The 230,686-nt window shown below is 58.9% G+C and carries 208 protein-coding genes, 1 tRNA gene and 1 pseudogene (2 of these 210 cut by a window edge); 100 read left to right on the top strand and 110 right to left on the bottom strand.

Annotation, left to right across the window (positions count from 1 at the left end):
- Positions 1–316: the start of a hypothetical protein gene (locus tag ACMXYJ_RS27415; protein WP_415757662.1), read on the bottom strand. 1,052 nt of this gene lie to the left of the window's left edge; 316 of the gene's 1,368 nt are visible here — the first part of the coding sequence; it begins with the start codon at positions 314–316; its stop codon lies off the left edge, out of view.
- 183 nt (positions 317–499) lie between these two features.
- On the opposite strand from ACMXYJ_RS27415, the gene ACMXYJ_RS27420 reads away from it, so the two are divergent.
- From ACMXYJ_RS27420 to ACMXYJ_RS27435, 4 genes are all read left to right on the top strand, one after another.
- A complete protein-coding gene (locus ACMXYJ_RS27420; RefSeq protein ID WP_415757663.1) occupies positions 500–1,501 on the top strand; it encodes an AAA family ATPase in 1,002 nt (333 codons plus the stop codon).
- The gene (locus ACMXYJ_RS27425) at positions 1,498–2,829 is read left to right on the top strand and encodes a DUF58 domain-containing protein (protein WP_415757664.1); all 1,332 of its coding nucleotides are present in this window, start codon (positions 1,498–1,500) and stop codon (positions 2,827–2,829) included. Before ACMXYJ_RS27420 ends, ACMXYJ_RS27425 begins: the two co-directional genes overlap by 4 nt.
- Before the next feature lie 155 nt (positions 2,830–2,984).
- Positions 2,985–3,233: a hypothetical protein gene (locus ACMXYJ_RS27430; RefSeq protein ID WP_046049686.1), complete on the top strand. Its 249-nt coding sequence runs from the start codon at positions 2,985–2,987 to the stop codon at positions 3,231–3,233.
- Between the two features lie 267 nt (positions 3,234–3,500).
- Positions 3,501–3,887: a DUF6124 family protein gene (locus tag ACMXYJ_RS27435; RefSeq protein WP_415757665.1), complete on the top strand. Its 387-nt coding sequence runs from the start codon at positions 3,501–3,503 to the stop codon at positions 3,885–3,887.
- Positions 3,888–4,041: 154 nt separating this feature from the next.
- Here the strand turns inward: ACMXYJ_RS27435 and ACMXYJ_RS27440 are convergent, their stop codons facing one another.
- The gene (locus tag ACMXYJ_RS27440; RefSeq protein ID WP_415757666.1) at positions 4,042–4,401 is read right to left on the bottom strand and encodes a PilZ domain-containing protein; all 360 of its coding nucleotides are present in this window, start codon (positions 4,399–4,401) and stop codon (positions 4,042–4,044) included.
- Positions 4,402–4,638: 237 nt separating this feature from the next.
- Positions 4,639–5,025 (bottom strand): tetratricopeptide repeat protein, encoded by a 387-nt coding sequence (locus tag ACMXYJ_RS27445; protein WP_415757667.1) that lies wholly within the window; start codon positions 5,023–5,025, stop codon positions 4,639–4,641.
- 157 nt (positions 5,026–5,182) lie between these two features.
- Here ACMXYJ_RS27445 and pyk point away from each other — a divergent pair, with 157 nt between their 5' ends.
- Positions 5,183–6,634 (top strand): pyruvate kinase, encoded by a 1,452-nt coding sequence (gene pyk, locus ACMXYJ_RS27450; protein WP_149628408.1) that lies wholly within the window; start codon positions 5,183–5,185, stop codon positions 6,632–6,634.
- A 192-nt stretch (positions 6,635–6,826) separates the two neighbouring features.
- Here pyk and ACMXYJ_RS27455 read toward each other — a convergent pair whose 3' ends face one another.
- From ACMXYJ_RS27455 to ACMXYJ_RS27465, 3 genes are read right to left on the bottom strand one after another with little or no spacing between them, the layout of a single operon-like run.
- The gene (locus tag ACMXYJ_RS27455; RefSeq protein ID WP_415757668.1) at positions 6,827–7,576 is read right to left on the bottom strand and encodes an enoyl-CoA hydratase-related protein; all 750 of its coding nucleotides are present in this window, start codon (positions 7,574–7,576) and stop codon (positions 6,827–6,829) included.
- Positions 7,577–7,604: 28 nt separating this feature from the next.
- Positions 7,605–8,540, bottom strand: coding sequence for an iron-sulfur-binding ferredoxin reductase (locus ACMXYJ_RS27460; protein WP_415757669.1), 936 nt, complete (start codon positions 8,538–8,540; stop codon positions 7,605–7,607).
- Complete coding sequence (locus ACMXYJ_RS27465) at positions 8,533–9,639, bottom strand: GGDEF domain-containing protein (protein WP_415757670.1); 1,107 nt, start codon at positions 9,637–9,639, stop codon at positions 8,533–8,535. Before ACMXYJ_RS27465 ends, ACMXYJ_RS27460 begins: the two co-directional genes overlap by 8 nt.
- 448 nt (positions 9,640–10,087) lie before the next feature.
- On the opposite strand from ACMXYJ_RS27465, the gene ACMXYJ_RS27470 reads away from it, so the two are divergent.
- The 5 genes from ACMXYJ_RS27470 (at position 10,088) to ACMXYJ_RS27490 (ending at position 17,600) form a co-directional block, all read left to right on the top strand.
- On the top strand, positions 10,088–11,611 hold the full coding sequence (locus ACMXYJ_RS27470; protein WP_008156025.1) for a fumarate hydratase: 1,524 nt from the start codon (positions 10,088–10,090) through the stop codon (positions 11,609–11,611).
- Between the two features lie 389 nt (positions 11,612–12,000).
- Complete coding sequence (locus ACMXYJ_RS27475; protein ID WP_415760814.1) at positions 12,001–13,767, top strand: sensor histidine kinase; 1,767 nt, start codon at positions 12,001–12,003, stop codon at positions 13,765–13,767.
- Complete coding sequence (locus ACMXYJ_RS27480) at positions 13,761–15,095, top strand: sigma-54-dependent transcriptional regulator (protein ID WP_415757671.1); 1,335 nt, start codon at positions 13,761–13,763, stop codon at positions 15,093–15,095. The genes ACMXYJ_RS27475 and ACMXYJ_RS27480 overlap by 7 nt, the downstream gene beginning before the upstream one ends.
- A 297-nt stretch (positions 15,096–15,392) precedes the next feature.
- Positions 15,393–16,712, top strand: coding sequence for an MFS transporter (locus ACMXYJ_RS27485; RefSeq protein ID WP_415757673.1), 1,320 nt, complete (start codon positions 15,393–15,395; stop codon positions 16,710–16,712).
- 258 nt (positions 16,713–16,970) lie between these two features.
- Complete coding sequence (locus ACMXYJ_RS27490; RefSeq protein WP_415757674.1) at positions 16,971–17,600, top strand: flavin reductase family protein; 630 nt, start codon at positions 16,971–16,973, stop codon at positions 17,598–17,600.
- On the opposite strand, the gene ACMXYJ_RS27495 is transcribed toward ACMXYJ_RS27490, so the two are convergent.
- Both ACMXYJ_RS27495 and ACMXYJ_RS27500 read right to left on the bottom strand, forming a co-directional pair.
- Entirely contained in the window at positions 17,601–17,831 is a 231-nt protein-coding gene (locus tag ACMXYJ_RS27495; RefSeq protein ID WP_008156042.1) for a hypothetical protein, read from the bottom strand.
- Positions 17,832–17,873: 42 nt separating this feature from the next.
- Positions 17,874–18,227, bottom strand: a complete 354-nt coding sequence (locus tag ACMXYJ_RS27500) for a putative quinol monooxygenase (protein WP_123368238.1) — start codon at positions 18,225–18,227, stop codon at positions 17,874–17,876.
- Between the two features lie 335 nt (positions 18,228–18,562).
- Here ACMXYJ_RS27500 and ACMXYJ_RS27505 point away from each other — a divergent pair, with 335 nt between their 5' ends.
- Positions 18,563–19,492, top strand: coding sequence for an AraC family transcriptional regulator (locus tag ACMXYJ_RS27505; protein WP_415757675.1), 930 nt, complete (start codon positions 18,563–18,565; stop codon positions 19,490–19,492).
- 114 nt (positions 19,493–19,606) lie between these two features.
- On the opposite strand, the gene ACMXYJ_RS27510 is transcribed toward ACMXYJ_RS27505, so the two are convergent.
- From ACMXYJ_RS27510 to ACMXYJ_RS27535, 6 genes are all read right to left on the bottom strand, one after another.
- Positions 19,607–20,662 (bottom strand): ABC transporter ATP-binding protein, encoded by a 1,056-nt coding sequence (locus ACMXYJ_RS27510; RefSeq protein WP_046049700.1) that lies wholly within the window; start codon positions 20,660–20,662, stop codon positions 19,607–19,609.
- A gap of 15 nt (positions 20,663–20,677) precedes the next feature.
- Positions 20,678–21,526, bottom strand: coding sequence for an ABC transporter permease (locus tag ACMXYJ_RS27515; protein ID WP_415757676.1), 849 nt, complete (start codon positions 21,524–21,526; stop codon positions 20,678–20,680).
- Entirely contained in the window at positions 21,523–22,431 is a 909-nt protein-coding gene (locus tag ACMXYJ_RS27520) for an ABC transporter permease (RefSeq protein ID WP_415757677.1), read from the bottom strand. Before ACMXYJ_RS27520 ends, ACMXYJ_RS27515 begins: the two co-directional genes overlap by 4 nt.
- A 195-nt stretch (positions 22,432–22,626) precedes the next feature.
- Positions 22,627–23,730, bottom strand: a complete 1,104-nt coding sequence (locus tag ACMXYJ_RS27525; RefSeq protein WP_415757678.1) for an ABC transporter substrate-binding protein — start codon at positions 23,728–23,730, stop codon at positions 22,627–22,629.
- A gap of 218 nt (positions 23,731–23,948) precedes the next feature.
- Entirely contained in the window at positions 23,949–25,397 is a 1,449-nt protein-coding gene (locus ACMXYJ_RS27530) for an aldehyde dehydrogenase family protein (RefSeq protein ID WP_415757679.1), read from the bottom strand.
- 8 nt (positions 25,398–25,405) lie between these two features.
- The gene (locus tag ACMXYJ_RS27535) at positions 25,406–27,043 is read right to left on the bottom strand and encodes a 5-guanidino-2-oxopentanoate decarboxylase (protein WP_415757680.1); all 1,638 of its coding nucleotides are present in this window, start codon (positions 27,041–27,043) and stop codon (positions 25,406–25,408) included.
- Positions 27,044–27,202: 159 nt separating this feature from the next.
- On the opposite strand from ACMXYJ_RS27535, the gene ACMXYJ_RS27540 reads away from it, so the two are divergent.
- On the top strand, positions 27,203–28,084 hold the full coding sequence (locus ACMXYJ_RS27540) for a LysR substrate-binding domain-containing protein (RefSeq protein WP_415757681.1): 882 nt from the start codon (positions 27,203–27,205) through the stop codon (positions 28,082–28,084).
- A 218-nt stretch (positions 28,085–28,302) separates the two neighbouring features.
- Here ACMXYJ_RS27540 and ACMXYJ_RS27545 read toward each other — a convergent pair whose 3' ends face one another.
- Both ACMXYJ_RS27545 and ACMXYJ_RS27550 read right to left on the bottom strand, forming a co-directional pair.
- Positions 28,303–28,917, bottom strand: a complete 615-nt coding sequence (locus ACMXYJ_RS27545; protein WP_415757682.1) for an NAD(P)-dependent oxidoreductase — start codon at positions 28,915–28,917, stop codon at positions 28,303–28,305.
- A gap of 50 nt (positions 28,918–28,967) precedes the next feature.
- On the bottom strand, positions 28,968–29,849 hold the full coding sequence (locus ACMXYJ_RS27550) for an MBL fold metallo-hydrolase (protein ID WP_415757683.1): 882 nt from the start codon (positions 29,847–29,849) through the stop codon (positions 28,968–28,970).
- Positions 29,850–29,963: 114 nt separating this feature from the next.
- Here ACMXYJ_RS27550 and ACMXYJ_RS27555 point away from each other — a divergent pair, with 114 nt between their 5' ends.
- On the top strand, positions 29,964–30,869 hold the full coding sequence (locus tag ACMXYJ_RS27555) for a LysR family transcriptional regulator (RefSeq protein WP_415757684.1): 906 nt from the start codon (positions 29,964–29,966) through the stop codon (positions 30,867–30,869).
- A 174-nt stretch (positions 30,870–31,043) separates the two neighbouring features.
- Positions 31,044–31,265, top strand: coding sequence for a hypothetical protein (locus ACMXYJ_RS27560; protein ID WP_415760839.1), 222 nt, complete (start codon positions 31,044–31,046; stop codon positions 31,263–31,265).
- Positions 31,266–31,274: 9 nt separating this feature from the next.
- Here the strand turns inward: ACMXYJ_RS27560 and ACMXYJ_RS27565 are convergent, their stop codons facing one another.
- Positions 31,275–32,171, bottom strand: coding sequence for a helix-turn-helix domain-containing protein (locus tag ACMXYJ_RS27565; protein WP_415757685.1), 897 nt, complete (start codon positions 32,169–32,171; stop codon positions 31,275–31,277).
- A 188-nt stretch (positions 32,172–32,359) separates the two neighbouring features.
- Between ACMXYJ_RS27565 and pobA the strand changes: the two genes are divergently transcribed.
- On the top strand, positions 32,360–33,544 hold the full coding sequence (pobA, locus tag ACMXYJ_RS27570; RefSeq protein WP_415760815.1) for a 4-hydroxybenzoate 3-monooxygenase: 1,185 nt from the start codon (positions 32,360–32,362) through the stop codon (positions 33,542–33,544).
- An 80-nt stretch (positions 33,545–33,624) separates the two neighbouring features.
- The gene (locus ACMXYJ_RS27575; RefSeq protein ID WP_415757686.1) at positions 33,625–35,142 is read left to right on the top strand and encodes an MDR family MFS transporter; all 1,518 of its coding nucleotides are present in this window, start codon (positions 33,625–33,627) and stop codon (positions 35,140–35,142) included.
- Between the two features lie 87 nt (positions 35,143–35,229).
- On the opposite strand, the gene ACMXYJ_RS27580 is transcribed toward ACMXYJ_RS27575, so the two are convergent.
- The 4 genes from ACMXYJ_RS27580 to ACMXYJ_RS27595 form a co-directional block, all read right to left on the bottom strand.
- Entirely contained in the window at positions 35,230–36,078 is an 849-nt protein-coding gene (locus ACMXYJ_RS27580) for a cache domain-containing protein (RefSeq protein WP_415757687.1), read from the bottom strand.
- A 123-nt stretch (positions 36,079–36,201) separates the two neighbouring features.
- Positions 36,202–37,074 carry an ATPase gene (locus ACMXYJ_RS27585; RefSeq protein ID WP_415757688.1) on the bottom strand — a complete coding sequence of 291 codons (873 nt, stop codon included), beginning with the start codon at positions 37,072–37,074 and terminating at the stop codon, positions 36,202–36,204.
- 118 nt (positions 37,075–37,192) lie between these two features.
- Positions 37,193–38,185, bottom strand: coding sequence for an NAD-dependent epimerase/dehydratase family protein (locus ACMXYJ_RS27590; protein ID WP_415757689.1), 993 nt, complete (start codon positions 38,183–38,185; stop codon positions 37,193–37,195).
- Between the two features lie 54 nt (positions 38,186–38,239).
- On the bottom strand, positions 38,240–39,133 hold the full coding sequence (locus ACMXYJ_RS27595) for a LysR family transcriptional regulator ArgP (RefSeq protein ID WP_008156078.1): 894 nt from the start codon (positions 39,131–39,133) through the stop codon (positions 38,240–38,242).
- A gap of 96 nt (positions 39,134–39,229) precedes the next feature.
- Between ACMXYJ_RS27595 and ACMXYJ_RS27600 the strand changes: the two genes are divergently transcribed.
- The 3 genes from ACMXYJ_RS27600 (at position 39,230) to ACMXYJ_RS27610 (ending at position 41,014) form a co-directional block, all read left to right on the top strand.
- The gene (locus ACMXYJ_RS27600; RefSeq protein WP_415757690.1) at positions 39,230–39,631 is read left to right on the top strand and encodes an ACT domain-containing protein; all 402 of its coding nucleotides are present in this window, start codon (positions 39,230–39,232) and stop codon (positions 39,629–39,631) included.
- Between the two features lie 7 nt (positions 39,632–39,638).
- A complete protein-coding gene (locus ACMXYJ_RS27605; RefSeq protein WP_283189012.1) occupies positions 39,639–40,241 on the top strand; it encodes a LysE/ArgO family amino acid transporter in 603 nt (200 codons plus the stop codon).
- Between the two features lie 176 nt (positions 40,242–40,417).
- Positions 40,418–41,014 (top strand): superoxide dismutase, encoded by a 597-nt coding sequence (locus tag ACMXYJ_RS27610; protein WP_046049719.1) that lies wholly within the window; start codon positions 40,418–40,420, stop codon positions 41,012–41,014.
- A 175-nt stretch (positions 41,015–41,189) separates the two neighbouring features.
- Here ACMXYJ_RS27610 and ACMXYJ_RS27615 read toward each other — a convergent pair whose 3' ends face one another.
- The gene (locus ACMXYJ_RS27615; protein WP_046049726.1) at positions 41,190–41,456 is read right to left on the bottom strand and encodes a DUF6124 family protein; all 267 of its coding nucleotides are present in this window, start codon (positions 41,454–41,456) and stop codon (positions 41,190–41,192) included.
- Between the two features lie 678 nt (positions 41,457–42,134).
- On the opposite strand from ACMXYJ_RS27615, the gene ACMXYJ_RS27620 reads away from it, so the two are divergent.
- From ACMXYJ_RS27620 to ACMXYJ_RS27650, 7 genes are all read left to right on the top strand, one after another.
- Positions 42,135–44,186: a putative bifunctional diguanylate cyclase/phosphodiesterase gene (locus ACMXYJ_RS27620; RefSeq protein WP_415757691.1), complete on the top strand. Its 2,052-nt coding sequence runs from the start codon at positions 42,135–42,137 to the stop codon at positions 44,184–44,186.
- A gap of 149 nt (positions 44,187–44,335) precedes the next feature.
- Positions 44,336–45,685 (top strand): imelysin family protein, encoded by a 1,350-nt coding sequence (locus ACMXYJ_RS27625; RefSeq protein ID WP_415757692.1) that lies wholly within the window; start codon positions 44,336–44,338, stop codon positions 45,683–45,685.
- 277 nt (positions 45,686–45,962) lie between these two features.
- Entirely contained in the window at positions 45,963–47,390 is a 1,428-nt protein-coding gene (locus ACMXYJ_RS27630; protein ID WP_415757693.1) for a di-heme oxidoredictase family protein, read from the top strand.
- Positions 47,391–47,416: 26 nt separating this feature from the next.
- Positions 47,417–48,481, top strand: coding sequence for an imelysin family protein (locus ACMXYJ_RS27635; protein ID WP_415757694.1), 1,065 nt, complete (start codon positions 47,417–47,419; stop codon positions 48,479–48,481).
- 14 nt (positions 48,482–48,495) lie between these two features.
- Complete coding sequence (locus ACMXYJ_RS27640; protein WP_415757695.1) at positions 48,496–49,593, top strand: DUF1513 domain-containing protein; 1,098 nt, start codon at positions 48,496–48,498, stop codon at positions 49,591–49,593.
- 203 nt (positions 49,594–49,796) lie between these two features.
- Positions 49,797–50,945: an efflux RND transporter periplasmic adaptor subunit gene (locus ACMXYJ_RS27645; RefSeq protein ID WP_415757696.1), complete on the top strand. Its 1,149-nt coding sequence runs from the start codon at positions 49,797–49,799 to the stop codon at positions 50,943–50,945.
- A gap of 13 nt (positions 50,946–50,958) precedes the next feature.
- Complete coding sequence (locus ACMXYJ_RS27650; RefSeq protein ID WP_415757697.1) at positions 50,959–53,985, top strand: multidrug efflux RND transporter permease subunit; 3,027 nt, start codon at positions 50,959–50,961, stop codon at positions 53,983–53,985.
- A 207-nt stretch (positions 53,986–54,192) separates the two neighbouring features.
- Here ACMXYJ_RS27650 and ltrA read toward each other — a convergent pair whose 3' ends face one another.
- The 6 genes from ltrA to colR form a co-directional block, all read right to left on the bottom strand.
- A complete protein-coding gene (gene ltrA / locus ACMXYJ_RS27655; RefSeq protein ID WP_415756498.1) occupies positions 54,193–55,614 on the bottom strand; it encodes a group II intron reverse transcriptase/maturase in 1,422 nt (473 codons plus the stop codon).
- A gap of 479 nt (positions 55,615–56,093) precedes the next feature.
- Positions 56,094–56,321: a hypothetical protein gene (locus tag ACMXYJ_RS27660; RefSeq protein ID WP_415757698.1), complete on the bottom strand. Its 228-nt coding sequence runs from the start codon at positions 56,319–56,321 to the stop codon at positions 56,094–56,096.
- Positions 56,322–56,323: 2 nt separating this feature from the next.
- A complete protein-coding gene (locus tag ACMXYJ_RS27665) occupies positions 56,324–57,037 on the bottom strand; it encodes a lipopolysaccharide kinase InaA family protein (RefSeq protein WP_415757699.1) in 714 nt (237 codons plus the stop codon).
- Positions 57,038–57,041: 4 nt separating this feature from the next.
- Positions 57,042–57,710, bottom strand: coding sequence for a class I SAM-dependent methyltransferase (locus tag ACMXYJ_RS27670; protein ID WP_415757700.1), 669 nt, complete (start codon positions 57,708–57,710; stop codon positions 57,042–57,044).
- Between the two features lie 153 nt (positions 57,711–57,863).
- Entirely contained in the window at positions 57,864–59,147 is a 1,284-nt protein-coding gene (locus ACMXYJ_RS27675) for a sensor histidine kinase (protein WP_415757701.1), read from the bottom strand.
- Positions 59,137–59,820, bottom strand: a complete 684-nt coding sequence (colR, locus tag ACMXYJ_RS27680) for a two-component system response regulator ColR (protein WP_095132512.1) — start codon at positions 59,818–59,820, stop codon at positions 59,137–59,139. The genes ACMXYJ_RS27675 and colR overlap by 11 nt, the downstream gene beginning before the upstream one ends.
- Before the next feature lie 218 nt (positions 59,821–60,038).
- On the opposite strand from colR, the gene ACMXYJ_RS27685 reads away from it, so the two are divergent.
- Positions 60,039–60,782, top strand: coding sequence for a phosphatase PAP2 family protein (locus tag ACMXYJ_RS27685; RefSeq protein ID WP_415757702.1), 744 nt, complete (start codon positions 60,039–60,041; stop codon positions 60,780–60,782).
- A 191-nt stretch (positions 60,783–60,973) separates the two neighbouring features.
- Here ACMXYJ_RS27685 and groL read toward each other — a convergent pair whose 3' ends face one another.
- From groL to ACMXYJ_RS27705, 4 genes are all read right to left on the bottom strand, one after another.
- Positions 60,974–62,617, bottom strand: coding sequence for a chaperonin GroEL (gene groL / locus ACMXYJ_RS27690; RefSeq protein ID WP_008155543.1), 1,644 nt, complete (start codon positions 62,615–62,617; stop codon positions 60,974–60,976).
- 49 nt (positions 62,618–62,666) lie between these two features.
- Positions 62,667–62,960 (bottom strand): co-chaperone GroES, encoded by a 294-nt coding sequence (locus tag ACMXYJ_RS27695; RefSeq protein ID WP_008155545.1) that lies wholly within the window; start codon positions 62,958–62,960, stop codon positions 62,667–62,669.
- Between the two features lie 248 nt (positions 62,961–63,208).
- Entirely contained in the window at positions 63,209–63,688 is a 480-nt protein-coding gene (locus ACMXYJ_RS27700; RefSeq protein WP_415757703.1) for an FxsA family protein, read from the bottom strand.
- Between the two features lie 66 nt (positions 63,689–63,754).
- A complete protein-coding gene (locus ACMXYJ_RS27705; protein ID WP_415757704.1) occupies positions 63,755–64,486 on the bottom strand; it encodes a HugZ family protein in 732 nt (243 codons plus the stop codon).
- 168 nt (positions 64,487–64,654) lie between these two features.
- Here ACMXYJ_RS27705 and ACMXYJ_RS27710 point away from each other — a divergent pair, with 168 nt between their 5' ends.
- A complete protein-coding gene (locus ACMXYJ_RS27710) occupies positions 64,655–65,413 on the top strand; it encodes an SDR family oxidoreductase (RefSeq protein WP_415757705.1) in 759 nt (252 codons plus the stop codon).
- A 110-nt stretch (positions 65,414–65,523) separates the two neighbouring features.
- On the opposite strand, the gene apbC is transcribed toward ACMXYJ_RS27710, so the two are convergent.
- Positions 65,524–66,618, bottom strand: a complete 1,095-nt coding sequence (gene apbC / locus ACMXYJ_RS27715; protein ID WP_046047101.1) for an iron-sulfur cluster carrier protein ApbC — start codon at positions 66,616–66,618, stop codon at positions 65,524–65,526.
- Positions 66,619–66,873: 255 nt separating this feature from the next.
- Here apbC and metG point away from each other — a divergent pair, with 255 nt between their 5' ends.
- The 8 genes from metG to ACMXYJ_RS27755 all read left to right on the top strand — a co-directional run bounded on the left by metG (position 66,874) and on the right by ACMXYJ_RS27755 (position 73,761).
- Positions 66,874–68,925 carry a methionine--tRNA ligase gene (metG, locus tag ACMXYJ_RS27720; protein WP_415757706.1) on the top strand — a complete coding sequence of 684 codons (2,052 nt, stop codon included), beginning with the start codon at positions 66,874–66,876 and terminating at the stop codon, positions 68,923–68,925.
- A 142-nt stretch (positions 68,926–69,067) separates the two neighbouring features.
- Complete coding sequence (locus tag ACMXYJ_RS27725; RefSeq protein WP_415757707.1) at positions 69,068–69,637, top strand: electron transport complex protein RnfA; 570 nt, start codon at positions 69,068–69,070, stop codon at positions 69,635–69,637.
- Positions 69,634–70,644, top strand: a complete 1,011-nt coding sequence (rsxB, locus tag ACMXYJ_RS27730) for an electron transport complex subunit RsxB (protein WP_415757708.1) — start codon at positions 69,634–69,636, stop codon at positions 70,642–70,644. The genes ACMXYJ_RS27725 and rsxB overlap by 4 nt, the downstream gene beginning before the upstream one ends.
- Positions 70,631–71,623, top strand: coding sequence for an RnfABCDGE type electron transport complex subunit D (locus tag ACMXYJ_RS27735; RefSeq protein WP_415757709.1), 993 nt, complete (start codon positions 70,631–70,633; stop codon positions 71,621–71,623). Before rsxB ends, ACMXYJ_RS27735 begins: the two co-directional genes overlap by 14 nt.
- Positions 71,620–72,231: an RnfABCDGE type electron transport complex subunit G gene (locus tag ACMXYJ_RS27740; RefSeq protein ID WP_415757710.1), complete on the top strand. Its 612-nt coding sequence runs from the start codon at positions 71,620–71,622 to the stop codon at positions 72,229–72,231. The genes ACMXYJ_RS27735 and ACMXYJ_RS27740 overlap by 4 nt, the downstream gene beginning before the upstream one ends.
- Positions 72,224–72,811 carry an Rnf-Nqr domain containing protein gene (locus ACMXYJ_RS27745; RefSeq protein ID WP_415757711.1) on the top strand — a complete coding sequence of 196 codons (588 nt, stop codon included), beginning with the start codon at positions 72,224–72,226 and terminating at the stop codon, positions 72,809–72,811. Before ACMXYJ_RS27740 ends, ACMXYJ_RS27745 begins: the two co-directional genes overlap by 8 nt.
- Before the next feature lie 25 nt (positions 72,812–72,836).
- Positions 72,837–73,475: an endonuclease III gene (nth, locus tag ACMXYJ_RS27750; RefSeq protein WP_008155568.1), complete on the top strand. Its 639-nt coding sequence runs from the start codon at positions 72,837–72,839 to the stop codon at positions 73,473–73,475.
- A gap of 106 nt (positions 73,476–73,581) precedes the next feature.
- A complete protein-coding gene (locus ACMXYJ_RS27755) occupies positions 73,582–73,761 on the top strand; it encodes a PA3496 family putative envelope integrity protein (RefSeq protein ID WP_007898493.1) in 180 nt (59 codons plus the stop codon).
- A gap of 90 nt (positions 73,762–73,851) precedes the next feature.
- Here ACMXYJ_RS27755 and ACMXYJ_RS27760 read toward each other — a convergent pair whose 3' ends face one another.
- Positions 73,852–74,478, bottom strand: coding sequence for a response regulator transcription factor (locus tag ACMXYJ_RS27760; protein WP_008155570.1), 627 nt, complete (start codon positions 74,476–74,478; stop codon positions 73,852–73,854).
- A gap of 577 nt (positions 74,479–75,055) precedes the next feature.
- Between ACMXYJ_RS27760 and ACMXYJ_RS27765 the strand changes: the two genes are divergently transcribed.
- On the top strand, positions 75,056–75,688 hold the full coding sequence (locus ACMXYJ_RS27765; RefSeq protein WP_415757712.1) for a hypothetical protein: 633 nt from the start codon (positions 75,056–75,058) through the stop codon (positions 75,686–75,688).
- Between the two features lie 186 nt (positions 75,689–75,874).
- Here the strand turns inward: ACMXYJ_RS27765 and ACMXYJ_RS27770 are convergent, their stop codons facing one another.
- Positions 75,875–77,092: an argininosuccinate synthase gene (locus ACMXYJ_RS27770; RefSeq protein ID WP_007898502.1), complete on the bottom strand. Its 1,218-nt coding sequence runs from the start codon at positions 77,090–77,092 to the stop codon at positions 75,875–75,877.
- Between the two features lie 129 nt (positions 77,093–77,221).
- Entirely contained in the window at positions 77,222–78,130 is a 909-nt protein-coding gene (locus ACMXYJ_RS27775) for a flagellar protein MotY (protein ID WP_415757713.1), read from the bottom strand.
- 159 nt (positions 78,131–78,289) lie between these two features.
- Here ACMXYJ_RS27775 and pyrC point away from each other — a divergent pair, with 159 nt between their 5' ends.
- Both pyrC and rnt read left to right on the top strand, forming a co-directional pair.
- The gene (pyrC, locus tag ACMXYJ_RS27780; RefSeq protein ID WP_111451989.1) at positions 78,290–79,336 is read left to right on the top strand and encodes a dihydroorotase; all 1,047 of its coding nucleotides are present in this window, start codon (positions 78,290–78,292) and stop codon (positions 79,334–79,336) included.
- A complete protein-coding gene (rnt, locus tag ACMXYJ_RS27785; protein WP_046047091.1) occupies positions 79,333–80,010 on the top strand; it encodes a ribonuclease T in 678 nt (225 codons plus the stop codon). The genes pyrC and rnt overlap by 4 nt, the downstream gene beginning before the upstream one ends.
- Before the next feature lie 73 nt (positions 80,011–80,083).
- Here the strand turns inward: rnt and ACMXYJ_RS27790 are convergent, their stop codons facing one another.
- Positions 80,084–80,686, bottom strand: a complete 603-nt coding sequence (locus ACMXYJ_RS27790; RefSeq protein WP_008155583.1) for a peroxiredoxin — start codon at positions 80,684–80,686, stop codon at positions 80,084–80,086.
- A 302-nt stretch (positions 80,687–80,988) separates the two neighbouring features.
- On the opposite strand from ACMXYJ_RS27790, the gene ACMXYJ_RS27795 reads away from it, so the two are divergent.
- Positions 80,989–81,207: a bacterioferritin-associated ferredoxin gene (locus ACMXYJ_RS27795; RefSeq protein ID WP_008155585.1), complete on the top strand. Its 219-nt coding sequence runs from the start codon at positions 80,989–80,991 to the stop codon at positions 81,205–81,207.
- A gap of 198 nt (positions 81,208–81,405) precedes the next feature.
- Positions 81,406–81,879: a bacterioferritin gene (gene bfr / locus ACMXYJ_RS27800; RefSeq protein WP_056742015.1), complete on the top strand. Its 474-nt coding sequence runs from the start codon at positions 81,406–81,408 to the stop codon at positions 81,877–81,879.
- Between the two features lie 176 nt (positions 81,880–82,055).
- Here the strand turns inward: bfr and grxD are convergent, their stop codons facing one another.
- The 3 genes from grxD to ACMXYJ_RS27815 all read right to left on the bottom strand — a co-directional run bounded on the left by grxD (position 82,056) and on the right by ACMXYJ_RS27815 (position 85,025).
- Entirely contained in the window at positions 82,056–82,397 is a 342-nt protein-coding gene (gene grxD / locus ACMXYJ_RS27805) for a Grx4 family monothiol glutaredoxin (protein WP_007943565.1), read from the bottom strand.
- Positions 82,398–82,494: 97 nt separating this feature from the next.
- Positions 82,495–84,600: a molybdopterin oxidoreductase family protein gene (locus tag ACMXYJ_RS27810; protein WP_415757715.1), complete on the bottom strand. Its 2,106-nt coding sequence runs from the start codon at positions 84,598–84,600 to the stop codon at positions 82,495–82,497.
- Positions 84,601–84,734: 134 nt separating this feature from the next.
- Positions 84,735–85,025, bottom strand: a complete 291-nt coding sequence (locus ACMXYJ_RS27815) for a hypothetical protein (RefSeq protein ID WP_415757716.1) — start codon at positions 85,023–85,025, stop codon at positions 84,735–84,737.
- A gap of 417 nt (positions 85,026–85,442) precedes the next feature.
- On the opposite strand from ACMXYJ_RS27815, the gene argF reads away from it, so the two are divergent.
- Both argF and ACMXYJ_RS27825 read left to right on the top strand, forming a co-directional pair.
- On the top strand, positions 85,443–86,363 hold the full coding sequence (gene argF, locus ACMXYJ_RS27820; RefSeq protein WP_415757717.1) for an ornithine carbamoyltransferase: 921 nt from the start codon (positions 85,443–85,445) through the stop codon (positions 86,361–86,363).
- A complete protein-coding gene (locus tag ACMXYJ_RS27825; RefSeq protein ID WP_415757718.1) occupies positions 86,360–87,469 on the top strand; it encodes an ABC transporter ATP-binding protein in 1,110 nt (369 codons plus the stop codon). The genes argF and ACMXYJ_RS27825 overlap by 4 nt, the downstream gene beginning before the upstream one ends.
- A gap of 117 nt (positions 87,470–87,586) precedes the next feature.
- Here ACMXYJ_RS27825 and ACMXYJ_RS27830 read toward each other — a convergent pair whose 3' ends face one another.
- Both ACMXYJ_RS27830 and ybaK read right to left on the bottom strand, forming a co-directional pair.
- Positions 87,587–88,369 (bottom strand): PhzF family phenazine biosynthesis protein, encoded by a 783-nt coding sequence (locus ACMXYJ_RS27830; protein WP_415757719.1) that lies wholly within the window; start codon positions 88,367–88,369, stop codon positions 87,587–87,589.
- Between the two features lie 106 nt (positions 88,370–88,475).
- Positions 88,476–88,946: a Cys-tRNA(Pro) deacylase gene (ybaK, locus tag ACMXYJ_RS27835; protein ID WP_111279779.1), complete on the bottom strand. Its 471-nt coding sequence runs from the start codon at positions 88,944–88,946 to the stop codon at positions 88,476–88,478.
- Positions 88,947–89,317: 371 nt separating this feature from the next.
- On the opposite strand from ybaK, the gene ACMXYJ_RS27840 reads away from it, so the two are divergent.
- The 4 genes from ACMXYJ_RS27840 to glpD all read left to right on the top strand — a co-directional run bounded on the left by ACMXYJ_RS27840 (position 89,318) and on the right by glpD (position 94,595).
- Positions 89,318–90,169, top strand: coding sequence for an MIP/aquaporin family protein (locus tag ACMXYJ_RS27840; RefSeq protein ID WP_129445064.1), 852 nt, complete (start codon positions 89,318–89,320; stop codon positions 90,167–90,169).
- Positions 90,170–90,244: 75 nt separating this feature from the next.
- Positions 90,245–91,750 (top strand): glycerol kinase GlpK, encoded by a 1,506-nt coding sequence (glpK, locus tag ACMXYJ_RS27845; protein ID WP_129438040.1) that lies wholly within the window; start codon positions 90,245–90,247, stop codon positions 91,748–91,750.
- 239 nt (positions 91,751–91,989) lie between these two features.
- On the top strand, positions 91,990–92,745 hold the full coding sequence (locus ACMXYJ_RS27850) for a DeoR/GlpR family transcriptional regulator (RefSeq protein WP_007916700.1): 756 nt from the start codon (positions 91,990–91,992) through the stop codon (positions 92,743–92,745).
- Between the two features lie 311 nt (positions 92,746–93,056).
- Entirely contained in the window at positions 93,057–94,595 is a 1,539-nt protein-coding gene (gene glpD, locus ACMXYJ_RS27855; protein WP_415757720.1) for a glycerol-3-phosphate dehydrogenase, read from the top strand.
- A gap of 62 nt (positions 94,596–94,657) precedes the next feature.
- Here the strand turns inward: glpD and ACMXYJ_RS27860 are convergent, their stop codons facing one another.
- The gene (locus tag ACMXYJ_RS27860) at positions 94,658–95,545 is read right to left on the bottom strand and encodes a LysR family transcriptional regulator (protein WP_415760816.1); all 888 of its coding nucleotides are present in this window, start codon (positions 95,543–95,545) and stop codon (positions 94,658–94,660) included.
- Positions 95,546–95,650: 105 nt separating this feature from the next.
- Between ACMXYJ_RS27860 and ACMXYJ_RS27865 the strand changes: the two genes are divergently transcribed.
- From ACMXYJ_RS27865 to ACMXYJ_RS27905, 9 genes are all read left to right on the top strand, one after another.
- Positions 95,651–97,018, top strand: a complete 1,368-nt coding sequence (locus tag ACMXYJ_RS27865) for an MFS transporter (RefSeq protein WP_415757721.1) — start codon at positions 95,651–95,653, stop codon at positions 97,016–97,018.
- The gene (locus ACMXYJ_RS27870; RefSeq protein WP_415757722.1) at positions 96,999–97,409 is read left to right on the top strand and encodes a DUF4440 domain-containing protein; all 411 of its coding nucleotides are present in this window, start codon (positions 96,999–97,001) and stop codon (positions 97,407–97,409) included. Before ACMXYJ_RS27865 ends, ACMXYJ_RS27870 begins: the two co-directional genes overlap by 20 nt.
- A gap of 321 nt (positions 97,410–97,730) precedes the next feature.
- Positions 97,731–98,645: a glutamate/aspartate ABC transporter substrate-binding protein gene (locus ACMXYJ_RS27875; RefSeq protein WP_415757723.1), complete on the top strand. Its 915-nt coding sequence runs from the start codon at positions 97,731–97,733 to the stop codon at positions 98,643–98,645.
- Positions 98,646–98,837: 192 nt separating this feature from the next.
- Entirely contained in the window at positions 98,838–99,584 is a 747-nt protein-coding gene (locus ACMXYJ_RS27880; protein WP_415757724.1) for an amino acid ABC transporter permease, read from the top strand.
- On the top strand, positions 99,584–100,255 hold the full coding sequence (locus ACMXYJ_RS27885; RefSeq protein WP_095132566.1) for an amino acid ABC transporter permease: 672 nt from the start codon (positions 99,584–99,586) through the stop codon (positions 100,253–100,255). The genes ACMXYJ_RS27880 and ACMXYJ_RS27885 overlap by 1 nt, the downstream gene beginning before the upstream one ends.
- Positions 100,252–100,986, top strand: a complete 735-nt coding sequence (locus tag ACMXYJ_RS27890) for an amino acid ABC transporter ATP-binding protein (protein WP_074874020.1) — start codon at positions 100,252–100,254, stop codon at positions 100,984–100,986. Before ACMXYJ_RS27885 ends, ACMXYJ_RS27890 begins: the two co-directional genes overlap by 4 nt.
- A gap of 169 nt (positions 100,987–101,155) precedes the next feature.
- Positions 101,156–103,057, top strand: coding sequence for a sensor histidine kinase (locus ACMXYJ_RS27895; protein WP_415757725.1), 1,902 nt, complete (start codon positions 101,156–101,158; stop codon positions 103,055–103,057).
- Between the two features lie 44 nt (positions 103,058–103,101).
- Complete coding sequence (locus ACMXYJ_RS27900) at positions 103,102–104,382, top strand: sigma-54-dependent transcriptional regulator (RefSeq protein ID WP_415760817.1); 1,281 nt, start codon at positions 103,102–103,104, stop codon at positions 104,380–104,382.
- 8 nt (positions 104,383–104,390) lie between these two features.
- Entirely contained in the window at positions 104,391–104,720 is a 330-nt protein-coding gene (locus tag ACMXYJ_RS27905) for a GlpM family protein (RefSeq protein ID WP_415760818.1), read from the top strand.
- A gap of 118 nt (positions 104,721–104,838) precedes the next feature.
- Here the strand turns inward: ACMXYJ_RS27905 and ACMXYJ_RS27910 are convergent, their stop codons facing one another.
- From ACMXYJ_RS27910 to metE, 3 genes are all read right to left on the bottom strand, one after another.
- A complete protein-coding gene (locus ACMXYJ_RS27910) occupies positions 104,839–105,504 on the bottom strand; it encodes a DsbA family oxidoreductase (RefSeq protein WP_415757726.1) in 666 nt (221 codons plus the stop codon).
- 186 nt (positions 105,505–105,690) lie between these two features.
- The gene (locus ACMXYJ_RS27915) at positions 105,691–106,725 is read right to left on the bottom strand and encodes an alpha/beta fold hydrolase (protein WP_415757727.1); all 1,035 of its coding nucleotides are present in this window, start codon (positions 106,723–106,725) and stop codon (positions 105,691–105,693) included.
- Between the two features lie 257 nt (positions 106,726–106,982).
- Positions 106,983–109,295: a 5-methyltetrahydropteroyltriglutamate--homocysteine S-methyltransferase gene (gene metE, locus ACMXYJ_RS27920; RefSeq protein ID WP_415757728.1), complete on the bottom strand. Its 2,313-nt coding sequence runs from the start codon at positions 109,293–109,295 to the stop codon at positions 106,983–106,985.
- Positions 109,296–109,403: 108 nt separating this feature from the next.
- Here metE and metR point away from each other — a divergent pair, with 108 nt between their 5' ends.
- Positions 109,404–110,321: a transcriptional regulator MetR gene (gene metR / locus ACMXYJ_RS27925; RefSeq protein ID WP_008155262.1), complete on the top strand. Its 918-nt coding sequence runs from the start codon at positions 109,404–109,406 to the stop codon at positions 110,319–110,321.
- 149 nt (positions 110,322–110,470) lie between these two features.
- Here the strand turns inward: metR and ACMXYJ_RS27930 are convergent, their stop codons facing one another.
- From ACMXYJ_RS27930 to ACMXYJ_RS27945, 4 genes are all read right to left on the bottom strand, one after another.
- Complete coding sequence (locus ACMXYJ_RS27930; RefSeq protein WP_415757729.1) at positions 110,471–110,968, bottom strand: GNAT family N-acetyltransferase; 498 nt, start codon at positions 110,966–110,968, stop codon at positions 110,471–110,473.
- Between the two features lie 2 nt (positions 110,969–110,970).
- Entirely contained in the window at positions 110,971–111,609 is a 639-nt protein-coding gene (locus tag ACMXYJ_RS27935; RefSeq protein ID WP_415757730.1) for a LysE family translocator, read from the bottom strand.
- 41 nt (positions 111,610–111,650) lie between these two features.
- Positions 111,651–112,082 carry an NUDIX hydrolase gene (locus ACMXYJ_RS27940; protein ID WP_415757731.1) on the bottom strand — a complete coding sequence of 144 codons (432 nt, stop codon included), beginning with the start codon at positions 112,080–112,082 and terminating at the stop codon, positions 111,651–111,653.
- A 234-nt stretch (positions 112,083–112,316) separates the two neighbouring features.
- On the bottom strand, positions 112,317–113,675 hold the full coding sequence (locus tag ACMXYJ_RS27945; RefSeq protein WP_415757732.1) for an HD domain-containing phosphohydrolase: 1,359 nt from the start codon (positions 113,673–113,675) through the stop codon (positions 112,317–112,319).
- Positions 113,676–113,934: 259 nt separating this feature from the next.
- On the opposite strand from ACMXYJ_RS27945, the gene ACMXYJ_RS27950 reads away from it, so the two are divergent.
- The 6 genes and pseudogenes from ACMXYJ_RS27950 (at position 113,935) to ACMXYJ_RS27975 (ending at position 122,342) form a co-directional block, all read left to right on the top strand.
- Complete coding sequence (locus ACMXYJ_RS27950) at positions 113,935–116,241, top strand: GGDEF/EAL domain-containing response regulator (RefSeq protein ID WP_415757733.1); 2,307 nt, start codon at positions 113,935–113,937, stop codon at positions 116,239–116,241.
- Positions 116,238–118,127, top strand: a complete 1,890-nt coding sequence (locus ACMXYJ_RS27955) for a putative bifunctional diguanylate cyclase/phosphodiesterase (RefSeq protein ID WP_415757734.1) — start codon at positions 116,238–116,240, stop codon at positions 118,125–118,127. Before ACMXYJ_RS27950 ends, ACMXYJ_RS27955 begins: the two co-directional genes overlap by 4 nt.
- A 44-nt stretch (positions 118,128–118,171) precedes the next feature.
- Positions 118,172–119,131, top strand: a complete 960-nt coding sequence (locus tag ACMXYJ_RS27960) for a cytochrome-c peroxidase (RefSeq protein WP_415757735.1) — start codon at positions 118,172–118,174, stop codon at positions 119,129–119,131.
- The gene (locus ACMXYJ_RS27965; RefSeq protein WP_415757736.1) at positions 119,128–120,939 is read left to right on the top strand and encodes a DAHL domain-containing protein; all 1,812 of its coding nucleotides are present in this window, start codon (positions 119,128–119,130) and stop codon (positions 120,937–120,939) included. Before ACMXYJ_RS27960 ends, ACMXYJ_RS27965 begins: the two co-directional genes overlap by 4 nt.
- Positions 120,940–121,529: 590 nt before the next feature.
- Positions 121,530–121,616: pseudogene (locus tag ACMXYJ_RS27970) on the top strand (hypothetical protein); the annotation flags it as partial.
- 408 nt (positions 121,617–122,024) lie between these two features.
- Positions 122,025–122,342: a sensor histidine kinase gene (locus ACMXYJ_RS27975; protein ID WP_415760819.1), complete on the top strand. Its 318-nt coding sequence runs from the start codon at positions 122,025–122,027 to the stop codon at positions 122,340–122,342.
- A gap of 125 nt (positions 122,343–122,467) precedes the next feature.
- Here the strand turns inward: ACMXYJ_RS27975 and ACMXYJ_RS27980 are convergent, their stop codons facing one another.
- Entirely contained in the window at positions 122,468–123,793 is a 1,326-nt protein-coding gene (locus ACMXYJ_RS27980; protein ID WP_415757737.1) for an APC family permease, read from the bottom strand.
- A 241-nt stretch (positions 123,794–124,034) separates the two neighbouring features.
- The gene (locus tag ACMXYJ_RS27985) at positions 124,035–124,856 is read right to left on the bottom strand and encodes a carbon-nitrogen hydrolase family protein (protein WP_415757738.1); all 822 of its coding nucleotides are present in this window, start codon (positions 124,854–124,856) and stop codon (positions 124,035–124,037) included.
- 127 nt (positions 124,857–124,983) lie between these two features.
- Between ACMXYJ_RS27985 and ACMXYJ_RS27990 the strand changes: the two genes are divergently transcribed.
- The 3 genes from ACMXYJ_RS27990 (at position 124,984) to ACMXYJ_RS28000 (ending at position 127,929) form a co-directional block, all read left to right on the top strand.
- Positions 124,984–125,784, top strand: coding sequence for a helix-turn-helix transcriptional regulator (locus ACMXYJ_RS27990; RefSeq protein ID WP_415757739.1), 801 nt, complete (start codon positions 124,984–124,986; stop codon positions 125,782–125,784).
- A gap of 183 nt (positions 125,785–125,967) precedes the next feature.
- A complete protein-coding gene (locus tag ACMXYJ_RS27995; protein ID WP_415757740.1) occupies positions 125,968–127,587 on the top strand; it encodes an FMN-binding glutamate synthase family protein in 1,620 nt (539 codons plus the stop codon).
- Positions 127,588–127,644: 57 nt separating this feature from the next.
- Positions 127,645–127,929 (top strand): putative quinol monooxygenase, encoded by a 285-nt coding sequence (locus tag ACMXYJ_RS28000; protein WP_415757741.1) that lies wholly within the window; start codon positions 127,645–127,647, stop codon positions 127,927–127,929.
- Positions 127,930–127,984: 55 nt separating this feature from the next.
- Here ACMXYJ_RS28000 and ACMXYJ_RS28005 read toward each other — a convergent pair whose 3' ends face one another.
- The 4 genes from ACMXYJ_RS28005 to ACMXYJ_RS28020 form a co-directional block, all read right to left on the bottom strand.
- Complete coding sequence (locus tag ACMXYJ_RS28005; protein WP_415757742.1) at positions 127,985–128,359, bottom strand: GtrA family protein; 375 nt, start codon at positions 128,357–128,359, stop codon at positions 127,985–127,987.
- A 125-nt stretch (positions 128,360–128,484) separates the two neighbouring features.
- Entirely contained in the window at positions 128,485–129,999 is a 1,515-nt protein-coding gene (locus tag ACMXYJ_RS28010; RefSeq protein ID WP_415757743.1) for a glucosyltransferase domain-containing protein, read from the bottom strand.
- Between the two features lies 1 nt (position 130,000).
- Positions 130,001–130,942, bottom strand: coding sequence for a glycosyltransferase family 2 protein (locus ACMXYJ_RS28015; RefSeq protein WP_415757744.1), 942 nt, complete (start codon positions 130,940–130,942; stop codon positions 130,001–130,003).
- A complete protein-coding gene (locus ACMXYJ_RS28020) occupies positions 130,939–131,313 on the bottom strand; it encodes a GtrA family protein (RefSeq protein WP_415757745.1) in 375 nt (124 codons plus the stop codon). The genes ACMXYJ_RS28015 and ACMXYJ_RS28020 overlap by 4 nt, the downstream gene beginning before the upstream one ends.
- A 240-nt stretch (positions 131,314–131,553) precedes the next feature.
- On the opposite strand from ACMXYJ_RS28020, the gene ACMXYJ_RS28025 reads away from it, so the two are divergent.
- The gene (locus ACMXYJ_RS28025) at positions 131,554–132,678 is read left to right on the top strand and encodes an OpgC family protein (protein WP_415757746.1); all 1,125 of its coding nucleotides are present in this window, start codon (positions 131,554–131,556) and stop codon (positions 132,676–132,678) included.
- Between the two features lie 54 nt (positions 132,679–132,732).
- On the opposite strand, the gene ACMXYJ_RS28030 is transcribed toward ACMXYJ_RS28025, so the two are convergent.
- Positions 132,733–134,151 (bottom strand): amino acid permease, encoded by a 1,419-nt coding sequence (locus tag ACMXYJ_RS28030; protein ID WP_415757747.1) that lies wholly within the window; start codon positions 134,149–134,151, stop codon positions 132,733–132,735.
- A gap of 671 nt (positions 134,152–134,822) precedes the next feature.
- Between ACMXYJ_RS28030 and ACMXYJ_RS28035 the strand changes: the two genes are divergently transcribed.
- Together ACMXYJ_RS28035 and ACMXYJ_RS28040 are read left to right on the top strand one after the other, a co-directional pair.
- Entirely contained in the window at positions 134,823–137,939 is a 3,117-nt protein-coding gene (locus ACMXYJ_RS28035) for a transglycosylase domain-containing protein (RefSeq protein WP_415757748.1), read from the top strand.
- A gap of 159 nt (positions 137,940–138,098) precedes the next feature.
- Complete coding sequence (locus ACMXYJ_RS28040; protein WP_415757749.1) at positions 138,099–142,754, top strand: NEL-type E3 ubiquitin ligase domain-containing protein; 4,656 nt, start codon at positions 138,099–138,101, stop codon at positions 142,752–142,754.
- A gap of 115 nt (positions 142,755–142,869) precedes the next feature.
- On the opposite strand, the gene ACMXYJ_RS28045 is transcribed toward ACMXYJ_RS28040, so the two are convergent.
- From ACMXYJ_RS28045 to ACMXYJ_RS28070, 6 genes are all read right to left on the bottom strand, one after another.
- Positions 142,870–144,126 carry a hypothetical protein gene (locus ACMXYJ_RS28045; RefSeq protein WP_415757750.1) on the bottom strand — a complete coding sequence of 419 codons (1,257 nt, stop codon included), beginning with the start codon at positions 144,124–144,126 and terminating at the stop codon, positions 142,870–142,872.
- Positions 144,127–144,171: 45 nt separating this feature from the next.
- On the bottom strand, positions 144,172–144,648 hold the full coding sequence (locus ACMXYJ_RS28050; protein ID WP_415757751.1) for a CS1 type fimbrial major subunit: 477 nt from the start codon (positions 144,646–144,648) through the stop codon (positions 144,172–144,174).
- A gap of 50 nt (positions 144,649–144,698) precedes the next feature.
- The gene (locus ACMXYJ_RS28055; RefSeq protein ID WP_415757752.1) at positions 144,699–145,943 is read right to left on the bottom strand and encodes a hypothetical protein; all 1,245 of its coding nucleotides are present in this window, start codon (positions 145,941–145,943) and stop codon (positions 144,699–144,701) included.
- Between the two features lie 35 nt (positions 145,944–145,978).
- Positions 145,979–146,719, bottom strand: coding sequence for a molecular chaperone (locus ACMXYJ_RS28060; protein ID WP_415757753.1), 741 nt, complete (start codon positions 146,717–146,719; stop codon positions 145,979–145,981).
- Positions 146,720–146,788: 69 nt separating this feature from the next.
- A complete protein-coding gene (locus tag ACMXYJ_RS28065) occupies positions 146,789–149,311 on the bottom strand; it encodes a CS1-pili formation C-terminal domain-containing protein (protein WP_415757754.1) in 2,523 nt (840 codons plus the stop codon).
- 107 nt (positions 149,312–149,418) lie between these two features.
- Positions 149,419–149,904, bottom strand: coding sequence for a CS1 type fimbrial major subunit (locus tag ACMXYJ_RS28070; RefSeq protein WP_415757755.1), 486 nt, complete (start codon positions 149,902–149,904; stop codon positions 149,419–149,421).
- A 496-nt stretch (positions 149,905–150,400) separates the two neighbouring features.
- Between ACMXYJ_RS28070 and ACMXYJ_RS28075 the strand changes: the two genes are divergently transcribed.
- Complete coding sequence (locus ACMXYJ_RS28075; protein ID WP_415757756.1) at positions 150,401–150,976, top strand: PadR family transcriptional regulator; 576 nt, start codon at positions 150,401–150,403, stop codon at positions 150,974–150,976.
- Positions 150,973–151,758, top strand: a complete 786-nt coding sequence (locus ACMXYJ_RS28080) for a siderophore-interacting protein (RefSeq protein ID WP_415757757.1) — start codon at positions 150,973–150,975, stop codon at positions 151,756–151,758. The genes ACMXYJ_RS28075 and ACMXYJ_RS28080 overlap by 4 nt, the downstream gene beginning before the upstream one ends.
- 63 nt (positions 151,759–151,821) lie before the next feature.
- Here ACMXYJ_RS28080 and ACMXYJ_RS28085 read toward each other — a convergent pair whose 3' ends face one another.
- Both ACMXYJ_RS28085 and ACMXYJ_RS28090 read right to left on the bottom strand, forming a co-directional pair.
- Entirely contained in the window at positions 151,822–152,466 is a 645-nt protein-coding gene (locus ACMXYJ_RS28085) for a Pr6Pr family membrane protein (RefSeq protein WP_415757758.1), read from the bottom strand.
- 2 nt (positions 152,467–152,468) lie between these two features.
- Positions 152,469–152,699: a VF530 family DNA-binding protein gene (locus ACMXYJ_RS28090; protein ID WP_131060937.1), complete on the bottom strand. Its 231-nt coding sequence runs from the start codon at positions 152,697–152,699 to the stop codon at positions 152,469–152,471.
- A gap of 283 nt (positions 152,700–152,982) precedes the next feature.
- Between ACMXYJ_RS28090 and ACMXYJ_RS28095 the strand changes: the two genes are divergently transcribed.
- The 10 genes from ACMXYJ_RS28095 (at position 152,983) to cmoB (ending at position 165,178) form a co-directional block, all read left to right on the top strand.
- Positions 152,983–154,365, top strand: coding sequence for a carbohydrate porin (locus tag ACMXYJ_RS28095; RefSeq protein ID WP_415757759.1), 1,383 nt, complete (start codon positions 152,983–152,985; stop codon positions 154,363–154,365).
- Positions 154,366–154,578: 213 nt separating this feature from the next.
- Positions 154,579–156,990, top strand: coding sequence for a glucose/quinate/shikimate family membrane-bound PQQ-dependent dehydrogenase (locus tag ACMXYJ_RS28100; protein WP_415757760.1), 2,412 nt, complete (start codon positions 154,579–154,581; stop codon positions 156,988–156,990).
- Positions 156,991–157,662: 672 nt separating this feature from the next.
- The gene (gene lon, locus ACMXYJ_RS28105; protein ID WP_415757761.1) at positions 157,663–160,080 is read left to right on the top strand and encodes an endopeptidase La; all 2,418 of its coding nucleotides are present in this window, start codon (positions 157,663–157,665) and stop codon (positions 160,078–160,080) included.
- A gap of 292 nt (positions 160,081–160,372) precedes the next feature.
- Positions 160,373–160,846, top strand: a complete 474-nt coding sequence (locus ACMXYJ_RS28110; RefSeq protein WP_415757762.1) for a hypothetical protein — start codon at positions 160,373–160,375, stop codon at positions 160,844–160,846.
- A 127-nt stretch (positions 160,847–160,973) separates the two neighbouring features.
- Positions 160,974–161,492: a hypothetical protein gene (locus ACMXYJ_RS28115; RefSeq protein ID WP_415757763.1), complete on the top strand. Its 519-nt coding sequence runs from the start codon at positions 160,974–160,976 to the stop codon at positions 161,490–161,492.
- Positions 161,493–161,625: 133 nt separating this feature from the next.
- Positions 161,626–162,018 carry a protease inhibitor I42 family protein gene (locus ACMXYJ_RS28120; protein ID WP_415757764.1) on the top strand — a complete coding sequence of 131 codons (393 nt, stop codon included), beginning with the start codon at positions 161,626–161,628 and terminating at the stop codon, positions 162,016–162,018.
- Positions 162,019–162,020: 2 nt separating this feature from the next.
- Positions 162,021–162,650, top strand: coding sequence for a lysoplasmalogenase (locus ACMXYJ_RS28125; RefSeq protein ID WP_415757765.1), 630 nt, complete (start codon positions 162,021–162,023; stop codon positions 162,648–162,650).
- A gap of 150 nt (positions 162,651–162,800) precedes the next feature.
- On the top strand, positions 162,801–163,286 hold the full coding sequence (locus ACMXYJ_RS28130) for a hypothetical protein (RefSeq protein WP_415757766.1): 486 nt from the start codon (positions 162,801–162,803) through the stop codon (positions 163,284–163,286).
- Positions 163,287–163,445: 159 nt separating this feature from the next.
- Entirely contained in the window at positions 163,446–164,225 is a 780-nt protein-coding gene (gene cmoA, locus ACMXYJ_RS28135; protein WP_415757767.1) for a carboxy-S-adenosyl-L-methionine synthase CmoA, read from the top strand.
- Entirely contained in the window at positions 164,222–165,178 is a 957-nt protein-coding gene (cmoB, locus tag ACMXYJ_RS28140) for a tRNA 5-methoxyuridine(34)/uridine 5-oxyacetic acid(34) synthase CmoB (RefSeq protein ID WP_046049261.1), read from the top strand. The genes cmoA and cmoB overlap by 4 nt, the downstream gene beginning before the upstream one ends.
- Before the next feature lie 148 nt (positions 165,179–165,326).
- Here cmoB and tadA read toward each other — a convergent pair whose 3' ends face one another.
- From tadA to treP, 7 genes are all read right to left on the bottom strand, one after another.
- Positions 165,327–165,824 carry a tRNA adenosine(34) deaminase TadA gene (gene tadA, locus ACMXYJ_RS28145; RefSeq protein ID WP_415757768.1) on the bottom strand — a complete coding sequence of 166 codons (498 nt, stop codon included), beginning with the start codon at positions 165,822–165,824 and terminating at the stop codon, positions 165,327–165,329.
- Complete coding sequence (locus tag ACMXYJ_RS28150; protein WP_415757769.1) at positions 165,824–167,200, bottom strand: multicopper oxidase family protein; 1,377 nt, start codon at positions 167,198–167,200, stop codon at positions 165,824–165,826. The genes tadA and ACMXYJ_RS28150 overlap by 1 nt, the downstream gene beginning before the upstream one ends.
- A 335-nt stretch (positions 167,201–167,535) precedes the next feature.
- Complete coding sequence (locus tag ACMXYJ_RS28155) at positions 167,536–167,835, bottom strand: PTS glucose transporter subunit IIB (protein WP_415757771.1); 300 nt, start codon at positions 167,833–167,835, stop codon at positions 167,536–167,538.
- Between the two features lie 2 nt (positions 167,836–167,837).
- Positions 167,838–170,366, bottom strand: a complete 2,529-nt coding sequence (ptsP, locus tag ACMXYJ_RS28160; RefSeq protein WP_415757772.1) for a phosphoenolpyruvate--protein phosphotransferase — start codon at positions 170,364–170,366, stop codon at positions 167,838–167,840.
- 62 nt (positions 170,367–170,428) lie between these two features.
- Positions 170,429–171,652, bottom strand: a complete 1,224-nt coding sequence (locus tag ACMXYJ_RS28165; RefSeq protein ID WP_415757773.1) for a maltoporin — start codon at positions 171,650–171,652, stop codon at positions 170,429–170,431.
- 105 nt (positions 171,653–171,757) lie between these two features.
- Entirely contained in the window at positions 171,758–173,404 is a 1,647-nt protein-coding gene (gene treC, locus ACMXYJ_RS28170) for an alpha,alpha-phosphotrehalase (protein WP_415757774.1), read from the bottom strand.
- 117 nt (positions 173,405–173,521) lie between these two features.
- Positions 173,522–174,964 carry a PTS system trehalose-specific EIIBC component gene (gene treP, locus ACMXYJ_RS28175; protein ID WP_415757776.1) on the bottom strand — a complete coding sequence of 481 codons (1,443 nt, stop codon included), beginning with the start codon at positions 174,962–174,964 and terminating at the stop codon, positions 173,522–173,524.
- Between the two features lie 237 nt (positions 174,965–175,201).
- On the opposite strand from treP, the gene treR reads away from it, so the two are divergent.
- Positions 175,202–175,906, top strand: coding sequence for a trehalose operon repressor (treR, locus tag ACMXYJ_RS28180; RefSeq protein WP_415757777.1), 705 nt, complete (start codon positions 175,202–175,204; stop codon positions 175,904–175,906).
- Between the two features lie 71 nt (positions 175,907–175,977).
- Here the strand turns inward: treR and guaA are convergent, their stop codons facing one another.
- From guaA to ACMXYJ_RS28200, 4 genes are all read right to left on the bottom strand, one after another.
- The gene (gene guaA / locus ACMXYJ_RS28185) at positions 175,978–177,555 is read right to left on the bottom strand and encodes a glutamine-hydrolyzing GMP synthase (RefSeq protein ID WP_415757778.1); all 1,578 of its coding nucleotides are present in this window, start codon (positions 177,553–177,555) and stop codon (positions 175,978–175,980) included.
- A 94-nt stretch (positions 177,556–177,649) separates the two neighbouring features.
- The gene (guaB, locus tag ACMXYJ_RS28190; protein ID WP_415757779.1) at positions 177,650–179,119 is read right to left on the bottom strand and encodes an IMP dehydrogenase; all 1,470 of its coding nucleotides are present in this window, start codon (positions 179,117–179,119) and stop codon (positions 177,650–177,652) included.
- Positions 179,120–179,236: 117 nt separating this feature from the next.
- Positions 179,237–179,785: a sugar ABC transporter ATPase gene (locus ACMXYJ_RS28195; protein WP_415757780.1), complete on the bottom strand. Its 549-nt coding sequence runs from the start codon at positions 179,783–179,785 to the stop codon at positions 179,237–179,239.
- Between the two features lie 135 nt (positions 179,786–179,920).
- Positions 179,921–180,688, bottom strand: a complete 768-nt coding sequence (locus ACMXYJ_RS28200) for a sulfite exporter TauE/SafE family protein (RefSeq protein ID WP_415757781.1) — start codon at positions 180,686–180,688, stop codon at positions 179,921–179,923.
- 100 nt (positions 180,689–180,788) lie between these two features.
- On the opposite strand from ACMXYJ_RS28200, the gene ACMXYJ_RS28205 reads away from it, so the two are divergent.
- From ACMXYJ_RS28205 to ACMXYJ_RS28215, 3 genes are all read left to right on the top strand, one after another.
- The gene (locus ACMXYJ_RS28205; protein ID WP_415757782.1) at positions 180,789–181,685 is read left to right on the top strand and encodes a LysR family transcriptional regulator; all 897 of its coding nucleotides are present in this window, start codon (positions 180,789–180,791) and stop codon (positions 181,683–181,685) included.
- A 137-nt stretch (positions 181,686–181,822) separates the two neighbouring features.
- Positions 181,823–183,202 (top strand): exodeoxyribonuclease VII large subunit, encoded by a 1,380-nt coding sequence (xseA, locus tag ACMXYJ_RS28210; protein ID WP_415760820.1) that lies wholly within the window; start codon positions 181,823–181,825, stop codon positions 183,200–183,202.
- 3 nt (positions 183,203–183,205) lie between these two features.
- Complete coding sequence (locus tag ACMXYJ_RS28215; protein ID WP_415757783.1) at positions 183,206–184,027, top strand: peptidoglycan DD-metalloendopeptidase family protein; 822 nt, start codon at positions 183,206–183,208, stop codon at positions 184,025–184,027.
- A 133-nt stretch (positions 184,028–184,160) separates the two neighbouring features.
- Here the strand turns inward: ACMXYJ_RS28215 and ACMXYJ_RS28220 are convergent, their stop codons facing one another.
- Positions 184,161–184,517 (bottom strand): hypothetical protein, encoded by a 357-nt coding sequence (locus ACMXYJ_RS28220; RefSeq protein WP_415757784.1) that lies wholly within the window; start codon positions 184,515–184,517, stop codon positions 184,161–184,163.
- 398 nt (positions 184,518–184,915) lie between these two features.
- Here ACMXYJ_RS28220 and leuA point away from each other — a divergent pair, with 398 nt between their 5' ends.
- Positions 184,916–186,595, top strand: coding sequence for a 2-isopropylmalate synthase (gene leuA, locus ACMXYJ_RS28225; RefSeq protein ID WP_415757785.1), 1,680 nt, complete (start codon positions 184,916–184,918; stop codon positions 186,593–186,595).
- Positions 186,596–186,798: 203 nt separating this feature from the next.
- On the opposite strand, the gene ACMXYJ_RS28230 is transcribed toward leuA, so the two are convergent.
- The 21 genes from ACMXYJ_RS28230 to trmJ form a co-directional block, all read right to left on the bottom strand.
- A complete protein-coding gene (locus ACMXYJ_RS28230; protein WP_415757786.1) occupies positions 186,799–187,590 on the bottom strand; it encodes an amidohydrolase in 792 nt (263 codons plus the stop codon).
- Positions 187,578–188,726: a pyridoxal phosphate-dependent aminotransferase gene (locus ACMXYJ_RS28235; protein WP_415757787.1), complete on the bottom strand. Its 1,149-nt coding sequence runs from the start codon at positions 188,724–188,726 to the stop codon at positions 187,578–187,580. The genes ACMXYJ_RS28230 and ACMXYJ_RS28235 overlap by 13 nt, the downstream gene beginning before the upstream one ends.
- A 291-nt stretch (positions 188,727–189,017) precedes the next feature.
- A complete protein-coding gene (der, locus tag ACMXYJ_RS28240) occupies positions 189,018–190,487 on the bottom strand; it encodes a ribosome biogenesis GTPase Der (RefSeq protein ID WP_046046039.1) in 1,470 nt (489 codons plus the stop codon).
- A gap of 138 nt (positions 190,488–190,625) precedes the next feature.
- Complete coding sequence (bamB, locus tag ACMXYJ_RS28245; RefSeq protein WP_415757788.1) at positions 190,626–191,777, bottom strand: outer membrane protein assembly factor BamB; 1,152 nt, start codon at positions 191,775–191,777, stop codon at positions 190,626–190,628.
- Entirely contained in the window at positions 191,770–192,411 is a 642-nt protein-coding gene (locus ACMXYJ_RS28250; RefSeq protein ID WP_415757789.1) for a tetratricopeptide repeat protein, read from the bottom strand. The genes bamB and ACMXYJ_RS28250 overlap by 8 nt, the downstream gene beginning before the upstream one ends.
- A gap of 40 nt (positions 192,412–192,451) precedes the next feature.
- A complete protein-coding gene (gene hisS, locus ACMXYJ_RS28255) occupies positions 192,452–193,741 on the bottom strand; it encodes a histidine--tRNA ligase (protein WP_415757790.1) in 1,290 nt (429 codons plus the stop codon).
- 24 nt (positions 193,742–193,765) lie between these two features.
- Positions 193,766–194,875, bottom strand: a complete 1,110-nt coding sequence (gene ispG, locus ACMXYJ_RS28260; protein ID WP_046046035.1) for a flavodoxin-dependent (E)-4-hydroxy-3-methylbut-2-enyl-diphosphate synthase — start codon at positions 194,873–194,875, stop codon at positions 193,766–193,768.
- Between the two features lie 3 nt (positions 194,876–194,878).
- Positions 194,879–195,907 carry a RodZ domain-containing protein gene (locus ACMXYJ_RS28265; protein WP_415757791.1) on the bottom strand — a complete coding sequence of 343 codons (1,029 nt, stop codon included), beginning with the start codon at positions 195,905–195,907 and terminating at the stop codon, positions 194,879–194,881.
- Complete coding sequence (gene pilW / locus ACMXYJ_RS28270) at positions 195,907–196,665, bottom strand: type IV pilus biogenesis/stability protein PilW (protein WP_415757792.1); 759 nt, start codon at positions 196,663–196,665, stop codon at positions 195,907–195,909. Before pilW ends, ACMXYJ_RS28265 begins: the two co-directional genes overlap by 1 nt.
- Positions 196,666–196,677: 12 nt before the next feature.
- Positions 196,678–197,826: a 23S rRNA (adenine(2503)-C(2))-methyltransferase RlmN gene (gene rlmN, locus ACMXYJ_RS28275; RefSeq protein WP_033061468.1), complete on the bottom strand. Its 1,149-nt coding sequence runs from the start codon at positions 197,824–197,826 to the stop codon at positions 196,678–196,680.
- A 28-nt stretch (positions 197,827–197,854) separates the two neighbouring features.
- Complete coding sequence (gene ndk / locus ACMXYJ_RS28280) at positions 197,855–198,280, bottom strand: nucleoside-diphosphate kinase (RefSeq protein WP_007916882.1); 426 nt, start codon at positions 198,278–198,280, stop codon at positions 197,855–197,857.
- A 92-nt stretch (positions 198,281–198,372) separates the two neighbouring features.
- Positions 198,373–198,573 (bottom strand): Fe-S cluster assembly protein IscX, encoded by a 201-nt coding sequence (gene iscX / locus ACMXYJ_RS28285; protein ID WP_008147746.1) that lies wholly within the window; start codon positions 198,571–198,573, stop codon positions 198,373–198,375.
- A 14-nt stretch (positions 198,574–198,587) separates the two neighbouring features.
- Positions 198,588–198,929 (bottom strand): ISC system 2Fe-2S type ferredoxin, encoded by a 342-nt coding sequence (gene fdx, locus ACMXYJ_RS28290; RefSeq protein WP_415757793.1) that lies wholly within the window; start codon positions 198,927–198,929, stop codon positions 198,588–198,590.
- Between the two features lie 2 nt (positions 198,930–198,931).
- On the bottom strand, positions 198,932–200,794 hold the full coding sequence (gene hscA / locus ACMXYJ_RS28295; RefSeq protein WP_415757794.1) for a Fe-S protein assembly chaperone HscA: 1,863 nt from the start codon (positions 200,792–200,794) through the stop codon (positions 198,932–198,934).
- A gap of 51 nt (positions 200,795–200,845) precedes the next feature.
- Positions 200,846–201,367, bottom strand: a complete 522-nt coding sequence (hscB, locus tag ACMXYJ_RS28300; protein WP_008070981.1) for a co-chaperone HscB — start codon at positions 201,365–201,367, stop codon at positions 200,846–200,848.
- Between the two features lie 8 nt (positions 201,368–201,375).
- Positions 201,376–201,699: an iron-sulfur cluster assembly protein IscA gene (gene iscA, locus ACMXYJ_RS28305; RefSeq protein ID WP_007903589.1), complete on the bottom strand. Its 324-nt coding sequence runs from the start codon at positions 201,697–201,699 to the stop codon at positions 201,376–201,378.
- Between the two features lie 34 nt (positions 201,700–201,733).
- On the bottom strand, positions 201,734–202,120 hold the full coding sequence (iscU, locus tag ACMXYJ_RS28310; RefSeq protein ID WP_003443374.1) for a Fe-S cluster assembly scaffold IscU: 387 nt from the start codon (positions 202,118–202,120) through the stop codon (positions 201,734–201,736).
- An 84-nt stretch (positions 202,121–202,204) separates the two neighbouring features.
- The gene (locus tag ACMXYJ_RS28315) at positions 202,205–203,419 is read right to left on the bottom strand and encodes an IscS subfamily cysteine desulfurase (RefSeq protein WP_415757795.1); all 1,215 of its coding nucleotides are present in this window, start codon (positions 203,417–203,419) and stop codon (positions 202,205–202,207) included.
- 50 nt (positions 203,420–203,469) lie between these two features.
- Entirely contained in the window at positions 203,470–203,961 is a 492-nt protein-coding gene (gene iscR, locus ACMXYJ_RS28320) for a Fe-S cluster assembly transcriptional regulator IscR (RefSeq protein ID WP_007903581.1), read from the bottom strand.
- Positions 203,962–204,130: 169 nt separating this feature from the next.
- On the bottom strand, positions 204,131–204,907 hold the full coding sequence (gene cysE, locus ACMXYJ_RS28325; protein WP_415757796.1) for a serine O-acetyltransferase: 777 nt from the start codon (positions 204,905–204,907) through the stop codon (positions 204,131–204,133).
- 2 nt (positions 204,908–204,909) lie between these two features.
- Entirely contained in the window at positions 204,910–205,680 is a 771-nt protein-coding gene (gene trmJ, locus ACMXYJ_RS28330) for a tRNA (cytosine(32)/uridine(32)-2'-O)-methyltransferase TrmJ (RefSeq protein WP_415757797.1), read from the bottom strand.
- 145 nt (positions 205,681–205,825) lie between these two features.
- Here trmJ and suhB point away from each other — a divergent pair, with 145 nt between their 5' ends.
- Positions 205,826–206,641, top strand: a complete 816-nt coding sequence (gene suhB, locus ACMXYJ_RS28335; protein ID WP_033061458.1) for a type III secretion system regulator SuhB — start codon at positions 205,826–205,828, stop codon at positions 206,639–206,641.
- A gap of 238 nt (positions 206,642–206,879) precedes the next feature.
- Here the strand turns inward: suhB and ACMXYJ_RS28340 are convergent, their stop codons facing one another.
- The 6 genes from ACMXYJ_RS28340 to queA form a co-directional block, all read right to left on the bottom strand.
- On the bottom strand, positions 206,880–207,428 hold the full coding sequence (locus ACMXYJ_RS28340) for a glycine zipper 2TM domain-containing protein (protein ID WP_415757798.1): 549 nt from the start codon (positions 207,426–207,428) through the stop codon (positions 206,880–206,882).
- 120 nt (positions 207,429–207,548) lie between these two features.
- Positions 207,549–208,463, bottom strand: coding sequence for a protein translocase subunit SecF (gene secF / locus ACMXYJ_RS28345; protein WP_415757799.1), 915 nt, complete (start codon positions 208,461–208,463; stop codon positions 207,549–207,551).
- A 9-nt stretch (positions 208,464–208,472) separates the two neighbouring features.
- Complete coding sequence (gene secD / locus ACMXYJ_RS28350) at positions 208,473–210,341, bottom strand: protein translocase subunit SecD (protein ID WP_415757800.1); 1,869 nt, start codon at positions 210,339–210,341, stop codon at positions 208,473–208,475.
- A 63-nt stretch (positions 210,342–210,404) separates the two neighbouring features.
- Positions 210,405–210,740: a preprotein translocase subunit YajC gene (yajC, locus tag ACMXYJ_RS28355; RefSeq protein ID WP_008147715.1), complete on the bottom strand. Its 336-nt coding sequence runs from the start codon at positions 210,738–210,740 to the stop codon at positions 210,405–210,407.
- Positions 210,741–210,783: 43 nt separating this feature from the next.
- Entirely contained in the window at positions 210,784–211,899 is a 1,116-nt protein-coding gene (gene tgt, locus ACMXYJ_RS28360; protein WP_161990833.1) for a tRNA guanosine(34) transglycosylase Tgt, read from the bottom strand.
- 14 nt (positions 211,900–211,913) lie between these two features.
- Complete coding sequence (gene queA / locus ACMXYJ_RS28365) at positions 211,914–212,963, bottom strand: tRNA preQ1(34) S-adenosylmethionine ribosyltransferase-isomerase QueA (protein ID WP_046046021.1); 1,050 nt, start codon at positions 212,961–212,963, stop codon at positions 211,914–211,916.
- Positions 212,964–213,070: 107 nt separating this feature from the next.
- Here queA and ACMXYJ_RS28370 point away from each other — a divergent pair.
- The 3 genes from ACMXYJ_RS28370 (at position 213,071) to ACMXYJ_RS28380 (ending at position 214,074) form a co-directional block, all read left to right on the top strand.
- A tRNA-Leu gene (locus ACMXYJ_RS28370) sits at positions 213,071–213,155 on the top strand.
- Positions 213,156–213,321: 166 nt separating this feature from the next.
- The gene (locus ACMXYJ_RS28375; protein WP_415757801.1) at positions 213,322–213,651 is read left to right on the top strand and encodes a hypothetical protein; all 330 of its coding nucleotides are present in this window, start codon (positions 213,322–213,324) and stop codon (positions 213,649–213,651) included.
- A gap of 57 nt (positions 213,652–213,708) precedes the next feature.
- The gene (locus ACMXYJ_RS28380) at positions 213,709–214,074 is read left to right on the top strand and encodes a hypothetical protein (RefSeq protein ID WP_415757802.1); all 366 of its coding nucleotides are present in this window, start codon (positions 213,709–213,711) and stop codon (positions 214,072–214,074) included.
- A gap of 126 nt (positions 214,075–214,200) precedes the next feature.
- Here ACMXYJ_RS28380 and ACMXYJ_RS28385 read toward each other — a convergent pair whose 3' ends face one another.
- Both ACMXYJ_RS28385 and ACMXYJ_RS28390 read right to left on the bottom strand, forming a co-directional pair.
- Positions 214,201–214,698: a DUF4411 family protein gene (locus ACMXYJ_RS28385; RefSeq protein WP_415757803.1), complete on the bottom strand. Its 498-nt coding sequence runs from the start codon at positions 214,696–214,698 to the stop codon at positions 214,201–214,203.
- A complete protein-coding gene (locus tag ACMXYJ_RS28390; protein WP_415757804.1) occupies positions 214,695–215,831 on the bottom strand; it encodes an ImmA/IrrE family metallo-endopeptidase in 1,137 nt (378 codons plus the stop codon). Before ACMXYJ_RS28390 ends, ACMXYJ_RS28385 begins: the two co-directional genes overlap by 4 nt.
- 721 nt (positions 215,832–216,552) lie before the next feature.
- On the opposite strand from ACMXYJ_RS28390, the gene ACMXYJ_RS28395 reads away from it, so the two are divergent.
- Positions 216,553–216,864, top strand: a complete 312-nt coding sequence (locus ACMXYJ_RS28395; protein WP_415757805.1) for a DUF3077 domain-containing protein — start codon at positions 216,553–216,555, stop codon at positions 216,862–216,864.
- Positions 216,865–217,279: 415 nt separating this feature from the next.
- On the opposite strand, the gene ACMXYJ_RS28400 is transcribed toward ACMXYJ_RS28395, so the two are convergent.
- Complete coding sequence (locus tag ACMXYJ_RS28400) at positions 217,280–217,639, bottom strand: potassium channel family protein (RefSeq protein WP_415757806.1); 360 nt, start codon at positions 217,637–217,639, stop codon at positions 217,280–217,282.
- Between the two features lie 457 nt (positions 217,640–218,096).
- Between ACMXYJ_RS28400 and ACMXYJ_RS28405 the strand changes: the two genes are divergently transcribed.
- Genes ACMXYJ_RS28405 through ACMXYJ_RS28420 form a run of 4 tightly spaced genes read left to right on the top strand, consistent with a single transcriptional unit; the run spans position 218,097 to position 223,229 of the window.
- A complete protein-coding gene (locus tag ACMXYJ_RS28405; protein WP_415757807.1) occupies positions 218,097–218,573 on the top strand; it encodes a formate dehydrogenase subunit gamma in 477 nt (158 codons plus the stop codon).
- Positions 218,570–220,132: a formate dehydrogenase beta subunit gene (locus ACMXYJ_RS28410; protein ID WP_415757808.1), complete on the top strand. Its 1,563-nt coding sequence runs from the start codon at positions 218,570–218,572 to the stop codon at positions 220,130–220,132. The genes ACMXYJ_RS28405 and ACMXYJ_RS28410 overlap by 4 nt, the downstream gene beginning before the upstream one ends.
- Complete coding sequence (gene fdhF, locus ACMXYJ_RS28415) at positions 220,129–223,011, top strand: formate dehydrogenase subunit alpha (protein ID WP_415757809.1); 2,883 nt, start codon at positions 220,129–220,131, stop codon at positions 223,009–223,011. The genes ACMXYJ_RS28410 and fdhF overlap by 4 nt, the downstream gene beginning before the upstream one ends.
- Positions 223,008–223,229, top strand: coding sequence for a formate dehydrogenase subunit delta (locus tag ACMXYJ_RS28420; protein ID WP_415757810.1), 222 nt, complete (start codon positions 223,008–223,010; stop codon positions 223,227–223,229). The genes fdhF and ACMXYJ_RS28420 overlap by 4 nt, the downstream gene beginning before the upstream one ends.
- A gap of 116 nt (positions 223,230–223,345) precedes the next feature.
- Here the strand turns inward: ACMXYJ_RS28420 and ACMXYJ_RS28425 are convergent, their stop codons facing one another.
- The gene (locus ACMXYJ_RS28425; protein WP_415757811.1) at positions 223,346–224,704 is read right to left on the bottom strand and encodes a sensor histidine kinase; all 1,359 of its coding nucleotides are present in this window, start codon (positions 224,702–224,704) and stop codon (positions 223,346–223,348) included.
- Positions 224,701–225,411: a response regulator gene (locus ACMXYJ_RS28430; RefSeq protein ID WP_415757812.1), complete on the bottom strand. Its 711-nt coding sequence runs from the start codon at positions 225,409–225,411 to the stop codon at positions 224,701–224,703. The genes ACMXYJ_RS28425 and ACMXYJ_RS28430 overlap by 4 nt, the downstream gene beginning before the upstream one ends.
- A 166-nt stretch (positions 225,412–225,577) precedes the next feature.
- Between ACMXYJ_RS28430 and ACMXYJ_RS28435 the strand changes: the two genes are divergently transcribed.
- The 4 genes from ACMXYJ_RS28435 to ACMXYJ_RS28450 all read left to right on the top strand — a co-directional run bounded on the left by ACMXYJ_RS28435 (position 225,578) and on the right by ACMXYJ_RS28450 (position 229,186).
- A complete protein-coding gene (locus ACMXYJ_RS28435) occupies positions 225,578–226,369 on the top strand; it encodes an MlaA family lipoprotein (protein ID WP_415757813.1) in 792 nt (263 codons plus the stop codon).
- Positions 226,359–226,622 (top strand): hypothetical protein, encoded by a 264-nt coding sequence (locus ACMXYJ_RS28440; RefSeq protein ID WP_415757814.1) that lies wholly within the window; start codon positions 226,359–226,361, stop codon positions 226,620–226,622. Before ACMXYJ_RS28435 ends, ACMXYJ_RS28440 begins: the two co-directional genes overlap by 11 nt.
- Before the next feature lie 78 nt (positions 226,623–226,700).
- Positions 226,701–228,623: an alkaline phosphatase D family protein gene (locus tag ACMXYJ_RS28445; RefSeq protein WP_415757815.1), complete on the top strand. Its 1,923-nt coding sequence runs from the start codon at positions 226,701–226,703 to the stop codon at positions 228,621–228,623.
- 59 nt (positions 228,624–228,682) lie between these two features.
- Positions 228,683–229,186, top strand: coding sequence for an adenylate kinase (locus ACMXYJ_RS28450; RefSeq protein ID WP_415757816.1), 504 nt, complete (start codon positions 228,683–228,685; stop codon positions 229,184–229,186).
- Between the two features lie 133 nt (positions 229,187–229,319).
- Here ACMXYJ_RS28450 and ACMXYJ_RS28455 read toward each other — a convergent pair whose 3' ends face one another.
- Positions 229,320–230,495 carry an aspartate aminotransferase family protein gene (locus ACMXYJ_RS28455; protein ID WP_415757817.1) on the bottom strand — a complete coding sequence of 392 codons (1,176 nt, stop codon included), beginning with the start codon at positions 230,493–230,495 and terminating at the stop codon, positions 229,320–229,322.
- A gap of 102 nt (positions 230,496–230,597) precedes the next feature.
- Between ACMXYJ_RS28455 and ACMXYJ_RS28460 the strand changes: the two genes are divergently transcribed.
- Positions 230,598–230,686: the start of a LysR family transcriptional regulator gene (locus tag ACMXYJ_RS28460; protein WP_415757818.1), read on the top strand. It continues 817 nt past the right edge of the window; the window shows 89 of its 906 coding nt (coding positions 1–89); its start codon is at positions 230,598–230,600; the stop codon falls past the right edge of the window.

Genomic DNA, 230,686 nt, shown 5'->3' on the forward strand with positions numbered 1-230,686 from the left:
TCTGGTTTACAACTTGGGTATTGCCCGTGGCGTGATCCAGAATCGTTCGTTCGAGCAGAAGCAGCTTACTAATGTCGCCGGAGTTGGTTGCGTTGTCCCAAGCCTGAAGGAACGTGGCTGCAGCGGTATCGCCCAAGGCGCTCAGCTCTCGATACTTGGCAATCAGGTCATACACCAACGCGACCCAAGCGGAGGTCAGTGCACCCCGCAATGCGCCAGCCTTGTAGGCCTTAACGGCGTCCAGAAAATATACCTTCGACTGGGGATGTCGAATGCGAGTGAGCAATATGTCGAGATCTACAAATCCTGCGTCCATAGCTTTTGACTTCAACGATTGAGGTAGGTCGAGACTACCATCTGCTATGTAAGCTCACACGCGCAGAACACCAGATTACGACCGAGCTCCTGACCGTCCAAAACCTCAAAAAGGTTAAATTAGGTAAGTGACTGATTTATGGAAGATAAATCTATTTTAACAGTTAATAAAGCTCCGGAACCAGTGAGTGAACAGATCGAGCCCGGCACGCTGAGCCACGCTGCGCAGCAACGCCAACGCGCCAGCCAACTGGCCCAAGCGGTACGGACCGAATTACAGAAAGCCGTGATCGGCCAGAACACCGTGATCGACGACGTCCTCACCGCGTTGATTGCCGGCGGCCACGTACTGCTCGAAGGCGTGCCGGGGCTGGGCAAGACACTGTTGGTGCGCGCCCTCGCCCGCTGCTTCGGCGGCGAGTTCGCACGTATCCAGTTCACCCCGGACCTGATGCCCAGCGATGTCACCGGGCACGCGGTGTACGACATGCAGACCGAGCAATTCAAACTGCGCAAAGGTCCGCTGTTCACCAACCTTTTGCTGGCCGACGAGATCAACCGCGCCCCGGCGAAAACCCAGGCCGCACTGCTCGAAGCCATGCAGGAAAGGCAAGTCACACTCGAAGGCCGCGCCCTGCCCATCGTGCAACCGTTCATGGTGCTCGCCACACAAAACCCCATCGAACAGGAAGGCACTTACCCGCTGCCTGAAGCCGAGCTTGATCGCTTCATGCTCAAGGTGCGCATGGACTACCCCGACGCCGATCAGGAGTTGAACATGGTCCGCCAGGTCAGTCGCTCGACCCGGGCCGACATGCTCGACGTGCAACCGCTGCGCACGGTGTTGCAAGCCAAGGACGTGCTGGCCTTGCAACGCATCGCCAGCGATTTGCCGCTGGACGATCAGGTGCTCGATTACGCCGTTCGACTTGCGCGCAGCACTCGGACATGGCCGGGGCTGACCCTCGGTGCCGGGCCGCGTGCGTCCATTGCACTGGTGCGTTGCGCCCGCGCCCGCGCCTTGCTGCGCGGTGGCGAATTCGTGATTCCGGACGACATCAAAGGCTGTGCGCTCGCCGTCCTGCGCCATCGCGTGAGGATCGCGCCGGAGCTGGACATCGAAAGCCTGCAAGTCGATCAGGTGCTTCAGCAATTGCTCGATCAAGTCCCGGCACCGCGCCTGTGAAACCTTCAAGACTGCTGCTGATCTGGCTCGCGATCCTGCTAGCCATCGGCATCGTGCTGGGCGCGTTGCGGGCAGTGGAATTCGCGGTTCCATCGAGCCTGTTGTCGATCAACTGGGGATTGCTGCTGGCACTGCTGGCCTTGGCGGTACTCGACGCAATCCGCCTCAAACGCCTGCCCTCGCCCCGCCTCCAGCGACAAATGCCCGGCAGCCTTGCACTCGGTCGATGGAGCGAAGTGCGATTGGCGATAGAGCATGACTTTGCCCAACCACTGACCGTACAGATTTTCGACCATGTACCGGAGGGCCTGAACTTCGAAAACCTGCCCCTGTCGGTCGACCTGCAACCCGGCCAGCACAGCCACATCGGTTATCGATTGCGCCCTCTCAAGCGCGGGCACTTCAGTTTCGAACTCTGCGAAATCAGCCTGCCGAGCCCATTGGGTTTATGGTCCGACAAACGCCTGCTCAACGTGGCCGACAACACCCGCGTCTACCCGGACTTCGCCCGTCTCTACGGCGGCCAACTGCTCGCGGTGGACAACTGGCTCAGCCGGCTCGGCGTCCGTCAGCGTCAACGTCGCGGCCAGGGTCTGGAGTTTCATCAACTGCGTGAATTCCGCGAAGGCGACAGCCTGCGGCAGATCGACTGGAAAGCCACCGCCCGCCAGCGCACTCCAATTGCGCGGGAGTATCAGGACGAGCGCGACCAGCAGATCATCTTCATGCTCGATTGCGGCCGGCGCATGCGCAGCCAGGACGGTGAACTCGCCCATTTCGATCACGCACTGAATGCCTGCCTGTTGCTCAGCTACATCGCCCTGCGCCAAGGCGATGCGGTGGGACTGACCACCTTCGCCAGCGACCGACCGCATTACCTCGCCCCGGTCAAAGGCACCGAGCAACTCAAGGTCCTGCTCAACAGCGTCTACGACCTCAACAACACCCAACGCCCCGCTGATTACCAAGCCGCCGCCAGCCAACTGCTGGCCCGCCAAAAACGCCGGGCGCTGGTGGTGCTGGTAACTAACTTGCGGGATGAAGACGATGAAGAACTGCTGACCGCGGTCAAGCGCCTGAGCAAACAGCATCGGGTGCTGGTGGCGAGTCTGCGCGAAGACTTGCTCGACACGCTGCGGCACACGCCGGTGCAAACCTTGCCGGAGGCGCTGGCCTATTGCGGGACGGTGGATTACTTGAATGAACGGGCGGAGCTTCATGAGCGGTTGAGTGCTCATGGGGTGCCGGTGCTGGATGCTCGGCCCTCAGAGTTGGGGGCCGAGCTGGTGACGCGATATCTGGGTTGGAAAAAAGCCGGAATGATGTAACGGTACCCAGCATAGAAAATAGCTGCTTCACGACCTCGACAGGAAGTGATAGTGGAACTACTTAAGGACGCGATGCAGCGGTCAACTCTTTCCCAAACAGTTTTGAGCATCGGTCATAACCAACAAACGTCTCGCTCTACACCGAGGAATAAATCATGGATGAGAAAAATCTATTCACTGCAGTGCTAACCCAGATCTCTCAGAACCAGCTGGCAATGGGGGCGGCAATAGAAGAACTAACCAATTGGGTGGAGAAGCAAGGGGCTACTGAAGTCGCAAGTAACATCCGAGGGGCGCTCCAAACGCTAGATCGAAACCAAAAATTTATCTCTCTGGCGCTTATCTCTGTGTCCACCGACTTTAAAGAAGTACAGCCCCCGAAAAAACCACATTCTGATGAGTGACAAAAACTTTCAACTTTTGCAAATATCGCCCGACAATTTCTCAAAATTGTCGGGCGCTCTGTGATGAAGGAATAGCTTGGTGGCATGACAAATGTTCATCGTTGGACGGCTCTTTTCCTACTCGAATATTCGAGCAAACGACATCGACTACAAAACCAAGCGCCTCTGCCTACAACTAGCAGCGGCCCTGGCTGACTATTGAAGATGGCCGTTCAACCTTAAGGTTCTCCTGTCTCTACCCATTAGCGATCCAAAGGAGTTAACCCGATGTTCAAACCTCCACCCGAGAAATTCGAATCCATCCCCCGTTCGCCCTACGCCACCCTCGACCCTAATAAGCTCCACGCCGCCGCCAAAAAGGCTCTGAAACACTACCTAAAACAAAACAACACCAAAAACCGCTTTACCGACGAACGCACTACCGAGGAACGAGCCATGAAGATGTTCACAGTTGTGTCCGATGCCAACCCCGAAGCCTTGACCATCGAGACCTACGAGACCTTTTCGACTGTCAGCATTCTGCTGCTGGACCTGGCCGAAAGCCTGGACGACAAGCCGCGACATCTGGCGATGGCGATTTATCAGTTGAGTGAGTTGGGGTTGTTGCTGGTGGAGCGCTCGCTGCAGAACGAGATGGCGATAAAAACGACGTAGCAATAGATATGTAGCAGCTGGCGCAGCCTGCGTTCGGCTGCGAAGCAGTCGTAAACCCGAGATGCGCGGTCTACCTGATTCACCGCGAGCTCTGATTTTACGGCTGCTACGCAGCCGAACGCAGGCTGCGCTAGCTGCTACAGGTTGCGGACTTTCAGGCAGAAGCAGGCAACGGCTGAAAACTGAAGTACTGCTTCAAGGCGCTGACCAATTGCCCATATTCCGGCGGTGCCCGTTGCAGGCTGAACCCGGCGTCATAGTGGTGAGGGGTCGTGTCTTCATGGCACCACAGGCAACACGCCTGAAGATCAATGACCTGCATGCAGCCATTGCTGGCGGGGATTTTCAGGCGCAAATCGAAATCGGCGCCGATCAACATCGGCAATTGACTGATCAGCATCAGCCCGTCTTCGGACACGTTGCCCAGAAAGCCGATGGGTTTGTCAGTGACGCTGTTGAACACTCTTAGAAAATACGGCAGTTGATGCCGCTCGATCCGGCGGTCAGTAAACATGCGCAAATGGCCCAGCAAGGCTCTTAAGCAGAGCCGCACTAATGCTTTGGAACGGGCCTGCTTCTATAGAGGCATAGGCGCGCTCTTCCCCGATCCCGGTGCGACAGTCCATAAAGCCGCTGCCGCTTACGCCTGCCGATCACAGGTGTTGCGTCGATTAGAGGCAAGACTCTAAACCGATCTATTCGACTATAGCTCACCACTGTCGGTGAGCCAGCCTTTGAACAACTACGACAATCAGAACTGCGTCGGGCGAACGACTGCAGCAGCACTGCGCAGCGGATAGTGGCCCAGCGACTGCAAGGTTTCCAGGCGGGCGCGGGCGCGGTAGGCGTATTCACTTTGCGGGTACGAGGCGATGATGAACTGGTAGGTTTGCGCCGCATCGACAAACAGTTTCTGCCGTTCCAGGCACAACCCGCGCATCATCGATGCTTCCGGCCACACGTAAGGCCGAGCTCGGCTGGCGCGTTCGACTTTGGACAGTTCGAGCATCACCTGCTCGCAATTGCCACGGTCATAGGCGCTGTAGGCGTTATTCAAATGATGGTTCATCGACCAACGGGTGCAGCCCGTGACGCTGAGGGCACTGATGGCAAGGGCGGCAATGAGCACGAATCGCATGGGGGTTCTCCTGTCTTGAGCTCTGTATCGACCCGTGGCGCGAAATCTTCAGGAATGTTCGTTTCAATAAACAAACGAATAAGTAGTGCATATGAACAATGACTACAACCGGAGAGCATAGTAGCCTCACTCAGCGCTTGAACTCAGGAGTCTATGCATGTCCGTCCGTCGCACCAAAATCGTCGCTACCCTTGGCCCGGCCAGTAACTCGCCGGAAGTTCTCGAACAGCTGATTCTGGCTGGCCTGGACGTCGCCCGCCTGAACTTCTCCCACGGCACCCCCGACGAGCACAAGGCTCGCGCGAAGCTGGTGCGTGACCTCGCTGCCAAGCACGGCCGCTTCGTCGCCCTGCTGGGTGACCTGCAAGGCCCGAAAATCCGTATCGCCAAATTCGCCAACAAGAAGATCGAGCTGAAGATCGGTGATCAATTCACCTTCTCCACAAGCCATCCTCTGACCGAAGGCACCCAGACCATCGTCGGCATCGACTACCCGGATCTGGTCAAGGACTGCGGCGTGGGCGACGAGCTGCTGCTCGACGACGGCCGCGTGGTCATGCGCGTTGATACCGCCAATGCCACCGAGCTGAATTGCACCGTGCTGATCGGCGGCCCGCTGTCCGACCATAAAGGCATCAACCGTCGCGGTGGCGGTCTGACCGCACCGGCCCTGACTGAAAAAGACAAGGCCGACATCAAGCTCGCTGCCGAAATGCAGGTCGACTACCTCGCGGTGTCCTTCCCGCGTGATGCCGCCGACATGGAATACGCCCGTCAACTGCGCGACGAAGCCGGCGGTACTGCCTGGCTGGTGGCGAAGATCGAACGCGCCGAGGCCGTGGCCGACGACGAAACCCTCGACGCGCTGATCAATGCATCCGACGCCGTCATGGTGGCGCGTGGTGACCTGGGTGTGGAAATCGGCGACGCCGAGCTGGTGGGCATTCAGAAGAAAATCATTCTGCACGCACGCCGCCACAACAAGGCGGTGATCGTGGCGACCCAGATGATGGAGTCGATGATCCAGAACCCGATGCCGACCCGCGCCGAAGTGTCCGACGTAGCCAACGCCGTGCTCGACTACACCGACGCCGTGATGCTCTCGGCTGAAAGTGCTGCCGGCCTGTACCCGCTGGAAGCGGTGCAAGCCATGGCGCGCATCTGCATCGGCGCTGAAAAGCACCCGACCAGCAAGACCTCCAGCCATCGCATCGGCAAGGTCTTCGAAAGCTGCGACCAGAGCATCGCTTTGGCAGCCATGTACACGGCCAACCACTTCCCGGGCGTGAAAGCGATCATTGCCCTGACCGAAAGTGGCTACACGCCGTTGATCATGTCGCGCATCCGCTCCTCGATTCCGATCTACGCGTTCTCCCCGCACCGCGAAACCCAGGCCCGCGCGGCCATGTTCCGTGGCGTCTACACCGTACCGTTCGACCCGGCATCGCTGCCGCCTGAGCAAGTCAGCCAGGCCGCGATCGACGAGTTGCTCAAGCGCGGTGTTGTGGAGAAAGGCGACTGGGTCATCCTGACCAAGGGCGACAGCTACCACACCATCGGCGGCACCAACGGGATGAAAATCCTGCACGTTGGCGACCCGATGGTCTGATTGACCGGTTGTTCGAAAAACAAAAGCCCCGCCATGTGAATGGCGGGGCTTTTTGGATTCTGGTCCAGCAGTTGTGTTGTTTGGGCTGCCGCCTTCGCGAGCAAGCCCGCTCCCACATTGGATCTGTGGCGTACACAACCCTCCTGTGGGAGCGGGCTTGCTCGCGAAGAGGCCGGCCCAGTCACCGAAGATTCAATGCCGTTTGATGAACCCGGTCAACGCCGCAATCGCTTCCGGCGAGCGCAGCCGTTGGGTGAACTGTGCGCTCTCTTCTTCTATTACCTTGCGCAGTTGTTCGCGGTCCGTAGCTTTCATCAATTGCTTGCTGATACGCACCGCTTCCGGTGGCAGCGACTCGAAACGCAACGCCATCTCCCGCGCCTTGGCCAGCGCCTCTTCGCCACTGCCCAAGGCTTCAGTCGCAATCCCCCACTGTGCGGCCTGCTCACCACTGAAACCTTCGCCCAGCAGCAACAATTCAGCGGCTTTGGCATGCCCGAGCAATCGCGGCAGAAGCAGGCTGGACCCAAATTCCGGACATAACCCGAGATTAACGAACGGCATACGAAGCCGTGCATCGCGGCTGACATACACCAGATCGCAATGCAGCAGCATCGTCGCGCCAATACCTACCGCAGCGCCGGCCACGGCGGCGATCACCGGTTTGCGGCATTCGAGCAGGGTGAGCATGAACTGAAACACCGGGCTGTCGAGGTTGGTCGGTGGTTGCTGGATGAAATCGGCGATGTCGTTGCCAGCGGTGAAGCACTCGGCGCTGCCAGTGATCAGCACGGCGTTGATTTCCGGGTCGGTATCGGCCAGTTTCAACGCTTCAGCCAAGTGGCTGTACATGGCGCGGGTCAGGGCGTTTTTCTTGTCGGGGCGGTTGAGGCGCAGGATCAGCAGGCCGCGCTCACGTTCAAATTGGATGGCATCGCTCATGGTCGGTCTCGCGTCTGAAAATCAGCGCTCAACCGCGGAGAACAAAGACGTCCGCCAGCAGTTGATTGCGCGGCAATCCCGCCAGATACAAGCGCCGGGCAAAGGCGTCGACGCTGTCAGGGGCCCCGCAGAGTAAGGCCAGGGTTTGCCGGGAGACAAGCCGCAGTTGCGCCAAAGCCGCGGGCAACTCGGCCGCCGTCCACAGCTCGATGCTCAGGTTCGGGCGGCTGGCTGCCATGGCTTGCAGGGGTTTGGCCAGGTAATGCGCCTCGGCATCATGGGCCAGATGAATGACGCGAATGGCACCTTGGTGATCCTGCCGCAGCGCTTCACGCAAGATGCCGAACAACGGCCCCAAACCCGTGCCGGCGGCCATCAGCCAAAGCGGTCGTGTGTTCCAGTCCGGGTCGTAATGCAAGGCCCCGCCGCGCAACTCGCCGAGGCGGATCGAATCGCCGATCTTCAACTGGCGGGCCGCGTCGCTGAATTCCCCCGGCTGGCGACAATCGAGATGGAACTCCAGAAAGCGATCCTCTTCCGGCAGGCTGGCGAGGGAATATGGCCGCGCCACGTTGCCCGCCCACAACACCAGATGCTGCCCGGCGCTGTAGCGCAAAGAGTTTTTAGGGGTCAGGCGCAAACGCAACACACTGGCGCTCAGCCAATCGACAGCCGCCACCTCGGCCGGGCGGCCATCCTGCTGAGGATCGAAGGTGTGCACCTGCAAGTCCTCGACCACCTGACACTGACACGCCAGGCGCCAGCCTTGCTGACGCTGGTCTGCGCTCAGGGCGTCGGGACGGCTGTCACTCGGCAGCCCTTGTACACATTGCACCAGACACGCATGGCAACTGCCGGCGCGACAGCTGTAAGGCACAGACACGCCGTTCTGATTCAACGCATCGAGCAGGTTGCTGCCCGCCGCCACCGACCAGTGGCGGTCGCCGACCCGTAACTCAGGCATCGACGTTCTCCCACGCAGCCGCGCAACGATTGCGGCCGTCACGCTTGGCGCGATAAAGCGCCTGATCGGCGCGCTGCAAGGCTTCATCGAGATCGTCGCCCAGTTCGAGCAACGTCATGCCCGCCGACAAGCTGAGATGGGCGACGTTAAGTCCGATCAGTTCTACATCGGTGAACGCAATGCGCAGCCGCTCGCAACAGGAGGTCAAGCGCTCGGCGTTGCAATCGGGCAACAGCACGACGAATTCTTCGCCACCGTAACGGGCCAGAACATCGCCATCACGCAAGCAGGCGGTGGCCACGGCGGCAAAGGCTTGCAGCACCTGATCACCGGCGGCATGGCCGTGCACGTCGTTGATCCGTTTGAAATGGTCGAGGTCGATCAGTGCCAGGCCATGCATGACACCGGCGTCCATGGCCTTCAGCTCACGGGAGGCCAGGCGCAGGAAATGCCGGCGATTAAACAGCCCGGTCAGTTCGTCGGTGGCCACCAGGTCTTCGAGCTGGCGCATCATCCCGCGCAGGGTGTCCTGATGCGCCTGCAAGGCGAAACGGCGCTGACGCATGCGTTGACGGGAGGCCTGGACGTGACGGGCATAAAGTTCCAGCCAGACCAACACAATGAGCAGCACGCACACCTGCAACGCGGCCAGTGCCGGGTCGGGTAACTGGAAGTGGTAGCCCTCCCACAGCGTGATCGCGCTGAAACTGACGAACACCAACAGCGCGCACCGCAAAAAGGCCAGGCGCGAAAGATGGAACAACCCGAACAGCAGAATCAGCACGTAGAACACCAGGAACGCGCCGCGTGCCTCGTCCAGATGGGCGATCAGCCAGGTTTGCCAACCCAGCCCCAGCAACACTTGCGCTTCGGTCAGGCTGGGGTCGGAAAAACGCAGGTTGCAGCCACTGTAAAACACCGCAAACAACGCGGCCTGACTGATGACCACCAGCGCACTGCCGATGGCCACGTTGGACAGGGATTCATCGTAATGACCGGTAAAAAACGCCAGCCACAACAGCAACAAAGCCAGGGCGTAAGTGCCGGCTGCGAGGGCAAAGCGTTTTAGCAACAAGCGCTGGATGGCGTTATGGGTCAATCGTTGACTCACCGTGCGAAGGGAGGCTGCTTGAGTGTCCTACTCTACAGACCGAATGCCACTTTAGTAGCGTGCCTGATAAATGACCATTCAATTTTAAGGGCGGAAAACTGGCGCCAGAGCGCTGACTGATTTCCATGGTAGGAGCTGTCGAGTGAAACGAGGCTGCGATCTTTTGACCTTAAAAAAAATCAAGATCAAAAGATCGCAGCCTCGTTTCACTCGACAGCTCCTACACAGGGATCGGGTCCACACGACCGACTTGCGTATGCGACCAACGATTGACTACCGGCGGGTGTGCCCGGAACCGAGGCGCGTTATACTGCCGCGCCTTTTTAGCGTCGCGCCAGCAGCCCCGGCGTGCCTTGAAAGGTGCTTGCAACCGACCGATGCACCCAAGCTGCAAGCACCTTATTGAATGTTCCCGTCTTTTAGAGGAGCGCGACTCATGACCGTGATCAAGCAAGACGACCTGATTCAGAGCGTTGCCGACGCCCTGCAGTTCATTTCCTATTACCACCCCGTTGACTTCATCCAGGCGATGCACGAAGCCTACCTGCGCGAAGAATCGCCAGCGGCCCGTGACTCCATGGCGCAAATCCTGATCAACTCGCGGATGTGCGCCACCGGCCACCGCCCGATTTGCCAGGACACCGGCATCGTTACCGTCTTCGTTCGCGTGGGCATGGACGTACGCTGGGATGGCGCCACCATGGGCCTGGACGACATGATCAACGAAGGCGTGCGCCGAGCTTACAACCTGCCGGAAAACGTCCTGCGTGCCTCGATCCTCGCCGACCCGGCGGGCGCTCGTAAAAACACCAAGGACAACACCCCGGCCGTTATTCACTACTCCATCGTTCCGGGTAACACCGTGGAAGTGGACGTGGCGGCCAAGGGCGGCGGTTCCGAGAACAAGTCGAAAATGGCCATGCTCAACCCGTCCGACTCGATCGTTGACTGGGTGCTGAAAACCGTTCCGGAAATGGGCGCCGGCTGGTGCCCACCGGGCATGCTCGGCATCGGCATCGGCGGCACCGCCGAGAAAGCTGCGGTCATGGCCAAGGAAGTGTTGATGGAATCCATCGACATCCACGAGCTGAAAAAGCGCGGCCCGTCCAACCGTATCGAAGAGATGCGTCTGGAGCTGTTCGAGAAGGTCAACCAACTGGGTATCGGCGCCCAGGGCCTCGGTGGCCTGACCACCGTGCTCGACGTGAAGATCATGGATTACCCGACCCACGCCGCTTCGTTGCCGGTGTGCATGATCCCGAACTGCGCCGCCACCCGTCACGCGCACTTCGTGCTCGACGGTTCCGGCCCGGCCTCGCTGGAAGCGCCACCGCTGGACGCCTACCCGGAAATCGTCTGGGAAGCCGGCCCGTCGGCTCGTCGCGTCAACCTCGACACCCTGACCCCGGAAGACGTGCAGAGCTGGAAGCCGGGCGAAACCGTCCTGCTCAACGGCAAAATGCTCACCGGTCGCGACGCCGCGCACAAGCGCATGGTCGAGATGCTGAACAAGGGTGAAACCCTGCCAGTGGACCTCAAAGGTCGCTTCATCTACTACGTTGGCCCGGTTGATCCGGTGCGCGAAGAAGTGGTTGGCCCTGCCGGCCCGACCACCGCGACGCGGATGGACAAGTTCACCCGTCAGATCCTCGAGCAAACCGGCCTGCTGGGCATGATCGGCAAATCCGAACGCGGCCCGACCGCGATCGAAGCGATCAAGGACCACAAAGCCGTTTACCTGATGGCAGTTGGCGGCGCGGCTTACCTGGTGGCACAAGCCATCAAGAAATCTCGCGTGGTGGCTTTCGCCGAACTGGGCATGGAAGCGATCTACGAGTTCGACGTCAAAGACATGCCTGTGACTGTTGCAGTAGACAGCAAAGGTGAGTCGGTACACATCACTGGTCCTGCCATCTGGCAGAAAAAGATCAGTGAAAGCCTGGCGGTGGAAGTGCAGTAAGCACGACCTTACGCAGCGAAAAACCGGCCTGTTGGCAACAACAGGCCGGTTTTTTTGTGCCTGACAAAAAGTAATCAAAAGTGCTCAAAGGCGTATTGATTTGTTCTAAGTAAATGTCATCGACCTGTCAGATCTGGCAGGTCACAGCAACAACCACTCCTGATAAGTTGAACGCACAGGTGCACTCTCTATCATGGCGATATGCGCCTCTACAGAGAGGCTGGCGCCACGGATAACAGGTTTCTGGAACGACAACGACGAAAAGCAGCTTAGACGCGCCACTCGTATCAACAATCGTCCAATCAAGGTGCGGTGGAGGGGCGGGCATCGGCAACAAGTCTGGACGGCATGCTATCGTGCGCGCCCGTATTCCCAGTGTTTTCTACAGCATGATTCCAATTGCTCGTGCCGTGCGTTTGTCGTTGTATACCCTGTTGATCATCGCCGGGGCGGTCCTTGCCGCCACCTTGGCCATACGTCATGCCGAACGTCAGGCTCTGGTCGAAGACGCCGCCCGCGCCAACCAGCAATTGGCTTTGTACGCCAACTCTTTGCACACCCTGATCGATCGCTACCGAGCCCTGCCCGCCGTGCTGGCGCTGGACCCGGAGTTACGTTCCGCGCTTAACGGACCGGTGACGCCCGAACAGCAGGACGCACTGAACCGCAAACTGGAAAAGATCAACGGCGCGGCGCAATCCTCGACCCTGGAACTGCTCGACCACACCGGCCTCGCCGTGGCCGCCAGCAATTGGCGTTTGCCCAGCAGTTACGTCGGCCACAATTATGGCTTTCGCCCCTACTTCAGCCAGACCCGCACTCAGGGCACCGGGCGCTTTTACGCGGTGGGTGTGACCAGCGGCATTCCCGGTTACTTCCTGTCCAGCGCGGTCACCGGTGACGACGGCCAGTTCCTCGGCGCGATGGTGGTGAAACTCGAATTCCCGGAACTGGAGCGCGAGTGGCGTCAGGGCAACGACACGCTGCTGGTCAGCGATGCACGCGGGATTATTTTCATCGCCAACCAGCCGGGCTGGCGCTATCGCCTGTTGAAACCGCTGAGTGACAGCGATCACGCCGAACTCAAGGCCACCCGCCAATACGACAAACAACCGCTGACACCGCTCGAGTATCAATCGGTGCGGCGCTTCGACGACAACAGTGACCTGACGCGGGTCGTGGGTCCTGACGGGACGGCGAATTACCTGTGGGAATCGCTGCCGCTGAGCACTGAAGGCTGGACGTTGCACCTGCTGCGCCGCCCGCAAGTCGCATTCGAAGACAGCCGCAACGCCGGGCTCGCCGCCGCCGGGTTGTGGCTGGCGGTGGTGTTTTTGTTGCTGTTCCTCAATCAGCGCTGGCGTTTGGCCAAGCTGCGCCAGCGCAGTCGCGAAGAGCTCGAACAACTGGTGGAAGAACGCACTCGCGACCTGCGCACCGCTCAGGACGGTCTGGTACAGTCGGCCAAACTCGCCGCGCTCGGCCAGATGTCTGCGGCGCTGGCCCATGAAATCAACCAGCCCCTGACCGCCCAGCGCATGCAGCTTGCTACTCTGAGGCTGCTGCTCGATCACGGTCGGGTCGATGACGCTTACAAGGCACTCAAACCGGTGGATGACATGCTGACGCGCATGGCCGCCCTCACCGGCCACCTGAAAACCTTCGCCCGCAAAAGCCCCAGCGGTTTACGCGAACGCCTGGATTTGGCGGCGGTGGTCGACCAATCGTTGCAGCTGCTCGACACAAGGTTGCGCGATGAACAGGTCAGCACGGTGCTGCACCTGACGCGTCCGGCGTGGGTGCGTGGCGATGCGATTCGTTTGGAACAGGTGCTGATCAATTTGCTGCGCAATGCCCTGGACGCCATGCAGGACAAACCCTGCAAACGCCTGGAAATCCGTCTCGAAGCCGACGAACAACTCTGGCGCCTGACCGTCACCGATAACGGTGGCGGCATTGCCGAAGAGCACTTGGCCAACGTGTTTGATCCGTTCTTCACCACTAAACCGGTGGGTGATGGCCTGGGTCTCGGGCTGGCCGTATCCTTTGCCATCGTTCACGAATCGGGCGGACGCCTGAGTGCCGACAATCATGCAAACGGCGCGGTGTTCACCGTGACCTTGCCCATCGACCTGGAGGCCCCTGGCTCATGCTGAATTCAGTGATGGTGGTCGACGACGAAAGCAGTATTCGCAGTGCCGTTGAACAATGGCTAAGCCTGTCCGGGTTCGAGGTGCAGCTGTTCAGCCGCGCCGATGAGTGCCTGGCGCAGTTGCCCAAGCATTTCCCCGGGGTGATCCTCAGCGACGTGCGCATGCCTGGCATGACCGGCCTGGAACTGCTGGCCGAAGTTCAGCGGCGCGACGCCGACTTGCCGGTGATTCTGCTGACCGGTCACGGCGATGTGCCGATGGCGGTCGAAGCGATGCGCGATGGCGCCTACGACTTCCTTGAAAAACCCTTCAGCCCCGAAACCCTGCTCGGCAGTCTGCGCCGTGCGCTGGACAAGCGGCGGCTGGTGCTGGAAAACCGCGCCCTGCACGAGCAGGCGGACAACCGCGCCAAACTCGATGCGACGCTGCTGGGCGTGTCCCGTGGTTTGCAGACGCTGCGTCGGCAAGTGCTGGACCTGGCGACGCTGCCGGTCAATGTGTTGATTCGTGGTGAAACCGGCAGCGGCAAGGAACTGGTTGCCCGTTGCCTGCACGACTTTGGTCCGCGTGCCGACAAACCGTTTGTCGCATTGAACTGTGCGGCGATCCCCGAGCAGTTGTTCGAGGCCGAGCTGTTCGGTCACGAGAGCGGCGCGTTCACCGGCGCCTCGGGCAAACGCATCGGCAAACTCGAATACGCCGACGGCGGCACGCTGTTTCTCGATGAAATCGAAAGCATGCCGCTGGCCCAGCAGGTGAAATTGCTGCGGGTGTTGCAAGAGCAGAAGCTGGAGCGGTTGGGCTCCAATCAGAGCATCCGCGTGGATTTGCGGATCATTGCGGCGACCAAACCCGACTTGCTCGACGAAGCCCGGGCCGGACGTTTTCGCGAGGATTTGGCCTATCGGTTGAACGTGGCCGAGTTGCGGCTGCCGCCATTGCGCGAGCGGCGTGAAGACATTCCACTGTTGTTCGAGTCGTTTGCACAAAATGCCGCCGAGCGTTTGGGGCGCACGTTCCCACCGCTGAGCGGCCCGCAGTTGAGCCACCTGTTGAGCCACGACTGGCCGGGCAATGTGCGCGAATTGGCGAACGTTGCTGAGCGGCAAGTGTTAGGGCTGGGCGAGCCGGAACCGGTGGGGATTGATCCTGGGCAATCGCTGGCGGCGCAGCAGGAAGCGTTTGAAGCGCATTGTCTGCGCGCGGCGTTGACCCGGCATAAGGGCGATGTGAAAGCGGTACTTGAAGAACTGCAACTGCCGCGCCGGACCTTCAATGAAAAGATGCAGCGGCATGGTTTGAGTCGGGAGATGTTCCTGACTGACAGCTGATTTTTGTGGGGCTGGACTGGCCCCATCGCGAGCAGGCTCACTCCTACAATGGTTCGGTGTACACGGTTCAAATGTAGGAGTGAGCCTGCTCGCGATGAGGCCGGCCCATGCAAAGCAATTCCATGCCAGCCAAGCGAAAATCCGCTCATATCCAATCCAGCATAAGCGGATTTCCGCTCATTCCGCCGTCAAAACCCCTCTAAACCGCCCCTCTCCCCCTTGGCACACCTCCTGCTATAGCCCCACTAGGCTGCGTTTCAACGCGCTCCACAAAAACAATTAAATGAAGGATCCGTCATGGATAACTCACAAACCCTGCCTCTTGGGTCGGCAGCTACGCCTGCCAAAGAAAGAACCACTGCCAGTCGCATCAAATCGATCTTCAGCGGCTCTGTCGGCAACATGGTCGAGTGGTACGACTGGTACGTCTACGCCGCCTTCTCCCTGTACTTCGCCAAAGCCTTTTTCCCCAAAGGCGACACCACCGCACAACTGCTGAACACCGCCGCGATCTTCGCCGTGGGCTTCCTGATGCGCCCGATCGGTGGCTGGTTGATGGGTCTCTACGCCGACAAGGCCGGTCGCAAGAAAGCGCTGATGGCTTCGGTGTACCTGATGTGTTTCGGCTCGCTGCTGATCGCCCTGAGCCCGGGTTATGAAACCATTGGCATCGGCGCACCGATCCTGCTGATTTTCGCCCGTTTGCTGCAAGGCCTGTCGGTCGGTGGCGAGTACGGCACCTCGGCGACGTACCTCAGCGAGATGGCGACCAAAGATCGTCGCGGCTTCTACTCCAGCTTCCAGTACGTGACCCTGATCTCCGGTCAGCTCATCGCCCTGGCCGTGCTGATCGTGCTGCAACAGACCCTGACCACTGAAGAACTGTACGCCTGGGGCTGGCGCATCCCGTTCGCCATCGGCGCGCTGTGTGCCGTGGTCGCGCTGTACCTGCGTCGTGGCATGGAAGAAACCGAGTCGTTCACCAAGAAAGAGAAGGCCAAGGAAAGCGCGATGCGCACCTTGATGCGCCATCCGAAGGAACTGATGACCGTGGTCGGCCTGACCATGGGCGGTACCCTGGCGTTCTACACCTACACCACGTACATGCAGAAATACCTGGTGAACACCGTCGGCATGAGCATCTCCGACTCCACCACTATTTCGGCCGCCACGCTGTTCCTGTTCATGTGCTTGCAACCGCTTGTTGGCGGGCTTTCGGATAAAGTCGGTCGCCGGCCGATCCTGATTGCCTTCGGTATTCTCGGGACGCTGTTCACCGTGCCGATCCTGACCACCCTGCACACCGTGCAAACCTGGTGGGGCGCGTTCTTCCTGATCATGGCGGCGCTGATCATCGTCAGCGGCTACACCTCGATCAACGCGGTGGTCAAAGCCGAACTGTTCCCGACCGAAATCCGCGCCCTGGGCGTCGGCCTGCCGTACGCTTTGACCGTATCGATCTTCGGCGGCACCGCTGAATACATCGCACTGTGGTTCAAGAGCATCGGCATGGAAACCGGTTACTACTGGTATGTCACCGCGTGTATTGCCGTGTCGTTGCTGGTGTACATCACCATGAAAGACACCCGCAAGCATTCGCGGATCGAGACGGACTGAGTCAACTCGCGCAATAAAAACAGGGGCAGACCTTAACGGGTCTGCCCCTTTTTCATTGAATCGACATTGAACCTGTGGGAGCGAGCTTGCTCGCGATAGCGGCTTCACAGACAACAAATTGGTTGCCTGACACACCGCTTTCGCGAGCAAGTCGAATCGTCGCACCGCCGCTCCCACATTTGGACCGCATCGCTGGAAATTATCTGTTCGTCCCAGCACTATGAGCGCCCACGAATAAAGCTTCTGGAACCCGCGCCCATGCCCGACGACATCCATTTCTACGAACCCGCCAACGGCCAGGGCTTGCCGCACGACCCGTTCAACGCCATCGTCGGCCCCCGCCCCATTGGCTGGATTTCCTCTCAGGATGCCGATGGCCGCCTGAACCTGGCGCCCTACAGCTTCTTCAACGCGTTCAACTACATTCCGCCGATCATTGGGTTTTCCAGTGTCGGGCGCAAAGACAGCCTGAATAACATCGAGCGAACCGGCGAGTTCGCCTGGAACCTCGCGACCCGTCCGCTGGCCGAGCAGATGAACCAGTGCTCTGCCATGGTCGGGCCCGAGGTCAACGAGTTCGAGCTGTCCGGGCTGACGCCGGCAGCGTCGAAAATCATTCAGGTGCCGCGCGTCGCCGAAAGCCCGGTGTCCTTCGAGTGCAAGGTCACGCAGATCATTCAGTTGCAGCGGGCCGATGGCAACGTGGTGCCGAGCTGGCTGATTCTCGGCGAAGTGGTCGCCGTGCATATCGCCAAATGGCTGTTGAAGGATGGGGTGTACGACACCGCCGCGGCAGAACCGATTCTGCGCGGCGGCGGGCCAGCGGATTATTTCCAGCTGGGGCCTGAGGCATTGTTCAAGATGTATCGCCCGGGGGCGGTCAAGTAATTACCAGATCAGGTCGCCGTCTTCGCTGACGTCCCTGAGACGGGTCAGCTCTTTGGCGGCAGCCTCATCGGCCTCATGGGCAGTTTTGAAGGTCTGTTCTTCGAGCAATTTGTGAAAGCGCGGCGCACCCGAACCACCGATGGCTTTGGTGGCGATTGCGGCGTGATAACCGCCTTCACGGGGTACTACGGCAGATACGGCTTCGAAGGTTTCAAAGGCTTTGCGTGCCATGTCGTGGATCCTGGCTGAATGGAGAATTGAGCCATTAAACCCTCAACCCGCCATTTTGTGTACCCATGACTGGGACTGCCCCAGCGCCTGGGCGGCCGACACGTCCTTGAAGGTATGAAAATCCAGGCTGTTGACCACCAGGTCTTGCACCAACTCGGCAAAAATCTGCATGGCCGGGGTACTGAAGTAAGCGGTCATGGCCTGCTGGTTCATCCAGAAACCGGACACCAGCCACAACTCCGGATCGCACTGCGAATGCTGCAGGGCAAAATTCAGGCAACCCGGTGCGCTGCGGGACGGCTCGATCAAGGCGCTCAGGCGCGCACCGAGTTCCGCCGAACGCCCGGCGCGGGCGCGGACAAAGGCCATATGACTGACGGGGATCTGCGTAGACATGTTCAACCCTCCCAGGTACTCGAGTGGCAGCCGTGGGACGGGCTGCGACAGGATCCAAGGTTAAGCGCGCCGGTGGAAGCGCGGTTAGTCGATTCCTGCCGGCTTGTTGCACAATCCTGCGCGGCTTCTCGAGATACCTGTAACAACCTGTAAAAGCTTTCGTGCCAATGAAACAGGGCTTTCAAGCAAGTTTTCCTTGGGTTGCCCTGTCATAGAGGCCCCGTTAATCCACGCAATGCAGAATCAGGCAAGCTTGAGGCAGGATGTGTCTACCGCTCCGTCTTGCACAAACTTAAGCTCACCTCATTACTGACGCCCCACCGAGGATGCCTTGCATGTCGTCGCTCGATCACTTTCAAGCCCCGCTGGATGCCGATATGGAGAAACAGCGCGCGGAACTGGCCGCTATCATTCGCCAAAACACGGCGGAGGATGGCACTTATGCGACTGCCGTCGGCTCGCTGTTCATGTCTCGCCACAGTCAGTCCCATGTCTTTGCCCCGGTACTGGCGCAACCCGCGCTGTGCATCATGGCGCAGGGCCGTAAAGAGGTCAGGCTGGCCGATGAATACTTCAATTACGATCCGCTGAATTACCTGGTGGTCTCAGTCTCGATGCCATTGAGCGGACGGGTGGTGAACGTCACGTCTGAAGAACCGATCCTCGCGGTGCGACTGGATATTGATCCGGCGGAAATCTCCGCGCTGATCGCCGACGCTGGCCCTTTGGGCGTACCGACCCGCCCTACCGGTCGTGGACTGTATGTCGAACGGATCGACACCGCGATGCTCGACGCGGTGTTGCGTCTGGCGCGTTTGCTGGATGCGCCAAAAGACATCGCCATGCTCGCACCGCTGATTCGCCGGGAGATTCTTTATCGGTTGTTGCGCAGCCAGCAGGGTCATCGGCTGTACGAAATTGCGATCGCCAACAGCCAGAGCCATCGCATCAGCCAGGCGATCAAATGGCTCAACGGCAACTATGAACAGCCGCTGCGCATCGATGATCTGGCGAAGGAAGTGAACCTGAGCGTGTCGACGTTGCATCACCGGTTCAAGGCAATGACGGCAATGAGTCCGTTGCAGTATCAGAAGCAACTGCGCCTGCAAGAAGCGCGGCGGTTGATGCTGGCGGAAGGGCTGGAGGCTTCGGCGGCGGGGTATCGGGTGGGGTATGAAAGCCCTTCGCAATTCAGCCGGGAGTACAGCCGATTGTTTGGGGCTCCGCCGTTAAGGGATTTGGCGCGGTTGCGGTTGACGGTTTGAGCTGAATTTTGTGTTGGTTTTGCCGGCCTCATCGCGAGCAGGCTCGCTCCCACAGGGGGCTGGTGTACACCGATCCATTGTGGGAGCGAGCCTGCTCGCGATGGGGCCAGTCAGTCAGGCGCCGAGTACGCGGCACGCCTCAGCCGGAAGGGTCACCGACACCGGGTTGCCAATGCTCAACCCAAACCCCTGACACGGCGTACTCAACGCCGTAAACGACACCCCGGAACACTCCACGGTCGTCTCAATGGTCGCGCCGATATCGCGCACGAACGTCACCTTGCCGAGCAAGCGATTCCCCGCCGTCGCCTGTGGATGCGACAGCTGCAGGTCCTCAGGGCGAATCAGCATCTTCACTTTCTCACCCACCACGATGCTGCTGCAGATTGGCACTTCCAGCGCATCGCCACCCGGCAGCCCGATCTTGCCGTTGCCCAGTGCAGTGGCCGGGAAGATATTGCCCGAGCCGATAAAGTCCGCGACAAATTCATTGGCCGGGTGACGATAAATCTCAATCGGCGTGCCCACTTGCTGCACCCGATGTTCACCCAATACCACGACGATATCCGCCATGGTCATGGCTTCACGCTGGTCGTGGGTCACCATGATGGTGGTGATGTTCAAGCGTTGTTGCAGCTGACGGATTTCCACCTGCATCGATTCACGCAGCTTGGCATCCAGCGCCGACAGCGGTTCGTCGAGCAGGAGAATTTTCGGGTGGTTGGCAATCGCCCGGGCAATCGCCACGCGCTGACGTTGGCCACCAGAGAGTTTCGACACCGGACGGTCGATCATTTCCTGCAACTGAATCAGTTGCAGCAGCTCCACCACCCGCGCCTGCTGATCGGCCTTGCTGACGCCACGCAATTTCAGCGGATAGGCGATGTTCTCCCCCACTGTCATGTGCGGGAACAGCGCCAGCGATTGAAACACCATGCCGAAATTACGTTGATGCGCCGGCGTATGGCCGATGTCTTCACCGTCCAGGCGAATCTCGCCGCCGCTCAGGGTTTCGAGCCCTGCGATCATGCGCAGCAACGTGGTTTTGCCGCAGCCCGACGGGCCGAGGAAACACACCAGTTTGCCCTCGGGCAAATGCAGGTTTACATCTTTTACCGCGCAGGCCGAGCCGTAATGTTTCTCGACGTTTTCCAGAATCAGACCAGTCATGTTGCACCTCAAGAATCAGAACGAAACGCCACCTTCACCAACCAGCTTCTCCAACGCCCAGATCAGGACGAAGTCGATCAGCACGATCAGCACGGCAAACGAGAAAACGGTTGGGTCGAGCGATGACACGGTGCGGCTGTACATCCAGATCGGCACGGTCATGACGTCGATGGTGTAAAGGAAATAGGTCACAGTGAATTCGTTGAACGAGACGATGAACGCCAGCAGCATCCCCGCCAGAATCCCCGACTTCATCAGCGGCACCACCACATCGATGATCGCCCGGGTCGGCGAAGCACCGAGCATCTGCGCAGCCTCTTCGACTTCGCTGCCGATGGAGAGCATCGCGGCAGTACAGTTTTTCACCACGAACGGTAGCGCCAGGATCACGTGGGCAATCACCAGCCGTGAGGTGGTCATCTGGAACGGCAGGCTGTCGAACACCAGCAACAACGCCAGCCCCAACACCACCATCGGAAACACCAACGGCAGCGACATCAGTTGCAGCGCCACAGCCTTGCCGCGGAACTCGCAACGGGTCAGCGCGTAAGCGGCCGGCACTGCGACGATCGTCGCAAACACCATGGTCAGGCACGCGACCATCAGGCTGGTGGTCATGGCCTTGCCGAGGCTCAGCACATCGCTGGAATCCGGCGACACGAAGGTGTTCCAGGCAGCCTTGTACCATTGCAGGCTGTAGCTGCTCGGCGGGAAGTCGAGGTTCGACGCACCGCTGAACGACATCACGATCATGGTCAGGATCGGCAACACCGCCAGCAGCAGGATGAAGCCCGAGAGGATGCCGGCAAACTTGCCGGTCTCGCCGGGCAGCAGCCCATAACGCTTTTTGATCAGGGTGCTCATTGGGAAGCCTCCAGCATGCGCCGACGACGGCCAGTGATGTATTCGGACAAGGTCATGATCGCGAGCGTGGTGACAATCAGCACCACACCGGCAGCGGAGGCGGCGGGCCAGTTCATCAGCGGAGCGATCTGGTCATGGACCATCACGGCCAGCATCGGCACACGTCGACCACCGAGCAGCAGTGGCACCACGAAGCTGCTGGCGTTGTAGGCGAATACCAACGTCGCGCCGGTGATGATCCCCGGCATGCTCATCGGCAGCACCACCTGACGGAACACCTGCAAACGGCTGGCACCCAGCGTCGCAGCAGCTTCTTCATAAGTACGGGCGACGCCGCGCATGGCGCTGGCAATCGGCAGCACGGCCAACGGGAACGCGGTTTGCACCAGGCCCATCAGTACGCCGTTCTGGTTGTAGAGCAACATGATCGGACGCTTGATCAGGCCCAGGCCCATCAGTGCCTGATTGAGCATCCCGCCAGGTCCCAGAATCACCAGCCAGCCGTAGCTTTGCAGCAGCAGGTTGACCAGCAATGGCAACAGCACCGCGGCGAGGAAGATCCGTCGCACAAACGGTGAGGTCAGCCGCGACATGGTGTAGGCCACCGGGATCGCCAGCACGACGGCGATCACCGCGCTGATCAGCGCCAGACGCAGGGTCAGCAGCAAGGATTTGAGGTAGTACGGTTCCAGCAATTGGGCGTAACTGGCCAGGCTGAACCCGGTCCACTCCGCGCCCTTGGTGCCCACGCTCATGCGCAGTACCAGCAGGCTCGCGGCGATCAATACGCCCAGAAACAGCATCGACGGCGAGAGGAAAATCCAGGCACGCGTCGTCGGCGAAACACCCCGACTGACGCGCACTGGAGCGGCGACAACCGGATGAGTCAGAGGTTGGTGTTCCATAGCAAGGGTCTCGTCAATGGAAAGCAGCTGAGCGAGCACAAGACTTGAAACCACGTTGACCCCTGTGGGAGCGGGCTTGCTCGCGAAGAGGCCGTGTCAGTCGACATCAATGTTGAATGTCACACCGCATTCGCGAGCAAGCCCGCTCCCACATTGGATTTGTGGTGTTTCAAAGGAACTGTGTTCGCCACTCGATCAGGAAGAAAAGATTTCCGTGTAACGACGAATCCATTGGTCATGCACGGAGGCCAGGAAGGCGTTGTCGTGCATGATCGCTTTCTCGGCAATCTGCTCAGGCGTGAGGATGTACGGGCTCTTGCGCGCTTCGGCGGAGATGATCGCCTTGGCGTTGACCGGACCGTTGTAGATGTCCTCAGCCATCTTGCCCTGAACCAGTGGGTCCAGAGAGTGGTTGATGAAGGCGTAGGCCAGGTCGGTATCGCCCGGACGATTCTTCGGCATCACCGAGAGCATCAGGTCGGTGTAGAAACCTTCCTTCATGCCGAACGTGGCGCCCAGACCGTAAGCCGGGTCGCGGATCTGTTTCGGGAAGAATGCCGGAGCGTACAGGCCACCCATGTCCAGCGAGCCGGTGCGGAACAGTTCGGCGATCTGGTTCGGGTTTTCACCCAGGGTCACTACGCGATCTTTCAGCTCGGCGAGTTTCTTGAAGCCAGGCTCGATGTTGTGTTCGTCACCACCGGCCAGTTTGGCGGCGATGATGATCAGGTCCATCGCTTCGGTCCAGTTCGGCGGCGGCAGGAAGATGTTCGGCGACAGCTCGGCGTCCCACAGGGCCGCGTAACTGTCCGGCGCTTCCTTGATGGTGCGGGTGCTGTAGACGAGGCTGTTGCACCAGAGCAGGTAACCGATACCGTGACCGTTGGCGCCGGTGCGGTATTTCTCCGGTACGTCGACCAGGTTGGGAATGCGGTTGAGGTCGGGTTTTTCCAGCAGGTTGGCCGCGGCCAGACCTTCGGCGCCGACGCCGGCCAGGGTGATGATGTCGTACTGCGGACGATCACCGGCGGCCTTGAGTTTGGCGACCATTTCCGAGGTGCTGCCGGTGCGGTCAGCGATCACCTTGCAGCCGTACTTGTCTTCGAAGGTTGCCGCGATGTTGCGCAGCGCGGCCAGGCCCGTGTCATCGGACCAGGTCAGCAAACGCAGGGTCTTGCCCTGGAAGCGTGTGTCGCTGGCATTGGCCTTGACGAAGGGCAAACTCATGGCCGCCGCGGCTACGGACGCCACGCCCACGGTTTTAATGAATTGACGTCTGTTTAAATCATGCTCGCCCATGAAGGACTCCCTTTGTTTTTGTAAGTATGAGGTTGGTCGCAACCGTTGCATCCGCGCGCCCAGATCAGCACCAAACCCCCGGTTTCAAAGGGCTTGAGTTGAGCCGACCGCTTCATCCTGAGGTCGTGTAAAACACCTGACTATCGATAAAAACTCATTGAAGCCATGACGCCAGCGCATGCCTCATCGCGAGGCATGCGTTGACCCTTTTCGAGCCGTCAGACCGCTCGAATCACGTGTTTTATTTCCTGAAAAGCCTGCAAGCCCCACGGCCCCAATTCGCGGCCGATGCTGCTCTGTTTGTAGCCACCCCAAGCGGTCTGCGGGAAGATCACTTGCGGCGCGTTGATCCACACAAGCCCCGCCTGCAAAGCGTTAGCGACCCGATCTGCCGCTTCGGCGTCGCGCGTGACCACGCTGGCCACCAGACCGAACTGGCTGTCATTGGCCAGGGCAATCGCCTCGGCTTCGGTGGCAAAACTGCGTACGCAGATCACCGGGCCGAAGATCTCTTCACGCCACAGCGCACTGTCGAGGGGCACTTCGGTGAAAATCGTCGGCTGCAAAAAATAACCGCGTGGCAGGTCTGCCGGACGATTTCCGCCGCAAACCAGTTTGGCGCCAGCACTCAAACCACGATCGATATGGCCCAGTACGCGCTGGTATTGCGCCTGATTGACCAGTGCGCCCATTTCCACGTTCGGGTCGAACGGGTCGGCCACGCGAATGGCTTCGGCGCGTGCCTTCAAACGGATGAGGAATTCGTCCGCCAGTTCATCGGCGATCAGCACGCGGCTGGTGGCCGAACACATCTGCCCGGCGTTGAAGAATCCGCCGCCACAGGCCACTTCCACGGCCAGTTCGACGTCAGCGTCTTTGAGCACCAGCAGCGAGGATTTGCCGCCCAGTTCCAGGCTCACACCCTTCACGGTTTCTGCGGCACGTTGCATGACTTGAACACCGACGGCGTTGCTGCCGGTGAAGGAAATCTTGGCGATGCGCGGATCAGCCGACAACGGCGCGCCGACGGCCAGGCCAGTGCCGCAGACCAGGTTGAACACGCCCTTGGGCAGACCGGCCTCGGCGATGATCGTCGCCAGTTCCAGCTCCGGCAATGGCGTCACTTCGGACGGCTTGAGCACCACGCAGCAACCGGCAGCCAGGGCCGGGGCGAGTTTCCAGGCGGTGGTGACCATCGGGAAATTCCACGGCACGATCAGGCCGACCACACCGCTCGGCTCGCGGCGCACACGAGCGCTGAAGTCGTCGGTTGGCAGTTCTACATTGCTGTCTTGCTTGGCATCGAGCCCTTCGGCTAAACCTGCGTAGTACTCGAAGGTGGCGATCACGTCGTCAACATCGATGGCGGCTTCAAACAGCGGCTTGCCGTTGTTGCTCGACTGCAAATGCATCAACTGTTCACGGCCGGCCTGAACGCCCGCAGCGATTCTGCGCAGGATCGCGCCGCGCTCGGCGCCAGTGGTTTTCGACCATTCCTTGAAGGCATTGGTCGCGGCAGTGACGGCTTGATCGACTGCATGTTCATCGCCTCCATTCACGGTGGTCAACAGGGCTTCGGTTGCCGGGTTGATCACGCGCAGGTGTTCGTTGCCAGCGGACCATTGGCCGTCGATGAACAGGCCGTCGAGTGCCGTTGGGAAAGTCATGCGGAAAGTCATTTCGACACCGCCTTCATCCACACGGTCTGATCGATTTCAATCAGGGTCGGACCCTGGCGATCAGTAGCGGCACGCAGTGCGCTGCGCAGTTGCTCGACACCGCAGACGGCTTCGGCGGCACAGCCCAGCGCCTTGGCCACGCCGATGAAGTCCGGGGTGTAGATGTCGACGCCAACCGGCTCGATGGCGCGGTTGACCATGTATTTCTTGATCTCTTCGTAGCCCTGGTTATTCCACAGCAGGACGATCACCGGGGTGCGCGCTTCAACGGCGCTGGCCAGTTCCGGCAGGGTAAATTGCAGGCCGCCGTCGCCGATCAGGCACACCACCGGAGGACGCGCGCCGTTTTCAACGCTGCCGCCGAGCCAGGCGCCAATCGCTGCCGGCAAGGCATAACCGAGGGTGCCGTAACCGGTGGACGAGTTGAACCAGCGACGCGGGCGTTCCGGGTTGAACGTCAGGTTGCCGGTGTATACCGGTTGGGTCGAATCGCCGACGAAGACTGCGTTTGGCAGTTCGTGCAAGACGGTTTCCAGGAAGCGGGTCTGGGCCAGGGTCGGCGCATCCCAGGTGGCGGCCAGTTCGTCACGCAAGCGTGCGGCACGGACCTGGCCCCAATCGTTGCGGCGCTCGGCCAGCGAGTGGTGGGACAGTTCGCTCAGCAAGGCTTGAGCCGCGTTGCGCGAGTCGGCTACCAACGCGACTTTCGGCGGGTAGTTGCGCACGGTCTGGTCGGGGTCGATGTCCACACGCAGCAGCACGCCAGGAATTTCGAAACCGCCGGCGAAGGTCACGTCGTAATCGGTCTCGGCCAGCTCGGTGCCGATCGCCAGCACCACGTCAGCTTCAGCCACCAGAGCGCGAGTCGCGACCAGGCTTTGGGTCGAGCCGATCAACAACGGATGGTTGGATTCGAGCATGCCTTTGGCATTGATGGTCAGGGCCACCGGGGCGTCCAGCAACTCGGCCAGTTCAGTCAACTCGGCGGCGGCATCGATGGCGCCGCCACCGGCGAGAATCAGTGGGCGCTTGGCACCGGCCAGCAGCGCGGTCATGCGGCTGATTGCACTCGGCGAGGCACCGGCGCGGTCGATGTTCACCGGTACGCTGGCGAGCAGGTCATCGGCCTCTTCGACCAATACGTCCAAAGGAATTTCGATGTGAACCGGACGCGGACGGCCGGCCTGGAACAGCGCAAAGGCACGCGCCAGGACGCCCGGCAATTCAGCCGCCGACATCAAGGTGTGGGAGAACGCCGCCACGCCACCGACCAATGCGCTCTGGTTTGGCAGCTCGTGCAGCTTGCCGCGACCGCCGCCCAACTGGCTGCGTGATTGCACGCTGGAGATCACCAGCATCGGGATCGAGTCGGCGTAGGCCTGGCCCATGGCGGTGGTGATGTTGGTCATGCCAGGGCCGGTGATGATGAAGCACACACCCGGTTTGCCGCTGGTGCGAGCGTAACCGTCGGCCATGAAACCGGCGCCCTGTTCGTGACGCGGCGTGACGTGGTTGATGCTCGAACGGGCCAGCCCGCGGTACAGCTCCACGGTGTGAACCCCGGGAATGCCGAACACCTGCTCGACCCCGTAATCTTCGAGTAACTTGACCAATACTTCGCCGCACGTCGCCATGTCTTTGCCCTTCTTGTTCGTTTGAGACGCCGGACCTGCGCAGTGTTTATGATGAGTGGGCAGGTCCAGGGATGGCCTCATTGGAACGGGCGACACGTAGCCGCAACAATGGATAAAAAGTCATACTAGCCATGTCCTCACGTCATACCTTGGATCCCAATGAAACGATTGCCTCCCCTGCCGGCGCTGCACACTTTTCTGATTACCGCGCAGTGCTGCAACTTCACCCGTGCTGCCGAACAGCTGTACATCACCCAAGGTGCGGTGAGTCGGCAGATCGCCGGGCTGGAAGAACACCTGGGTTATGAACTGTTCATTCGCCAGGCCCGCGGCCTTGACCTGACGGCAGAAGGACGGGAATGGTTGCCACGGGTCCAGCAGATTTTCGGCTTGATCGACGAGGCGGTGGAGCAGATCGGCGAGAAGCGCGAAACCCTGCAACTCAAGGCCCCGACGTGCGTCATGCGTTGGCTGTTGCCACGGCTGTTGCAATGGCAACGGGAGCGCCCGGATGTGCCGGTGGAATTGACCACCACGGTCAAACACGGTGTGGATTTTCATCGCGAGCAGTTCGATGCAGCCGTGGTGTATGGCGTGCCACCGGACACCTCACTGGCGTCCCATCGGTTGTTTGATGAACAACTGACGCCGGTCTGTTCCAAACCGTTGCTCGAAGGTCCGGTGCCGCTGCTGACGCCGGAGGATCTGGAGCAGCACATGTTGCTGCACCCGACACGGGATGAACGGGACTGGAAGGCCTGGCTGGCCACTGCGGATATTCGCTTGAGCAATGTCGGTAAGGGTCAGCATTTCGAAACGCTGGACCTGGCGATGTCGATGGCGTCCCAAGGGACAGGCGTGGCGATCGGGGATTGGTCGCTGATTGGCGATGATTTGAGTGCGGGGCGGCTGGTCATGCCGTTTGAATTGAAGGTGAAGACGGGGTTGGCGTATTACCTGGTTTTCCCGGAAAAACCCGGGCCTTCGCCGAAGTTGCGTGAGTTGATGGGGTGGTTGGTGGAGCAGGCTCAGGCGCGGTGAAAGTGCGTGGAGTGGTGTGTCAGTTAGATCCGCCCCTCACCCCAGCCCTCCCGAAACGTCGGACCGCCCCAGAGGGGAGAGGGGGAAAGGGAGCCGATCTTCATGCTTTTCAAACCTGAGTTCGACTCGATTTCTCAGGTCGATGTACCTCCAAGAACAACTCGGTCAGTCCCCTCGCCCCTCTGGGGAGAGGGTTAGGGTGAGGGGTGGATTTCAGCTCAATACCCGACAGCAAACCGCTGCCGAGGGTGCTTCGGCGCTTCCACTTCATCCAACATCGCAATCGCATAATCGGCAAAAGTGATCCAGCTCCGCCCTTCGCTACTCACCAGCAAATCATCTTTGCCGATCCGAAACGTCCCCGTGCGCTCACCTTCGACAAACTCTGCCGATGGCGACACAAAGGTCCAGTCCAGCTCTTTTTCCTGCCGCAGGTTTTCCAGAAACAGCGCACCGGCACTGGCCTCAGCCTTGTACGCCTGCGGAAAACCCTCGCTGTCGATGACGCGAGTGCCGTCCGGCAGCAACAGCGAACCGGCACCGCCCACCACCAACAGACGTTTCACACCGGCCTTCTGCACCGGCCCGATAACGGCGCTGGCAGGAAGGGTCGCGAAGTGCGCAGCGCTGATCACCACGTCATGGCCAGCGACTGCCGCTTGCAAGGCTTCAGCGTCAAGCGCATCCACATTTTTGCTGACGACACCGGCACGCTGACCGATCTTTGAGGTGTCGCGGGCAATCGCCGTAACGCTGTGACCACGACGCAGGGCTTCTTCCAGCAGTTGGCTACCGGCACGACCGGTGGCACCAATGATTGCGATCTTGCTCATGACGTTCTCCAGTTGGCGTAGTTGAATCTGAAATGATCAGGTACGGCGGGTTACCACTTCATCTCGCCCTTGGCGACTTTGGCGCTCAGTTCAAGCGAGCTTTCTTCACCCAGCTTCGGGTAGCGTTTTTTCATCGCGGCGATCAGCGCGGCAGCGTCTTTTGCCTTGGCGGTTTCTTCGTCGAACGCCTTGATGTAATCGGCGGTGAACTGCACGGCGGCCAGCGAACGGGCGCTCTCACCGAGGTAATGACCCGGCACGATGGTTTTCGGCTTCAAGGTTTCGATGTCATGCAGCGTAGTCAACCAATCGGCGTGGGACTGCGGCGTCTGGGTGTCGGCCATCCACACGTGGATGTTTTCCGCGACGACAACGCCACCGACCACAGCCTTGATCGACGGAATCCAGACAAAGGTGCGATCCGGCTGCTTGCCCTCAAGCCCCACCACCTGCAATTTCTGCCCTTCGAGCATCAGGCTGTCGCCTTTGAGTACATCCGGCACGATGGTTTTGGCCGGCACGTCAGCGCCCATTTTCGGCCCCCAGAACGCCAGTTTGCCGTCGACGGTTTTCTGGATGTGATCCACGGTCGGCTGCGAGGCGAGCACTTTGGCATTGGGGAATGCGGCGGTCAGGGTGTCGAGGCCGAAGTAGTAATCCGGGTCACCGTGGCTGATGTAGATGGTGGTCAGTTGCTTGCCACTGGCGCGTATCTTCTCGACCACTTGCTCGGCCTGGGATTTGCCAAATTGCGCATCCACCAAAATCGCGTCTTTCTCACCGCTGACCAACACCGAGGTCACCGGGAAGATCGCCTTGTCGCCCGGGTTGTAGACATCCAGGGTCAGGGTCGAGGCAGCCGCCGCATGGGCCGCGAAACCGAGGGTGGCGGTGGCCAGCAAAATACGTTTAAGCGAGGTGAAGCCGATCATCTGTTGCTCCGTTGTCCGAATGCCGTGCTTGGCGATGGGACAGAGCTTAGTTGCACGACTCAGTACAAAAAATGCGATGCTGGAACATAGTTTGTTTCTGAAAGCGGGCAAATCATGGATCGTCTACAAGCAATGCGGGTGTTCGTCGCGGTGGTTGACCTCGGCAGTCAATCGGCCGCCGCCGATCACCTGGACCTGTCACGGCCGGTGGTTTCGCGCTATCTGGCGGAGCTGGAGGATTGGGTGGGCGCACGTTTGATGCACCGCACCACGCGCAAGCTGAGCCTGACCGCCGCCGGCAGTGAAATCCTGCCTCGGTGTCGGCAGATGCTCGACCTGTCCACGGACATGCAAGCCGCCGTCAGCGAGCCGGACGAGGCACCACGCGGCCTGTTGCGGATCAGCGTCAGCACTTCGTTCGGTCAGGCACAACTGGCGGATGCCATGGCCGCTTACGTCAAACGTTATCCCGGCGTGAGCATCGACCTGCAGATGCTCGACCGCACGGTGAACCTGGTGGATGAGCGCATCGATCTGGCGATTCGCACCAGCAACGACCTGGACCCGAACCTGATCGCGCGACGGCTGACGGTTTGCCGCTCGGTGATCTGCGCCTCCCCCGCTTATCTCCTCGAACACCCGACGCCGCTGCGGGTCGAGGATCTGAGCCAGCACAATTGCCTGACCCACTCCTACTTCGGCAAAAGCCTCTGGCATTTCGAGGAGGACGGCGAGCAGGTGTCAGTGCCGGTGCAGGGCAACATCAGCGCCAACGAAGCCAGCACGTTGTTGCGCGCGGCGATGGCCGGCGCCGGGGTGGCGATGCTCCCCAGCTATCAGGCCGGCCTGCATATCCACAGCGGCGAACTGATCCGCCTGCTGCCCCACGCCGAACCCCGGCAAATGAACGTTTACGCGGTGTATGCCTCACGCAAACACATGCCGGCGGCGTTGCGCAGCATGCTGGATTTTCTGGTACTCAGGTTTCCGGAAGAGCCGGAGTGGGATATCGGCCTGTAACCAGATCAAAATGTGGGAGCGGGCTTGCTCGCGAAAGCGGTGGGTCAGTCGCCATCATTGTTGAATGATCGACCGCTTTCGCGAGCAAGCCCGCTCCCACAGGGGGGTATCAACGCTCTGAATACCGGGTTACATGCAAACGCCGCTTTGGTGGCAACTCACTGGCGCTGACCTATGCTGAAAGTAGTACCGAAGGGTATTCGTTCAGAGGTCAACGCCATGAACATCAAAACAAGAAGATACCTCGCTATTTTCATCACCTGCGCGACCACGCTCGTGCTGTATGGCACTGCGGCCTGGCGCGTCGAACAGTTGCGACAACAGCCCCGTGAATACGCGAGCTGCAACTTCGAACGCTGCATTCCCCACAACGCGACCCTCAACGCCCTCAAGTAACGAAGGGGATCAGGCCTCGTTGTCCTGATCGGCCTTCAAGCGGTCGCGAAATGCCTTGGGCGAGATCCCCACTCGACGTCGGAACAGGCGCGTGAAGTTGGTCGGATCAGAGAACCCCAACACGTCGGACATTTCATAAATGGTCATGCTGGTGTAGGTCAGCAAACGCTTGCCCTCCAGCAACTGACGCTCGTGCATGATCTGCAACGCCGGTTGCCCCGCCAGCTCACGGCAGGTGCCGTTGAGGTGGGACACGGAAATCCCCAGCCGATGGGCCAGGTCCTCGACTTTGACGTGTTGGCGATAGGTCTCTTCCACCAGTTGGATAAAACCGTTCAGATATTCCCGGGCACGCTGCGGACGCTGGCTGGCGTTGCGACGGGAAATCACCTGGCGGCTGACCCACACCATGATCACGCTGACCAGCGAATGCATGAGCATTTCGCGAGCCGGCTGGTGGCCGGTGTATTCGTCTTGCAGCGCTGAAAACAGGCTGTTGAGGTATTCGCCTTCCTTGCCCGCCGGATAACTTTCGGCCTGGGCCAGGGCGTTCACCGAGTTGCCCAGTTGCGCCTGAAGATGAGCAACCAGCGGCGCGGCCAGGGTCACGACAAACCCTTCGACGTCCTCGGAAAAACGATAGCCATGCACCGATAACGGCGGCAAAACCAGGATCGCCGGCTCGGTCAGCTGCGTACGTTTGCCTTCGATTTCAAGCTCTGCCTGACCTTTGAATACGAAGAGCAACTGGCACAAATCGGCGTGGCGGTGGGGTTTGATTTCCCACTGGTGTTCGCGGCTGCGTTTGGAAATGGTTTCACAGTGCAGCAAGTCCGGGGTCGGCCAATCCAGGCTTTCACCGTAGAGCTTGAACACTGGAATCGAAGGTAGGTCAGGCTTGTTCATCACTTCAATCCAGGCCTCGGGGGTAAGCGGGCGATAATCGCACCGATTGGCAGAATGTACAGGTATCGGCTCAGTTTTCCCCTTCAATTGACAGACTCGCGAGAGAAAAATGCAAGCACTCGATCCATAAAAATTACTCACCGGCCCTGGTCGCGTGAAGCTTGCGAGTCATAAAAACAATGAAAATTCTGAAAACCCAAATCGCCATCATCGGCGCCGGTCCGTCTGGTTTATTGCTCGGCCAATTGCTGCACAACGCCGGCATCGACACCCTCATTCTCGAACGCCAGACCCCGGACTATGTGCTCGGACGAATCCGTGCCGGCGTCCTCGAACAAGGCATGGTAGAGCTGTTGCGCCAGGCTGGGGTGGGACAGCGAATGGACGCCGAAGGGCTGGTCCACACAGGCTTCGAACTGGCCCTCGACGGACGCCGCGTACACATCGATCTGCAAGCCCTGACCGGTGGCAAAACGGTGATGATCTATGGTCAGACCGAGGTCACCCGCGACCTGATGGCCGCTCGTCGGGAGGCCGGTGCGCAGACGATTTACGAGGCAATTAACGTCGTTCCTCACGGGATGAAAACCGAAGAGCCGTTCGTGACTTTTGAGAAGGACGGCGAGCTGTATCGACTCGATTGCGACTACATCGCCGGGTGCGACGGTTTCCATGGCGTGGCCCGACAGTCGATTCCCACCGAGTGCCTGAAAGTGTTTGAGCGGGTCTATCCGTTTGGCTGGCTGGGGATTCTTGCCGATACCCCGCCAGTGCACGAAGAGCTGGTTTACGCCCGGCATGAGCGCGGTTTTGCCCTGTGCAGCATGCGTTCGGCCACCCGCACTCGCTACTACCTCCAGGTACCGGCCGACGAGCACGTCGAGAACTGGTCGGATCAGCGCTTCTGGGATGAACTCAAATCCCGTCTGCCTGAAGCATTGGCTGACAACCTGGTCACAGGGCCTTCCATCGAAAAAAGCATCGCGCCATTACGCAGTTTTGTCGTCGAACCAATGCAGTACGGGCGGATGTTTCTGGTCGGCGACGCCGCACACATCGTCCCGCCCACTGGCGCCAAGGGTCTGAACCTGGCGGCCAGCGACGTCAGTACGCTGTTCAACATTCTGCTGAAGGTTTACCGAGAAGGCCGTGTGGATTTGCTGGAGAAATACTCCGAGGTCTGTTTACGCCGGGTGTGGAAAGCCGAACGGTTTTCCTGGTGGATGACCTCGATGCTGCACCGCTTCGACGATAACGATGCCTTCAGCCAGCGGATTGCCGAGTCGGAATTGGGGTACTTCGTCGACTCTGAGGCCGGTCGAAAAACCATTGCAGAAAATTACGTCGGCCTTCCATACGAGGCTATCGAATAGCCTGCTACCGACTTACACTGGCGAGCATCCCCGCTCGCCTTGCTCCTTGCGGGTCAATCACCGTCCGCAGGTTCTTACCCGTGACCAATCTCAACCAGCCTGAAACGCCCAAACCAGCCATTCGCAGCGTGTTGATCGCCCTGATGCTGGCAATCTTTCTGGGCGCGCTGGACCAGACCATCGTTGCCGTGTCGATGCCAGCCATTTCCGCACAATTCAAGGACGTCAGCCTGCTGGCCTGGGTGATTTCCGGCTACATGGTGGCGATGACGGTGGCGGTGCCGATCTACGGCAAACTGGGCGATCTGTACGGTCGCCGCACGTTGATGCTGTTTGGCATGGGGTTGTTCACGGTCGCTTCGTTTTTCTGTGGCATGGCCCAGAGCATGGAACAATTGGTGCTGGCGCGGATTCTTCAAGGGATTGGGGCTGGCGGGATGATTTCGGTCAGCCAGGCGATCATCGGCGACATCGTGCCGCCCCGGGAACGCGGCCGCTATCAAGGTTACTTCAGCAGCATGTACGCCGTTGCCAGCGTGGCCGGCCCGGTACTCGGCGGTTACATGACCGAGTACCTGTCGTGGCGTTGGGTGTTCTTGATCAATCTTCCGTTGGGCCTCGGTGCCTGGTTGGTGGCCAATCGCACGCTGGTGGGTTTGCCAGTGCCGCAACGCAAACCGATCATCGATTACCTCGGCACGTTGCTGATGATTATCGGCTTGACCGCCTTGTTGCTGGGCATCACCCAGGTCGGTCAGGGCCATTCGTGGCGCAGCGCCGAAGTGCTGGGCCTGCTCGGTTGTGCAGTGTTGGTATTGGCGCTGTTTGTCTGGCATGAACGCCGGGCGCGGGAGCCGCTGCTGCCGATGCATTTGTTCGCCAATCGCAATGCGATCCTGTGCTGGTGCACGATCTTCTTCACCAGTTTCCAGGCGATCTCGCTGATTGTGTTGATGCCGCTGCGCTTCCAGAGCGTTACCGGCGCCGGGGCCGACAGCGCCGCATTGCACCTGTTGCCGCTGGCGATAGGGTTGCCGATCGGGGCGTATTTCGCCGGCCGCCGAACCTCGGTGACCGGGCGCTACAAACCGATGATTTTGACCGGCGCCCTGCTTATGCCGATCTCGATTCTCGGTATGGCGTTCAGTCCTCCCCAGGCATTTGTACTCAGTAGTTTGTTTATGTTGCTCAGCGGGATCGCTAGCGGCATGCAGTTCCCGACGTCCCTGGTCGGTACGCAGAACTCGGTGGCACAACGGGACATCGGTGTCGCCACCAGCACCACCAACCTGTTCCGCTCATTGGGCGGCGCGGTGGGTGTGGCGTTGATGTCAGCCCTGTTGCTGGCATTGTTGCAGGACTCAAGTTTCGCCCACCTGGCCGGCTCTTCGATGATTGCCGAGGGCAGTTCGGGGAACGTCTTGCTCGATGGTTTGAACGCTGCGCCGGGGGATGCGCAGAACGCCTTGCGCGCCGAACTGCTGCTGACCTTTCAACATTTGCTGATGGTCAGTGCGGCGGTGTCGCTGCTGGGGCTGGCGGCGGCGATTGCCATGCCGAACATGGTGTTGCGGGGGCGTGAGGATAAGGTTCGCTAAAAGCAAAAGATCGCAGCCTGCGGCAGCTCCTACAGTGGAATGCGTACACCCTTGTAGGAGCTGCCGCAGGCTGCGATCTTTTGATCTTCAAGGGCTGTAATACCCGACAGCCACCAGAAAATGCCCGACCTTTTTCAGATACGCATGCTTGTCCTCGACCTTGCCGGTCACCGGGTTTTTCCAGCGATACTCGTATTCGCCGTAGTCCTGCTTGGCCATCAGCGCCAGGATCGGTTCCCCAACCGGCTTGCCTTCCGGATCCTTGATCTTGCTGAAATCAGTATTGATCAACCGCAGGTTGGTGCCGTGGGCGACGTATCGCTGGTTATCCAGGTCGACGACGAAGACGTACAGGTCATCCTGCAAGTACCCGCCCTTGAGGGAGTTGATGGCCGTGAGCGTGCCCTTCTCGTCCTTGACCAGATCGGCCGCTGCGTTGTTCAGCAACGCCATCGCCTGTTCCGCTGAAGCCCGTGGCAAGTAGTAACCCACCGCCAGGATCCGCTGACCAATGCGCTGGTAGAACACATGCTTGCGTTCGACCTTGCCGTCGGACCAGTTCTGCCAGCGATATTCCGCCTGCTGAATGCCGTTGCCCTCCGGCACTTTCAAGGCGTCTTTGAAGGCTTTCTGCAAATCCGGCCCGAGCACATCGGACACATCACGGCCAATCAACGCCGAAGACGGCCCGCCGCTGGCGAGCATCACGCCCTTGGTGTCGACCACGAACACGTAACGATCCTTGTCGACAAACTCCCCCTGACGGCTGAAAGCGGCGAAGGCCTTGTCGCCATTGTCGTGGTAGTTCGCCAGGGCTTTTTCCAGCAAGGCTTTGGCTGCCTGGCTGTCGTCCTTTTCCGTGCCGGCAGCTTGAACCTGGCCCAGGCACAGCAAAAGCATCACGCCCAGCAAGGCCAACCTATGCAAAAACCCCATTACGCATCCCTCGTTCTTGTTGGTGTTTCAAGAGCGTAGACGGCAATGGGGTATGTATGGATATTCAGCGAATGGCAGTGTGTAAGGAAATCATTCCCGGGGAGTCCGGGAATGACTCATGGCTCAAGGCCGGGCGCGCAGCTGCTGTTGCAGATTCTGGATCTGCGCCTGAAGGGTGTTGATGTTGCGGGTGACCTGGCTACGGAAGGCGTCGAATTCGGCGGTATTGGTCCCGCCTGGCGTCGCGGCCGGGCGATTGTCCTGTTGGCTTTTGAGGACAATGACTTCCTGCTCCAGACGCTCGATGGCGGCGCTCGGGTTGCCTTGTTTCTTCAATGCAACAATGTCGGAGCCAAGGCTTTTTAGCTGTGCATCGAATTTGTCTGTGTCGGCCGGGTTGCTTTTCAGCACGGCGACATCGCTGTTCAAGACTTTGACCTGAGCCTGCAACTGAATGGTGGAGGTCTGTTGTTCGGTGCCTTGCTCGGTTATCTGCGCCAAGCGCTTATCCAGATCGGTGGTCTGTGCGCTCATCAGTGCCAGGCGTTTGTCCAGATCGGTGGTCTGGCCGACAACGCCTTGCTGTTGTTTGCTTTGATCCTGGAGTTTGCTTTCCAGTTGTTTGATTTGCAGCTTCAAGGCTTCGCTGTCGCTGCTGACGTTGGTCTGACTGGCGACAACCTTGCCGGAAATGTCCTGCAAGCGCCCCGCCGCATCCTCACTGATACGCGCGAAACTTTCCTGAGTCGCCACCAATTGCTGTTCCATCAGCGAGAGCTGCTGGAAGCTCCACCAGGCCAAGCCTGCAAACGCGAAGAACAAGGCGCCAACCAGCGCCCACAACGGGCCGGTGCTCGGGCTTTTGACTTTGACCACTGGCGTGGTACGCGAATGCACGGAGTTACGAGCGGTGGTCGGAAAATCATCGTCGTCGAGGCTGTCGGCACGCAGGCTCGGTACATCGAAGTCGTCGTTGGCATCGTTACGCATGGACATTGAGTCAACCTTTGTGGAACGCGGTGATGGCTTGATGCGGCGCAGTATAACCCCCACGGCCGCATCGATTGACCCTCAACCCCGAACTCGGTTCAGTGTGGCGGCGCTAACCCGCGCGTCAGCGGATGTCCTGGGCCTTCCACCAGCCGCAGAATTCATCGAGGGCGGTCCAGAGACTGACTTTGGGATCGTAGTCCAGATAATGCCGGGCGCGGCTGATGTCGAGGGTGAAATTTTTGTTCATGACCTGCATGCCCAGGCGCGACAGGGTCGGCTCGGGGCGACCCGGCCACAGCTTGCACACGCCCTCGTTGAGCGCCGCGACGGTGTAGGCCAAACCGTAGGAACGGTAGCGCGTGACCTGTGGGACATCCATCTTGCGCATCACGTAATTGACCACGTCCCACAACGGCACCGGTGTGCCGTTGCTGATGTTGTACGCCTTGCCCAAGGCCGAACCGCTGGCCAGCAAGCTGCTGAGCAGCGCTTCATTGAGGTTTTGCACGCTGGTGAAATCAACCTTGTTCAGGCCGTTGCCGATGATCGCGAGCCGTCCCATGCGCTGCATTTTCAGCAATCTCGGGAAGATGCTCATGTCACCAGCCCCCGTCACGAAACGCGGGCGCAGGGCCAGGGTTTCGAGGCCGAACTCCTGAGCGCCGAAAACCTTTTGCTCGGCCAGGTATTTGGTGGCGGCGTAGGGATGTTTGAAGCGCTTGGGCACCTGTTCTTCGGTCAGTCCCAGATGATCGCGGCCATCGAAGTAGATCGACGGCGACGACAAGTGCACCAGTCGCCGAACCCGCTGTTTCAGGCAGGCCTCGACCACGTTTTCGGTGACCTGCACGTTACCTAGATGGAAGTCCTGATAACGCCCCCACAAACCGACCGCACCGGCGCAATGCACCACAGCTTCGACGTCGGAGCACAGGTCGCGCGCCAGTTCCGGGTCGCTCAAGTCCCCCTGGATGAACTCGGCGCCACGGCGCACCAGATGCTCCACACTTTCGGCCCGGCGACCGTTGACCCGCACGTCCAGGCCCTGCTCCAGGGCAAAACGCGCAAAGCGCCCGCCGATGAAGCCGCTTGCGCCGGTAACCAGAATCTTCATGAATTGCTCCGAATATTTCGTTTTGCGTATTTCGTCAGGTCTTGACGCTGCCCGTCAGTCCAACGGCACCAGCCATTGCTTCGACGAACGCACCAACTGATCGGTGAGTAACCCCAGCAACTGACCGCCATTGCGCCAATGATGCCAGTACAGCGGCACATCGATCGGCTTATCAGGCAAAAGCTCTACCAATACGCCGCGCTCCAGTTGCTCGCGCACCTGCAGTTCCGGCACCAGGCCCCAACCGAGTCCCGCCTCCGTGAGGCGGATGAAGCCTTCGGACGAGGGGCATAAATGGTGTTCGAATCCGCCATCGACGCCGAGGGACGCGAGGTAGCGATGCTGTAGGAAATCGTCCGGGCCAAACACCAGCGCGGGCGTTTTCGACAACAGATCGGCGCGTACACCTTCAGGAAAATGTCGGGCGATAAAGGCCGGGCTGGCCAGCGCACGGTAGCGCATGGCCCCCAGCAAAACGCTGCGCGCGCCGGCCACCGGGCGCTCGCTGGCGCAGACACACGCCGCGACTTCACCGGCGCGCATGCGTTTGAGGCCGACGGTCTGGTCTTCGACCACCAGATCGAGCAGCAAATGCTGTTCTGCACAAAAATCCCCGACCGCCACGGCCCACCACGTGGCGAGGCTGTCGGCATTCAAGGCGATGCGCAGACGTTCCGGCAGACCTTCTTCGTCGAGTGCCGGCACCAGTGTTTGCAGGTCCCGTTCAAGCAAACGCACCTGCTGCACATGGTTGAGCAGCCGTCGGCCGATTTCGGTCGGGGCCGGCGGTGTCACCCGCACCAACACCGGTTGGCCGACCCGCGCCTCCAATAATTTGATGCGCTGGGAGATCGCCGATTGCGACAAGCCCAGCACCTGAGCCGCACGTTCGAACCCGGCCTGCTCGACCACCGCGGCCAAGGCAGAAAGCAATTTATAGTCGAACATCAGTTTTCCTAATGAGCGATCAGCATGATTGGTTTTTCTTATACAGCCTGACACCGGAGAATGACCAGCAAGAACTCTTCAACAAGGAACATCGACATGGCTGGCGAAACCTCATTGGCAACCCTGCTGCGCAGCATGAGCCCGCAACTCAATGCCGGCGAATACGTGTTCTGCACCCTGCGCGACGGCAAGTTGCCGACAGGCCTGGAGATCGTCGGCAGTTTCCGCGAGCAGGAAGGTCTGACGGTGATTCTGGAACGTTCCCACGCCGAGAAGGCCGGTTTCAGTTTCGATTACGTTGCGGCCTGGATCACCCTGAATGTGCACTCGGCCCTCGAAGCCGTCGGCCTGACCGCCGCATTCGCCACAGCATTAGGCCAGGCGGGCATCAGCTGCAACGTGATTGCTGGCTATTACCACGACCATTTATTCGTCGGCCAGGCCGATGCCGAACGCGCCCTGCAGGTACTGCGGGATCTGGCGGCCAACGCGGAGTAAACATCTTATGTGGCAAAGCTATGTGAACGGCCTGTTGGTGGCCGCGGGGCTGATCATGGCGATCGGTACTCAGAATGCGTTTGTGTTGGCTCAGAGCCTTCGACGCGAACATCACCTGCCCGTGGCGGCACTGTGCGTGACCTGCGATGCCTTGCTGGTGGCCGCCGGGGTATTCGGCCTGGCGACGGTGCTGGCGCAGAACCCGACGTTGCTGGCAGTCGCCCGCTGGGGTGGCGCGGCGTTTCTGATTTGGTATGGCAGCCTGGCATTGCGTCGGGCCTGCTCGAAACAGAGCCTGCAACAAGGCGAAAGCCAGACCGTGCGCTCACTGCGTGCGGTGATGCTCAGTGCTTTGGCGGTAACGCTGCTTAACCCGCACGTTTATCTGGATACCGTGCTGCTGATTGGCTCCCTCGGCGCACAACAAACCGAGCCCGGCGCTTACGTCGTGGGCGCGGCCAGTGCGTCGTTGCTGTGGTTTTTCACCCTGGCGCTCGGCGCAGCGTGGTTGGCGCCGTGGCTGGCTCGGCCAAGTACCTGGCGAATCCTTGATCTGTTGGTGGCAGTCATGATGTTCACCGTGGCCTTTCAATTAATCGTCGCCAGCTGATTATTCCAAAAGGCTCTGGAACCTCTATCCCACACAGTTGTTGCGTGGTTATGCCGCACCCCCGGTGCTATGATCCGATCCGATGCGCCGCAAAGAGTACAAACTCCCCGGCGCTTGTCTGGCCGCCCGTGATCGGCCTTGCGCTCACCGCAACTGACCTGATTAGGAGAATCATCATGGCTTTCGAATTGCCGCCGCTGCCTTACGCACACGATGCCCTGCAGCCGCACATTTCCAAGGAAACTCTGGAATTTCACCACGACAAGCACCACAACACCTATGTCGTGAACCTGAACAACCTGGTGCCAGGCACCGAGTTCGAAGGCAAGACCCTGGAAGAAATCGTTAAATCTTCTTCGGGCGGTATCTTCAACAACGCCGCTCAGGTCTGGAACCACACTTTCTACTGGAACTGCCTGGCGCCAAACGCCGGCGGTCAACCAACCGGCGCACTGGCTGAGGCGATCAACGCAGCCTTCGGTTCGTTCGACAAGTTCAAGGAAGAATTCAGCAAGACTTCCATCGGCACCTTCGGTTCCGGTTGGGGCTGGCTGGTGAAAAAGGCTGACGGTTCCCTGGCCCTGGCCAGCACCATCGGCGCCGGCAACCCGCTGACCAACGGCGACACCCCGCTGCTGACCTGCGACGTCTGGGAACACGCTTACTACATCGACTACCGCAACCTTCGTCCAAAATACGTCGAAGCGTTCTGGAACCTGGTCAACTGGAAATTCGTGGCTGAGCAGTTCGAAGGCAAAACCTTCACTGCTTAAGATCGATGCCCAAGAAAAAACCCGGCTTAGGTCGGGTTTTTTTATGGGCGGTGGAAATGTGGTGCCTGGGCGGCCGCCATCGCGAGCAGGCTCGCTCCCACAGGGGGAATACATTTCAAAGGTGGGAGCGAGCCTGCTCGCGAAGAACGATGACGCGGTAGAACTGACTGAACGCCTATTCCTGCGGGTCGACGATATCCAACGCCCGATTAACGGCCAAGTCCGCCAACATGACGATCTGCGCGATGGCCAACGCCGTACTGCGCTGGGAGCCGGTCAGGTAGGTGGCGAAATCACTGGCCAAGACGTTGGCTGAAGCCAATGACTCACAGGCGTGGGCCAGGAGGGATTCGGTATCCATGTCGGGGGCGATCATGAACATAGTGTTGGGACTGTAGGGCTTGGTGGTGTTGAAGGGGGGATCGGGGATTAACTTATCCACTTACATCTCCTTTTGAGTTTAGTGCCATCGATTCCCGATCTCACTCGAAGAAGAGGTGGCAGCTATGTGCAGGGTGAGATCACCGGCAAAAGGAACCCGGCCGGACCGAAGTCCGCCCGCACACAGCCGCCATAAAACAATTGCTGACAGCCTGGAGCTGGCGGCAATTATGGAGGGCCTAGCGCTGGTTTCCAATTGCTTAGTCGGGGATCTCACTCCCGATCGCTGATTTTCAGCGACAGCCAAAAGGTAATTGAACCCGCTTCCTACGGGCAACCTGAAAACCTCGTGGGAAAGGTCTGGTTTTTTTACCGCTGTTTAAACGGACGCATCCGTTGCCTGTGCGGCCGCCATCGCGAGCAAACTCGCTCCCACATTCAAAACGTGTACATCCGCAGAAACCAAGGCGATTTCCCACGATGAAACCAGCCTTCAGCCCCTTGCCCCAACGCCACAGCGGTCTAACATCAACCAAACAGAAAATATGTCCCAATCCCCCTCAAGTTGAAGGCCCCAACAACCGACACAGTACAAATAGCGCAAATACCCCAAACGACAGCATTTCGGCCAAGCTACAGGCAAAACCCCATGTGATTGATTGTCCCTTTGACTGCCATCACCGGATTGCCAATACTCATGGCAACTTGACGCTACCCGCACGGAACAAGGAATGACTCTTTGAAGCTGGAACTCAAGAACAGCTTGTCGGTGAAGTTGCTTCGGGTCGTGCTCCTGTCGGCATTGATCGTCGGCGTGGTCTTGAGCTGCGCGCAGATCGTTTTCGATGCCTATAAAACACACCAGGCCGTGGCCAGCGATGCCCAACGCATCCTCGACATGTTCCGCGACCCCTCGACCCAGGCCGTCTACAGCCTGGACCGGGAAATGGGCATGCAAGTGATCGAAGGCCTGTTTCAGGACGACGCTGTGCGCAAGGCCTCCATTGGCCATCCCAACGAAGCCATGCTCGCGCAAAAGTCTCGCGAGTTGCAGCATTCCGACAGTCGCTGGCTGACCGACCTGATCCTCGGCAAGGAACGCACCTTCACCACCCAACTGGTGGGTCGCGGCCCTTACAGCGAGTATTACGGCGACTTGAGCATCACCCTCGACACGGCCACCTATGGCCAGGGTTTCATCGTCAGTTCGGTGATCATCTTCATCTCCGGCGTGTTGCGTGCGATGGCCATGGGGCTGGTGCTGTACCTGGTCTATCACTGGCTGCTGACCAAGCCGCTGTCGCGGATCATCGAACACCTCACGGAAATCAATCCGGATCGCCCCAGCGCACACAAAATCCCGCTGCTCAAGGGGCATGAAAAGAACGAACTGGGGATCTGGATCAACACCGCCAACCAGTTGCTCGAGTCCATCGAGCGCAATACCCATTTGCGCCACGAAGCGGAAAACAGCCTGCTTCGCATGGCCCAGTACGACTTCCTCACCGGCCTGCCGAACCGCCAGCAATTGCAGCAGCAACTGGACAAAATCCTGGTAGACGCCGGCAAGTTGCAACGTCGGGTCGCGGTGTTAGTGGTCGGCCTGGACGACTTCAAGGGCATCAACGAACAATTCAGCTACCAGACCGGCGACCAACTGCTGCTGGCCCTGGCCGATCGCCTGCGGGCTCACAGCGGACGCCTTGGCGCCCTCGCCCGCCTCGGCGGCGACCAGTTCGCCCTGGTTCAGGCCGACATCGAACAACCCTACGAAGCGGCCGAACTGGCCCAAAGCATTCTCGATGACCTGGAAGCGGCATTTGCCCTCGATCATCAAGAGATTCGCCTGCGCGCGACCATCGGCATCACCCTGTTCCCCGAAGACGGTGACAGCACCGAGAAGCTGCTGCAAAAAGCCGAGCAGACCATGACCCTGGCCAAGACTCGCTCGCGCAATCGTTATCAGTTCTATATCGCCAGCGTCGACACCGAGATGCGCCGCCGTCGCGAGCTGGAAAAAGACCTGCGCGACGCCTTGGTCCGTGGCCAGTTCTACCTCGTCTACCAGCCGCAGATCAGCTATCGCGATCACCGGGTGGTGGGTGTCGAAGCGCTGATTCGCTGGCAGCATCCTGAGCACGGGCTGGTTCCGCCGGACTTGTTCATCCCCCTGGCCGAGCAGAACGGCACCATCATCGCCATCGGCGAATGGGTGCTGGATCAAGCGTGCAAGCAATTGCGCGACTGGCATGACCAGGGTTTCGTCGACCTGCGCATGGCGGTGAATCTGTCCACGGTGCAGCTGCACCACGCCGAGTTGCCACGGGTAGTCAACAACCTCCTGCAGATGTATCGCCTGCCACCGCGCAGCCTAGAGCTGGAAGTCACCGAAACCGGCCTGATGGAAGACATCAGCACGGCCGCCCAGCACCTGCTCAGCCTGCGCCGCTCCGGTGCGCTGATCGCGATCGACGACTTCGGCACCGGTTACTCGTCATTGAGCTATCTGAAAAGCCTGCCGCTGGACAAGATCAAGATCGACAAGAGCTTCGTTCAGGACCTGCTCGATGACGACGACGATGCGACCATCGTTCGGGCCATCATCCAGTTGGGCAAGAGCCTGGGCATGCAGGTGATTGCCGAAGGCGTGGAAACCCCCGAGCAAGAGGCCTACATCATCTCCGAGGGCTGTCACGAAGGTCAGGGCTATCTCTACAGCAAGCCGCTGCCGGCGCGGGAATTGAGCGCGTATCTGAAACAAGCCCAGCGCAGTAACGCGGCTATCTTGTAGAAAATCAAAAGATCCACGACACAACCCCGCGTGAATAAGAAATATTTCCAGGTACAGCCCTTTACAGATAATGCGAAAGATTTGCATTATGTCGCAGTTTTGCGCGCTTGCTGCGCCATTCCACCCCTTCTCGAAGCAGGATGTTCGCCATGATTCGTATGCCTCTGGCTACCGCCAGTCTGTTGGCCATCGCTATTTCCCTCGCCGGTTGTGGCGAAGGCAAAGACAAAGCTGTCGCTGCACAAGCACCGACGCCGGCCGCCAGCACCACGGCCCCGGCTGCTGCACCTGCCGCTACCAGTAAAGTCGACGAAGCCGCCGCCAAAGCCGTTGTCGCGCATTACGCCGACATCGTCTTCGCCGTTTACAGCGATGCCGAATCCACCGCGAAGACCCTGCAAACCGCCGTCGACGCCTTCCTCGCCAAGCCGAACGCCGACACCCTGAAAGCTGCCAAGGCTGCCTGGATCGCTGCCCGCGTTCCTTACCTGCAGAGCGAAGTGTTCCGCTTCGGCAACACCATCATCGACGACTGGGAAGGTCAGGTGAACGCCTGGCCACTGGACGAAGGCCTGATCGACTACGTCGACAAATCCTACGAGCACGCACTGGGTAACCCGGGCGCCACGGCCAATATCATCGCCAACACCCAGGTTCAGGTCGGCGAAGACAAGATCGACGTGAAAGACATCACCCCGGCAAAACTCGCCAGCCTGAACGAGCTGGGCGGTTCCGAGGCCAACGTTGCCACCGGCTACCACGCCATCGAATTCCTGCTCTGGGGCCAGGACTTGAACGGCACCGGCCCTGGCGCCGGCAACCGTCCAGCTTCCGACTACCTGGAAGGCAAAGGCGCAACCGGCGGTCATAACGATCGTCGTCGCGCTTACCTGAAGTCCGTGACCCAACTGCTGGTCAGCGACCTGGAAGAAATGGTCGGCAACTGGAAGCCGAACGTGGCCGACAACTACCGCGCCACCCTGCTGGAAGCCGAGCCAGCCGAATCCGGCCTGCGCAAAATGCTGTTCGGCATGGGCAGCCTGTCTCTGGGCGAACTGGCGGGCGAGCGCATGAAGGTTTCCCTGGAAGCCAACTCCCCGGAAGACGAACACGACTGCTTCAGCGACAACACCCACAATTCGCAGTTCTACGATGCCAAAGGCGTTCGTAACGTGTACCTGGGCGAATACACCCGCGTCGACGGCACCAAAATGACCGGCGCCAGCCTGTCGTCCCTGGTGGCCAAGGCTGACCCGGCTGCCGACACCGCGCTGAAAGCCGATCTGGCTGCTACCGAAGCCAAGATGCAGGTCATCGTCGATCACGCCAACAAGGGTGAGCACTACGACCAACTGATCGCCGCCGGCAACACCGCCGGCAACCAGATCGTGCGCGACGCTATCGCTTCCCTGGTCAAGCAGACCGGTTCGATCGAAGCCGCCGCTGGCAAACTGGGCATCAGTGACCTGAACCCGGACAACGCTGATCACGAGTTCTGATCAACGCTGGCTGAATAAAAAAAGGCGACTTTCGGGTCGCCTTTTTCATTGGCCCGAACGCAGATCAAATTGTGGGAGCGGGCTTGCTCGCGAAGGCAGACTGTCAGCCAACATCAATGTTGAATGTCAAACCGCTTTCGCGAGCAAGCCCGCTCCCACATTGGATTGCGCTGGGAACGATTGCCTCAGATCAACCAAACGATAATTCCTCTTATTCAATCTCCCCTGCCCTGTTAGACTTTGCGCCCCTTGTTTTGCTCGTCTTGCAGGATGTCTGATGCCCTCGCTGCCTCTTCGCTTGTCCGCACTGTTGCTGGCCCTGGGCCTGAGTGCCTGCGATGACGCCCCGCGTTTTACCCAGGCCGAACCCGGTGAAGCCCGGTCCGGTGGCAGCGCAACCGTGCGCAAGACCGATCAGAACTCATTTTCGCTGCCGTCCGCCAACCTGCCGCCGTCACGGCGCGTGGACTTCAGTGTCGGCAACAGCTTTTTCCGTAATCCCTGGGTGATCGCCCCGTCGACCACCACCGCCCGGGATGGCCTCGGGCCGCTGTTCAACACCAACGCCTGCCAGAACTGCCACATCAAGGACGGCCGCGGTCATCCGCCCACACCTGATGCGCAGAACGCCGTGTCGATGCTGGTGCGCCTGTCGATTCCCGATGCGCCGGCGTATGCCAAGGTCATCGAACAACTCGGTGTCGTCCCGGAGCCGGTCTATGGCGGACAATTCCAGGACATGTCCGTGCCGGGTGTCGTGCCGGAAGGCAAAGTACGCGTCGATTACACACCCGTTCCGATTCGCTTCAAGGACGGCACCGAAGTCGAGTTGCGCAAGCCGACGTTGCAGATCACCCAGCTCGGCTATGGCCCGATGCACCCTGACACGCGTTTCTCGGCCAGGGTCGCACCGCCAATGATTGGCCTGGGCCTGCTCGAAGCGATTCCCGACGAGGCGATCCTGGCCAATGCCGAGGCTCAGGCGAAAGACAAAAACGGTATCGCCGGACGCCCGAACCGGGTCTGGGATGACGCGCAGCAAAAAACCGTTCTCGGGCGATTTGGCTGGAAGGCCGGGCAACCGAACCTCAATCAACAGAATGTTCATGCGTTTTCCGGCGACATGGGCCTGACCACAAGCCTGAGGCCCGTTGATGACTGCACCGACGCGCAATCCGCTTGCAAGCAAGCGCCCAACGGCAATGGGCCGGATGGCGAGCCGGAAGTCAGCGATAACATCCTGCGTCTGGTGCTGTTCTACAGCCGTAACCTCGCCGTACCGGCCCGCCGCGATGTCAGTGCCCCCGAGGTGCTGGCCGGCAAGAATCTGTTTTTCCAGGCCGGTTGCCAGTCCTGCCACACCCCGAAATACACCACCGCCGCCAACGCCGCAGAACCTGAACTGGCCAATCAAGTGATTCGCCCTTACAGCGATCTGCTGCTGCATGACATGGGCGACGGTCTGGCCGACAACCGTACCGAGTTCCAGGCCAGTGGCCGCGACTGGCGCACGCCGCCGTTGTGGGGCATCGGCCTGACGCAGGCGGTCAGTGGGCACACCCAGTTTTTGCACGATGGCCGCGCCCGCAATCTGCTCGAAGCCGTGCTCTGGCATGGCGGTGAAGCCACAGCGGCGCAGCAACAGGTTTTGTCTTTCAACGCCGAGCAGCGCGCTGCGTTGCTGGCGTTCTTGAATTCCCTTTAATACGTATTCCATAGCGGGAGCCCGACATGTTCCGTCCCAAATTGTTGTTCACCAGCCTTGCCGCGCTAGCCTTGGGCGCCTGTTCACCTCAGGATCCTCAGGCCGTCACGTCAGCAGCCATCGCCAAGTCGGTGATCCTGCCGACCTACACGCGCTGGGTTGAAGCCGATCGCCAACTGGCCGTCAGTGCGTTGGCTTACTGCGAAGGCAAGGAAAACCTCGACACCGCCCGTGCCGACTTCCTGCATGCGCAGAAAGCCTGGGCCGAGCTGCAACCGCTGCTGATCGGGCCTCTGGCCGAAGGCAATCGCGCCTGGCAAGTGCAGTTCTGGCCGGACAAGAAAAACCTCGTCGGCCGTCAGGTCGAGCAACTGGTCACCGCGCAGCCGCAGATCGATGCCGCTGCCTTGACCAAGTCCAGCGTTGTGGTTCAAGGCCTTTCTGCCTACGAATACATCCTGTTCGACAGCGAGCCTGATGTGGCCAACGCTGAACAGAAAGCCAAGTACTGCCCGCTGCTGATCGCGATTGGCGAGCGTCAGAAACAACTGGCCGAAGAGATTCTGAAAAGCTGGAACAACACCGACGGCATGCTCGCGCAGATGAGCAAATTCCCGAACCAGCGCTACGCCGATTCCCACGAAGCCATCGCCGATCTGTTGCGCGTGCAAGTCACCGCCCTCGACAGCCTGAAGAAAAAACTCGGCACGCCGATGGGCCGTCAAACGAAGGGTGTGCCGCAACCGTTCCAGGCCGATGCATGGCGCAGCCAGTCGTCCCTGACCGGTCTCGAAGCCAGCCTCGCCGCCGCCAAAACGGTGTGGGAAGGCGTCGACAACAAAGGCCTGCGCGGCCTGTTGCCGAGCGAGCAGAAACCCTTGGCCGACAAGATCGACGCCGCTTACGCCGCGTCCCTGAAACTGTTCGCCAGCAACCAGCGCTCGCTGACCGAAATGCTCGGCGATGACGCCGGTCGCCAGCAACTCAACGATATCTACGACAGCCTCAACGTCGTCCATCGCCTGCATGAAGGCGAACTGGCCAAGGCGCTGGGCATCCAACTGGGCTTCAACGCCAACGACGGTGACTGATGAGGGCAAGTTCCATGCTGCGACGCCAGGCTCTGACGTTAGGTAGTTTGCTGCTGGGTGCGGTGACACTGGGCGGCTGGACGCTGTTCAAGCAAAAGGACAAAAGCCCGCTGCTGCTCTCGGCGCGGGACGATACCGAGGGCAAACACTACGCCGTCGGTTACCGGCTGGACGGCACTCGGGTGTTTGCCACCCAGGTCGGCCAGCGTTGCCACGACATCATCAACCACGCGACGCTGCCGATTGCGCTGTTCGTCGCCCGTCGTCCTGGTACCGAGAGTTACCTGATCGACCTGCGCGACGGCACGCTGCTGCAAACCGTGACCTCGCTGCCGAACCGGCACTTCTACGGTCATGCGGTGATTCACAAGAGCGGCGACTGGCTGTACGCCACCGAGAACGACACCTCCGATCCGGGTCGCGGCTTGCTCGGTGTGTATAAGTTCGAAGGTGAGCGACTTATCCACAGCGGCGAAATCCCCACCCACGGTGTTGGTCCGCATCAGGTGTCGTGGATGCCCGATGGCGAAACCCTGGTGGTGGCCAACGGCGGCATTCGCACCGAGGCCGAAAGCCGCGTCGAGATGAACCTCAACGCCATGGAACCGAGCCTGGTCCTGATGCAACGCGACGGCACCCTGCTGAGCAAGGAAACCCTCGCCCAGCAGATGAACAGCGTGCGGCATTTGGGGATTGCCAGCGACGGCACCATCGTCGCCGGTCAGCAATTCATGGGGCCGTCTCACGAGTCGTCGGAGCTGCTGGCGATCAAGCGGCCCGGCCAGCCGTTCGTGGCCTTCCCGGTGCCTGAGCATCAGTTGCAGGCCATGGGGCATTACACCGCCAGCGTCGCAGTACACAGCGAACTGCGCCTGGTCGCGTTGACCGCGCCACGGGGCAACCGCTTTTTCATCTGGGACCTGGACAGCGGTGAAGTGCGCCTGGACGCGCCGCTTCCCGATTGCGCCGGGGTCGGCGCGGTAGCCGATGGCTTTGTCGTGACCTCGGGTCAGGGGCGCTGCCGCTTCTACGACTGCCGCCAGACAAGCCTTGTTGCAAAACCCCTCGATCTACCCGCAGGGCTCTGGGACAACCACCTGCATCTCATCTAAACACGGTCTTTTGTAGGAGCCGAGCTTGCTCGCGATGGCGGCGGCACATCCAACATCGCGGTAACTGACACACCGCTATCGCGAGCAAGCTCTGCTCCTACAGGTTTTGCGCTTGCCTGTAAAAAGTGGCAGTTGGAATCCCCGGCACACTCGGAGTAATGTTCCCGACTGTCTCACCTGATTTTCTCCAAGGAAGTGGAAATATGCTGCGTCGCCGCATGCTGATCATGTTGGGTGTTGTTTTGCTGATCGTACTGGTCCTGGCCGGTTACAAGGCTTTCTCCATCTATACGATGATTCAGGGCTTTGCTGCGCCGAAACCGGCGATCAGTGTCGCCGTGGCCACGGCTACCGAACGGCCGTGGCAAGCCCGCCTGCCCACCGTCGGCACGCTCAAGGCGCTGCAAGGCGTGGACCTCAGCCTGGAGACTGACGGCACCGTCATCGATTTGCGGTTCGAGTCAGGGCAGAAGGTCAAGGTCGGCCAACCGCTGCTGCAACTTGACAGCGTGGTGGAAACCGCCCTGCTCGAAACCGCTCAGGCAGACCTGGGACTGGCGCAGCTCGATTACGGTCGCGGCAGTCAATTGGTGGGCAGCCAGGCCATTTCCAAAGGCGAGTTCGACCGGCTCTCTGCAGTGCTGAAAAAGAGCCGGGCCACGGTCAATCAGCTCAACGCGGCACTGGCTAAAAAACGCTTGCTCGCACCGTTCAGCGGGACCATCGGCATTCGTCAAGTGGACATCGGTGACTATCTCGCCAGCGGCACCATGATTGCCACCCTGCAAGACCTCAGCAGCCTCTATGTAGACTTCTTCGTGCCCGAGCAGTCGATACCGAAGATTGCTCTCGGCCAACCGGTGCAGATCATTGTCGCGGCCTACCCGACACAAACCTTCCCCGGCACCATCAGCGCGATCAACCCGAAAGTCGAAAACAGCACGCGCAACGTCCAGGTCCGCGCGACCCTGGCCAATCCCGACGGCAAACTGCTGCCGGGGATGTTCGCCAGCCTGCAAGTGTTGCTGCCCGACCCGCAGCCGCGCATCGTCGTGCCGGAAAGCGCGATCACTTACACGCTGTACGGCAACTCGCTCTATGTCGTGGCGCAGAAAAAAGCCGAAGACGGCAGCCTGGAAAAAGACGACAAGGGCCAACCGATCCTGATCGCCGAACGGCGCTTCATCGAAACCGGCGAGCGCCGCGATGGGCAAGTGATGATCACCAAAGGTGTGCAGAACGGCGAAAAAGTGGTCACGGCCGGCCAGATCAAACTGGACAACGGCGCACACATTGCGATCAGCGACGACAAGACCTTAGCCGAGAAGAACAGCCCGCCGCGCGCGGACTGATCAAGGAATCCCCATGGCTTTTACCGACCCGTTCATCCGCCGCCCGGTGCTCGCCACCGTGGTCAGCCTGTTGATTGTGCTGCTGGGCTTCCAGGCCTGGAGCAAGTTGCCGCTGCGCCAATATCCACAAATGGAAAACGCCCTGATCACGGTGACCACCGCTTATCCCGGGGCCAACGCCGAAACCATTCAGGGCTACATCACCCAACCGATGCAGCAAAGTCTGGCCAGTGCCGAGGGTATCGACTACATGACCTCGGTCAGTCGCCAGAACTTCTCGGTGATCTCGATCTATGCGCGCATCGGCTCCAACAGCGACCGCTTGTTCACCGAACTGCTGGCCAAGGCCAACGAGGTGAAGAACCAGCTGCCCCAGGACGCCGAAGACCCGGTGCTGAGCAAGGAAGCCGCCGACGCCTCGGCACTGATGTACATCAGCTTCTTCAGTAAGGAGCTGAGCAACCCGCAGATTACCGACTACCTGTCGCGGGTGATCCAGCCGAAACTGGCGACCCTGCCGGGCATGGCTGAAGCCGAGATTCTCGGCAACCAGGTATTTGCCATGCGTCTGTGGCTGGACCCGGTCAAACTCGCCGGTTTCGGCCTGAGTGCCAGCGACGTGACCGACGCCGTGCGCAAGTACAACTTCCTCTCCGCCGCCGGCGAAGTGAAAGGCGAGTACGTCGTCACCAGCATCAACGCCAATACCGAGCTCAAGTCCGCGGAAGCCTTTGCCGCGATTCCGCTCAAGGTCGAGGGTGACAGTCGTGTGCTGCTCAGCGATGTGGCGCGGGTTGAAATGGGTGCGGAAAACTACGACTCGATCAGCTCCTTCGGCGGCACCCCGTCGGTGTACATCGGCATCAAGGCCACGCCCGGCGCCAACCCGCTGGACGTGATCAAGGAAGTACGCAAGATCATGCCGGACCTGGAAGCCCAGCTGCCGCCGAACCTCAAAGGTGAAATCGCCTACGACGCCACGCTGTTCATCCAGGCCTCGATCGACGAGGTGATCAAAACATTGTTCGAAGCGGTGCTGATCGTCATCGTGGTGGTGTTCCTGTTCCTCGGCGCGCTGCGTTCGGTGGTGATCCCGGTAGTCACCATCCCGCTGTCGATGATCGGCGTGATGTTCTTCATGCAGATGATGGGCTACTCGATCAACCTGCTGACGTTGTTGGCGATGGTATTGGCCATCGGCCTGGTGGTGGACGACGCCATCGTCGTCGTGGAAAACATCCACCGGCACATCGAAGAAGGCAAGACGCCGCTGGATGCGGCCATCGAAGGCGCCCGGGAAATCGCCATGCCGGTGGTCTCGATGACCATCACCCTGGCGGCGGTCTATGCGCCGATCGGCTTCCTCACGGGGCTCACAGGGGCGCTGTTCAAGGAGTTCGCCCTGACCCTGGCAGGCGCAGTGGTGATCTCGGGCATCGTCGCCCTGACCCTGTCGCCAATGATGTGCGCCTTCCTGTTGCGTCATGACGAAAATCCCAGCGGCCTGGCCCATCGCCTCGACCTGATTTTCGAAGGCCTCAAGCGCCGTTACCAAAGCATGCTCCACGGCACCCTCAACACCCGGCCGGTGGTGCTGGTGTTCGCGGTGATCGTGCTGTGCCTGATTCCGGTGCTGCTCACGTTCACCAAGTCGGAACTGGCGCCCGACGAGGACCAGGGCATCATTTTCATGATGGCCAACGCCCCGCAACCGGCCAACCTCGACTACCTGAGCACCTACACCGACGAGTTCGTCACGATCTTCAAGACGTTTCCCGAGTATTACTCGTCGTTCCAGATCAACGGCTTCAACGGCGTGCAATCGGGGATCGGCGGCTTCCTGCTCAAGCCGTGGAACGAACGCAGCCGTACTCAGATGGAAATCCTGCCCGAGGTCCAGCGCAAACTGGAGAGCATTTCCGGGCTGCAGATCTTCGGCTTCAACCTGCCTTCCCTGCCCGGTACCGGCGAGGGGCTGCCGTTTCAGTTCGTCATCAACTCCGCCAACGATTACGAGTCACTGCTGCAAGTGACTGACCGGGTGAAAAAACGGGCAATGGAATCCGGCAAGTTCGCCTTCGTCGATGTTGACCTGGCGTTCGACAAACCTGAAGTGGTGGTGGATATCGATCGCGCCAAGGCTGCACAGATGGGTGTTTCCATGCAGGACCTGGGCGGGACGCTCGCGACATTGCTGGGTGAGGCGGAGATCAACCGCTTCACTATTGAAGGTCGCAGCTACAAAGTCATCGCGCAGGTCGAACGGCCCTTCCGGGATAACCCCGACTGGCTCAACAATTATTACGTCAAGAACACCCAAGGCGAACTGCTGGCCCTGTCGACCCTGATCACAGTGACCGACCGGGCGCGTCCACGGCAGTTGAACCAGTTCCAGCAACTCAACTCGGCCATCCTGTCCGGGGTGCCGCTGGTCAGCATGGGTGAAGCCATCGACGCCGTGCGCCAGATCGCTCGCGAAGAGGCGCCGGTGGGTTATGCCTTCGACTATGCCGGCGCATCCCGGCAATACGTCCAGGAAGGCAGTGCGCTGTGGGTCACCTTCGCCTTGGCGCTGGCGATCATTTTCCTGGTACTGGCGGCCCAGTTCGAAAGCTTCCGCGATCCGCTGGTGATTCTGGTGACCGTACCCTTGTCGATCTGTGGTGCGCTGATCCCGCTGTTCCTGGGCTGGTCGAGCATGAACATCTACACCCAGGTCGGCCTGGTGACCTTGATCGGGCTGATCAGCAAACACGGGATCCTGATCGTCGAATTTGCCAACCAGTTACGCAAGGACAAAGGCCTGACGCCGCGCGAGGCCGTGGAGGAAGCGGCGGCCATTCGTCTGCGTCCAGTGTTGATGACCACCGCTGCAATGGTGTTCGGCATGGTGCCGTTGATCATCGCCACGGGGGCGGGCGCCGTCAGCCGGTTCGACATCGGCATGGTGATCGCCACCGGGATGTCGATCGGGACGATGTTTACGTTGTTTGTGCTGCCGTGTGTTTACACGCTTTTGGCAAAACCCGATAAACCCTAGGGAACGCAGTACAACCCTGTGGGAGTGAGCCTGCTCGCGATTGCGGTGTGTCATTCAGCCTTGATGTTGACTGACACACCGCAATCGCGAGCAGGCTCGCTCCCACATTGGTTCGGCATCACGACCTGAGCCTCGGATCGAGTAGGAGGCGGCTTTGCAGCCGCCGTCCTCTCACACCACCGTACGTACGGATCCGTATACGGCGGTTCAAGCTATGCGGCTAAGCCGGTTTATCGTATCCAGTAGCGAGACCAACCCAAGTTGATCCCATAGCTTCTTCGGCAGCGCCTGATTCATATGAGATGCTCCCGAGCTCCACCATGGGCCTCGGCCATTGAAGGCTGATTTGCAGGCGCGAGCTTCGCTAAGCCCCAGGCGCATCAAGCTACGTGCCCTCGTTGAGGGCCGCTTCCATTGACGCCAGACGGCGCAGCGGAGTTTGCGCCGCACCCAGCCGTCAATTTCCTCAAGTGGCCGTTTGCTCTGACTGAGCTTGAAGTAGCCTGCCCACCCGCGCAGCACAGGGTTTATCCGTTCGATGACATTCGCCATCTTGTGGCCCCGCGCCCCGCGCAGCAGGTCTCTTAATCGATCACGCAATCGACCCAGACTCATCATCGCCACTCTCAGCCTCGGTTGCTGATGCCAGCTCATCCCATAACCCAGATAGTCGCAGACCCAAGGCCGTGCTACGTGGCTCTTTTCCCGGTTCAGCGTCAGTTTCAGGCGCTGATTCAGGAAACGCTCAACACCGACCATCACCCGTGTGCCAGCTCGCTGACTGCGCACATAAATGTTCGCGTCGTCGGCATAACGCACGAAGCGATGGCCTCGCCGTTCCAGTTCGCGGTCGAGTTCGTTGAGCAGGATGTTCGACAGCAACGGCGAGAGCGGGCCGCCTTGCGGCGTCCCTTCCTGCCGTCGGCTGACGAGTCCGCCCGACATCGTTCCCGCTTCGAGGTAACGACGGATCAGCGTGAGCACACGCTTGTCTTCGATTTGACGCGCCACGTAGGCCATTAGGACATCGTGGTTGACCCGATCAAAGAACTTCTCGAGATCAAGTTCCACGCACCAGCGGTGACCCGCTGCCACGTGGCCGCGAGCGGTTTCGATGGCTTGGTGAGCGCTTCTACCCGGACGAAAGCCGTAGCTGTAGTCCGAGAACAGAGGATCGAAGATTGGCGTGAGCTGTTGCAGCAGCGCCTGTTGGATCAGGCGATCCACGACGCTGGGAATGCCCAGTTGTCTTGTACCGCCCTTGGGTTTAGGGATGTCGACAGCACGCACACCTTGCGGGTGATATTCGCCGGCCAGCAACCGGTTCTTGAGAATCGGCCAATACTGTTTCACGTAGCCTGCCAATTGTTCGACCGTCATGCCATCGGCACCCGGTGCGCCCTTGTTGCTGACCACGCGTTGATATGCACGCTTGAGGTTGGCGGGTGCAAGCACCCGCTCCATCAGCGTGTCCGGCTCCGCGTTCGTCCACGTCACAGACGCCGCCGATGCTTGCGCCCTGTCAGCCGTCATCTTCGGATACCGTCCGGGAATGGGGGTAACAGTTTTCTCTTGGAGAATATTCTGCGTTTCAACATTCGACGAGACTCTGACGCCTACTGGCGGCATAACCTGTTCAGCCCTTGGTGACGGGGTCATTCGTCACTTACTACGGCCTCGGCTGACTTCTGCACGTTCATCCCGTCGCCTCTCGACGCTCGGTAGCACAGTGGCAAACGTGCAGATCTCCCAGGGTAATTCGCGCGACCTTCCTGCTTATGCCTGTCGGATCTACGTCACAGCGTTCCGTGCAAGTATCGGGCTTTAGGGAAACACGCCCCTTTACCCCGCTGCGCCGCCTCTATCCGCTTGCTGTTCGTCAGGCCAGCATTTTGCCTCGGGCTTCCTTCAGATTCGCGGTCACCCGCGACACCCTTGCCTCTGGCTAACACTTCCCCTTGCCGGGTGTGTAGAGGACTTTCACCTCCAAGTCACCAGCGAGGCCACCACAGCCAAGCTGGTTGCGCTTGCGCGCAACGCGCCATGCCTGGCGCACGAATAAAAAAGGCCTCGCATTAGCGAGGCCTTTTATTTGGGCTTCAATCTGTTCAACTTTGCGGCCTCAGTCCTTGAGAAAGTCCGAACATGAACAGCAACAAATCATGATCGGGGCGGGGTGCAACGGATGCCTTCGCAACTCGTGGCATTGGACAATGCGCGTCGCCGCTCACTGAACTGAGGACCTGCGGGCGGGGCTGCTCCCATGCCGCCACCGCCAGTGAAGCAACTGCCAAGGCTCCTATAAAAAATACACCTCGTGCAATTTCGAGTTTCATTGCTATAAACCCTTGATAGCGCTGCCAAACGCCGTCTTATAAAAGTAGACGAGTTTCTGCCAGTCCGTCGTGCTGAACGACGAGTGGCGACGCAGTTGCTTCATGTCATGAGTAGCCGCTTGCCGGGCGGTCAAACGCTGCCGAGATTTCTCCAGATCGATCAAGGCCACTTCAACTTTGGCAGCCTCGCCTTCACCGGTGATGCGCACGAATACGTGCTTGGCATAAAGGCAGCTGTGCTGCCAGCGCCCCTTGTGCATTCGGGCCAGGTTCTCGGCCAGTTCCTTCAACACTCGATCATGCACAGCCTCACCGTGACGCTCACGACCGCCGCCAGCGTACCAGTGGTCGATTTCCTCGAAGCCGTCCAGCGCCTTGGTGATCAGCAATGCGCGCCATTTATGCACCGGATCGCGCTGTGCACCGCAAAAAACGATTTCCGGAACGCCAACGTCGAGCAGGTTCAGGCCGATGAGCGCATCGCGCTCGCGCAACACCGTCGGCCGACCGAACGGGTGCAGCAAGCTGCGATGGATATGCCCGGTCTGACGTTTAACGTAAAGCAACTGTCCATTGCTGCTCACGACGCGCTGCACGCCACTTTCTCCACCGCGACGGACGTTGGGTTCTTCTACCCATTCACCGCGCTGATTCCAGAAATAGTCGAAGCGGTCCTGAGGAGCGACGTCCGTTTCTGCTGCACATTGCACTGCCATTCTGTTACCTCTTGCGTAAAACGTAGATCCGCCACATGGCATAGAGCGGTAAAAAGTCCAGTTGTTCCAGGATACGAAAACCCGCCTGCTCAAATTCCTTTTCAACCGTAGCAGCCGGTAACACAAATCGATTTTGGTAACCTTCCTGCTCACGGGTTTTCTCGACGCGCTTGCGTTTCCACGCCTTGAAATTGCCGTCTACCCACAGAGAAAGGATCACGCTATCACGCGTGACGCGCTCGAATTCACGCAAAATAGCCAGTCGATGCTCGGCTTCACCGATGTGATGGAGCAAACGCATGCAGAAAATGCTGTCGACGGCGTTATCAGGCAAGGCGATGTCGAATGCAGAAGTGTGCAAGGGTTGTACCCGTTTCACCACCTCGGCAGGTTGCGCCTGCATGGCAATCTTCAGCATGGATTCGGAGTTGTCGGCGCCAATGATCGCACGATTGGTTTTTTCCGCCAGCAATGGCCAGAAACGCCCCGCACCGCAGGGCAAATCGAGGATCAGCCCCGGGTCACCGACCAGTGCCAGCGCCTTGCGCGCCAGTTGCTCGTCACGCCAGTGAGACAGGCGGCGGCCGAGCCCATCCTGGTGTTTGCGCAGGTATCGTTGAGCGTGTTGATCGTCGTATTTTTCGGAAAAATCCAGTTTGATCGGGCCAGCCATCACCGAGGTCTCCTGAGCTGCTGATGGCACCCACGATAGGTAGTGCCGTGTCAGCGACAGGTCATTCCTTTGTGAAAAAAACGTCATGTAAAACCCAAAATTATTTCGAGGTTTTGCAGGGCAGCAACGATGGCTCTGGGCCGTTGCGACCGATCAGCTCACATCCGACGAACACAACTCCACCTCAAAACGACAACCATGGGGCTCCATGTTCGTCAGGCTGACGTTCCAACCCTGGTTCTCACAGATCCGCTGCACCAGCGACAGCCCCAGCCCCAGGCCTTCGCCGCGTTTCTCGCTGCCCCGCACGAAGGGCTCGAACATCGCCTCGCGTTTTTCCTCGGGAATGCCCACGCCACTGTCTTCGACCATGAAACCGGTGGCCGTCAGGGTCAGGCGAATAAACCCGTGCTCGGTGTAATGCAGCGCATTACGCAGCAGGTTGCCCATGACCGCGTGCAGAAGGGTTGCGTTGTAGCAAGTGTTGGCCGGATTGCCCGGCTCAAAGATCAGCGTCAGTCCCTTGGACTCGATCGGCTCGCGCCACAGATTGAGCAGTCCATCAGCCACCTGGCTCAGGGTCTGCTGGGGCGACATGCTGGCGTCTTCACGTTGTTTGCGGGCCAACATCAGAAAGGTTTGCACCAGCTCGCGCATCTCTTCACAGGCGCGGGCGATTCGCTCGACCTGAGCACGACCACGCTGATCGATGCCGGGGTTTTCCAGCAGCAACTCGCAGGAACTGGCCAGCACCATCAATGGCGTGCGCAGCTCGTGGCTGACGTCACTGGTGAACAACCGTTCGCGGGTCAACGCCTGACGCAAGCGCCCGAGGGTGGCGTCGAAAGCCACGGCCAACTCGCCCACCTCATCAGCGGCGTAATCCGGCGCCAGCGGAGGCGCCAGACCTAATAACTGATCACGGTGACGGACCTGACGGGCCAGTCGCACCACGGGCGCCATCACTTTGCGCGCCAGTACCCAGCCAAGAAACACCGCCAATGCCAGACTCAGGACGAAGCCCACCAGCACCACGGCAAACAGCACCCGTTCACGCTCTTCGAAATCGCTCTGATCCTGCAACAGCACGTAATGCCGACCGTCGACGACTTCGACCATCGCGTGATACGACAGCTGTTCGCGAAACACTTCGTGAAAGCCCGGGTCCAGGTGCCGCAGGTCCTTGGGGAGGTCGAAATCCCCCGGCCCGCCGCTGAAATAGAACAACTGGTCCGGCTCGGGACGGTGGCTCCAGTCCGACACGCTGTCCATCAGCAACAGGCGTTGCAAATCACCGCCCAGACCTGCCGAAATCAGTTTTTCTTCGACCAGGTGCACGGTCGCCACAATGCCCATGGCGAAGGCCCCTGCCACCAATGCGCTCATCAGCGCAAAGGCGATGATGATCCGTTGAGCAAGACTCTGTTTAAACTCCATCTCGGCCCTCGGCCAAGCGATAACCCACACCGTGCACGGTTTGCAGCAACGGTTTGGCGAACGGCTTGTCGATCACCTGGCGCAATTGATGGACGTGGCTGCGCAGGCTGTCGCTGTCCGGGCAGTCATCACCCCACAGCGCCTCTTCGAGAATTTCGCGGCGCAGTACGTGCGGACTTTTCTGCATCAGTACGGCCAGCAACTTCAGGCCCACCGGGTTGAGTTTCAGCAGTCGCCCCTCGCGGGTGACCTCCAGGGTATCGAGGTCGTAGATCAGATCGCCGACCTGCAGGGTGCGGCGACCGCCACCCTGGGCGCGACGCATGACCGCCTCGATGCGCGCCGCCAATTCAGACAGCGCAAAGGGTTTGATCAGGTAGTCATCGGCGCCGGATTTGAAGCCTTGCAGCCGGTCGTCCAATTGATCACGAGCGGTGAGCATGATCACCGGCGTATCGCGGCGCGCGTCTTCACGCAGACGTTTGCACAGGGTGTAACCGTCGATGCCCGGCAACATGATGTCGAGCACGATCAAGTCGTAATGCTCGGTGGCCGCCAAGTGCAAGCCTGACAAACCGTCCTGCGCGCAATCCACGGTATAACCTTTGAGCCCCAGGTAATCGGCCAGATTGGCCAGGATATCGCGGTTGTCTTCAACCAATAGAATTCGCATGGGTATCTCCTGCGTACACAGTAACGGCCGTCTTGGCCCGCGCAGCTTAAGGCCAAGTGTGGCTGAGGGCTAGGACTGCGTGCAGTTGTAAATCCACCCCAAAAACCCGGGATGGCTTTAACGACTTTTTCACTATCGATTCACATGCCGACGACAGGATCAGGCTCAAACTCCGCGCGGCTGCGTTTTCAGAACATTTCACCGACCAAGGAACTGCCATGGTTTCGACTGCTGTCCGCCCCGCCTCCCGCCCGTTGAATTTCTGGGTGTGCCTGGGCGTTCCCGTTATCGTGGCGATCATTCTGATGCTGCTCGAACTGACGTCACTGGACATGGACCTTGCCAAACTCTTCTATGACCCGCTCACGGGGGGGTTCATCGGGCGGCACAGTTACTTCCTGGAAGACATCCTGCATGACCGCGCCAAGCAGGTGGTCATCGCCTTCTCGGTGTTGGCCATCTTCGGTTTCATCGCCTCCTTTTTCATGGACAGGCTCAAACCGATCAAACGAGAACTGGGCTGTCTGGTGCTGTCTCTGGCGCTGGCGACTTCCTTTGTCACGCCAGTCAAAGCGGTGACGGCCGTTCAATGCCCGTGGAGCCTGGAGCAATTCGGCGGTCACGAAACCTATAGCGAACTGCTCAGCCCTCGCCCGCACACCGATAAACCCGGCCGTTGCTGGCCCGGCGGTCATGCGGCAACCGGTTTCACGCTGTTTGCGCTGTTCTTTGTCCTGCGCGACCGTCGTCCGCGTCTGGCGCGCAAGGCGTTTGTGTTCGCTTTCGCGCTGGGCACGGTGTTTTCCATCAGCCGGATGATGCAGGGGGCGCACTTCTTTTCGCACAACGTGTGGACGGCGATTTTCTGCTGGCTGATTTGTCTGGGGGCGTATTACTACATCCTTTATCGGCCGGCGGCCAAGGATGAGCGAGCGACCAAGGCGAACCCGGTCAGCGCCTGAACACAGATCCAATGCGGGAGCGGGCTTGCTCGCGAAAGCGGTGTGTCATTCAACACATAAGTTGACTGATCTACCGCCTTCGCGAGCAAGCCCGCTCCCACATTTGACTGATGTGACTATCAAAACTCCGGGCAATAAAAAGCCCCGCCGGCTTATCGCAGGCGGGGCTTTTTTATAGGGGTAAGGCTGGCTTACATCATGCCGCCCATGCCACCCATACCGCCCATGTCTGGCATGCCGCCGCCAGCTGGACCGTCTTCCTTGATCTCAGCGATCATGGCTTCGGTGGTGATCATCAGGCTGGCAATCGACGAAGCCGCTTGCAGAGCCGAACGAGTCACTTTAGCCGGGTCCAGGATACCCATTTCGATCATGTCGCCGTATTCGCCGGTAGCAGCGTTGTAACCGTAGTTACCCGAACCCTGCTTGACCTTGTCCACAACTACACTTGGCTCGTCGCCGGAGTTGGCAACTATCTGGCGCAGTGGTGCTTCAACAGCGCGACGCAGCAACTGGATGCCAACGTTCTGGTCATCGTTGTCGCCTTTCAGCTCGGAGATTGCCTGCAGAGCGCGAACCAGTGCCACGCCGCCGCCAGGTACCACGCCTTCTTCAACGGCTGCACGGGTAGCGTGCAGGGCGTCTTCAACGCGGGCTTTCTTCTCTTTCATTTCAACTTCGGAACCAGCGCCAACCTTGATCACTGCAACGCCGCCGGACAGTTTGGCCAGGCGCTCTTGCAGTTTTTCACGGTCGTAGTCGGACGAAGTGTCAGCCACTTGCTGACGGATCTGCAGAACGCGAGCCTGGATATCAGCTTCAACGCCGGCGCCGTCGATCACGGTGGTGTTTTCTTTGGACAGGATCACGCGCTTGGCATTACCCAGGTGTTCCAGGGTAGTGCTTTCCAGGCTCAGACCGATCTCTTCGGAGATAACGGTACCGCCAGTCAGAACAGCGATGTCCTGCAGCATGGCCTTGCGACGGTCGCCGAAGCCTGGAGCCTTGACGGCTGCGACTTTAACGATGCCACGCATGTTGTTCACAACCAGAGTCGCCAGGGCTTCGCCTTCAACGTCTTCGGCCACGATCAGCAGTGGACGGCCGGCTTTGGCAACGGCTTCCAGTACTGGCAACATTTCGCGGATGTTCGAGATCTTTTTGTCGACCAGCAGGATCAGCGGACCGTCCAGCTCGGCAGTCATGGTCTCTGGCTTGTTGACGAAGTATGGGGACAGGTAGCCACGGTCGAACTGCATGCCTTCAACAACCGACAGTTCGTTTTCCAGGCCCGAGCCTTCTTCAACGGTGATCACGCCTTCTTTACCGACTTTTTCCATGGCTTCGGCAATGATGTCGCCGATGGAGCTGTCGGAGTTGGCCGAGATGGTGCCGACCTGAGCGATTGCCTTGGTGTCAGCGCAAGGCTTGGACAGGGCTTTCAGCTCTTTGACGATAGCGATGGTCGCTTTGTCGATACCGCGCTTCAGGTCCATCGGGTTCATGCCGGCAGCGACGGCTTTCAGGCCTTCGTTGACGATCGATTGAGCCAGAACGGTAGCGGTGGTGGTGCCGTCGCCTGCGTCATCGTTGGCACGGGAGGCAACGTCTTTGACCAGCTGCGCGCCCATGTTTTCGAAGCGATCTTTCAGCTCGATTTCTTTGGCAACGGACACGCCGTCCTTGGTGATGGTCGGAGCGCCGAAGCTCTTCTCGATGATCACGTTACGGCCTTTAGGGCCCAGGGTCGCTTTTACTGCGTCAGCCAGGACGTTGACACCGGCGAGCATTTTCTTGCGGGCGGAATCGCCGAATTTAACTTCTTTAGCAGCCATGATCGATATTCCTTAAATACTTTGTAGTAGCGGGAAAATGAGCGGGGAATCAGCCTTCGATAACGGCGAGGATTTCGCTCTCGCCAATTACCAGCAGGTCTTCGCCGTCGACTTTCACGGTGTTGCTGCCGGAGTACGGGCCGAACACAACCTTGTCACCCACTTTCACAGCCAGTGCACGCACTTCACCGTTTTCCAGTGCTTTGCCTGGACCTACGGCGAGAACTTCACCCTGGTTTGGCTTTTCAGCAGCCGAACCTGGCAGGACGATACCGCCAGCGGTTTTCTTTTCTTCTTCGCTGCGACGGACGACGACGCGGTCATGCAGAGGACGAAGCTTCATTGTCGATCTCTCCTAATTGTGGTTTTCATCGGCCGGTGTATTCCCGGCGGGTTTAACAAATCCGGCGGTGCCGGGTGCGGTTCGTCGAGCGAACCGCGGAAGTCTGTCTGGCGCAATCGCCAGAAACCTTGCGGTGACCGTTACATAAGGGCGCATAAGCTTATTACAAGGGCGAGGAAGCAAATTTTTTCAGGTTGCTGCCCCACAAACGAACACGGCACCCGAAGGTGCCGTGCCGGTGTTACGGATTACTTGGTATCGCGGTGTTCGAATTCGCCTTCGATCACGTTCGGCTCACGCCCCAGCGGCTCGCGGGTCGCAGGGCCGCCGCCACGCGGCTGAAGGTCGTCAGCGAATGCACGCTGACGGATTGCCGCCTCTTCAGCACGCAGGCGCATTTTATTGGCCAACAGTCGACGAGAGATCGGCAGCAACATGATCAGACCCAGCACGTCAGTGACGAAGCCCGGCAGGATCAACAGACCACCCGCCAGTGCCAGCATCAAGCCTTCGAGCATGGTCTGGGCCGGCAGCTCGCCGCGGTTCAGGCTTTCACGAGCACGCAATGCGGTTGCCAGACCAGCGATACGCAGCACGAACACGCCGAGCATCGAGCCGAGAATGACCAGCAGCAGGGCCGGGAAAAACCCGATCGCCCCGCTGACCTTGACGAATACGAACAGCTCCAACACCGGAAACAGTACAAAGAGCAATAAAAAAGGGCGCATCAAATGGTTCCTCAACGCAAGAATGCCTTGCCAGTCTTCCCTAGATGAAGTCGCCGTTTCGTGAATTCAAGCGTCGGCCACTTCATTTTTCGGCCAATGTTCGGCGTGAGCCAGGAAAACCAAGGCTTCGCGTACTTGTGTCGGCGTATTACACGGCACTTGAAACGGCAACCAATAGAGCCCCTGACCGATGCGCAGGTGCATGCCTTCGGTGTCGATACCCGCCAGTTGCGCCGGCTCGGTTTTCGGCAGGCCCGCCAGCTCTACGTAGTGGGCAATGGCTTTGGCGTGATCGGCATTCATGTGCTCGACCATGCTCGCTTCGGCTTTTCCGGCGAACGGGTTGGCCAGCGTTAACTGATCGACCCAGTGAATCGCCCCGAAGCCGCCGATGTAACGGTGACGTACCGGTTTGAGCACCCAGAAATCGAAATCGTGGGCCTTGTGGTAGCTCTGCGAATCCGGGAAATAGCGGTAGTAACATTCAGCTGCCGCTTCGATGGCGGCCTCATCCTCGAGCTTTTCTGCTTCGGCGAGGTAGGTCAGCCGACCAACGGCTTGCACGTCTTCAGCCCCGCGCTCACCCACAAACAGTGAGCATTTTGGATCCTTCTGCAGGTTATGCGTGTGCTGGGCGATGCGGCTGATAAGGATCAGCGGCCGGCCCTGTTCATCCAGACAGTACGGAACCACGGAGCCAAACGGGAAACCGGGCATCGCCTTGGAGTGTGTCGAGAGCACTCCACGGTATTCCTTGAGAAGCAATTCTCGGGCATTCTTGGCCGCTTCAACGCTCAATTTATGACTCCTTATATAGAATCCGTCGAAAAAACGGACAGGCGCCTGGGGATAAATTCCAGTACGCCATCGGGGCAGTTCTCATGTGCAGCCAGGCCATCAGGTGCAGATCGAGAGGCTACTCTCTAAAAGGAAACCACTCCTCTGACCTGCTATTGGGGCATGCGAATGCAACTCACTGACAAAGTAATCATTATCACCGGCGGTTGCCAGGGTTTAGGCCGTTCCATGGCCGAGTATTTCGCCGGTAAAGGCGCGAAGCTGGCGCTGGTGGACCTGAACCAGGAAAAGCTCGACGATACCGTCGCCGCTTGCACGGCTAAAGGCGTCGAGGCTCGCGCTTATCTGTGCAATGTCGCCAATGAAGAGCAAGTGACGCACATGGTCGCCCAGGTCGCCGAAGACTTCGGCGCGATCCATGGCCTGATCAACAACGCAGGGATCCTGCGCGATGGCTTGCTTATCAAGGTCAAGGACGGCGAGATGACCAAGATGAGCCTGGCCCAGTGGCAGTCGGTCATCGACGTCAACCTGACCGGCGTATTCCTGTGCACCCGTGAAGTCGCGGCCAAAATGATCGAGCTGAACAACAGCGGCGCGATCATTAATATCTCGTCGATCTCCCGCGCTGGCAACGCCGGCCAGACCAACTACTCCGCCGCCAAGGCCGGTGTCGCCGCGGCGACCGTGACCTGGGCCAAGGAATTGTCACGCTACGGTATTCGTGTGGCCGCCATTGCACCGGGCTTTATCGAAACCGAAATGACGCTGAGCATGAAGCCTGAGGCGCTGGAGAAGATAACGTCCGTGATTCCACTCAAGCGCATGGGCACGCCTGAAGAGATCGCCCATTCGGCGGCCTACATTTTCGAAAACGACTACTACAACGGTCGGATCATGGAGCTGGATGGCGGGTTGCGGATCTAAAGCCAGATCAAAAGATCGCAGCCTCGCTTCGCTCGACAGCTCCTACAGGTATAAGCCAATCCATGTAGGAGCTGTCGAGCGAAGCGAGGCTGCGATCTTTTTTCATCGAATCAATCGTCGCTGATGGTGATGTTCGGCATGGCCGGTGTCGCCGCTTCCTGCAACACGATTCGCGCGCCGACATGGCGGGCCAGTTCCTGGTAAACCATCGCAATCGGGCTGTCAGGCTCGGCGATCACCGTTGGCTTGCCGCCATCGGCCTGTTCGCGGATGGCCATCGCCAGCGGCAACGACGCCAGCAGCTCGACGCCGTACTGGTTGGCCAGCTTCACACCACCGCCCTCACCGAACAGATGCTCGGCATGCCCGCAGTTGGAGCAGATGTGCACGGCCATGTTTTCCACCACGCCCAGCACCGGAATGTTGACCTTGCGGAACATCTCCACGCCCTTGCGTGCATCCAGCAATGCCAGATCTTGCGGCGTGGTAACGATCACCGCGCCGGCCACCGGGACTTTCTGCGCCAGGGTCAGCTGGATGTCACCGGTGCCTGGAGGCATGTCGATGACCAGGTAATCCAGGTCGCCCCAGGCGGTTTGTGTGACGAGTTGCAACAAAGCACCGGAAACCATCGGCCCGCGCCAGACCATCGGCGTGTTGTCGTCTGTCAGGAACGCCATGGACATGACTTCGACACCGTGGGACTCGATCGGAATAAACCACTTCTGATCCTTGACCTTGGGTCGGGTGCCTTCGGGGATGCCGAACATGATGCCCTGGCTCGGTCCATAAATGTCCGCGTCGAGAATCCCGACCTTGGCGCCTTCACGGGCCAGGGCCAAAGCCAGGTTGGCGGCGGTGGTTGATTTGCCCACACCGCCCTTGCCGGACGCCACGGCCACCACGTTCTTGACGTTGGCCAGACCCGGGATCTGCGCTTGAGCCTTGTGCGCGGCAATGACACTGGTGATCTCGACGCGGGCGATGGTCACGCCGTCCAGACCTTCAATGGCCATTTGCAGCAACTGCGCCCAGCCACTCTTGAACAGGCCGGCGGCGTAACCCAGCTCCAGCTGGACGCTGACGCGATCACCCTGAATGTCGATGCCGCGTACGCACCCGGCGCTGACCGGGTCCTGGTTCAAATAAGGGTCGGTGTATTGGCGAAGGACGGCTTCCACCGCTGCGCGATTGACGGCGCTCATGGGCAACTCCGATAGCAAGACTGGAAAATCAGGCGGGTATCGTACCTGTTCTGATCGTTTGGCGGGATGCCGTAAAGATCGCAGCCTTCGGCAGCTCCTACAAGTTCGGCGCAATCCCTGTAGGAGCTGCCGAAGGCTGCGATCTTTTGGCGACACCACCCACTCGATCATCGGAGGAAACAACCTCACGGGGTGAAAAATATGCGCCGGCGCTTTATAGTGGCCGACCTCCGTTTCATCAAGTAGCCGAGCCCCATGTCCGAGCCACGCAAGATCCTCGTCACCAGCGCCCTGCCCTATGCCAATGGTTCGATCCATCTTGGCCACATGCTGGAATACATCCAGACCGATATGTGGGTGCGCTTCCAGAAGCACCGCGGCAATCAATGCATTTATGTCTGCGCCGACGACGCCCACGGTTCGGCCATCATGCTGCGCGCGGAAAAGGAAGGCATCACCCCGGAACAACTGATCGCCAACGTCCAGGCTGAACACAGCGCCGACTTTGCCGAGTTCCTGGTGGACTTCGACAACTTCCACTCCACTCACGCCGAAGAAAACCGTGAGCTGTCGAGCCAGATCTACCTGAAGCTGCGCGACGCCGGGCACATCGCCACGCGTTCGATCACTCAGTACTTCGACCCGGAAAAGAAAATGTTCCTGGCCGACCGCTTCATCAAGGGCACCTGCCCGAAATGCGGCACCGAAGACCAGTACGGCGATAACTGCGAAAAATGCGGCGCGACCTACGCGCCGACCGACCTGAAGGATCCGAAGTCGGCGATTTCCGGCGCCACTCCGGTGCTCAAGGACTCCCAGCACTTCTTCTTCAAGCTGCCGGACTTCCAGGAAATGCTGCAAGCCTGGACCCGCAGCGGCACCCTGCAAGAAGCCGTGGCGAACAAGATCGCCGAATGGCTGGACGCCGGCCTGCAACAGTGGGACATCTCCCGCGATGCGCCGTACTTCGGTTTCGAAATCCCTGACGAGCCAGGCAAATACTTCTACGTCTGGCTGGACGCGCCGATCGGCTACATGGCCAGCTTCAAGAACCTCTGCGACCGCACGCCTACACTTGATTTCGACGCGTTCTGGGGCAAGGATTCCACCGCCGAGCTGTACCATTTCATCGGCAAGGACATCGTCAACTTCCACGCCCTGTTCTGGCCAGCCATGCTCGAAGGCGCCGGTTTCCGTAAACCGACCGGCATCAACGTGCACGGCTACCTGACCGTCAACGGTCAGAAAATGTCCAAATCCCGCGGCACCTTCATCAAGGCACGGACCTATCTGGACCACCTGTCGCCGGAATACCTGCGTTACTACTACGCGGCGAAGCTCAGCCGTGGCGTCGATGACCTGGACCTGAACCTCGAAGACTTCGTGCAGAAGGTCAACTCCGACCTGGTCGGCAAAGTCGTCAACATCGCCAGCCGTTGCGCCGGTTTCATCCACAAAGGCAACGCCGGCGTACTGGTGGCGGGCAATGCCGCGCCGGAACTGACCGAAGCCTTCCTGGCTGCAGCACCGAGCATCGCCGAAGCCTACGAGGCTCGCGACTTCGCCCGTGCCATGCGCGAAATCATGGGCCTGGCCGACCGTGCCAACGCCTGGATCGCCGACAAGGCGCCGTGGTCGCTGAACAAACAGGAAGGCAAGCAGGATGAGGTCCAGGCCATCTGTGCCCTGGGCGTCAACCTGTTCCGCCAGCTGGTGATCTTCCTCAAGCCGGTGCTGCCGCTGCTGGCTGCCGATGCCGAGGCGTTCCTGAATGTCGCGCCGCTGACCTGGAACGACCACGCCACCTTGCTCAGCAACCATCAGCTGAACGAGTTCAAACCGTTGATGACCCGTATCGACCCGGTAAAAGTGCAAGCCATGAGCGACGCCTCGAAAGAAGACCTGACCGCCAGCGCTACCGACACCGGCGACGCTGCACCTGCCGGCAATGGCGAACTGGCCAAGGATCCGCTGTCGCCGGAGATCGATTTCGATGCCTTTGCCGCTGTCGACCTGCGCGTCGCCCTGATCCTCAAGGCCGAACACGTAGAAGGTGCCGACAAACTGCTGCGCCTGACCCTGGACATCGGTGACGAGCAACGCAACGTGTTCTCCGGGATCAAGAGCGCTTATCCGGACCCGTCCAAGCTCGATGGTCGTCTGACCATGATGATCGCCAACCTCAAGCCCCGGAAAATGAAGTTCGGTATCTCCGAAGGCATGGTGATGGCGGCCGGCCCTGGCGGTGAAGAAATCTACCTGCTCAGCCCTGACAGCGGCGCCAAGCCAGGTCAGCGCATCAAGTAAGGCTCTGTTGTAAACCGATCCCACAGTCGTGCCTGGCGCGACTGTGGGATTTTCATGTCTGGCCCACCCTCCGTCCTTGCCGGATAATGCCTAAGCTTTTTAGACCGCTCCGTTAAAAAGCCCCGTTCTTGCCGGCACGATCATGACCGAAATTGTTCTTACGCTTATCAGCACCGCCCTGATCAACAACCTCGTGTTGCACTGGCCGCTGGGCGTCGATCCGCTGTTGAGCAACGAGCACCGACAGGTCCACGCGCTGGGCCTTGCGACGGCTTGCTTGATGCTGATCGTCGGCACGCTGGGCTACTCGGCCTACCGTTGGTTGCTGGTCCCGCTGGAGCTGACGTCGCTGCGCCTTTTCGTGTTCCTGCCATTAAGCGTTCTGCTGATTGGCCCGCTGCTGAAAGTGCTTTCCCGGTCACTTCCAAAGCTTGCGTTTGATGGCCTCTGGCCCCTGCTGCTGGGCAATGCTGGCGTACTCGGCCTGACACTGCTCAACGCTCAGGACGACAAAGGCTTCTTCCACGCCCTGGCCCTGAGCCTGGGAGCCGGCCTGGGCTTCTGGCTGGTACTGAGCCTGTTCAGCGACTTGCGCCAACGCACAATCGACAACGATATCCCCCTGCCCTTTCGCGGCCTGCCGATCGACCTGATCGGCGCCGGACTGATTGCAGTGGCCTTTCTCGGATTCAGCGGACTGATCAAAACATGAGTCTGATTCAACGCATCGACGCCCTCTTGCCGCAGACCCAATGCGGCAAGTGCGGCCACCCCGGATGCAAACCGTACGCCGAAGGCATTGCCAGCGGCGAACCGATCAACAAATGTCCGCCGGGCGGCAGCGAGACCATCGCGGCCCTGGCCGAGCTGTTGAAAGTGCCGGTGCTGGAACTGGACGACAGTCGCGGTTCGGCCCCGGCGCAGATCGCCTACATTCGTGAAGCGGAGTGTATTGGTTGCACCAAGTGCATCCAGGCCTGCCCGGTGGATGCCATTGTCGGCGCGGCGAAATTGATGCACACGGTGATCGTCGATGAATGCACCGGTTGCGACCTGTGCGTAGCGCCGTGCCCGGTGGATTGCATCGAGATGCGGCCGTTGCCGCTGGCCACGGTGCTGCCGGTTGTCGGCGGCCTGGCGTTCAGCCTTGAGGAACAACGCGCCCGGAAGGCCAAGCGCGATCACGCACGGCGCCGATTCGAACAGCGCAACGCTCGCCTGCATCGCGAAGAAGAACAGAAAATCGCCGAACGTCAGGCCCGGGCCCAGCGCGCCGTCCAGCACAGTGAAGTGGCGACACTCGATCCGGTTCAGGCCGCTCTTGAGCGAGTCCGCGCACAAAAGGCAGCGAATGCGGATACGTCGCTGAAAAAGGCCAAGATCGATCTGGCGATGAGTCGGGCGCAACTGAACAAGTCACTCAAGGCGTTCGGGCATCCGCCGACTTTCGAACAGCAGTCGCAACTGATCGTCCTGCAACAGCAATTCGAGGTTGCCGAACAGGCGTTGGCGAAACTGGAAAGCACTGCACCTCCCGCTCCGGCGCCTGTCGCTCCGGCGAAAAATGCGCAGCTGAATCGGGCAAAAATCCAGTTGGCCATGCTCCGCGCCGAACTCAAGAAAGCCCAAGCCAGCGAAGCGTCGGCTGAGCAGATCCAAGCCCTGGAACTCGCGGTGAATGAAGCCGAGCGTCAGGTGGATGCCTATGCCGCCCCTTGAATCGGTCGACGAGCGCCTTCAACAGGCCATGAAGCTGGTATTGCTGGCCACCGTGCCGGGGATGCTGGTGTTTTTCTGGCTGTATGGCTGGGGCGTGTTGATCAACCTGATTCTGACGGGTGTTACCGCACTGGCCGTTGAAGCGACCGTGTTGCGCTTGCGCAAGCAGCCGCTCAAGCCGACCTTGAGCGACGGCAGCGCGCTGGTCAGCGCGACGCTGTTGGCGCTGGCCCTGCCGCCTTATTGCCCGTGGTGGCTGACGGTCTGTGCCGCGGCGTTCGCGATGGTGTTCGGCAAACACCTGTATGGCGGCGTTGGCAAGAACCCGTTCAACCCGGCAATGCTGGGCTTCGCCCTGGTGCTGGTGACCTTTCCCCAACAGATGACCCACTGGCCGTCATCCCATGGGCTGGACCTGATCGGCGGCTTGCAGCAAGTGTTCGGGTTCAGCCTCGGTCAGACTCCGGATGCCTGGGTCCAGGCCACGGCGCTGGACAGCCTGCGGATCAACAAAAGCCTGACCATGGATGAACTGTTTGCCACTAACCCGGCGTTCGGTCATTTCGGCGGCCGAGGCATGGAATGGGTCAATCTGGCCTTTCTGGCAGGCGGCGCGTTTCTGTTGCAACGGCGGGTGTTCAGCTGGCATGCGCCGGTCGGCATGCTCGCCAGCCTGTTCATCATCAGCCTGCTGTGCTGGAACGGCTCGGGCTCCGACTCCCATGGCTCGCCACTGTTTCATCTGCTCACTGGCGCGAGCATGCTGGGTGCATTCTTCATCGTCACGGAACCGGTGTCCGGCGCAAAAAGCCCCGGCGCGCGACTGCTGTTCGGCGCGGGCGTCGGGCTGCTGACGTACCTGATTCGTACCTGGGGTGGCTATCCGGACGGCGTCGCCTTTGCCGTGCTGTTGATGAACCTCTGTGTGCCGGCGCTGGAGCGGTTTGCCGCCTCCAGACTGGAACGGGGTGCGTCATGAGCCGAGCGTCGAGCGTTGTGATGCTGGTGTTGCTGGCAGGCCTGGGGGTTGGCGCGACTTACCTCGTGCAGCACACCAGCGCACCGCGCATTGTGGCCGAACAGCGCCTGATCGACAGTCGTAACCTGCTGGACTTGCTCCCTGCTGAAAGCTACGACAATCAGCCGCTGGAACAGCCACTCGCCCTCGAAAACATTGGGTTGGCCAACAGCAGGCTGCTAGGTGGCTACCTGGCGACCAAGACAGGCCAGCCCAGCGCTGTGTTGCTGCGCAGCCAAACCCTGGGCTACGAGGGCTCCATCGAATTGCTGATCGCCATCGGCGCAAACGGCAAGGTGCTGGGCGTCAAAACGCTCAAGCAATCGGAAACTCCGGGGCTGGGCGGTCGACTCGCCGACTGGCCCAATGCCTGGCTTCAGGCTTTTTCCGGAAAGTCCCGAACCGAACCTGCCGACAATGGCTGGGCCTTGAAAAAGGACCAGGGACAATTCGATCAAATGGCGGGGGCGACCATTACTTCGAGAGCGGTCATCAACGCCATCCATGACGCGTTGCGCTACTTCGACGAACATCAGCAACAGTTGATTGGGAGCAGCGCACATGAATAAATCATCGACGCTGCAGAATTCGCTGATGCTTGCACCGCTGATCGGTGCCACGGATTCATTGGTGTCCGCTCTGGGCTTGTGGCTGATGTTCATTGTGGTGATCAGTGCCTTTGGAGTGAGCATGGGCGCGTTGCGATCCCGACTTGTCCCGGCGACACGTTTGCTTGCCAGCGTCCTGCTGGCGGCCACGCTGACCAGCTGCGCGGAACTCGCCGCGCAAGTCTGGTCGCTGCAATGGCACCAACATGTAGGGTTCTATGCAGGATTGATTGCCTTGCAATGCGTTGTGCTGGAACACACCGGTTTTCTCCAGAGCGCCTGGCGTGATCGCCTGCGCCTATGTGGCCTTTTCGGCGCGTTGATGGCGGGCCTTGGCTTGCTGCGCGAATTCATCGGCCACGGAACATTCGGCAGCCATCTGCCATGGCTGGCCGGCACTGCGCAAGCGGACTGGCAAGGCTGGGTACTGACCGCCGACGGTGGCTTGCGCCTGGCCACCCTGGCCCCTGGTGGATTCATTCTGCTGGGACTGCTGATCGCCGCACGTCAGGCCTGGACCCGCTCGACGCCCTCTCACTGACCGCCTTCGAGGAAACGCAACGCCCATGAATGCCGCAAAACGTCTGGAAATTTTTCGCCGATTTCACGAAGACAACCCGGAACCGAAGACCGAACTGGCCTACTCCTCGCCGTTTGAATTACTGATCTCCGTGATTCTCTCGGCGCAGTCGACCGATGTCGGCGTCAACAAGGCCACTGCCAAGCTCTACCCGGTGGCCAATACACCGGCGGCAATTTATGCCTTGGGTGTCGAGGGACTGTCGGAATACATCAAGACCATCGGGCTGTTCAACAGCAAAGCGAAAAACGTGATCGAGACCTGTCGCTTGCTGATGGAGCGTCATGGAGGCGAAGTGCCGCAAACCCGTGAAGAGCTGGAAGCGTTACCTGGCGTCGGCCGCAAGACCGCCAACGTGGTGCTCAACACCGCATTCCGCCAGCTGACCATGGCCGTGGACACGCATATTTTCCGGGTCAGCAATCGTACCGGCATAGCGCCAGGCAAAAATGTGGTCGAGGTTGAGCAAAAACTCATGAAGTTCGTGCCGAAGGAATATCTGCTCGACTCCCATCACTGGCTGATCCTCCACGGACGCTACGTTTGCCTGGCCCGCAAGCCTCGCTGCGGCAGTTGCCGAATCGAAGACTTGTGCGAATACAAGCAAAAGACATCGGACGATTGAGCCGCTATTAGGTTTTTCGATTTATCGATTGAAAAAATCTTTTTTACCCGCCGGGAGTTTATCGATATAAGGAGCGCCAAAGGCAGTCTTAGCCTGGAGTAACACTATGAGCACTGGCAAAGAGCAATTGGACGTAGAAGACGACTTCACCCCTGTTGAGGCAGATGATGCTGAACCGGTGGTTGAAGTGGCGAAGACCAACCTGAGCAAACGCCGCACCATCGACAATCTGCTGGAGGAGCGCCGACTGCAAAAGCAATTGGCCGATTACGATTTTGACTTATGACACCTAAAAGCCTCCCGAAACGGAGGCTTTTTACTAAGTGCCGACCCCTGATACCCGCCGCTCATCGCGCCTTGTCAAACGCTGAGACAGTCACACCAGACCATTGCGTTGAGCCAGTTCGATCAGGTCGACCAGGGAGCGGGCATTGAGCTTCAACAACAGACGAGTCTTGTAAGTACTAACGGTTTTATTGCTCAGGAACATCCCATCGGCGATCTCCTTGTTGGTCTTGCCTCGGGCCAGTTGTTGCAAGACCATCATCTCCCGCCCCGACAGTCGATCCACCATATCGGCTTCACTGGCGTTCCCCAAACTGGAACGTACGGTATGCAAGGCTTGATTCGGAAAGTAACTGTAGCCCGACAATACTGCCTTTATTGCACTGAGCAACTCAGTGAGATCCTGTTGTTTGCAGACATACCCTGCGGCACCGGATTGCATGCAACGCATGGAAAAATGCCCGGGTGCCTGGGAAGTTAATATCAGCACTTTCATGGGCATCGCTGTCGATGTCAGACGTGCAATGACTTCCAGCCCATCAAGTTTCGGTATTCCAATATCCAGGATGACAATATCCGGCATATGCTCACGGGCAAGTTGCAACGCATCCACGCCATTATCTGTCTCCGCAATAACTTCGTAGCCGTGACGCTCCATTAGCATACGTACCGCAAGACGAATGACGGGGTGATCATCCACGATCAGCACTTTATTCATGAGCAAGTCCAATTTTCGCTGTTCGAATTTTTAGAGCCCGCACGATAGCCTAGTCGTTTCACCCATGGCATGCCGCCCTCCTCGGCCACCCACACCGAGAGACATTCCCTACAGACATTAAAGAATAATCTTACAAAATTCCCAAAAATACTGTGGGGGTAAAGACTTTATCAACCTGAAAACATTTCGATCATCCGCAGTTTTTTGTTTCTGTTTAAAACCAGAAAACCAAATAACAGGGTTCGCCGCAAGAGATCCAACGAGTACGGACTATTGAGCTACCCTTAAAAGTAACTTATATTTACCACTTGAGATCCTATACCACAAACACCGCACATCAAGGATGTAATAAAAAATCACACCAAGCAACACTTCAACAACAAACTCAATCCAATCCCCCCTAAAACCCAACAACAGAGGCACCCTACGCACACTCAATACCGTTACTATCAAGCCTTCCAAATCTAAAACTTAAAAGGAGTATCACACCAACAAAAACACCGACCACTTAGTTATAAAAATCAAACCAAAAACATTAATCAATCGAGAAAAAACAATATTTAAATGAGCGAAAAACATGATCAAATCAAAGAAAAAAATCGTCAACCCCATGACAGTTATAGCAATATTTGCCGCTATTTCTGAAACATCGGCCGCCGTCTCACTGCCCTTTCTCGACAATAAGGAGCGGGAGTTCTATATCTGGTTCCTGATCAGTTTCCCTTTTTATTTGCTTTTTCTTTTCTTCGCCACACTCAACTTCAACTATCGGTCGCTGTACGCGCCATCCGATTACGGCAAGGGAAAGCATTTTATAAAAGTGATGGACAACGCTGAACGCGGTCAGCGCCCCGATAACCTGAAGGACCCTCCCGCCCGGATCGATATTCAGACGGGACTCTCGGCTCTAAAGCACGTTTGCATGGCCGAGCCGCTAAAAAAATTGCACATCGTCGATGCGCGGTGGCTAAACAAGAAAATGGAATTCGGGGCCTGGATTGAAAAAAACCGACACCCACAGGGAAGCCCTGCACAAGTGATCGTATTTCTCACCTGTACCGAATCGGAGGCACTGCTGAAGGAAAGCGCAAGCAAGCAATCAAAACAGGCAAAGAATCGCAACAGCCCAACGCTCTGCATTGCTTACAATTTGAATTCACGCGGTCTGACGATTCTTGATCACTCTTTTTACCTGACACGCAGCAGGTAACGCCTGAAAAGCATTCAGAGCGAGGAAACAGAAGGAAGGTATTACAAATACAAAAAGATTACTGATAACACGACGTCCGGCAGGAAAAACTCCCCCCTATTCAGAAATTGTGGCCTTGTCACCGACAAGGCCACAACTCTATTACCGTCGTTCCACTACGGTCGTTCCACTACGGCATCAAAGGTCTCAGAAAAGCTTCCGGCCTTTGTTCGCCGCAATACGCATGCGCAAGGCGTTGAGCTTGATGAAGCCCGCCGCGTCGGCCTGGTTGTAGGCGCCGCCATCTTCTTCGAAGGTCGCGATGTTGGCATCGAACAACGATTCGTCGGACTTGCGACCGGTGACGATCACGTTGCCCTTGTACAGCTTCAGGCGCACAACGCCGTTCACGTGGGCCTGGGACGCGTCGATCATCTGTTGCAGCATCAGACGCTCAGGGCTCCACCAGTAACCGGTGTAGATCAGGCTGGCGTATTTAGGCATCAGCTCGTCTTTGAGGTGAGCCACTTCGCGGTCCAGAGTGATCGATTCGATCGCACGGTGAGCGCGCAGCATGATGGTGCCGCCTGGGGTTTCGTAGCAGCCGCGGGACTTCATGCCCACGTAGCGGTTCTCGACGATATCGAGACGGCCGATACCGTGTTCGCCACCGATACGGTTCAGGGTCGCCAGCACGGTGGCCGGGGTCATTTCGACGCCGTCCAGTGCAACGATGTCGCCGTTGCGGTATGTCAGTTCCAGGTATTGCGCTTTATCTGGAGCCTTCTCCGGGGAGACGGTCCATTTCCACATGTCTTCTTCGTGCTCGGTCCAGGTGTCTTCCAGCACGCCGCCTTCATAGGAGATGTGCAGCAGGTTGGCATCCATCGAGTACGGGGATTTCTTCTTGCCGTGACGCTCGATCGGGATATTGTGCTTTTCAGCATAATCCATCAGCTTTTCACGGGAGAGCAGGTCCCATTCGCGCCACGGAGCGATCACTTTCACGCCTGGCTTCAACGCGTAGGCGCCCAGTTCGAAACGAACCTGGTCGTTGCCCTTGCCGGTGGCGCCGTGGGAAATGGCGTCAGCACCGGTTTCGTTGGCGATTTCGATCAAGCGCTTGGCGATCAACGGACGAGCGATGGAAGTACCCAGCAGGTACTCGCCTTCGTAAACGGTGTTGGCGCGGAACATCGGGAAAACGAAATCGCGCACGAATTCTTCGCGCAAGTCGTCGATGTAGATCTCTTTCACGCCCATGGCCTGTGCCTTGGCGCGTGCAGGTTCGACCTCTTCGCCCTGACCCAGGTCAGCGGTGAAGGTCACGACTTCACAGTTATAAGTATCCTGCAGCCACTTGAGGATCACCGAAGTGTCCAGGCCGCCGGAATACGCCAGAACGACCTTGTTTACGTCCGCCATGCCATCACTCCACGGGGTTCTACGGAAAGCCGTCAAGTCTACCGCTCATGCAGGATAATTTACAGAGGCGCGACAGCTTATGACGACGAAGCGACAGATTATGTCGAGTGAGCGACGATTACAGCGGGTTCAGGAAGTCGACGCGGCGCTCGCCGATGCAGTGGCCTGAGGGGCTGGCTTTTCGGTGGGCGCAACACGCGCCAGGTGCACATTGACCCGACGGTTCTTCGCCCGGTTGGCGGAATTGGTATTGGGTGCCAATGGATAACGCTCGCCGTGAAAGCGCACGGTGATCTGCGATTCCTGAACGCCGTTGGCCTTGAAGAACTCCATGACGGCCAGGGCCCGACGCCGCGACAGGTCACGATTGGTCAGGCGGTTGCCGCTGTTGTCGGAGTGGCCGTCTAGTTCGATGTGGTTGACCGTCGGGTCGGCCTTCATGAACTCCAGCATCACTTGCAATTGAGCCTTGGCCTGCGCGTCGAGATCGATGCCTTCGCCGGGGAAGCCGATCTGCGATTGTTTAACCTGCTCGAAATTCTTCGGCAGCAGCTTCGCCACGCAGCCCTGATAGTCGTTAAAGGCCTTGCTGAACTTGACTGGCAACAGACGCACTTCCGATACCCGGCCATCGCCCGAGTAATGCCGAACGACTGGACTGCGGCCATCCATCAGGCCACTGATCAAGCGGCCAGCCTGGACTTGCGAACTGTTGAACAACACATTGCCGCTGCCGATACGCACAGAACCGAGGTTGATGTCGCCACGCCCCGGCTGCCAGGGCGCTGCGGCCGCCAGCAAGGTCGCCGAACCGCCGCCGATCATCGAGTTGTAGGCCTTCAGGCGAAACGTCGCTTGCTCGCCAGCGCGACGCACGAATTCGCCCGAACCAAAATCGGTGATCGGCTGAGCCAGGCGGCACTCGAACTTGTCTCCTTCGACCGTCCACTCGATGCTCTCCAGACGGGTCTGGAAAGTGAGCGCCATCGCAGGAAGGCTGGCAAACACGCTGAGCAAGGCTAAATAACGCTGGCGCACGGGAGGCTCCACTGGCTTCTACAACAAAAAGACCGACACACAGATGTTTACGGCATACCTGTTGGATATCGGAAGCTTCCAGCAAAACTTGATAGCGAGTGCCTGGAAGAGTCTTTTCCGGTAGCATTCCCCTCAGTTTGACCCGCCTGGAATCCCCTCATGTCCGACCGCCTGACCCTGCTGCGTCCCGACGACTGGCATATTCATCTTCGCGATGGTGCTGTGTTGCCCAATACAGTCGCGGATGTCGCGCGCACCTTTGGTCGCGCCATCATCATGCCCAACCTGGTACCTCCGGTGCGTAACACCGCTGAAGCCGACGGCTATCGCCAGCGGATTCTCGCTGCACGTCCGGCTGGCAGCCGCTTCGAACCGTTGATGGTGCTGTACCTGACCGACCGCACCCAGCCCGAAGAAATTCGCGAGGCCAAGGCCAGCGGCTTCATTCACGCCGCCAAGCTGTACCCGGCCGGCGCGACCACCAACTCGGATTCTGGCGTCACCAGCATCGACAAGATTTTCCCTGCACTTGAGGCCATGGCCGAAGTCGGGATGCCCTTGCTGGTTCACGGTGAAGTCACCCGTGGCGATGTCGACGTGTTCGATCGCGAAAAAATCTTTATCGATGAGCACATGCGTCGTGTGGTCGAGCGCTTCCCGAGCCTCAAAGTGGTGTTCGAACACATCACTACCGCCGACGCCGTGCAGTTCGTCAACGAGGCTTCGGCCAATGTTGGCGCGACCATCACCGCGCATCACCTGCTGTACAACCGCAACCACATGCTGGTGGGCGGGATTCGGCCGCACTTCTATTGCCTGCCGATTCTCAAGCGCAACACCCACCAGGAAGCCCTGCTCGACGCCGCCACCAGTGGCAGCGACAAGTTCTTCCTCGGCACCGACTCGGCGCCCCATGCCCAGCACGCCAAAGAAGCCGCTTGCGGCTGTGCCGGTTGCTACACCGCTTATGCCGCGATCGAGATGTATGCCGAAGCCTTCGAACAGCGCAACGCGCTGGACAAGCTCGAAGCCTTTGCCAGCCTGAACGGCCCGCGTTTCTACGGCCTGCCAGTGAACACCGATCGTATTACCCTGGTCCGCGATGAGTGGACCGCCCCAACCAGCCTGCCATTTGGCGAGCTGACCGTAATCCCGCTGCGCGCCGGTGAAAAACTGCGCTGGCGCCTGCTGGAGGAACACGCGTGAGTGAAGACCATTTCGACGACGAACAGGACGGTCAAGGCGGCGGAGGTGGTTCGCGCCACCCGATGGCTGAGCGCTTCCGTGGATACCTGCCAGTTGTTGTCGACGTTGAAACCGGCGGTTTCAACTCTGCCACTGACGCCTTGCTGGAAATTGCCGCAACCACCATTGGCATGGACGAAAAAGGGTTTGTGTACCCCGACCACACCTACTTCTTTCGCGTAGAGCCTTTTGAAGGCGCGAACATCGAAGCAGCCGCTCTGGAATTTACCGGGATCAAACTCGATCACCCGCTGCGCATGGCAGTGAGTGAAGAAGCAGCGCTGACCGATATCTTCCGCGGCATCCGCAAGGCTCTGAAAGCCAACGGTTGCAAACGGGCGATTCTGGTCGGGCACAACAGCAGCTTTGATCTGGGGTTCCTCAACGCCGCCGTCGCGCGCCTGGACATGAAGCGCAACCCGTTTCATCCGTTCTCGAGCTTCGATACCGCGACCCTGGCCGGTCTGGCTTACGGCCAAACCGTACTGGCCAAGGCCTGTTCGGCAGCCGACATCGACTTCGACGGTCGTGAGGCTCACTCGGCTCGCTACGACACCGAGAAGACGGCCGAGCTGTTCTGCGGCATCGTCAATCGCTGGAAACAAATGGGCGGCTGGGAAGACTACAACGACTGATCCATCGTTGGGTTTATCCCGCCCATAAAAAAACCGGCCTCAACGGCCGGTTTTTTTATGCCTCAAACGTGCCTTACAGCGCAGCAGCGTGCTCGGTCAGGTAAGCCGCAACACCTTCGGTGGAAGCGGTCATGCCTTTGTCGCCTTTTTTCCAGTTGGCAGGGCAAACTTCGCCGTGCTCTTCGTGGAATTGCAGAGCGTCGACCAGACGAACCAGCTCTTCGATGTTACGGCCCAGCGGCAGGTCGTTGATGATCTGCGAGCGGACAACGCCTTTGTCGTCGATCAGGAACGCACCACGGAAAGCTACGCCGTCAGCGGACTGAACGTCGTAAGCCTTCATGATTTCCTGCTTGATATCGGCAGCCATGGTGTAACGGACCTGGCCGATACCACCATTGTTGACCGGAGTGTTGCGCCAGGCGTTGTGGGTGAAGTGCGAGTCGATCGAAACGGCGATCACTTCAACGTTGCGTGCCTTGAAGTCAGACATGCGGTTGTCCAGAGCGATCAGCTCGGACGGGCAAACGAAGGTGAAGTCCAGTGGGTAGAAGAACACCAGGCCGTATTTGCCTTTGATGGCCGACGACAGGGTGAAGCTGTCTACGATTTCGCCATTGCCGAGTACGGCCGGTACGGTGAAGTCTGGGGCTTGTTTGCCTACGAGTACGCTCATTGGATATCTCCTGGTGTAGAAACGTGAAGTTCCGGGTTTGCGCCAGCCTGCCACCTTCAGGCGACAGCCCTGTGACACGAACCCGCTTCATAAGGACCGGCCATCATACACTGCGTTTTTGCCCTGTCCTTAACGGTTTTTTTGTCAGGGGAAATGCAGTCGACCGGTTTTCCTCGTGACCGATGCCGAGAGGAAACCGTTCGTCAGCCCTGAGCAAAGCTTTCAGAAACCACTTTGACAATCATTCTCGTTAACATTAAGATCCATCGCAATTGAGTCACAACCAGCGACGGTTTTCACTTATGTATGTTTGCCTCTGCACTGGCGTCACCGACGGTCAAATCCGCGAAGCGATCTATGAAGGTTGCTGCAGCTATAAGGAAGTCCGTCAGGCCACCGGCGTAGCCAGCCAATGCGGCAAATGTGCCTGCCTCGCCAAGGAAGTGGTCCGCGAAACCCTGACCAAATTGCAATCGGCCCAGGCCGCGATTCCCTACCCTGTAGAATTTACTGCCGCGTAAGTAACGTATTTCAAAGAACCGGACTTGATGTCCGGTTTTTTTATACCTGAAAATCAATCGCTTACGCTCTAGACGCGGAACACAAACATTCTTATTCCGATTAATTTTCACTTAAGTTTCAATAACTTAGGTTTGACACTCTTAATTACGCGGCTCAAACTCAGCCTTATTGACAGCTACTTAGGGCAGGACCCCATCATGAAAGGCGACGTTACAGTCATCCAGCATCTCAACAAGATCCTTGCCAATGAGCTGGTCGCGATCAATCAATACTTCCTGCATGCACGCATGTACGAGGATTGGGGCCTGAACAAGCTCGGCAAGCACGAATACCACGAATCCATCGACGAGATGAAGCACGCGGACAAGCTGATCAAGCGCATTCTGTTCCTTGAAGGCCTGCCGAACGTCCAGGACCTGGGCAAGCTGCAGATCGGCGAACACACCAAGGAAATGCTTGAGTGCGACCTGCGTATCGAACGCACCGGTCATGCGGACCTCAAAGTGGCTATCGCTCATTGCGAAACCGTTGGCGACTTTGGTAGCCGTGAACTGCTTGAAGATATTCTTGAATCCGAAGAAGAACATATCGACTGGCTGGAAACCCAACTGGGCCTGATCGATAAAGTCGGTCTTGAGAACTATCTGCAATCGCAGATGGGCGAAGAGTAAGTTAGCGCCCGCTAAACTCGAGACAATAAAAAGCCCCGCACTCTTTTAAAGAGGCGGGGCTTTTTTATGCCTGCTCTTGTAGGAGCATGGCTTGCCAGCGATGAACGATGACGCGGTGTTGTTGCTAAACCGCGGCGCCTGCATCGCGAGCAAGCTCGGCTCCTACAAAGAGCGGATCAGGCTTCGGTCTTGTTGGCAGCAGCAGCTTCGACAGCAGCCTTGATGGTGGTTTGCAGCGAACCGTCTGCAGCCATCTCGGTCATGATGTCGCTACCGCCGACCAGCTCACCGCCAACCCACAGTTGCGGGAAGGTTGGCCAGTTGGCGTATTTTGGCAGGTTGGCGCGGATTTCCGGGTTCTGCAGGATGTCCACGTAAGCAAATTTTTCACCACACGCCATCACGGCCTGCGCGGCTTTCGCGGAGAAGCCACACTGCGGGGCATTCGGCGAGCCTTTCATGTAAAGCAGAATGGTGTTGTTAGCAATCTGCTCTTTAATCGTTTCGATGATATCCATGGAGCACCTCGGCTGAACTTTCCGACTCAAGGGTCGGCACGGTGGCGCATTGTAACGGAAACCCGAGCACCCTGCTCGGTCTCCCCGACAGACTTGATCAAGCCGCCGCCACGGTCACTGGCACACCGTTCAACGCCGCATTGCCCGACAACTCATCGAGCTGACACTCGTCGGTCAAGTCATTGGCGCTGGAGCCCGGCTGACCACTGGCAATGGTCATCTGCACACCCGGTCGCGCATGACCCCAACCGTGCGGAAGGCTGACCACGCCTTTCATCATATCCAGACTGCCGAGCACTTCAACTTCGATCTCACCGACCCGCGAACTGACCCTCACGCGCTGCCCGTCGTTGAGCCCACGACTGGCCAGGTCATCCGGGTGCATCAGCAATTGATGGCGCGGCTTGCCCTTCACCAGGCGATGGTAGTTGTGCATCCACGAGTTGTTGCTGCGCACATGACGGCGGCCAATCATCAGCAACTCATCGGCCGCTGGTGCTTGCAAGGCTGCAAAGCGCGTCAGGTCGGCAAGGATCGCTGATGGCGCAGCCTGGACGCGCTGGTTGGCGGTTTTCAGGCGTGGCGTCAGGTTGGATTTCAGCGCCCCCAGATCGACACCATGCGGATGATCAAACAAGGTCGCCAGCGACAATTTCTGTTGCGAAGCATCTCCATACAACCCCATCCGCAAGCCACGGTCGATCATCTGCGCTGGCGGGATCGTCGGCTTCAGTTCCTTGCCGGTCTTCGCAGCAAACGCCTTGGCCAGCCCCACGAAAATCTCCCAGTCATGCAACGCACCTTCGGGCTTGGCCAGGATCGCGCGATTGAACCGAGTGACGTTACGCACCGCAAACATATTGAAAGTCGTGTCGTAATGATCGTTTTCCAGGGCCGAGGTGGACGGCAAAATCAGGTCGGCATAACGCGTGGTTTCATTGATGTACAGGTCGATGCTGACCATGAACTCCAAACCGTCCAGCGCCTGTTCCAGTTGTCGGCCATTGGGCGTCGACAGCACCGGATTACCCGCCACGGTAATCAGCGCGCGGACCTGCCCTTCCCCTTCGGTGAGCATCTCTTCGGCCAGCGCCGACACCGGCAGTTCTCCGCCGTACTCAGGACGCCCGGAGACCCGGCTCTGCCACAGATTGAAATGCCCGCCCGAGGTGGACGCCACCAGGTCCACCGCAGGTTCGGTGCACAACGCACCTCCCACGCGATCAAGATTACCGGTGACCAGATTGATCAGTTGCACAACCCAATGACACAAGGTGCCGAACGCCTGGGTCGAGACGCCCATGCGGCCGTAACAGACCGCCGTCGGCGCCGCTGCAAAGTCCCGCGCCAATTGGCGGATCTGTTCGGCGGGCACCGCGCACAATGGGCTCATGGCCTCGGCGGTGAAACTCGCAATAGCCTCCCTCACCTCATCCAGGCCGTCCACCGGCAAATGACTGTCGCGGGTCAGGCCTTCAGCGAACAAGGTATTGAGCAGTCCGAACAACAACGCCGCATCGCCACCGGGGCGCACGAACAGATGCTGATCGGCAATCGCCGCGGTTTCGCTGCGCCGCGGATCGACCACCACCACTTTGCCGCCGCGGGCCTGAATGGCCTTCAAGCGCTTCTCCACATCCGGCACGGTCATGATGCTGCCGTTGGAGGCCAGCGGATTGCCGCCGAGGATCAGCATGAAATCGGTGTGATCGATGTCCGGGATCGGCAACAGCAAACCATGGCCGTACATCAAATGGCTGGTCAGGTGATGGGGCAACTGATCGACCGAGGTCGCGGAAAACCGGTTGCGGGTTTTCAACAGGCCGAGAAAGTAATTGCTGTGGGTCATCAACCCATAGTTGTGCACGCTGGGGTTGCCTTGATAGACCGCCACCGCGTTTTGCCCATGACGCTCTTGAATCGCCGACAGACGTTCGGCTACAAGGCTGAAGGCGTCTTCCCACTCGATGGGTTGCCATTCACTGCCGACACGCAGCATCGGCTGACGCAGACGATCCGGATCGTTCTGAATATCTTGCAGGGCGACGGCCTTGGGGCAGATGTGCCCGCGGCTGAATGTATCCTGGGAGTCACCCTTGATCGAAGTGATCTGCACTGCGCCTTCGACCTCGGTGGTTTCGATGGTCAGGCCGCAGATGGCTTCGCACAAGTGGCACGCACGGTGATGGAGAGTCTTGGTCATGGCCAGTCTCTGTCTTGTTCTGGGCGGGCGATATCGGCCGCGGGAACAAAACTATGGCGCCTGATCCACTGCTGCGCCAGCGACGTTCGTCTTGTGAATCGGCGGCCATCAGGCCAGCCGATGACCGCTGGGGATCAGTTCGGCGGCAGCCTCGGTGGCGTCTGCAACTGGATCTCCTGGACAGTTTCGATCTGCTCTTGAGCGAGATGAACACCGGTGAGTTCGCCGATCAGCCGCCAGTGCTCGTCGAGCCCGGTGCTGATGGTTGCCATGCGGTCGATCATCCGCCGGCCGGCGGCCCTGGTCACGTCGTCTTCACTGCGCATCAACTCGAAGGACATCGAGGTCATGGACGCGGTGAGGTGGGTCAGCGAGCGAGCCGTGAGGCCGAGTAACTCCATTAACTGTCGTTCTTTCGATTCCATTCCGAAGGCTTCCTGCGTCGTTCGTGCGTTAGTTATAACCCGCCACTTTGCATTAGCAAATGTTTCAGACCAGACACATCCCTCAATCCTGAGTGCAAATGTTTCGAATGACAGGTCAGAAACCGACCGTTGCTACACCTTCCCCGCCCCGTTTGATTGCAAAGCCCCGCGGCCCCAGTGTACAAATGACGGGCTGCTGTCAGGAAACAGGCTTCAAAAGCGCTACTGCGGTCATCCCGTAGCCCCTCTGAAATCCCCTAAAAACCGTAGCCCTATTGGTAAGACGCGACATTTAATTATAAGATCGCGCCTTCCCCTATTTCGTCGCCCCGTGCGGCTTACGCCGCAGGTCTCGCCCGTTTTTCAGTTAAACAAGGCTTTGAGTATCTGCGGTCTGTTGCAAAAAGGTAGTCAATGATGAGCGCAAGGCACTTTCTCTCCCTGATGGATTGCACGCCCGAAGAGCTGGTCAGCGTGATCCGTCGAGGCGTTGAGCTCAAAGACCTGCGTAACCGCGGCGTACTGTTCGAGCCTCTGAAAAACCGCGTGCTCGGGATGATTTTCGAGAAGTCCTCGACCCGCACCCGTATTTCCTTCGAAGCCGGCATGATCCAGCTCGGCGGCCAGGCGATCTTCCTGTCGCCGCGCGACACCCAACTGGGCCGTGGCGAGCCGATCGGCGACTGCGCGATCGTCATGTCGAGCATGCTCGACGCCGTGATGATCCGTACCTTTGCCCACAGCACCCTGACCGAATTCGCCGCCAACTCCCGCGTGCCCGTGATCAACGGCCTGTCCGATGACTTGCACCCGTGCCAGTTGCTGGCCGACATGCAGACGTTCCTCGAACACCGCGGCTCGATCCAGGGCAAAACCGTGGCCTGGATCGGCGACGGCAACAACATGTGCAACAGCTATATAGAAGCGGCGATCCAGTTCGACTTCCAGTTGCGCATCGCGTGCCCGGAAGGCTTTGAACCCAACCCTGAATTCGTGGCGAAGGCCGCCGATCGCGTCACCATCGTCCGCGATCCGAAGGATGCCGTACGCGGCGCCCACCTGGTCAGCACCGACGTCTGGACCTCCATGGGCCAGGAAGAGGAAACCGCCAAGCGCCTGAAACTGTTCGCGCCGTTTCAGGTCAACCGCGCCCTGCTCGACCTGGCCGCACCGGACGTGCTGTTCATGCACTGCCTGCCGGCCCACCGCGGCGAGGAAATCAGCGTCGACCTGCTCGATGACCAGCGCTCCGTCGCGTGGGATCAAGCCGAAAACCGTCTTCACGCACAAAAGGCCCTGCTCGAATTTCTCGTCGAGCCGGCGTATCACCACGCATGAGCCATCCATTACTGCTGAACCTGCGCAATCTCGCCTGTGGCTATCAAGACCAGCGCGTCGTGCAGAACCTCAACCTGCATTTGAATGCCGGCGACATCGGTTGCCTGCTGGGCTCTTCGGGCTGCGGCAAAACCACCACGCTACGGGCGATTGCCGGTTTCGAACCGGTACACGAAGGTGAAATCCAGTTGGCCGGGGAAACGATCTCCCGCGCCGGTTTCACCCTCGCCCCGGAGAAACGCCGGATCGGCATGGTGTTCCAGGATTACGCACTGTTTCCGCATTTGAGCGTGGCCGAGAACATTGCCTTCGGGATCCGCAAGCACCCGCAAAAGGATCGCGTCACCGAAGAGTTGCTGGAACTGGTCAACCTGAAAAACCTCGGCAAGCGCTTCCCGCATGAGCTGTCCGGTGGTCAACAGCAGCGTGTCGCACTGGCCCGTGCCCTGGCGCCGGAACCGCAACTGCTGCTGCTTGACGAACCCTTTTCCAACCTTGATGGCGAGTTGCGACGCAAGCTCAGCCATGAGGTGCGCGATATCCTCAAGGCCCGTGGCACCAGCGCGATTCTGGTGACCCACGACCAGGAAGAAGCCTTCGCAGTCAGCGATCATGTGGGGGTTTTCAAGGAAGGTCGTCTGGAGCAGTGGGACACGCCTTACAACCTGTATCACGAACCGCTGACGCCGTTTGTGGCCAGTTTCATTGGCCAAGGTTATTTCATTCGCGGTCAGTTGAGCAGCCCCGAGTCGGTACAGACCGAACTGGGTGAGTTACGCGGTAATCGTGCCTACACCTGGCCGGTTGGCGGTGCGGTGGATGTGTTGCTGCGTCCGGACGATATCGTTTATGCACCGGACAGCACGCTGAAGGCGCGGATTGTCGGCAAGTCTTTCCAGGGTGCGTCCACCTTGTATCGCTTGCAGTTGCCGACCGGCGCGCAGCTGGAGTCGATTTTTCCGAGCCATGCCGATCATCAGGTGGGTTCAGAGGTAGGCATTCGTGTCGCGGCTGAACACCTGGTGCTGTTTCAGGCGTCAGGGAGTACGGCGGCGCAGATTCCGGCCGTCGAATCCGGTGTGCGCCGCCACAGCAGCGCCCACTAAGCACACGCAATAAAATGTGGGAGCGAGCTTGCTCGCGATTGCGGACTGTCAGTCAACATCATCATTGACTGACATACCGCTATCGCGAGCAAGCTCGCTCCCACATTGGGTGCTCATTTAACCCAGCATTAGCGTTCCGCTTGCAACGAGCGTCGCATTCCCGCCGATTTTCACCCGATCCCCTTCCAGCCGACAGAACAACTCCCCGCCTCGAGCCGAGCGCTGACAAGCCGTCAGGCTCGACTTGCCCAAACGTTTCGACCAATACGGGATCAGGCTGCAATGGGTCGAACCCGTCACAGGGTCTTCGTTGATACCGATCGCCGGCGCGAAGTAGCGGGAAACAAAATCATGCTGGCTGCCCCTGGCCGTGACAATTGCCCCCGGCCACGGCAGTTTCGCCAGCGCCGCCATGTCCGGCTGACATTCGAGCACCGCCTGCTCGGATTCCAGCACCACGAACAACTCGTTCGACCCCAGCACATCAACCGCTTCCACACCGAGCGCGCGCTCGACATCCAGGGTCACGCCCACTTCCGACGGTACGATGGCCGGAAAATCCAGCCACAAGCGCTCACCCTCACGACTCACGCTTAGCGGGCCGGACTTGCAGATAAAGTCCAACCACTCGACCGGCTCTTTATAGATTTCAAACAGAACATACGCGCTGGCCAGGGTTGCATGACCGCACAACGGCACTTCGGTGGTCGGGGTAAACCAGCGGATGCGCCAGCCCTGCCGTTCGCGCACCACGAAAGCGGTTTCGGCGAGGTTGTGCTCGGCGGCGATCTTCTGCATTAACTCATCGGCAAGCCAGGCATCAAGGCGATAGACCATCGCCGGGTTGCCACTGAACGGCCGATCACTGAACGCATCGACCTGATGAAACTCAAGTTGCATAACCTTCTCCCTTTGCCAGGCCTCGGAGCATGAAGCTGCCGACAACCCGCCACCAGTGACAGAGCCCGTAAATTTGCACCATACAGCGCCGGGCTGATAGTCCGCGTCAGGCGCGGCCGATATCGGCGAACTTCGCCTGGGTATGTTCGGCCAGCACCGCGGGTGCCAATTCGACTTCCAGCCCACGTCGCCCCGCGCTGACAAAAATGCTTGTGAAGGGCTGCGCCGAATTATCGATAAAGGTGCGCAAGCGCTTTTTCTGTCCCAGCGGGCTGATCCCACCCAACAGATAACCGGTGGATCGTTGCGCAGCGGCAGGATCGGCCATTTCGACTTTTTTCACGCCCGCAGCGTGAGCCAGGCCCTTCAAGTCCAGACTTCCGACGACCGGCACCACGGCCACCAACAATTCACCTTTCTCGCTGGCCGCCAGCAAAGTCTTGAACACCTGCGCCGGATCCAGTCCCAGCTTCTCCGCGGCCTCCAGCCCGTAGGACGCTGCCTTCGGATCATGTTCATAACTGTGCACGCGATGTTCGGCACGAACTTTTTTCAACAAATCCAATGCGGGGGTCATGACAGCTCCAGACTGGGCGGCAGAAGAAAAATACTGCGCTGGATTCTAGGACATTGATCGGCAAATGGCTCTATTGCGGCGCTATTTCAAAGGCTTGGCGGTGCCTTATGCCGTTCGTCCACCTTCAGCCTGCCGCGTGAACGATGCGGTCATTCACGTGACTAATAGTTCGATTGTGACCGACGGTTCACTTTCGACCTTTGACAGCAGCGTTTCTTGTCTATATTTTTTCGAATCTGAATACTGTACGAATGTTCCTATCGCAGCACCCAGCAGTAGGCCGAGAACAGGATGGGGATCCTGTCTCGGTGAAAATCGCGCTTTTGACCATGATGCAAAAGCGCCAGACAACAACAAAAACGAGGTTTTCAATGACAACTGCTTTACAACAACCGTCGCTCTCAAGCCAATGCATGGCCGAATTCCTGGGCACTGCGCTGCTGATCTTTTTTGGTACAGGCTGTGTTGCCGCGCTCAAGGTCGCGGGTGCCAGCTTCGGCCTCTGGGAAATCAGCATCATCTGGGGGATCGGCGTGAGCATGGCGATCTACCTGACCGCCGGCGTTTCCGGGGCTCACCTCAATCCCGCCGTCAGCATTGCCCTGAGCATTTTTGCTGACTTCGAAAAGCGCAAACTGCCTTTTTATATTCTCGCCCAGATCGCTGGCGCCTTCTGTGGAGCGTTGTTGGTTTACACGCTGTACAGCAATTTATTCTTCGATTACGAACAAACTCACCATATGGTTCGTGGTACTCAGGCCAGCCTCGAATTGGCGTCGGTGTTCTCCACCTTCCCCAACCCGGCCTTGACCACGGCACAAGCCTTCCTGGTTGAGGTGATCATCACTGCCATCCTGATGGGCGTGATCATGTCCCTGACCGACGACAACAATGGCTTGCCAAAGGGTCCGCTCGCCCCGCTGCTGATCGGCCTGCTGATTGCCGTGATTGGCAGTTCGATGGGTCCGCTGACCGGTTTTGCGATGAACCCGGCGCGCGACTTCGGTCCTAAACTGATGACTTTCTTCGCTGGCTGGGGTGAAATTTCCTTCACCGGCGGGCGCGATATCCCGTATTTCCTGATTCCGATTTTTGCACCGATTGTCGGTGCCTGCCTCGGTGCTGCAGCGTATCGCGGGCTGATTGCCCGTCATTTGCCCAGCGCCCTACCTGCTACAAAGGACGCAGCACCGGCCATTGACGGCAAACCAAGAACTTCTTGATACCGTTGGCGTGTGATCCTGCCCACCAGATCACGCGCCGGACCTCTCTCCCTTTTTTCGTCCAAGGCAATCGACATGACCGACACTCAGAATAAGAACTACATCATTGCCCTCGATCAGGGTACGACCAGCTCCCGCGCGATCATTTTCGACCGCGACGCGAACGTGGTCTGCACCGCCCAGCGCGAATTCGCACAGCATTACCCGCAAGCCGGCTGGGTTGAACACGACCCGATGGAAATCTTCGCTACCCAAAGCGCCGTGATGGTCGAGGCCCTGGCTCAAGCCGGCCTGCATCACGATCAGGTTGCGGCCATCGGTATCACCAACCAGCGCGAAACCACCGTGGTCTGGGACAAGACCACCGGCCGCCCGATCTACAACGCGATCGTCTGGCAGTGCCGCCGCAGCACCGAGATCTGCCAGCAACTCAAGCGCGACGGTCACGAGCAATACATCAGCGAAACCACCGGCCTGGTCACCGACCCGTACTTCTCCGGCACCAAGCTCAAGTGGATCCTCGACAACGTCGAAGGCAGCCGCGAACGTGCGCGCAAAGGCGAGCTGTTGTTCGGCACCATCGACAGCTGGCTGATCTGGAAATTTACCGGCGGCAAAGTGCACGTCACCGACTACACCAACGCCTCGCGCACCATGCTCTTCAACATCCACACGCTGGAGTGGGACGCGAAGATGCTGGAGGTGCTGGATATTCCGCGCGAGATGCTGCCGGAAGTTAAATCCTCGTCGGAAATCTATGGCCACACTAAAAGCGGCATCGCCATCGGCGGTATCGCGGGTGACCAGCAAGCAGCCCTGTTCGGCCAGATGTGCGTCGAGCCAGGCCAGGCGAAAAACACCTACGGCACCGGCTGCTTCCTGCTGATGAACACCGGCGACAAAGCCGTGAAGTCCAAGCACGGCATGCTCACCACCATCGCTTGCGGCCCGCGCGGCGAAGTGGCTTACGCGCTGGAAGGTGCTGTGTTCAATGGTGGCTCCACCGTTCAATGGCTGCGTGATGAACTGAAAATCATCAACGACGCCCACGACACCGAATACTTTGCCAACAAGGTCAAGGACAGCAACGGCGTGTACCTGGTGCCGGCCTTTACCGGCCTGGGTGCTCCGTACTGGGACCCGTATGCCCGTGGCGCGCTGTTCGGCCTGACTCGCGGCGTACGCGTGGATCACATCATTCGCGCAGCCCTTGAGTCGATTGCCTACCAGACCCGCGACGTTCTGGACGCCATGCAACAGGATTCCGGCGAACGCTTGAAATCCCTGCGTGTCGACGGCGGTGCGGTGGCGAACAACTTCCTGATGCAATTCCAGGCCGACATCCTCGGCACTCAGGTCGAGCGTCCGCAAATGCGCGAAACCACCGCACTGGGCGCGGCGTACCTGGCCGGTCTGGCGTGTGGCTTCTGGGGCAGCCTGGATGAGTTGCGCGGCAAGGCGGTGATCGAGCGCGAATTCGAACCGACCCTGGACGAAACCGCGAAGGAAAAACTCTACGCCGGCTGGAAAAAAGCCGTCAGCCGCACCCGCGATTGGGAACCGCATGAAGGCGCTGAATAAGCCGAGCTGAGTATTCGTATCTGTATGTCCAAATAGCGTGAAAGCGTAGCGAGCGAAGGTAAGACAAGGCAAAAACAGGCGAGGACGCGGAGTTTACGAGGTTGTAAATGAGCAGTCCGAGCCTGTTTTTAACGCAGGATTGCCGAGCGCAGTAGCTTTCACGTTATTTGGAAACTGGTAGGGAGCAGATTCCTGCGTCATCATGGGCAAATTTTGCACGGCAGCCCAAAGGAAGCCCCATGAATCTGCCTCCCCGTCAGCAGCAAATCCTCGAACTGGTCCGCGAACGCGGCTATGTCAGCATCGAGGAAATGGCTACGCTGTTCGTCGTTACACCGCAAACCATCCGCCGCGATATCAATCAGCTCGCGGAAGCTAATTTGTTGCGTCGCTACCACGGCGGCGCAGCCTACGATTCCAGCGTCGAAAACACCGCCTACGCCATGCGTGCGGATCAGATGCGCGATGAAAAGCAGCGTATCGGCGAAGCCATTGCGGCTCAAATCCCCGATCACGCCTCGCTGTTCATCAATATCGGTACCACCACCGAATCCATCGCCCGGGCGCTGCTCAATCACAATCACCTGAAGATCATCACTAACAACCTGCACGTGGCTTCGATGCTCAGCGCCAAGGACGACTTCGACGTTCTGCTGACCGGTGGCAATGTGCGGCGTGACGGCGGTGTGGTCGGTCAGGCCAGTGTCGACTTCATTAACCAGTTCAAGGTTGATTTCGCCCTGGTCGGCATCAGCGGTATCGATGAAGACGGCAGTCTGCTGGACTTCGACTATCAGGAAGTTCGGGTGTCCCAGGCGATCATCGCCAATGCCCGACAGGTCATCCTCGCGGCGGATTCCAGCAAATTCGGGCGCAACGCCATGATTCGTCTGGGGCCGATCAGCTTGATTGATTGCCTGGTGACCGATCAGCAGCCTGTGCCGGCATTGGCGCAGTTGTTGAGTCAGCACAAGATTCGTCTGGAAGTCGTTTAACCCCCCTCACACATTCGTCGACTGTACCGACGCTATCGCGAGCAAGCTCGCTCCCACAGGTTATGCGCAATCCTTGTGGGAGCGAGCTTGCTCCGGGCGGCGTTCCGACGATGACATTAGCCCAAGCAACACACCTCTTGGCGCCCTCTCGCGCCTCTAAATGTTCGAAAATATTCCTTTGACGGCCCTTCGATCAGTATTTTCAATCGAAGTTAACTGGCTGTGGGCGACTTTATGGGCTACCATTTTCGCAAATGAACATTAATGTTCGAATTCCAATACGGAAAATCATAAAAGCCCGAGGCTAGCCGATGCCCACTTCTACCTTGCCTACGCCCCCTCTCGCTGAGATCTACGATATCGCCGTCATCGGTGGCGGGATCAATGGCGTGGGGATCGCAGCGGATGCCGCCGGTCGCGGTCTTTCGGTGTTTCTATGCGAAAAAGACGACCTGGCCAGCCACACTTCGTCGGCCAGCAGCAAGCTGATCCACGGTGGCCTGCGCTACCTCGAACATTACGAATTCCGTCTGGTGCGCGAAGCCCTGGCCGAACGCGAAGTGCTGCTGGCCAAGGCCCCGCACATCGTCAAACAGATGCGCTTCGTGCTGCCGCACCGCCCGCACCTGCGTCCGGCCTGGATGATCCGTGCAGGTCTGTTCCTTTATGACCACCTCGGCAAACGGGAAAAACTCGAAGGCTCGAAAAGCCTGAAGTTCGGCCCGGACAGCCCGCTGAAAAGCGAAATCACCAAAGGCTTCGAATACTCCGATTGCTGGGTCGACGATGCTCGCCTGGTGGTGCTGAACGCCATGGCCGCCCGCGAAAAAGGCGCCCACGTTCACACCCAGACCCGTTGCGTCAGCGCCCGTCGCACCAAGGGAATGTGGCACCTGCATCTGGAACGCGCCGATGGCAGTCTGTTTTCGATCCGCGCCAAGGCACTGGTAAACGCCGCCGGCCCTTGGGTCGCCAAGTTCATTCGTGACGACCTGAAGATGGAATCGCCGTACGGCATCCGTCTGATCCAGGGCAGCCACCTGATCGTGCCGAAACTGTACGAAGGCGAACATGCGCACATTCTGCAAAACGAAGATCAGCGCATCGTCTTCACCATTCCGTACCTGAACCACTTCACCCTGATCGGCACCACCGACCGCGAGTACACCGGCGATCCGGCTGCAGTTGCGATCACTGAAGGCGAAACCGATTACCTGTTGAAAGTGGTCAACTCCCATTTCAAGAAACGCATCAGCCGCGACGATATCCTGCACAGTTATTCCGGTGTTCGTCCGCTGTGTAACGACGAATCCGACAACCCGTCGGCCGTCACCCGCGACTACACCCTGGCGTTGTCGGGCACTGGCGAAGAAGCGCCGCTGCTGTCGGTGTTCGGCGGAAAGCTGACCACCTACCGCAAACTGGCCGAGTCGGCGCTGGCGCAACTGGCTCCGTACTTCAAGGACATCAAGCCGAGCTGGACCGCCAAAGCCACCCTGCCGGGCGGTGAAGACATGACCACCCCGCAAGCCTTGTGCGCCTTGATCCGTGACAAGTTCGACTGGGTGCCGACCGAAATCGCCCGCCGCTGGGCCACCACCTACGGCAGCCGCACCTGGCGCATGCTGGAAGGCGTGCAGAATCTCGGCGATATGGGCGAACACATCGGCGGCGGGCTCTACACCCGCGAAGTCGATTACCTGTGCAGCGAAGAGTGGGCAACCACCGCGCACGATATCCTGTGGCGCCGTAGCAAGCTGGGGTTGTTCACCACCCCGGCGGAACAGCAGAAACTGGCGGATTACCTGAGCAAGGTCGAGCAGAACCGCAGCAAGATCGAAGCGGCCTGACCCCTAATCCGCTTAAATGAAAGCCCCTGAATCTCACGATTCAGGGGCTTTTTTGTAGGCGCTTACTGCGCCAGATGCAGCAACAGGAAATCAATGAACGCCCTCGATTTGTGGGGCAAATGCGGGCTGCTGGGAAACACCACGTTGACGGACTGCGAGGGCAGCGAATAGTCGGGCAACAACCGGATCAGCCGCTCGCTGGCGATGTCGTCCTTGACCACCCACGCGGGCAGCACCGAGACGCCTAGCGACGACAACGTCATGGAACGGATGGCCGTGGAAGAATTGGATTCAAACTGATTGATCCCATTGATCTCGACATCACCCAATTGCGGATGGCGCAGCGTCCATTGAGTGGGCGCCTGCAGGTTGCTATTGGCAATCCACGGCACCGCATTCAGGTCCTGAGGTTTTTGCACTGGGTGACGCGCAAGGAACGTCTTGGTAGCCACCAGGACAATCTCATAATCCGCCAGTTTACGGCTCTTGAATGCAGAGTCCGCCAAGTTGCCTAAACGGATGACCAGGTCTAACTTTTCCGCCACCAGATCATTGAGTGACGAGTTAAAGTTATAACAGAGTTTTATTTCCGGATAGCGCTCTATAAATTGCGGTATCAACGGAAGAATATAGGCCTCGCCGTATTCACTGGTGGAACTGAAGCGTAACTTGCCGGACACCCGATTATGCCCTTTTAATACATTATCGAAGGCAATATCGATATCCGCGACAATACCTTTGAATTCTTCATAAAAATCCTGGCCTATTTCGGTGAGGGATATGTTTCGGGTATTTCGAATCAACAACGTCGCTGACAGCACATCCTCCAGCGCCTTGACATGCAGGCTGGCCATGGCTTTGCTGATGCTCAGGTAATTGGCAGCCTTGGTGTAAGAACCAAAATCGACCACGGCCAAAAATGTCTGGACCCGATTAAGATGAGTGTGCATCGCGATATGGCTCACTGTTAAATCCCGTCAAACATTGTTTCAAGGATAGTCGTATCGACAGTTCAAGTCCACCGCCCCTATGCTTTGCGACAAAGGGGAAACAACATGACCTATCGCTACAAAGTTGCGCTGATATTTCTGATCGGCTTTTTTATAGACTGCATTAACATCTTTATGTCGGCGGTCGCATTACCGAGTATATCGGCGGCGTTGCACGTTAGTTCTTCAGACGTTGCCTGGGTGGCTAATGCTTATATTCTGGGACTGACACTGATTATCCCGGTCAGCACCTGGCTGGCCGGTCGTTTTGGCAGCCGGGAAATCCTCACCGCCTCGATGATCGTATTCACAGGCTCCGTGTGGATGTGTGGGCTGGCCAACAGTTTCAACGAACTGGTGATCTGGCGCTTCGTCCAAGGCGTTGGCGGCGGACTGTTGATTCCTGTCGGCCAGGCGCTGACGTTCAACCTGTTCAAGGGTGAGCAGCGGGCGAAAATATCCACATTGGTCATGGCCGTTGCCATGATAGCGCCCGCCATTTCACCGACCATCGGCGGCGTCATCGTCGACAGCAGCTCCTGGCGCTGGGTGTTCTACAGCAACATCCCGTTCTCGCTGATCGCGGCATTGCTGTCCTGGTTCTGGATCAACGAAGCGCGCCCGACAAGTTTGCCCAGACCCGACATCAAGGGCTTGCTGCTGGTCAGCGCAGCACTCGGCAGCCTGCTGATGGGAATGTCGTTGTATGGCGGCGACGCTCCGGCAGGGGTGGCCGCCCTCTTCGTCATGGCCGGCGTCGCTTTCGTCGTGCTGTACGGGCTGCACTACCGCACCTGCAAAAACCCGATCATTGAACTGAGCCTGCTCAAAAGCAAAAAACTCAGCACCTCCATCTTTATCTATTACGCGATTCCCGGTGTGTTCACGGGGGTCAACTTGATGAGCATCTTCTTCCTGCAAAACACCCTGCACTTCAGCGCCCGACTGACAGGGATGTTCATGATCCTCTACGCCATCGGCGCGTTCATCTCGATGCTGGTCTGTGGCCGGGTCTATAACCGGATGGGCGCGAAGCGGCTGTTTGCCCTCGGCATGCTCTTGCACAGCGCCGGCATCGCCACCCTGTTACTGGTGAACGATCCCTCAGACTTTCTGGTGATTATCATCGCCTACAGCTTGATGGGGATCGGCGGAGGCATCGGTGCCAACACAGCACAAACCACGTCGCTGATGGACTTCGAGGGCAGTGACACCCACAAGGCCAGTGTCATCTGGAACATCAACCGACAGATGTCATTCAGCATCGGCGCAGCCCTCTTCCTGATGGTTTTCAACCTGCTCTTGAAGCATTTCGATACCACCCAGGCGTACCACGTTACCTTCGCCATCGCCGCGCTGGCGGGCCTGTTTCCACTCTTTCAACTGAGTCAGTTGAACACTCAAAAGGACTGTCATGCACAACAAAATAGTTGAACAGGCGCACCACAGCATTCATCACGTGCACGCGTTGATCCACACCCTGTTCATCGATTCAAACGGTGAGGGGCAGGCCGCTTTCGAGCCGCTGATGTCGGCATTCGCCGAGCACTTCACCATGGTCACCACTTCGGCCGCCATTGTCAGCCGGGCGATGGTCGAACAGATGTTCAAAGGTGCAGTCGGCGCCAAGCCAGGCCTGGAGATCGTCATCAGCGACCTGCAGACGGTCTGGCAGGAAGGCAACAGCGTGGCGATCCGCTACAAGGAAACCCATCGCCTCGACCAGCGCGAAAGCACACGGGTTTCGGTGGCGATCATTGGCATCCATCACCACAACGCCCAATGGACCTACCTGCATGAAACGCCGCTAAGCCAGGAAAGCTGATTCTTATATGAACGGCACGATCACTGGCTCTTATCTGGCCAATAGGCGTTAGCGGCCGCAAACACCATTCGGTTTTCCGAACGCGACCTGTCGGTCGATTCGGTTAACCGGATTCCCCCAACCTCAAAAACCTCGCCATAAATATTTAATCCCCTTATAAATCAATAAGTTGATCTATTCGGCCTGGCCTGGCACGAGTCATGCTCTACACTCTTGGACGAATGACCGCTGCGCCAACCCTTCAGGAGCCGGCAAGCATTCGAAGCACAAAAAAGGGCCGATGAACTGGCTCCATATAAAAACAATGTCGAGGAAAATTTGATGCGCATCGTTCCCCATCTCCTGGGCGCAGCCATTGCTGCCGCTCTGATCAGCACTCCAGTTTTCGCCGCCGAACTCACCGGCACCCTGAAGAAGATCAAAGAGTCCGGCGTTATCACCCTCGGGCATCGTGACGCTTCCATTCCGTTTTCCTACATCGCGGACGCTTCCGGCAAACCGGTTGGCTACTCCCACGATATTCAGCTGAAAATCGTTGAAGCCATCAAAAAGGACCTGGACATTCCGAACCTCCAGGTCAAATACAACCTCGTGACTTCGCAAACCCGTATCCCGCTGGTGCAGAACGGCACCGTGGACGTCGAGTGCGGTTCCACCACCAACAACGTCGAGCGTCAGCAGCAAGTTGACTTCTCCGTCGGCATCTTCGAAATCGGCACCAAGCTGCTGGCCAAGAAAGATTCGCCGTACAAAGACTTCGCCGATCTCAAAGGCAAGAACGTCGTGACCACCGCCGGCACCACGTCCGAGCGCATCCTCAAGTCGATGAACGCTGACAAGCAGATGGGCATGAACGTCATCTCCGCCAAAGACCACGGCGAGTCCTTCAACATGCTGGAAAGCGGCCGCGCCGTGGCTTTCATGATGGACGACGCCTTGCTGGCCGGTGAAATGGCCAAGGCCAAGAAGCCAACCGATTGGTCCGTGACCGGTACTGCACAATCCTACGAAATCTACGGCTGCATGGTCCGCAAGGGCGACGCACCGTTCAAGAAGGCTGTGGATGACGCGATCATCGCGACCTACAAATCGGGCGAGATCAACAAGATCTACGAAAAATGGTTCATGCAGCCAATCCCGCCAAAAAACCTGAACCTGATGTTCCCGATGAGCGACGAGCTCAAGGCCCTGATCGCCAATCCGACCGATAAAGCGGCTGACGAAAAGAAATCCTGATTTCTGACTAACCTTATCTCCTGAGAGGGCCACTGCCCTTTCAGGGATAGTCACTCCCTGCTGGCATTTCTGGAAACACTCGAACCGGTGGCTGTCGAGCCGCTCGTGTGTGCCCGACCGTCAAGGTTAGGGCGGGAACGGAGCTTCCCCAGGCGGGCATTTGTACATCGAACGATCTGAGGGGAGACCCTAATGAATTACAACTGGGACTGGGGCGTGTTCTTCAAGTCCACCGGCGTGGGCAGCGAGACGTATCTCGACTGGTACGTCTCCGGTTTGGGCTGGACCATCGCCATCGCCGTCGTGGCCTGGATCATTGCCCTGCTGCTGGGCTCGATTCTGGGCGTCATGCGCACCGTGCCGAACCGCATCGTATCGGGCATCGCGACCTGCTACGTCGAACTCTTCCGTAACGTGCCGCTGCTGGTTCAGCTGTTCATCTGGTACTTCCTGGTGCCCGATCTGCTGCCGCAGAACCTGCAGGACTGGTACAAACAGGATCTCAACCCGACCACCTCGGCTTACCTCAGCGTGGTCGTCTGCCTGGGCCTGTTCACCGCCGCTCGTGTTTGCGAACAAGTGCGTACCGGTATCCAGGCGCTGCCTCGCGGCCAGGAATCCGCCGCTCGCGCCATGGGCTTCAAGCTGCCGCAGATCTACTGGAACGTGCTGCTGCCCCAGGCTTACCGGATCATCATTCCGCCGCTCACCTCGGAATTCCTGAACGTGTTCAAGAACTCTTCGGTCGCGTCGCTGATCGGCCTGATGGAGTTGCTCGCGCAGACCAAACAGACCGCCGAGTTCTCCGCCAACCTGTTCGAAGCCTTCACCCTGGCAACGCTGATCTACTTCACCTTGAACATGGGCCTGATGCTGCTGATGCGCATGGTCGAGAAGAAAGTCGCCGTACCGGGCCTGATCTCCGTAGGGGGTAAATGATGGAATTCGACTTCTCGGGCATCATCCCGTCCCTGCCGGGTTTGTGGAACGGCATGGTCATGACCCTGCAACTGATGGCGCTGGGCGTCGTCGGCGGGATCATCCTCGGCACGATCCTGGCGCTGATGCGCCTGTCCCATAGCAAACTGCTGTCGAACATTGCCGGCGCCTACGTCAACTACTTCCGCTCGATTCCACTGCTGCTGGTCATCACCTGGTTCTACCTGGCGGTGCCGTTCGTACTGCGCTGGATCACAGGCGAAGACACCCCGATCGGCGCGTTCGCCTCCTGCATCGTGGCGTTCATGATGTTCGAAGCGGCGTACTTCTGCGAAATCGTCCGGGCCGGTGTCCAGTCGATCTCCAAGGGTCAGATGGGTGCTGCGCAAGCCTTGGGCATGACGTATAGCCAGATGATGCGGTTGATCATCCTGCCGCAAGCGTTTCGCAAGATGACCCCGCTGCTGCTGCAACAGAGCATTATCCTGTTTCAGGACACCTCGCTGGTCTACGCGGTTGGCCTGGTGGACTTCCTCAATGCCTCGCGTGCCAGCGGCGACATCATCGGTCGCTCCAACGAGTTCCTGATCTTTGCAGGTCTCACGTACTTCACAATCAGCTTTGCCGCCTCGCTGCTGGTCAAGCGTCTGCAAAAAAGGTTTGCCGTATGATCTCTATCAAGAATGTCAACAAGTGGTATGGCGACTTCCAGGTACTGACTGACTGCAGCACCGAGGTCAAAAAAGGCGAAGTGATTGTGGTGTGCGGGCCGTCCGGTTCCGGCAAATCCACCCTGATCAAATGCGTCAACGCCCTGGAACCGTTCCAGAAAGGCGACGTGGTGGTCGATGGCACGTCCATCGCCGACCCGAAGACCGACCTGCCTAAACTGCGTTCGCGCGTTGGCATGGTGTTCCAGCATTTCGAACTGTTCCCGCACCTGACCATCACCGAAAACCTGACCATCGCGCAGATCAAGGTGTTGGGCCGCAGCAAGGAAGAAGCCACCAAGAAAGGCCTGCAACTGCTTGAGCGCGTCGGGCTGTCTGCCCATGCGCATAAGCATCCGGGCCAGCTCTCCGGTGGCCAGCAACAGCGTGTGGCGATTGCCCGTGCGCTGGCGATGGACCCGATCGTCATGCTGTTCGACGAACCGACTTCGGCGCTGGACCCTGAAATGGTCAACGAAGTACTCGACGTGATGGTGCAACTGGCCCACGAAGGCATGACCATGATGTGCGTAACCCACGAAATGGGCTTCGCCCGTAAAGTGGCGGACCGGGTGATTTTCATGGACCAGGGCAAGATCATCGAAGACTGCAAGAAAGAGGAGTTCTTCGGCGACATCAACGCCCGCGCCGAGCGTACGCAGCATTTCCTCGCCAAGATTCTGCAGCACTAAAAGCTACACGGCCGCCCCTGTAGGAGCTGCCGCAGGCTGCGATCTTTTGATGTTGGCGTCAGCCCAGGCAACGATTTGCCTGCTGAACAGATCAAAAGATCGCAGCCTGCGGCAGCTCCTACACGGGATCTTCGGGGCTTGTAGTTCTGGTTGACCCAAGGCATCTGTGATGAAATGCGACCCCAATCTCTATCGCGCCGCGCCGCCATCACTCGCCGTGAAACCCCGTCTGATTCGCCATCTGTTCCTGCCGCCGCTGGTCATCGCCCTGATGATCGGATTGGGTTACCTCGGCTTCTGGGTCAGTGAACACTACGGGATTCGCAGCCTCAGCGAGAACGGCCAGCGTCAGCTCGAACTGCACGCCCGCGCCGTCGAGAGCGAGATCAGCAAGTACACCTACCTGCCCAGCCTGCTGGAACTCGAATCCAGCGTTTCGAAGCTGTTGGCCGACCCGTCGCCGGAACACCGGCAGACGGTCAATGAATACCTCGAAGGCCTGAACCGGCGCAGCCGCAGTCGGGCTATCTACGTGATGGACACCACCGGTCGTGTCATGGCCACCAGCAACTGGCGCGATGTCGACAGCTACCTGGGCGAAGACCTGTCCTTCCGCGCCTATTTCCAGAACGCCGTGCGCGGTCAGCCGGGGCGCTTCTATGGCATCGGCAGCACCAACGGCGAGCCCGGTTATTACCTGGCTCATGGCCTGGAAGAACACGGCAAGATCATCGGCGTCGCGGTGGTCAAGGTCCGCCTCGAAGCCATGGAAGAACGCTGGCAGCGCGCGCGGCTGGAAGCTTTCGTCAGCGATGAAAACGGCATCATCATTCTGTCCAGCGATCCGGCACGGCGCCTGAAATCGGTTGTGCCGCTGAGTGACGAAACAAAAGAAAAACTCGCTCGCAGCCTTCAGTACTACTGGTTCCCACTGAACGAACTGCAACCGCTGGCCCGGGAAAAACTGGCCGAAGGCGAGGAAAAACTCACCTTCCCCGCCAACAGCGAAGTGGAATCAGATGAAGAGGACATCAGCTACCTCTCGCAAACCCGCCCATTGAGCGATACCCCGTGGAATTTCACCCTGCTCACCCCCCTGCAGGATTTGCGGCGCGAAGCGATCAATCAGGGGATTCTGGTGGCAGTGGCGTTTGCCCTCGTGGCGTTCCTGCTGATCGCCTGGAACGAGCGGCGCAAGGTCATTGCCACGCGCCTCGCCGCCCGGGAAGCCTTGCAGGAAGCCAACAATCAACTGGAGCGTCGGATTACCGAACGCACCACCGACCTGCGCGCCAGCAACGAACGGCTCAAGGGCCAGATCCGCGAACGACGTGTGGCCGAAGAGACGCTACGCCGCGCCCAGGATGAACTGGTGCAGGCCGGCAAACTCGCGGCCATCGGCCAGATGTCCACCAGCATCGCCCACGAATTGAACCAGCCACTGGCGGCGCTGCGGACCTTGTCCGGCAACACCGTGCGGTTTCTGGAACGCGGTCAACTGGACGTTGCCAGCACCAACCTCAAGACCATCAACGAACTGATCGACCGCATGGGCCGGATCACCGCCAGCCTGCGTTCGTTCGCTCGCCGCGGAGACGACAAAGGTCAGGCCAGCCTCGGCAAAGCGGTGGATGCAGCCTTGCAGTTGCTCGGTGGTCGCGTGGAAAGCGCGCATCTGCAGCTGCACCGAGGCTTCGCCGATCTGCAGGTGCAGATCGACCAGACGCGCCTGGAGCAGATTCTGGTCAACCTGATCGGCAACGCCCTCGACGCCATGCAGGCACAGCCGCTGCCAGAACTGTGGCTCGAAGGCGAAGAGTTCGATGGCAAATATCGCCTTCGTGTGCGCGACAACGGCCACGGCATCGACGCCGAAGCGCGCAAGCATTTGTTCGAACCGTTCTTCACCACCAAACCCGGCGAACAGGGCCTGGGCCTCGGCCTGACCCTTTCCGCCAGCCTGGCCGCCGCCACCGGCGGGCACCTGGGTGTCGAGCACCCGGCCAGCGGTGGTACCACCTTCGTCCTCAGTTTACCGTTGGTAAGCCCCACTCACGCCGAGCCAATATGAACAACGACCTTAGTGTGCTGATCGTCGAAGACGACCCCCATGTGCTGCTCGGCTGCCAACAGGCGCTGACCCTGGAAGACATTCCCTGCGTGGGTGTCGGCAGCGCCGAAGAAGCGCTGGAGCGAGTCGGCGATAACTTCGCCGGCATCGTCATCAGCGACATCCGCCTGCCGGGTATCGATGGCCTGGAATTACTGACCCGACTCAAGGCCCGCGATCGCAGCCTGCCGGTGGTGCTGATCACCGGTCACGGCGACATCTCCATGGCGGTCGGTGCGATGCAGAAAGGCGCCTATGACTTCATGGAGAAGCCTTTCTCCCCCGAACGTCTGGTCGATGTGGCACGCCGTGCGCTGGAGCAACGCAGCCTCGCGCGGGAAGTCTTTTCGTTGCGTCGGCAACTGGCGGAGCGGGATTCCCTCGAAGGCCGGATCATCGGCCGCTCGCCCGCCATGCAGAACCTGCGGGATTTGATCGCCAACGTCGCCGATACCTCGGCCAACGTGCTGATCGAAGGCGAGACCGGCACCGGCAAGGAACTGGTCGCACGCTGCCTGCACGACTTCAGCCGGCGGCACACCAAGCAGTTCGTCGCGCTGAACTGCGGCGGCCTGCCGGAGAACCTGTTCGAAAGCGAAATCTTCGGCCATGAAGCCAACGCCTTCACTGGCGCCGGCAAGCGGCGGATCGGCAAGATCGAACACGCCGACGGCGGCACGCTGTTCCTCGACGAAGTGGAAAGCATGCCGCTGCCGCTGCAAATCAAACTGCTGCGGGTATTGCAGGAACGCACCCTGGAACGCCTCGGCTCGAACCAGAGCGTGGCGGTGGATTGCCGGGTGATCGCGGCGACCAAGTCTGATCTGGATGAGTCGAGCAAGGCTGGCGAGTTTCGCAGCGACCTGTATTACCGCTTGAACGTGGTGACCCTCGAGTTACCGCCGTTGCGCGAACGCCGCGAAGACATCCTGCAATTGTTCGAGCACTTCCTGCAGCAATCGTCCCTGCGCTTCGACCGTGCCGTGCCAGACCTGGACAACCAGACCCTGTCGAATCTGATGAGCCACGACTGGCCGGGCAACGTTCGGGAATTGCGCAACGTCGCCGAGCGTTTTGCCCTCGGTCTGCCAGCCTTCAAGAAATCCGGCGCCAGCGGCAGCAATCAGGGCCTGGCCTTCGCCGAAGCGGTAGAAGCGTTTGAACGCAACCTGCTGAACGACGCTTTGCAGCGCAGCGGCGGCAACCTGACTCAGGCCAGCCTGGAACTGGGGATGGCCAAGACCACGCTGTTCGACAAAGTGAAGAAGTACGGGCTGAGCCACTGATGGACCTGATCCTTAAAGCAACCCTGGGCGCGGCCGTGGTGGTGATCCTCGCCGCGCTGGCCAAAACCAAAAACTATTACATCGCCGGATTGGTGCCGCTGTTTCCGACCTTTGCGCTGATTGCGCATTACATCGTCGGCAAGGGTCGTTCGCTGGAAGACTTGAAGACCACCATCGTGTTTGGGATGTGGTCGATCATTCCTTACTTCATCTACCTGGCGACGTTGTATGTGGTGGTGGACCGGATGCGGCTGGAGGCTTCACTCGCGGTGGCGGCGGTGGCTTGGTTGATGGCGGCTACGGTGTTGGTCACGGTTTGGGTCCGCCTCCACGCCTGACTTTTGATCGTTCCCACGCTCTGCGTGGGAATGCAGCCCGTGACGCTCCGCGTCACTGGACGCGGAGCGTCCCCAGAGCCATTCCCACGCGGGAGCGTGGGAACGATCTCCGGTCAGGTCAGCTCACCGTCCCGCCCTTCGCTTCACCCATGATCTGCCGAATCGCCCCGACAAACGTCTCCACCGGCTGCCCGCCAGTAACGGCGTACTGCCCGTTGAAAACAACGGTCGGCACCGAACTGACGCCTCGCGACAGCCACAGCTGCTCTTCCTCACGAACTTCTTTGGCGAACTCGTCCGACGCCAGAATCGCCTCGGCCCGCGACCGGTCCAGCCCCACGTTTTCGGCGATCTGCGCCAACTGCCCATGGTCGGACGGATTGCCGCCCTCGGTGAAATACGCCTTGAACAGCGCCTCTTTCAGATTGAACTGCAACCCTTCCAGTCCCGCCCAGAACAGCAAGCGGTGGGCGTCGAAGGTGTTGTAGATGCGGCTGTTGCCGTCCGTGCGAAACGCAAACCCGACCTCGGCGCCGCGCGCGCGGATCATTTCGCGATTCTTCTGGGATTGCTCGGGCGTCGAGCCGTATTTTTCGGTGATGTGCTCGGTGATGTTCTGTCCTTCCGGGCCCATTTTCGGGTTCAGTTCGAACGGCTGGAAACGGATCTCGGCCTGCACTTCGTCGCCCAGCAAATCCAGGGCCCGGGTCAGGCCGTAGAGGCCGACGACGCACCAGGGGCAGGACACGTCGCTGACGAAATCGATTTTCAGGGGGGCACTCATCACACACCTCGCAGACTGGAACGCGCCGGAAAGCTCGAACGATACACCTGACGGGGTCGAGGTGGCAGCCACTCCATTGATCCCTGTGGGAGCGGGCTTGCTCGCGAAGGTGGTGTATCAGTCAAGCAAATGGTGACTGACACGACGCCTTCGCGAGCAAGCCCGCTCCCACATTTGATCGGTGGGTTACAGGAGGTTGTGTTCGGCCACCGGATCAATCTGCGCCCAATGCGAGGTGTCTTCGCGGTGAGCCTGCAAATACGGCAACACCGCCGCCAGCAATGGCGCCTTGAACGCTTCCTGGAAACGATGGGCCAAACCCGGAATCAGCTTCAACTGACTGCCGCGGATATGCGCCGCCAGATGTACGCCGTGCATCACCGGCAGCAACGGATCAGCAGTGCCGTGAACCACCAGCGTCGGTACGCGCAGTTGATTGAGCAACGACACACGACTGCGCTCGGCGAGGATTGCCATGATCTGGCGCTTCACGCCCTCAGGGTTGAACGCCCGGTCATAGGATTGCGCCGCCTGATGCAGCAACGTCTGCCGATCATCGCTCACCGTCGGGCTGCCCAGCGCCGCCAGCAAATCGGCTTGCTGCTCCAGCGCCACTTCGCGATTGGGCGCCCCACGGCGCGACAACAGTTGCACCAACGCCGCACTCGGCGCCGGCAAGCCTTCGGCCCCGGAACTGGTCATGATCAGGGTCAGGCTCTCGACCCGTTGCGGCGCCATCGCCGCCATGTGCTGGGCAATCATCCCGCCCATGCTCGCGCCCAGCACGTGGAATTGCTCGACGTGCAACGCATCCATCAAGCCAAAAGCATCGTCTGCCATATCGGTCAGGGTGTACGGCGCCGACACCGGTAAACCGAGTTTGTAGCGCAGCACTTCAAAGGTCAGGTTGGCATCGACGGGCGCTTGCCGCCAGGTCGAGAGCCCGACATCGCGATTGTCATAGCGAATCACCCGAAAGCCTTGCTGACACAGCGCGACCACCACCTCGTCCGGCCAGTGAATCAACTGCCCGCCAAGGCCCATCACCAGTAACAACGCAGGGTCCGACGCACGGCCGATGCTCTGGTACGCCAGGCTCACCTGTGCCAGATCGACCCGTTCGGTCGGAACATTGATATCGCAACGAGACGCCGCCAAGGACGGCAGGCCGAACAACAGCGCGGCCAGGAAAACCGCTGTGGAAAAAAATCGTGCACGCATGAAAAACACCGAAACGCAGAACTCCAGTAGAGCGCGAGTCTGATGAAGTTTGTTCAAGCGCGCTGCCACAGTTACGTGACAGTTTGATGAAGAGTGCTGAACGGTCATTTTCAAGACCGCGTTATCGTTCTTCGCGAGCAGGCTCGCTCCCACAGAATTGATGCCGTACACAACATCTGTGATAGCCCCTTCCCTGTGGGAGCGAGCTTGCTCCGGGCGGCGTTCCGACGATGGCGTCCGGAGAGACGCTACATCCGTTAAGCCAACTGACTCCGCAACTGCCGCGCCGCCGCCACCATGTTGACCAACGCCGCCTCAGTCTCCGGCCATGCCCGAGTCTTCAAGCCGCAATCCGGGTTCACCCACAACCGTTCTGCCGGAATGCGCTTCACGGCTTTGCTCATCAACTTGACCATCTCGGCCGTGTCCGGCACCCGTGGCGAGTGAATATCGTAGACGCCCGGGCCAATGTCGTTCGGGTAGTCGAACGCTTCGAAAGCCTCCAGCAACTCCATGTCCGAACGCGAGGTTTCGATGGTGATCACGTCGGCATCCATCGCCGCGATGGACTGGATCACGTCGTTGAATTCGCTGTAGCACATATGGGTGTGGATCTGGGTTTCATCACGCACACCGGAGGCGCTCAAGCGGAAAGCTTCCACCGCCCAATCGAGGTATTCCTGCCATTGCGCCCGACGCAGCGGCAAGCCTTCGCGGAAGGCGGCTTCGTCGATCTGCACGATCTTGATGCCGGCGTTTTCCAGGTCCACCACTTCGTCACGCAGGGCCAGAGCCAACTGCTGCGCCTGGATTTTGCGCGAGACATCTTCGCGCGGGAACGACCACATCAGCATGGTCACGGGACCGGTAAGCATGCCTTTCATGACCTTGTCGGTCAGGCTCTGGGCATACGTGATCCAGTCGACGGTCATGGCGTTCGGACGGCTCAGGTCGCCGTAGATGATCGCCGGTTTCACGCAGCGCGAACCGTAGCTCTGCACCCAGCCGAACCGGGTGAACAGGTAGCCGTCCAGTTGCTCGGCGAAGTACTCGACCATGTCGTTGCGTTCGGCTTCACCGTGCACCAACACGTCCAGCCCCAGGCGTTCCTGGACTTGCACGGCGTGACGGATTTCGCTGTGCATGGCGTCGGTGTAATCGTTGGCCGACAGCTTGCCTTGCTTGAACGCCTGGCGTGCCAGACGAATCGAACCGGTCTGCGGGAACGAACCGATGGTCGTGGTCGGGAATGCCGGCAGTTTCAACCGCGCACGCTGCTGCTCGATGCGTTTGGCGAACGGCGAGTGTCGTTGGCTGTCCTTGTCGCTGATGGCGTTTATCCGTGCCTGCACTTCGGCTTTGTGGATACGCGGCGACTCGGCGCGACTGGCCTGAATCGCACGGCTCTCGGCGAGGGCGGCTTGCACCTTGGGTGATTGCGGGTCGTTCAGGGCATCGCGCAGCACGGCGATTTCGCCACACTTCTGCACGGCAAACGCCAGCCAGCTTTTCAGTTCCGGATCGAGTTTGTCTTCGCGATCGAGGTCCACCGGGCTGTGCAGCAGCGAGCAGGAACTGCTGACCCACAGGTTGTCGCCAAAGCGTTCCTGGGCCGGCTGCAGTTGAGCGAGCACTTGCTCCAGTTCGCAGCGCCAGACGTTGCGACCGTTGACCAGGCCCACCGAGAGAATCTTGTAGGTCGGCAGACGATCCAGCACCTGGCCGAGTTGATCCGGGGCGCGCACGGCATCGATGTGCAGGCCTTGCACCGGCAGGCTGACCGCCAGGCCGAGGTTGTCTTCCAGGCCGCTGAAGTAGGTCGCCACCAGTTTTTTCAGCGGCGAGTACTGAAGGATGTGATAAGCGCGCTCGAAAGCGTTTTTCCAGGCCTGTGGCAGGTCGAGGGTCAGGATCGGCTCGTCGATCTGCACCCACTCCACGCCTTGGGCGGCGAGGCGACCGAGGATTTCGCCGTAGATCGGCAGCAGGCGTTCCAATAGGTCGAGTTTGTCGAAGTCATTGCCTTTGGCTTTGCCCAGCCACAGGTAAGTCAGTGGACCGATGATCACCGGTTTGACGTTGTGGCCGAGGGCCTTCGCCTCGTCGACTTCGTCGAACAACTGTTCCCAGCTCAGCTTGAACTGCTGGTCAGCGCTGAATTCCGGGACCAGGTAGTGGTAGTTGGTGTCGAACCACTTGGTGAGTTCCTGGGCGTATTGCGCTTTGCTGTGTTCGCCGCCGCAGCAGGCAGTCGTGGCGCCACGGGCCATGGCGAACAGGGTGTCGAGGGTCGGCAGGCCGCGCGAGTCCTTGGTGCTGTCGAAACGCTCGGGGATCACGCCGAAGGTCAAGGAATGGGTCAGGACCTGGTCGTACCAGGCGAAGTCGCCCACGGGCAGCAGGTCGATGCCGGCGTCTTTCTGCAATTGCCAGTGGGTGGCGCGCAATTGGCGGCCGACGCTTTTCAGCGCGTCCTGGTCCAGATCGCCCTTCCAGTAGGATTCGAGGGCTTTTTTCAGTTCGCGGTCCGCGCCGATGCGTGGAAAACCAAGTGTGTGGGCCAGAGCCATGGTGAATTTCTCCCTGTAAAAGATGGCGCTATTGTCGACACCCAACCCAACATGAGACAAACTCAACCTTTTCGTGTTGATCACAAGTTTTCCTCATGGAGCCCCCCGGTGCTTGAAATCCGTCACCTGAAGACCCTGCACGCCTTGCGCGAAGCCGATAGCCTGGTGGATGCGGCCGACCGCTTGCACCTGACGCAGTCGGCCCTGTCCCACCAGTTCAAGGAACTGGAGGAGCGCATGGGCATGCCGTTGTTCGTGCGCAAGACCAAACCGGTGCGTTTCACCAGTGCCGGTTTGCGTCTGTTGCAACTGGCCGACGCCACCCTGCCATTGCTGCGTGGCGCCGAGCGCGATATCGCGCGGCTGGCCGGCGGCACTGCCGGGCGTTTGCACATGGCGATCGAGTGTCACAGTTGCTTCCAGTGGCTGATGCCGACCATCGACCAGTTCCGCGATGCCTGGCCGGAAGTCGAACTGGACCTGGCCTCCGGGTTCTCCTTCGCCCCGCTGCCTGCGCTGGCCCGTGGCGATCTGGATCTGGTGGTGACCTCCGATCCGCTGGAACTGGCCGGGATCACTTACGTGCCGTTGTTCACCTATGAAGCGATGCTCGCGGTGGCCAATCAGCACCGTTTGGCGAGCAAGGCCTACATCGTCCCGGAAGATTTGCTCACCGAAACGCTGATCACCTACCCGGTGGAGCGTGATCGGCTGGACATCTTTACCCGTTTCCTGGAGCCGGCCGATATCGAACCGGCGCAGGTCCGCACGTCGGAACTGACGGTGATGATGATGCAATTGGTGGCCAGCGGCCGCGGCGTGTGCGGCATGCCCCATTGGGCGCTGCATGAATACAGCTCACGGGGTTATGTGAAGGCCAAGCGGCTGGGAGAGAAAGGTTTGTTTGCGACGCTGTACGCCGGGATTCGTGCCGACATGCTGGATGCGCCGTACATGCGCGATTTCCTGCTGACGGCCAAGGACACGTCGTTCTCGACACTCGACGGTGTCAGCGCCGTTCGCTGATCGATGTCAATGAAGGAACACGGAACAAATGTGGGAGCGGCGGTGCGACGATTCGACTTGCTCGCGAATGCGGTGTGTCAGCCAGCATCAATGTTTAATGTCAGACCGCTTTCGCGAGCAAGCCCGCTCCCACAGGGATTGCGGTGGATTTAGAGTTCGCGCCACATGTGGATTTTGTCGAAGTAGTCTTCGCCCACCCGTACCGCCAAAGGTTCAAGGCCAAACTGGATGAAGCCGCAACGCTGGTACAACTTGAACGCCGCGTCGTTGCCGGCGGTGACCGTCAGTTGGATCAGCCTCAGACCTTTATGGTCCTGCGCTTCAGCCAGGGCGGCCTGCACCAGGTGATAACCGACCCCGCGTTGCCGGACCTTGCCCGACACGTACATGCCAAACAATGTCGCCTTGTGCCGGGCCTTTTCCCGGGGTTCGAAGGCCAGCCCGACGATGCCCGCCAACTCACCCCCTTCGAACGCGCCGAATACCACGTCCAGCTTGCTGGTCAGGCGTGATTCCCACCAACTCAACGGCATCACGGCGCGTTCGCGCACGCTGGAGGTAAACGCCTGGGGATGCAGGTCATAGGCTTCGAGCATCAGCGCCCGATAATCCAGAGCATGACTGGCATCAAGCCGTTCAATCCACATGTTCAAGCCATCCGTCGTTGTTCCAGCATCAGTCGCACCGCCAGCGCCGACAGCACGAACCCCATGAAATAGCGCTGCACCGCCAGCCAGGACGGGTTGTTGACGAACCAGGAGGCGATGCCCGCAGCGAACAGCGCGATCAGCAGATTGACGATGAAACTGACGCTGATCTGGGTCAGACCCAGCGTGATGCTTTGAGTGAACACCGAGCCATGCTCAGGCGTGATGAACTGCGGAAACACCGACAGATAAAACACCGCAATTTTCGGGTTCAGCGCACTGGTGAGAAAACCCATGGTGATCAGTTTGCGCGACGAGTCCGGCGGCAACTGCTGCGCTTCGAACGGTGAACGCGCACCCGGCTTGACGGCTTGCCAGGCCAACCACATCAGGTACAGCGCACCGGCCCACTTCAGCACTTCGTAGGCCATCGGCACCGCCAGAAACACCGCGGTCAAACCGGCAGCAGCCGCGAACAGGTGCACGAAAAACCCCGCGACCACACCGAGCAACGAGGTCACACCGGCCTTGCGCCCCTGGCAGATCGAACGGGAGATCAGGTAAATCATGTTCGGCCCCGGCGTCAGCACCATCAGCAACGCGGCAGCGGCGAAAATCAGCAAGTCTTGAAGCGGGATCATAGGCAGTCCTTGCTCTTATGAAATCAGCACTAGGGAAATGATCAGGCGATCGTTAATGAGGCTCGATAAAACGGCAGGATCAGGTCCCGTGTCAATGGCGCCAGCGTGACATTGCCATCGGTGGTCGGGTCGATCCAGCGCACTTCTTCAATCTCCGCCGCAGGCGATACGTCTGAATTGATGGTCAGCTGAAAGAGTTCGGCCTGGACGACAAAACCCGGCTCATTGGCGGCCGGTGCCGAGAATTGCCCGAGATAAGTGGCGTGCGCCGGATCGATGACCATGCCCAATTCCTCTTCCAGTTCACGGGCCAGCGCGTGGACCGGTTGCTCATGGGCCTCGATCTTGCCCCCCGGCTGCATGAACGCTTCGGTGCCGCGCTTGCGGACCAACAGCGTGCGACCGTCCGGGCCGATCAACAGGGCGGCGGCGATGCGGATGAGACGGGGCGAAGCAGCGGATGAAAGGGTCATGGATCAGGATCGTCCTTGGGAAAAGGCGCAAGGATCACATGGCTCCGCTGCCTCGTCACGCCGAAAAAAATCTTCAAAGCACCACTGCCCCCTGTGGGAGTGAGCCTGCTCCGGGCGGCGTTCCGACGATAGCGGTTCAACATTCAACATCTATATTGACTGACACACCGCTATCGTCGGAACGCCGCCCGGAGCAGGCTCGCTCCCACAGGGGGTGTGCAGCGACTGGAACCTCTAACCTGCCTCGAGAATCGCGCCGTTCACTTCCTCCGGCACCTTCACAAAAATGCTGTATTTCGCGCCTTCCATAGCTTCGAAAGCGATCAACTTCTCCACCAGCGGCCCATTCAACACCTTGCCGGCATTGAGCAGCAGCATGCCGTTGTCGGCATTGAGGTTGCGCGCCAGGATCATGCCCGCCGCCACTTCCCGTGTGGTCATCACCTTGACCGACGGATCGGCCAACGAGACATCGCTCAAGTACGCGGCACAGACCTGGATGAAATCCTCCACCAACTCGGGATCGTAGAGTCGCCCGGCATAGCTGCGGATGTAGACCAGCGCTTCATCGCTGTTCATCTGCCGCTCGAGGATCAGCCCGCGTTGCAACTCGATGAAATCCACCGCCAGTTTCAGCAGCCGCGAACCTAGCGGAATCGCCTCGCCCTTGAGCCGGTCGGGGAAACCGCTGCCGTCCCAGCGCTCCTGATGATGAAGAATCAGACGGGCGGCGTCCTTCATCGGGTCGAGCGTCATCAACAGCGATTCACTCTGCTTGGGATAACCGCGATAGCGCTCCCGATCATTGTGGTGCAGCAGGTCCGCGGGCGCGGTCATCATGCTGTCGGTCCAGCTCAGCTTGCCGATGTTATAGAGCGCCGCCGCCATGGTCAGGTCGCGACTGGTGCCCTCGTCCAGGCCATGAAGTTTGCAGTAGACCCGCACCAGTTCGATGATCTGGCGGTTGGTCTGTTTGGCCGGCGGCAGGCGCAGGTTGGCCAGCAGCGAAAACACCTCGGTGCCGGTGACATAGCTGTGCTTGAGCTCTTCATAGGCCAGGTCGAGCATGTCGGCGGTCTGCTGGAGTTCGGCGGTGCGGGCGGCGACGTGTTTTTCCAGCGTGATGTTGAGCGACTTCAACTGATCGTTCTGCAGTCGGGTCAACTGCTCCAGGCGCTGGCGTTCGCGCTCGGAATGTTGATGAGCCAAAGCCTGGCGCAAGGTCAGGAGCATTTCCTCGTCATTCCAGGGTTTGCTGATGTAGCGGTGAATCTGCCCTTCGTTGATGGCTTTGATGATCGTCGGCATGTCCGCGTAGCCGGTGAGCAGAATCCGGGTGGTCGTCGGGTAAAGCTGATGGATGCGGGCCAGCAGCGTGGCGCCATCCATATTGGGCATGCGTGCGTCGGTCATCACCAGATCGATGGACTGTTGCTCCATGATCTCCAGCGCCTGGGCACCGCTGGAGGCCAGCAGCACCTCGTAGGGCTGGCCGCGTAACAGGCGACGCAGGCTGTTGAGGATTGACTCCTCGTCATCGACCAGCAGCACCTTGGGTTTATCGTTCAAAGTCGTGGGGAGTTGCTCTTCCATGGCGTCACCTCAAGTGAAACGGGCACATCGTTGTGGCAGGCCCCGAGGCAAACATCCCCTATTGCCGGAGCCTGACCTACAGGCTAGATGATTTTCAGCCCGCCAACGGAAATGATTCAGCTCATTGAGTTGCGCGAAGTGCGGGACAGACGACTATGCTCAGCTGACTCGGATCCATAATCTGTACGTTCGGCCAGGTGATCAGGGAAAGGAAGCCCCCTATGAGAACACCGCATCAAACTGCTGCCGGAACTGGCGTATGTCGATAAATACGCTGCTGGCGCGGACCAACCGACGGATTCTTATCGTCGACGACACCGCCTCGATTCATGCGGACTTCGCCAAGATCCTCAGTCCGCCATCGATCGATGACGACAGCCTGATCAGCGCCGAAAATGCCCTGTTCGGCACCCCCGCGGCGCTATCGCTGCAAAGCTTCGTACTCGACTCGGCGTTTCAGGGCCTCGAAGCCCTGGACAAGGTCGAAACGGCGCTGGCCAACGACATGCCCTTTGCGATGGCCTTCATTGACATGCGCATGCCGCCGGGCTGGGACGGGCTGGAAACCATCGAACGGCTGTGGCAGGTCGATCCCAAGCTGCAAGTGGCGCTTTGCACCGCTTATTCCGACTACTCCTGGGAAGACATCGACGAACGCCTGGAACTGGGCGATCGCCTGCTGATTCTCAAAAAGCCCTTCGATGCCATCGAAATCCGCCAGATGGCCAGCGCATTGACGGCCAAGTGGCAAATGACCGAAGACGCAGAGCTGAAGATGTCGCTGCTCGAACAGGCAGTCGAAGAACGCACCCGCGAGCTGTCCGATGCCAACATCATTGTGCAGAACAGCCCGACCATTCTGTACCGACTGCAGGGCGAACCGTCGTTTCCACTGATGTACATCTCGCACAACATCACCAAATACGGTCATGTCGCGGCGAAACTGGTGGCCTCGGCCAACTGGGCCCAGGAACTGATCCATCCCGATGATCAAACCAAGGTCGACACCGCCATGGCCCGGGTGCTGGACCGTCATGCGGCAGGCGCTTCCATCGAATTCCGGATGCGCACTGGCGAAGGGGCCTGGCGCTGGGTCGAAAACCGCTACATCCCGGTGCGCGACGATGAAGGCCGGTTGCTGGAAGTCGAAGGCATCATCATCGACATCACCGAACGCAAACTGGCCGAAGAGAAAATCGCCCTGCTGGCCCGCACCGACGGACTGACCGGGCTAGCCAACCGCGCGACGCTGATCGAGCGGTTGCACCAAGCATTCGCCGCTGCTCGTCGCGGGGCGGCACCGTTCGCCATGTTTTACCTGGACCTGGATCACTTCAAACGCATCAACGACACCCTCGGCCATCCGGTGGGCGACCTGTTGCTGCAAGAGGTTGCACGCCGGATCAAGGCCTGTGTGCGCGAAAACGATGTGGTGGCCCGCCTCGGCGGTGACGAGTTCGCGATCTTGCAGCTGGACGTCGGCGACCCGACCCAATCCGCGGCCCTGGCCGCCAAGATCCGCGATACGTTGGTGCTGCCCTATTCCCTGGCCGGCAATGATGTGCGGGTCTCGGTGAGTATCGGCATCAGCAGCTACACCCCGGAAAGCACCAGCGCCGACGGCCTGCTGACCCAGGCCGACATGGCGCTGTATCGCTCCAAGGAAAAGGGCCGCAACCAGTACCACTTCCACTCCGAGGAGATCAATCAGGAGGTGGTCGAACGCATGACCATCGCCAGCGACTTGAGAGCGGCCATCGAACACGAAGAACTCGAACTGCATTACTGGCCGGAAGTGGACCTGAGCAGCGGCAAAATCCTCGGCATGGAAGCTCAGGTCAGCTGGAACCACCCTGAGCGCGGTTTACTGGAAGCCCCGGCGTTCCTGCCCGCCGCGGAAAAAACCGGCACCATCGTCGCGCTCGGTCACTGGGTGCTGGATCGCGCCTGCCAGCAGATGCGCCAATGGCGCGACGAAGGCATGGCGCCGCCGGTGATTGCGATCAAACTGTCCCTGGCCCAACTCAAGAGCGGTCCCGAACTGATCTATGACGTGCTGCGTACCACCGCACGCTGGGAACTCTGCCCTTGGGACCTGCGCTTCGACGTCACTGAAGCGACGCTGGCCCAGACCAAATGGACCCACAACGATGTGCTGCCGCGCCTGCGTGAGCTGGGGGTGAAGATCGCCATCGACGACTTCGGCACCGAGTATTCCTCGTTCGACTACCTCAAGACCTACCAGGTCAATCACCTGAAACTCGCACAGGCCTTCATCGACACCGCCGCCCGCGATCCGGTCAGCGCGAACACCCTGCGCGCCATCATCAACTTCGCCCGTGAAGTCGGGATCGGCATCATTGCCGAGGGCGTCGAAACCCAGGAGCAGCGCAGCTCGCTGATGGCCACCGGTTCACCGATGAACGCCCAGGGTTACTTCTTCAGCAAAGCGGTCAGCAGCCAGCAGGCTGCCGAGCTGCTGAAGGCCGGCAGCATCGTGCCCCCGAACCACGACATCGGGCCGATCCTGGACAACCCGCCACGCTTCACGGAGGACAAAGGATGAAATCGCCTTTCGTGCGGACCAACCGGCGCATCCTGATCATCGACGACACGCCCTCGATTCATGAGGATTTTCGCAAGATTCTTGGCCCTGAGATCGAAGGCGAAGAGCCCGGAGGCGAACAGACCCTCGCCGGTACTGAAGAAGCCCTGTTCGGCACCGTGCAGCTTGATCGGCTGACGTTCCAGCTCGACTCGGCCTATCAGGGTCAGGAAGCCCTCGAACTGGTCTCGCGCGCACTGGCCGAAGGTCGCCCCTATGCCATGGCGTTCACCGACATGCGCATGCCACCAGGCTGGGACGGCCTGGAAACCATCGAACAACTGTGGAAGGCCGATCCTCACCTGCAAATCGCGTTGTGCACGGCCTATTCCGATTACACCTGGGAAGACATGGCCGAACGGCTGGAGTTCGGCGACCAGTTGCTGGTGCTGAAAAAACCTTTCGACAGCCTGGAAATCCGCCAGATGGCCAGTGCCCTGACCTGGAAATGGCAGATGGCGCAGGACGCGGCGATGAAGGTCCTGAGCCTGGAGCAAACCATCGAGGCGCGGGTCCACGAATTGCTCAAGGTGTCGCACCTGTTGCAGTACGACGTACTGACCGAGCTGCCCAACAGCACATTGCTCGGTGACCGGTTGAACCAGTCGCTGGCCCTGTCCCGGCGCCATGACAAACAACTGGCCGTGATGTTTCTGGGCCTCGATCGCTTCAAGCGCATCAACAATGCCTTGGGCCATCCGGCCGGTGACGAAATGCTCAAACAGGTCGGGCGCAATCTGGTAGCGACAGTGCGCGAGTCCGACTCGGTGTTCCGTTACGGTTCCGATGAATTCGTGGTGATCCTCGCCGATGTCCGCCATCCCCAGCAGACCAAGGGCATCGCCGAAAAACTCTTGAACGCCATCCGCGCGCCCCAACACATTGCCGGCCACGACCTGAGCGTGACCGCCAGCCTGGGCATCAGCATTTACCCGGACGACGGCTTCGATGCCATCGCGCTGATCAAGAAAGCCGAAACCGCGATGCGCAACGTCAAGGAAAGCGGCCCGAACGATTTCAGATTTTTCATCGACGAGATGAACCAGCGCGCCCGGGATCAGCAAAGCATCGAGAGCGGCATTCGCCTGGCGCTGGAGCGCAACGAATTTGTCCTGCATTACCAGCCCAAACTGGACCTGGGCAGTGGCCAGGTGGTCGGGGCCGAGGCGTTGATTCGCTGGCAAAAACCGGGGCACGGCCTGGTCTACCCCTCAGAGTTCATCAGTGTGGCCGAAGACAGCGGTTTGATCGTGCCGTTGAGCAAATGGGTGCTGGCTGAGGCGTGTCGACAAGCCTGCGCCTGGCAGGCCGCGGGGCTGCCGAAGATCTGTATGTCGGTGAACATGTCGGCCATCGATTTCCGTCAGCGGGACTTTGTTGACGGCATCGAACTGACACTCAAACAAACAGGTTTGGAACCGGCCTTGCTGGAGCTCGAAATCACCGAAGGCGTGTTGATGCAGAACATCGAAACCACGGTGAACGCCCTGACCCGGCTCAAGGTGATGGGCGTGCGACTGGCCATCGATGACTTCGGTACCGGTTATTCCAGCCTGAGCTACTTGCGGCGTTTTCCCATCGACGTGCTGAAAATCGACCAGTCGTTCATTCGCGGTTTAAGCAGCGACAGCAATGACGCCGCGCTGGTCAGCGCCATCATCAGCCTGGGCCGGAGCCTCAAGCTGACCATCATTGCCGAAGGGGTGGAAACCCTCGAACAACTGGATTTCCTCAAGGCCCATCAATGCGAGGAAGGCCAGGGTTTCTACTTCAGCAAAGCCGTGGAGCCGGACGCTTTCGTCCGGTATCTGGGGTCAGTGAAGCCCTCTTCATCCGCAGCCACGTGAACGATGCGCAACGACACACAGGCCCCAAGCCAAGGAATTATCAGATGTCGCCTTCCTTTCACCGTCTGCTATTGGCGCCGTTGTTCGGGTTCTGCCTGAGCGCCAGCGCCGCGCCGCTGGATGAACCGCTCAAACCATTGCCGGCGGTGCCCCAGCAGAATCCGCTGAAGGTAGAACTCGGTCGCCAGTTGTTCAACGAGACACGCTTGTCGGTTAACGGCAGTCTGTCCTGCGCCAGTTGCCATCGACTGGAAAACGGCGGTGCCGACAACAAGGCGTTTTCCATCGGGTTCAACGGCGCTCCAGTGACGATCAACACCCCCAGCGTGTTCAACTCCAGTTTGAATTTCCGGCAGTTCTGGAACGGCCGCGCCGACACCCTGGAAACACAAGTCCACGGCGTGGTGCAGAGCCCCAGTGAAATGGGCAGTAACTGGGAGCATGTGGTGGAGGTGTTGACAGCCGAACCGGCTTATCAGGCGTCGTTCGCCAACGCCTACCCGGACGGCGTGACCATGGACAATGTGCAGAATGCCCTGGCCACCTATGAACGCACGCTGATCAGTGCCAATTCGCGTTTCGACCAATACCTGATGGGCGATACCGACATTCTCACCCGAGACGAAAAGTACGGTTACCAACGCTTCAAGGAGTACGGCTGCATCGCCTGCCACCAAGGGGTGAACATCGGCGGCAACATGTACCAGAAGTTCGGGGTCATGGGCGACTACTTCCAGAAACGTGGCAACCCTACCGAAGCCGACCTGGGCCGCTATCTGGTCACCAAGGACGAAGAGGACCGCAACGTATTCAAGGTCCCGAGCCTGCGCAACGTCGCCGTGACAGCACCGTACTTTCACGACGGCTCGGCCAAGACTCTCGAAGACGCGGTGGACGTGATGTTCACGTTCCAGCTCGGGCGTGTTCCTTCCGCCGAGGACAAAACCCTGATTATCAAGTTCCTCAAAACCCTGACCGGTGAATGGGAAGGCAAGCCCTTATGAAAACATCCAACCGCCGCAACCTGGCGTTGCTCAGCGTCGTAGCCGTGTTGCTGGCTTCGTTGCTGCTGTTCCTGTACCTCAAGTCCAGCTCGAACCAGACGACGACCTACGCCGAATCCCGGGACTTGATCGGCCAGATCAAGCAGCTAAACGCACAATGGGAAACCGAGATCCTCAAGGCCAGGATCGCCATCAGTCACAACTACGATCCGTTGGTCGCACCGCTGACCGAGATGACGAACCTGTGGGAGCGGTTCGACACGATGGAGTCGAACCACGGCCGCGCAGAATCGCCTGCCTGGCGCGCCAGCCATGATGCCTACCTGACCGCCATTCAGGAAAAGACCCGCTTGGTGGAGCAGTTCAAGTCTCACAACGCCGTGCTGCGCAACTCGCTGGCGTTCCTGCCCACCGCCGAGGACGACATTCAGGAACAACTGGCCCGGTTGGTGGATGAGGACCAACTGCAACTTCAGAACATCGCCACCGACACGTATGACTTGCTGCTCAGCAGCCTGGAGTTCGCTCAGGTCACCTCCGCTGACAAGGCCGCCGACATCCTGCTCGGGATAAACAAACTGGGGGTGAACAAACTGCGACTGCCGGAGGCGTTCCACAGCCCGATCGATATTCTGAGCAACCACATCGCGCTGATTCTGCGCGAACAACCCGTGGTCAATCGGTTGCTGGAAAACATCGAAGCCGTTCCCGTGGCGGAACGCCTGGACGACATTACCAACCTGCTCAACTCCGACCAGCAGCGGACCGATGCGGTCGACCAGCGCTATCACTTCTACATGCTGTTGTTTTCAGTGCTGCTGGTGTTGCTGCTGGTGTACCTGGCGATTCACCTGATGCGCAGTTTCACGGTGATCAATCGCGTCAACAAAGCCCTGCAAACCGCCAATGACGACCTGGAAGTGCGGGTTGAAGAGCGCACCCGCGAACTCAAGGATACCCAGAGCGAACTGCTCGACACCGCGCGTCAGGCCGGCATGGCCGAGATCGCCACCAATGTGCTGCACAACGTCGGCAACGTGCTCAACAGCGTGAACATTTCGGCCGACCTGGTGACCCGCAAACTGCGCGCCAGTAAAGCGCAGGGCCTGGGCAAGGCCATGCAGCTGATCAACGAACATCCAGGCGACCTCGGCACCTTTCTGACCGAGGACGCAAAAGGCAAGTTGCTACCGGGTTACCTGAATCAACTGGTGGACGCGATAGCCCTGGAACAACAAGGCATGACCGACGAACTGGCCCAGTTGACCAAAAGCGTGGACCACATCAAGGACATCGTCGCCACCCAGCAATCCTACGCGGGCGCCAACAGCCTGATGGAACCGCTGCACATCAGCGAATTGCTGGAAGACGCCCTGCGCATGAACTCCGGCGCACTGACCCGGCACCACGTCCAGGTGGTCAAGGAGTACAGCGACGTGCCGCAGGTCATGGGCGATAAACACCGGTTGCTGCTGATCCTGATCAACCTGATCAGCAATGCCAAATACGCCATGTCCGACCTCAGCAATCGCCCGCGACAAATGACGCTGGGGGTCAAAATTGTCGAAGACAAGACCCTGCAAGTCAGCGTCAAGGACGACGGCGAAGGCATCGCCGAGGAAAACATGACGCGCATCTTTGCCCACGGGTTTACTACCCGCAAGGAAGGCCACGGCTTCGGCCTGCACAGCTGCGCCCTGGCCGCCATCGAAATGAATGGCCACCTCACCGCCCATAGCGACGGACCGGGCAAAGGGGCGATGTTCACGTTGCAGATCCCGCTGAAAACCGTACCGGAGGAAGCATGAGCAAGCTTTCGAACCGACGCATCCTGCTGATCGATGACACGCCGTCCATTCACGTGGATTTCCGCAAGATTCTCATACCCATGGCGGAGCAGACCGTTGAACTGGATGAGATGGAGGCCGCGCTGTTTGGCAGCGAAGTGAAATCAGCCAGTGCACTGTTCGAGCTGGACTCGGCCTATGGCGGCCAGGAAGGCCTGGGAAAACTTGACGAAGCCTTGCAGGAAAACCACCCCTACGCCCTGGCCTTCGTCGACATGCGCATGCCCGAGGGTTGGGACGGTGCGCAGACCATCGAACATTTGTGGCAAGCCGACCCGCGCCTGCAAGTGGTGGTGTGCACCGCCTATTCCGACTATTCCTGGGATGAACTGCTCGATCGATTGAGGGCCCATGATCGACTGTTGATCCTGAAAAAGCCGTTCGACAACATTGAAGTCCAGCAGATGGCCAACACCCTGTTGACCAAATGGGACATGACTGAACGGGCCAGCGTGCAGATGGACCATTTAGGGCAAATGGTCGAGCGCCGAACCCGGCAGCTCACAGACGCCAGCGTGGAGTTGCAGCGGGAAATCGACGAACGCAAACAGCTTGAAACCCAATTGGTGCAATCGGAAAAACTCGCCTCTCTGGGCCAATTGGCGGCTGGCGTCGCGCATGAAATCAACAACCCCATCGGCTTCATTTCCTCCAACCTCGGCACCCTGGATGGCTATTTCAAACAACTGCAGGAAATGCTCGACGCCTATCGGGATGCGGAAGAGGCGATCGGCTCCAGCGAGCTCATTGAGCATTTGCACCAACTGCGCGAACGGGTCGAGCTGGAGTTCCTGCGCGAGGACATCCCACTGCTGATCAAGGAGTCCAAGGACGGCATCAACCGGGTCGGGCAAATCGTCAAGGACCTGAAGGACTTCTCCCGGGTGGACTCCAATCAGGAATGGCAGTGGGCCAATCTGCAACAGGGCATCGAATCGACCTTGAACATTGTCGCCAACGAACTCAAGTACAAGGCCGATGTGCTCAAGGAATATCAAGACCTGCCCGACATCGAATGCCTGCCTTCGCAAATCAATCAGGTGATCATGAACCTGATCGTCAACGCCTCTCAGGCCATCGGCCCAGAGCGCGGCACCATCACCTTGCGCACCGGGCTTGAAGCGCAAACGGTATGGATCGAAGTCGCAGACACCGGCGCCGGCATTGCGCCGGACAGCCTGCAAAAAATCTTCGACCCGTTCTTCACCACCAAACCGGTGGGTCAGGGGACAGGGCTGGGGCTGTCCCTGTCCTATGGCATCGTGAAAAAACATCGGGGGGATATTACGGTGCGCAGCGAGGTTGGCGTGGGGACCACCTTCAGGGTTGAGCTACCGGTGCATCAAACAAAACTAGCCGCTTGAACACAATTCAAACTGTGGGAGCGGGCTTGCTCGCGAAGGGGCCATGTCAGTCAACATTGATAGTGACTGACACACCGCCTTCGCGAGCAAGCCCGCTCCCACAAGGTTCTTCACCGGTCCGGACGTTATGCGGCTTCCTGGAAATCCATCTCCGGCGGCTGGCGACGGAAGCCGCCGGTCAGCACCGCCAGGTACACCACGCCAATCGCCAGCCAGCTCAGCCCCAGATAGATCGCCAGGTGATCGAGGCTGACCATCAGCCACAGATCCGCCGCCAGACCGATAAACGGGAACAGCAAGAACAACACGAATTCACGCAGCCCTTTGTGCTCACCGCCAATCCAGTAGTGAAAGATCACCGACAGGTTCACCAGACTGAACGCCAGGAACGCGCCGAAGTTGATGAACGAGGTTGAGGTGGTGACGTCCAGTTTCAGTGCCAGCAACGCGACCACGGCGCACAGCAGGATGCTGTTGACCGGCGTGCCAAAGCGTTCGTGCAAGGTGCCGAAGAACGATTTTGGCAGCACGCCATCGCGGCCCATGGCGAACAACAGCCGCGAGCCGCTGGCCTGCGCCGACAGGCCCGACGCGAACTGGCCGACAATCAGGCCGATCAGGAAGATCGAGACGAACAGGTCACCACCAATGTTGCGGGCAATTTCATAGGCCGCCGAGTCGACGCTGTCGAACTGAAACGACGGATGCGCGATCTGCACGAAGTACGACACACCGACAAAGATCAGCCCGCCGATCAGGGTGATCAGCATGATCGCTCGCGGGATGGTGCGGCGCGGGTCGCGGGTTTCTTCGGTCAGGGTGCTGACCGCGTCGAACCCGAGGAATGAATAACAGGCGATGGCAGCACCGCTCATGATCAGCGGCATCTGCATGTCACCGTTGAAGAACGGTTTGACCGACCATAACGGCGTGCTCGCATCGCCACCGACGTAATGAACACACAGCGCAACGAAGGCGATCAGCACCAGGAACTGCACCAGCATCAGTAACGCGTTGATGCCGTTGGCCAGTTTCAGACCGACGATGTTGATCGCACTGGTGATGCCGATAAACGCCAGCACCCAGATCCACTGCGGCACGGCCGGGAACGCGGAGTTGAGGTAGGCTGCACCGATCAACCAGATCGCCATCGGCAGGAACAGGTAGTCGAGCAGCACGGCCCAACCGGCAATGAAACCGAGTTTTGGGCTGATCGCCTTGCGGACATAGCTATAGGCCGAGCCAGCGACGGGAAACGCCGAGGCCATTCGGCCGTAACTCATGGCGGTGAAAAACATCGCCACCAGCGCCGCCAGATAAGCGGCCGGGACCATGCCGGCGGTGGATTGAGCAAGGATGCCAAAAGTGCCGAGCACGATGATCGGCGTCATGTAGGCGATGCCGAACAGCACCACCGAACCCAATGACAGGGTGCGTTGCAAACGAGCCATGAGCGACTACTCCGAATTTATTAGATTTATGGCAGAGCCGAGTTCGGCGCTAAATTTCGGGGGTTACTTTGTTGTTTTGGGTGATCGGTCAAACAGATGTGTCGCTTGTTCGGGCCTCATCGCGAGCAAGCTCGCTCCCACATTTGATTTTTGTCGTACACAAAACTCGTGTCCGCTGAAGATCCCCTGTGGGAGCGAGCCTGCTCGCGAAGAGGCCCGCCCTGACAACACAGGATCCGGATCAGCGCGAAGGAATAAGCAGCTCCCGCAATCCATTGGCATGCTCAACAATCTCCCCAGGCAATCGCAGCCGCTGATCATCCAGATACCGATAATCCTGCCGTGCCGCCGTCAGCTGATTCAGATTCAGCTCAACCGCAAACTGTCCTTCCTCGCGCCCGGCCTCGAACAACAAAGTCCCCAGCGGATCCACCAGCGCACTGCCACCCGCAAACACCAACCCGCCATCGCCCTCTTCCACCCGGTTGACCATCAGCGCAAACGCCTGGTTTTCCTGGGCGCGGGCCATGATCGCGGTGCGGTGAGTCGGGCCGTAAGGGTCCATGTTGCCGTTGGTGACGATCAGCAGTTCGGCACCCAATTGCGCCAGGGCCCGGGCGGTTTCCGGGAACTCGATGTCGTAGCAAATCAGCAGGCCAACGCGCACACCGTTCCACTCACACGTGGCGTAACGGTCGCCGGGCTCGAACACACCGCGGTCCGACGCCCACAGGTGCGTCTTGCGGTATTTCAGCGCGATACCTTCGGGGGTGATCAGCAGCGTGGTGTTGTAGAAGCAGCCGTTGTCGTTCTCGGCCATGCCGATCACCACGGCGATGTTGCGTTCACGGGCCGCAGCCAACACCGCGCTGACGGTCGGACCGTTCAGCGGTTCGGCGGTTTCGGCCAACGCCTCGAGGGACGGAAAGCCCATCAAGTGGGTTTCGGGAAACACGATCAACTGCGTATCGGCAGCACAGGCAGCCATCGCCTTCAGAGCGCGTTCGAGGTTGTAAGCCGTGTCGTTGTCACGGCCCGCCAACTGGGCGAGTTCGACTTTCATGGGTATTCCTTATTCTTAACGTCGGGCTGGCAGAAAGATTGCCCGGTCGGTGTCTGTGCGCCAGTATGCGCAGCAAGCCACCGGCCGGGAAATCACGCCGCCGGGGTAACCCGATAGGGGTAGAGGCATGACACTTTCGTTAGACGACATCGCGTGGCACCGCTCGGTCGGGCAACTGATCGACGCCCTGGACAAGCCCAATTTCTGGACGCAACTGGTACGTTTGCTGGATCAGTACGTGCCCTTCGACAGCTGGGTGGTGCTGCTTTTCAGCGCCGATCAGCACCCGCAAGTGTTCGCCGAATGCCCCGGCGCAGACGGCAGTCCTGATCAGTTGTTCCAGGACTATCTGCGCGGTTTGTACCTGCTCGATCCGTTCTACATCGCCTGTCGCGAGCAGTCGCGCACCGGGCTCTATCGCCTGTCGGAAGTGGCGCCGGAGCATTTCGAGCTGACCGAGTATTACCAGCGCTACTTTCGTCTGAATGTGGTGGCCGACGAAATCCAGTTCAACTGCCAGCTCGAAGGCGACCGCACGCTGTGCCTGTCACTGGGCAGCAAGCAACGTTTCAGCGGCCAGCAGATCGCCTTGCTGTCGCTGATCCAGCCCTGGGTGCTCGGCCTGTTGCGCCAGCGCCTGCCCTACGAAATCAACGAAGTCGTGGCCCTCGCGCCAGCACCACCGAAAGCCGACTGGCGTGTGCAACTGGAGGCGTCGGTGCAACAACTCAAAGGCGCGCAATTGACCGCCCGGGAGCTGGATGTCGGGCGCTTGATGCTCAGCGGTTGCTCCAGTAAGGAGATCGCCCGCAAGCTGGAAATCTCTGTCGAAACCGTGAAAGTCCATAAGAAACACATGTACAGCAAACTGGGGATCAAATCCCAGTCAGAGCTGTTTTCGATTTTTCTGCAGGCACAGAACGCCTGACTGCCCGGTGGGATGCTTTTCGCTTTTACTGTGGGAGCGAGCTTGCTCGCGATAGCGGTCTTTCATTCAGAATTGATGTCGACTGAACCACCGCCATCGCGAGCAAGCTCGCTCCCACAGGGATCTTTGTATCCATGCACCCTGCTGCGTTGAAACTATTGAGTCCGAACCCAAGGAAACCGTATGAGCCTGTCACTCCTGAGCCGCTACGCCTTCTTTGCCGTCTGTGTGATGTTTACTCTTGCCAGCCTGCCCTTCCTGGAGCACGACTGGCTCTGGCCAATCACCGCCGTCACCGGCATTCTCAGCCTCGTGGGCCTGTTCGATCTGCTGCAAAGCCCTCACGCCGTGCGCCGTAACTACCCGATCCTCGGCAACATCCGCTATCTGGTAGAGGGCATTCGTCCGGAAATTCGCCAGTACCTGCTGGAGTCCGACAGCGACGCCCTGCCCTTCTCCCGGGCTCAGCGTTCGCTGGTCTATTCACGGGCCAAGAACGAAAGCGCCGACAAACCCTTCGGCACGTTGATCGATGTGTATCAGTCGGGTTTCGAATTCATCGGCCACTCCATGCGCCCGGCGCCGTTGAGCGACCCGAGCAGTTTCCGGGTAACGGTCGGCGGCCCGCAGTGCACGCAGCCGTACTCGGCGTCGGTGTTCAACATCTCGGCCATGAGCTTCGGCTCCCTCAGCGCCAACGCCATTCGCGCGTTGAACCAAGGAGCGAAACTCGGCAACTTCGCCCACGACACCGGCGAAGGCAGCATCAGCGCCTATCACCGGGAAAACGGCGGCGACCTGACCTGGGAACTCGGCAGCGGCTACTTCGGCTGTCGCACCGCTGACGGGCGCTTCGACCCGGAACGCTTCGCCGCACAAGCGCAGACACCCCAAGTGCGGATGATCGAAATCAAGATGAGCCAGGGCGCCAAACCCGGTCATGGCGGGATTCTGCCCAAGCACAAAATCACCCAGGAAATCGCCGAAACCCGCGGCATCCTGATGGGCGAAGATTGCATCTCACCGTCGCGACACAGTGCGTTTTCCACGCCGATCGAACTGATGCACTTCATCCAGCAATTGCGCGAACTGTCCGGCGGTAAACCGGTGGGTTTCAAGTTCTGCCTGGGCCACCCGTGGGAATTCATGGGCATCGCCAAGGCCATGCTGGAAACCGGCATCCTCCCGGACTTCATTGTCGTCGACGGCAAGGAAGGCGGCACCGGCGCCGCGCCCGTGGAATTCACCGATCACATTGGTGTGCCGATGCGCGAAGGCCTGCTGTTCGTGCACAACACGCTGGTCGGCCTGAACCTGCGGGACAAAATCAAACTCGGCGCCAGCGGCAAGATCGTCAGCGCCTTCGACATCGCCAGCGTCCTGGCCATCGGCGCCGACTGGGCCAACTCGGCACGCGGCTTCATGTTCGCCATCGGTTGCATCCAGTCGCAAAGCTGCCACACCAACAAATGCCCGACCGGCGTCGCCACCCAGGACACCCTGCGCCAACGCGCACTCGTCGTTCCGGACAAGGCCCAACGCGTCTTCAACTTCCACCGCAACACCCTCAAGGCCCTGGCCGAAATGCTCGCCGCTGCCGGGTTGGAACAGCCTTCGCAATTGTCGGCCAAGCATTTGGTGCGGCGCATGTCGGCGACCGAGATCAAACTGTTCTCGCAGTTGCATGTGTTCCTGAAACCGGGGGAATTGCTGACCGGTGAAGTGAATGGCGAGTTTTACTCGCGGATGTGGCAGATGGCGCGGGCGGACAGTTTTGAGCCGAATGAGTTGGCTGCTGCGTAAACAACGTTTGAACGCCAACCTCATCGGGAGGTTGGCTTTACACCAGGGAAGGACAGCTTGCTGAAAGTCATCGCTCAGAATTTCATCAAACCCGAATACATTGAAACGGTTCGCCCGTGGTACGCCGAACTGGTCGAGAAGACTCAACTGGAGCCCGATTGCATCGCTTACGACTTGTTCGTCGATCAAAAAGACCCCGGACACTTTATCTTCATCGAACAATGGCCGAATCAGGCGGCGCTGGATGCTCATTGCCAGTCGGAGCATTTTCGGCGGCTGGTACCGCAGATCAACGCTTACCAGGCCAGGGATTGCATTGTCGTGCTGATGGATGCGTTCTGACGCCCGCCGTCACCAGTGAACAGCCCAAACATTGGAATCATAGGCTGAAAAACCCTCATGACTCACATCCACGAAACACCACAAACCTGGAAAAGAAGAACTCGCCAATCAGGTTCAACAGCCAAAACGATGTCACTGTCACCAAACCATGCAGCTGCCACAGATCGGCAATACGTCCAATGCAGTAACTCACGCCCCCCATGAAACCGAGGAACAACAAATACCCAAACGCCGCTGCCTTGCTCTCAAAGGTGTAAAGAGCATTCACATAGAAAGAAAAGGAAGCCGCGACGCAAAACGCCACAAGGTTGCTGATCGCCTGACTGAGTTCGGCGGCGACAATGAGCACATAAAAAATCTGCCAATGGATCAGCGCATTGGCCACGGCAATGACCGCGTAACTACAGAATCCTTTCGATAACGCTTTCATGCTGGCTCCTGCCAATATCCTGTTTCGGGTGTCTTTCAAACTAAGTGACAGCCCTGTACCGGTCTACTGGCAGAAATAACAGGTAGGTGAGCATTCCAGACCAGCGGTAATTTGCCTCTCACCTTTCACCAATGCAGCGTCTTAATCGGCGCTGGCTCTTTCATCACAATAAAACCGTAATCGCCGAGCAGATAAATCCGGTAGTACTGGCTCTCCAGCACCGGTGGATAACCCCGATAACCCACCCGGGTCGCGTTACGTCGTTCCTTCTCCGCAACAACGTTAGTGATGCCCACTTTCGGCAGGTTCTCGGCCAGCATGAAGAAGTCGATGTTCAGCAGATAGTGCAACACCGGCATCTGTTTGAACGAACCCGCCGCCCCCCGCAGCCAGTGATCGGAATAGGTCACTGACAGGTAAATGCGCTTGGCTTCGAGCAGCTGTCGATTCGACGCGATGTCGTGTTCAAGACTTAACAACGCGCTGGCCGCGAAGGCTTTCTGCACCGTCAGCACGCGCCCATAGGCATACGAAATCGAAAGCATCGCCAGCAGTGGAACCATCAACAACAACGGCAGCCGCTCGTGGATTCGTGCCAGTGCCAGATGGCTCAAATAGAACAACAGCACCAACAGAACCGCGAAGCCCATCAGGGTCCTGGCGCCTTCATTGAAGTCCCGGAAAAACAGCGCGACACCCGACACCAGCAGTGTCACGACCGGCAATGTCAGTAAACACACCAGGCCGATCAGGGTTTTCTTCAGCCCTGTGTCCTGACGTTCCAGCACGTTCAGCCCCAGCCGGACACTGCCGGCAATAGCACACAGCAGCAGGGCGGCGAACACCCAGGCAAATCCGTCGTGAAACAGCAGCACGACTTTTTCCAGCACTCGGGCGATGTTGATTTGAAGTTGCAGCAGAGGCTGCGCCGTCCAGTTCAACAACAAGGTGCGATTTCCACTCATGAACGGGTAAGCACTGACGCTGTAAATCAACCAGCCCAGGATGGCCTGCGATATTTTCCAGCCGATCAACTCGCACCACTGCGGCCAGACCAGTTTGTCATTGGCGCCCCTGAGCACTTCCAGGCAACACAACCCGAGAAACACATTGAAGCTCACCTGATAGAGCCCCAGCGCCAGCGCAATCAGGAACGAAGGCACCAGCCAATGAACGATGCGCGAGGGATGACGAAAGGTGATCGCATAGATGACCGCTACCAGGCTCAACGCCATGGCGGGCCCGTCGTATTGATAAGACAGGTTTTGCAGAAAGAACGGGTTGTACCAGAGCGGTAGCGTCACCAGGCAGCAGGCAATCGTCGGTTGCGGGTAGTAATGAAACGTCAGGCGGGTCAACGCCGCGGCCATGGCCAGCGAGGCGATCAACAGTGGCAGCGGAAAGATGTTCGGCGCGGCGTTGCTGAACGTCAGCAGGTTGTAGAACAGCTCGGTGAATAACCGCCCCTGCTCCGCCCAGGCCGAACCGGCCGCGGCCGACAACGATCGCCAGTTGTCGTCGATATACGGATAGTCCGCGAGGATCAGCGGCACCACATACACAAAGGTCGCCAACAGAAAAAAAAGCCAGACCTGCCGACGTCCGAGTTCCTTGCTGAAAAAATCGCTGAACCTGCCCATGCTAAAACCCGCGCCGGTCTTTGCCGCCGACGATGTCTTTCACCACGTAGCGCGGCCGGTGCTTGGCCTCGATGTAGATGCGGCCGACGTATTCACCGAGGATGCCGATACCGATCAGTTGCACGCCGCCGAGAAACAGAATGGCCGTCATCAACGACGGGTAACCGGGGACGCTGTTGCCGAAGAAAATCTTGTCCAGCACCATGTACACCGCGTAGAGCACCGCGAAGATCGAAATACCGCCACCGACGTAAGTCCATAAGCGCAACGGCACCGTACTGAATGAGGTCACGCCTTCCAGCGCCAGGTTCCAGAGTTTCCAGCCATTGAACTTGCTGGTGCCCGCCGCTCGCTCGGCGCGCTCGTACTCCACCACCACGGTGGTGAATCCGGCCCATGACAGCACGCCTTTCATGAACAACTGGTGCTCGGGAAGCGCGCGAATCACGTCAACCACTTTGCGATCCATCAGCCGAAAATCGCCGACGTTTTCTTCGATGCGGGTGTAAGCGATCCGGTTCAGCACACGGTAGAACAGCGACGCGCTGTGGCGTTTCAGGTAACTGTCGGCGGTGCGATCCCGGCGCTTGGCGAGCACCACATCCGCGCCTTTTTGCCATTCGCCAATCAACCGCGGGATGACGCTGATCGGGTCCTGCAAATCCACGTCCATGGGAATCACCGCATCGCCGCTGGCATATTCCAGGCCGGCGAACAACGCAGGTTCCTTGCCGAAGTTGCGCGAGAAGTTAATCAGCAAGACCTGTTCATCGGCTTGCGCCAGGGCCTTGACCTCCTCCGCCGTCCGGTCGGAACTGCCATCGTTGATGAACACGATCTCGACCTCTGCCTGGTCGAGCTTCAACTCGCGACGCACGGCCTGATAAAACAGGCTGATCGCCTGCTCTTCATTGAATACCGGAACGATCAACGAGACTTTCATGCATCACGCTCGCGAAAGACCACGTACTTTGAAAACAGAAAGCCCAGCACCAGGCTCAACGCCGAAAAGATCGCCACCGTCAGCAGGCCATGAAGTCTCCACACGTCGCCTGCATGGCCGACGCCCAGACTCAGCGCCCCCATGGCTCCCAAGAATAGAAGATAACCGCCGACCGACGCCTTGGCATCGAAGGTATACAGCGCGTTCATATAGAAGGAAAACGAGGCGGCAACGCAGAAGGCTGCCAGGTTGCTGACAGCCTGACTGAAGCCGACCCCCACGCTCAGCAGGAAGAAGATTTGCCAGTGAATCAGCGTGTTGGCGACCCCGACCACCGTGTAACTGGAAAATCCTTTCCACAAGAGCCTCATGGTGATTCTCCCGTTTCACTTCATAAAACTTTGAACCTGTCTACTGTCAGAAATCACAGGTCTGAGCGCCTTTCAGACCAGCGGTCAGGGAATGCCTCAACGCCGGGAGACATCCCGAAATATCCCGGTTTTGCAATTACCTGCGAATCACGCCACCCTGCGCGCCGCCGATGAGCGGCGCGCAATCTTTGGCGCCTTCGGCTACTCCCTATCTCATCACCCGTTCACGAGCCTGCCGTCATGACGTTTGAGCGCGATCACCGAATCGACTTTTTTCGCGGCCTGGCACTGATCTTCATTTTTTGGGATCACGTGCCTCACAACCCCCTTGGCCAAATCACCCTGCGCAATGTCGGCTTCAGCGATGCCGCAGAAATATTCGTGTTTCTCGCCGGCTACGCGGCCGTTCTGGCCTACGGCAAAATCCTTGCGCGCGATGGTTACCTGATCGCCTGCGTAAAGATTCTGCGGCGCGCCTGGGTGCTCTACGTGGTCCATATTTTCCTGCTGGCCATGCTGATGGGCATCGTGTTCTTCGCCAACAGTCATGTAGAAACCCGCGATCTGGTGGAGGAAATGGGCCTGCACCACTTCATCACCAACCCTCAGCAAGCGTTGACGGATGAGTTACTGCTGCGCTTCAAGCCGAACCTGATGGACCCGCTGCCGCTGTACATCGTGCTGCTGGCGGGATTGCCACTGGTCCTGCCGTTGCTGGTGCGCAAGCCGTGGGCGGTCGTAGCGGTGTCATTGGCGGTGTACTTGCTGGCACCGCGGTTTGGCTGGAACCTGGCGGCCATCAAGGACGGCGTGTGGTACTTCAACCCTGTCACCTGGCAACTGCTGTTTATCCTCGGCGGCTTTATGGCGATTCACGGGCAGCGGCCACGGTTGCCCGACACTCGCCCGCTGTTGCGCCAGCCCTTGTTTGTCAGCGCGGCGGTGTATGTGGTGGTGACCGGGGTGATTACTGTCTCCTGGCGCTGGCCGGAAATACACGATGCCCTGATGCCGGCCAGCCTGAGCAACCTGCTGTACCCGATCAGCAAGACCGATCTGTCGCCGGTCCGTCTGCTGCACTTCCTGGCGCTGGCCTATGTCACCGCCAGGCTCTTGCCCGGCAACGGCTGGACGCAAAACTGGCTGGCGCAGCAATGCTGCCGCATGGGGCGCTACTCACTGGAAGTATTCTGCCTCGGCGTGCTGTTGGCGCCCTTGGCGGACATGCTCAACGCCCTGACCGACGATGCGTTTGCCATGCAGATTTTCACCGCGTTGGTGGGTGCCGGGGTGATGGCGCTGCTGGGGGCGTGGCTGGATTTCAACAAACGCCTGAATCGATCGGTGCAAACCGCCACAGCCTGAAATGCAAAAGCCCCGGCCAATGGACCGGGGCTTTTTCATTTCAAGCGTTACGTCTTACGACGCCGAACTCACCGCACCCTGCGACACATTGGTCGGTTGCAGCTTGAACACGTAGAACAACACCGTCAGCAGGACCAGGAACGCCGGGCCCACATACAACGCCACGCGAGTATCCGGGAAGTACGCCATCAGGCCGACCACCAGCACCAAAAACGCCAGTGCCAGATACGAGCTGACCGGGTACAGCCACATCTTGTATTTCAGGCCGGCACGTTCGCTGGCGCTCAGGCCTTGGCGGAACTTGAGCTGGGCCAGCAGGATCATCACCCAGGTCCAGATCGCGCCGAAGGTGGCAATCGCCGTCACCCAGACGAAGACTTTCTCCGGGACCATGTAGTTGAGCAGCACACCCAGTAACAGCACGAAGATCGACAACAGCAACGCGCGACGCGGCACGCCATTGCTCGAAGTCTGGGCGAAGCCGGCCGGGGCCTGACCGTTCTGCGCCAGGCTGTACAGCATGCGCCCGGTGCTGAAGATGCCGCCGTTGCAGGACGACAGTGCCGCGGTGATCACCACGAAGTTGATGATGCCGGCGGCGGTCTTGATGCCCAGGCGCTCGAAGGTCATCACGAACGGGCTGCCCTGAGTGCCGATTTCGTTCCACGGGTAGATCGACAGGATCACGAACAACGCGCCGACGTAGAACAACAGAATCCGCCAGAACACCGAGCCGATCGCATTGGGAATGGTCTTCTGCGGGTTCTTCGCTTCACCGGCGGTCAGGCCGATCATCTCGACACCGAGGTAGGCGAACATCACCATTTGCAGGGACATCAACACGCCTTGCACGCCGTTGGGCATGAAGCCGCCGTGCGCCCAGAGATTGGAAATCCCCAGCGCCACGCCGTCGTTGCCGAAGCCGAACGCGATTACGCCGATGCCGCCGATCACCATTGCAATGATGGTGACGATCTTGATCAGGGCGAACCAGAATTCGAACTCACCGAAGGCTTTGACCGCGATCAGGTTGATCGAGCCCATGCTGATCAACGCCGCGAGTGCCCAGATCCAGCGCGGCACATCGGGGAACCAGACGCCCATGTACACCGCCACCGCGGTGATTTCCGCAACGCAGGTCACCAGCCACAGGAACCAGTAATTCCAACCGGTCAGGAAGCCCGCCAATGGGCCGAGGTAGTCTTGAGCATAACGGCTGAAGGAGCCGGCGACCGGGTTGTGCACCGCCATTTCGCCGAGGGCGCGCATGATCACCAGGATCGCCAGACCGCCGATGATGTAGGACAGCATGATTGCCGGGCCAGCCATCTCGATGGCCTTGGCCGAACCGAGGAACAGACCGACGCCGATACAGGCACCGAGCGCCATTAAACGAATATGCCGTTCGCCGAGTTCGCGTTTGAGCGGGCCGCCTTGAGCGGTCTCGCCATTGGGCAGGTGATTGCCTGGCATGGGGTACAACCTCATCTTGTTATTGGATATGACCACCGAGTGTCGAAGCGCTGACCGGTAAGCCAATGCTTTTCTGAAACCAGGTCTGCTTCGTGGGCAAACCCGTCTTGTAGGACAAAACCTGCAAGATCAGCGGGGCGTGCAGTATAAAAAGCTTCCGACAGGGTTTTTCACTCTATAAACCACAACATTCAGCGAGAACTCTCGGGAAAAGCGCGGTTTACGGAGGGGCATTACCTGTCTTACGTAGGATTATTCGCCAATGAAACGGCGCGGAGTATTGCACGGTAATGGTGCATCGTCATGTCCCTATCAAGCCAGCATTCGCACGGCGATGCCTCTAGCTCAAACCTTTCAGGCTACTCAAGCTCTGTGGTTAGGAGATTTATGTGGCGAGGGGATTTATACCCGTTGGAGTGCGAAGCGCTCCCCTGTGTCCTTCAGTCACACCGCATTCACAGGTTTTACGGTTGCTGCGCAACCGAACGGGGTGGTGCGGCATTCCGATAAATCCCCTCGCCACATAAACCCCGTTGCCACAAAAGCTCCTTTGCACAGGTACTTGACGATGAGAATTCAAGATTTGTGTATTCACAATTTTTTCACCAAGGCCAACCACCGTCTAAGCTTCAGACAAGTCCTCTCAATCTGCGTGAATGGATCAGTCGACTATGGGCGTTTTATGGCAAACCGATCCGAGAAAAAATGTGGTTCCGACTGAACGTGTGGATGAAACGCCTTTACCTGAAAAACCCCCTCGCAGCCGTACGAAGCACGGTTGGGGGGCGTTCTGGTTGTTGTTGCTGATAATTGTGATTGTCCTGGGGCTGGCCGCCGCCAAGGAAATGCGCACGTCGAAGTTTCAATCCCGGGAACTCAGCCAATACGCCGCCACCCTGAGCTACGAGCTGAAACCCGGTCCCAGCGATGCCATTCGCTATCCCGGCGCCGGTCCATTCGACCTGCGTCTGGGCTATAGCTCCCTAAATGAATTCCTGCCGCGTCTGATCAAGCGTGACTACGTCGTGGCGTCCCAGACCCGGTTCTCCCAAAAGTTGATGGACTACACCGACAATGGCTTTTTCGTGCCCTACGCGGAGAAAATCCAGGCTGGGTTGTCGATCACCGATTGCCGTGCGGCACCGCTTTACCAGTACAAATACCCACAACAACTGTATTCAAGCTTTGCGGCGATCCCCCCCGTGGTGGTCAACAGTTTGCTGTTCATCGAAAACCGCTTTCTGCTCGACCCCCATCAGCCCCGGGCCAACCCTGCGGTGGATTGGCCTCGGTTCGGCATGGCGGCATGGTCCCAGGTCGCCAAGTTGATGCACCTGCCGGGCCAGTCGGCGGGCGGCAGTACCCTGGCAACGCAGCTTGAGAAGTACCGGCATTCGCCCGATGGCCTGACCGTGTCGGGTGCGGAAAAAATCCGTCAGATGATTTCTGCCAGCGTGCGCGCCTATCAGGCCGGACCGGAGACCCTCGAAGCCCGGCAAAACGTGATTCGCGATTACCTCAACAGCGTGCCCCTGTCGGCCGTACCGGGCCACGGAGAAGTGCACGGCATGGCCGAAGGTTTGCGCGTCTGGTACGGCGCCGACTTCAACCAGGCCAACGAGCGGCTGGCCAGCAAGGAGACAGATCCGAAAAGCATGTCGGAAAAAGGTCTGGCCCTGCGTGAGATGCTGTCTTTGATGATTGCCCAGCGCCGCCCTTCCCACTACCTGACCAAGGGCCACGATGAACTGGCCGAACTCACCGACAGCCACATTCGCCTGCTGGCACTGAATGGCGTGATCGATGCGCCACTCGCGGCAGCGGCATTGACCAGCAAAGTGATCTATCGCGACTGGCAGACACAGCCAACCATTCAGCCGATCGAAACCAACAAGGGCATCAGCGTGGCACGCAGTCGTCTGGGCGGGTTGCTCAACCGTCCGCTGTACGACCTCGATCGCCTTGATCTTTCTGCCACCAGCACCCTGCAAGGCGATCTGCAAACACAGGCCACCGAGTACCTCAAGCATCTGGCCGACCCTGTGTTTGCGGCGCAGATCGGCTTGATGGGCGAACGCCTGCTGACCCCCACCAGCACCACCCAAGTGCGCTACAGCTTCACGCTGTTCGAACTGACCCCGGACGGCTCGCGGGTGCGGGTGCAGACCGACAGCACCGACCAGCCGTTCGATATCAATGAAGGCAGCAAGCTGGAACTGGGCTCCACCGCCAAGATGCGTGTGCTGACCACCTATTTGCAGATCATCGCCGAGTTGCACGATAAATACGCAACGATGACCGTCCCGGAACTGAAGAAGGTCGACGTCCCTGAACAGGACCGCCTGAGTCGCTGGGCCGTCGATTACCTGATCCAGAACAAAGATCGCAACTTGCCTGGCATGCTCGGCGCTGCGCTGGATCGCAAATACTCGGCCAGCCCCGGCGAAGCTTTTTTCACCGGTGGCGGGCTGCACACATTCGTTAACTTTCGCAAAGAAGACAACGGCCGCCTCCCTACCCTGCGCGATGCCCTGCGCGAGTCGATCAACCTGCCGTTCATTCGGCTGATGCGTGACCTGGTGCGCTACACCACGTATTCCGGCGCCAATAGCAGCGCCGAATTGCTCAAGGACGACCGCGACCCTCGCCGCCAGGAATACCTGGCCTCGTTTGCCGACCGCGAAGGCACGTCGTTCCTGCTGAAGTTCTGGAAGAAATACAAGAACAAGGACACCCAGGCGCGGCTCGAGACCTTCCTCGACAGCATGCGCCCGACCCCGATCCGCATGGCCGCGGTGCATCGTTACCTATTGCCGCAGGCCAGTCAGGAAAGCTTCAACATGTTCGTGCGCTCGCACCTCAAAGGCGCCAAGCTCACCGAAAAACTGACCGACGAACGCCTCCAGCGGCTCTACGAAAGCTACGGCCCTGGCGCCTACGACTTGCCGGACCAGGGCTTCATCGCCAAGGTTCACCCACTGGATCTTTGGTTGATCGGCTACTTGTTGAATAACCCCGACGCCAAGTTCAGCCAGATCGTCAAAGCCAGCCAGTTCGAACGCCAGGAAGTCTACAGCTGGCTGTTCAAAAGCCGTCACAAGGGTGCCCGCGACAGCCGCATTCGCACCATGCTGGAGATCGAGGCGTTCCTCGACATTCACCAACGCTGGCAGAAAGTCGGCTATCCGTTCGACCACCTGGTGCCGTCGCTGGCCACCGCCATCGGCAGCTCCGGCGATCGCCCCGCTGCCTTGGCGGAATTGATCGGTACCATCCTCAACGACGGCGTGCGCATGCCGACACTGCGCATCGACAGCCTGCACTTCGCGGCGAACACGCCGTATGAAACCAAGCTGATCAATGACCCGGATGCCGGTAAACGGGTGATGCCTTCCGAGGTCGCCGCAGCCATGCGCGAAGCGTTGTCGCAGGTGGTGGATGCCGGCACAGCCAAACGCATCTCCGGCAGTTTCATAACGCCTGATGGCAAACCGTTGGGCATGGGCGGCAAGACCGGTACGGGCGATAACCGCATCGAAGCCTTCGGTTCGGGTGGGCGAATTCTGAGTTCGAAATCCATCAACCGCACCGCGACCTTCGTGTTCTACATCGGCGATCGTCACTTCGGCACGATGACTGCGTTCGTGCCCGGGCAAACGGCCGAAGCCTTCAAGTTCACCTCGGCGCTTCCGGTGCAAGTGCTCAAGGGCATGGCACCGATTCTCACGCCGTACCTGCAGCCGGGTGGTCACACAATGTGTCTGCCGGTCGAAACGGCGCAGCGTTGAGCGCTCGCCATGCGTGTGCGGTAGATAGTTGTTTTTCGCTCTCTGATTCTTAATGAGTTGGCGGGGGAAAACGCCACTTACCGAACCGGTTTTCAGGCTTTTATTTCGCGCCCGCAGAGATAGGCTGGTCATTCTTATCGAGACTCAAGGATGATCACGATGTCTGACTTAACGCTGCATGCGCCGCCCTCCGTCGCCAACAGCAAGCACTACGATTTCTTCAGGAAACACTTCAGCGACTGCTTCCAGACGACCTCACCCGACCGAGTCGAGGCGCTGGCCAGGGTGAAACTGAAGATCGAACAATGGCACACCGAAGACACCACCCTCAAAGACACCAACAAGGCGGCATGGAGTGCCCAGAACGAGGTGGATCGGGCGCTCAATACACTGCAAGACGTTTCCGCGTTTGCGGCGCCCCTGCTCCAGGCCAGGCTCAAGGAAAAGTACGGGGTCACTGATGACGTCAGGGAGACTTACCTGCGCCTCTATATCCCCCGGAAAAGCCTTTGGGGAATTGCTGACCCACTAGGCGGTGTCACCACTCGAACCGTCTCGCTGCTCGACGCGGCGCTGCACAACTTCGCGGCCAGCGAATCGTTTGAAGAAAAGGACTCCGCCTACATCAGCCAGCCCGACCAGCGCGGGCACTTCACGATCAAACCCGTCCACAAGCAGATGACCATCAGACAGTTCCAGACGCTGTGCCGGGAGTTGAATATCGGCGCGCAGTACAGCGTCTATCTGAACAAGGCATTGCAGTCGGGCAGCGCCGAAACCCGACAGGACTTCAAGAAAAAAGTCATCGCCAGCGAAAAAGCGGCGTTCAAGACGGCGGCCGCCATGGCCCTGTTGAAAGGTGACATCAGCGAAAACGCACACAGTGTCTTGACCGGCCTGCTGGCCGGAAGAAAGGGACTCACCCTTATCGGCAAAGTCACCGAGCCCTGCGACCTGTCATTGCTGGGAACGACCCTGACCGGCATCGTGATTTTTGGCGCGGTCGCCCACCATCAAACCGGCATCCACCCGATCGTGGCGTACATACCCCACGACCCCGAACATCCGCTGAAGCAATACGCCTCGTGGAAAGACTTCGTCCGTGAACTGAGCCGCCAGTTGCGCGAGAACGCCGTCTCTGCCTCATCGCAAATGACCTACCGGCAGTTCTTCAGCCAGTTCGTCGATCAGAATCAGCGCGGTCATTTTTTCGCCGCGCTCGATCAACGCCTGAGCACCGTCACCTGGCATCCGAAGGAACCACTGGACCAGCGCCCGTCCTGGCGCGACACACCGGTGGAACAACCCGATCTGCAGTACATCCGCATTCCCTTCAGCGAAGACATCGCCGAGCGCCTCTATCAGCGCAAGCTCGACAAGATTCTCAAGGATGCGCGCGACATTGCGATTTCCACCGCCGACGCCGATAGCCAGGCCCGCAAGGCCTGGTGGGATAACTTCCTGAAAGTTGCTTCAGACATCTTCAATGCCGCGCTGCTGGTGGTCACACCCTTCGTGCCTATCCTCGGCGAGCTGATGCTGGCGTACACCGCGTACCAGCTCGGCAGTGAAGTCATCACCGGGGTTGTCGACCTGGTCGAAGGCCAGTGGGTGGAAGCCACCGAACATCTGATCGGCGTGCTCAACGCGTTGGCTCAGATGGCGGCCGTGGGTGCCGGATTCGTCATCGGCAAGCCGTTGATGGCCAAACTGTCCGAGCTGGTCGACGGCATGATTCCCGTGCGCCTGGCCAGCGGTGAAACCCGCCTGTGGAACCCGGACCTCACACCCTATGAACAGAAGACCATCAACCTGCCCTCCGAGGCGAAACCCGATGCCAACGGCCTGCACCGATACGAGGGCAAGCAGATTTTGCGCGCGGAGAACAAACACTACGAGGTCAGCGAAGACGCAAAAAATGACCAGCACCGCATTCAGCACCCGACGCGCAGCGAGGCCTACCAGCCCGAGCTGAAACTCAACGGCTCCGGGGCCCATGTGATCGAAGGCGAACAGCCACGCACCTGGGACAACATCACCTTGCTGCGCCGCCTCGGCCCTTCGGTTGCAGAGGTCAGTGATGCCCAATTGGAGACCGCGCGCCTGATCAGCGGGACGGACCCTGGCGAACTGCGCCGGATGTACGTCGAAAACCGCGAGCCGCCGGTATTGCTGACCGACACCCTCTCTCGCCTGTTTGATGCGGATTACGTCAGCCACGAAGACACCACTGAACAATTCACGTTGCTGGTCCGTGGCAAGTTTCCCGACATCCCGGCCCAAGGCATCAAGAACCTCCTGGCCACAGCCACCGAGGCCGAGCAAAAAATCATGACCGACGAAGGCCGCATTCCTTTGCGCCTCAAACGCATCGCCCGGGAACTGCAACTGGAAACACGCACCGCCCGCGGCTACGAAGGCTTCTATCGAGAGAGCCAGATCAACGCCGACACCGAACGACTGACACTCAATGCCTTGCGTCTGTTCAGCGACGCGTTGAGCGACTTGCGTATCGAAATCCGCACTGAAACCTTCGATGGCGAACTGAGCACCAAGGCCGGTCCGGCGGATGCCTCGGTCGTACGGATACTGGTGAAGGGCAAACAGAATACGTACGAGGTACGAGATACCAGCAACAAAAAACTTCATGACGGTGCTGATCTTTATCAGTCCATCCTGCGGGCGTTGCCTGATGAGAAGCTCAAGGAGCTGGGTTATCGGGTCAGCGAAGGGGCGATGTTCAAGCAGTGGGTGATGGTGAAAACCGAGGCACCTGCCGAGCGGCGTACCACCCTCGATCCGCGCGATCCGCCTCTGCCACCGCCCAAGGAAGACCTGCTTTTACTACGCGGAGCTTTGCTGTCAAGTGACCCGAAAACCGTAATAGAGTATGTGGCGGACCTGTACCCGCATTTAAGTGAAAGAGAAGCCGACACCTTTATCAAATCGCTTCAAGCCAAAGGCAGCGCCATCGATACCCTGGAACATCTGGAGAAGGAACTCGATAACCTGCGTGATGTGCTTGATCGGTGGCACTCCTCATACAGGTACGGGAACGAGTCGACATTCCAGGCATACCGAAACGGAGGCGGACAGCACATTCAGGAAAGACTGATCGAATGCTTCGAACGCAAAACCAGTTTGTTCGGCAAACGCAGCGCTCATCTGGAAGTGGGCTACACGCTGGACCTCTCGGGCAGTATAGGATCGGGGCAAGAATTCGAACTGTGGTGGCAAAAACTGCCCAATGTCAGCAAGTATCTTGAACAGATTACCTCCCTGAAAGTGGACAGGACCCTGATCGACTCTGAAGCTGGTGGCCTGCTTAAGGATTTTCCCCAGCTACGACAATTGACTGCCAATGGATGCGAACTGAAACGGATCCCGGAAGCGATAGGCAGGATGCAGCTACTGGAAACCCTGCATCTGAACGATAACAACATCGAATTGAGGGCGACGGACGTCGAGAGCCTGAAAAACCTGACTCGCCTGCAAAGCTTGAGACTGGACGACAACCCTTTGAAAGCCTCCGTGAATGTCTCACGCATGCCTCGCCTGAAGGTGTTGAGCCTGAACAACACAGGCATCGATAGCTGGCCCGAAGGGCTCTTTAGCAAGAGACGCCCCAGGGGCTTTTTTCTGGACATGCTGGAAAACAATCTGGCCCGAGTACCGCAGGTTGCGCCAGCTTCAAATGATGCGTTCATCGTCGCCCGGACACGGATCAGTCCCAACCGACTTTCGGAGGTGAATCAGACAATCTATGAAAGTTATAGAAAGTCCGTGGGCATCACCCCGAGAGTGCTTTATGACGCCGCTGTCGATTCAGAAATGACCCATTGGAAAATCACCAGAAGTCGTCGCTGGGACTTCAGCATGCCCGAGGCTTCGATATACCGCGACGAAGCCTGGTTCGACCTGAATAGGGAAGCACATTCAAAGGGTTTCTTTCAGGTCATTAAAAAGCTGAGGCAAACAGAGGATTATCTGGAAGGCGGTGAGCCACGTATTCAACTCACTGAACGGGTGTGGCAAATGATCGACGCCGCTTACATGGATTCCAGTTTGCGCGATGACCTGTTCATCATGGCCACGGCGCCGACTACCTGCGCCGATGCCGGTGCCCAGTTGTTCAATAACATGGGGATCAAGGTGCTCGTCTCCGAGGCGTATTCGTTTTCGTTGACTGCCGATGAACTGGAAAACAGTCTGGTGAGTCTGGCAAAAGGGGCTTCCCGCCTTGAGCAGGTCAATCAAATTGCACGGGCAGATATCGTCGCTCGTCAGGCAAACCCGGATGAAGTGGAAGTGCATCTGGCCTATGAAACCGGATTGGCTCAGCGCCTGGATTTGCCTTTGCTGGCCAAGAGTATGCGCTACCGGGAAATCGCCGGGGTCAACGACAACGCTATTGATCAAGCCTACGACACGGTGATTTCACTGGAACAGGGCGATGGTCTGGTCAACGGCATGCTCGAGCAGAAGTTCTGGAGTGATTATCTGCGTGAGAGACACCCGGGCGAATTCGAGCAAAACGAAAAAACCTACGCGCGCAACGTCGAACAGTTGGAAGAGTTGCGTGAAGTGCAACAGGAGTGGGCAGATGCGGCGAGCCTGCCCGAGGCGCAAAAAGAGCAGTTGAAGGAAAAACTGAAATCCCTCGCCCACCCATTGTCAGTGCCCGAGAGCGTAGTGTTCACCGGTGAACCCATGACCGATCAAACCTACGAACGGGTATACCGCGACCTTGGCGATGGCGAGCTGGAGTTGAGCAGGCGTTTGACCCGTGCCGCGTTGAAAAAGGCCGGGCTGTAACGTGCCATGACCTGAGTACCGGGTAACTGCCCTGGGGGTGACTGGACATTTCACCTTCGGGGCGTTTTTTACCGTGCTTGCAAACTGATTGGTAGACAGCCGGATTCACTGGTAATCAGACCTCCGAATCCCAGACTACGGTGACGTTGCCCGAATAGGTTTTGCCGCTACCATCGAGCATTTCCTCAACTTCCTCACGCGCGACTTCGAAATGCAGAGTTGCCGGTTTTCTATCTACGTAATGCCTCGGCTGAAACAACTCGGTACCGCTACCGTCGCGCAACAATGGACGCCGGTTGATTGACTGACCTAACGCGTCGGTCATGCCGTTGGGCAGGCTGACGGCAATGTTCATCGGCACCGTGTGCCCGGACACCGGTTCGTGCAACGCACAGGTATTGGCAGCATGGTGTTGGCATTCGAGGTTCATCTTGAAGCGGCTGGAGGCCGACAGGTTGAAGGTCTGATCGCGAAACAGCCGCGCGGGTCTGCTGCCCTGATTCAGCCAGGCTTGCCAGCCCCCCTGGGGAAGAAGTTCTACACGGTGACCGCCGGGTGGAATCTCGACTTTGAGGGTGTGCTCGACGGTCAGGGTGAAATCGAGCTGCACGGTCGTGTCATGGGGAATGGTGATATCGCCAAGATCGAAATCACCCCCCCGGCCGACCGAATAGACTTGCGTCCCTACGTACACCCCTGTGGACATTTTCAGCGGGTCCGGCGTGCGCAGTTCGTAAGAGAAAGAACTGTATCTATAGCCAAAAGAGGGAATCAGGAATTTGGCCTGCTTGGCACAAATCGTTTCCTCAGGGGTCAGCCAAAAAAAATAAAAAGCGGTATGGGATACGCTGTTAACACCGATACCCACGCAAGGGCTTGGCGCGGTTTGCCAGTTACTGCCCCACAGCTTTGCGTGACCACTCCACCAGTTGCCCTCACCCGTTATCTCACCCACTGAAGGGAGGGCTTCATATGTACCGCCCATGCCCGCGATACGCACCTCCACAATCGCCGTCTCACCCGTGACCTGATCGGTGACCTGCAATGAGCGACAGGCTGCCGGCGTTTTTATCATCGCGCCCGCACGGACATCGGTGTGGTCTGGCTGGATGGGGCCGTTGTGCGGCACACCACCAAAATTCAAGCTCAATATATTGTGAGTTTTGCAGATCTCCGGTTGATCCCGACAGAATCCCTCGCTGCGAGTCGTGTTCCGGAATGTATTATGCCGGGGGTTACTCGGGTCGGGATTGAACGTCGCCGTAATCGCCATGACCACCGCACCCGCGTCCAAAGTCGAGACCGACAGACAGCAACCGAGCAGAGTTGCCCTCACCTGATGCCATTTGTTTAATGGCCAAAGACTCATCATTTCATACGTTCCAAAAGCAAAAATAGTTAAGTTGACATGCAAGAATCAAGGCGCCAGTGCCTCGAAAATCATGTGAACACTGCCGTAGTAACTGCCCGGTTTATAGCCATCCGGTGGTTCGACCGCGGCCACTTCCAGGCCCACACGGCGGCCGAGCCGGCCATCGAGTTCGGACACCACTTCATCGGCAACGACGCTCAGGCGTTTTCTGTTGAACGTCACGACCAAGGGAATGTTGTCACTGACGTATCCATTGCTCAGGTAAGGCTCGGCACTGATTCGGGCCGAGATGGCACCGTTGACATTTTTCACATCGAAATTCTTGCGCAGCGGCGAAAACCGGCCAGACACCGGATTCCACGGCATCACCTGCTCCTGATGAATCCAGTCGGGTTCAGAGGGGATCACGTAGAACTCCGCCGTGGGAATGCTCACCGATACTTCGAAGGTTTCACGCTCCGTGATCGCCTGCACAGCGCCACTGACGGATATCAGCAGGACGAGTGCCCATCGATAGTTCATCCTTTCAACCTCTTGGTAATAAAAAACAGACAGTGCGTTTGACGGGGTGATCAGACTTCCGAATCCCAGACTACGGTGACATTGCCCGCATAGGTTTTGCCGTCACCGTCGAGCATTTCCTCGACGTCCTCGCGCGCGACTTCAAAATGCAGAGTTCCCGGTTTTCTATCAACGTAGTGCCCCGGTTGAAACAACTCGGTACCGCTACCGTCGCGCAACAACGGGCGGTGGTTGACTGGCTGACCGGACGCGTCAGTCATGCCGTTGGGCAGGCTGACGGCGATGTTCATCGGCACGGTGCGCCCGGAGACCGGTTCCATCAATGCGCAGGTATTGGCATCATCGTGTTCACATTCGAGGGTCATCTTGAACTGGCTTGAGACCGACAAGTTGAAGGTCTGGTCGCGAAACAGGCGCTCTGGTTTGCGGTTGCGTTGCAGCCAGGACTGCCAACCGCCCTGGGGCAACAACTCCACTCGATTGCCGCCGGGCGGTACTTCCACTTTGAGGCTGTGTTGCACATCCAGGGTGAAGTCGAGCATCAGAAGATTATCCTTGGGCAGTACCCGATCACCAAAGTCGAAGTCCATCATCGGACCGAACGTGTAAGGAATACTGCCTCGATAAACTCCGGTTCGCATTGTCAGCGGGTTCGGGGTCCGAAGCTCATATGCGAATTCAATGTAGCGATAATTAAATTTGGGGATATCAAATTTCGCTTGGGTAGAACAGGCCCCTGCATTCTCAGGAACAATCCACATGAATATGGAGTGATCGTCCGCTTCCCACGCTTTTCCTACCCCGAGACAAGGTGCTGGCGCTCCAGCCCAACTACCCACACCCCATAACCCGGCATGACCAGCGGGCCCCGCCAGATCCGTAGCCTTTGCGCCTAGATTGTATCGACCGCCGATGCCGGCTATGCGGATCTCGACTGTCTCGGAGGGGCCAAACTCTGGTGAAACCTGGATTGATCGCCACTCAGACGGGGCCTTGAGAAAAGCCCCTGAACGCTCATTGGGATGATAAGCAACAATCTCCCCGCCTTCCGTCTGCTCCAAAGGCATGTTGACGCGCAGACTGAATATATTACTTTGCTTGCAATATGAGGCTTGCGAAGTGCAAAAATGACCGTTCACTGTTGTATTGACGAACCGATTTTGCATCGGATTGTCAGGGTTCGGCTTGAAAAAGGCAGTTATCTCATTGGTCGCTGCCCCGGCAGACAAACTGACGCCAGACAAAACCGCACCCAATAAGTACCGGGTTAAATTCGAGAATGTTTGATTAAACATGCTTACCACCTGTTACTTGCGCCTCGGCACGGGTTTCACCCCTTGATCTCCAGCGTTTTATTCGCCTTGCCTTCAATCAACGTGAATTGATATTCACGACCGCTCTTCTTGTCGAACTGGAACTCGCGGCCCGGCAGGATGTGATGCTTGGTGGTCGGCGCGCAGTCGGTTTCACTTTTGATCGAACAATCCCTGAACTCATCGATCACCACCACCGTATTGCCCTGATTGCGAATCCGGTATTGAGCGGCGCTTTCATCGATCACGCTGTCGAATCGGGCCTGCGACGGCCGCACGAAAAACACCGTGCCGTAACCGGCCAGCACGTTGACCCCGGCAGACAGGCCTTTCTTGTACGCTTCGCGCTCCTCGCTGGAGACGGCAAACTCGTCTTCCTTTTCTGGCACGACAGGAATGAAACGGACCCGGAAATAACGCTCTCTGTCACGCTCGCCCATGTACACCAGCCGGGTGCCTTGCATGCCGTTGGCCGGGACGATCAAGCGCGCAGGACTGGCCATCAATCCATCGCGGGCGGCACTCTCGGTCTGGGTCGTGAGTGGAACTTCCCGCGTAGTGCCGTCGGCGTCATAGATGATTTCGAGGATGTTGACCTTGACGAAAGCGGTGGCATCACCGCCATTGAACACGCGTTTCAGGTAAGTGCTTTTGTCCGCATCCAGGTAGTCGTAGACCACCCCGACATTGATTGACGGGCCGGCGTGGGTCATCAGCGGCAGCAGACTTGCGCACAGCATTAGCCATCGATTTTTCATATTTAGGACCTCCTGAAAAGTAAACAGTGATCGGCCTGGACTGGAAGTCACCAAGCTCGCGGGTGGGCGTCAACCCGGTGCATGAGTCGCGTCAGGCGCCTGTGCCAACGTATCGCTGGTACAGCGCAAATCACCGATCATCAGCACGTTGTTTTCACTGCGCGTATTGGCCGTGTCGAGGCGGAACTGGCACAGCAACTGATCGCCCCGCCGCACTTCGAGGGTCGGCGCACCGGCGTTCATTTCCATTGAGAAGAAACCGTCCACCTCCGTGACTCCGCGGCTGGCGTGGTTGATCACGTGGTGGCCCTTGAGCGGTTTGCCCTGAGCGTCAAGCAAGCGACCGAGCACGGTCAGGGTTTTGCTCACGGTGATCTTGCGGTAATCGACACCGCCCTTGTTCAGGTGGTAGCGGGTGCGTGGCGGTTGAATACTCGCCGACGGCGCGTGGTTGCCTTCAAAGTCGAAACTCACTGAACTGTTTTGGTACGCGGTCAGCGGCACATAGTTGCGGCCCGCGTGCAAGGTCGCGCTGCCGCCGCTGAGGTCGTCGGCACGCAGGGCGATCTCGTCGAGATCGGTCTCCACGTCAATGATCATTCCAGCACCGCCCGTGTGGTACTGACTGGTCATGACCATATTTTCCTTGCCCACGGCCACGGTGCTGTCCAGGTTCAGGCCACCGGTGTAATTGCCGTTGAAAGACGAGCGTTGAACAAAAGCATCGCCATTGAATGTGTCAGCCTGAAAACTGGAAAGACCGGACAGCCCGACGCCATAAGTATCGGCGAGGGCCGTGACCGACACGTTTTGCAGAGCGTGGTCTTCAAGGGTTTTCTGGTAGGTCAGCGAGCCATTGTTGTCGCGGCCACCATCGCGTGACGTGCGAGTACCGATACTGCCGGACCACTGCTCGCCCGGCCCGCCGAGCGCGACGCTGACGCTCAGGTCGACGCCGCGATTGCGTTCATCGCCACTGCTGAAACTGCCAGGACGATCGAACACCGAGAGTCGCCAACTGGCATCACTGCCAAACAGGCGCGTGCGTTGCGACCAGCCAAGATCGAGACCGACGCCCTCGGTATTGCCATCACTGTAGGACACCCGCCCATTGAGTGAACTCTTGCTGCTGAGGCGATGATTGATCGCCAGCGACGAGTTGCTGGTCTGGCCGACAAACACACTGCGCTGGCGCACACGGGTGCCGTCCGGCAAGGTTTCGTAGGTGTTGGTGGTGTCTAGCCAACTGCGATTGTGGGTAACGAACAGATTCCCGGCGCCGTAGTTGTAGAGGGCTTGAAAATCCATACCGGTGCCGTGATCCTCGGTCTGGTACAGGTTGGCGTACAGGCTGGTATTGGTAATCGGCGTCCAGTCGATGGAGGATCCGTACTGTTGTTTGCCCTGCAACTGACGCGCCGACAGGCCGAGGATCATCCGTGGATGCAACAGGTAATTGACCGCGGCACCCGCCGTCATGTCACCTTTGGGTTGTTGATCCCAGTTACTCAGCAACTTGCTTTCCTGGCCGGCGAACAGGCTGTAGCGCCAGCGCTCATCGTGATTGCGCCAGTTGGTGGGTTTGTACACCAGCTCCTGAGTGGTCGAGGTGATCTGGCCGTCTTCGATCAACCGCACCTCGACTTCGTAAATACCGCCGGGCAATGGCCGGGTATCGAGGGTGTGCAAACCGGCAGCGATGGCTTGTGTGTTGATCAGCACGCCATTGCGAAAAATCTCCACCGACGCCTGCCGATTGGCCGTTACATAGATCGGGTACACGCTGGGCGTGGGGCTGTTGATCGCCAGGCTGTCGGAGCTGCCATACATCAGGCCCACCGCCGTGTCGGGGCTGGCGCCAAAAGAACGCAACTGACGGGTCAGGCCTTCGGAACTGGGTGTGAAATAACCCAGTCGCAAAAACGTACCGGGTAGCTCGCGCTGACCATACAACTCATGCACCGCGTGATAGAGCTTGTCATCCGGACCGCCGAGCCGGGCCAGTTGCAGGTTCGCCCGTTGGGTCCAGTTGCCCAGGCTGCTACTCGCCTCAAGACCATAGCGACCGCCCAGGTCCTGGTCCTGCCCACCGTTGAGGTTGAGCTGATTGCGCACGATCAGCCCAGTACTACCGCCTTCGGGCAATTGGTAATAACGCGGCGTTTCGGTATCACGCTCGGCATTTTCAGTAGCAACCGAAAGCAGCGAACTCTGTAGGTTGTAATGCACCGCAACCACCCGCTCCGGGCAACTACCCTGGCAGGCACCGAGGGCCACACCTTGCTTCAAATAAGCGGCCAGCCCCTCACGCTCACTGGCAGGAGTGCGACTGTCCGTGGTATCGGTAAAGTCCAGCAAAGTGACACGATCATCCTTGGTCAATATGATCATCGCCTCACCGAGAAACTGTTGATCACGCTCCACCCGAACAGCCAATGGCACATCGAAGAAGTGCTCTTCGAAGTCCGCCGGCAACCCTTTCGCTTGCGCGAGCAAACTTCGGGGTGTTGTGGCGTTTTCAGTGGGTGCTGCGAAAGCACTGGCACATAAAAAAAGTGCGAGCGCTGCCGCGATGGGCGTCATCGGGAACATGTTCTTAATACTCGAATTACATAAGAAGTCGGCGCCCACCGGTCACTCAATGATGACCAGTGGGGCAAGACCGTTGAATAAAAAGCTTTATTCAAAAAAGTTATCGATCAAGGCTTTATTACTGGTTCGAAAACAACCGCGAAACTGGTGGTGTAGTCACCTGTTTGCGTGGCTGTCGGGGCTGCAGCCTTGATGACCATTTCCCGTTGAACGCCCGGCACCGAGTCCGTTTCGTTAACGACTTCAGTGGTGGTACTGCCCAATTCAACGCCGCCAATCGTCACCGTCAATGGAATGCTGTCTCGGCCGTTATACAGCGCCGCATCGCCATCGATCAGTGCATTGATGGCGCCTTTCGGATCGGTGTGCTTCAGGTTGAACTGACCCCGTACGGTGGTCAGTTCACCACTGCCCTGCTGGGTCATGGTTTCGTCACGACCGAAGTCCGGGTTTTGCGGCGCGACATTGAACAGCGAAGTCGGGACAAATGCCTTGATGTTAATGATCTGGTTGATCGGTTCTGCAGCGAAAGCCATGGAAGTACCAAGGGCCAGGACAGTCATCGGAACGGCCATTGCAATTTTCTTGAACATGTTAAGCACCTGTTTTTTTCAAAGGATTGAGACGTGAAAGTCTTAATCAGCCATGCCGGACTTCAGCATGATGGCGTTTTGGCTGAACTTTCAACGCCGAGGCATGATCCAGCAATCGCTTGAAAAAGTAAGTACGAAGGTTCTGATGAACTTGTAGTTTATGCGACTCGTAACTCGCACGAAAAAACACCTGATTAGATGAATCCATTTATTAAACTGTCGGAGAAATACTACACACAATATTAATCAAAAAAGCACACAGATATGAAGAATTACAACATCTGTAAGACTCAGACTACTTATACATAGTTACTGACCGGGAATACAGAGTAAAACAGGGCTATTAGTTTAATTGCTCTAAAAATACCGAACACGTTGAGCACTCCTCTTCTCAGTGAGGTTGGCATATAGGAGACCGACCGTTGATCCGCCCGGCTTGCGCAATCGTTAAGATATATCTTAAGTTGTATCTAAACACGACGAGAGAACGCAGAAAATGAGAGACCATCATTCCCCCCACCGCGAACACGGCGATGGCCGTGACGGATTCGAGAAACGCCCCGGCCGCGAGCGCGGTGGTCGCGGCCCTCGGGTGTTCGCACCCGGCGACCTGAAACTGCTGCTGCTGGCGCTGATCGCCGAACAGCCGTGCCACGGCTACGACCTGATCCGCCAGATCGAAGGCATGTTCGATGGCGCCTACAGCCCCAGTCCCGGCGTCATCTACCCGACACTGACGTTTCTGGAAGAAAGCGAAATGATCACCGGCGACGCTGAAGCCGGAAAAAAACGCTACAGCGTGACCGACGCCGGACGTCTGTCTTTAAGCGATCAGGCGGTTGCCCTCGACGGTGTGCGGATGCGCATCGATGTCAGCAAACGCTCACTGCGCGGGCATGACCGACCCGCCGAAATTCACGAAGCGGTGCATAACCTGCGTCACGCGTTGCAACTGCATCACGGTCGCTGGAGCCCCGAAGAAATCCTGCGCGTGGCGGCCCTGCTCAACGACACCGCCAAAGCCATCGTCGATGGCCCCCACGTTCAACCCGTTCAGGAGAAAGCCGAATGACAGAAGTGATCGAGCACACCATTCACCGCGTCATGCATGAAATCAAACGCCGTCGCCTGGAAGTGCTGCGGGTGGTCGACCTGACGCCGCGCATGCGCCGCATCACGCTGGGCGGGCCGGAGCTGGCGGGGTTCGTCAGCCTCGGCACGGACGATCACGTCAAACTGCTGTTCCCGCAGAACGCCGCGGAACAAGCGGCACTGGAAACGCTGGTGCTCGGCGCCGGCAAGGACAACGGCCCGATGCCGGCCATGCGTGACTACACGCCACGCCGCTATGACCTTGACACGCTGGAACTGGACATCGACTTCGTGCTGCACGGCGACGGCCCCGCCTCGACCTGGGCCGAACAGGCGAAACCGGGGCAGTTCTTGCACATCGGCGGGCCACGGGGCTCGATGATCGTGCCGGACATGTTCGACGGCTATTTACTGATCGGTGACGAGACGGCGATCCCGGCGATTGCGCGGCGTCTCGAAGGCCTGGCGGAGAATCGTCGGGCGTTGGTAATCATCGAAGTGGAAAACGGCGCGGAGCAGCAGAAGCTGGAAAGCCCGGCACAGGTAAATGTGATCTGGGTGTTGCGTGACGGCGGCAAGAACAATCTGCTGAACGCCGTGAAGGAACTGCAAGTGCCCCAGGGCAAGCTGTACGCCTGGGTGGCGACCGAGACCAAAGTGTCGCGGCAGATTCGTCGGGTGCTGCTCGATGAGCATGGCCTGGACGAGCGGTTCGTCAAAGCCGTCGGCTACTGGCGGCTGGATGACAGCGACGAAGAGTGACAGCGACTTTTGTGGCTGCGATGTTTTCTGTGGCGAGGGGACTTGTCCCCGTTGGAGTGGATGTTACTTTCGACCCGCGAGCCACCGATCCAGCCCAATCAACACAAGCGCAATGAAAATAAACCCCGCCAATAACCCACCCGCATTCACAAACACCTGTGGATAACCCAGCTTGGCGACATCAATGAACGGATAGGGATAAACCGCCAGCAGATGCCCGCGCCACATCGAATACGCGAAGTACACCACTGGATAGATCACCCACGTAGCGATATGCCGCAGCCGCAACGTGCCTTTCGGCACACAGCACCACCAATAAGCCAGAAACAGCAGCGGCATGACGTCATGCATCAGCTCATCGGCCAGCCATTGCCAACCTTCGGGATGCCACAAATGGCGCAACAGAACGTTGTATGCCACACCGACCACAGCGATGCTCACGGCAATCCCGCTGCTCACCCACGGTTGCAAGAACCAGCGTCGCGCCGCCGACTCGCGGGGGGTCAGCTCACACGTCAGCACGGTCGCCACCAGCGTATTGGTCAGCACGGTGAAATAGCTGAAGAAGCTGATCAGCCCACCCAACAGACTGGCCCCCAGCGTCCAGCGCGAATAGAAAATCAGGTACAGCTGAATGCTCAGTCCCGCCCATCCGAGGACTGCGGCCAGGGCCACCAGACGACGCCGCGCGGCAGACTGGACGACCATGTTCAGAGCGGGCGCTTGGTGCGCATCAACTTCACGTACAAGTGTTCGACCTTCTCCCGCGCCCACGGGGTTTTGCGCAGGAATGTCAGGCTCGACTTGATGCTCGGATCACTCTTGAAGCAGCGGATATCGATGCGCTCGGCCAGCCCTGACCATTCGTAGTGTTCAACCAGCGCGTTGAGGATTTGCTCCAGCGTCACGCCGTGCAGCGGGTTGTTGTTCTGTTCGGTCATGCCGGGCCTTCGAGCGGTGAAAGAATGGGAAGCCGCGCACCTTAGCCGAGGGTGTGGTCGGGTGGAAGCGCTCTGTGCGCTATCTGTTAAATGTAGGTGACCCCACAAGGATCGCCTCTTGGCACTGTTACCGAATACGAAAGAATTCATGTCGTTAAAAGCGCTTTCTCTATTTGTAACAGGACATTATCCTTGCGCCCGTCAAGCTGAAACGCTTCCGCTGCCCGCGACATACTGCCGCTTCAGTTCACTTCTCAGAAAAAGACCCAGAATTACTTCCCCTATGCCTTATTTTCAAACTCCGCGAGACAGCGCTGTCTGCACCACTATTGCTGGTCGAAAAGCCCTGAACCTGATGGGCGGACTGACCGCGTTGGGCCTCGCCACTTGCACCCAGGCCGCTCCGGCCTTCGATAGCGAGTCACCGTGGATGCTCGGCGACTGGAACGGCACGCGCACCGAACTTTCGGAAAAAGGCTACGACTTCAAAGTCGATTACACCGGCGAAATGGGCAGCAATCTGCACGGCGGCTACGACCATGACCGCACCGCTCGCTACAGCGACCAGTTCGGCCTCGGCACCCACATGGACTTGCAGAAGATTCTGGGCTGGGACGACGCCGAGTTTCAGCTGACCATCACCGAGCGCAACGGCAACAACATCAGCAACGACCGCATCAATGATCCGCGCGTGGGCGGGTTCACCTCGGCTCAGGAAGTCTGGGGCCGTGGCCAGACCTGGCGCCTGACGCAGATGTGGTATCAGCAGAAATTCTTCGATCAGAAGCTCGACATCAAGGTCGGTCGTTTTGGCGAAGGCGAAGACTTCAACAGCTTCCCCTGCGACTTCCAGAACCTCGCGTTCTGCGGCTCGCAGGTCGGCAACTGGGTCGGTGGCATCTGGTACAACTGGCCGGTCAGCCAATGGGCGATGCGGGTCAAATATCACCTGGCGCCGGAGCTGTACGCTCAGGTCGGTGTCTACGAGCAAAACCCGTCGAACCTTGATCGCGACAATGGTTTCAAGCTCAGCGGCAGCGGCACCCAGGGCGCGATTTTGCCGGTGGAACTGGTGTGGTCGCCGAAACTCAATGGCCTGCCGGGCGAATACCGCGCCGGTTATTACTACAGCAACGCCAAAGCCACTGATGCCTACAAGGACAGCAACGGTCAGCCGGCTGCCCTGAGCGGCGAGGCTTACCGCAGCGCGTCGAGCAAACACGGCGTGTGGCTCGGTGTGCAGCAGCAGATCACCAGCCGCGCCAGCGACAACTCCCGCGGCCTGAGCGTGTTCGCCAACGGCACGATGCACGACAAGAAGACCAACGCCATCGACAACTATGTCCAGGCTGGCGTCGTCTACAAAGGCTTGTTCGATGCGCGCGCCAAGGACGACATCGGTTTCGCCCTGGCTCGCGTCCACGTCAACCCGGCCTACCGCAAGAACGCCGAGGCGACCAATCAGGCCCGCGCGGTCTTCGACTACAACGACCCGTCTTTCCTGCCACCGCAAGACACCGAATACAGCGCCGAACTCTATTACGGCGTGCACGTCACGAATTGGCTGACCGTGCGCCCGAACCTGCAATACATCCGCCACCCCGGTGGCGTGGACAAGGTCGATGACGCGCTGATTGGCGGGATAAAAATCCAGTCATCGTTCTAACCAACACCGAAAAACCCTGTGGGAGCGAGCCTGCTCGCGATAAGGCCAGCACAGCCAACATTGATGTTGTCTGACCCACCGCTATCGCGAGCAGGCTCACTCCTACAGGGATCGCGTCAACCGAACCATTTTTATCTGAACCCTGCCCGCACCTGATCGTCATCTACAGTGAACTTGCGCGGGACTACTTAAAACGTCACGGAGAACCACACTATGAGCACTGATGGTGCTTTGAGTCGAAGCCGTCTGCTGCCGAGCCTGCTCGGTATCCTGCTTCTGCTAATGGGCCTGGCCATGCTGGCCGGGGGGATCAAGCTGAGCATGCTCGGCGGCTCGCTGTATTACCTGCTGGCCGGTATCGGCCTGGTGCTCACCGGGGGGCTGCTGATCGCTGCCCGCCGCTCTGCGCTGGGCCTGTATGCAGTGGTGCTGTTCGCCAGCACCATCTGGGCCCTGTGGGAAGTCGGCCTCGATTGGTGGCAACTGGTGCCACGTCTGGCGATGTTGTTTGCCATCGGTATCGTCATGTTGCTGCCGTGGGTCCGCCGCCCGCTGCATCGCGGTGAGTTCAATCCGGTCGGCACGGGTGCGCTGAGCGCTGCCGTGGCGATTGCCGGTGTTGCCGCGCTCGCCAGTCAGTTCACCAACCCCGGTGAAATCAAAGGCCAACTGGACCGCGACAGCGTGCCAGGCATGACCAACACCGCCCCGGCCATGCCCGACGGTGACTGGAACTCCTACGGCCGCAGCGCCCATGGCGATCGTTACTCGCCACTGGCGCAGATCACCCCGCAGAACGCGAACAAGCTCGTTCCGGCCTGGACCTTCCGCACCGGCGACCTGCCAGGGCCGAACGACCCGGGTGAAACCACTGCCGAAAACACCCCGCTGAAAGTCAACGGCATGCTCTACGTCTGCACGCCGCACAGCCAGGTGATCGCGCTGGACCCGGACACCGGCAAGGAAATCTGGCGTTTCGATCCGAAGCTCTCCACGCAAAACGCGGCGAACTTCAAGGGTTGGGCGCACATGACCTGCCGTGGCGTGACCTATCACGATGACGCCGCCTACACCTCCGAGCAAAGCCCGACGGGCACTGCCAGCCCTGCGCCGGTCAGCAACGTCTGCCCACGCCGGATCTTCCTGCCGACAGCCGACACCCGTCTGATCGCCCTCGACGCCGACACCGGCAAGATGTGCGAAGACTTCGGCGACAAGGGCCAGGTTGATCTGCGCGCCAACATCGGCGGCTTCACGGCGGGCGGTTACTATTCCACCTCGCCTCCAGCGGTCACTAAAGACCTGGTCGTGATTGGTGGCCACGTCACCGACAACGTCTCCACTGACGAGCCTAGCGGCGTGATCCGCGCGTTCGACGTGCACACCGGCAAACTGGTGTGGAACTGGGACAGCGGCAACCCGGACGACACCACGCCGATTGCCGAAGGCAAGGTCTACACCCGCAACTCGCCGAACATGTGGTCCATGTTCGCCGTCGACGAAAAACTCGGCATGCTTTACCTGCCGATGGGCAACCAGACCCCGGACCAGTTCGGTGGCGCTCGCACCCCCGAATCGGAACTGCACGCCGCTGGCCTGACCGCCCTCGACATCGCCACCGGTAAAGTGCGCTGGCACTTCCAGTTCACCCACCACGACCTGTGGGACATGGACGTCGGCGGCCAACCAACCCTGATGGACCTGAAAACCGCTGACGGCGTGAAGCCAGCGGTACTCGCGTCCACCAAGCAAGGCAGCATCTACGTGCTGGACCGCAGCACCGGCAAGGCCATCGTGCCGATCAACGAAGTGCCAGTGCCACAAGGCGCTGTCGAAGGTGATCACACCTCGCCGACCCAACCGAAATCCGACCTGAACCTGATGCCACCGCCGCTGAAAGAACGCGACATGTGGGGCGTGACGCCGTTCGACCAACTGATCTGCCGGATCGACTTCAAATCCATGCGCTACGACGGCCCGTTCACGCCGCCATCGCTGCAAGGTTCGATCGTGTATCCAGGCAACTTCGGCGTGTTCGACTGGGGCGGCATCTCGGTTGACCCGGTGCGTCAGATTGCTTTCATGAACCCGGACTACATGGCGTTCAAATCGAAAATGATCCCGGCCGCCGAAATCGCTGCCCAAGGCCCGCGTAAAAGCGAAACCGAAGGCGTGCAGCCGAACAAAGGCGCGCCCTACGGCGTCATCCTCGAACCCCTGCTCTCGCCACTGGGCCTGCCGTGCCAGGCACCGGCCTGGGGTTACGTGACAGCGGTCGACCTGACCAACAGCAAAATCATCTGGAAACACAAAAACGGCACCGTGCGCGACAGCTCGCCGGTACCGATCCCGCTGAGCATGGGCGTACCAAGCCTGGGCGGTACCTTCGTCACTGCTGGCGGCGTCGGATTCCTGAGCGGCACCCTCGACCAGTACCTGCGCGCCTACGACGTGAAAAACGGCAAGCAGTTGTGGGAAGGTCGCCTGCCAGCAGGTGCACAAACCACACCGATGACCTACACCGGCAAGGACGGCAAGCAATACGTGCTGGTCGTTGCGGGCGGTCATGGGTCTCTGGGCACCAAGCAGGGTGACTATGTGATTGCGTACAAACTGTCCGAGTAAGTTTTAGCGGCGGTTAAAGGAAAGGCGACTCCTGCGAAGGGGTCGCCTTTTTTGTGGCCGCTGTCCCGTCGCACCGCACATCCCCTGTGGGAGCGAGCTTGCTCGCGATGTTTAACATTCAACATCAATGTCGGCTGACACTCCGTCATCGCGAGCAAGCTCGCTCCCACAGGGGATCGGGTAAGCCTTTCACCCCTCACCACTCAACAGGCCGAGCGTTAGCTCGCCTGCAGCTTGTGATCTTGATCCACCCGCCCCTTCGGGAGGCTGAGTGGAGGCGTTCATCTGGGGGGCAGGCGCGCAGCGCCGTTCGACGAAGTCGAACACATCGAGAGGAGGTCGAAGCGAAGCCGACCGGAGGCGATGCCCCCAGATGAATGCCGGAGCGAAGGAACCCCGAGCCCAGGCGAGGGGCCGGACGCTCGGGCGAGACCTTTTGGTTCCTTTTGGGGCGTTTGCCAAAAGGGACTCGCCGTAAGGGCGAAACCATTAGCAGCCGTTACCGCAGCAATGGATATACCCCCGGTCAACCACCAACATGGTCGGCCCAAAGGCCGCCAAGTCAAACGCACCTGTCAAACCCCTGAACACACACCCAGAAATATCCCCCGCCATTGAAACCACCCCTGACCCGCCCCATCTAACACCCATACCCAATTGCGCAGGTGCCCCATGAGCGACCAGCAAGAATTCCCCGAAGACCCGAGCGAATACGCCGACCCAGAGAACGCCGAACACCACTCCACCGGCAAAGGCCTCGCCCTGCCAGGCCAGAACCTGCCGGACAAGGTCTACATCATCCCGATCCACAACCGCCCGTTCTTCCCGGCCCAAGTGCTGCCGGTCATCGTCAACGAAGAACCGTGGGCCGAAACCCTCGACCTGGTGAGCAAATCCGATCACCACTCCCTGGCCCTGTTCTACATGGACACGCCCCAGGAAGATCCGCGCCATTTCGACACCTCGGCCCTGCCGCTCTACGGCACGCTGGTCAAGGTGCACCACGCCAGCCGCGAAAACGGCAAACTGCAATTCGTCGCCCAAGGCCTGACCCGCGTGCGCATTCGCACCTGGCTCAAGCACCATCGCCCGCCGTACCTGGTGGAAGTCGAATACCCGCACCAGCCCACCGAGCCGACCGACGAGGTCAAGGCCTACGGCATGGCGCTGATCAACGCGATCAAGGAACTGCTGCCGCTCAACCCGCTGTACAGCGAAGAGCTGAAAAACTACCTCAACCGCTTCAGCCCCAACGATCCGTCGCCGCTGACCGACTTCGCCGCCGCGCTGACCTCAGCCACGGGCAGCGAGCTGCAAGAAGTGCTCGACTGCGTGCCGATGCTCAAGCGCATGGAAAAAGTCCTGCCGATGCTGCGCAAGGAAGTCGAAGTCGCGCGCCTGCAGAAAGAAATTTCCGCCGAAGTTAACCGCAAGATCGGCGAGCATCAGCGCGAGTTCTTCCTCAAGGAACAACTCAAGGTCATCCAGCAAGAGCTGGGCCTGACCAAGGACGACCGTAGCGCCGACATCGAACAGTTCGAACAACGCCTGGAAGGCAAGGTTCTGCCCGCACAGGCGCAAAAGCGCGTCGAAGAGGAAATGAACAAGCTGTCGATCCTCGAAACCGGATCGCCGGAGTACGCGGTCACCCGCAACTATCTCGACTGGGCGACTTCGGTGCCGTGGGGCGTGTACGGCGAGGACAAACTCGACCTCAAGCACGCGCGCAAGGTATTGGACAAACACCATGCCGGCCTCGATGACATCAAGGACCGCATCCTCGAGTTCCTCGCGGTCGGTGCCTACAAAGGCGAGATCAGCGGCTCCATCGTGCTGCTGGTCGGCCCGCCGGGTGTGGGTAAAACCAGTGTCGGCAAATCCATCGCCGAATCCCTCGGTCGACCGTTCTACCGCTTCAGCCTCGGCGGCATGCGCGACGAAGCCGAGATCAAGGGCCATCGCCGCACCTACATCGGTGCGCAGCCGGGCAAACTCGTCCATGCGTTGAAAGACGTCGAAGTGATGAACCCGGTGATCATGCTCGACGAGATCGACAAGATGGGCCAGAGCTACCAGGGCGACCCGGCCTCGGCGCTCCTGGAAACCCTCGACCCGGAACAGAACGTCGAATTCCTCGACCACTACCTGGACTTGCGTCTGGACCTGTCGAAAGTGCTGTTCATCTGCACCGCCAACACCCTGGATTCGATCCCCGGCCCGTTGCTGGACCGGATGGAAGTGATTCGCCTGTCGGGCTACATCACCGAAGAAAAAATCGCCATCGCCAAACGTCACCTGTGGCCGAAGCAGCTGGAAAAGGCCGGCGTGTCCAAGGGCAGCCTGAGTATCAGCGACAGCGCGTTGAAAGCATTGATCGACGGATATGCCCGTGAAGCCGGGGTGCGCCACTTGGAAAAAGAACTGGGCAAACTGGTGCGCAAAGCCGTGGTGAAATTGATCGACGAGCCGAAAGCGGTGATCAAAATCGGTCCGAAAGACCTCGAAGCCTCACTCGGCCATCCGGTCTTCCGTAACGAGCAAGTACTGTCCGGTACCGGCGTCATCACCGGGCTGGCCTGGACCAGCATGGGCGGTGCGACCTTGCCGATCGAAGCCACGCGCATTCACACCTTGAACCGTGGTTTCAAACTCACCGGGCAATTGGGTGACGTGATGAAAGAGTCGGCGGAAATCGCCTACAGCTACGTCAGCTCCAACCTGAAGTCATTTGGCGGTGATCCGAAGTTTTTCGATGAAGCTTTCGTTCACTTACACGTACCGGAAGGCGCGACCCCGAAAGACGGCCCGAGCGCCGGCGTGACCATGGCCAGCGCCCTGCTCTCGCTCGCCCGAAATCAGGCGCCGAAAAAAGGCATCGCCATGACCGGCGAACTGACGCTGACCGGGCATGTATTGCCGATTGGCGGAGTGCGCGAGAAGGTGATCGCGGCGCGGCGGCAGAAGATCTTCGAATTAATCCTGCCGGAGCCTAATCGCGGTAGCTTTGAAGAATTGCCGGACTATCTGAAGGAAGGTATTACCGTGCACTTTGCCAAGCGTTTTGCGGATGTGGCGAAGATTCTGTTCTGATAAACATCTAGCGCCAGTTCTACCGTCATCGCGAGCAGGCTCGCTCCCACAATGGTCAGCGGTGTTCACAATTTTTGTGTTCGCCGCAAAACCCTGTGGGAGCGGCGATGACGCGATCCGACTTGCCCGCAATGGCATCGGAGTGCATGACGCAAAACTTCAAAGAACGAAGATTGCTGTTCTTTGCTTATCGCAAAAAAATATAAAAACCTGTCACAAATGACAGTAGTCATGACTATTCAAACCGGTCAGGATTTTCCGTACACAAACCCTGTACCGAAAGAAGGTCACTATGACAGCCAATACAGATAATTCCGTGTCTGCCATCTATCAACGTTTTAATGGGGAAATTAGCATCACAACAGGAAAGGTCAACCTCATATCATCACAGTTGACATTTAATCCAAACAGTAACTCCGCGACATTACGTTTCAGACTCAACCAAATCAGCCCATCTCAAGACCAAACTATATCTTTTACACTCTCCAACACCATCAAGTCCGGCACTTACGATGTAAATAGCCCTGATACTTTTCAAAGTGCATCTTACATCGAGCATCTTAGACAAGATGAATTCAAATTTCTGCCTTATCAATCCGATGCCGTCGCCGGCAAATTGACCATTGAAATCATAGATTCAGGAACCGGACAACGTACCTACAATGTGACTGATTTCAATATTACCGTCAAAGCCAATCAAAACAGCTCAGACACCCAAACATTAAACGGCAAGTTTATTGTTACGGTCGATGATGTGACGTTTTAGTTGCCGCCAATCTCAGACCGGCATCCCCGTCTGCCCCTATGTCGCCACCGCGACTCAGCGTACATTTGCTCGATTTTTTTAAAAGAGCCCCCCAAGCGGATCTGCTTTCATTACTTGGAGATACATCATGGAAACCTTACACAAAAATGCTGCGCAGGCTACCAAGCTTCAAAATATAACCGGTGAGTTCAATGCAATATTCCCAAACGCTGTAACTCCGGCAAATGCACCGTACTCAAGAGCGCCATATCGATCTCAATCCCTTCACAATTTGGCACACCTCGATGAGGAGTTCATCGACATAAAAAGTGTTTCAGGCGGCCGCCCTGTGCAGTCTCTTTTTACCGGGGACCTACGAGAGCTCTCACTCAAAATCAAAAAAGGCACTACTTCCGGCACGTATAAATACAAGCCTGGCGTAGACGGTGCAATCCTTGACGTACGGTATGGAGAAATGGGTTTTTCGGAAGTTACCAATAATTATGTACTGCTTCAAGAACGAGCAATCGAAGCGACGCTCATATTGCAAGTTTCAGAAGACGAACGCTACTACTCGTCAAACTCTTTCGACATCAAAGTCTTGACGAGCAATGGCATCACTCTCGACATTAAAGCCGACTTCAAGGTTTATCTGACCATTGAGTAAGCAGGGCAACGCCGCGACTTTTTAATGGCATCCGAACTCCTTAGAAGTATCTAAGGAGTCCCTGCATATTTAGTTTCCCCCGCGACTTAAGTTATGCTCACCGTTCGTAGTGAACTCCGGAGCCACTGACCTTATGTCCCCCACCCGCCTGTTTGTCCCCCTCGCCCTCTCCTTGCTGGCCGCGTGCGCCACGCAACCGAAACAGAACGTGACCGTGGAAAAACAAAGCGAATGCCCGGTGCAACTGCACAGCGGGCAAAACCTAATCCTGACCCTGCCGAGCAACCCGACCACGGGTTACCGCTGGGCGATCCAGGATTCGGCCGGTGGCGTATTGCGCGCGCTCAGCCCCGAGGTCTACAGCAACCCGGAAGACGCGGGGATTGTCGGCAGCGCCGGCATCTCCACCTGGCGCTTCCAGTCCTTCACCGCGGGCACGGGCCGTTTGCGCCTGACCTACTCACAACCCTGGGCACCGGAAGTACCGGCAGTGGAAACCTTCGACTGCGCGATTTCGGTTAACTGATCGTGGGCTGGCTGATTCTGGCGCTGATGGGCGCGGTGACGTTCCTCTACGGCGTCAGTGTGCATGCAGCGTTGCTCTGTCTGCTGGTCAAACCGCTGCCGGTATTGGCGCTGCTCGGTTGGTTGCATGACGCACCTCCCAGCGAATATCGACGCTGGATCAGCCTTGGATTGATTTTCTCTCTGGTCGGCGATGTGTTGCTGGCGTGGCCGGGGGATTTGTTTGTGTTCGGTCTCGGTGCGTTTTTAGTTGCCCACTTGGCGTATCTGAAGGCCTATTTGAGCGATTGCCGGCGGGTGGCGGTGTTGCCGTTGATCATCGCTTTGGGCGTCGGCGCGGTGTTGTTGGGGATCTTGATCTCCAATGGGCTGGGTCCGCTGCTCATCCCGGTGATCGTCTACGGTCTGGCCATTAGCGCGATGCTCTGGCGCGCACTGGCCCGATTCGGCACCGACGTGCCCAAACGCTCGGCGATGCTGGCGGCGGCAGGTGCGGTGGCGTTTGTGTTCTCTGACAGCGTGATCGGCATCAATCGATTCGTCGCGCCGTTTCATGCCGCGCCTTACGTGATCATCCTCAGCTACTGGTTGGGGCAGTGGGGTATCGCAGCCTCGGCATTTAAGGACAAATAGCAACTTAGCCAGATTTCATAACCATAAAATCGATAAGCCATCTCGAAATGTTATAAAAACCTGTCACATCTGACAGTAGTACAGACTTTCTAGCCTACTTACTATTCAGTGGCGTTATCCAACCACGAACGTAAACCAAGGAAGAAAATCATGAGTCTTTTTAAAAGCAAAAATTCGACACTTTCTTTAGACCCCTTTGTCAGCGTCAACTGCGATATTGAAGCCAAGATTTCAAACCGCGTAAAGTTTCATACTCAAAACATCCAGTTCGACAAAGACATTCATAGCAATTCGATTGCTTATATCGGTCGAAGCTATGAAAACGGCTTTAACGATTCCAGAAAAGGGATGATGTTTATTTTTTCAAGTGACATTCAGTCCGGCACCTATTCACCCAAAGACTCAAATTTTCCATTTGACACATTTTATTATTATGAAAATGGAGCTAACGCCGACTTTACGACTTCTTACACCTACAAACCCGAAAGCGGCACTATTACCGTCGAAGTAGTCCAGAGTAACTCCGAGGCATTGATCTACCTCATCAACTTTGACTTCAAAGGCAAAGACAACAGGACCGAAGAGCTGCACATCGTTGGCAAAGCCGAACTCAATGTTTTCATGCGTCCTAAATGATCTCGCTCTAATCAATGAATGACCACGTCTTGCTTCTCGACCTGGTCATTCATTTGTCTTTTCCAAATGCTCTCTGCAGCCAAGGCCCCATCTGCCCCCTTCGCAAATCCCCCACGGTTTATCAGACAACCCAAGCATCCCCCCGTTAATTTGGCTAAAATGCCGGCCTTTTCCACCTATGCCGCTGGAACCGCCGTGAGCAAAGAACCCGATCGCCTTTTCGCCCAGCCTTTGGCCCAGGTGCCCGACTTCGCCTTTAACGAGGACGTGGTGCGGGTGTTCCCGGACATGATCAAGCGCTCGGTGCCGGGTTATCCGACCATCGTTGAAAACCTTGGCGTGCTCGCCGCACAGTTCGCCCAGCCAAACAGCGTCCTTTACGACTTGGGTTCGTCCCTCGGCGCCGTGACCCAGGCGCTGCGCCGACACGTACGCACCGACGGCTGCCGCGTCATCGCTGTGGATAACTCGGCGGCGATGGTTGAACGCTGCCGCGAGTACCTCAACGGTCAGGACTCGATGTTCCAGGAGTTGCTGCCGGTGGAAGTGATCGAAGGCGATATCCTTGCCCTCCAATTCCAGCCCGCCTCGGTGGTGGCGCTGAACTTCACCCTGCAATTCATCGCCCCGGAACAGCGTACCGCGCTGCTCTCGCGCATCCGCCAATCGTTGGTGCCCGGTGGTGCGCTGATCCTCTCGGAGAAGCTGCGCTTCAACGATCCCGAAGAACACACGCTGCTCACCGACCTGCATGTGGCCTTCAAACGCGCCAACGGCTACAGCGAACTGGAAATCGCCCAGAAGCGCAGCGCCATCGAAAACGTCATGAAGCCCGACAGCCTCGAAGAACACCGCGAGCGCCTGTTGGCCGCCGGTTTCTCGAAAGTCGTGCCGTGGTTCCAGTGTCTTAACTTTGCCTCGTTGATTGCCTTGCCATGATTGATCTGTCCCCCCTCGCCCGCCGCTTGGCTGGCACACCGCTGGCCGACTGGGCCAACACTCTGCAAGCGCAGCTCGACAAGAAAATGGAGAAAGGTCATGGCGACCTGGAGCGCTGGCAGAGTGCGCTGGACGCCTTGCCGAAGATTCAGCCGAGCGAAGTTGATTTGCTTAACGGTCTGACGCTGGACACCGATTGTGATGACGAAACCCGTGCGCAAATGCGCACCGCGCTGATGGGTTTGTCGCCGTGGCGCAAAGGGCCGTTCGATCTGTTTGGCGTGCATGTCGACACTGAATGGCGTTCCGACTGGAAATGGTCGCGGGTCGCCCCGCATCTGGATCTGAAGGGCAAACGCATCCTCGATGTCGGTTGCGGCAATGGCTATTACATGTGGCGCATGCTTGGCGCCGGGGCCGACAGCGTGATCGGTGTCGATCCTAACTGGCTGTTCTTCTGCCAGTTCCAAGCAGTGCAGCGTTACCTGTCCGAACCCAATGCCTGGCACCTGCCGTTCCCGTTCGAAGACCTGCCACCGAACATGGAAGGCTTCGACACGGTGTTTTCCATGGGCGTGTTCTATCACCGTCGCTCGCCGATCGAGCATCTGCTGGCGCTGAAGGATTGCCTGGTCAAGGGCGGTGAATTGGTGCTGGAGACCCTGGTGATCGAGGGCGATCAGCAGCAGGTGCTGGTACCGGAAGACCGTTATGCGCAGATGCGTAACGTGTGGTTCTTGCCGTCAGTGCCGGCGCTGGAACTGTGGCTGCGCCGGGCCGGGTTCACGGATGTTCGTTGTGTGGACGTGAGCGTGACGACGGTCGAGGAACAGCGCGGGACGGAGTGGATGAAGTATCAGTCGCTGAGCGATTTCCTTGATCCGGAAGATCACAGCAAGACGGTTGAAGGGCTGCCGGCGCCGATGCGTGCCGTGATCGTCGCCCGCAAGTAAAACCCCGATCTCCCTGCCAATGGAGATCAAATGTGGGAGCGGGCTTGCTCGCGAAAGCGGTTTAACATTCAGCAGAAATGTTGACTGATCTACCGCTTTCGCGAGCAAGTCGAATCGTCGCACCGCCGCTCCCACAATGGGTCGGTGGTTAGTCTGCTGGTTTGGCTCTTCGGGCCTTGAAGAACTCGCTCAACACCGCCCCGCATTCCTCAGCCAATACCCCGCCTTCATACAGCACCCGGTGATTCAAGAATCCCTGGGTAAAAAACTGCCCCTGACTCTGCACAATCCCGGCCTTCGGCTCCAGCGCCCCATACACCACCCGCGCAATCCGCGAATGCACGATCAGCCCGGCGCACATGCTGCACGGCTCAAGCGTCACGTAGAGCGTGCTGCCGGGCAGACGATAGTTGCTGGCTGCCAACGCGGCCGCGCGGATCGCGACCATCTCGGCGTGAGCACTCGGGTCGTTGCCGCTTATCGGGCAATTGAAACCCCGGCCAATGATTTCACCGTCCTGAACCAGCACCGCGCCCACCGGCACTTCACCCAGCGCCGCGCCTTGGGCGGCCAGGATCAGGGCTTCGCGCATGAAGTCACGATCACGGCTACGGTCGATGATTGCTGTCGGGCGTATCTGACGCATCACGCCACCTCGATGGCGGCCATCAGGCCGGTTTCCATGTGATCGATCACATGGCAGTGAAACATCCAGATCCCTGGGTTATCCGCCACCAGCGCCACTTGCGCGCGCTCGTTCTTGCCCAACAGGTAAGTGTCGGTGAAGTACGGAATGACCTTGTGCCGGTTCGAGGCAATGACCTTGAAACTCATGCCGTGCAGGTGAATCGGGTGTTGATACTGAGTCATGTTTTTCAATTCGAAAATGTAGCTCTTGCCCTTCTCGAGCTTGGCAATCGGGCGGTCGGCGCAGGTTTTGTCGGTAATGTCCCAGGCCTTGCCGTTGATCTGCCACAGGCTCGGCGGCTTGCCATTGTCGACGTTCACCGACACTGAGCCTACCCATTCGAAATTGAAGTTGAGTTTCTCCGCATTGGCCAGGTCCGGCTCGGCCACCGGGTTGGCGGGCAGCGCGGGTGGCCACTCGGTCGGTGCGTCGGTGTTCGCCACCGAACGGAACGTGCCCAGTCGTACCGGGCCATTGCGCAGGGACAGTTCTTCACCGGCCGGCGGTGCCTTGATCGCCAGGCAGATACGCATGCCCGGGCCAAGCCAGTATTCCTTGCCCAACGGGCGCGGTTCGATGGGGTTGCCGTCCAGCGCATAGATCTGCGCTTCGACGCCTGGGATATTGAGGCGGTAAGTCAGGGTGTTATCGAGGTTGAGCAGGCGCACCCGGGTGATCTGCCCGGCGGGCAATTCGATCACCGCTTGCGAGACGCCGTTGATGGTCGACAGACGCCCCGCCGTGCCACCACGGGCCGCTTCGCGAGGAATGCTGAACGCGACAAAAGCGCCCGCTTCATCGACGTGCCAACTCTTGAGGCTCAAGGTCTTCTCGTACTTGAAACCGGTAGGCTCGCGCTCTTCGATGATCAACGGGCCGACCAGCCCGCGCCCGAGTTCTTCGCTGCTGTTCACATGCGGGTGATACCAGTAGCTGCCGGCGTCGGGCACGCGGAATTTGTAGTCGAAGTATTCGCCCGGCAGCACTGGAAGCTGCGAGACGTAGGGTACGCCGTCCATTTCCAGCGGCAGGCGAATGCCGTGCCAGTGAATGGTGGTGGCGACCGGCAGGTGGTTGATGAAACGTACCCGCAGCCATTCACCCTGACGCACGCGCAACTCGGTGCCCGGCGCCGACGGGCCGAACGCCCAGGCCTCGGTTTTGTGCCCGGCCACCAGTTCGACGTCCAGCGGTGCGGCGATCAGCTCATAGTCGTGGCCCGCGTCGGCGTCGGCCATCTTGCCCAACCAGTACCGCGACGCGCCTCCCGCTCCGACACCAACGACAACAAGACCGGCCAGGCCACCGAGGATTTGGCGACGGGTAAAGGACATGAACTCAACTACCTCACGTATCAGCGACAGGCGCGGGGCCTGTAAAAGGCGAATACGATACACCTGCGGTTGAGAAACAGTAAGGGTGGGGTGGCGGATGGCCGCAGGTGTCTGCAAGGACCACCCCTCACCCTAACCCTCTCCCCAGAGGGGCGAGGGGACTGACCGAGTTGTTCTTAGAGCTACATCGACCTGAAAAACCGAGTCGAACTCAGGTTTTTTCCTCGCGATTTCATGCCGAACTTTGAACCTGAAAACTATGGAGATCAGCTCCCTTTCCCCTCTCCCCTGTGGGGAGAGGGCTGGGGTGAGGGGTGGTTCTTGAAGCTGATCAATCAGCGTCCGGGTAACGCCAACCCCATCAACAAATGCACCACCCCGTCTTCCAGCATCATGACTCCCGGCACACCGGCCATATTCAAAGCCTGCCTATCCATCCGCCCCACATCCCGCAACGCCACCCGAACCCGGGTCAGCGCCACCGGCTGCTGCGACTTGAGGTTATCCACACCGCCCAGAGCGGCGACGATTTCCGGGGCCAGACCAGAAACAGGCTGAGCAACCACTTTCGACTCATCCACGATCAGGTCCGGAGTCAACGCTTTCCAGAACGCCCGCTGCATTTTCTCGAACATGTTCAGTTCTCCAGTACCAGTGAAGTATCGACCGTCGCCTCGTGATACAGGCGCAACGCCTCGCGCACTTGCTCGGCGCTTTCCAGGCCCAGCACTTGCTGGGCGATGGCCTGGCAGTCCAGCAGATCCACTTCGCGAACCGCCGCTTTGATCGCCGGAATCAGCGGCACGCTCACCGACAGTTCATCCACCCCAAGTCCCAGCAGCAGCGGCACCGCCAGCGTTTCGGACGCCATGGCGCCACACACGCCGACCCATTTGCCATGGGCGTGAGCGGCCTTCACGGTGCTGGCAATCAAACGCAGCACCGACGGATGAAAACTGTCGGCCTGACTGGCCAGACGCGGGTGATCGCGGTCCATGGCCAGGGTGTATTGGGTCAGGTCGTTGGTGCCGATCGAGAAGAAATCCACTTCAGGCGCAAACAGATCGGCCATCAGTGCTGCTGCCGGCACTTCGATCATGATCCCCAGTTTCGGCAATTCAGTGAGGCCCAATGCCAGCGCCTCTTCCTCAAGCAGCTGCCGGGCCCGTCGCAACTCCGACAGCTGCGTGACCATGGGCAACATGATGTGCAGACGGGCCAGCCCGACGCTGCTCAGGATCGCCTTGAATTGATCGCGCAACAGCTGCGGGCGCTCCAGACATAAACGAACCCCACGCATGCCGAGGAACGGGTTGGTTTCGCTGTCCATCGGCACGTAGGCCAACGGTTTGTCGCCGCCGACATCCAGAGTACGCACCACCAGATTGCGTGCCGGTCCCAGGGCGCGGGCGATGGCGCTGTAGGTGGATGCCTGTTCGTCATGGCTCGGCGCATGATTGCGATCCAGATAAAGAAACTCCGAACGCAGCAATCCGACACCCTCGCCTCCCAGTGCCATGGCCTGCTCGGCTTCGGTCAGAGAAGCGACGTTGGCCGTCACTTCAAAATGATGACCATCGCGAGTACAAGCCGCCAGCGCAGCGTGCGCCAGCTCATGTTGATGGCGCTTCTGCTGGCGCTGACGATTGGCCTGCAGCTGCTCAATGGCTGCCAGGTCCGGGTCCAGATGCAGCTCGCCCTTGTCGGCGTCGAGCAACACTTGGGTGCCGTTGGCCAGCGCCAGCACCTGAACGGGTAACCCGCAGATTGCCGGCAAACCGGACGCCCGAGCGAGAATCGCGACGTGGCTGGTAGCACCGCCACCGACCGTGGCGAAACCCAGTACCTTGCGGGTATCGAGCCCGGCGGTCTGTGACGGCGTGAGTTGTTCGGCGATCAGGATCGCCCCTTCAGGCAGCTCCATCGCCTGATCCTGTACGCCGAGGATCAGCTTGAGCACTCGCTGGCCGACATCGGTCAGATCCGCCGCCCGCTCCGCCAGCAAGGCATTGCCCAGGCTTTTGAACAGGGTTGCCGTCGACTCGGTGGCCGCGCGCCAGGCGAACCCGGCACTTTTGCCTTCCATGATCAGCGCTTCGGTCTGAACCAGCAGACTCGGGTCTTCAAGCAGTTCCTGGTGCGCCTTGAAAATCTCTGCCTGGGCGTCACCGGTAGCGTTGTCGCGTAACTGCTGCAAGGCCAGCGCCGCTGCGGCCAATGCCCGAGACAGATGCGCTCGCTCACGCAGCGGAGCGACGCCGAACTCGCTTACTTCAAGCGTTTGCTCGGCGATCTGCACAACCTGGCCAAACGCCGAACCCGCCGAGGCACAGACTCCGCGCAAAACGTTCAGCGATGAAACTTCAACCGTCTCGACTTCTGCCATCACGGCTACCGTCTCACCACACCCGGCGGCCAGCAATTCGGCCAGCGTCTTGATCGCCGCTTCAGCATCCGGGCCGGCCGCGCTGACTTGCACAACATCACCATGAGCCGTCTGCAACGCCATGATCGCCACCAGGGATTTCGCGTTCGCACTCGCCTGCTGTTTATGCAGGTAAATGCTCGCCGAAAACCCTTTCGCCGCCTGAGCGAACACCGCGGCCGGACGGGCGTGCAAACCGTTCGGATTGGCGAGTGTCACCGGCTTGGAAAACAGGGCTTCGCCCTCTTCCGACACGGGCTCATCCGTTGCCTGCTCGACGGGCTTCAAACTCAGTAGCGGCTGGCCACTGTCTACCAAACCCGTTTCCGCTGTCAGCCAAGTGAACGGCTCACCGCTGACCACCAGCATCAACGTCAACAGACTGCGAGCGTTCAAGGCAATGAAGTCGGCATCGAACTCGATCAGCGCCTGCCCAACGTCAACCTGCTGGCCCTCCTCCACCAACCGCGTGAACCCCTTCCCGGCCAGGTTCACTGTGTCGAGGCCAATGTGCATCAACACCTGCACGCCATTTTCGTCGGTGATGCTGACCGCATGCCCACTGGCCTGCACATCGCTGACAACCCCCGCCAGCGGCGCGCACAACGTCGTTGAAGTCGGATCGATGCACAAGCCATCGCCGATTACCCGGCTGGAAAACACCGGATCGGGCACGAGTTCCAGTGGCATCAATACGCCGGACAGGGGCGCGTGCAATTGCAATTGTTGGGGTGTGGCCATGACGTCACCTGCTGTTTTGTTCTTTGAAGTGCCGATGGAGCGCGAGGCTCCGACAGCATCGCTTATTTCCACCAGTACTCGACCTGCAATCCGACATTCGAACCGTGTCGCGCCGTGCCGAAGGCGCCGGTGTCGGACAATGCCGAACCCTGCGCCAGTTCATTGGCCGCCCGTTTGGCCGCCTCGTTCCAGCTCGCATAGGTGTAATACAGACGCACCTCGGGGCGAGCCCAGAATTCCGGACCTTTGGGCGACCAGGTCGGAGCGAAGGTGAACTTGCTCAGCTTGCGGGTGCCGCCCGTGGCTTCGACCTGATCGTGCCCCAGTTCGGTCACCAGTTTGAACTGCTCGGTGATCGCATAGGCCGGGCGAACGCCCAGGGAAATCCAGTTCTGGTCAGCGCCGTCCGGGCGAATGTCTTTCTGATAGACCGCCTCGATCTGCCCGCCAAATCGCGGCGTCACTTGCCAGTCGAAGAACTCCACCACCCGGTAGCTTTTGCTGCTGTCGTCCAGCTTCACGTTACCGGTATAACCCAACCCGGTGCCGGGGCCTTCGCCGTACTGGAACGCGAGTTTGTTCTTGCCGCCCAGAAAACCTTTCTGCACATGCTGGGTGGTGATCGCCCAGCCATGATGAGCGTCGCGGCTGTCGGGTTTGTCGATGTAGCTCAGCCCGAACTCCAACGCACCGCCGGGGTTGGTGTTGAAGCCGGCGACGTTGAAATCGTGTCGGTTGATGTAGTCCTTCTGATACAGGTTGTCCTTGCGCGAGAAGGCGTAGCTGTATTTAAGATCGCCGATCAGCACGTCCTCGATACCGCCGCCGGTGGCGCTCTGGTTCCAATAGTAGAAGTCGGAAATGTGGATATCGTTCCGTTTGTAGTAACGCCGGCCGGCCCACAGCGATCCGCCGTTGAGGCTCGGCATGTTCGACCATTGCGCGTACAGCTGCGGCAGGCGCACGGAGCCGTTGTCACCGTTGAAGGTCAGGTCCTTGTCGTACTGGTTATACAGCGACGCCATGCCGTCGACGCTCAGCACCGAACCGTCATCCAGGGTGTAAAGATCCTGGCGCAATTCCAGTTCGGCGTACTGCTCACATTCGTTGCCCAAGCGGTATTTGGTCTGCGCGCCCGGCAGTTGGAAACACTGCTGTTTACCGCTGTTGACCGAGGTGCCGACGCCGCTGCGCAAGTAACCGGCGAACTCCAGCGCCTGGGCCGAAAGAGGCAAAGCCAGGCACACGCCCGCCATTACAAGGCTGCGATTTATTGTTGTTTTCAAGAACCACCCCATTATTTTTATTGTGTGCAGCGGCAAAATCGGCGCGCAAAACTCCCCCGCGCAGCGATCTGCGTGTTTTTTGAGTCGGTGTTTTTTGGCGGTCGGTCAGTCGGTCATATGCAGCACGAACGACTCATAAGGCCGTAAGAGGACCTGCCGATTTCGCGTCGGACAGTCCGGGTAATTGCTGATGACCAGACGCTGGGACATCGCTTCGCTGATCACTTCATCCGGCAGATCGACTTCGCATGGCGTGCCGTAGAAGTTGTTCAACACCAGCAACCGTTCGCCATTGCCCTCACGCACGTACGCCCAGATTTGCGTGTGCTCGGGCAACAGTTGCCGGTAAACGCCGTCGGACATCAACGCTTCACTGCGGCGCAGGGCGATCAGTTGACGGTAGTGATGCAGCACCGAATCCGGGTCATCGAGTTGGGCGGCGACGTTGATCTGCGCAGCGTTGGCCGGCACCCCGATCCACGGCTCACCCGCGCTGAAACCGGCGTTAGGCTCGGCGTTCCAATGCATCGGCGTACGGCCGTTGTCCCGGGACTTCTGCATGATCGCCGCCATGTTGTCGGCGTCGCTCGCACCGGCCTCGCGCTTGAGTCGGAAGATGTTCAGCGTCTCCACATCGCGGTATTGATCGATGTGATCGAAGCCCGGATTGGTCATGCCCAATTCCTCTCCCTGGTACACGAACGGCGTACCCTGAAGGAAGTGCAACGCCGTGCCGAGCATCTTCGCCGAGAGCACCCGATATTCGCCGTCATGACCAAAACGCGAGACCACCCGTGGCTGGTCATGGTTACACCAGAACAACGCGTTCCAGCCTCCGCCGGCCTGCATGCCGGTTTGCCAATCGGAGAGGATCCGCTTGAGTTGGAGGAAATCGAAATCCGCGCGAATCCACTTCTGCAGGTTCGGGTAATCGACCTTCAGGTGATGGAAGTTGAAGGTCATCGACAGCTCTTTCGACTCTGGCCGCGAGTAGCGAATGCAGTGTTCCAGGCTGGTAGAGGACATCTCGCCGACGTTGATCAGGTCATGGCCTTCGAAGACTTCGCGGTGCATTTGCTGCAAGTATTCGTGGACGTTCGGGCCATCGGTGTAGAAGCGTCGACCGTCCGTATTGTCCTCGGGGAAATCCGCCGGTTTGGAGATCAGGTTGATCACGTCCAGACGGAACCCGCCCACGCCCTTGTCGCGCCAGAAACGCATCATCTTGAAGACTTCGGCGCGCACCTTCGGGTTGTCCCAGTTCAGGTCGGCCTGAGTGTGATCGAACAGGTGCAGGAAATACTGACCGGTCTGGGCTTCGTACTCCCAGGCCGAACCGCCGAACTTGGATTCCCAGTTATTCGGCTGGTCGCGCCAGATGTAGAAATCGCGGTACGGGTTGTCGAGGCTGCTGCGGGCCTGCTGGAACCAGGTGTGCTCGATGGAGGTGTGGTTCACCACGATATCGAGCATCAATTTGATGCCACGTTTGCCGGCCTCGGCGATCAGCAACTCGCAATCGGCCATGGTCCCGTAGCTTGGATCGATGGCGTAGTAATCGCTGATGTCGTAACCGTTGTCGCGCTGGGGCGAACGCAGGAACGGCGTGATCCACAGACAATCGACACCCAGCCAGTGCAGGTAATCGAGCTTGGCCACAACGCCAAGCAAATCACCCGTGGGGTTGCCGGCGTGGCTGTGAAAACTCTTCGGGTAGATCTGGTAGATCACCGAACGTTGCCAGTCTTGCATGGCGTTATTCCTTCAGTAAGTTTTGTACTGGCCTTGAAGGCCTCATCGCGAGCAAGCTCGCTCCCACATTGGAATGCGATCAATTGTGGGAGCGAGCTTGCTCGCGATAGCGATCTGTCAGGCAACCCGATACCCAGGCCGAACAATCTTCATGCTCAACCCGCAGGTCAGAACAAACGGCACGACCATGGCAATGACCATCCCGATCACGAACATCGGAATGAACTGCGGAATGATCGAGATAAAACCGGGCAAGCCGCCGACGCCGATCGCCGAGGCCTGGACCTTGTTCAGCGACAGGAAAATGCAGCCCAGGGCCGAACCGATCAGGGCTGCGTAGAACGGAAATTTGTAGCGCAGGTTGACCCCGAACATGGCCGGTTCGGTAATGCCGAAGTAAGCGGAAATTGCCGAGGTCGAGGCCATGCTTTTATCCCGCACGTTACGGGTCATGTAGAACACCGCCAGTGCCGCGCTGCCCTGGGCCAGATTGGACATGACGATCATCGGCCAGATGAAGGTGCCGCCCTGGGTGGAGATCAGCTGCAAGTCGACCGCGAGGAACATGTGGTGCATGCCGGTAATCACCAGCGGCGCGTAGAGCAGACCGAAAATCGCCCCGCCGACCATTGGCGCCAGGTCGAACAGCATGACCACGCCTTCGGTGATGAGAATCCCCAGATGACGGGTCACCGGGCCGATCACCGCCAGCGCCAGCACGCCGGTCACAACGATGGTAGTGATCGGCACTACCAGCAATTGCACCGCGTTAGGCACCCGCGCCCGCAGCCATTTCTCGATGACGCTCATCACATAGGCGGCCATCAGGATCGGCAGGATCTGCCCTTGGTAACCGACCTTCTCGATCTGGAACAACCCCAGGATGTCGAAGTACGGCAGGCTCTGCCCGTCCAGCCCGGCCACCGCTTTGCCATAGTTCCAGGCATTGAGCAGATCGGGGTGAACGAGCATCAGGCCGAGCACGATGCCAAGGATTTCACTGCCGCCAAACCGTTTGGCCGCCGACCAGCCCACCAACGCCGGCAGGAACACAAACGAGGTATTGGCCATGAGGTTGATCAGGCTCCAGAGCCCGTCAAGCTTCGGATAGGCGTCCAGCAGGGTCTTGCCCTCGATGAACATGCCCTTGGCGCCGATCAGGTTGTTGATGCCCATCAGCAGGCCGGCAATGATCAACGCCGGGAGGATTGGCATGAAGACGTCGGAAAACACCCGCACCAGGCGCTGCATCGCGTTGATCTTGTCAGCGCTTTTCTGTTTAACGTCGGCGATGGTCGAGGCCGCGAGACCGGTTTGACGACGCAGTTCGGCGTAGACCTTTTCCACTTCACCGGGGCCAATCACCACCTGGAACAGACCGCCGGTGAAGAACGAGCCTTTGACCAGATCGATCTGGTTCAACGTGGCGCTGTTGACCAGGCTTGGGTCCTTGAGGGCCAGTCGCAGGCGTGTGACACAGTGCGCGGCCTGCTCGAGGTTGTCGCTGCCACCGAGGCTTTGCAGCAGCTCGCTGGCGATATTCGGATAGTCGTGGCTCATGCTTTTTCTTCCGCTGTAGTTTTTTGTTATTGGCAGCACGCCGAAACGAAAAGTACTCGTCTGTACGAGTTAAAGCAACAACTCGTACAGACGAGTTTAAATTTGTTTATCCTGAACCCGACCGGCGGCGACATTTCCTACCTCAAAAGTCAAAGAAGCCTAACGCCGCATGGACAAACCCCTACCCTGCCCTTAAGGTTCGAAACCTTGAGCACAGCGCCGTACAGAGCCATCCCCATGAGTAAATACAACCAGATCTACAGCGATCTGCTTGCCAGCATCACGACCGAACGTCTGGAACGCGGCGCCCGGTTGCCTTCCGAAACCGAACTGATGGAAAGCTACCAGGCCAGTCGCGGCACCGTGCGCAAGGCCATCGAGCAACTGCAGGAGCGCGGTTTCGCCCAGAAAGTCCACGGCAAAGGCACGTTTGTCCTGTCGACCAACCCGATCGAATTTCAGCTGGGCGGCATCGTCAGCTTCCAGGAGACCTACCCGCGCCTGGGCAACGACGTCAGCACCGAAGTGGTCGAGTTCAGCCAGATCCCCCTCGAAGGTTATCTGCTCGAACACATCCAGGCTGAAGAAGGCAGCCTCATTACCCGGATCAAGCGAGTGCGGCGGATCGACGGCAAACGCGTGATCCTCGATATCAACCATTTCGTCAGCGACGTGATTCCCGGCCTGTCCCGAGACATCGCCGAGCACTCAATCTACGCCTTCATCGAGCAGACCTTGCAACTGCAAATCGCCTACGCCCAGCGCACCATTGAAGCCGTGCCCCGGAGCAAGGACGACCAGCAACACCTGGATCTCGACGGCCAGAGCCATGTGATCGTGGTCAGCAACCAGACGTTTTTGCAGGATGGTCGGCAGTTCGAGTACACCGAATCACGGCACACCCTGGACAAGTTTTACTTTTCGGATGTGGCGCGGCGCTGAAACGCAAAAGGCCCCGTGAACTCGCGTTCACGGGGCCTTTCTGGTGTTACGGACGATCAGCTAAACCGGGATCACTCCCACTCAATCGTCGCTGGCGGCTTGCTCGACACGTCGTAAGTGACGCGGGAGATGCCTTCGATTTCGTTGATGATCCGGCCGGAAACCGTTTCCAGCAGTTCGTAAGGCAGGTGTGCCCAACGCGCGGTCATGAAGTCGATGGTTTCAACGGCACGCAGGGCAACTACCCAGGCGTAACGACGTCCATCGCCGACAACGCCAACCGATTTCACCGGCTGGAACACCACGAATGCCTGGCTGACCTTGTGGTACCAGTCGGCCTTGCGCAGTTCTTCGATGAAGATGTGGTCGGCACGACGCAGCAGGTCGGCGTATTCCTTTTTCACTTCACCGAGGATGCGCACGCCCAGGCCTGGGCCCGGGAACGGGTGACGGTAGACCATGTCGTACGGCAGGCCGAGTTCCAGGCCCAGACGACGGACTTCGTCCTTGAACAGCTCGCGCAGGGGTTCAACCAGCTTGAGGTTCATTTCTTCCGGCAGGCCACCCACGTTGTGGTGCGACTTGATCACGTGAGCCTTACCGCTTTTGGCGCCAGCCGACTCGATCACGTCCGGGTAGATGGTGCCTTGGGCGAGGTACTTGATGTTGTCCAGTTTGTTGGACTGGGCATCGAAAACGTCGATGAAGGTACGGCCGATGATCTTGCGCTTCTTCTCCGGGTCGGACTCGCCGGCCAGGTTGTTCAGGAACTGATCTTCAGCGTTGGCGCGGATCACTTTGACGCCCATGTTCTCGGCGAACATGGCCATCACTTGCTCGCCTTCGTGCAGACGCAGCAGGCCGTTGTCGACAAAGACGCAGGTCAGCTGGTCGCCGATGGCTTTGTGCAGCAGCGCAGCAACCACCGAGGAGTCCACACCGCCGGACAGGCCGAGCAGTACGTTGTCGGTGCCGACCTGGGCGCGAATGTTGGCGATGGCGTCTTCAGCGATTTTCGAAGGCGTCCACAAGGCTTCGCAGCCGCAAATATCAAGGATGAAACGCGACAGGATGCGACCGCCCTGCTTGGTGTGGGTCACTTCCGGGTGGAACTGCACGCCGTAGTAGCCACGAGCGTCGTCGAACATGCCGGCAATCGGGCAGCTCGGGGTGCTGGCCAGGATGTGGAATTCCTGAGGCATCTTGGTGACCTTGTCACCGTGGCTCATCCACACGTCGAGGCCGAACAGGCCGTCGGCGTCGATGTGGTCTTCAATGCCGTCGAGCAGGCGGCTCTTGCCGACCAAGTCAACACGGGCGTAACCGAACTCACGCAGTTCGGAACCTTCGACCTTGCCACCCAGCTGTTCAGCCATGGTCTGCATGCCGTAGCAGATACCGAAGACCGGTACGCCCAGGTCCCAGACGGCTTGCGGTGCGCGCGGGCTGTCGGCGACGTGTACGGACTCGGGGCCGCCGGCGAGGATGATCCCCTTCGGTGCGAATTCGCGAATCGCTTCGTCGTCCATGTCGAACGGATGCAGTTCGCAGTACACGCCGATTTCACGCACGCGGCGGGCGATCAGCTGGGTGTACTGGGAACCGAAGTCGAGGATCAGGATGCGGTGGGCGTGAATGTCGAGGGCCATGGAGTCAGTCTCGTCTATGCAATTCGAATAAAGAGAATCAGAAACAACTCGGGGCTGAAAACAGCCCCGGTTACTTAACGTTTTGCTGGAAGGCTCAACCTACGCGGTAGTTTGGCGCTTCTTTGGTGATCTGTACGTCGTGAACGTGGGACTCGGCCATACCGGCGCCGGTGATCCGCACGAACTCAGGCTTGGTGCGCATTTCTTCAATGTCGGCACTGCCGGTGTAGCCCATCGAGGAGCGCAGGCCGCCCATCAGTTGATGGATGATGGCGCTCAGGGTGCCCTTGTAAGGAACACGCCCTTCGATACCTTCCGGAACCAGTTTCTCGGCGCCTGCCGAGGAGTCCTGGAAGTAGCGGTCGGAGGAGCCTTGAGCCTGGGACATGGCGCCCAGCGAACCCATGCCGCGGTAAGCCTTGTACGAACGACCCTGGAACAGTTCGATCTCGCCTGGTGCTTCTTCAGTACCGGCGAACATCGAGCCCATCATCACGCAGGAAGCACCGGCAACGATGGCCTTGGACAGGTCACCGGAGAAACGGATGCCGCCGTCGGCGATCAACGGAACGCCAGTGCCTTCAAGGGCAGCGGCGACGTTGGCGATGGCACTGATTTGCGGGACGCCGACACCGGCGACGATACGGGTGGTGCAGATCGAGCCTGGGCCGATACCGACCTTGACTGCATCGGCGCCTGCTTCGGCCAGAGCCTTGGCGGCAGCGCCGGTGGCGATGTTGCCGCCGATGACCTGCACTTCAGGGAAATTCTGTTTGACCCAGCGAACGCGGTCGATCACGCCTTTGGAGTGACCGTGAGCGGTGTCGACCACCACCACGTCAACGCCGGCATTGACCAGGGCGGCTACGCGATCACCGGTGTCTTTACCGGTACCGACTGCAGCACCAACGCGCAGACGACCTTGATCGTCCTTGCTGGCCAGCGGGTATGCCTTGGCTTTTTCGATGTCGTTGACGGTCATCATGCCTTTGAGGGCGAATTTGTCGTCGACGATCAGCACGCGTTCAATTCGGTGTTTGTGCAACAGCTCGCGGACGTCGTTCTTGTCGGCGCCTTCCTTGACCGTGACCAGACGCTCTTTAGGCGTCATCACTTCACGGACGGTGGCGTCCAGACGGTTTTCAAAACGTACGTCACGGGAAGTGACGATGCCGACCAGGTCGCCATCGTGCAGTACCGGAACGCCGGAGATGTTGTGCATGCGGGTCAGTTCGAACAGTTCACGAACCGTGGCGTCAGCCTCGATGGTGATCGGGTCCTTGACCACGCCGGCTTCGTAACGCTTGACCTTGCGCACTTCGGCAGCTTGCTGCTCGATGGTCATGTTCTTGTGGATAATGCCGATGCCACCTTCCTGAGCCATGGCAATTGCCAGACGGGCTTCAGTAACGGTGTCCATGGCGGCAGAAACCAGAGGAATATTCAGCTCGATGCCACGGGTTAGGCGGGTCTTGAGACTGACTTCGTTAGGAAGCACCTCGGAATAACCAGGCACTAGGAGAATGTCGTCGAATGTCAGAGCTTCTTGGCTGATACGCAGCATCGCGGGGGCTCCCGAGCGGGAAAATGGAAGCGCGCCATTATAGTCAGACACCCCCTCGGGTTCAATGTAAAACTCTGTCTATTATTAGCATTACTGATATACGGGGATTGTCGTCTCCTACAGCTCGACTTTCACCCAACTGACTGGCTGATCGAGCCAATCGGCAAATTCGTCGATAAAGCTCTGTTTGAACCCGGCCTCGGCCCAGTTGTTGAAGATAAAACCCAGGTTGGAAAAGCCGCACTCCTGCAGGAAAAGAAAGCCGTTGATGTCATCTTCATGCCCGCATTCCGGACACGTGAAGTTATCGGTGCGCCCCGGCATCCAGTCTTCCAGGCTGTCGAACAGCGCTTCGCCGACTTCCTTGCGGCACTCAGCGCAACCCGCCTCTTCAAGGAAACCCTTGGCCGGCGTATAGATGCAGCGCTTGGTGATGATTTCCAGGCCATTGATTGGTTCGCCGAACGGCAGCGCTTCAGGATGCAGCACTACAGCGCGGGCACCGTCGGCGATGGCATGAGCCATGCGGTTGCCAGTGCGGCCACAAGTGGTCAGTTCTTCTTTAATGATGTTCTTGCGCACCAGCCAACGCACAACCGCCCGGGCCCGGGGTTCGTGCACCGGCAGTGTGGAGATTTTCGGGACAATAATGCTTTGCGAATTCATGGGTGCAGCCCTGCAAATACTGAATGACTACCCTTGTGGGAGCGAGCCTTTGTGGTGAGGGGATTTATCCCCTCACCACAAAGGCTCGCTCCCACAGGGTTTGCGGCCGGCAGCTTAATCCCTGACGAAATCCGGTCAAGCACTCAAATAACGTCCGATCAAGGCGATCCCACTGGCCAGCACCAACCAGGTCACCAGCCGCACAAACGCCTCGCGGGACAATCTCATGGTCAACCGCCGTCCGATCCACAGCCCCAATACCATGGACGGCAATAAACAAAGCGCCAATACCAACAAGGGTAGCTCGGCATACACTCCCGCGACAGCAAACAGGCTCAAGCGCACCACGGTGCTGCAACTGATCAGCGCACTTTGGGTCGCCCGGGCTGCCTCTTTGGGCAAGCGACTGTTCAAGTAGATCGCATATAAAAAGCCGCCACTGCCAAACAATGCCCCGAACATCCCGCCCACCGTGCCCATTGGCACCGCCCACGCGGCGGACAATTTTGTCGGACGGGTTTTGACCCACAAGCTGTAAATCGCATAAGCGCTGATAAACAGCCCCATCAACAGCAACAGCACATCGGATTTCAGATTCAACAGGAAAATCACCCCCAACGTGCAGCCCACCGCCATGCACGGCAGCAGCCGCAGCAACTCAGGCTTCGCCACATCCCGTCGCGAAGGCAGCAAATTGCCGAACGCCGCGACGAAATCCAGCAGCACCAACAGCGGCACGATCTTCGACAGCGGCATGAACAGGATCAATATCGGCCCCGCCACCAGTGCCGTGCCGAAACCGGCAATACCGAACACGATGTAGGCCAGGGCAACGCCCAACCCGATCACCAGCCAATCCACCGCACCCCACGGCCATTGGCTTAACAACTCCAGCACACTCATCGTCACGGCTTCCTTTAATTCCTGTGATGACTTTAGCCAGCGTCGAGCGTTGCGACTAATATCTTCAATGTCGACTACCCATCTCGAAAAGGCATACCTCGTGCTTTCAACCCGTCAATTGCGCTACTTCGTGGAAATCGCCGAGAGCGGCAGCTTCAGCGCTGCAGCCGAACGACTGTTTATTGCTCAATCGGCCTTGAGCCGGCAGATCAAGGACATGGAGACCCGCCTGCAAACGCCGCTGTTCGAACGCACCGCGCGCCAGCCCCGACTGACAGCGGCGGGTGAGGCTTTTTTGCCTCGGGCGAAAAACCTGCTGAACGAACTGACCAAGGCCAGCGAGATGGCCACTCAGGTGGGCACCGGTCAACTCGGCGTGTTGCGCCTGAGTCATTCCAGCACGGTGCCCATGAGCGGTCGACTGCTGCGAGGCATCAGCGTCTATCTGGATCGGCACGCCGGTGTGTCCATGGACATCGTCAAGCTGTCCTCAGAGGAGCAACTGGAGGAATTAACCGAAGGGCGCCTTGATGTGGGCCTGTTGCGCCTGCCAGTACTGCGTCAGTGTGAAGGGGTGCAAATTGTTCCGCTGTATAGCGAGCGCTTGTTGTTGGCGGTTCCGCCGAATCATCGGCTGGCTGTGGATAAGTCCGCGCAAGGCATCGATCTGGCGCAGTTGAAGAATGAAGCGTTTATTTCCATCCCTCATCCACAACGTGGCGGTCTGAGCTATCTGTCTGCCGAGTTGTGCATGCGTCAGGGGTTCTTTCCCCGGGCGGCTCGAGTGGTATCGCGCAAAACCACGCAACTGCAATTGATCCAGGCCGGGTTCGGCATTGCGCTGTTGCCGGAATCGATGCAAGACATCGCGCCGCCGGATATCCACTTTCTGCCCTTGGCCGACCCTGATTGCCACAGCACCGTTGCCCTCGCCTATCGGCAACACCCCACGACACTGGTCCAGCAATTCATTCAGCACTTCAACCGATCGGCGTAGGAGCTGCCGAAGGCTGCGATCTTTTGATCTTGATTTTCGGTCGAGCCGGAACCCTTGAGGATCAAAAGATCGCAGCCTTCGGCAGCTCCTACAAGGGATCGTGCATTCATCTGGAGATTGCCTTTATCATGCGCCCCATGATTAAAGATCCCTTTGCAAGACTCGGCCTGGACCGTGAAGTCCTGACTGTCAGCCAGCTCAACGGCCGCGCGCGGGTGTTGCTTGAAGACGTGTTCAGCAACATCTGGGTCGAAGGCGAAATCTCCAACCTCGCCCGTCCGGCGTCCGGCCACGTGTATTTCACCCTCAAGGACAGCGGCGCCCAGGTGCGTTGCGCACTGTTCCGGCAGAACGCGGCGCGAGTTCGTCAGGCCTTGAAGGATGGCTTGGCGGTGAAGGTGCGCGGCAAGGTTTCGCTGTTCGAGGGCCGTGGCGACTATCAGCTGATCCTCGATACCGTGGAGCCGGCCGGTGACGGTGCGCTGCGCCTGGCCTTCGATGCATTGAAGGAAAAACTCAGCGCCGAAGGCCTGTTCAGCGCCGAGCGCAAAGTGCCGCTGCCAGCGCATCCGCAACGCATCGGCATCATCAGCTCGCCCACCGGCGCGGTAATTCGCGACATCATCAGCGTATTCCGCCGCCGTGCGCCGCAGATCCAACTGACGTTGATCCCCACTGCCGTGCAAGGCCGCGAAGCCACTGCGCAGATTGTCCGCGCATTGAAACTGGCGGACGCCCGCGGTTTCGACGCGCTGATCCTGGCCCGTGGCGGCGGTTCGCTGGAAGACCTCTGGTGCTTCAACGAAGAAGCCGTGGCGCGCGCCGTGGATGCCTGCGTGACGCCGATTGTCAGCGCCGTCGGCCATGAAACCGACGTGTCGATCAGCGACTTCGTGGCCGACGTCCGCGCCCCGACGCCGTCCGCCGCCGCCGAACTGCTCGCGCCGGATTCAAGTGACCTGGTTCGTAGGGTCGAAAGCCTGCATCGACGTCTGGTGATGCGTATCCGCGACCGCTTGATGCGTGACCGTCTGCGCCTGGAAGGCATGTCTCGCCGCTTGCGCCATCCCGGCGAACGTCTGCGCCAGCAAGCGCAGCGCCTGGACGATCTGGACATGCGCATGCGCCGCGCGTTCGAACGCAGCCTCAATACCCGTCGCGAACGATTGATCCGTCTGGAAACCCGTCTCGCCGGGCAACATCCGGGACGGCAACTGGCGATGCTCCGTCAGCGCCTCGACAGTCTTGCCGAACGCCTGCCCCGTGCCATACGCGAAGGGCTCAAATCCCGTCGCCTGCAACTGCAAAGCCAGATGCAGACGCTGCATGTGGTCAGCCCTTTGGCGACCCTCGGCCGTGGCTACAGCATTTTGCTGGACGAACGCGGCAACGCGATCCGTAACGCCGCGCAAACCCACAATGGTCAGCGCCTGAAAGCCAGACTTGGCGAAGGCGAACTGCAAGTGCGGGTCGAAGACAATCACCTGACGCCCGTCACCCTTTCTTTACTGGATTGATCCATGCCACGTTTTCTAGCTCCGCTGCTATTGCTGTGCCTGACCTTCAATGCCCACGCCGACAGTTACATCACCCGCCTGTTGAACAAACCTGTGCCGGGCGGCGTGGCCGTGGTCGATCTCGGCACCGCTGCGCAGGCACCGAAGGCCAGTTATCAAGGCAAACCCGTATTGGTGGTCAAGGAACAGAACAACTGGCTGGCGATTGTCGGCGTGCCGCTGACGGTTAAACCGGGCACCCAACAGGTCAGCAGTGGCGGTCGCACTCTGAATTTCAACGTTGGCAACAAGAAATACCCGGAACAACACATCACGTTGAAGAACACGCAGCAGGTCAATCCGAACCCGGAGAATCTCAAGCGCATCGAGGGTGAATTGGCCGAGCAGATCCAGGCTTACCGCAGCTTCAGCCCGAACACCCCGAGCAATCTGCTGCTGGACAAACCGGTCAATGGCCCGCTGTCGAGCAAGTTCGGCGTACGCCGCTTCTTCAATGGTGAGGAGCGTAATCCTCACGCCGGCCTGGACTTCGCCGTGCCTGCTGGTACGCCAATCAAGACCCCGGCTGCCGGTAAGGTGATCCTGATCGGCAACTACTTCTTCAACGGCAACACGGTGTTTGTCGACCATGGGCAGGGGTTTATCAGCATGTTCTGCCACATGTCGAAAATCGATGTGAAGGTTGGACAGCAGCTGGCTCGCGGCGGTGTGGTCGGGAAAGTCGGCGCCACCGGGCGGGCGACCGGGCCGCATATGCACTGGAACATCAGCCTGAATGATGCGCGGGTTGATCCGGCTATTTTCATTGGGGCGTTTCAGCCATAGATAGTGGTTGAGGCTGCCGGCCTCATCGTCGGAACGCCGCCCGGAGCAGGCTCACTCCTACAGTTGATCTATGGCGAACACAAATCCAATGTGGGAGTGAGCCTGCTCGCGATGGCGGCATAACAGACGCCATCTATTCAGCCTCCAAGTCCTCAATCCCATGAATTTCCCTGTGCGCCAGGCACTCTTTGATCCACGCCTGAGTTTCCTCCGAAAAGCCCGCCAACTCTTCAGCGCTGACCAACTCATGAGTACACAACCCCAGCAAGTGAGCAGGCGCCTCATTGCGTGAGTGACGGAAAACGCCAAACGCCCAATACAGCTCCTGTTGACCGGCCTTCAGCCTTTCTTCGCTGGCTTCAATGCGCTCGTAAGGCGCAATGCTTTTATCCAGCACTATGCGTTCGACCTCCTCCATGATCCGGATGCATAGCCGCTCATGGGCCAACGGACGCAATGCGCTATAAAGCTTCCAATCCGACTCGTTCATTGCCGACTCCTGCCTGCCAGTAGTCCTTGGTGAGGCTTTAAGAATAGCTGCACTGACACGCCCCATCACCGAAAGCCTTCAATTGCGCATCGCTCAAACCTCGCGCAAACATAAAAACAATCACCGTCGTTCACCGCAATAAAATCTCGATAACAACGACTTTTCGAGGATTCCTCTCAATTTTTTTCGACCGCTTGCCATCCTTCACCCTCGCGGTTAGGGTTGAAGGCATGAAAACCTCTCACACCCTCATTCAGCTTCGCCAGCACCGCAGCCTGTGCCTTGTCAGTGCACGACTGCCAGGCTGAATCGCGGTGCCTCGTCCTACGCTTTATCCCCAGAACATTTGATCCACCGGCAGGCCGCCTCTTTTCGGCCCACACAATAAGGATTTCCCGATGAGCATGCTCAAAGACCCGTCTTCGAAATACCGCGCGTTCCCGACCATCGACATCCCGGACCGCACCTGGCCGTCGAAGACCATTACTGCCGCGCCGATCTGGTGCAGCTCCGACCTTCGTGATGGTAACCAGTCGTTGATCGAGCCAATGGACGCGGTCAAGAAGCTTCGTTTCTGGAAAACCCTGGTGTCGGTCGGCGTGAAAGAAATCGAAGCGTCGTTCCCGGCGGCTTCGCAAACCGACTTCGACTTCGTGCGCACCCTGATCGAAGGCAACCACATCCCGGACGACACCACCATTCAGGTGCTGACCCAGGGCCGTGAAGATTTGATCGAGCGCACCTTCGAATCCCTGCGCGGGGCGAAGAAAGCCATCGTTCACCTGTACAACGCCACCTCCCCTTCCTTCCGTCGCATTGTCTTCAACCAGGACAAGGAAGGGGTCAAGGCCATCGCCGTGAACGCGGCCAAGCTGTTCGTCAAATATGCCGCCCAGCAGCCAAACACCGAGTGGACTTTCGAATACTCCCCAGAAACCTTCAGCAACACTGAGCTCGAGTTCGCCAAAGAAGTCTGCGACGCAGTGATCGAAGTCTGGAACCCGACGCCTGAGCACAAGGTGATTCTCAACCTGCCAGCCACCGTCGAATGCGCGACCCCGAACATCTATGCCGACCAGATCGAATGGTTCGGCCGTCACATCAACCGTCGTGACAGCGTGATCATCAGCCTGCACACCCACAACGACCGTGGCACTGGCGTTGCGGCCACCGAACTGGGCCTGATGGCCGGCGCCGACCGTGTCGAAGGCTGCCTGTTCGGCAACGGCGAACGTACCGGTAACGTCGACCTCGTGACCGTGGCGCTGAACCTCTACACCCAGGGTATTCACCCTGAGCTGGACTTCTCCGACATCGACGGCGTGCGCAAAGTCGTCGAAGAATGCAACCAGATCCAGGTGCACCCACGTCACCCGTACGTCGGCGACCTGGTTCACACCGCGTTCTCCGGCTCCCACCAGGATGCCATCCGCAAGGGCTTCGCCCAGCAGAAACCGGACGCCCTGTGGGAAGTGCCGTACCTGCCGATCGACCCGGCCGACATCGGCCGCAGCTACGAGGCGGTGATCCGCGTCAACAGCCAGTCGGGCAAAGGCGGTATCGCTTACCTGCTGGAACAGGAATACGGCATCAGTTTGCCGCGTCGCATGCAGATCGAGTTCAGCCAGGTTGTGCAGCGTGAAACCGACCGTCTGGGCCTCGAGATGACGGCTCAGCAGATCCACGCGCTGCTGCACAGCGAGTACTTGCAGGCCAACACGCCGTACGCGCTGGTCAGCCATCGCCTGCAGGAAGAAAACGGTCACAGCGCCGTCGAAGTGGAAGTCTCGGGCAAAGGTCAGGGTGAAACCAACCTGCACTGGCGTGGCAAGGGAAACGGTGCCCTGGAAGCGCTGGTGGCCGGTCTGCCGATTCCGGTTGAGATCATGGACTACAACGAACACGCCATCGGTTCGGGCACCCATGCCAAGGCGGCGGCCTACATCGAGCTGCGTGTGAATGGTGAACGTGCGGTGCACGGCGTCGGTATCGATGAAAACATCACCACCGCCAGCTTCAAGGCCCTGTTCAGCGCACTTAACCGCTCGCTGAGCCAGCCGGAAGCGAAAGCGGCGTAAGCCTTCGCTGAAACGCAAAAGGCCCCTAGGTGCGAACCTCGGGGCCTTTTTGTTTGCCTGATGTTTAAGCGTTGTCTGTTATGGCCCCTTCGCAAGCAAGCCCGCTCCCACATTTGATCGGGGTGTACACAAAGTCTGTGTTCACATCGGTCAAAGTGGGAGCGGGCTTGCTCGCGAAGAGGCCGGTTCAGGCCGCCGAGATCTCAGGTGAACTCAAACGTATCGGCATCCAGGTTCGCCGGAAAGCGTGTTCGATAAGCCTGAAGATCCGCAGCGTTCAGAACCACCTGAAACACGCCATCAGCTTCGCCCGCACTGAGTAACGTCTCACCCTGGAAGTCCAGCACCTGACTGTCGCCGGTATACGCGAAACCTTTGCCGTCAGTACCAACGCGATTCACCGCCGCTACGTAGCAGAGGTTTTCAATCGCCCGCGCTGGCAGCAATCGGTTCCAGTGCTGACGCCGTGCCCCCGGCCAGTTGGCGGTGTACAGCAGCAAATCGGTGTCCTGAGCATCGCGGCTCCAGACCGGGAAGCGCAGGTCGTAGCAAATCAGCGGCCGCACTCGCCAGCCCTTGAGTTCGAATTGCACCTGACGCTCGCCGGGGGTGAAATGGTTGTGCTCGCCGGCCATGCGGAACAAATGGCGCTTGTCGTAGTGCCACACCTCCCCGTCCGGCCGCGCCCACAATAGGCGATTGCGATGGCTGCCGTCAGCCGTCTGGACGATCACGCTGCCGGTGATCACCGCATCGAGTTTCGCTGCCTGGACCCGCAGCCACTTGCTGGTGGGACCGTTTTCCGATTCGGCGAGGGTCTCGGACTCCATCGAAAAACCGGTGGTGAACATCTCCGGCAGGATGATCAGGTCCGCCCCGCGAGCCTGCTCCAGCAACGGCTCGAAATGCTCCAGATTGGCCTGACGATCGTGCCAGGCCAGGGTGGTCTGGATCAGCGCGATGTTCAGATTGGGTAGCGCACTCAGATCACGCATAGTTTTGCCGCTGCTTCACGCAGGGTCTCCTCGCGTTTAGCGAAGCACAGGCGCACCAGGCGCTGGCCTTCGGGTGGGGTCTGGTAGAACACCGAGATCGGGATGCTCGCCACGCCATGTTCGCGGGTCATCCACAACGCCATCTCGACATCATTGAGGTCCGGGCGGATCTGCGAGTAATCGACCAATTGGAAATACGTGCCGGCCACTCGGGTGAAACTGAAGCGCGACGGCGTCAGCAGATCGCAGAACAGATCGCGCTTGGCCTGATAGAAGGCCGGCAGTTCTTCAACGTGTTCCGGGTGCTCGGCCATGAAGTCGGCCAAGGCGTATTGCAGCGGCGTTACCCCGCAGAAACTGACGTATTGGTGAACCTTGCGCAGCTCCGCTGTGAGGGCCGGCGGTGCGACCACGTAGCCGGTTTTCCAGCCAGTGACGTGATAGGTCTTGCCAAAGGAGCTGACGACGAAAGCACGCTGATACAGCTCTTCGTGATTCAGCACGCTGGCGTGGGGCACGCCATCGAAGACCAAGTGTTCGTAGACTTCGTCGCTGACGATGTAGATGTCGCGATCTCGAATCAACACCGCCAACTGATCCAGCTCGGCACGACTGATCAGCGCGCCACTTGGGTTATGTGGAGAGTTGAGAACGATCATCCGCGTGCGCGGTGTAATGGCTTCACCCAGTTTCTGGAAGTCGATGGCGAAGTCATTCAGGCCCAACGGCACATGGACGCAGCGACCACCGGCCAGCTCAACCGAAGGTTCATAACTGTCGTAGGCCGGATCGAAGACAATCACTTCGTCGCCGCTGTGGATAACCGCCTGAATGGCGCAAAAAATCGCCTGGGTTGCACCGGGCGTGACTGTCACTTCATGGTCGGCATCCACATTGACGCCGTAACTGCGGGCGATCTTCGCCGCAATCTGCTGACGCAATGCCGGAAGGCCGGTCATCGGCGAATACTGGTTATGGCCATTGGCGATATGCCGACCAACCGCATCGCACAGGGCCCGCGGGGCATCGAAATCGGGAAAACCCTGGGACAGATTCAGCGCCCCGGTTTGCGCCGCGAGCTGAGACATCTGAGTGAAGATAGTGATGCCGACATTCGGCAGCTTACTGGTGATCATCGGTGATTCCCTGCTCTGCACCCGGCGCTAACGGCGGCGCGGGAGAGCCCGAGAATAGCCCAAACGACGCCCATAAAAAAAGGGCGCCCATTGGCGCCCTTCTTCCAAAACTTCACCGCATAACTCTGTGGCGAGGGGATTTATCCCCGTTCGGCTACGAAGTAGTCGTAAACCCTTCACCGCGGTTTATCTGATAAACCGCAGTGGATGGTTTTGGGGCGGCTACGCCACCCACGGGGATAAATCCCCTCGCCACAACAGCCCCCACACACAAAGGTGTGGGGTTGTGAATCAGCGCTTGTCGCGGCGCTTTTTGTCGGCCTTTTTATGGTGCGACATCATGCGGCGCTTCTTGTTGACCTGGCGATCGGTCAGCGAGTTCTTGTTGCCTTCGTACGGGTTCTCGCCGCCCTTGAACTCGATGCGGATCGGCGTACCGACCAGCTTCAAGACACGGCGATAAGTGTTTTCCAGATAGCGCACGTAAGACTTAGGCACTTTCTCGATCTGGTTACCGTGAATCACGATGATCGGCGGGTTAGCACCACCCAAGTGGGCATAACGCAGCTTGATCCGACGGTTGTTGACCATCGGTGGCGCGTGCTCACCAACCGCATCTTCCAGAATCGTGGTCAGACGGTTGGTTGGCCAACGGGTGACCGCAGACTTGAACGAGTTCTGTACGGAGGCGTAGAGGTTGCCCACGCCCGTGCCGTGCAGGGCCGAGATGAAGTGAATGTCGGCGTAGTCAACGAAGAACAGTCGACGTTGCAGCTCGACCTTCACGAAGTCGCGCTCGCTTGGCGTCATGCCGTCCCACTTGTTGATCGCGATCACCAGCGCACGACCCGACTCAATGGCGAAGCCCAGCAGGTTGAGATCGTGATCCACCACACCTTCGCGGGCGTCCATCACAAAGATCACCACGTTGGCGTCTTTGATCGCTTGCAGGGTTTTGACCACGGAGAACTTTTCAACTTCTTCGTGGATCTTGCCGCGCTTGCGCACACCGGCGGTGTCGATCAGCGTGTACTTCTCGTCGTTACGCTCGAACGGGATGTAGATACTGTCGCGGGTGGTGCCGGGCTCGTCATAGACGATTACCCGGTCTTCACCGAGCATGCGATTGACCAGGGTCGACTTGCCGACGTTCGGGCGGCCGATGATCGCGATCTTGATCCCGTCTTTTTCGCTAGGGCCAGGAATGCGCTTGGCTTCCTCGCCTTCGGCAACGATCTCTTCCTCGCCTTCTTCCAGCTCGTCATCGTCTTTCGGGAAGTCGCTGAGGGCGATTTCCAGCATCTGGGTGATGCCACGACCATGTGCACCGGCGATCGGGATCGCGTGGCCCATGCCCAACGGGGCGAATTCAGCGCGGGCCATTTCAGGGTCGATGTTGTCGACCTTGTTGGCAACCACGTAAGAACGCTTGTTACGTTTGCGCAAATGCTCGGCGATCATCTGGTCGGCGGCGGTGAAACCAGCCTTGGCATCTACCAGGAACAGAACGACATCCGCTTCTTCAATGGCCAGCAGCGACTGCTCGGCCATTTTTTCGTCCATACCGTGCTCGTCACCGGAGATACCGCCGGTGTCGACCAGAATGTAGGAACGCCCTTGCCACTTGGCCTCACCGTATTGGCGATCACGGGTCAGACCGGACAAGTCGCCGACGATGGCGTCGCGAGTCCTGGTCAGGCGGTTGAACAAGGTGGACTTGCCGACGTTCGGTCGGCCCACCAGGGCGATTACGGGAACCATGCGGCTCTCCACTTCGTTATTTCAGAAAATACAAAAGCCGCTGCTAGGCAGCGGCTGGTGCTCGGGGCAGCGCTTGGGGCGCTGCGAACCCCGTGAAACGGGGCTGCCTGGGGTTTAACCCCAAGCATAGTCAAACCTTTACTTAATGGTCAGGGCTTCCAGTTTGCCACTGTTGCCATACAGATAAATCGTGTCACCCACCACCAGCGGACGGGCACGCAGGCCGTCGCTGTCGATGCGCTCGCGGCCGACGAAACGACCGTCCACCTGGCTCAGCAGATGCAGGTAACCTTCCATATCACCGACTGCAACATAGCTGGAGAACACTTCCGGAGCCGACAGTTGACGACGGGCCAGCGAATCGTTGCTCCACAAAGCTGTGGTGGAACGTTCGTCGACGCCTTCAACGGTGCCCGAAGACAGGCTCACGTAGACGCTGCCAAAACCCTGGGCGACACCGGCATAGCTGGAAGCATCACGCTGCCAGAGCTGACGACCGCTTTGCAGGTCCAGTGCCGCAACGCGACCCTGGTAGCTGGCGACGTAAAGCGTTTCGCCGGACAGCAGCAGGCCACCGTCGATATCGACAACGCGCTCCAGTTCCGAACGACCTTGTGGAATCGCTACACGTTGTTCCCACACCGGCACGCCGTTGGAAATATCGAGAGCGACCACTTTACCGGTCGACAGGCCAGCCACCGCGAGGCGGTTGGTGACGATCGGCGCACTGGTGCCGCGCAGGGTCAATACCGCTGGAGTGCTGTCATACAACCAGCGCTGGGTGCCGGTAGCGGCATCCAGACCGATCAGACGGTCATCCTGAGTCTGAACTACAACGACATCACCGTTGTTGGCCGGCGGTGCGAGGACTTCACTGGACACGCGAGCGCGCCATTTCTCTTCACCGTTGATGGCGTCCAGGGCAACGATTTCACCCTTGATCGTACCGATCAGGAGCAGACCGTAACTGACGCCGACAGCGCCGGAAACAGGCAATTCGAGATCTTTCTTCCATTTGACGTCGCCATTGCTGCGATCCATCGCCATCACCACACCGGTGACGTCGGCGGCATAGATGGTATCGCCATCGATCGCCGGAACCAGCATGTTGTACGAATCGCCCTGACCGTCACCGATCGAACGACTCCACTGCTTTTGCAAAACCACTTCTTCTTTGAAGTCGGTCAACTCGGCCGGTGGCAGTTCTTTTTTGCTGTTGCTGCTGCAACCCGCGGCCAATATGGCCAGAGCCAGCAATGCTGCATGTTTCCAACGAATCACGTCACGCATCCCCTTTGGCCAGATCGTCCAGCTTGATTTGTAGGCCACCCACTGCCGCTTCATCCGACAGTGCCGCCTTGGCTTTTTGATACGCCGTGCTCGCTTCGTCGGTACGACCCAACTGCACCAGCAGGTCGCCTTTGAGTTCTTCGCGAGTGGCCAGGAATGCTTTATCGGCATCGCCTTCGAGCAGTTTCAGGGCTTCATCGGCCTTGTTCTGCGCGGCCAGCACCTGCGCCAGGCGCTGACGAGCAATTTCGCCCAGCGCCGGGTTGGCCGGTTTGGCGACAATGGCTTTCAGCTCGCTGGCTGCGTCATCCAGTTTGCCGCTGTCGACCGCTACTTTTGCCAAGAACAGGCTGCCGTACTGCGCGTAAGCGCTACCGCCGAACTCGCTGTTGAGCTTGCCGGCCAGGTCCGCAACACGGGCGGCATCAGGCTTGCCGTCTGGCGTCAGCGTGGTTTCCAGCAGTTGCTGATAGAGCATCGAGGCGCCTTGCGACTGATTGCTCTGATACTTGTGAAAGGCCTGCCAGCCGAACACGATGACCAGCGCCAACAGGCCGCCAGTGACCAGGGGCTTGCCGTTGCGTGTCCACCAGTCCTTCAAATCCGACAGCTGTTCGTCTTCGGTACTCGACACCCCAATACTCCTTAATCGCTAAATCGGCTGTTTGACAGCTTCAACCCTGCACGACGCAGGTGGCCAGGTGTGCAGCAAGCGCATCCCAGGCAATGCTTTGTTGTTCGCCCTGGCCACGCAGGGGTTTGAAACCTACCACTTGCTGGGCCATTTCGTCGTCACCGAGGATCAGCGCGTACAACGCACCGCTCTTGTCGGCTTTCTTGAACTGGCTTTTGAAGCTGCCGGCGCCGGCATTCACTTGCAGGCGCAGGTTGGGCAATTGATCACGAACACGTTCACTCAGGGCCAGACCGGCCAACTCGGCGGCTTCACCGAAGGCACAGAGGTAGACGTCGACCTGACGGGAAATCTCTTCCGGGATCTGCTCCAGGGTTTCAAGCAGCAGCACCAGGCGCTCGATGCCCATGGCGAAACCAACGCCCGGGGTCGGCTTGCCGCCCATCTGCTCCACCAGACCGTCGTAACGACCACCGGCACACACGGTGCCTTGGGCGCCCAGCTTGTCGGTGACCCATTCGAAAACGGTCTTGCTGTAGTAATCCAGCCCGCGCACCAGCTTCGGGTTGATCACGTAAGGAATGCCGGCGGTGTCCAGGCGAGCCTTGAGGCCCTCGAAGTGCACGCGAGATTCTTCGTCAAGGTAGTCGGCCATTTTCGGCGCGTCGACCAGCACGGCTTGAGTGTCAGCGTTCTTGGTATCCAGAACCCGCAAAGGGTTGGTCTTCAGACGGCGCTGGCTGTCTTCGTCCAGCTTGTCCAGATGCGCGGACAGGAACTCGACCAGTGCTTCGCGATAACGACCACGGGACTCGGCGGTACCCAGGCTGTTGAGCTCGAGCTTGACCGCATCACGGATGCCCAGCTCGCCCCACAGGCGCCAGGTCAGCACGATCAGCTCGGCATCAATGTCCGGACCGTCAAGGTTGAAGACTTCGCAACCGATCTGGTGGAACTGGCGATAACGGCCTTTCTGCGGACGTTCGTGGCGGAACATCGGGCCGATGTACCAGAGTTTCTGCACCTGGCCACCGCCGGTGATGCCGTGCTCAAGCACCGCACGCACACAGGCCGCCGTGCCTTCAGGGCGCAGGGTCAGGGAGTCGCCGTTGCGGTCGTCGAAGGTGTACATCTCTTTTTCGACGATGTCGGTCACTTCACCGATGGAGCGTTTGAACAGCTCGGTGAACTCGACGATCGGCATGCGGATCTGCTTGTAACCGTAGTTATCCAGCAAACGCGAGACAGTGCCTTCGAAATGACGCCACAGGGGAGTCTGCTCGGGCAGGATGTCGTTCATGCCACGTATGGCTTGCAGAGACTTGCTCACTATAAATCCTTAAATTCGTTCGACTTAGCCGCGCGCAATGACTGCTGCGTCAGCTGCGACCTTTTCGGCCGCTTTCTGGCGGATCAAGCGTTCAAGCTCATCCACCAGATTGTCATTCGTCAGTTTCTGCGACGGCTTGCCGTCGATGTAAATCAGGTTTGGCGTGCCGCCGGTCAAGCCGATATGGGCTTCCTTGGCTTCACCCGGCCCGTTGACCACGCAACCGATGACCGCGACATCCAGCGGCACCAGCAGGTCTTCGAGGCGCCCTTCCAGCTCGTTCATGGTTTTGACCACATCGAAGTTCTGCCGCGAGCAACTCGGGCAGGCGATGAAGTTGATGCCACGGGAACGCAGGTGCAGGGATTTGAGAATGTCGTAGCCGACTTTCACTTCCTCGACCGGGTCGGCCGCCAACGAGATGCGAATAGTATCGCCAATCCCTTCGGCGAGCAGCATACCGAGGCCCACGGCGGATTTCACCGTGCCTGAACGCAAACCACCGGCTTCGGTGATGCCCAAGTGAAGCGGCTGAACGATTTCCTTGGCCAGCAAGCGGTAAGCGGCGACGGCCATGAACACGTCAGAAGCTTTCACGCTGACCTTGAAGTCCTGGAAATTCAGGCGCTCAAGGTGCTCGACGTGACGCAGGGCAGATTCAACCAGCGCAGCCGGAGTCGGCTCGCCGTATTTCTTTTGCAGGTCTTTTTCCAGGGAGCCGGCGTTCACGCCGATGCGGATCGGAATCCCCCGATCACGGGCGGCATCGACTACCGCACGCACGCGGTCTTCGCGACCGATGTTGCCCGGATTGATGCGCAGGCAGTCAACGCCCAGTTCGGCTACGCGCAGAGCGATCTTGTAGTCGAAGTGAATGTCGGCAACCAACGGTACTTTGACCAGCTTCTTGATCTTGCCGAAGGCTTCAGCAGCATCCATATCGGGAACGGAAATTCGCACGATATCGACGCCAGCCGCTTCCAGCCGATTGATCTGGGCCACGGTGGCGGCGACGTCATTGGTGTCGCTATTGGTCATGCTCTGCACAGCGATAGGCGCATCGCCGCCAACAGGCACGTTACCGACCCAGATCTTGCGGGATTCGCGACGTTTGATTGGAGATTCGCCGTGCATGACTTATTGACCCAACTTCAGGCGAGCAGTCTCGCCACTGGTGAACGGAGCGACATCAACCACCTGCCCGTTGTAGCTGACCTGCGCGCCACGGGCGAAGCCCAGACGCACGGAAAACGGTGGCTTGCCGCTCACGGAAACGTTTTCGCCTTTGCGCTTGAGGCCGCTCAACAACACCTTGCCGGTGCCATCGGTCACTTGCGCCCAGCAATCGGCAGTGAATTGCAGTTGAACCTGGCCTTGGCCGGCAACCGGAGCCGCCGCTGCTGGAGCGGGAATGGTCGGAGTAACCGAAGCGCTCGCAGGCGGAGTCGATACAACAGGAGCAGTCGGGGATGTAGCGGCCGGAGTCGCGACAACCGGAGCGGCGCTGTGCGTCGGTGCAACGGGTGCTGGCGCAGAAGGTGCAGCCAAGGCAGGCACGGTCGCTTCAGCTGCGGCCGGTGCTTCAGTGGAATTCTCGGCTTGCGGCAACGCAAGAGCGGTTGCGCCTTCAACCTGACCTTCCGCGACGGCCTGGTCTTCCGGCTCGTCCAGCGGATGGATCTGGGTGGTGCCGTCAGCGCCTTCGACTTCAACGTGTTCCGGGCTCAGGCTGGTCAGGTCTTTGGTGCGTAATGAGGTTTGATCCTGCCACCAGACAAAACCACCACCAATCACTGCGAACAGCAACAGCAGGCTTACAATTCGCAAAATGGTGTGGGAAACCCGAACCGGCTCTTCGATACGTCCAAGGCTATGAACGTTGCTGCCCTGGGAGTCGGTGCCGGTGGATTGGTCGAACTGTTGAACCAGTACGGTTTGATCCATGCCGAGCAATTTCGCGTAGGCGCGAATATAACCGCGAGCAAAGGTATGCCCAGGCAGCTTGTCGAAAGCGCCGGCTTCCAGATTGCTCAGGGAATTGACGGTGAGGTTGAGCTTGAGGGCCACTTCGGCCAGCGACCAGCCATTGCTTTCGCGAGCCTGGCGCAAAGTCTCACCGGGATTAACGCGATTCGCTGCTACAACTTCGGGATGCGCCGCTTTCATCATTGCTCCGACAGGTATTGCTGATATTCCGGCGTACCGGGATAGAGTCGTTTTAGTTGCAGGCCAAAACTGGCGGCCTTGTCGCGATCATCAAACACTTTTGCCAGCCGAACGCCGAGCAATAGACTACGTGCATTTTGCTCGGTGAGCTGGCTAAAACGATCGTAATAGTCACGCGCGGGCACATAATGCCTGTCTTCGAAGGACAACTCAGCCATTTCCAGCAATGCTCGTGGCTGTTGGCGATTCAAACGCAGGGATTTTTCCAGCTGCTGCTGCGCCAGATCGCGCTGCCCCAGCTTCGAAGCGGTCATGCCGAGGTTCTCGAACACTCGCGAACGCTCAGGATACAAGGTATCGGCGGCGGCCTGTTCAAAGCGCTCGTAAGCTTCTTTGTAGCGTTTCTCTTCGAAAAGAAAACTGCCGTAGTTGTTCAGGATTCGCGCATCGTTGGGGCGGGAAGACAGCGCCTTGCGAAAATGCTGATCCGCCAGCTCCGGCTCCATCTCGGCCTGGAATACCAGACCCAGCGCAGCGTTGGCATCCGGATCCGAGTCATCCAGATCCAGCGCTTTCTTCAGCGGCACTTTCGCCCGTTCGGTCATGCCCTGTTGCAAGTACCCCAAGCCCAGCTGCACATAGGCAACGCGCGCTTCATCGCGACCCTTGCTGGTCTTCATCGGGTTGAAATCGCCCGACAGGACACAGCCAGCACACAGGCTGGCCAACAGCAAAAGCAGCGCGAAGCGCAGGGACATAGAGATCCTCTCTTAATTATTGTTCGCAGCGTTCTGTGCGATATCGTTTTCGGCGCTTAACTCACGCACGGCGATATAACGCTCGCTGCGACGGGTGCGATCCAGCACCTGCCCTACCAATTGGCCACACGCGGCATCGATGTCTTCACCGCGGGTGGTGCGTACGGTGACATTGAAGCCGGCATGGTGAAGCTGATCCTGGAAACGACGAATCGCGTTGTTGCTCGGGCGCTCGTATCCGGAATGCGGGAACGGGTTGAACGGAATCAGATTGATCTTGCACGGGATGTTCTTGAGCAACTCGATCATTTCGACCGCGTGTTCGACCTTGTCGTTGATGTCCTTGAGCAAGGTGTACTCGATGGTCAGCACGCGCTTCTCGCCCAGGGACGACATGTAGCGCTGACACGACTCGAGCAGCATCTTAAGCGGATATTTCTTGTTGATCGGCACCAATTGGTTACGCAATGCGTCGTTCGGTGCGTGCAGGGACAACGCCAGGGAGACGTCGATATGCTTGGAAAGCTCATCGATCATCGGCACCACACCCGAGGTAGACAGGGTAACGCGGCGCTTGGAGATCCCGTAGCCCAGGTCATCCATCATCAGATGCATGGCGGCCACGACGTTGTCGAAGTTCAGCAGCGGCTCACCCATGCCCATCATCACCACGTTGGTGATGGCACGGTCGGCGGTCGCCGGGATGCTGCCGAACGATTTATTGGCAATCCACACCTGGCCGATGACTTCGGCGGCGGTGAGGTTACTGTTGAAACCTTGCTTGCCAGTGGAGCAGAAACTGCAATCCAGGGCACAGCCTGCCTGGGACGAAACGCACAAAGTGCCGCGTTTGCCCTGGGGAATGTACACGGTCTCGACGCAGCTGCCGGACGCCACACGAACCACCCACTTGCGGGTGCCGTCGGTGGAAATGTCCTCGCTGACCACTTCAGGACCACGAACTTCGGCAATAACCTTGAGCTTGTCGCGCAAGGCCTTGCTGACGTTCGTCATGGCGTCGAAATCATCGACGCCAAGGTGGTGAATCCATTTCATTACCTGACCGGCACGGAAACGCTTCTCCCCGATTGAGTCGAAGAATTTTTCCATTTCCAGCTGAGTCAGACCCAGCAGGTTGGTTTTTACAGTCGATGTAGTCATGGATTCACCTTCACTCTTAAGCCAGTGCTTAGCGAGTGGTTACTTCAGTAGCTGCGAAGAAGTACGAGATTTCGCGAGCAGCAGCGGCTTCGGAGTCCGAACCGTGTACAGCGTTGGCGTCGATGGAATCAGCGAAGTCAGCGCGGATGGTACCGGCAGCAGCTTCTTTAGGGTTGGTAGCGCCCATCAGCTCACGGTTCAGAGCGATAGCGTTTTCGCCTTCCAGAACCTGAACGACAACCGGACCGGAGATCATGAAAGCAACCAGGTCGCCGAAGAAACCACGAGCGCTGTGCTCAGCGTAGAAGCCTTCAGCTTCAGCTTTGGACAGTTGCTTCAGTTTCGAAGCTACAACGCGCAGGCCAGCTTTTTCGAAACGAGTGGTGATCTCGCCGATAACGTTTTTTGCAACAGCGTCAGGCTTGATGATGGAGAAAGTACGTTGAACAGCCATGGTGTAACTCCAGAAACGGTAATTTGCGAAAAATTAAACCCGCGAATTATACGCGGGTTCTTTGGTATTGCCTAACTGCGTACGGCGCAGACTCAGTCTGCTTCTTCGATCCAGGCGGCCTGAATGGCTTCAAGCACCTTCTCGCCACCGCGGGTCGGATCATCACTGAACTCCGGCAATGCCAGCACCCATTTGTGCAGATCGACGAAGTTCACGTAACGCGGGTCCACATCTGGCTTGGATTCAGCCAGTTGGATCGCGATTTCCAGCACATCAACCCATTTCAGACTCATTTCAGTTCCTTGAATCAGTGCGGCGCTTCGGCCGCATGGTTGAGCGAGTATTTCGGAATTTCGACCGTCAGGTCTTCATTTCCGACGATCGCCTGACAGCCTAGACGCGATTGCGCCTCCAGACCCCAGGCACGATCAAGAAAGTCTTCTTCCAGCTCATCCGCTTCTTCCAGCGAGTCGAAACCTTCGCGGATGATGCAGTGGCAGGTGGTGCAGGCGCAGACGCCGCCACAGGCGCTTTCCATCTCGATATGGTGTTCGTGGGCCAGCTCGAGAATGGATGTGCCAGGCTCAGCCTCAACAACCATGCCGTCCGGGCAAAACTTATCGTGTGGCAGAAAAATGACCTGCGGCATCGTTATTCCTCAATCTCATTCAGGTTGCGCCCCGCCAGAGCGGCTTTCACCGTCGAGTCCAGGCGGCGGGCAGCAAAGGCGTCGGTCACTTGCGACAGACGCTTGGTCTGCTGCTCGATGGCGTAACCATCGGTGCCTTTCATCAATTCGGTCAGTTCCTGCATCTGCAATTCGATGACCATGCGCTCTTCGGCGTCGAGCAAGCGCTCGCCATCGACATCGAGGGCGCCCTGCACCGCTTCGATCAGGCGCTGGGCATCGACCTGCTGCTCGCGCAACACTCGAGCGACCTTGTCGTCGTTGGCGTGCTGGAACGAATCCTTGAGCATCTTGGCGATTTCGCCGTCGGTCAGGCCGTAGGACGGTTTGACCTGGATACTGGCCTCAATGCCCGAACCCAGCTCGCGGGCAGCCACACTGAGCAGACCGTCCGCATCGACCTGGAAGGTCACGCGAATCTTCGCCGCACCGGCCACCATCGCCGGAATGCCGCGCAATTCGAAGCGTGCCAAGGAGCGGCAGTCGCTGATCAGCTCGCGCTCGCCCTGCAATACGTGGATCGCCATGGCCGACTGGCCATCTTTATAAGTCGTGAAGTCCTGAGCGCGGGCGACAGGGATGGTGGTGTTGCGAGGAATCACCTTCTCCATCAGGCCGCCCATGGTTTCCAGCCCCAGGGACAGCGGAATCACGTCAAGCAACAGCAACTCATCGCCATCACGCTTGTTGCCAGCCAGGGTATCGGCCTGGATCGCGGCACCGATGGCCACCACTTGATCCGGATCGATTTCGGTCAACGGTTCGCGACCGAAGGCTTCAGCGACAGCTTCGCGGACGCGAGGCACGCGTGTCGAACCGCCGACCATGACCACGGCATGCACTTCTTCCAGCTCGATGCCGGAATCACGCACCGCGCGGCGACAGGCTTTCAGGCTGCGAGCAACCATTGGCTCGATCAGCGCATTGAAGGCTTCACGGGTCAGCTCGGCTTTCCAGTCACCATAAGCGACTTCAACGGACGAGGTATTGGTCAGGGCTTCTTTGGCCGCACAAGCGGTTTGCAGCAGATGGCGTTGCGCACCCGGATCGAGGTCGGCCGACAGACCGGCGCTCTCGATGATCCAGCCAGCAATTGCGTGATCGAAGTCATCGCCGCCCAGCGCGCTGTCGCCGCCGGTAGCCAAAACCTCAAACACACCGCCGGTCAGGCGCAGAATCGAAATATCGAAGGTGCCGCCACCCAGGTCATAAATAGCGACCAGGCCTTCAGCGTGCTGATCCAGACCGTAAGCCACAGCGGCGGCGGTCGGCTCATTGAGCAGACGCAGCACGTTCAGACCGGCCAGCTTGGCCGCATCCTTGGTGGCTTGACGCTGAGCATCGTCGAAATAGGCCGGAACAGTGATCACCGCACCTACCAGTTCGCCACCCAACGTCGCTTCGGCGCGCTGACGCAGCACTTTCAGGATATCGGCGGAAACTTCGACCGGGCTTTTCGGGCCCTGAATCGTGTCGATGAACGGCATGTGCGACTCGCCGCCAACAAAGCGGTACGGCAGTTGATCGCCCAATTGCTTGACGTCGGACAGACCACGACCCATCAAGCGCTTGACCGACAGCACAGTGTTCAAAGGATCGGTGGCGGCAGCCAGCTTGGCCGACTCACCGACTTCGATGCGATCAGCGTGATAGCGCACGGCAGACGGCAGAATGACCTGCCCGTCAGCGTCAGCCAGAGGTTCGGAAAGACCACTGCGCAACGCAGCGACCAGCGAATTGGTAGTGCCCAAGTCGATCCCCACAGCCAGACGACGCTGGTGCGGTTGAGGACTTTGGCCGGGTTCGGCGATCTGCAGTAGGGCCATCGTTATCAGGACTTATCTGTATATCAGGCGTGCGACCGGAGCGGCACTGGGTTAGTCGTCGAGGCGCTCTTCTAACTGGCGCACTTCGTAGGTGAGCTTGTCGAGGAACTGCATGCGCCGCATCAGGCGTTCGGCCTGTTCACGTTGCGCTGCATCATCCCAACAGGCTGCGAAGCTTTCGTTCAGTTCATCCTGCGCAGTCTTCAGGCGACGCTTGAACACTGCAACACCCGCCAGGTCGGCGCTGTCTTGCAGGTCTTCGAGCTCTTCACGCAGCTCCATCTGCTGCAGAAGAAACTCCGGATCATGCACCGTGACCTCCAGCGGCAGCTCGCGACCGCCCATGGCGAGCAAGTAACGCGCGCGCTTTGGGGGACTTTTGAGCGTCTGGTAGGCCTCGTTGAGGCTCGCGGATTGCTCTAGCGCCAGCCGCTGCTCGCGCTCGGAAGCGTCTGCAAAGCGGTCCGGATGAACACCGCGCGCCAACTCACGGTAGCGCGTGGCCAACTGATCGAGATCCAGACGGAAGCTCGGCTTCAGCTCAAATAAAGCGAAATGACAAGGAGTACCCACGAGCAGCCTCAGATGTTGAAGCTTTCGCCGCAGCCACATTCACCGCGCACGTTGGGGTTGTTGAACTTGAAGCCTTCGTTCAACCCTTCCTTGACGAAATCGAGTTCGGTGCCGTCCAGGTAGGCCAGGCTTTTCGGGTCGATGATCACTTTCTCGCCGTGACTTTCGAACACCTGATCCTCTGCAACCACCTCGTCGACAAACTCCAGCACGTAGGCAAGGCCGGAACAGCCTGTGGTGCGAACACCCAGACGAATCCCTTCACCTTTGCCGCGCCCGTTGAGGGAGCGTCGCACGTGTTGAGCAGCCGCTTCTGTCATGCTGATAGCCATCGGTGACTCCTTACTCGTCGCCAAAACTTGAAAGTCAGATCAAGCCTTTCTTCTGCTTGTAGTCGCGAACGGCCGCTTTGATAGCGTCTTCAGCAAGTACGGAGCAGTGAATTTTTACTGGCGGCAGAGCCAGTTCTTCAGCCAGCTGAGTGTTTTTGATGGTCTCTGCTTCATCCAGAGTCTTGCCTTTCATCCACTCGGTCGCCAGGGAGCTGGAGGCGATAGCCGAACCGCAACCGTAGGTCTTGAACTTGGCGTCTTCGATGATGCCTTGCTCGTTGACCTTGATCTGCAGACGCATCACGTCGCCGCACGCTGGAGCGCCGACCATGCCGGTGCCGACATCAGGGTCTTCCGCGTCCATCTTGCCGACGTTGCGCGGGTTCTCGTAGTGGTCGATGACCTTTTCGCTGTAAGCCATGATTCTTAATCCTCACTCATCAGAGAGTCGCTCTTGAGCCCTGAAAACCTGCGTCTTACAGGGCCGGTTTGCGGCGACTTGAAATCAGTGTGCCGCCCACTCGATTTTCGAAATGTCGACACCGTCTTTGTACATGTCCCACAGCGGCGACAGAGTGCGCAGCTTGGTAACGGCCTCGCAGACTTTCTGCGCGGCGTAGTCGATTTCTTCTTCGGTGGTGAAACGGCCGAAGGTGAAGCGAATCGAACTGTGTGCCAGTTCGTCGTTGCGGCCCAGGGCGCGCAGTACGTACGAAGGCTCAAGGGAAGCCGAGGTGCAGGCCGAACCGGACGAAACCGCCAGATCCTTGAGCGCCATGATCAGCGACTCGCCTTCAACGTAGTTGAAGCTCAGGTTCAGGTTGTGCGGTACGCGGGCGGTCATGCTGCCGTTGATGTACAGCTCTTCCAGGCCTTCGACCTGCTTGAAGAAGCGGTCGCTCAGGGCTTTGATACGGACGTTCTCGGCAACCATGTCTTCTTTGGCTACACGGAAAGCTTCGCCCATGCCGACGATCTGGTGGGTCGCCAGGGTGCCGGAACGCATGCCACGTTCGTGACCGCCGCCGTGCATGGTCGCTTCGATGCGAACACGCGGCTTGCGGCTCACGTACAGTGCGCCGATGCCTTTAGGGCCGTAGGTTTTGTGGGCAGAGAACGACATCATGTCGACTTTCAGCTTCGACAGGTCGATATCGACCTTGCCAGTGGACTGAGCAGCGTCGACGTGGAACAGGATGCCCTTGGAGCGGGTCAGTTCGCCGATGGCTTCGATGTCGTTGATGGTGCCGATTTCGTTGTTCACGTGCATGACCGAAACCAGGATGGTGTCGTCGCGCAGGGCAGCTTCGATCATCTCTGGAGTGACCAGACCATCAGTGCGAGGCTCGATGTAGGTGACTTCGAAGCCTTCACGCTCCAGTTGGCGCATGGTGTCGAGGACAGCCTTGTGCTCAATCTTGGTGGTGATCAGGTGTTTGCCTTTGGTGGCATAGAAATGCGCCGCACCCTTGATTGCCAGGTTGTCGGACTCGGTGGCACCGGAGGTCCAGACGATTTCACGCGGGTCGGCGTTGACCAGGTCAGCGACCTGACGACGAGCGTTTTCGACGGACTCTTCAGCTTTCCAGCCGAACACGTGGGAACGGGACGCCGGGTTACCGAAGTTTCCGTCAACCAGCAGGCACTCACTCATCTTTTGCGCTACACGCGGATCGACCGGGGTGGTCGCAGAGTAATCAAGGTAAATCGGCAATTTCATGGACTATCTCCTAAATCAGGCTGGCTGGCGTGCCGCTAGCTCTTTGGCTGTCATTCGACGGCGGACGCTTCAATCTTGTCCAGGCGTGGCGCTTTGCTGTTGCAACGGCGCTGATCCTGACGCTGGGCTACTTCTTGTACCTCACGGCGAGTGACAAGGTCAGCCAAGCTGATACCGCTGAGAAATTCGTGAATCTGCAGGCTCAGATCGCACCACAAGTGGTGGGTCAAGCAGGTGTCGCCTTGATGGCAATCACCTTGGCCCTGGCATTTGGTGGCATCGACCGATTCGTTAACCGCATCGATCACCTGGGCGACCTGGATGCCCTGCATGTCGCGGGACAATTGGTAGCCACCGCCCGGACCACGAACGCTGGAAACCAGATTGCTGCGGCGCAATTTGGCGAAGAGCTGTTCGAGGTAGGACAGGGAGATGCCTTGGCGCTCGGAGATATCGGCCAGGGACACCGGCCCGTGCTGCGCGTGCAACGCCAGGTCAAGCATGGCAGTCACGGCGTATCGGCCTTTTGTAGTCAGTCGCATGGACAATTACCACGGAGTTCGGAATGGGGCGAGTATGCAATTCCCGAGTATTTAAGTCAACTATAAGACCTAGTGCTTTAGTCAGGATTACCCGCAAAAGAGCGGGCGCATCATAGCAAAGGCTGGCCGCGAACAGCCAGCAATTGCTTGCGAAGGGGCCAGCCCGGAGTTAGCTCGCCTTGCTTTCATCCTTATCCTTGACGCAGGCGAAGTCTTCTTCGCGCAGCGAAGGCAGATCTTTCGCACAGTAATTGCTGCCCAGATCCTTCAGCGCGCCGCACATACCCTCCAGACGCCCATCAACTGCCTGCAGATGATCGAGCAACTGATTGATGGCTCGCGCCACCGGATCCGGCATGTCTTCGCCGACACCGTAGGCATCGAAACCTATCTTCTCGGCCATGGCCTTGCGCTTGGCGTCCTGCTCTTCATCGGGCTTGACGATGATCCGACCCGGAATGCCGACCACCGTCGCACCCGCCGGAACCGCCTTGGTGACCACGGCATTGGAACCGACCTTGGCGCCGGCGCCGACCGTAAACGGACCCAACACCTTGGCCCCCGCCCCGACCACCACGCCATCTTCAAGCGTCGGATGACGCTTGCCCTTGTTCCAGCTGGTGCCACCCAGGGTCACGCCTTGATAAAGGGTGACGTCATTGCCGATCTCAGCGGTTTCACCGATGACGATGCCCATGCCATGGTCAATAAAGAAGCGACGACCGACCTTGGCACCCGGATGGATCTCGATCCCGGTCAACCAGCGACCGAAGTTCGACACCAGTCGCGCCAGCCACTTCCAGCCCATGCCCCACAGGGCCGACGACAGGCGGTGGATCCAGATGGCGTGCATGCCCGGGTAGCACGTCAGAACTTCAAAGGCGTTGCGCGCTGCCGGATCACGATGGAAAACACTCTGGATATCTTCACGCAAACGCTCGAACATTTTTAATCCTTCCGCTTAAGAAGCTCGCCACGGGCCGCTTTCTGGGTTTCCGTGAGGATGCCACGCAATATATTCATTTCCGCCCGGCTGACCGAGCTGCGTCCGTACAACCGGCGCAGGCGCGCCATCAAGTGCCGTGGTTTTTCCGGATCGAGGAATTCAATGGCCACCAGAGTTTGCTCCAGGTGCTCATAGAATCGCTCCAGCTCATCCATGGTCGCCAGCTCACCACTTTTGGTGGACGCCACTTCATCCTTCTCGACCTTGCTCGGCTGACCTTGGGCCGCGAGCCAGGACATACGCACTTCATAGCTCAACACCTGCACCGCTGCCCCAAGGTTCAGCGAGCTGAACTCAGGGTCTGATGGGATGTGCACGTGATAATGACATCGCTGCAGCTCTTCATTGGTCAGGCCGGAATCTTCACGACCAAAGACCAAAGCGATTTCAGCACCCTGCGTTGCTTCCTCGACCACTTTTACACCGCATTCGCGGGGATCGAGCAACGGCCAGGGAATGCGACGGTCACGGGCGCTGGTGCCGAGCACCAGATTGCAGCCGACCAAGGCATCTTCCAAGGTGGCGACGACTTGCGCGTTTTCAAGGATGTCACCGGCACCGGAAGCACGAGCATCGGCTTCGTGATGCGGGAACAACCGCGGTTCGACCAGCACCAGCCGCGTCAGGCCCATGTTCTTCATGGCACGCGCAGCCCCGCCGATATTTCCGGGATGACTGGTATTGACCAGGACGACACGAATGTTTTGCAGCAAGGGAGGCGCTCTCGAACACTTTAATGGGAGCAGAATCTTACAGCTCAACCTACCGTTAAGCTATGAAAGCGAACGCCAACCTTCACCTGTAGAAAAGTTCTGATAGAATGCCCGGCTTTCTTTAACAACCTTAGGTGACACATCCATGCAGCCCATGCTGAATATCGCGCTGCGCGCCGCCCGCAGCGCCAGTGAATTGATCTTCCGCTCCATCGAGCGCCTGGATACCATCAAGGTCGACGAAAAAGACGCCAAGGATTACGTATCCGAGGTGGATCGCGCCGCCGAACAGAAAATCATCGACGCGCTGCGCAAGGCCTACCCTACCCACGGCATTCTCGGCGAAGAAACCGGCATGCACCCGGGCAGCGGCGAAGGCGAAGACTACCTGTGGATCATCGATCCACTGGACGGCACCACCAACTTCCTGCGCGGCATTCCTCACTTCGCTGTCAGCATCGCCTGCAAATACCGTGGTCGCCTGGAACACGCTGTTGTTCTGGACCCGGTTCGCCAGGAAGAATTCACCGCCAGCCGTGGTCGCGGCGCTCAACTGAACGGTCGTCGTCTGCGCGTCAGCGGCCGCACCAGCCTGGACGGCGCCCTGCTGGGTACCGGCTTCCCGTTCCGCGATGACCAGATGGACAACCTCGACAACTACCTGGGCATGTTCCGCGCCCTGGTTGGCCAGACTGCCGGCATCCGCCGTGCTGGCTCGGCGAGCCTGGACCTGGCTTATGTAGCGGCCGGCCGTTTCGACGCATTCTGGGAGTCGGGCCTGTCCGAGTGGGACATGGCTGCAGGCGCCCTGCTGATCCAGGAAGCCGGCGGCTTGGTGAGCGACTTCACCGGCGGTCACGACTTCCTTGAGAAAGGCCACGTTGTTGCCGGTAACACCAAATGCTTCAAAGCAGTACTGACGGCCATCCAGCCGCACCTGCCGGCCTCGCTGAAACGCTAAGCGAGTAGCCACAAAAAAGCACCCTTCGGGGTGCTTTTTTTATGCCTGGGATTTTTACCTGCCACACCACAGACCCAATGCAGGAGTGAGCCTGCTCGCGATATCGATGTATCAGTCACCACCTATTTCGAATGATAGATTGCTATCGCGAGCAGGCTCACTCCTACAGGGATCTGTGGTGATGCATAAACTGCGGGCACAAAAAAGCACCCCGAAGGGTGCTTCTTTTTGAATCTGATTACTGAGCCGGTTCGTTCTGCCCCAGGATCAGCTTGCCTTCCTTGTCGACCGGAATCTGGTTGCCCGGATCGCGATCCATCCGCACTTTGCCTTCCTTGCCGTCCAGCGAATAACGGACGTCGTAGCCTACGACCTTGTCGCTGATGTCATTCACGGTGTTACACCGCGTCTGAGTCGTGGTGTAGGTGTCACGATTTTGCATACCTTCCTGGACCTTGTTGCCCGCGTAACCACCGCCAACTGCACCTGCTACGGTGGCAATCTTCTTGCCAGTGCCACCACCGATCTGGTTACCGAGCAAACCACCCGCCACCGCACCCAATACGGTACCGGCGATCTGGTGTTGATCTTTCACCGGCGCTTGCCGGGTTACTGCTACGTCCTTGCACACTTCACGTGGCGTCTTGATTTGCGTCTTGACAGGCTCAACGGCTAGCACTTGCGCATATTCAGGGCCGCTGTTAACCAGCTTGTAGGTGGCAACAGCACCCCCGGCAGTGACGCCGACAGCACCCAATACCGCACCAACCAGCAACGACTTGTTCACATGAACCTCCTGACCATCACATGCGGGACACGCCCGCGCTTCTCCCAGCCTTGGAGCATAAAAAAAGGCGCGAGTTCAATACTCGCGCCTTTTCGGCCGACAACTGGAAAACGATAACCCTTATGGGCGGTCGTCGACTTCCTTATCGGTAGCCACTGTAGGAATCAGATCCTCGGTACTCAGGTTCAGCCAGATCAGCACGACGTTGGCGATGTAGATCGACGAGTAAGTACCCGCCAACACACCGATAAACAGCGCGATGGAGAAGCCGAACAGGTTGTCGCCACCAAAGAACAACAGGGCCGCGATCGCCAGCAACGTGGAGATCGACGTTGCCATGGTCCGCAGCAGCGTCTGGGTAGTCGAGATGTTGATGTTCTCGATCAAGGACGCCCTGCGCAGCACACGGAAGTTCTCACGAACCCGGTCGAATACCACGATGGTGTCGTTGAGCGAGTAACCAATGATCGCCAATACCGCCGCCAGCACCGTCAGGTCGAAGGTGATCTGGAAGAACGACAGGATACCGATGGTCACGATCACATCGTGAATCAACGAAACGATGGCACCGACCGCAAACTTCCACTGAAAGCGGAAAGCCAGATAGATCAGGATGCCGCCCAACGCCATCAGCATGCCGAGGCCGCCCTGGTCGCGCAGCTCTTCACCCACCTGCGGGCCGACGAACTCAACGCGTTTAACCGTCGCCGGGTTGTCACCGCCGACTTTCAGCAGCGCTTCTGCCACTTGATGACCCAGCTGCGGGTCTTCACCCGGCATCCGCACCAGCAGATCGGTGGTTGCACCGAAGCTCTGTACGATCGCCTCGTGATAACCCGAAGTGACCAGCTGCTCACGCACCTTGGTGACATCGGCCGGACGCTCGTAGGTCAGCTCGATGAGCGTACCGCCGGTGAAGTCCAGGCCCCAGTTCATGCCCTTGGTGGCGACGCTGAACAAAGCCAGCGCGGTAAGGAACAATGTGACGCCGAACGCAAAGTTGCGAACGCCCATGAAGTTGATTGTACGTAACATGGCAGCCCCTTAAATCCACAACTTCTTGAAGTCACGACCGCCGAAGATCAGGTTGACCATCGCGCGGGTCACCATGATGGCCGTGAACATCGAGGTAAAGATCCCGAGGGACATGGTCACTGCGAAGCCTTTGACCGGGCCGGTGCCCATCGCAAAGAGAATCCCGCCGACCAACAAGGTTGTCAGGTTGGCGTCGAGAATCGCGGTGAATGCCCGGCCGAAGCCTTCGTTGATTGCCCGTTGTACGGTCATGCCCGCCGCGATCTCTTCACGTATCCGCGAGAAGATCAGAACGTTGGCGTCGACGGCCATACCCATGGTCAACACGATACCGGCGATACCCGGCAGGGTCAGCGTTGCACCCAGTAGCGACATCAGGGCCAGCAGCAGCACCATGTTCACCGCCAGAGCGACGGTGGCGATGATGCCGAAGAAGCGGTAGATGGCGATGATAAACAGCGAGACAAACAGCATGCCCCACAGCGATGCATCGACACCTTTGATGATGTTGTCGGCACCCAGGCTTGGACCAATGGTACGTTCTTCAGCGAAGTACATCGGTGCAGCCAGACCACCGGCACGCAGCAACAGCGCCAGTTCGGACGACTCGCCCTGACCGTTCAGGCCTGTAATGCGGAACTGAGCACCCAACGGCGACTGGATGGTCGCGAGGCTGATGATCTTCTTCTCTTCCTTGAACGTCTGGACCGGCACGTCTTTCTCGACGCCATTGACCACTTGCTTGACGTAAGTGGTAACCGGACGCTGCTCGATAAAGATCACTGCCATGCTGCGACCGACGTTGCTGCGAGTCGCACGACTCATCAGCTCGCCACCGTGGCCATCCAGACGGATGTTCACTTCTGGCGTGCCGTGCTCGCCGAAGCCAGCCTTGGCGTCAGTTACCTGGTCGCCAGTGATGATCAAGCCACGCTCGATCTGTGCCGGCGGACGACTGCCTTCACGGAACTCGAAGGTTTCGGAAGTGGCTTTCGAAGCACCCGGCTCAGCAGCCAGACGGAACTCAAGGTTGGCCGTCTTGCCGAGGATACGCTTGGCTTCGGCGGTGTCCTGCACGCCCGGCAGCTCAACCACGATGCGGTTGGCGCCCTGACGCTGAACGATTGGCTCGGCAACACCCAGCTCGTTGACGCGGTTACGTACCGTGGTCAAGTTCTGCTTGATGGAGTATTCACGGATTTCCGCCAGCTTGGCCGGGGTCATCGCCAGACGCAGTACCGGTTGGCCATTGAGGTCGGCCGGAACAATGTCGAAATCGTTGAAGCTCTTGCGGATCAGCGTACGGGCTTGTTCGCGGGCTGCTTCATCAGTGAAGCCCAGCTGAATGGCACCGTTGAGTTGCGGCAGGCTGCGATAGCGCAGTTTCTCTTTACGCAACAGGCTCTTGACGTCGCCTTCATAGACTTTCAGGCGCGCATCGAGCGCTTTGTCCATGTCTACTTCCAGCAGGAAGTGCACACCACCGGACAAGTCCAGACCCAGCTTCATCGGGTGCGCGGCCAGGCTGCGCAGCCATTGCGGGGTGGTTTGTGCCAGGTTCAGTGCAACGACGTAGTCATCACCCAATGCCTTGCGCACGACGTCCTTGGCAGGTAGCTGATCTTCAGCCTTGGTCAGACGAATCAGACCGCCCTTGCCGTTTGCTGCCAGGGTGGCAGCCTTGACGTTGATCCCGGATTCCTTGAGCGCTGCGCCCACACGATCCAGATCAGCCTGAGTGACCTGCAGCGAAGTGCTTGCACCGCTGACCTGAATGGCCGGGTCATCAGGATATAGATTGGGAGCGGAATAAATCAGACCGACCGCTAGCACCGCCAGGATCAGAATGTATTTCCACAGAGGGTATTTGTTCAGCATCACGCCGCCCGCTTATGACGCGGGGCGCCTTGCGCGCCCCGTCGATTGAGTAGAAGTTGAAACTTAGATCGCTTTCAGCGTGCCTTTTGGCAGCGTGGCGGCAATGGCGCCTTTCTGGAACTTCATTTCGATGGTGTCGGAAACTTCCAGAACAACGAAATCGTCTGCCACTTTAGTGATCTTGCCGGCGATACCACCGGTGGTCACAACTTCGTCGCCTTTCTGCAGGCTGCTCAGCAGGTTTTTCTGCTCTTTGGCGCGCTTGGCCTGTGGACGCCAGATCATCAGGTAGAAGATGACCAGGAAACCGACCAGGAAAATCCACTCAAAGCCGCCGCCCATTGGGCCTGCAGCAGGTGCAGCAGCGTCAGCCATGGCATTAGAGATAAAAAAGCTCATTTAGCACTCCAGTTGCAAATGTTGAATCTTGGGGTCAGAAAACTCAGTCCAAAGGCGGAACAGGAAGCCCGCGTTTGGCGTAGAAGGCATCGACAAAGGCGGCCAATGTACCCTGTTGAATAGCCTCGCGCAAACCAGCCATAAGCACCTGGTAATGGCGCAAATTGTGGATGGTATTCAACATGCTACCCAGCATTTCGCCGCACTTGTCCAGATGGTGCAGATAAGCACGGGAGAAGTTCTGGCAGGTGTAGCAATCGCAGGTCGGATCCAGCGGCGAATCATCATGGCGATGGAACGCGTTACGGATCTTCAGCACGCCTGTATCAATGAACAGATGCCCATTGCGGGCATTACGGGTTGGCATCACGCAATCGAACATGTCCACACCGCGGCGCACACCCTCAACCAGATCTTCCGGTTTGCCAACGCCCATAAGGTAACGAGGTTTGTCAGCCGGCATCTGACCTGGCAGGTAGTCGAGCACCTTGATCATCTCGTGTTTCGGCTCGCCCACCGACAGACCACCGATGGCCAGGCCATCGAAGCCGATGTTGTCGAGACCTTCCAGGGAGCGCATGCGCAGATCCTGGTGCATGCCGCCCTGAACGATGCCGAACAGCGCCGCCGTGTTGTCGCCATGGGCTTCTTTCGAACGCTTGGCCCAACGCAACGACAACTCCATCGATACCCGCGCGACGTCTTCGTCAGCCGGGTAGGGCGTGCATTCGTCAAAGATCATCACGATGTCCGAGCCCAGATCACGCTGGACCTGCATCGACTCTTCCGGGCCCATGAACACTTTGGCGCCGTCGACCGGAGAAGCGAAGGTCACGCCCTCCTCCTTGATCTTGCGCATCGCGCCCAGGCTGAACACCTGGAAACCGCCGGAGTCGGTCAGAATCGGGCCTTTCCACTGCATGAAATCGTGCAGGTCGCCGTGCTTCTTGATCACTTCGGTGCCAGGACGCAGCCACAAGTGGAAGGTGTTACCCAGAATGATTTCCGCGCCAGTGGCGGTGATATCCCGCGGCAACATGCCCTTGACGGTGCCGTAGGTGCCCACCGGCATGAATGCCGGGGTTTCTACGGTACCGCGCGGGAAGGTCAAACGACCGCGACGAGCCTTGCCGTCGGTAGCAAGTAACTCAAACGACATACGACTTTGGCGACTCATTCTGTTTCCTCAGGGCCACGTGGTGCGGGATTACGGGTGATAAACATCGCATCACCGTAGCTGAAAAAGCGGTAACCATGCTCCACGGCGGCTTTATAAGCGGCCATGGCTTCGGGATAACCGGCGAACGCCGAAACCAGCATCAACAGCGTGGATTCGGGCAAATGGAAATTGGTGACCAGGGCATCGACCACATGAAACGGCCGACCCGGGTAGATAAAGATGTCGGTGTCGCCGCTGAACGGCTTGAGCACGCCATCGCGCGCGGCGCTTTCCAGGGAACGCACGCTGGTGGTCCCCACGGCCACTACACGACCACCGCGAGCGCGGCAGGCTTCGACGGCATCGACCACGTCCTGACCGACTTCCAGCCACTCACTGTGCATGTGGTGGTCTTCAATCTTCTCGACGCGCACCGGCTGGAAGGTGCCAGCGCCGACATGCAAGGTCACGAACGCAGTCTCGACGCCCTTGGCGGCAATCGCCTCCATCAGCGGCTGATCGAAATGCAGCCCCGCCGTCGGCGCCGCCACCGCGCCCAAACGCTCGGCGTAGACCGTCTGATAACGCTCGCGGTCCGAGCCTTCATCCGGGCGGTCTATATAAGGAGGCAACGGCATGTGCCCGACGCGATCGAGCAGCGGCAACACTTCTTCGGCAAACCCCAGCTCAAACAACGCATCGTGACGCGCCAGCATCTCAGCTTCGCCACCGCCGTCGATCAGGATCTTCGACCCCGGCTTCGGCGACTTGCTCGACCGCACATGGGCCAGCACGCGATGACTGTCGAGCACCCGCTCCACCAGGATTTCCAGCTTGCCGCCGGAAGCCTTCTGGCCAAACAGCCGCGCCGGAATCACCCGGGTATTGTTGAACACCATCAAATCGCCCGGGCGCAAATGCTCGAGCAAATCAGTGAATTGACGGTGCGCCAGGGCGCCGCTGACCCCATCAAGGGTCAACAGGCGACTGTTGCGACGCTCGGCCAAAGGGTGGCGAGCGATCAGCGAATCAGGGAGTTCGAATGTAAAGTCAGCAACGCGCATGATGGGGTTCGTCTAGCAGGGGCCGGAAGTCTAGCCGAAATAGTGAAAATTCTCTATGTACCTGATTGACCGACGGTAATCTCATCTCTATACTTCGCCGCCATTGAGCCCTGATGGCGGAATTGGTAGACGCGGCGGATTCAAAATCCGTTTTCGCAAGAAGTGGGAGTTCGAGTCTCCCTCGGGGCACCAAAATTAAGAAAGGTCTTGCTTTGCAAGGCCTTTTTTTTCGTCTGCGAAAAAGCCACTGCGCCCCACCGCGTTCGCGTAGGAGCTGCCGAAGGCTGCGATCTTTTGATCTTGCTTTTTCAATGCCGCAACCCGAAACCACCGAGCTAACGAATCAAGGATTCACACAATGGAATTGCCACTTGAAACCGTTGCCCTTTACGCCCTCAAGTTGGCTTATGAGAGGGAGGGGGAAAGTCCGATTCTGCGGGACGATCCGATCATGAGTGATTGTGAGCGGGAGGTGTTTGGATTGTTGGTTCGTAGAGGTGATATCGAGGCCATTCAGTTCAGAGTGGCACACTGCGTGGGTTTGGCGCTGGAGGCTTTGGGCGGGATCGAGACACCACTCGGGCGCGAGCTGAATAAGTTGTTCGCAGATTTCAACGCCGCGCAGACGATGGAGCAGCTTGAAGCACCGGTCATTGCGCTTCGGGACTATTTGAAAGTTATTCTGTGAGTGATGGGGCGGTACACAAACCCGGTTCAGGGAAATGGATATCAAGGACAGCATCAGATGGAAGAGATTGGATTGCTTTCTATCGCCGCTATTACGGCGGGCGTGTGGATTTGGGTGGTGAAGTGTCGCGGCAACAGAAATCTGTTGATCGCTAATCTTGGGGGCGCTATCGGCGGTTTTATCGTCGCGCTGATGATTGTGTCAGTGGCTATCGAAATCCTCGGTTTCGGGCGACCAGGCAGCGCCGATAAGTTGATGGTGTCGATGATCACCGCTACCGCCGGGATAGGAACGTGGCTTTGGGTGAATCGCATCCGTCGAGCGCAACACCCTGTATTTCGCCTTTTAATCGGCGGGGTGTGCGGCCTCTTCGCATCAGTCATCGCTTTTTTACTGTCCGTTGTGATCCTTCAAGGCTCCTGAGCGAATCCGATGCTACGTACCTTGCTCGACTGGACAAGGTTCGAATGATCGGAAAAGGGGACGGTTTTATTTCCATTCACTCTGCCAAACATTTCAAGCCCACACGATTTGAGCAAACTACTTATTTTAAGCAGGCAACACAAACTTTGCTTCAAGCCTATGCAACAACTCGAACGTATTCAAAAAAGGAACATTCAGCTCCTTACAAATATTGGGAATAATGAATTTTCGTTTAGCATCGAGATTTAGCACTTCATGAGTAACGACTGTAGCCCCTGTAGTCATTGCTTTTGCAATCAACCAAGGGTCAGCGCCTGCTAAAAATTCGTCCATAGCGCCTGTTTTCATCTTAGGCGCTTGATCAGCCACAAGCCCCGCAACCTGCATGAATGCCAGCTGCGTATTCTGATCGGTGGTGGAGTGAAAGAAATCACAATTGTCCTTCGCCCAACCCGCTAGATCGTCATGCCCTTTTGTTAGCTCATCCATTACAGGTGCAATGCTGGCTAAAGCCAATGCTTTATTTTTAAGTAGTAACCATTGCCAAAACCCAGGACAGATAGCCATCCCGTAGTAACGATTTTTTGCTTCGATCAGCGTGTTAGCGTCGAGCAAATGATTCATTCCGTGATCCTGCTGGCGAGAGTCCTTAATTTGGCAGGTTGCACGCCGAGCAAATGCCCCGCATCGCGCAGCAGCATCCGGCCACTCATTGCTTCAGTCAGCACTGCCTTGCTTAGGCGAGGACTGTTTTTCGCAGTGGTGTTGCGGTAATAGTCACCCGCTCCACCTTTATCATCCTGAAAAGTTTTGAGGATCATTCGATAGTAAGCGCTGTATTGCGCCTGGCTTAGATATCCAAGATCCAATGCGCGGCGACCGATCGCCAATTTACTGATGTGAAACCGAGCGGCCAGCGGGGCCAGGTTGTCTTCCCAGTTCACGTTGGCGTTCCAAAGTGCACGGAATTGGACTTCGGGAGCCAGAAATTCACCTGCAACTGCATTGCAGAATCGTTCCTCGTCTCGACCATTGGCGGTGTTTCCGTCAGACACGCCACTGCTGCCAATCCAGATATGGGCCAGTTCGTGAAGCAAAGTGAACAGCCGGGCGGTGGGTGCGTCGGAACTGTTGATGAATACAACGGGGGCGTAGGCATTACTGATGGCAAAACCACGGAACTCGCTAACTTCAAGTTTGCGATGAGTATTTCCTATAGCAATGCCACTGCGCATAACCAAAATACCAGCCGCTTCTGCTGCCTCGATCAAGGCACGGCTGTATTTGTCGTAATCCAATCGAGCAACGTCAGGGTTCACGCCGAGTATCCGGCGAACATCGTCCACCACCTCTGCGACTTGAGATCGGCTATTGAAGCGACCTACAAATGCCAGCGGCTGATGCTCCTGGTGTTGCAGATACTCCAGGTACCAGTCCTGCTTACGTATGGAATCCCGTACGGTGTCCAACAATTCCAAACTGGGACGTTGAGGCGCAAGCCCACCGACAGTCCGCAGATCAGGTAAAGGCAGTTCTTCGACGGGAGGCTTCTGAAGAAACAGGAAGCCAAAAGGGACGTGAGCGAGACTCGCCCACTTTTGAGCCTGAAGGAATGTCGGTTTGGTCTCGCCAGACTCCCATTCCTGTACTCGATCAGGTTTCACCGGCAGCTTTTTAGCAACCTGCTCAGTGGAGAGGCCCGCACGCTCACGAGACCATGTGAGCAGGCTTGGATTGACTAAGGCGGCTTGGCTCATAGGGTCGCAGGCAAATCAGATGGGGCCAGCAAACGTTCGAGAGCATCCTTGGCAGATGCTGCCGACAGACGCTGGTTCCAGTTATCTGGCATTGCCTTTCTCCTTGGCTGTTTAAGGTCGGGTTGCAGCGACTACAGATTAGTCGAGAAGCGGAGCTACCGACGGTAAGAGCGCGCGATTATGAGGTAAATTCGCAACGACCCGAAGCGCAAATATGTAACCCGTAGACAGATGGTATTGACCTGTTTCAATGCGTTCCAAGACGCAAGAACACCTCTTTCCTGCCGCCGTCTCTTCATCACCCGAGTATCCGCGGTGCCTGGCGATACAGTCCCCTGCGCTCTCGAAGGTTGCAGGAAAAAGATCTGCACGATAACCTCCCACCGTCGCTGCCAATTCAGCGACCGGGTGTGGAAACCCGTGTAATTCAAGGCGCAACAGCGCCCCCATCACGTCTGCCGGCGCTTTTTTTATGCCTGCGGCGTGCGTTATGGCGGCTGTGCGTGGGACGTCTTCGGGCGTGCCGGTTTCCTTGATTCCCGGTTTTCCACCCTGCGCACAGCTGTCACCCATTCGTGTGGAAACGGATATGGCAGCTCCATATATCAAGGAGTCTGATAATGCGCAGCATCAACCCGTACAAAAATTGGCTTTTCCCTCTACGCAATTCCCAATCGCGTAACGCCCTCCCCGACCGCCTCTCCCTCATAGGAGGCGGCCAATGACCGATCAACCAGAACTCAAAACCATCGGCCTAACACCCGCCATCTACTGCGCGGATCAAGCCCTGTCCCACGTCACTCGCGGCGTTCCTCTCGGCGATGCGTTATCAATGGCTTCTGACTTTCTGTTTCTCGCCAAGAAGCTGACCGAAGATGCTGCTTACGCCACAGATACCGACCGCTACGCCTGGGCCGCGCATTATTTGACGGCGATGAGCAAGGCGGTGGTGGATGATGCGGTGAAGGTGCTGAATCGGGATCGGGACAATGAGATGGCGTCTAAGCGGGCGGGGGCGAAGGCTGAGGGGTAGTGGGCGAAGCGCTGGGGTAGCTTTTGGTTTCAAGAGTTAGGCGTGATGTTGTGGGAGCGGGTTTGGTTGCGGTGGATGGGGTATTCAGCGGGATGTGTGGATGCCTTGCGTTTTTTGCGACCGAGCTCGCTCCTACAAGGGATTGTGGTCACTTCAGGGTTTTGCGTTGGTTGGGCTGGCGCTATCGCGAGCAGGCTCGCTCCCACAGGGGTTGTGTGTGGTGGCTGGCATTCAGGATTGGCCCCGAGGTTTTTCGGGGCTTTTTATTGTTCGGTTCGGGGTGAATGAGCTTCGGTTTACAGCGGGATAGATCAACGCATCTGCTCCCTGAATGGCCCACGGATCTGACATCCCCGTTTGTTGGCAAACACCACGCCGTCGCGCCTGAATTTGGGAGTCGATGACTTGCATGACTTCACGCCGTCGGCTTATCCGGCTCTTCCTGCCTCGCCGCCCGCACTGCAACCTCAATCGCCCGAACACTGATCGCCGCAAATATCGCTGTCATCAGCACCCCGTTGAACCCCAGCAAAATCGCCAGAACCCGCGAGACGCCAAGTTTCGGCACGAGTTCTCCATAGCCAATGGTCAAACCGGTCACGAAGCCGAAATAGATGCCGTCAAAAGGATCCCATCCCTCCAGGTGGCTGATGATGAGGCCGAACAGCACGATCAGAAAAAGCAGTACGGAAAAGATCGGCCAGACAACGCGAAAGTAGAACCCGACTGCTTTGAAGAATTCTCGACGGACGTGCGACGCATGAGTGGGGTTCATGTCATGGGCTTCCTGAGGTTTGTCTGAGCGGTAGGCGTATTAACACTCCATCAGCTTGGCACAAGCGCTGGAAACTGGTGGCCAACTGATCCACTCCCCTCCCGTCTTGATCACATCCTTGATGCGGTCCTTGATTCGCGATTGCGCTGCACATAGCGCCCCGACCATTCAGGGACGACGCCTCGGGCCGCACTCTTCTAGACTCAATAGAAGGTCGTAGAAAGAACCGAACACGTCGCTTTGGTGCAGATGAATCAAAAGCAGCGTGGCAAGCTGCCTTAATGCCCTTATAGAGGTGCGGCGAAGACCGTGCCGGGCACAACAAGATGCCCGCACAGGGTGCCCTGGCCGACGGCCTGAAATTGCCACGATACCGTGACGTGGTGTGAGTGCCGCAGCCGACACTTTCGGACGACCGACAACCGCCTGGTTTGTCCGTGACCGTGAGGAATGCTGAATGCCTGATGAGATGTTGCACCTGCCTTTGGTCAACAGCCTGCTGGAGCGCCATAAGGGCTCCCCGGGTGCACTGTTGCCCATTCTTCATGATATTCAGGAACGCATCGGTTACATCCCCGATGCGGCCGTCCCCGAGATTGCTCACGCCCTCAATCAGAGTCAGGCGGAGATTCGCGGGGTGATCAGCTTTTACCATGACTTCCGTACCGCGCCGCCGGCCCGGCATATCCTGCGGCTGTGCCGGGCCGAGTCCTGCAAGAGCCGCGGCGCCGAGCAGCTTGCGGCGCAGTTGCGCGAACGCCTGCAACTGGACGACCACGGCAGCAGCGCCGATGGCAACATCAGCCTGCGCCCGGTGTATTGCCTCGGCGCGTGTGCCTGTTCGCCCGCCCTTGAACTGGATGGTCAGGTGCATGCGCGGCTCAGCGCTGAGCGACTGGATGCCTTGCTCGACGCTTGCAGGGAGGACGCATGATGCCGACTCTTTATCTGCCCACTGATTCTCTTGCCCGTGCCGTGGGTGCCGATGAGGTGGCGGTGGCCCTTATCACTCAGGCCCGGGAACGCAATCTGCCCCTGGAATTGCAGCGCACCAGTTCGCGCGGCCTGTACTGGCTGGAACCGCTGCTGGAAGTGGACAGCCCGCAAGGCCGGATCGGCTTCGGCCCGCTGACCGCCGCCGATGTGCCCTCCGTGCTCGAAGCCCTGCAAGGCGAGCCGTCCGCGCATCCACTGGCCTTGGGCCTGGTGGAAGAATTGCCGTATCTGAAGACTCAACAACGCCTGCTGTTCGCCCGCGCCGGTATTACTCGGCCGCTGTCGCTGGACGATTACCGGGCTCACGGTGGCTTCGAGGGTTTGACCCGCGCCATCGCAGTGGGCGGCGAGCAGACCGCGACGGAAGTGTTCGATTCAGGCCTGCGTGGCCGTGGCGGCGCTGCCTTCCCGGCCGGGATCAAATGGCGCACCGTCCGCGCCACCCAGGCTGCGCAGAAATACATTGTGTGCAACGCCGATGAAGGCGACTCAGGCACCTTCGCCGATCGCATGTTGATGGAAGGCGACCCTTTCCTGCTGATCGAAGGCATGGCCATTGCCGGCATCACCGTCGGTGCCACCTACGGCTACATCTATGTGCGCTCGGAATATCCGGATGCCGTGGCCACACTGCGCCAGGCGCTAAACCTGGCTCGGGCCGCCGGTTACCTCGGCGCCAATGTCGGCGGCAGCGGCCAGGCTTTCGATATGGAAGTGCGGGTCGGTGCCGGCGCTTACATCTGCGGTGAGGAAACCGCGCTGCTGGACTCTCTCGAAGGCAAGCGCGGGATCGTCCGTGCCAAGCCGCCGATCCCCGCGTTGCAGGGCCTGTTTGGCCTGCCGACGCTGGTGCACAACGTGCTGACCCTCGCTTCGGTGCCGCTGATTCTGGCCAAGGGCGCGCAGTTCTATCGCGACTACGGCATGGGCCGTTCCCTCGGCACGATGCCTTTCCAGCTGGCGGGCAATATTCGTCATGGTGGTTTGGTGGAACGGGCCTTTGGCCTGACCCTGCGGGAACTGGTGGAAGACTACGGTGGTGGCACCGCGAGTGGCCGACCGCTGAAAGCCGCTCAGGTCGGCGGCCCGCTCGGCGCCTGGGTGCCGCCAAGTCAATTCGACACGCCGCTGGATTACGAAGCGTTCGCTGCCATCGGCGCGATGCTCGGTCACGGTGGTGTGGTGGTGGCTGACGACAGCCTGGACATGGCCCACATGGCGCGCTTCGCCATGCAGTTCTGTGCCGAGGAATCCTGTGGCAAATGCACCCCATGCCGCATCGGCTCGACCCGGGGCGTGGAGGTGATTGACCGACTGCTGGCCGCACCTGACCAGAACGGTCGCGATGAGCAGGTAATCATCCTCAAGGACCTGTGCGACACACTGCAATACGGTTCGCTGTGCGCGCTGGGCGGCATGGTCTCCTTCCCCGTAGCCAGCGCCCTCAAGTACTTCCCCGCCGACTTCGGTCTGCAATCTTCGGAGGCCGACCAATGATCACTCTCTTCGACCCGAACACCGATATCGATCTAGGCACTCCAGCCCGCGACAGTCAGGTGCAAATCACCCTGAACATCGATGGCCGCAGCATCAGCGTGCCCGAAGGCACCTCGGTGATGCGCGCCGCCGCACTGCTCGGCACCACCATTCCGAAACTGTGCGCCACCGACAGCCTGGAAGCCTTCGGCTCCTGCCGCATGTGCCTGGTTGAAATCGACGGCATGCGCGGTTACCCGGCGTCCTGCACCACGCCGGTCACCGAAGGCATGAGCGTGCACACCCAGACGCCGAAGCTCGCGACCCTGCGCCGCAACGTCATGGAGCTGTACATCTCCGATCACCCGCTGGATTGCCTGACCTGCTCGGCCAACGGCAATTGCGAGCTGCAAACCGTCGCCGGTCAGGTCGGGCTGCGAGAAGTGCGTTACGGCTATGAAGGTGACAACCATCTGGCCGACGTGAAGGACACTTCCAACCCCTACTTCGACTTTGACCCGAGCAAGTGCATCGTCTGCAACCGCTGCGTGCGTGCCTGCGAAGAAACCCAAGGTACCTTTGCCCTGACCATTACCGGGCGCGGTTTCGAATCCCGGGTCGCGGCCGCCGGTGGCGAGAACTTCCTCGATTCGGAATGCGTGTCCTGCGGCGCCTGTGTGCAAGCCTGCCCCACCGCGACGCTGATGGAAAAAAGTGTGGTCGAACTGGGTCAGCCCGAACGCAGCGTGATCACCACGTGTGCCTATTGCGGCGTGGGCTGCTCGTTCCGCGCCGAGATGAAAGGCGACAAACTGGTGCGCATGGTTCCAGACAAGAATGGCCAGGCCAACCACGGCCACTCCTGCGTCAAAGGGCGCTTTGCCTGGGGCTACGCCACCCACCCGGATCGCATCACCAAACCGATGATCCGCAAAAACATCAACGATCCCTGGCAGGAAGTCAGCTGGGATGAGGCGGTGACCTACGCCGCCAGCGAATTCCGCCGACTGCAGCAAAAATACGGCCGCGACTCCATTGGCGGCATCACCTCAAGCCGCTGCACCAACGAAGAAACCTACCTGGTGCAAAAACTGGTGCGCGCCGCGTTCGGCAACAACAACGTCGACACCTGTGCGCGGGTCTGCCATTCGCCGACCGGTTATGGCCTGAAACAAACCCTGGGCGAGTCCGCCGGCACCCAGAGTTTCGACTCGGTGATGCAGGCTGACGTGATCCTGGTGATGGGCGCCAACCCCAGCGACGCCCACCCGGTGTTCGCCTCCCAGCTCAAACGCCGCCTGCGTGAAGGCGCGCGACTGATCGTCATCGATCCACGTCGCATTGATCTGGTGGACTCGGTGCATGCCCGCGCCGAACTGCACCTGGCCCTGCGCCCGGGCACCAACGTCGCGATGCTCAATGCCCTGGCCCACGTCATCGTCACCGAAGGCTTGCTCAATCAGGCCTTTATCGACGCTCGTTGCGAAGGCACGGATTTCGCTCACTGGAGCGAGTTTGTCAGCCGTGCGGAAAACTCGCCGGAAGTCCTCGGCGCCATCTGCGGCGTAGAACCTGCCGACATCCGCGCCGCCGCCCGCCTGTATGCAACCGGTGGCAACGCAGCGATCTATTACGGTCTGGGCGTCACCGAACACAGTCAGGGCAGTACTGCTGTGATGGGCATCGCCAACCTGGCCATGGCCACTGGCAACATCGGCCGCGAAGGCGTGGGCGTGAACCCGCTGCGTGGGCAGAACAACGTTCAGGGCTCCTGCGACATGGGCTCCTTCCCCCACGAGCTGCCTGGCTACCGCCACATCTCCAACGAGGTGGTACGGACGCAGTTCGAACAGGCCTGGAATGTCACCCTGCAACCCGATCCGGGCCTGCGCATCCCGAACATGTTCGAAGCCGCCCTCAGCGGCAGCTTCAAGGGCCTGTATTGCCAGGGCGAGGACATCGCCCAGAGCGACCCGAATACCCAACACGTCACCGCAGCCCTGTCCGCCATGGAATGCATCGTGGTGCAGGACATTTTCCTCAACGAAACCGCCAAGTTCGCCCACGTGTTCCTGCCGGGCTGCTCGTTCCTGGAAAAAGACGGCACGTTCACCAACGCCGAGCGGCGCATCTCCCGGGTGCGCAAGGTTATGGACCCTCTGGGCGGCAAGGCCGACTGGGAAGGCACCGTGGCCTTGGCCAACGCCTTGGGCTACCCGATGAACTACACGCACCCGTCAGAAATCATGGATGAAATCGCCAGCCTGACGCCGACCTTCACCAACGTCAGCTACGCCGAACTGGATCGCCACGGAAGCCTGCAATGGCCGTGCAACGCCGCGGCACCGGACGGCACGCCGACCATGCACATCGAGGAGTTCGTGCGCGGCAAGGGGCGTTTCATGCTCACCGGCTACGTGCCCACCGAGGAAAAGGTCAACAATCGCTATCCGCTTCTGCTGACCACCGGGCGCATCCTCAGCCAGTACAACGTCGGCGCCCAGACCCGGCGTACCGAGAACGTTGCCTGGCACGACGAAGACCGCCTGGAAATCCACCCGACCGACGCCGAGAGCCGTGGCATCAACGAAGGTGACTGGGTCGGCATCGGCAGCCGCGCCGGCCAGACCGTACTGCGTGCGCGGGTCACCGAACGGGTCGCCCCAGGCGTGGTGTACACCACTTTCCACTTCCCTGAATCGGGGGCTAACGTGATCACCACCGACAACTCCGACTGGGCCACCAACTGTCCGGAGTACAAGGTCACGGCCGTGGAAGTCAGCCGCGTCTACCACCCTTCCGAGTGGCAAAAACGCTATCAGGAGTTCAGTGACAACCAACAACGCCTGCTCGACGAACGCCGCCAGGCGCGTGGCTCTAAAGCCGAGGTACGCCGATGAGCACTGAAAACCTGATCAAAATGGCCAACCAGATCGCCCAGTACTTCGCCAGCCAACCAGACCAGCAACAGGCCGTACTCGGCGTGCGTAATCATCTGCAGATGTACTGGACGCCCGGCATGCGCAAGGAATTGCTGGCCTGGCAGACGGAACATCACGGGGCAGACTTGCATCCACTGGCGCAGGCAGCGGTCAGTGGGGCGGGCTGGGAGGCTTAGACCAGCAGAACTGTGGAAAAACCTGTGGGAGCGAGCCTGCTCGCGAAAGCGGTGTATCAGTCACTACAAAGTCGTCTGACAGTCCGCATTCGCGAGCAGGCTCGCTCCCACAGGGGTTATGCGTAGTGGCTTGTATTCGGATGCACTGGCAAGACGACTAACGCTGCCAACCCGCCCGTCGACCGATTACGCAGTGTCAGCTCGCCTCCGTGTTCCAGCACAATCGCCCGCGCCGCCGATAACCCCAAACCAACGCCCCCCGTGCTTTTGTTCCGTGAGCCTTCCATTCTGAAGAACGGTGCAAAAACCTGTTCAAGGCTGGCATCCGGAATACCCGGGCCACGATCCAGTACTTTGATCCTCACCTCTCCAGCACCCGGGATCAGTTCAATCGCCGGCTCACTCCCGTACTTGATCGCGTTATCCAGCAGATTGGTCATCACCCGCTTAAGCCCCAATGGCCGCCCGAAATACACCCACCTCAGTGGTCCACTGAAAGCAATCTCGACACCCTGATCCCGGTAATCATCCAGCAGCGTTTGCAGCAGTTCCGCCAGATCAAACTGGGTCGCAGGCTCAAGCCGGGCATCATCGCGGAAGAACTCCAACGCCGAGTTGATCATCGCCTGCATTTCATCCACATCACGAAACAACCGCTGCTGTTGCTCGCTGTCTTCGATGAATTCGCCCCGCAAACGCATCCGCGTCAGGGGCGCGCGCAGGTCGTGGGAGATGGCGGCGAGCATTTGCGTGCGGTCGCGGATGAAGTGCTGCAGCTGGGCTTGCATAGCGTTGAAGGCGAGAATCGCCTGGCGGATTTCGTGGGGGCCGAGCGGTTCGATGGGCGGTGCACGGAAGTCCACGCCGAAGCGTCGGGCACCTTCGGCAAAGTGCTGCAAAGGTGTGGCGAGGCGCCGGGTGGCGATCAGCGCGACCAGGGCGGTGGAGATCAGCACCAGCACGATCACGATCAGGTAGCGTGGCGTTTCGTCGAGGCCCCAACTGCGCGAGGGCACGGAGAACATCAGCCATGTCGAATCCGATAGTTCGATCAGCAGCGCGTAATGTGCGTCCGCCGTGTGCTCCGTCCAGTCGGCCGGTTCATAGGCTTCGATGCGCCGGTCAGGGGCTCTGAGCATCGACTGCAGGAAGGTCGAGCCGATGTCGGACTTCGGTTCTTCCACTGGCGGCAGATTGAGATCGTGCCGATCCGGGTGCCAACTGACGGTGAAGCCGTTCTCGCCGGCAGCTTGCGCCAATGAATTGCGCAGGGGCGCCGGTGCAGCCTCGATGACGCGGGTGATGGCAGCGGCTTTTTCCAGCAAGCCGATTTCGATCAGTGGCGGACGCGCCCACACGCCGGCCAGTTGGATAAACAGCCCGTTGAGTGCCAGTGAAATGAGCATGGCCAAAATGATCGTCAACGCGATCCAGCGCGCCACCGTATCCCGGCGAATCCGCTTCCGCCAGCTCATCGCCGCGTCACGCTGGGCGTGAACAGGTAACCGCCATTGCGCACGGTGCGAATCATCGCCGGCCGTTTGGTGTCGGGCTCGAGTTTGCGCCGCAGGCGGCTGACCTGAACGTCGATGCTGCGATCGAACGCCTCATGACAATGCCCTCGCGCCAGGTCCAGCAATTGCTCGCGGGTGAGAATGCGCTGCGGGTGTTCGACGAAGACCAGCAGCAAGTCAAACTCACCGGCCGACAGTGGAATCATCACGTTGTCCGGCGAGCGAAGTTCACGACGGGTGACGTCCAGGTGCCAGTTGGCGAAGTCGATCAGTGGCCGTGGTCGTTCCTGCGATACCGGGCGGCGCTCGTCCACGCGACGCAGCACGGCGCGCACTCTGGCCAGCAGTTCACGGGCGTCGAAGGGTTTGGTCAGGTAATCATCGGCGCCCAGTTCCAGGCCGACCACCCGGTCGCTGAGTTCACCCATGGCGGTCAGCATAATCACCGGCATGGCGTAGCGAATCCGCAGTTGCTGGCACAGGATCAGCCCGCTGTCCCCGGGCAACATCACGTCAAGAATGATCAGGTCTGGCGGCTGTCGCTCGATGGCCGCCCACAGCGACGGGCCGTCGGTGGCGACCTCGACGCTGTAGCCGTGCTGCACGAAGAATTTTTTCAGTAGATCGAGGACCTCAAGGTCGTCGTCCACAATTAAAAGGCTGTTCACCGAAGGTCACTTAAGGGACGAATGGAACCGCCATCTAAAACCATTCACGGCAGCGCGTCATATATTTCAATCCTGCAATAAAGCGTCAGCGCCGCAATAAACCAGACATCTTTGCGCAAGGCGCGGGGCTCAGCATCTCGGCGAATTCCTCCCGAGTATCGCGTCCATGTTGCCTTTCAAATGTGCTTCCAGGCTGGCCCGCAACACCTCGATTGCCGTGCTGGTTGCCGGGTTGGCGGGTTGCAGCAGTCAGCCGCCGTCCACCACCGATGTGAGTTGCGCCGACATCGCCTATTCAGTGTACGACCCGGCGGAACCGTTCAATCGTGGGGTCTTCGCGTTTAACCGGGTGGTCGATGACTACGCCATGGCGCCGGTCGCTCGCGGCTATCGATACTCGCCGGATTTTTTCCAGACCGGTGTGCATAACTTTGTGGCGAACTTCGGCGAGCCCAAGGTGTTCATCAATGACCTGCTGCAAGGCAACCCGATGCGCTCGGCCAATACGCTGGGGCGTTTCGCGCTCAACACCACGGTCGGTGTGGTGGGCTTGATCGACGTCTCCGGCATGGTCGGCATCCCGCGTCACGACGCAGATTTCGGCCAGACGTTCGGCGTGTGGGGCATCGGCAATGGGCCGATCGTCGAGTTGCCGTTGCTCGGCACTTCCAACAGCCGCGACGCCGTCGGCCGCGTGCTCAGTTTTGTGGTCGATCCGTTTGGCAGCAACAGCGAAACCGTGGACACGCTGTCCACCATCAGCATGGTCGGTGGCATCGTCGATGGCCGCGCAGAAGCCTTACCGCTGACCGACAGCCTGCAAAAACTGCCGGACTACTACAGCGCGTTACGCAACGTGGTCGCCGAGCATCGCGCCGCCTACGTGGACGATGGTAAACAAGGCTCGGCGCAGACAACCAAACCTCAATGCACAGGAGCACCGGCCGATGGTTTCTGAAGGCAATAGCCTGATGCTGCAGCAACGGGTCATCCAGCCCGACCCGGCCACTCTGCACTGTCGGGAAATTACCCTGCGCCTGTCAGCGGACTGTCGCCAACTGGTGCTCACCCGCTACACCGAACACTATGGCCCGGCGCTGGTGCGGTGGATCGAGCGTAGCCACACGGTGTCCGTGACAGAGCTGTTTCGCTGGCTCGTGGCCAATGGCGAGACGGATGTAATGAAGGCGGACAGCGAGCGGGTGCCTTGACTGCCGGATTCGAGCCAGTTGCGTTTCATTGACGTCAGCTGCGTTATCATCGCGCGCTTCTCTGTTCCAAAAACCCGGATGTCCATGTCTTTGCCGCTGCCTGACGATCATCAATCTCTGCCCCCAGTCCTGGTCGGGCCGCTGTTGCGGCGTCTGGAGCCCACGCGGCTGGTGATGTGGCTGGTGGGGTCGCGGGCGTTGTCGCTGACGTTGCGTCTGCAAGATCGCGACGCTATCCACCTCGACGCGAGTCAGTGCACGGTCATTGCGGTGGGCACCCAGGCCTTTGTTCATTTGATCGATGTGTCGCTGGACGCCGCCCTGCCCTGCGACACGTTAATCGAATACGACCTGCTGATTGACGACACTGGCGCAGGCATCGCCGATTGGGCTCCGCACTTGCTGTACGGCGACGCACGTTGCCCAAACTTCGTCCTGCGTAAACGGGCCGATCATCTGCTGCACGGTTCTTGCCGCAAACCTCACCATCCGGCCCCGGACGGTTTGCTGTGCGTCGATCGTTTGCTGGAGGCCGAGCCGGACGCACACAAACGCCCGGCGCTGTTGATGATGAGTGGCGATCAGGTTTATGCCGACGATGTCGCGGGGCCGATGCTGCGAGCCATCCATGACTTGATCAAGCGGCTTGGGCTGTTCGAAGAGCACCTCGAAGGCGCGGTGGTCAGCGACAGCGCCAAACTCTACGAGCACCCCGCCAGTTACTACCATCGTGCGGATTTGTTACCGGCGCTGGAGAGCAACGAAACCCTGCGTGAGCGATTTTTCGGTGGCGCGCGTAAGCCGATTTTCACCAGCAGCAGTGCCGACAACCATCTGGTGACGTTCGCCGAAGTCATGGCCATGTACCTGCTGGTCTGGTCGCCAACACCCTGGACATTGATCGCCCCGCAACCACCGGCACTGACACCTGAAAGACGCAAGCGTTATGCGCTTGAGCAGACGCGCATCGATGGCTTCAAGGCCGGTCTGGGAGGCGTCGCCCGAGCACTCGCTCACCTGCCGTGCCTGATGATTTTCGACGACCACGATATTACCGATGACTGGAATCTTTCCGCGCAATGGGAGGAAACGGCCTACGGCCATCCGTTCTCCAGGCGCATCATCGGCAACGCGCTGATTGCTTACATGCTGTGCCAGGGCTGGGGCAACAACCCGGATGCGTTCGGCGCTGTGCTGAAGAAGACCGGCGGATTGAGCACGACCGGGCATGACCGCTACCTCGACAGTGACATTCAGGACGAGTTGATTGACGAGCTGCTGAGATTTCAGAACTGGCATTACGTGCTGCCCACCAGCCCGGCCATCGTCGTACTCGACACCCGCACCCGGCGTTGGCGCAGCGAGATGAACCTCAAGCAGCCATCAGGTTTGCTGGACTGGGAAGCCCTCAGCGAACTGCAACAGGAACTGCTCGATCACCCTTCGGCCATCATCGTTTCGCCGGCACCGATCTTCGGCGTCAAACTGATCGAAACCGTGCAGCGCGTTTTCAGTTGGTGCGGTTATCCCCTGCTGGTGGACGCCGAAAACTGGATGGCCCATCGCGGGGCGGCCCAGGTGATCCTGAACATTTTCCGACACTCGCGCACACCCGGTAATTACGTGGTGCTGTCGGGCGATGTGCATTATTCCTTCGTCTACGAAGTATTGATCCGACACCGCAAGGCCGGCCCGCGCATCTGGCAGATCACCAGCAGCGGCATCAAAAACGAGTTCCCGCCCGCGCTGCTCGAGTGGTTCGACCGTCTCAATCGCTGGCTCTACTCGCCGCGCTCACCGCTGAACTGGCTGACCAAACGCCGACGCATGCGCATTGTCCCGCATGTCCCGGAACATGCTGAAGCGGGTGAACGGCTGTGGAATTCGGCGGGGATCGGGCAAGTGTTCTTTAATGAAAAAGGACAGCCGCAGGAGATCTATCAGCACAACTCGAACGGTTTGCCGAAGACGCGGATGGTTGCGCCTGAGAATGGCGACTGAAGGCCAATCGCTCCCACACTCTGCGTGATTACGGCTCCCTTAAATGATCGGTGTCGCTCATGAACCTCACTCGAACCCTGATCATCGGCAACTCTGGTTCCGGCAAAAGCTGGCTGGCCGAACAAATGGCCGAGCACCTGCAAGTGCCGTGGGTCGATCTCGATTCGATTCACTGGTTGTCCGACGAACACAGCATCGCCCGCCCCCGTGCCGAGGCGTTGGGCATGGCACGGGTGGTGGCCAGTGAAGAGCGCTGGGTGATCGAAGGCGTTTACGGCTGGATCATCAGCGAACTCTTGCCCCGGGCGACAGCACTGATCTGGCTGTGCGTTGAAGATGAGGAATGTGTTGCCAATGTTCATCAGCGAGAGGCGCAGCGGGACAAGAATGACGAGTTGTTGATTGCGTTGCTCGACTGGGCCGGCAGCTATCGTACCCGCGAAGACTCTAGTGGATTTGCCGCGCATCAGCGTCTGTTCGAAGGGTTTGGCGGTTCGAAACTCAAACTCAGGGATCGAACCGAAATCACAACATTCGCGAACACCGTGTTACAAGCCAACTAACTCACACTGTCGATCGTTCCCATGCTCCGCGTGGGAATGCAGCCCGGGACGCTCCGCGTCCCTTTCGAGAGCTGGAACGCGGAGCGTCCCTTGAGGCATTCCCACGCGGAGTGTGGGAACAATCAATTGTGTATCAGGCCGCGCTCACTGCCCGGCAAACCCCTCTCACAATCATCTCCACTTCCCGCTCATCAATCGTCAGCGGCGGCAGCAAGCGAATGGTTTTGCCCCGTGTCACGTTGATCAGCAAGCCGTGATCCCTCGCGGCGATGAGGGTCAGATCGCGAATCGGCTGTTTGAGTTCGATGCCGATCATTAAACCCTGGCCGCGGATCGCCAATACGTTCGGGTCGTCCGCCAATTCAATGCGTAATCTGGCCAGCAAACGCTCGCCCTGAAGTTTGGCGTTTTCCAGCAGCCCTTGTTCTTCGATGATCTCCAGCACGGTGCAACCCACGCGGCAGGCCAGTGGATTACCGCCGAAGGTGCTGCCGTGACTGCCGGGAGTGAAAAGGTCGGCGGCTTTGCCCCGGGCCAGGCAGGCGCCGATGGGAATGCCGTTGCCCAGGCCTTTGGCCAGGGTCATGACGTCCGGAACGATACCTTCGTGCTGAAAGGCAAACCACTGACCGGTGCGGCCGATGCCGGTCTGGATTTCGTCGAGCATCAGCAACCACGAGCGCCGAGTGCAGAGTTCGCGAATGGCTTTCAGGTAGCCGGGCGGGGCCATTTGGACGCCGCTTTCACCCTGAATCGGTTCCATCAGGATCGCCACGATGCGCGGGCCGTGGGCTTGCTGCACCTTGTCCAGCGCCTTGAGGTCACCGAATGGCACTTTGACGAAGTCCCCCGGCAACTCGTTGAAACCCAGGCGCACGGCCGGGCCATCACTGGCGGACAAGGTGCCCAGGGTGCGGCCGTGAAAGGCGTTTTCCATGACCACCACCAGCGGTTGCTCGATGCCTTTTTGCCAGCCATACAACCGAGCGAGTTTCAGCGCCGTCTCGTTGGCTTCGGCACCGGAGTTGTTGAAGAACGCTCGCTCCATGCCCGCCAGTTGCGTCAGTTTCTGCGCCAGCCGCTGTTGCCAGTCAATGCTGTAGAGGTTGGAGGTGTGCAACAGCAACCCGGCCTGTTCACTGATGGCCGAGACTATTTTCGGATGGGAGTGACCGACGTTGGTCACTGCCACGCCCGCCACCGCGTCCAGGTATTCACGACCGGCCTGATCCCACAGGCGTGTGCCCAGGCCCTTGCTGAAACTCAAGGCCAAAGGTTGGTAAGTGGTCATCAGGCAGGCGGCGGTCATGACATCAGGCTCCATCAATGGTCGGTGTTTTTGCAGTATGGTTAGCCACCTGAGCTAGATAAACGCTGCAACACTTCAATCATTTTAAAGCTGGGCTTGATAATGGATTTGTTCCAGGCAATGACCGTTTACGTCAAAGTGGTGGAAACCGGCAGCATGACCGCCGCCGCGTTGCAGTGCGAAATGTCCAC

Origin of the sequence: Pseudomonas arabinosi, assembly GCF_047758675.1 — a bacterium.
GTDB classification, from domain to species: domain Bacteria; phylum Pseudomonadota; class Gammaproteobacteria; order Pseudomonadales; family Pseudomonadaceae; genus Aquipseudomonas; species Aquipseudomonas arabinosi.

Bases quoted from the DNA above. Each gene is read 5' to 3' on its own strand.
- ACMXYJ_RS28130 (WP_415757766.1), top strand. From the start codon at position 162,801: ATGAGTCTTTTTAAAAGCAAAAATTCGACACTTTCTTTAGACCCCTTT.
- ltrA (WP_415756498.1), bottom strand. From the start codon at position 55,614: ATGCCGCCAGTAGGCGTCAGAGTCTCGTCGAATGTTGAAACGCAGAAT.
- metG (WP_415757706.1), top strand. From the start codon at position 66,874: ATGTCCGAGCCACGCAAGATCCTCGTCACCAGCGCCCTGCCCTATGCC.
- iscR (WP_007903581.1), bottom strand. From the start codon at position 203,961: ATGCGACTGACTACAAAAGGCCGATACGCCGTGACTGCCATGCTTGAC.
- ACMXYJ_RS27755 (WP_007898493.1), top strand. From the start codon at position 73,582: ATGAGCACTGGCAAAGAGCAATTGGACGTAGAAGACGACTTCACCCCT.
- ACMXYJ_RS27735 (WP_415757709.1), top strand. From the start codon at position 70,631: ATGCCGCCCCTTGAATCGGTCGACGAGCGCCTTCAACAGGCCATGAAG.
- secD (WP_415757800.1), bottom strand. From the start codon at position 210,341: ATGCTGAACAAATACCCTCTGTGGAAATACATTCTGATCCTGGCGGTG.
- ACMXYJ_RS27585 (WP_415757688.1), bottom strand. From the start codon at position 37,074: ATGTCCATGCGTAACGATGCCAACGACGACTTCGATGTACCGAGCCTG.
- ACMXYJ_RS27590 (WP_415757689.1), bottom strand. From the start codon at position 38,185: ATGAAGATTCTGGTTACCGGCGCAAGCGGCTTCATCGGCGGGCGCTTT.
- ACMXYJ_RS28195 (WP_415757780.1), bottom strand. From the start codon at position 179,785: ATGAATTCGCAAAGCATTATTGTCCCGAAAATCTCCACACTGCCGGTG.
- ACMXYJ_RS28055 (WP_415757752.1), bottom strand. From the start codon at position 145,943: ATGTTTAATCAAACATTCTCGAATTTAACCCGGTACTTATTGGGTGCG.
- ACMXYJ_RS27745 (WP_415757711.1), top strand. From the start codon at position 72,224: ATGAATAAATCATCGACGCTGCAGAATTCGCTGATGCTTGCACCGCTG.
- ACMXYJ_RS27865 (WP_415757721.1), top strand. From the start codon at position 95,651: ATGACCTATCGCTACAAAGTTGCGCTGATATTTCTGATCGGCTTTTTT.
- ACMXYJ_RS27940 (WP_415757731.1), bottom strand. From the start codon at position 112,082: ATGACCCTTTCATCCGCTGCTTCGCCCCGTCTCATCCGCATCGCCGCC.
- ACMXYJ_RS27650 (WP_415757697.1), top strand. From the start codon at position 50,959: ATGGCTTTTACCGACCCGTTCATCCGCCGCCCGGTGCTCGCCACCGTG.
- ACMXYJ_RS27830 (WP_415757719.1), bottom strand. From the start codon at position 88,369: ATGCAACTTGAGTTTCATCAGGTCGATGCGTTCAGTGATCGGCCGTTC.
- apbC (WP_046047101.1), bottom strand. From the start codon at position 66,618: ATGAGCGCCGTCAATCGCGCAGCGGTGGAAGCCGTCCTTCGCCAATAC.
- iscX (WP_008147746.1), bottom strand. From the start codon at position 198,573: ATGAGTCTGAAATGGGTTGATGTGCTGGAAATCGCGATCCAACTGGCT.
- ACMXYJ_RS28200 (WP_415757781.1), bottom strand. From the start codon at position 180,688: ATGAGTGTGCTGGAGTTGTTAAGCCAATGGCCGTGGGGTGCGGTGGAT.
- ACMXYJ_RS28090 (WP_131060937.1), bottom strand. From the start codon at position 152,699: ATGACCGAACAGAACAACAACCCGCTGCACGGCGTGACGCTGGAGCAA.
- ACMXYJ_RS27630 (WP_415757693.1), top strand. From the start codon at position 45,963: ATGCCCTCGCTGCCTCTTCGCTTGTCCGCACTGTTGCTGGCCCTGGGC.
- ACMXYJ_RS27930 (WP_415757729.1), bottom strand. From the start codon at position 110,968: ATGTGGATTGAACGGCTTGATGCCAGTCATGCTCTGGATTATCGGGCG.
- ACMXYJ_RS27965 (WP_415757736.1), top strand. From the start codon at position 119,128: ATGAAAACATCCAACCGCCGCAACCTGGCGTTGCTCAGCGTCGTAGCC.
- ACMXYJ_RS28455 (WP_415757817.1), bottom strand. From the start codon at position 230,495: ATGACCGCCGCCTGCCTGATGACCACTTACCAACCTTTGGCCTTGAGT.
- ACMXYJ_RS27945 (WP_415757732.1), bottom strand. From the start codon at position 113,675: ATGGAAGAGCAACTCCCCACGACTTTGAACGATAAACCCAAGGTGCTG.
- guaA (WP_415757778.1), bottom strand. From the start codon at position 177,555: ATGGCCCTCGACATTCACGCCCACCGCATCCTGATCCTCGACTTCGGT.
- ACMXYJ_RS27475 (WP_415760814.1), top strand. From the start codon at position 12,001: ATGATTCCAATTGCTCGTGCCGTGCGTTTGTCGTTGTATACCCTGTTG.
- ACMXYJ_RS27635 (WP_415757694.1), top strand. From the start codon at position 47,417: ATGTTCCGTCCCAAATTGTTGTTCACCAGCCTTGCCGCGCTAGCCTTG.
- ACMXYJ_RS27525 (WP_415757678.1), bottom strand. From the start codon at position 23,730: ATGGGCGAGCATGATTTAAACAGACGTCAATTCATTAAAACCGTGGGC.
- ACMXYJ_RS27560 (WP_415760839.1), top strand. From the start codon at position 31,044: ATGCTGAAAGTAGTACCGAAGGGTATTCGTTCAGAGGTCAACGCCATG.
- ACMXYJ_RS28010 (WP_415757743.1), bottom strand. From the start codon at position 129,999: ATGGGCAGGTTCAGCGATTTTTTCAGCAAGGAACTCGGACGTCGGCAG.
- ACMXYJ_RS27795 (WP_008155585.1), top strand. From the start codon at position 80,989: ATGTATGTTTGCCTCTGCACTGGCGTCACCGACGGTCAAATCCGCGAA.
- ACMXYJ_RS27955 (WP_415757734.1), top strand. From the start codon at position 116,238: ATGAAATCGCCTTTCGTGCGGACCAACCGGCGCATCCTGATCATCGAC.
- rsxB (WP_415757708.1), top strand. From the start codon at position 69,634: ATGAGTCTGATTCAACGCATCGACGCCCTCTTGCCGCAGACCCAATGC.
- treR (WP_415757777.1), top strand. From the start codon at position 175,202: ATGAGTAAATACAACCAGATCTACAGCGATCTGCTTGCCAGCATCACG.
- ACMXYJ_RS27695 (WP_008155545.1), bottom strand. From the start codon at position 62,960: ATGAAGCTTCGTCCTCTGCATGACCGCGTCGTCGTCCGTCGCAGCGAA.
- ACMXYJ_RS27435 (WP_415757665.1), top strand. From the start codon at position 3,501: ATGTTCAAACCTCCACCCGAGAAATTCGAATCCATCCCCCGTTCGCCC.
- metE (WP_415757728.1), bottom strand. From the start codon at position 109,295: ATGGCTCTGGCCCACACACTTGGTTTTCCACGCATCGGCGCGGACCGC.
- ACMXYJ_RS27555 (WP_415757684.1), top strand. From the start codon at position 29,964: ATGGATCGTCTACAAGCAATGCGGGTGTTCGTCGCGGTGGTTGACCTC.
- ACMXYJ_RS28265 (WP_415757791.1), bottom strand. From the start codon at position 195,907: ATGAAAGCGGCGCATCCCGAAGTTGTAGCAGCGAATCGCGTTAATCCC.
- ACMXYJ_RS27890 (WP_074874020.1), top strand. From the start codon at position 100,252: ATGATCTCTATCAAGAATGTCAACAAGTGGTATGGCGACTTCCAGGTA.
- der (WP_046046039.1), bottom strand. From the start codon at position 190,487: ATGGTTCCCGTAATCGCCCTGGTGGGCCGACCGAACGTCGGCAAGTCC.
- ACMXYJ_RS28220 (WP_415757784.1), bottom strand. From the start codon at position 184,517: ATGAACGAGTCGGATTGGAAGCTTTATAGCGCATTGCGTCCGTTGGCC.
- pilW (WP_415757792.1), bottom strand. From the start codon at position 196,665: ATGTCCCTGCGCTTCGCGCTGCTTTTGCTGTTGGCCAGCCTGTGTGCT.
- ACMXYJ_RS27960 (WP_415757735.1), top strand. From the start codon at position 118,172: ATGTCGCCTTCCTTTCACCGTCTGCTATTGGCGCCGTTGTTCGGGTTC.
- ACMXYJ_RS27485 (WP_415757673.1), top strand. From the start codon at position 15,393: ATGGATAACTCACAAACCCTGCCTCTTGGGTCGGCAGCTACGCCTGCC.
- ACMXYJ_RS27860 (WP_415760816.1), bottom strand. From the start codon at position 95,545: ATGCACACTCATCTTAATCGGGTCCAGACATTTTTGGCCGTGGTCGAT.
- ACMXYJ_RS28235 (WP_415757787.1), bottom strand. From the start codon at position 188,726: ATGATCACCAGTAAGCTGCCGAATGTCGGCATCACTATCTTCACTCAG.
- ACMXYJ_RS28070 (WP_415757755.1), bottom strand. From the start codon at position 149,904: ATGTTCAAGAAAATTGCAATGGCCGTTCCGATGACTGTCCTGGCCCTT.
- ACMXYJ_RS27535 (WP_415757680.1), bottom strand. From the start codon at position 27,043: ATGGCGACGTGCGGCGAAGTATTGGTCAAGTTACTCGAAGATTACGGG.
- fdhF (WP_415757809.1), top strand. From the start codon at position 220,129: ATGATCACTCTCTTCGACCCGAACACCGATATCGATCTAGGCACTCCA.
- ACMXYJ_RS27545 (WP_415757682.1), bottom strand. From the start codon at position 28,917: ATGAGCAAGATCGCAATCATTGGTGCCACCGGTCGTGCCGGTAGCCAA.
- ACMXYJ_RS28395 (WP_415757805.1), top strand. From the start codon at position 216,553: ATGACCGATCAACCAGAACTCAAAACCATCGGCCTAACACCCGCCATC.
- ACMXYJ_RS27640 (WP_415757695.1), top strand. From the start codon at position 48,496: ATGCTGCGACGCCAGGCTCTGACGTTAGGTAGTTTGCTGCTGGGTGCG.
- iscU (WP_003443374.1), bottom strand. From the start codon at position 202,120: ATGGCTTACAGCGAAAAGGTCATCGACCACTACGAGAACCCGCGCAAC.
- ACMXYJ_RS27460 (WP_415757669.1), bottom strand. From the start codon at position 8,540: ATGCCTGAGTTACGGGTCGGCGACCGCCACTGGTCGGTGGCGGCGGGC.
- ACMXYJ_RS28100 (WP_415757760.1), top strand. From the start codon at position 154,579: ATGAGCACTGATGGTGCTTTGAGTCGAAGCCGTCTGCTGCCGAGCCTG.
- ACMXYJ_RS27670 (WP_415757700.1), bottom strand. From the start codon at position 57,710: ATGGCTGGCCCGATCAAACTGGATTTTTCCGAAAAATACGACGATCAA.
- groL (WP_008155543.1), bottom strand. From the start codon at position 62,617: ATGGCTGCTAAAGAAGTTAAATTCGGCGATTCCGCCCGCAAGAAAATG.
- ACMXYJ_RS27895 (WP_415757725.1), top strand. From the start codon at position 101,156: ATGAAATGCGACCCCAATCTCTATCGCGCCGCGCCGCCATCACTCGCC.
- ACMXYJ_RS27675 (WP_415757701.1), bottom strand. From the start codon at position 59,147: ATGGAGTTTAAACAGAGTCTTGCTCAACGGATCATCATCGCCTTTGCG.
- ACMXYJ_RS28390 (WP_415757804.1), bottom strand. From the start codon at position 215,831: ATGAGCCAAGCCGCCTTAGTCAATCCAAGCCTGCTCACATGGTCTCGT.
- ACMXYJ_RS27500 (WP_123368238.1), bottom strand. From the start codon at position 18,227: ATGTCTACGCAGATCCCCGTCAGTCATATGGCCTTTGTCCGCGCCCGC.
- glpD (WP_415757720.1), top strand. From the start codon at position 93,057: ATGCCCACTTCTACCTTGCCTACGCCCCCTCTCGCTGAGATCTACGAT.
- guaB (WP_415757779.1), bottom strand. From the start codon at position 179,119: ATGCTGCGTATCAGCCAAGAAGCTCTGACATTCGACGACATTCTCCTA.
- ACMXYJ_RS27430 (WP_046049686.1), top strand. From the start codon at position 2,985: ATGGATGAGAAAAATCTATTCACTGCAGTGCTAACCCAGATCTCTCAG.
- ACMXYJ_RS28005 (WP_415757742.1), bottom strand. From the start codon at position 128,359: ATGAAAGCGTTATCGAAAGGATTCTGTAGTTACGCGGTCATTGCCGTG.
- glpK (WP_129438040.1), top strand. From the start codon at position 90,245: ATGACCGACACTCAGAATAAGAACTACATCATTGCCCTCGATCAGGGT.
- ACMXYJ_RS28315 (WP_415757795.1), bottom strand. From the start codon at position 203,419: ATGAAATTGCCGATTTACCTTGATTACTCTGCGACCACCCCGGTCGAT.
- ACMXYJ_RS28110 (WP_415757762.1), top strand. From the start codon at position 160,373: ATGACAGCCAATACAGATAATTCCGTGTCTGCCATCTATCAACGTTTT.
- ACMXYJ_RS27510 (WP_046049700.1), bottom strand. From the start codon at position 20,662: ATGACTGGTCTGATTCTGGAAAACGTCGAGAAACATTACGGCTCGGCC.
- ACMXYJ_RS27710 (WP_415757705.1), top strand. From the start codon at position 64,655: ATGCAACTCACTGACAAAGTAATCATTATCACCGGCGGTTGCCAGGGT.
- ACMXYJ_RS27870 (WP_415757722.1), top strand. From the start codon at position 96,999: ATGCACAACAAAATAGTTGAACAGGCGCACCACAGCATTCATCACGTG.
- cysE (WP_415757796.1), bottom strand. From the start codon at position 204,907: ATGTTCGAGCGTTTGCGTGAAGATATCCAGAGTGTTTTCCATCGTGAT.
- pyrC (WP_111451989.1), top strand. From the start codon at position 78,290: ATGTCCGACCGCCTGACCCTGCTGCGTCCCGACGACTGGCATATTCAT.
- ACMXYJ_RS27645 (WP_415757696.1), top strand. From the start codon at position 49,797: ATGCTGCGTCGCCGCATGCTGATCATGTTGGGTGTTGTTTTGCTGATC.
- argF (WP_415757717.1), top strand. From the start codon at position 85,443: ATGAGCGCAAGGCACTTTCTCTCCCTGATGGATTGCACGCCCGAAGAG.
- tgt (WP_161990833.1), bottom strand. From the start codon at position 211,899: ATGTCGTTTGAGTTACTTGCTACCGACGGCAAGGCTCGTCGCGGTCGT.
- ACMXYJ_RS28445 (WP_415757815.1), top strand. From the start codon at position 226,701: ATGTCCATGTCTTTGCCGCTGCCTGACGATCATCAATCTCTGCCCCCA.
- ACMXYJ_RS27490 (WP_415757674.1), top strand. From the start codon at position 16,971: ATGCCCGACGACATCCATTTCTACGAACCCGCCAACGGCCAGGGCTTG.
- ACMXYJ_RS27765 (WP_415757712.1), top strand. From the start codon at position 75,056: ATGATCAAATCAAAGAAAAAAATCGTCAACCCCATGACAGTTATAGCA.
- ACMXYJ_RS27950 (WP_415757733.1), top strand. From the start codon at position 113,935: ATGTCGATAAATACGCTGCTGGCGCGGACCAACCGACGGATTCTTATC.
- ACMXYJ_RS27915 (WP_415757727.1), bottom strand. From the start codon at position 106,725: ATGCGTGCACGATTTTTTTCCACAGCGGTTTTCCTGGCCGCGCTGTTG.
- ACMXYJ_RS27550 (WP_415757683.1), bottom strand. From the start codon at position 29,849: ATGATCGGCTTCACCTCGCTTAAACGTATTTTGCTGGCCACCGCCACC.
- ACMXYJ_RS27440 (WP_415757666.1), bottom strand. From the start codon at position 4,401: ATGTTTACTGACCGCCGGATCGAGCGGCATCAACTGCCGTATTTTCTA.
- ACMXYJ_RS27995 (WP_415757740.1), top strand. From the start codon at position 125,968: ATGAGCCTGTCACTCCTGAGCCGCTACGCCTTCTTTGCCGTCTGTGTG.
- ACMXYJ_RS28425 (WP_415757811.1), bottom strand. From the start codon at position 224,704: ATGAGCTGGCGGAAGCGGATTCGCCGGGATACGGTGGCGCGCTGGATC.
- ACMXYJ_RS28375 (WP_415757801.1), top strand. From the start codon at position 213,322: ATGGAATTGCCACTTGAAACCGTTGCCCTTTACGCCCTCAAGTTGGCT.
- ACMXYJ_RS27685 (WP_415757702.1), top strand. From the start codon at position 60,039: ATGGTTTCGACTGCTGTCCGCCCCGCCTCCCGCCCGTTGAATTTCTGG.
- ACMXYJ_RS27760 (WP_008155570.1), bottom strand. From the start codon at position 74,478: ATGAATAAAGTGCTGATCGTGGATGATCACCCCGTCATTCGTCTTGCG.
- ACMXYJ_RS27770 (WP_007898502.1), bottom strand. From the start codon at position 77,092: ATGGCGGACGTAAACAAGGTCGTTCTGGCGTATTCCGGCGGCCTGGAC.
- ACMXYJ_RS28120 (WP_415757764.1), top strand. From the start codon at position 161,626: ATGTCCCCCACCCGCCTGTTTGTCCCCCTCGCCCTCTCCTTGCTGGCC.
- ACMXYJ_RS28400 (WP_415757806.1), bottom strand. From the start codon at position 217,639: ATGAACCCCACTCATGCGTCGCACGTCCGTCGAGAATTCTTCAAAGCA.
- ACMXYJ_RS28405 (WP_415757807.1), top strand. From the start codon at position 218,097: ATGCCTGATGAGATGTTGCACCTGCCTTTGGTCAACAGCCTGCTGGAG.
- ACMXYJ_RS27875 (WP_415757723.1), top strand. From the start codon at position 97,731: ATGCGCATCGTTCCCCATCTCCTGGGCGCAGCCATTGCTGCCGCTCTG.
- ACMXYJ_RS27480 (WP_415757671.1), top strand. From the start codon at position 13,761: ATGCTGAATTCAGTGATGGTGGTCGACGACGAAAGCAGTATTCGCAGT.
- ACMXYJ_RS28075 (WP_415757756.1), top strand. From the start codon at position 150,401: ATGAGAGACCATCATTCCCCCCACCGCGAACACGGCGATGGCCGTGAC.
- ACMXYJ_RS27600 (WP_415757690.1), top strand. From the start codon at position 39,230: ATGGCTGGCGAAACCTCATTGGCAACCCTGCTGCGCAGCATGAGCCCG.
- ptsP (WP_415757772.1), bottom strand. From the start codon at position 170,366: ATGGCCACACCCCAACAATTGCAATTGCACGCGCCCCTGTCCGGCGTA.
- ACMXYJ_RS27660 (WP_415757698.1), bottom strand. From the start codon at position 56,321: ATGAAACTCGAAATTGCACGAGGTGTATTTTTTATAGGAGCCTTGGCA.
- ACMXYJ_RS28440 (WP_415757814.1), top strand. From the start codon at position 226,359: ATGGTTTCTGAAGGCAATAGCCTGATGCTGCAGCAACGGGTCATCCAG.
- ACMXYJ_RS27840 (WP_129445064.1), top strand. From the start codon at position 89,318: ATGACAACTGCTTTACAACAACCGTCGCTCTCAAGCCAATGCATGGCC.
- colR (WP_095132512.1), bottom strand. From the start codon at position 59,820: ATGCGAATTCTATTGGTTGAAGACAACCGCGATATCCTGGCCAATCTG.
- ybaK (WP_111279779.1), bottom strand. From the start codon at position 88,946: ATGACCCCCGCATTGGATTTGTTGAAAAAAGTTCGTGCCGAACATCGC.
- ACMXYJ_RS28065 (WP_415757754.1), bottom strand. From the start codon at position 149,311: ATGTTCCCGATGACGCCCATCGCGGCAGCGCTCGCACTTTTTTTATGT.
- ACMXYJ_RS27885 (WP_095132566.1), top strand. From the start codon at position 99,584: ATGGAATTCGACTTCTCGGGCATCATCCCGTCCCTGCCGGGTTTGTGG.
- ACMXYJ_RS27980 (WP_415757737.1), bottom strand. From the start codon at position 123,793: ATGGCTCGTTTGCAACGCACCCTGTCATTGGGTTCGGTGGTGCTGTTC.
- ACMXYJ_RS28215 (WP_415757783.1), top strand. From the start codon at position 183,206: ATGCCACGTTTTCTAGCTCCGCTGCTATTGCTGTGCCTGACCTTCAAT.
- secF (WP_415757799.1), bottom strand. From the start codon at position 208,463: ATGTTACGTACAATCAACTTCATGGGCGTTCGCAACTTTGCGTTCGGC.
- ACMXYJ_RS27515 (WP_415757676.1), bottom strand. From the start codon at position 21,526: ATGAGCACCCTGATCAAAAAGCGTTATGGGCTGCTGCCCGGCGAGACC.
- ACMXYJ_RS27725 (WP_415757707.1), top strand. From the start codon at position 69,068: ATGACCGAAATTGTTCTTACGCTTATCAGCACCGCCCTGATCAACAAC.
- ACMXYJ_RS27470 (WP_008156025.1), top strand. From the start codon at position 10,088: ATGACCGTGATCAAGCAAGACGACCTGATTCAGAGCGTTGCCGACGCC.
- tadA (WP_415757768.1), bottom strand. From the start codon at position 165,824: ATGCGTCAGATACGCCCGACAGCAATCATCGACCGTAGCCGTGATCGT.
- ACMXYJ_RS28410 (WP_415757808.1), top strand. From the start codon at position 218,570: ATGATGCCGACTCTTTATCTGCCCACTGATTCTCTTGCCCGTGCCGTG.
- suhB (WP_033061458.1), top strand. From the start codon at position 205,826: ATGCAGCCCATGCTGAATATCGCGCTGCGCGCCGCCCGCAGCGCCAGT.
- ACMXYJ_RS27825 (WP_415757718.1), top strand. From the start codon at position 86,360: ATGAGCCATCCATTACTGCTGAACCTGCGCAATCTCGCCTGTGGCTAT.
- ACMXYJ_RS28020 (WP_415757745.1), bottom strand. From the start codon at position 131,313: ATGAGGCTCTTGTGGAAAGGATTTTCCAGTTACACGGTGGTCGGGGTC.
- pyk (WP_149628408.1), top strand. From the start codon at position 5,183: ATGTCCGTCCGTCGCACCAAAATCGTCGCTACCCTTGGCCCGGCCAGT.
- ispG (WP_046046035.1), bottom strand. From the start codon at position 194,875: ATGCACGGCGAATCTCCAATCAAACGTCGCGAATCCCGCAAGATCTGG.
- grxD (WP_007943565.1), bottom strand. From the start codon at position 82,397: ATGGATATCATCGAAACGATTAAAGAGCAGATTGCTAACAACACCATT.
- ACMXYJ_RS27850 (WP_007916700.1), top strand. From the start codon at position 91,990: ATGAATCTGCCTCCCCGTCAGCAGCAAATCCTCGAACTGGTCCGCGAA.
- ACMXYJ_RS28015 (WP_415757744.1), bottom strand. From the start codon at position 130,942: ATGAAAGTCTCGTTGATCGTTCCGGTATTCAATGAAGAGCAGGCGATC.
- cmoB (WP_046049261.1), top strand. From the start codon at position 164,222: ATGATTGATCTGTCCCCCCTCGCCCGCCGCTTGGCTGGCACACCGCTG.
- ACMXYJ_RS27740 (WP_415757710.1), top strand. From the start codon at position 71,620: ATGAGCCGAGCGTCGAGCGTTGTGATGCTGGTGTTGCTGGCAGGCCTG.
- lon (WP_415757761.1), top strand. From the start codon at position 157,663: ATGAGCGACCAGCAAGAATTCCCCGAAGACCCGAGCGAATACGCCGAC.
- treC (WP_415757774.1), bottom strand. From the start codon at position 173,404: ATGCAAGACTGGCAACGTTCGGTGATCTACCAGATCTACCCGAAGAGT.
- ACMXYJ_RS27810 (WP_415757715.1), bottom strand. From the start codon at position 84,600: ATGACCAAGACTCTCCATCACCGTGCGTGCCACTTGTGCGAAGCCATC.
- ACMXYJ_RS27595 (WP_008156078.1), bottom strand. From the start codon at position 39,133: ATGTTCGACTATAAATTGCTTTCTGCCTTGGCCGCGGTGGTCGAGCAG.
- ACMXYJ_RS28420 (WP_415757810.1), top strand. From the start codon at position 223,008: ATGAGCACTGAAAACCTGATCAAAATGGCCAACCAGATCGCCCAGTAC.
- ACMXYJ_RS28435 (WP_415757813.1), top strand. From the start codon at position 225,578: ATGTTGCCTTTCAAATGTGCTTCCAGGCTGGCCCGCAACACCTCGATT.
- bamB (WP_415757788.1), bottom strand. From the start codon at position 191,777: ATGCGTGACGTGATTCGTTGGAAACATGCAGCATTGCTGGCTCTGGCC.
- ACMXYJ_RS28150 (WP_415757769.1), bottom strand. From the start codon at position 167,200: ATGTCCTTTACCCGTCGCCAAATCCTCGGTGGCCTGGCCGGTCTTGTT.
- ACMXYJ_RS28155 (WP_415757771.1), bottom strand. From the start codon at position 167,835: ATGTTCGAGAAAATGCAGCGGGCGTTCTGGAAAGCGTTGACTCCGGAC.
- treP (WP_415757776.1), bottom strand. From the start codon at position 174,964: ATGAGCCACGACTATCCGAATATCGCCAGCGAGCTGCTGCAAAGCCTC.
- ACMXYJ_RS27520 (WP_415757677.1), bottom strand. From the start codon at position 22,431: ATGGAACACCAACCTCTGACTCATCCGGTTGTCGCCGCTCCAGTGCGC.
- ACMXYJ_RS28050 (WP_415757751.1), bottom strand. From the start codon at position 144,648: ATGAACTATCGATGGGCACTCGTCCTGCTGATATCCGTCAGTGGCGCT.
- bfr (WP_056742015.1), top strand. From the start codon at position 81,406: ATGAAAGGCGACGTTACAGTCATCCAGCATCTCAACAAGATCCTTGCC.
- iscA (WP_007903589.1), bottom strand. From the start codon at position 201,699: ATGGCTATCAGCATGACAGAAGCGGCTGCTCAACACGTGCGACGCTCC.
- ACMXYJ_RS27565 (WP_415757685.1), bottom strand. From the start codon at position 32,171: ATGAACAAGCCTGACCTACCTTCGATTCCAGTGTTCAAGCTCTACGGT.
- ACMXYJ_RS28025 (WP_415757746.1), top strand. From the start codon at position 131,554: ATGACGTTTGAGCGCGATCACCGAATCGACTTTTTTCGCGGCCTGGCA.
- nth (WP_008155568.1), top strand. From the start codon at position 72,837: ATGAATGCCGCAAAACGTCTGGAAATTTTTCGCCGATTTCACGAAGAC.
- ACMXYJ_RS28035 (WP_415757748.1), top strand. From the start codon at position 134,823: ATGGGCGTTTTATGGCAAACCGATCCGAGAAAAAATGTGGTTCCGACT.
- ACMXYJ_RS28230 (WP_415757786.1), bottom strand. From the start codon at position 187,590: ATGCGTGATCTGAGTGCGCTACCCAATCTGAACATCGCGCTGATCCAG.
- ACMXYJ_RS28385 (WP_415757803.1), bottom strand. From the start codon at position 214,698: ATGAATCATTTGCTCGACGCTAACACGCTGATCGAAGCAAAAAATCGT.
- ACMXYJ_RS27580 (WP_415757687.1), bottom strand. From the start codon at position 36,078: ATGGGGTTTTTGCATAGGTTGGCCTTGCTGGGCGTGATGCTTTTGCTG.
- ACMXYJ_RS27540 (WP_415757681.1), top strand. From the start codon at position 27,203: ATGAAACGATTGCCTCCCCTGCCGGCGCTGCACACTTTTCTGATTACC.
- ACMXYJ_RS27610 (WP_046049719.1), top strand. From the start codon at position 40,418: ATGGCTTTCGAATTGCCGCCGCTGCCTTACGCACACGATGCCCTGCAG.
- ACMXYJ_RS27880 (WP_415757724.1), top strand. From the start codon at position 98,838: ATGAATTACAACTGGGACTGGGGCGTGTTCTTCAAGTCCACCGGCGTG.
- ACMXYJ_RS28095 (WP_415757759.1), top strand. From the start codon at position 152,983: ATGCCTTATTTTCAAACTCCGCGAGACAGCGCTGTCTGCACCACTATT.
- ACMXYJ_RS27455 (WP_415757668.1), bottom strand. From the start codon at position 7,576: ATGAGCGATGCCATCCAATTTGAACGTGAGCGCGGCCTGCTGATCCTG.
- rlmN (WP_033061468.1), bottom strand. From the start codon at position 197,826: ATGACTACATCGACTGTAAAAACCAACCTGCTGGGTCTGACTCAGCTG.
- ACMXYJ_RS28040 (WP_415757749.1), top strand. From the start codon at position 138,099: ATGTCTGACTTAACGCTGCATGCGCCGCCCTCCGTCGCCAACAGCAAG.
- ACMXYJ_RS27910 (WP_415757726.1), bottom strand. From the start codon at position 105,504: ATGAGTGCCCCCCTGAAAATCGATTTCGTCAGCGACGTGTCCTGCCCC.
- fdx (WP_415757793.1), bottom strand. From the start codon at position 198,929: ATGCCGCAGGTCATTTTTCTGCCACACGATAAGTTTTGCCCGGACGGC.
- ACMXYJ_RS27505 (WP_415757675.1), top strand. From the start codon at position 18,563: ATGTCGTCGCTCGATCACTTTCAAGCCCCGCTGGATGCCGATATGGAG.
- ACMXYJ_RS27625 (WP_415757692.1), top strand. From the start codon at position 44,336: ATGATTCGTATGCCTCTGGCTACCGCCAGTCTGTTGGCCATCGCTATT.
- ACMXYJ_RS27605 (WP_283189012.1), top strand. From the start codon at position 39,639: ATGTGGCAAAGCTATGTGAACGGCCTGTTGGTGGCCGCGGGGCTGATC.
- ACMXYJ_RS27665 (WP_415757699.1), bottom strand. From the start codon at position 57,037: ATGGCAGTGCAATGTGCAGCAGAAACGGACGTCGCTCCTCAGGACCGC.
- yajC (WP_008147715.1), bottom strand. From the start codon at position 210,740: ATGAGCTTTTTTATCTCTAATGCCATGGCTGACGCTGCTGCACCTGCT.
- ACMXYJ_RS27935 (WP_415757730.1), bottom strand. From the start codon at position 111,609: ATGATCCCGCTTCAAGACTTGCTGATTTTCGCCGCTGCCGCGTTGCTG.
- ACMXYJ_RS28045 (WP_415757750.1), bottom strand. From the start codon at position 144,126: ATGATGAGTCTTTGGCCATTAAACAAATGGCATCAGGTGAGGGCAACT.
- ACMXYJ_RS27445 (WP_415757667.1), bottom strand. From the start codon at position 5,025: ATGCGATTCGTGCTCATTGCCGCCCTTGCCATCAGTGCCCTCAGCGTC.
- ACMXYJ_RS27790 (WP_008155583.1), bottom strand. From the start codon at position 80,686: ATGAGCGTACTCGTAGGCAAACAAGCCCCAGACTTCACCGTACCGGCC.
- ACMXYJ_RS28380 (WP_415757802.1), top strand. From the start codon at position 213,709: ATGGAAGAGATTGGATTGCTTTCTATCGCCGCTATTACGGCGGGCGTG.
- ACMXYJ_RS28030 (WP_415757747.1), bottom strand. From the start codon at position 134,151: ATGCCAGGCAATCACCTGCCCAATGGCGAGACCGCTCAAGGCGGCCCG.
- hscA (WP_415757794.1), bottom strand. From the start codon at position 200,794: ATGGCCCTACTGCAGATCGCCGAACCCGGCCAAAGTCCTCAACCGCAC.
- cmoA (WP_415757767.1), top strand. From the start codon at position 163,446: ATGCCGGCCTTTTCCACCTATGCCGCTGGAACCGCCGTGAGCAAAGAA.
- ACMXYJ_RS28085 (WP_415757758.1), bottom strand. From the start codon at position 152,466: ATGGTCGTCCAGTCTGCCGCGCGGCGTCGTCTGGTGGCCCTGGCCGCA.
- ACMXYJ_RS27985 (WP_415757738.1), bottom strand. From the start codon at position 124,856: ATGAAAGTCGAACTCGCCCAGTTGGCGGGCCGTGACAACGACACGGCT.
- ACMXYJ_RS28060 (WP_415757753.1), bottom strand. From the start codon at position 146,719: ATGAAAAATCGATGGCTAATGCTGTGCGCAAGTCTGCTGCCGCTGATG.
- ndk (WP_007916882.1), bottom strand. From the start codon at position 198,280: ATGGCTGTTCAACGTACTTTCTCCATCATCAAGCCTGACGCTGTTGCA.
- leuA (WP_415757785.1), top strand. From the start codon at position 184,916: ATGAGCATGCTCAAAGACCCGTCTTCGAAATACCGCGCGTTCCCGACC.
- ACMXYJ_RS27815 (WP_415757716.1), bottom strand. From the start codon at position 85,025: ATGGAATCGAAAGAACGACAGTTAATGGAGTTACTCGGCCTCACGGCT.
- ACMXYJ_RS27990 (WP_415757739.1), top strand. From the start codon at position 124,984: ATGACACTTTCGTTAGACGACATCGCGTGGCACCGCTCGGTCGGGCAA.
- queA (WP_046046021.1), bottom strand. From the start codon at position 212,963: ATGCGCGTTGCTGACTTTACATTCGAACTCCCTGATTCGCTGATCGCT.
- ACMXYJ_RS27700 (WP_415757703.1), bottom strand. From the start codon at position 63,688: ATGCGCCCTTTTTTATTGCTCTTTGTACTGTTTCCGGTGTTGGAGCTG.
- ACMXYJ_RS27975 (WP_415760819.1), top strand. From the start codon at position 122,025: ATGAACCTGATCGTCAACGCCTCTCAGGCCATCGGCCCAGAGCGCGGC.
- xseA (WP_415760820.1), top strand. From the start codon at position 181,823: ATGATTAAAGATCCCTTTGCAAGACTCGGCCTGGACCGTGAAGTCCTG.
- ACMXYJ_RS27530 (WP_415757679.1), bottom strand. From the start codon at position 25,397: ATGACTTTCCCAACGGCACTCGACGGCCTGTTCATCGACGGCCAATGG.
- ACMXYJ_RS27495 (WP_008156042.1), bottom strand. From the start codon at position 17,831: ATGGCACGCAAAGCCTTTGAAACCTTCGAAGCCGTATCTGCCGTAGTA.
- ACMXYJ_RS28080 (WP_415757757.1), top strand. From the start codon at position 150,973: ATGACAGAAGTGATCGAGCACACCATTCACCGCGTCATGCATGAAATC.
- ACMXYJ_RS28450 (WP_415757816.1), top strand. From the start codon at position 228,683: ATGAACCTCACTCGAACCCTGATCATCGGCAACTCTGGTTCCGGCAAA.
- ACMXYJ_RS28115 (WP_415757763.1), top strand. From the start codon at position 160,974: ATGGAAACCTTACACAAAAATGCTGCGCAGGCTACCAAGCTTCAAAAT.